The 170,878-nt window shown below is 71.3% G+C and carries 148 protein-coding genes and 1 pseudogene (1 of these 149 only partly in view); 108 read left to right on the forward strand and 41 right to left on the reverse strand.

The genetic code is table 11. The features are described from left to right. From AACH11_RS01860 to thiD, 3 genes are all read right to left on the reverse strand, one after another. Positions 1 to 487: the 5' portion of a D-hexose-6-phosphate mutarotase gene (locus AACH11_RS01860; protein ID WP_341372487.1), read on the reverse strand. 368 nt of this gene lie to the left of the window's left edge; 487 of the gene's 855 nt are visible here — the first part of the coding sequence; it begins with the start codon at positions 485 to 487; its stop codon lies off the left edge, out of view. Positions 488 to 569: 82 nt separating this feature from the next. After that, a complete protein-coding gene (gene hemL, locus AACH11_RS01865; RefSeq protein ID WP_341372488.1) occupies positions 570 to 1,877 on the reverse strand; it encodes a glutamate-1-semialdehyde 2,1-aminomutase in 1,308 nt (435 codons plus the stop codon). Positions 1,878 to 1,950: 73 nt separating this feature from the next. Further along, positions 1,951 to 2,976: a bifunctional hydroxymethylpyrimidine kinase/phosphomethylpyrimidine kinase gene (thiD, locus tag AACH11_RS01870; protein ID WP_341372489.1), complete on the reverse strand. Its 1,026-nt coding sequence runs from the start codon at positions 2,974 to 2,976 to the stop codon at positions 1,951 to 1,953. Positions 2,977 to 3,152: 176 nt separating this feature from the next. On the opposite strand from thiD, the gene AACH11_RS01875 reads away from it, so the two are divergent. The 7 genes from AACH11_RS01875 (at position 3,153) to AACH11_RS01905 (ending at position 16,528) form a co-directional block, all read left to right on the forward strand. Then, positions 3,153 to 3,305, forward strand: a complete 153-nt coding sequence (locus AACH11_RS01875; RefSeq protein ID WP_341372490.1) for a rubredoxin — start codon at positions 3,153 to 3,155, stop codon at positions 3,303 to 3,305. A gap of 69 nt (positions 3,306 to 3,374) precedes the next feature. Further along, a complete protein-coding gene (locus tag AACH11_RS01880) occupies positions 3,375 to 3,818 on the forward strand; it encodes a response regulator (protein ID WP_341372491.1) in 444 nt (147 codons plus the stop codon). A gap of 101 nt (positions 3,819 to 3,919) precedes the next feature. Next, positions 3,920 to 4,285 (forward strand): response regulator, encoded by a 366-nt coding sequence (locus tag AACH11_RS01885; RefSeq protein ID WP_341372492.1) that lies wholly within the window; start codon positions 3,920 to 3,922, stop codon positions 4,283 to 4,285. A gap of 34 nt (positions 4,286 to 4,319) precedes the next feature. Beyond that, positions 4,320 to 4,856 (forward strand): chemotaxis protein CheW, encoded by a 537-nt coding sequence (locus AACH11_RS01890; protein ID WP_341372493.1) that lies wholly within the window; start codon positions 4,320 to 4,322, stop codon positions 4,854 to 4,856. A 188-nt stretch (positions 4,857 to 5,044) separates the two neighbouring features. Beyond that, positions 5,045 to 7,408: a methyl-accepting chemotaxis protein gene (locus tag AACH11_RS01895; RefSeq protein ID WP_423228673.1), complete on the forward strand. Its 2,364-nt coding sequence runs from the start codon at positions 5,045 to 5,047 to the stop codon at positions 7,406 to 7,408. A gap of 30 nt (positions 7,409 to 7,438) precedes the next feature. Beyond that, positions 7,439 to 15,391, forward strand: coding sequence for an Hpt domain-containing protein (locus tag AACH11_RS01900; RefSeq protein WP_341372494.1), 7,953 nt, complete (start codon positions 7,439 to 7,441; stop codon positions 15,389 to 15,391). A gap of 69 nt (positions 15,392 to 15,460) precedes the next feature. Further along, positions 15,461 to 16,528, forward strand: a complete 1,068-nt coding sequence (locus AACH11_RS01905; protein WP_341372495.1) for a GGDEF domain-containing protein — start codon at positions 15,461 to 15,463, stop codon at positions 16,526 to 16,528. An 18-nt stretch (positions 16,529 to 16,546) separates the two neighbouring features. On the opposite strand, the gene AACH11_RS01910 is transcribed toward AACH11_RS01905, so the two are convergent. Further along, positions 16,547 to 18,088 (reverse strand): cryptochrome/photolyase family protein, encoded by a 1,542-nt coding sequence (locus AACH11_RS01910; RefSeq protein ID WP_341372496.1) that lies wholly within the window; start codon positions 18,086 to 18,088, stop codon positions 16,547 to 16,549. 152 nt (positions 18,089 to 18,240) lie between these two features. Here AACH11_RS01910 and AACH11_RS01915 point away from each other — a divergent pair, with 152 nt between their 5' ends. From AACH11_RS01915 to AACH11_RS01940, 6 genes are read left to right on the forward strand one after another with little or no spacing between them, the layout of a single operon-like run. After that, positions 18,241 to 18,843 carry a YqgE/AlgH family protein gene (locus tag AACH11_RS01915; protein ID WP_341372497.1) on the forward strand — a complete coding sequence of 201 codons (603 nt, stop codon included), beginning with the start codon at positions 18,241 to 18,243 and terminating at the stop codon, positions 18,841 to 18,843. Further along, on the forward strand, positions 18,836 to 19,279 hold the full coding sequence (ruvX, locus tag AACH11_RS01920; protein ID WP_341372498.1) for a Holliday junction resolvase RuvX: 444 nt from the start codon (positions 18,836 to 18,838) through the stop codon (positions 19,277 to 19,279). Before AACH11_RS01915 ends, ruvX begins: the two co-directional genes overlap by 8 nt. After that, a complete protein-coding gene (gene pyrR, locus AACH11_RS01925) occupies positions 19,276 to 19,797 on the forward strand; it encodes a bifunctional pyr operon transcriptional regulator/uracil phosphoribosyltransferase PyrR (RefSeq protein ID WP_341372499.1) in 522 nt (173 codons plus the stop codon). The genes ruvX and pyrR overlap by 4 nt, the downstream gene beginning before the upstream one ends. After that, positions 19,797 to 20,759, forward strand: coding sequence for an aspartate carbamoyltransferase catalytic subunit (locus tag AACH11_RS01930; RefSeq protein WP_341372500.1), 963 nt, complete (start codon positions 19,797 to 19,799; stop codon positions 20,757 to 20,759). Before pyrR ends, AACH11_RS01930 begins: the two co-directional genes overlap by 1 nt. 6 nt (positions 20,760 to 20,765) lie before the next feature. Next, on the forward strand, positions 20,766 to 22,085 hold the full coding sequence (locus AACH11_RS01935) for a dihydroorotase (protein WP_341372501.1): 1,320 nt from the start codon (positions 20,766 to 20,768) through the stop codon (positions 22,083 to 22,085). Between the two features lie 8 nt (positions 22,086 to 22,093). Then, complete coding sequence (locus AACH11_RS01940; RefSeq protein ID WP_341372502.1) at positions 22,094 to 22,834, forward strand: lysophospholipid acyltransferase family protein; 741 nt, start codon at positions 22,094 to 22,096, stop codon at positions 22,832 to 22,834. Between the two features lie 12 nt (positions 22,835 to 22,846). Here AACH11_RS01940 and gpmA read toward each other — a convergent pair whose 3' ends face one another. Then, the gene (gpmA, locus tag AACH11_RS01945; RefSeq protein WP_341372503.1) at positions 22,847 to 23,590 is read right to left on the reverse strand and encodes a 2,3-diphosphoglycerate-dependent phosphoglycerate mutase; all 744 of its coding nucleotides are present in this window, start codon (positions 23,588 to 23,590) and stop codon (positions 22,847 to 22,849) included. 171 nt (positions 23,591 to 23,761) lie between these two features. Here gpmA and AACH11_RS01950 point away from each other — a divergent pair, with 171 nt between their 5' ends. The 4 genes from AACH11_RS01950 (at position 23,762) to AACH11_RS01965 (ending at position 26,482) form a co-directional block, all read left to right on the forward strand. Next, positions 23,762 to 24,169 carry a rhodanese-like domain-containing protein gene (locus AACH11_RS01950; RefSeq protein WP_341372641.1) on the forward strand — a complete coding sequence of 136 codons (408 nt, stop codon included), beginning with the start codon at positions 23,762 to 23,764 and terminating at the stop codon, positions 24,167 to 24,169. Positions 24,170 to 24,277: 108 nt separating this feature from the next. Beyond that, a complete protein-coding gene (gene grxC, locus AACH11_RS01955; protein WP_341372504.1) occupies positions 24,278 to 24,535 on the forward strand; it encodes a glutaredoxin 3 in 258 nt (85 codons plus the stop codon). 254 nt (positions 24,536 to 24,789) lie between these two features. Next, positions 24,790 to 25,236 (forward strand): protein-export chaperone SecB, encoded by a 447-nt coding sequence (secB, locus tag AACH11_RS01960; RefSeq protein WP_341372505.1) that lies wholly within the window; start codon positions 24,790 to 24,792, stop codon positions 25,234 to 25,236. A gap of 199 nt (positions 25,237 to 25,435) precedes the next feature. Then, positions 25,436 to 26,482 carry an NAD(P)H-dependent glycerol-3-phosphate dehydrogenase gene (locus AACH11_RS01965; RefSeq protein WP_341372506.1) on the forward strand — a complete coding sequence of 349 codons (1,047 nt, stop codon included), beginning with the start codon at positions 25,436 to 25,438 and terminating at the stop codon, positions 26,480 to 26,482. 14 nt (positions 26,483 to 26,496) lie between these two features. Here AACH11_RS01965 and AACH11_RS01970 read toward each other — a convergent pair whose 3' ends face one another. Continuing rightward, complete coding sequence (locus tag AACH11_RS01970) at positions 26,497 to 26,985, reverse strand: tRNA (cytidine(34)-2'-O)-methyltransferase (protein ID WP_341372507.1); 489 nt, start codon at positions 26,983 to 26,985, stop codon at positions 26,497 to 26,499. Between the two features lie 46 nt (positions 26,986 to 27,031). Beyond that, positions 27,032 to 27,814 carry a ComF family protein gene (locus tag AACH11_RS01975; RefSeq protein WP_341372508.1) on the reverse strand — a complete coding sequence of 261 codons (783 nt, stop codon included), beginning with the start codon at positions 27,812 to 27,814 and terminating at the stop codon, positions 27,032 to 27,034. Here AACH11_RS01975 and AACH11_RS01980 point away from each other — a divergent pair. From AACH11_RS01980 to AACH11_RS02015, 8 genes are all read left to right on the forward strand, one after another. Continuing rightward, positions 27,813 to 28,703, forward strand: a complete 891-nt coding sequence (locus AACH11_RS01980) for a methyltransferase domain-containing protein (RefSeq protein WP_341372509.1) — start codon at positions 27,813 to 27,815, stop codon at positions 28,701 to 28,703. The two genes, AACH11_RS01975 and AACH11_RS01980, sit on opposite strands and share 2 nt — an antisense overlap. A gap of 303 nt (positions 28,704 to 29,006) precedes the next feature. Then, positions 29,007 to 29,600: a DUF2244 domain-containing protein gene (locus AACH11_RS01985; RefSeq protein ID WP_341372510.1), complete on the forward strand. Its 594-nt coding sequence runs from the start codon at positions 29,007 to 29,009 to the stop codon at positions 29,598 to 29,600. Positions 29,601 to 29,647: 47 nt separating this feature from the next. Then, complete coding sequence (gene coxB / locus AACH11_RS01990) at positions 29,648 to 30,790, forward strand: cytochrome c oxidase subunit II (protein WP_341372511.1); 1,143 nt, start codon at positions 29,648 to 29,650, stop codon at positions 30,788 to 30,790. A gap of 85 nt (positions 30,791 to 30,875) precedes the next feature. Next, positions 30,876 to 32,495: a cytochrome c oxidase subunit I gene (gene ctaD, locus AACH11_RS01995; RefSeq protein WP_341372512.1), complete on the forward strand. Its 1,620-nt coding sequence runs from the start codon at positions 30,876 to 30,878 to the stop codon at positions 32,493 to 32,495. A 30-nt stretch (positions 32,496 to 32,525) separates the two neighbouring features. Then, entirely contained in the window at positions 32,526 to 32,651 is a 126-nt protein-coding gene (locus AACH11_RS02000; protein ID WP_341372513.1) for a cytochrome oxidase small assembly protein, read from the forward strand. 38 nt (positions 32,652 to 32,689) lie between these two features. After that, on the forward strand, positions 32,690 to 33,283 hold the full coding sequence (locus AACH11_RS02005; RefSeq protein ID WP_341372514.1) for a cytochrome c oxidase assembly protein: 594 nt from the start codon (positions 32,690 to 32,692) through the stop codon (positions 33,281 to 33,283). A gap of 10 nt (positions 33,284 to 33,293) precedes the next feature. Beyond that, on the forward strand, positions 33,294 to 33,575 hold the full coding sequence (locus AACH11_RS02010) for a DUF2970 domain-containing protein (RefSeq protein WP_341372515.1): 282 nt from the start codon (positions 33,294 to 33,296) through the stop codon (positions 33,573 to 33,575). 79 nt (positions 33,576 to 33,654) lie between these two features. Next, positions 33,655 to 34,536, forward strand: coding sequence for a cytochrome c oxidase subunit 3 (locus AACH11_RS02015; RefSeq protein ID WP_341372516.1), 882 nt, complete (start codon positions 33,655 to 33,657; stop codon positions 34,534 to 34,536). 64 nt (positions 34,537 to 34,600) lie between these two features. On the opposite strand, the gene AACH11_RS02020 is transcribed toward AACH11_RS02015, so the two are convergent. Beyond that, a complete protein-coding gene (locus AACH11_RS02020) occupies positions 34,601 to 34,828 on the reverse strand; it encodes a twin transmembrane helix small protein (RefSeq protein ID WP_341372517.1) in 228 nt (75 codons plus the stop codon). A 177-nt stretch (positions 34,829 to 35,005) separates the two neighbouring features. Here AACH11_RS02020 and AACH11_RS02025 point away from each other — a divergent pair, with 177 nt between their 5' ends. From AACH11_RS02025 to AACH11_RS02045, 5 genes are all read left to right on the forward strand, one after another. Further along, entirely contained in the window at positions 35,006 to 35,842 is an 837-nt protein-coding gene (locus AACH11_RS02025; protein WP_341372518.1) for an SURF1 family protein, read from the forward strand. Positions 35,843 to 35,912: 70 nt separating this feature from the next. Further along, positions 35,913 to 36,620: an SCO family protein gene (locus AACH11_RS02030; RefSeq protein ID WP_341372519.1), complete on the forward strand. Its 708-nt coding sequence runs from the start codon at positions 35,913 to 35,915 to the stop codon at positions 36,618 to 36,620. Then, positions 36,607 to 37,887, forward strand: a complete 1,281-nt coding sequence (locus tag AACH11_RS02035; protein ID WP_341372521.1) for a COX15/CtaA family protein — start codon at positions 36,607 to 36,609, stop codon at positions 37,885 to 37,887. Before AACH11_RS02030 ends, AACH11_RS02035 begins: the two co-directional genes overlap by 14 nt. A gap of 11 nt (positions 37,888 to 37,898) precedes the next feature. Next, a complete protein-coding gene (gene cyoE, locus AACH11_RS02040; protein WP_341372522.1) occupies positions 37,899 to 38,816 on the forward strand; it encodes a heme o synthase in 918 nt (305 codons plus the stop codon). A 107-nt stretch (positions 38,817 to 38,923) separates the two neighbouring features. Beyond that, a complete protein-coding gene (locus AACH11_RS02045) occupies positions 38,924 to 39,493 on the forward strand; it encodes an SCO family protein (RefSeq protein WP_341372642.1) in 570 nt (189 codons plus the stop codon). Positions 39,494 to 39,657: 164 nt separating this feature from the next. Here the strand turns inward: AACH11_RS02045 and rpoH are convergent, their stop codons facing one another. Then, on the reverse strand, positions 39,658 to 40,584 hold the full coding sequence (rpoH, locus tag AACH11_RS02050; protein WP_341372523.1) for an RNA polymerase sigma factor RpoH: 927 nt from the start codon (positions 40,582 to 40,584) through the stop codon (positions 39,658 to 39,660). Positions 40,585 to 40,955: 371 nt separating this feature from the next. On the opposite strand from rpoH, the gene AACH11_RS02055 reads away from it, so the two are divergent. The 23 genes from AACH11_RS02055 (at position 40,956) to AACH11_RS02165 (ending at position 70,897) form a co-directional block, all read left to right on the forward strand. Beyond that, complete coding sequence (locus AACH11_RS02055; protein ID WP_341372524.1) at positions 40,956 to 41,918, forward strand: choline ABC transporter substrate-binding protein; 963 nt, start codon at positions 40,956 to 40,958, stop codon at positions 41,916 to 41,918. A gap of 53 nt (positions 41,919 to 41,971) precedes the next feature. Further along, positions 41,972 to 43,423 carry a betaine-aldehyde dehydrogenase gene (betB, locus tag AACH11_RS02060; protein WP_423228679.1) on the forward strand — a complete coding sequence of 484 codons (1,452 nt, stop codon included), beginning with the start codon at positions 41,972 to 41,974 and terminating at the stop codon, positions 43,421 to 43,423. Positions 43,424 to 43,444: 21 nt separating this feature from the next. Further along, positions 43,445 to 45,136, forward strand: coding sequence for a choline dehydrogenase (gene betA, locus AACH11_RS02065; protein WP_341372526.1), 1,692 nt, complete (start codon positions 43,445 to 43,447; stop codon positions 45,134 to 45,136). A 135-nt stretch (positions 45,137 to 45,271) separates the two neighbouring features. Further along, positions 45,272 to 46,153, forward strand: coding sequence for a glycine betaine ABC transporter substrate-binding protein (locus tag AACH11_RS02070; RefSeq protein WP_341372527.1), 882 nt, complete (start codon positions 45,272 to 45,274; stop codon positions 46,151 to 46,153). Between the two features lie 322 nt (positions 46,154 to 46,475). Further along, the gene (locus tag AACH11_RS02075) at positions 46,476 to 47,447 is read left to right on the forward strand and encodes a dipeptidase (RefSeq protein WP_341372528.1); all 972 of its coding nucleotides are present in this window, start codon (positions 46,476 to 46,478) and stop codon (positions 47,445 to 47,447) included. 117 nt (positions 47,448 to 47,564) lie between these two features. Further along, complete coding sequence (locus AACH11_RS02080) at positions 47,565 to 48,119, forward strand: DUF5943 domain-containing protein (protein WP_341372529.1); 555 nt, start codon at positions 47,565 to 47,567, stop codon at positions 48,117 to 48,119. Between the two features lie 48 nt (positions 48,120 to 48,167). Next, positions 48,168 to 50,246, forward strand: a complete 2,079-nt coding sequence (locus AACH11_RS02085; RefSeq protein WP_341372530.1) for an oxidoreductase — start codon at positions 48,168 to 48,170, stop codon at positions 50,244 to 50,246. A 37-nt stretch (positions 50,247 to 50,283) separates the two neighbouring features. Then, complete coding sequence (locus AACH11_RS02090; protein WP_341372531.1) at positions 50,284 to 52,251, forward strand: DUF3483 domain-containing protein; 1,968 nt, start codon at positions 50,284 to 50,286, stop codon at positions 52,249 to 52,251. After that, a complete protein-coding gene (locus AACH11_RS02095; protein WP_341372532.1) occupies positions 52,248 to 53,435 on the forward strand; it encodes an FAD-binding protein in 1,188 nt (395 codons plus the stop codon). The genes AACH11_RS02090 and AACH11_RS02095 overlap by 4 nt, the downstream gene beginning before the upstream one ends. Further along, the gene (locus tag AACH11_RS02100; protein WP_341372533.1) at positions 53,432 to 54,271 is read left to right on the forward strand and encodes a hypothetical protein; all 840 of its coding nucleotides are present in this window, start codon (positions 53,432 to 53,434) and stop codon (positions 54,269 to 54,271) included. Before AACH11_RS02095 ends, AACH11_RS02100 begins: the two co-directional genes overlap by 4 nt. Positions 54,272 to 54,352: 81 nt before the next feature. Further along, positions 54,353 to 55,636: an aromatic ring-hydroxylating oxygenase subunit alpha gene (locus AACH11_RS02105; RefSeq protein WP_341372534.1), complete on the forward strand. Its 1,284-nt coding sequence runs from the start codon at positions 54,353 to 54,355 to the stop codon at positions 55,634 to 55,636. Positions 55,637 to 55,683: 47 nt separating this feature from the next. After that, positions 55,684 to 56,940: an FAD-binding oxidoreductase gene (locus tag AACH11_RS02110; RefSeq protein WP_341372535.1), complete on the forward strand. Its 1,257-nt coding sequence runs from the start codon at positions 55,684 to 55,686 to the stop codon at positions 56,938 to 56,940. Between the two features lie 290 nt (positions 56,941 to 57,230). Then, positions 57,231 to 58,277: a quaternary amine ABC transporter ATP-binding protein gene (locus AACH11_RS02115; RefSeq protein ID WP_341372536.1), complete on the forward strand. Its 1,047-nt coding sequence runs from the start codon at positions 57,231 to 57,233 to the stop codon at positions 58,275 to 58,277. Positions 58,278 to 58,311: 34 nt separating this feature from the next. Further along, positions 58,312 to 59,136 (forward strand): ABC transporter permease, encoded by an 825-nt coding sequence (locus AACH11_RS02120; protein ID WP_341372643.1) that lies wholly within the window; start codon positions 58,312 to 58,314, stop codon positions 59,134 to 59,136. Positions 59,137 to 59,295: 159 nt separating this feature from the next. Beyond that, positions 59,296 to 60,591, forward strand: coding sequence for a GlxA family transcriptional regulator (locus tag AACH11_RS02125; RefSeq protein WP_341372537.1), 1,296 nt, complete (start codon positions 59,296 to 59,298; stop codon positions 60,589 to 60,591). A 138-nt stretch (positions 60,592 to 60,729) separates the two neighbouring features. Then, positions 60,730 to 61,659: an EamA family transporter gene (locus tag AACH11_RS02130; protein WP_341372538.1), complete on the forward strand. Its 930-nt coding sequence runs from the start codon at positions 60,730 to 60,732 to the stop codon at positions 61,657 to 61,659. A gap of 270 nt (positions 61,660 to 61,929) precedes the next feature. Further along, complete coding sequence (gene glyA / locus AACH11_RS02135; protein ID WP_341372539.1) at positions 61,930 to 63,189, forward strand: serine hydroxymethyltransferase; 1,260 nt, start codon at positions 61,930 to 61,932, stop codon at positions 63,187 to 63,189. A 53-nt stretch (positions 63,190 to 63,242) separates the two neighbouring features. Further along, on the forward strand, positions 63,243 to 64,634 hold the full coding sequence (locus AACH11_RS02140) for an L-serine ammonia-lyase (RefSeq protein ID WP_341372540.1): 1,392 nt from the start codon (positions 63,243 to 63,245) through the stop codon (positions 64,632 to 64,634). 33 nt (positions 64,635 to 64,667) lie between these two features. Next, on the forward strand, positions 64,668 to 65,912 hold the full coding sequence (locus AACH11_RS02145) for a sarcosine oxidase subunit beta family protein (protein WP_341372541.1): 1,245 nt from the start codon (positions 64,668 to 64,670) through the stop codon (positions 65,910 to 65,912). Positions 65,913 to 66,029: 117 nt separating this feature from the next. Further along, positions 66,030 to 66,383, forward strand: a complete 354-nt coding sequence (locus AACH11_RS02150; RefSeq protein WP_341372542.1) for a sarcosine oxidase subunit delta — start codon at positions 66,030 to 66,032, stop codon at positions 66,381 to 66,383. Next, entirely contained in the window at positions 66,380 to 69,388 is a 3,009-nt protein-coding gene (locus tag AACH11_RS02155) for a sarcosine oxidase subunit alpha family protein (RefSeq protein ID WP_341372543.1), read from the forward strand. Before AACH11_RS02150 ends, AACH11_RS02155 begins: the two co-directional genes overlap by 4 nt. Further along, entirely contained in the window at positions 69,378 to 70,034 is a 657-nt protein-coding gene (locus AACH11_RS02160; protein ID WP_341372544.1) for a sarcosine oxidase subunit gamma, read from the forward strand. Before AACH11_RS02155 ends, AACH11_RS02160 begins: the two co-directional genes overlap by 11 nt. Continuing rightward, the gene (locus AACH11_RS02165; protein ID WP_341372545.1) at positions 70,031 to 70,897 is read left to right on the forward strand and encodes a formyltetrahydrofolate deformylase; all 867 of its coding nucleotides are present in this window, start codon (positions 70,031 to 70,033) and stop codon (positions 70,895 to 70,897) included. The genes AACH11_RS02160 and AACH11_RS02165 overlap by 4 nt, the downstream gene beginning before the upstream one ends. A 149-nt stretch (positions 70,898 to 71,046) precedes the next feature. Here the strand turns inward: AACH11_RS02165 and AACH11_RS02170 are convergent, their stop codons facing one another. From AACH11_RS02170 to ychF, 3 genes are all read right to left on the reverse strand, one after another. Further along, on the reverse strand, positions 71,047 to 72,741 hold the full coding sequence (locus AACH11_RS02170; protein WP_341372546.1) for a tetratricopeptide repeat protein: 1,695 nt from the start codon (positions 72,739 to 72,741) through the stop codon (positions 71,047 to 71,049). Positions 72,742 to 72,760: 19 nt separating this feature from the next. Further along, the gene (locus AACH11_RS02175) at positions 72,761 to 74,170 is read right to left on the reverse strand and encodes an ATP-binding protein (RefSeq protein WP_341372547.1); all 1,410 of its coding nucleotides are present in this window, start codon (positions 74,168 to 74,170) and stop codon (positions 72,761 to 72,763) included. 102 nt (positions 74,171 to 74,272) lie between these two features. Continuing rightward, positions 74,273 to 75,367 carry a redox-regulated ATPase YchF gene (gene ychF, locus AACH11_RS02180; RefSeq protein WP_341372548.1) on the reverse strand — a complete coding sequence of 365 codons (1,095 nt, stop codon included), beginning with the start codon at positions 75,365 to 75,367 and terminating at the stop codon, positions 74,273 to 74,275. Positions 75,368 to 75,506: 139 nt separating this feature from the next. On the opposite strand from ychF, the gene AACH11_RS02185 reads away from it, so the two are divergent. From AACH11_RS02185 to AACH11_RS02220, 8 genes are all read left to right on the forward strand, one after another. Further along, positions 75,507 to 76,739 carry an FAD-dependent monooxygenase gene (locus AACH11_RS02185; protein WP_341372549.1) on the forward strand — a complete coding sequence of 411 codons (1,233 nt, stop codon included), beginning with the start codon at positions 75,507 to 75,509 and terminating at the stop codon, positions 76,737 to 76,739. Between the two features lie 56 nt (positions 76,740 to 76,795). After that, positions 76,796 to 77,581 (forward strand): DsbC family protein, encoded by a 786-nt coding sequence (locus AACH11_RS02190; protein ID WP_341372550.1) that lies wholly within the window; start codon positions 76,796 to 76,798, stop codon positions 77,579 to 77,581. A gap of 102 nt (positions 77,582 to 77,683) precedes the next feature. After that, complete coding sequence (locus tag AACH11_RS02195; RefSeq protein WP_341372551.1) at positions 77,684 to 78,133, forward strand: DUF3429 domain-containing protein; 450 nt, start codon at positions 77,684 to 77,686, stop codon at positions 78,131 to 78,133. 88 nt (positions 78,134 to 78,221) lie between these two features. After that, positions 78,222 to 80,033 carry a M61 family metallopeptidase gene (locus AACH11_RS02200; protein ID WP_341372552.1) on the forward strand — a complete coding sequence of 604 codons (1,812 nt, stop codon included), beginning with the start codon at positions 78,222 to 78,224 and terminating at the stop codon, positions 80,031 to 80,033. 156 nt (positions 80,034 to 80,189) lie between these two features. Then, positions 80,190 to 81,533, forward strand: a complete 1,344-nt coding sequence (locus AACH11_RS02205; protein WP_341372553.1) for a DUF3108 domain-containing protein — start codon at positions 80,190 to 80,192, stop codon at positions 81,531 to 81,533. A gap of 196 nt (positions 81,534 to 81,729) precedes the next feature. Continuing rightward, positions 81,730 to 82,050 carry a DUF485 domain-containing protein gene (locus tag AACH11_RS02210; protein WP_341372554.1) on the forward strand — a complete coding sequence of 107 codons (321 nt, stop codon included), beginning with the start codon at positions 81,730 to 81,732 and terminating at the stop codon, positions 82,048 to 82,050. Positions 82,051 to 82,052: 2 nt separating this feature from the next. Continuing rightward, positions 82,053 to 83,732 carry a cation acetate symporter gene (locus AACH11_RS02215; protein WP_341372555.1) on the forward strand — a complete coding sequence of 560 codons (1,680 nt, stop codon included), beginning with the start codon at positions 82,053 to 82,055 and terminating at the stop codon, positions 83,730 to 83,732. Between the two features lie 157 nt (positions 83,733 to 83,889). Next, positions 83,890 to 84,678 carry an enoyl-CoA hydratase gene (locus AACH11_RS02220; protein WP_341372556.1) on the forward strand — a complete coding sequence of 263 codons (789 nt, stop codon included), beginning with the start codon at positions 83,890 to 83,892 and terminating at the stop codon, positions 84,676 to 84,678. Positions 84,679 to 84,925: 247 nt separating this feature from the next. Here the strand turns inward: AACH11_RS02220 and AACH11_RS02225 are convergent, their stop codons facing one another. Both AACH11_RS02225 and lysS read right to left on the reverse strand, forming a co-directional pair. Further along, positions 84,926 to 85,561 carry a pyridoxamine 5'-phosphate oxidase family protein gene (locus AACH11_RS02225; RefSeq protein WP_341372557.1) on the reverse strand — a complete coding sequence of 212 codons (636 nt, stop codon included), beginning with the start codon at positions 85,559 to 85,561 and terminating at the stop codon, positions 84,926 to 84,928. 220 nt (positions 85,562 to 85,781) lie between these two features. Next, positions 85,782 to 87,338 carry a lysine--tRNA ligase gene (gene lysS, locus AACH11_RS02230; protein ID WP_341372558.1) on the reverse strand — a complete coding sequence of 519 codons (1,557 nt, stop codon included), beginning with the start codon at positions 87,336 to 87,338 and terminating at the stop codon, positions 85,782 to 85,784. Between the two features lie 205 nt (positions 87,339 to 87,543). Between lysS and AACH11_RS02235 the strand changes: the two genes are divergently transcribed. The 11 genes from AACH11_RS02235 (at position 87,544) to AACH11_RS02285 (ending at position 100,060) form a co-directional block, all read left to right on the forward strand. Then, a complete protein-coding gene (locus AACH11_RS02235; RefSeq protein ID WP_341372559.1) occupies positions 87,544 to 88,605 on the forward strand; it encodes a Gfo/Idh/MocA family protein in 1,062 nt (353 codons plus the stop codon). Next, on the forward strand, positions 88,605 to 89,207 hold the full coding sequence (locus tag AACH11_RS02240) for an acyltransferase (protein WP_341372560.1): 603 nt from the start codon (positions 88,605 to 88,607) through the stop codon (positions 89,205 to 89,207). Before AACH11_RS02235 ends, AACH11_RS02240 begins: the two co-directional genes overlap by 1 nt. Before the next feature lie 52 nt (positions 89,208 to 89,259). After that, entirely contained in the window at positions 89,260 to 90,381 is a 1,122-nt protein-coding gene (locus AACH11_RS02245; protein ID WP_341372561.1) for a DegT/DnrJ/EryC1/StrS family aminotransferase, read from the forward strand. A gap of 92 nt (positions 90,382 to 90,473) precedes the next feature. Beyond that, positions 90,474 to 92,138: an oligosaccharide flippase family protein gene (locus AACH11_RS02250; protein ID WP_341372562.1), complete on the forward strand. Its 1,665-nt coding sequence runs from the start codon at positions 90,474 to 90,476 to the stop codon at positions 92,136 to 92,138. Further along, positions 92,135 to 92,800: an acyltransferase gene (locus AACH11_RS02255; protein ID WP_341372563.1), complete on the forward strand. Its 666-nt coding sequence runs from the start codon at positions 92,135 to 92,137 to the stop codon at positions 92,798 to 92,800. The genes AACH11_RS02250 and AACH11_RS02255 overlap by 4 nt, the downstream gene beginning before the upstream one ends. Further along, on the forward strand, positions 92,797 to 93,909 hold the full coding sequence (locus tag AACH11_RS02260; protein WP_341372564.1) for a glycosyltransferase: 1,113 nt from the start codon (positions 92,797 to 92,799) through the stop codon (positions 93,907 to 93,909). Before AACH11_RS02255 ends, AACH11_RS02260 begins: the two co-directional genes overlap by 4 nt. 98 nt (positions 93,910 to 94,007) lie before the next feature. Then, on the forward strand, positions 94,008 to 95,270 hold the full coding sequence (locus AACH11_RS02265) for a glycosyltransferase family 4 protein (RefSeq protein ID WP_341372565.1): 1,263 nt from the start codon (positions 94,008 to 94,010) through the stop codon (positions 95,268 to 95,270). After that, on the forward strand, positions 95,267 to 95,983 hold the full coding sequence (locus AACH11_RS02270) for a class I SAM-dependent methyltransferase (RefSeq protein ID WP_341372566.1): 717 nt from the start codon (positions 95,267 to 95,269) through the stop codon (positions 95,981 to 95,983). The genes AACH11_RS02265 and AACH11_RS02270 overlap by 4 nt, the downstream gene beginning before the upstream one ends. A 145-nt stretch (positions 95,984 to 96,128) precedes the next feature. Further along, complete coding sequence (locus tag AACH11_RS02275) at positions 96,129 to 97,325, forward strand: DegT/DnrJ/EryC1/StrS family aminotransferase (RefSeq protein ID WP_341372567.1); 1,197 nt, start codon at positions 96,129 to 96,131, stop codon at positions 97,323 to 97,325. 49 nt (positions 97,326 to 97,374) lie between these two features. Continuing rightward, positions 97,375 to 98,037, forward strand: a complete 663-nt coding sequence (locus AACH11_RS02280; protein ID WP_341372644.1) for a sugar transferase — start codon at positions 97,375 to 97,377, stop codon at positions 98,035 to 98,037. A gap of 124 nt (positions 98,038 to 98,161) precedes the next feature. Further along, positions 98,162 to 100,060: a polysaccharide biosynthesis protein gene (locus AACH11_RS02285; protein WP_341372568.1), complete on the forward strand. Its 1,899-nt coding sequence runs from the start codon at positions 98,162 to 98,164 to the stop codon at positions 100,058 to 100,060. A gap of 157 nt (positions 100,061 to 100,217) precedes the next feature. Here AACH11_RS02285 and AACH11_RS02290 read toward each other — a convergent pair whose 3' ends face one another. The 14 genes from AACH11_RS02290 to AACH11_RS02355 all read right to left on the reverse strand — a co-directional run bounded on the left by AACH11_RS02290 (position 100,218) and on the right by AACH11_RS02355 (position 115,526). Beyond that, positions 100,218 to 100,790, reverse strand: a complete 573-nt coding sequence (locus tag AACH11_RS02290; protein ID WP_341372569.1) for a D-sedoheptulose-7-phosphate isomerase — start codon at positions 100,788 to 100,790, stop codon at positions 100,218 to 100,220. Positions 100,791 to 100,798: 8 nt separating this feature from the next. Then, positions 100,799 to 101,785: a GHMP family kinase ATP-binding protein gene (locus AACH11_RS02295; protein ID WP_341372570.1), complete on the reverse strand. Its 987-nt coding sequence runs from the start codon at positions 101,783 to 101,785 to the stop codon at positions 100,799 to 100,801. Further along, positions 101,782 to 103,704 carry an HAD-IIIA family hydrolase gene (locus AACH11_RS02300; protein ID WP_341372571.1) on the reverse strand — a complete coding sequence of 641 codons (1,923 nt, stop codon included), beginning with the start codon at positions 103,702 to 103,704 and terminating at the stop codon, positions 101,782 to 101,784. The genes AACH11_RS02295 and AACH11_RS02300 overlap by 4 nt, the downstream gene beginning before the upstream one ends. A gap of 11 nt (positions 103,705 to 103,715) precedes the next feature. Then, complete coding sequence (locus tag AACH11_RS02305) at positions 103,716 to 104,540, reverse strand: glycosyltransferase (protein ID WP_341372572.1); 825 nt, start codon at positions 104,538 to 104,540, stop codon at positions 103,716 to 103,718. A gap of 8 nt (positions 104,541 to 104,548) precedes the next feature. Continuing rightward, the gene (locus tag AACH11_RS02310) at positions 104,549 to 105,541 is read right to left on the reverse strand and encodes an SDR family NAD(P)-dependent oxidoreductase (RefSeq protein ID WP_341372573.1); all 993 of its coding nucleotides are present in this window, start codon (positions 105,539 to 105,541) and stop codon (positions 104,549 to 104,551) included. Between the two features lie 19 nt (positions 105,542 to 105,560). Further along, positions 105,561 to 106,619, reverse strand: a complete 1,059-nt coding sequence (locus AACH11_RS02315) for a hypothetical protein (protein ID WP_341372574.1) — start codon at positions 106,617 to 106,619, stop codon at positions 105,561 to 105,563. Between the two features lie 9 nt (positions 106,620 to 106,628). Beyond that, positions 106,629 to 107,471, reverse strand: a complete 843-nt coding sequence (locus tag AACH11_RS02320) for an alpha-1,2-fucosyltransferase (protein WP_341372575.1) — start codon at positions 107,469 to 107,471, stop codon at positions 106,629 to 106,631. 26 nt (positions 107,472 to 107,497) lie between these two features. Continuing rightward, positions 107,498 to 108,469, reverse strand: coding sequence for a hypothetical protein (locus AACH11_RS02325; RefSeq protein WP_341372576.1), 972 nt, complete (start codon positions 108,467 to 108,469; stop codon positions 107,498 to 107,500). A gap of 18 nt (positions 108,470 to 108,487) precedes the next feature. Continuing rightward, positions 108,488 to 109,054 (reverse strand): acyltransferase, encoded by a 567-nt coding sequence (locus tag AACH11_RS02330; protein WP_341372577.1) that lies wholly within the window; start codon positions 109,052 to 109,054, stop codon positions 108,488 to 108,490. Then, positions 109,051 to 110,346, reverse strand: coding sequence for a hypothetical protein (locus AACH11_RS02335; RefSeq protein WP_341372578.1), 1,296 nt, complete (start codon positions 110,344 to 110,346; stop codon positions 109,051 to 109,053). Before AACH11_RS02335 ends, AACH11_RS02330 begins: the two co-directional genes overlap by 4 nt. 65 nt (positions 110,347 to 110,411) lie before the next feature. Continuing rightward, positions 110,412 to 111,698: a class I SAM-dependent methyltransferase gene (locus AACH11_RS02340; protein WP_341372579.1), complete on the reverse strand. Its 1,287-nt coding sequence runs from the start codon at positions 111,696 to 111,698 to the stop codon at positions 110,412 to 110,414. A 23-nt stretch (positions 111,699 to 111,721) separates the two neighbouring features. Then, positions 111,722 to 111,913 (reverse strand): hypothetical protein, encoded by a 192-nt coding sequence (locus tag AACH11_RS02345; RefSeq protein WP_341372580.1) that lies wholly within the window; start codon positions 111,911 to 111,913, stop codon positions 111,722 to 111,724. A gap of 383 nt (positions 111,914 to 112,296) precedes the next feature. Then, a complete protein-coding gene (locus tag AACH11_RS02350; protein WP_341372581.1) occupies positions 112,297 to 113,439 on the reverse strand; it encodes a Wzz/FepE/Etk N-terminal domain-containing protein in 1,143 nt (380 codons plus the stop codon). Positions 113,440 to 113,444: 5 nt separating this feature from the next. After that, entirely contained in the window at positions 113,445 to 115,526 is a 2,082-nt protein-coding gene (locus tag AACH11_RS02355) for an SLBB domain-containing protein (RefSeq protein WP_341372582.1), read from the reverse strand. 57 nt (positions 115,527 to 115,583) lie between these two features. Between AACH11_RS02355 and AACH11_RS02360 the strand changes: the two genes are divergently transcribed. Continuing rightward, complete coding sequence (locus tag AACH11_RS02360; RefSeq protein WP_341372583.1) at positions 115,584 to 116,744, forward strand: MraY family glycosyltransferase; 1,161 nt, start codon at positions 115,584 to 115,586, stop codon at positions 116,742 to 116,744. A gap of 61 nt (positions 116,745 to 116,805) precedes the next feature. After that, on the forward strand, positions 116,806 to 118,428 hold the full coding sequence (locus AACH11_RS02365) for a DEAD/DEAH box helicase (protein WP_341372584.1): 1,623 nt from the start codon (positions 116,806 to 116,808) through the stop codon (positions 118,426 to 118,428). Positions 118,429 to 118,533: 105 nt separating this feature from the next. Here AACH11_RS02365 and AACH11_RS02370 read toward each other — a convergent pair whose 3' ends face one another. Then, on the reverse strand, positions 118,534 to 119,424 hold the full coding sequence (locus AACH11_RS02370) for an SAM-dependent methyltransferase (RefSeq protein ID WP_341372585.1): 891 nt from the start codon (positions 119,422 to 119,424) through the stop codon (positions 118,534 to 118,536). A gap of 67 nt (positions 119,425 to 119,491) precedes the next feature. After that, on the reverse strand, positions 119,492 to 120,094 hold the full coding sequence (locus AACH11_RS02375) for a Maf family nucleotide pyrophosphatase (protein ID WP_341372586.1): 603 nt from the start codon (positions 120,092 to 120,094) through the stop codon (positions 119,492 to 119,494). A gap of 110 nt (positions 120,095 to 120,204) precedes the next feature. Here AACH11_RS02375 and AACH11_RS02380 point away from each other — a divergent pair, with 110 nt between their 5' ends. From AACH11_RS02380 to nagZ, 22 genes and pseudogenes are all read left to right on the forward strand, one after another. Next, positions 120,205 to 120,822 carry a YceD family protein gene (locus AACH11_RS02380; protein ID WP_341372587.1) on the forward strand — a complete coding sequence of 206 codons (618 nt, stop codon included), beginning with the start codon at positions 120,205 to 120,207 and terminating at the stop codon, positions 120,820 to 120,822. Positions 120,823 to 121,066: 244 nt separating this feature from the next. Continuing rightward, complete coding sequence (rpmF, locus tag AACH11_RS02385; protein ID WP_341372588.1) at positions 121,067 to 121,249, forward strand: 50S ribosomal protein L32; 183 nt, start codon at positions 121,067 to 121,069, stop codon at positions 121,247 to 121,249. Between the two features lie 137 nt (positions 121,250 to 121,386). Further along, positions 121,387 to 122,484: a phosphate acyltransferase PlsX gene (gene plsX / locus AACH11_RS02390; RefSeq protein WP_341372589.1), complete on the forward strand. Its 1,098-nt coding sequence runs from the start codon at positions 121,387 to 121,389 to the stop codon at positions 122,482 to 122,484. Beyond that, complete coding sequence (locus AACH11_RS02395; protein WP_341372590.1) at positions 122,481 to 123,470, forward strand: beta-ketoacyl-ACP synthase III; 990 nt, start codon at positions 122,481 to 122,483, stop codon at positions 123,468 to 123,470. Before plsX ends, AACH11_RS02395 begins: the two co-directional genes overlap by 4 nt. A gap of 169 nt (positions 123,471 to 123,639) precedes the next feature. Continuing rightward, positions 123,640 to 124,578 carry an ACP S-malonyltransferase gene (fabD, locus tag AACH11_RS02400; protein ID WP_341372591.1) on the forward strand — a complete coding sequence of 313 codons (939 nt, stop codon included), beginning with the start codon at positions 123,640 to 123,642 and terminating at the stop codon, positions 124,576 to 124,578. Between the two features lie 33 nt (positions 124,579 to 124,611). After that, a complete protein-coding gene (gene fabG / locus AACH11_RS02405) occupies positions 124,612 to 125,355 on the forward strand; it encodes a 3-oxoacyl-ACP reductase FabG (protein WP_341372592.1) in 744 nt (247 codons plus the stop codon). A gap of 172 nt (positions 125,356 to 125,527) precedes the next feature. After that, positions 125,528 to 125,767, forward strand: coding sequence for an acyl carrier protein (acpP, locus tag AACH11_RS02410; RefSeq protein WP_341372593.1), 240 nt, complete (start codon positions 125,528 to 125,530; stop codon positions 125,765 to 125,767). Positions 125,768 to 125,808: 41 nt separating this feature from the next. Continuing rightward, positions 125,809 to 127,053 (forward strand): beta-ketoacyl-ACP synthase II, encoded by a 1,245-nt coding sequence (fabF, locus tag AACH11_RS02415; RefSeq protein WP_341372594.1) that lies wholly within the window; start codon positions 125,809 to 125,811, stop codon positions 127,051 to 127,053. A 53-nt stretch (positions 127,054 to 127,106) separates the two neighbouring features. Further along, positions 127,107 to 127,646: a hypothetical protein gene (locus AACH11_RS02420; RefSeq protein ID WP_341372595.1), complete on the forward strand. Its 540-nt coding sequence runs from the start codon at positions 127,107 to 127,109 to the stop codon at positions 127,644 to 127,646. Next, positions 127,643 to 128,260 carry an RNA polymerase sigma factor RpoE gene (gene rpoE / locus AACH11_RS02425; protein ID WP_341372596.1) on the forward strand — a complete coding sequence of 206 codons (618 nt, stop codon included), beginning with the start codon at positions 127,643 to 127,645 and terminating at the stop codon, positions 128,258 to 128,260. The genes AACH11_RS02420 and rpoE overlap by 4 nt, the downstream gene beginning before the upstream one ends. A gap of 99 nt (positions 128,261 to 128,359) precedes the next feature. After that, entirely contained in the window at positions 128,360 to 129,109 is a 750-nt protein-coding gene (locus AACH11_RS02430; RefSeq protein ID WP_341372597.1) for an RseA family anti-sigma factor, read from the forward strand. A 62-nt stretch (positions 129,110 to 129,171) separates the two neighbouring features. Then, positions 129,172 to 130,239, forward strand: a complete 1,068-nt coding sequence (locus AACH11_RS02435) for a MucB/RseB C-terminal domain-containing protein (protein ID WP_341372598.1) — start codon at positions 129,172 to 129,174, stop codon at positions 130,237 to 130,239. A gap of 150 nt (positions 130,240 to 130,389) precedes the next feature. Next, the gene (locus tag AACH11_RS02440; RefSeq protein WP_341372599.1) at positions 130,390 to 131,886 is read left to right on the forward strand and encodes a DegQ family serine endoprotease; all 1,497 of its coding nucleotides are present in this window, start codon (positions 130,390 to 130,392) and stop codon (positions 131,884 to 131,886) included. 192 nt (positions 131,887 to 132,078) lie between these two features. Then, positions 132,079 to 133,887: a translation elongation factor 4 gene (lepA, locus tag AACH11_RS02445; RefSeq protein WP_341372600.1), complete on the forward strand. Its 1,809-nt coding sequence runs from the start codon at positions 132,079 to 132,081 to the stop codon at positions 133,885 to 133,887. 34 nt (positions 133,888 to 133,921) lie between these two features. Continuing rightward, positions 133,922 to 134,893, forward strand: coding sequence for a signal peptidase I (gene lepB / locus AACH11_RS02450; RefSeq protein WP_341372601.1), 972 nt, complete (start codon positions 133,922 to 133,924; stop codon positions 134,891 to 134,893). 37 nt (positions 134,894 to 134,930) lie between these two features. Continuing rightward, complete coding sequence (locus tag AACH11_RS02455; RefSeq protein ID WP_341372602.1) at positions 134,931 to 135,314, forward strand: DUF4845 domain-containing protein; 384 nt, start codon at positions 134,931 to 134,933, stop codon at positions 135,312 to 135,314. Positions 135,315 to 135,388: 74 nt separating this feature from the next. Further along, the gene (gene rnc, locus AACH11_RS02460; RefSeq protein ID WP_341372603.1) at positions 135,389 to 136,093 is read left to right on the forward strand and encodes a ribonuclease III; all 705 of its coding nucleotides are present in this window, start codon (positions 135,389 to 135,391) and stop codon (positions 136,091 to 136,093) included. A gap of 197 nt (positions 136,094 to 136,290) precedes the next feature. Then, on the forward strand, positions 136,291 to 137,328 hold the full coding sequence (gene era, locus AACH11_RS02465; RefSeq protein ID WP_341372604.1) for a GTPase Era: 1,038 nt from the start codon (positions 136,291 to 136,293) through the stop codon (positions 137,326 to 137,328). Positions 137,329 to 137,365: 37 nt separating this feature from the next. Continuing rightward, a complete protein-coding gene (gene recO, locus AACH11_RS02470) occupies positions 137,366 to 138,217 on the forward strand; it encodes a DNA repair protein RecO (RefSeq protein WP_341372605.1) in 852 nt (283 codons plus the stop codon). Between the two features lie 12 nt (positions 138,218 to 138,229). Continuing rightward, the gene (locus tag AACH11_RS02475; protein ID WP_341372606.1) at positions 138,230 to 139,039 is read left to right on the forward strand and encodes a pyridoxine 5'-phosphate synthase; all 810 of its coding nucleotides are present in this window, start codon (positions 138,230 to 138,232) and stop codon (positions 139,037 to 139,039) included. Between the two features lie 95 nt (positions 139,040 to 139,134). Beyond that, positions 139,135 to 139,518 (forward strand): annotated as a pseudogene (gene acpS, locus AACH11_RS02480) (holo-ACP synthase); the annotation flags it as partial. Between the two features lie 155 nt (positions 139,519 to 139,673). After that, positions 139,674 to 140,735 carry a beta-N-acetylhexosaminidase gene (gene nagZ, locus AACH11_RS02485; protein ID WP_423228674.1) on the forward strand — a complete coding sequence of 354 codons (1,062 nt, stop codon included), beginning with the start codon at positions 139,674 to 139,676 and terminating at the stop codon, positions 140,733 to 140,735. A gap of 39 nt (positions 140,736 to 140,774) precedes the next feature. Here nagZ and AACH11_RS02490 read toward each other — a convergent pair whose 3' ends face one another. After that, the gene (locus AACH11_RS02490; RefSeq protein ID WP_341372646.1) at positions 140,775 to 141,296 is read right to left on the reverse strand and encodes an Lrp/AsnC family transcriptional regulator; all 522 of its coding nucleotides are present in this window, start codon (positions 141,294 to 141,296) and stop codon (positions 140,775 to 140,777) included. Between the two features lie 149 nt (positions 141,297 to 141,445). On the opposite strand from AACH11_RS02490, the gene AACH11_RS02495 reads away from it, so the two are divergent. Beyond that, positions 141,446 to 142,462, forward strand: coding sequence for a 1-aminocyclopropane-1-carboxylate deaminase (locus AACH11_RS02495; RefSeq protein ID WP_341372607.1), 1,017 nt, complete (start codon positions 141,446 to 141,448; stop codon positions 142,460 to 142,462). A gap of 134 nt (positions 142,463 to 142,596) precedes the next feature. On the opposite strand, the gene AACH11_RS02500 is transcribed toward AACH11_RS02495, so the two are convergent. After that, entirely contained in the window at positions 142,597 to 145,581 is a 2,985-nt protein-coding gene (locus AACH11_RS02500; protein WP_341372608.1) for an Rne/Rng family ribonuclease, read from the reverse strand. A gap of 882 nt (positions 145,582 to 146,463) precedes the next feature. Between AACH11_RS02500 and AACH11_RS02505 the strand changes: the two genes are divergently transcribed. Genes AACH11_RS02505 through AACH11_RS02520 form a run of 4 tightly spaced genes read left to right on the forward strand, consistent with a single transcriptional unit; the run spans position 146,464 to position 149,692 of the window. Next, positions 146,464 to 147,477 (forward strand): RluA family pseudouridine synthase, encoded by a 1,014-nt coding sequence (locus tag AACH11_RS02505; RefSeq protein WP_341372609.1) that lies wholly within the window; start codon positions 146,464 to 146,466, stop codon positions 147,475 to 147,477. Continuing rightward, complete coding sequence (locus AACH11_RS02510; RefSeq protein ID WP_341372610.1) at positions 147,474 to 148,142, forward strand: HAD-IA family hydrolase; 669 nt, start codon at positions 147,474 to 147,476, stop codon at positions 148,140 to 148,142. Before AACH11_RS02505 ends, AACH11_RS02510 begins: the two co-directional genes overlap by 4 nt. Positions 148,143 to 148,154: 12 nt before the next feature. Continuing rightward, on the forward strand, positions 148,155 to 148,640 hold the full coding sequence (locus AACH11_RS02515) for a Rieske (2Fe-2S) protein (protein ID WP_341372611.1): 486 nt from the start codon (positions 148,155 to 148,157) through the stop codon (positions 148,638 to 148,640). Beyond that, positions 148,640 to 149,692: a S49 family peptidase gene (locus AACH11_RS02520; protein ID WP_341372612.1), complete on the forward strand. Its 1,053-nt coding sequence runs from the start codon at positions 148,640 to 148,642 to the stop codon at positions 149,690 to 149,692. The genes AACH11_RS02515 and AACH11_RS02520 overlap by 1 nt, the downstream gene beginning before the upstream one ends. A gap of 11 nt (positions 149,693 to 149,703) precedes the next feature. On the opposite strand, the gene AACH11_RS02525 is transcribed toward AACH11_RS02520, so the two are convergent. Beyond that, the gene (locus AACH11_RS02525; protein WP_341372613.1) at positions 149,704 to 150,807 is read right to left on the reverse strand and encodes an ABC transporter ATP-binding protein; all 1,104 of its coding nucleotides are present in this window, start codon (positions 150,805 to 150,807) and stop codon (positions 149,704 to 149,706) included. 215 nt (positions 150,808 to 151,022) lie between these two features. Here AACH11_RS02525 and AACH11_RS02530 point away from each other — a divergent pair, with 215 nt between their 5' ends. Then, positions 151,023 to 152,720 (forward strand): ABC transporter permease, encoded by a 1,698-nt coding sequence (locus AACH11_RS02530; RefSeq protein WP_341372614.1) that lies wholly within the window; start codon positions 151,023 to 151,025, stop codon positions 152,718 to 152,720. A gap of 113 nt (positions 152,721 to 152,833) precedes the next feature. Here the strand turns inward: AACH11_RS02530 and AACH11_RS02535 are convergent, their stop codons facing one another. The 7 genes from AACH11_RS02535 to AACH11_RS02565 all read right to left on the reverse strand — a co-directional run bounded on the left by AACH11_RS02535 (position 152,834) and on the right by AACH11_RS02565 (position 159,081). After that, positions 152,834 to 153,874, reverse strand: a complete 1,041-nt coding sequence (locus AACH11_RS02535) for an extracellular solute-binding protein (RefSeq protein ID WP_423228675.1) — start codon at positions 153,872 to 153,874, stop codon at positions 152,834 to 152,836. Positions 153,875 to 153,981: 107 nt separating this feature from the next. Beyond that, on the reverse strand, positions 153,982 to 154,641 hold the full coding sequence (ureG, locus tag AACH11_RS02540) for an urease accessory protein UreG (protein WP_341372615.1): 660 nt from the start codon (positions 154,639 to 154,641) through the stop codon (positions 153,982 to 153,984). A gap of 356 nt (positions 154,642 to 154,997) precedes the next feature. After that, complete coding sequence (locus AACH11_RS02545; protein ID WP_341372616.1) at positions 154,998 to 155,717, reverse strand: urease accessory protein UreF; 720 nt, start codon at positions 155,715 to 155,717, stop codon at positions 154,998 to 155,000. 18 nt (positions 155,718 to 155,735) lie between these two features. After that, positions 155,736 to 156,617 carry an urease accessory protein UreE gene (gene ureE, locus AACH11_RS02550; protein WP_341372617.1) on the reverse strand — a complete coding sequence of 294 codons (882 nt, stop codon included), beginning with the start codon at positions 156,615 to 156,617 and terminating at the stop codon, positions 155,736 to 155,738. Between the two features lie 29 nt (positions 156,618 to 156,646). Then, complete coding sequence (gene ureC, locus AACH11_RS02555) at positions 156,647 to 158,386, reverse strand: urease subunit alpha (protein WP_341372618.1); 1,740 nt, start codon at positions 158,384 to 158,386, stop codon at positions 156,647 to 156,649. Positions 158,387 to 158,449: 63 nt separating this feature from the next. After that, positions 158,450 to 158,755, reverse strand: a complete 306-nt coding sequence (locus AACH11_RS02560; protein ID WP_341372619.1) for an urease subunit beta — start codon at positions 158,753 to 158,755, stop codon at positions 158,450 to 158,452. A gap of 23 nt (positions 158,756 to 158,778) precedes the next feature. After that, entirely contained in the window at positions 158,779 to 159,081 is a 303-nt protein-coding gene (locus AACH11_RS02565) for an urease subunit gamma (RefSeq protein ID WP_341372620.1), read from the reverse strand. 354 nt (positions 159,082 to 159,435) lie between these two features. Between AACH11_RS02565 and AACH11_RS02570 the strand changes: the two genes are divergently transcribed. Next, positions 159,436 to 163,260, forward strand: a complete 3,825-nt coding sequence (locus AACH11_RS02570; protein WP_341372621.1) for an ATP-binding protein — start codon at positions 159,436 to 159,438, stop codon at positions 163,258 to 163,260. Then, entirely contained in the window at positions 163,257 to 164,273 is a 1,017-nt protein-coding gene (locus AACH11_RS02575; RefSeq protein WP_423228676.1) for a response regulator, read from the forward strand. Before AACH11_RS02570 ends, AACH11_RS02575 begins: the two co-directional genes overlap by 4 nt. A 31-nt stretch (positions 164,274 to 164,304) precedes the next feature. Here AACH11_RS02575 and AACH11_RS02580 read toward each other — a convergent pair whose 3' ends face one another. Beyond that, positions 164,305 to 165,198, reverse strand: coding sequence for a hypothetical protein (locus tag AACH11_RS02580; RefSeq protein WP_341372622.1), 894 nt, complete (start codon positions 165,196 to 165,198; stop codon positions 164,305 to 164,307). Positions 165,199 to 165,466: 268 nt separating this feature from the next. Between AACH11_RS02580 and urtA the strand changes: the two genes are divergently transcribed. The 4 genes from urtA (at position 165,467) to urtD (ending at position 170,511) form a co-directional block, all read left to right on the forward strand. Further along, positions 165,467 to 166,741: an urea ABC transporter substrate-binding protein gene (gene urtA, locus AACH11_RS02585; protein ID WP_341372623.1), complete on the forward strand. Its 1,275-nt coding sequence runs from the start codon at positions 165,467 to 165,469 to the stop codon at positions 166,739 to 166,741. Between the two features lie 146 nt (positions 166,742 to 166,887). Next, positions 166,888 to 168,468 carry an urea ABC transporter permease subunit UrtB gene (urtB, locus tag AACH11_RS02590; protein ID WP_341372624.1) on the forward strand — a complete coding sequence of 527 codons (1,581 nt, stop codon included), beginning with the start codon at positions 166,888 to 166,890 and terminating at the stop codon, positions 168,466 to 168,468. Positions 168,469 to 168,487: 19 nt separating this feature from the next. Next, positions 168,488 to 169,624 (forward strand): urea ABC transporter permease subunit UrtC, encoded by a 1,137-nt coding sequence (urtC, locus tag AACH11_RS02595; RefSeq protein WP_341372625.1) that lies wholly within the window; start codon positions 168,488 to 168,490, stop codon positions 169,622 to 169,624. Continuing rightward, a complete protein-coding gene (gene urtD / locus AACH11_RS02600; RefSeq protein WP_341372626.1) occupies positions 169,621 to 170,511 on the forward strand; it encodes an urea ABC transporter ATP-binding protein UrtD in 891 nt (296 codons plus the stop codon). Before urtC ends, urtD begins: the two co-directional genes overlap by 4 nt. Positions 170,512 to 170,878 lie beyond the last annotated feature (367 nt).

The raw sequence follows: 170,878 nt of genomic DNA on the forward strand, positions 1-170,878 counted from the left end.
CGTCGTCGACCTTGAAGTAGCTGTGCAGCGCGCCGGTGAAGGTCATCGGCGTGTCGCCGCTGTTGGTGATGGCCAGCTCGATGTCGAGCTCCAGGCCGCTCAGGACCAGCGTCAGCTCGGCCTCGAAGCCCTGCGGCCAGATGGCCCGGGTGGCCGCGTCGTCGCGCAGCGTCAGCACGCCGATGGCGGCACCGGCGCGCACCGCCGACTGCTGCGCATCCCACTGCCAGGCGCGGTCGCGCACCAGGCCATGCTTGCAGGGCAGGGGGCCACGCATGTTGAACTGTGGCCAGCACACCGGCACACCGCCGCGCACCGCGGTGCCGGGGCCGAAGCCGGTGGTCGGCGAGACGTAGAAGCGCTCCTGGTCGCCGGCCGGAATCCAGCTGACGATGTGGGCGCCGTGCAGCAGCACGGTGGCTTCGGCCCCGTCCGGGGCGACCAGCCGCATGGCGGGCTGGCCCATGAACTCGACGGCTTCGATCACGGGTGGAGGATCCTTGTTCTGACGGTCAGGTGGAGCGGCTGCGCGATCCGTCCGTGCACAGGGGCGGCGGACGGCGGCCGACTCACAGGGTGCGCATCACCTCGCGCGCGGCCTCGATGGTCGCGGCGATGTCGGCGTCGGTGTGGGCGGCGCTGACGAAGCCGGCCTCGTAGAGCGCCGGGGCCAGGTAGACGCCGCGGTCCAGCAGGCCGTGGAAGAAGCGGTTGAAGCGTGCGTTGTCGCTCGTCATCACCGCCTGGTAGTGCTGCGGCAGCTCCGGCAGGAAGAAGAAGCCGAACATGCCGCCCTGGCTGTCGGTGACGAAGGGCACGCCGGCCGCCCGTGCGGCCTCGGCCAGGCCGTCGACCAGCGTGCGCGTCTTGGCGCCCAGCGCCTCGAAGAAGCCGGGCTGGCGGATCAGGCGCAGCGTGGCCAGACCGCAGGCGGTGGCCACCGGATTGCCCGACAGCGTGCCGGCCTGGTAGACGCCGCCCAGCGGCGCCAGGTGCTTCATGACCTCGCGCGTGGTGCCGAAGGCCGCCAGCGGCATGCCGCCGCCGATCACCTTGCCGAACACGCTGATGTCCGGGCGGAAGCCGGGAATCGCCTGCGCGTACAGCGACTGCGCGCTGCCGAGGGCGACGCGGAAGCCGGTCATCACCTCGTCGAAGACGAACAGCGCGCCGTGCCGGTCGCACAGCTCGCGGATGCGGGCGACGAAGGGCACCTGCGCGCGCACGAAGTTCATGTTGCCGGCGATCGGCTCGATCATCACGCAGGCGATGCGGTCGCCGTGCTGCGCGAAGGCGGCCTCGATCTGCTCGACGTTGTTGTATTCGAGCACCAGCGTGTGCTGTGCGACCTCGGGCGGCACGCCGGCGCTGGTCGGGTGGCCGAAGGTGGCCAGACCCGAGCCGGCCTTGACCAGCAGCGCATCGGCATGGCCGTGGTAGCAGCCCTCGAACTTGATGATCATCGAGCGGCCGGTGGCGCCGCGCGCCAGGCGGATGGCGCTCATGCCGGCCTCGGTGCCCGAGCTGACCAGGCGCACCTGCTCAATCGACGGCACCTCGGCCACGATGGCCTCGGCCAGCTCGATCTCGCGCTCGGTCGGCGCGCCGAAGCTGAAGCCCTCGACGGCGGCGCGCTGCACCGCCTCCAGCACCTCGGGATGGCCGTGGCCGAGGATCATCGGGCCCCAGGAGCCGATGTAGTCGATGTAGCGCTGGCCGGCCGCGTCCCACATGTACGGGCCCTGGGCGCGGTCGATGAAGCGCGGCGTGCCGCCGACGGCGCGGAAGGCGCGCACCGGCGAGTTGACGCCGCCGGGAATCACGCGCTGGGCGCGTTCGAACAGGACCTGGTTGCGGTCGGGGACGGAGCTGGACATCGGGCGGGTGACGGCTGCGGGGTGGCGGGGCGGCCGCGGCGGGGCGCGGCCTGCGGCGGCGGTGGCCGGCCGCTCAGTGCATGCGGCGCGGGCTGGGCTTGGCCTTGGCGGCCGGGGCGTCCTCGGTGGCCTGCGCCTCGGCTTGCGCGCGGGCGGCTTCCTCGGCGGCCAGGGCCTCCTCGTCCTCGGGCGGCAGGGCCCAGAAGAACCGGTCGGGGATCACGGCGCCCATGCCGGGGCGGAAACCGGCATCCAGCGTCTGGTCCATGAAGGCCAGGGCCTCGCTGACCGCGGCCTGCAGCTCGGTGCCGGCGGCCAGCAGCGCGGCCAGCGCGGCGCTCAGCGTGTCACCGGCGCCGACGAAGCCGGTGTCGAACATCTCGAACTTCTCGCCGGCCAGCGCGCCCTGGGCCGAGGCCAGCACGTTGTCGATGAACTGCTCGGGCGGCGCACCGGTGCGCGAGGCCTTGGCCGGCAGCATGATGCCGGTCACCAGCACGTAGCGCGTGCCGTGCTCGGCCGCGGCCACGGCCAGCTCGCGGGCCGACGGCGGACGCTCGCTGTCCCACTCGGGCAGCAGGAAATCGGTCAGCGTCTTGTGGTTGCCCACCAGCAGCTCGGTGGCCGGCAGGATCAGTTCGCGGAAGGCGTCCAGATAGGGCTGGGCCTCGTCGTCGTCGAGCCAGCTCAGGTTGGGCAGATGGCTGACCAGCGGCAGATCGGGGTAGTCCGACAGGATCTCGGCCACCGCGCTGACGCCGTCGGCGCTGCCGAGGAAGCCGACCTTCCAGGCCGAGACGGTGATGTCCTCCAGCACGGAGCGGGCCTGCTCGACGATCACGTCGGCGTCGATCGCGTGCTGGTCGAAGATCTCGGCCGAGTCGCGCACCATCACGCTGGTGGTCACCGGCAGGGCGTGCGCGCCCATGGCCGCCAGCGTGGCGACGTCACCGGCCAGGCCGCCGGCGCCGCTCGGGTCGGTCGCGTTGAAGCTCATCACGCAGGCCGGGGCCGCCGCCTCGGTCTGGCCCTCTTCCGGGGACCCGGGCAGGGCATCGGCCGGGGTCTCGGCGGGGGCACGGGGGGACTTGGGGTTCATGGCGGATCGGGGGGCAGGCTGCCGCGCGGGCCGGTGGAGGGCAGGACGCCAGGGCCGCGGCGTCGATCCCCCAGAACGCCGGTGCCGCGCAGGGCAGCCACGCAGCTACGCTTGGCTACAATGACTTTTCCATTGTAGTGACCTCCCTCGATACCGTGACTGAACCGTGCACCTGGATGTGCCTCATCTGTGGCTGGATCTATGACGAGGCCGCCGGCGACCCCGAACACGGCATCGCCCCGGGTACGGCCTGGGCCGATGTGCCGATGAACTGGACCTGCCCCGAGTGCGGCGCCCGCAAGGAAGACTTCGAGATGGTGCCGGTCTGACGGCCGTCGCCTGAACGCCCGAACCGTCCGTCCGGCCCCGAGGTCGCCTGTCCCGTCGTGGAGTACCCCATGGAGTCCCTGAGCCTGTCCGATGACGGCGGTCGCCGTGTCGCGGCCTTCAAGGTGCTGGTCATCGATGACAGCAGCACGATCCGGCGCAGCGCCGAGATCTTCCTCAAGCAGGGCGGGCACCAGGTCGTTCTGGCCGAGGACGGTTTCGACGCGCTGGCCAAGGTCAACGACCATGCGCCGGACCTGATCTTCTGCGACATCATCATGCCGCGCCTGGACGGCTACCAGACCTGCGCGATCATCAAGCGCAATCCGCGCTTCGCCCATGTGCCGGTGATCATGCTGTCGTCCAAGGACGGCCTGTTCGACAAGGCCCGCGGCCGCATGGTCGGCTCCGAGGAGTACCTGACCAAGCCCTTCACCAAGGAGCAGTTGCTGCGCGTGGTGCAGGACTTCGGTCCGGCGGAGGCCGCGCTCGGCCTCGACGGTGCGGCCTCCTGAGGCCCGCAACCCCATGAGCAGTGCCTCGACCGGACGTGCGGCGCGTCCGCCGGGGCTGACAATCCGGCTGCACACAGCAGACAGACAACGAGGGAAGCCGCATGCCCGTCCACAAGATCCTGGTCGTCGACGACTCCAAGACCGAGCTGCACCATCTGTCGGAGCTGCTCGGCCGGCACGGCTATGCGGTGCGCACGGCCGAGTCCGGGGACGAGGCGTTGCGCAGCCTGGCGGCCGAGCGGCCTGACCTGGTGCTGATGGACGTGGTGATGCCCGGCCAGAACGGCTTCCAGCTGACGCGCCAGATCACCCGCGATCCGCGCTGGATCGACCTGCCGGTGATCATCTGTACCAGCAAGAATCAGGAGACCGACCGGGTCTGGGGTCTGCGCCAGGGGGCGCGCGATTACGTCGTCAAGCCGGTCCAGGCCGACGACCTGATCGCCAAGATCAGGCAACTGGGCTGAGCCCGGCTGCAGGCAGCGGGCAGCAGGCGGCGGGATGGCGAACAAGCAAGCGTTGAGGGAACTGCAGAGCCGGCTGGCCGAGCGCATGCAGCAGGTGCGCGACGAGCCGCGCGGCCTGTCGTGGCTGGCGCTCGACAGCGCCGGTCTCGGCCTGCTGGTGCCGCTGCAGCAGGCCGGCGAGATCTTCGAGCTCGGCGCCTTGCTGCCGGTGCCGCACACGCGGCCCTGGATGGCCGGCGTGGTCAACCTGCGCGGCAGCGTGCACACGGTGGTCGATCTGGCGCAGTTTCTCGGTTTGCGCGAGGCGGCCGCGGCGCCGCCGCGCGAGCGCGGGGCCCAGCTGGTGGCCTTCAATGCCGCGCTCGGCGTCAATGTCGCGCTGCTGATCGACCGGCTGCTCGGGCTGCGCCATGCGGCCGACATGGCGCCGGTCGACGAGGCGGGCGCAGAGGCTTCCGGGCGTCCGGCCTTCGCCAGCTGGCGGTGGCGCGATGCCGCCGGCCGCCAGTGGCAGGAGCTGAATCTGGCCGAGCTGGCGCGTTCGCCGGCGTTCCTCGGCATCGCGGCCTGACCATGGCGCCACGGTTCCGGGTCGCCCCACACGACCGCCCCTGGCGGGGGTGGGTCCGTATGCTCGGCTATCACGACAGATGGGTGGCGCACCGGCCTGGTGGCTCCGTGGTCCTGACCGACGGCCCCGCGGCCGCCGATCGGCCCCGGGGCTGCGGTCGCCACCGCGGATGAGATCAAGGGGAAGAAATGGGTTTCCTGGACAAGCTCAAGACCAAGGGTCCGCAGGACACGGTCAGTGAGGATTCGCGGGTGCCGGCCAACTTCGACGAGTTCCAGGCGGCCGTCGATGCCGGACACATCGCCGAGGCGCCGGCCGACATGGACAGCCGCATGGCCGAGCCGGCGGCGTCTCCGCCCTCCGAGGCCTCGACGCTGGTCGATCCGGACTCGGTGCTGTCGGCCGATGCCGCGGCCCAGGCCGGCCCGACCGAGTTCGTCGATTCACGCCAGATGCTGCCGATCGAGCCGGCGACGCTGGACGTGCCGCCGCCCGGCAAGCCGCTGCCGCTGATCGGGCACCGTCCGCTGCAGCAGCAGCAGCGTCTGCTCGGCGGCCTGCTGGTCGGTGGTCTGGTGCTGCTGGCCGGCAGCACGGTGCTGGGTCTGGCCGCGGCCAACCGGCAGTCGGGCCAGATCGCCGCCGTCGGTGCGGCACAGATGCAGGCCCAGCGCCTGGCCAAGTCGATGACCCAGGCCGTGCTCGGCCATGCGCCGGCCTTCGGCGAGGTGCGCGAGTCCTCGGCGGTGCTGGTGGCCCATGTGCGGGCCCTGCGCGATGGCTCCGACACCGTCGCGTCCGTCGGCGGTGCGGCCGCGGCGCCGCTGCCCGAGCTCGGCCCGCTGGTCGACAACGCCGAGAAGGCGGCCAATGCCGTGTTGAGCCAGGAGCGCACGCTGACCCAGGTCGGCCAGGCGCTGCGCAGCATCAGCCGCTCGTCCGGCGAGCTGCTGGAGAGCACCGAGCAGCTGGCGCAGCAGAAGCTGGCCCAGGGCGCCGGCCCGGTCGAGGCCGCGGCCGTCAGCCAGCTGGTCATGCTGACCCAGCGCATCGGCAAGAGCGCCAGCGAGTTCCTGACCATCGAGGGCGTCAGCCCCGAGGCGGTGTTCCTGCTCGGCAAGGACCTGAACACCTTCAACGACGTCGCCCACGGCCTGCTCGAAGGCAATGCCGATCTGCGTCTGCCGGGCACCACCGATGCCGCGTTGCGTGAGCGGCTGCAGGGCCTGATCAAGCAGTTCGATGGCGCGCGGCAGCAGGCCGCACCGCTGCTGGGCAACATGCAGGCGCTGGTGCGGGCCCGCGAGGCCCAGATCGGCGTGCTGCGCGACAGCGAGCCGCTGCGCCGCAAGCTCGAGACGATGCAGCTGGCGCTCGCCGGCTCCGGCGGGATGAGCCCGCTGCACCTGGCCGGTCTCGGCGTCTCGGCGCTGCTGATCGTGCTGGCCGGCTGGGGGCTGCTGCAGCTCTACGTGTCCGACCAGGCCTGGCGCGCCCAGCTCGCCGAGCAGCAGCGCCAGGAGGCCGAGCGCCTGGAGCAGGAGGCCAAGCGCGTCAACGACGCCAACCAGGCCGCCATTCTTCGCCTGATGAACGAGCTGCAGGCCGTCTCCGAGGGCGACCTGACCCAGCAGGCCACCGTGACCGAGGACATCACCGGCGCCATCGCCGACTCGGTGAACTACACGGTCGAGGAGCTGCGCAGCCTGGTCTCCCAGGTGCAGGGCACGGCCGAGCGGGTGACGGTGACCACCCAGCTGGTCGAGGACACCTCGACCGAGCTGCTGGCCGCCTCCGGCGAGCAGCTGCGCGAGATCCGCGAGACCGGCGACTCGGTGGTCAAGATGGCCCAGCGCATCAACGAGGTGTCCGGTCAGGCCCAGCGCTCGGCCGAGGTCGCACGCAACTCGCTGAAGGCGGCCGAATCCGGCCAGCGGGCGGTGCAGAACTCGATCGACGGCATGAACGCGATCCGCGACCAGATCCAGGAGACCTCCAAGCGCATCAAGCGCCTGGGCGAGTCGTCCCAGGAGATCGGCGAGATCACCGAGCTGATCTCGGACATCACCGAGCAGACCAACGTGCTGGCGCTCAATGCCGCCATCCAGGCCGCCTCGGCCGGTGAGGCCGGCCGCGGCTTCTCGGTCGTGGCCGAGGAAGTGCAGCGGCTGGCCGAGCGCTCGGCCGATGCCACGCGCCAGATCACGGCTCTGGTCAAGACCATCCAGGCCGACACCCAGGACGCGGTCGGCGCCATGGCGCGTTCGACCCAGGGCGTGGTCGATGGCGCGCAACTGTCCGATGCGGCCGGCGCCGAGCTGGCCAACATCGACCGCGTGACCCGCCAGCTGGCCGAGCTGATCGAGGACATCTCGGCCCAGGCCCTGCGCGAGGCGCAGTCGGCCAACGTGGTCGTCGAGAGCATCCACCACATCTCGGCCGTGACCGAACAGACCGCCGAAGGCACCAGCTCCACCGCCCAGATGGTGCGCGAACTCTCGCGCACCGCCGAGGAGCTGAAGCAGTCCGTGGCCCGATTCAAGATCTCCTGATCCCACCCGCGGCCGCAGCGCCGAAACCGCATGGTCTCCACTCCCCAAGGCCCGGCCGACGACCTCAGCACCCTGTCCTGGGTCCAGGAAGAACTGCGGCGATCCCTCGAAGGCGTCAACAAGGCGCTGAAGCGGCATCTGAAGGAGCTCGACGCCGGGGGTGACCTCGATGCCGCGGATCCGGCCGTCCTGCGTCAGGCCCGGCACCTGCTCCACCAGAGCGTCGGTGCGCTGGAGCTGGTCGGTCTGCCCCAGGTCGCGCGCGTGCTGCGGGCGGCCGAGCAGGCGCTGCAGCGCCTGTCGCCGCGGCCGCAGCAGATCACCCCGGCGGTGGCGCAGCAGTTCGAGCAGGCCTGTTTCGGCGTCGTCGATCTGGTCGCGCGGCGGCTGGCCGGCCGTCCGGTCAGCGCGCTGGCCCTGTTCCCGCAGTACCGCGTGCTGCAGGAACTGGCTGGCCAGCCGCGCGTGCATCCGGTCGATCTGTGGGAGCTGCCCTGGTCCTGGCGCCTGGTGCAGCCGCCGGTGCAGGTGGCCGTGCTGGCGCCCGACGAGGCCGTGGTCGCGCGCTTCGAGTCCGACCTGCTGCAGCTGATGCGCTCGGGCTCGCCCGAGGTCGCCGAGCGTCTGTGCGCCTTGTGCGGCGGACTGGCCGGCACGCCGGCGGTGCGCCTGTCGGCGCTGTGGTCGCTGGCCGCGGCCTTCCATGAGTCGATCGGCCGCGGGCTGTTGCAGCTCGACATGCACAGCAAGCGCATCGGCTCGCGTCTGCTGTCGGTGCTGCGCGGCGGCACGGTGGCCGAGCCGCCCGAGCGGCTGGCCCACGAGCTGCTGCTGCAGTGCAGCCGCGCCGACCTGCGCGACCGCCAGGGCCCGGGCCCGTGGCTGCAGACCGTGCGTCAGGTGTGGGCGCTGCCCGAGACCGCCGGCGTCGATCTGGAGCAGGCCCGTCTGGGCCGGGTCGATCCGGCCGTCGTGCAGCAGGCCCGCAAGCGCATCGGTGCGGCCAAGGATGTCTGGCAGGCGGTGGCCGGCGGCCACACCGAGCAGCTGGCCGTGCTCAACGAGCAGTTCGCGCTGATCTGCGAATCGATCCAGCGCCTGTTCCCCGATGGCACGGTGCTCACGCGGGCGCTGCAGGCCACGGCCCAGCAGGTCGTGGCCTCGGGCACGGGGCCGAGCTCCGAACTGGCGATGGAGCTGGCCACCGCGCTGCTCTATGTCGAGGCCGCCGTCGATGACGGCGACTACGGCGACGCCGAGACCGCCACCCGCGTGCAGCGCCTGGCCGACCGGCTGGAGCAGGTGCGGGCCGGCCGCGATCCGGGCGTGCTCGAGCTCTGGATGGAGGAGCTCTACCGCCGCGTCTCCGACCGCCAGACCATGGGCAGCGTCGTGCACGAGCTGCGCGAGACGCTGTCGGAGATCGAGCAGCTGATCGACCAGTACTTCCGGGATCCGGCCCGGCGCGATCTGCTGATCCCGGTGCCGGCCAAGTTGCAGGCGATGCGCGGCGTGTTGTCGGTGCTGGCGCTGGACCAGGCCTCGCACGCCGTCATGCGCATGGCCGAGGACGTCGACGGACTGGCCAGCACCGAGGTCGATCCCCAGCTCGCGATCCGTGCCGGCACCTTCGATCGGCTGGCCGACAACCTCGGCGCGCTGAGCTTCATGATCGACATGGTCGGCTTCCAGCCGCAGATGGCCAAGGCGCTGTTCCGCTTCGATGCCGAGGACGGCGTGCTGCGCGGCACGATGGCGCGTGCCGACCGTCCGACCGGTTTCGACGAGCTGCTCGACAGCGTCATCGTGCCGGCCGAGATCACGCTGCAGCCGCTGGCGTCGTCGGCGTTGCCGCCGGGCGCCCGTGCGGCCGAGGCGATGGCCTCGGTGCGCGCGGCCGACGCCTTCGGCCTGGGCGTAGCGGCGTCGCTGCCCACGCTGACCGCCGAGCTGCACGGCCCGGCCTTCGACGCCGTGGGCTCTGCCGACGCGACCCAGTTGCTGGCGCTGCATCCGCTCGACGGCTTCGCGCCGCCGCTGTCGGCGCCCTCGGGCAGCGCGCCGTTCGACGCGCTGGATCTGCTGGAGACCGCGCCGCTGCCTCCGGACCTGGCCGCCGCTCCCCCGGCGGACCCGGGGTGGACGGGCGACGCCGCGGCGCTGGCCGCCGGGTCCCTGGCGCCGTTCAACGACCCGACGCCCACGCTGACCCTGCCCGGCCTGGCCAGTGCGCTGCAGGCCGCGGCGCCTGCCGGTGTCGATGGCTGGCCGACCTTGCCGGCCGGCGGGCTGCTGCGCCTGGACGAGGTGCCGCCGCTGCAGCTCACGCCACCGCCCGCCACGGCCGCCGAGCCGCTGGACGAGGACGCCGAGATGCGCGAGATCTTCCTCGAGGAAGCGCGCGATGTCGTCCGTCAGGCCCGTGAGTCGCTGGTCCGTCTGGCCGAGCAGGGCGATGACCATGCCGCGCTGACCGCCGTGCGGCGTGCCTTCCACACCCTCAAGGGCAGTTCGCGCATGGTCGGGCTCGAGCGCTTCGGCGCCGCCGCCTGGTCCTGCGAGCAGCTCTACAACGCCCGCCTGGCCGAGCACGGCCCGGCCGATGCCGACCTGCTGGGCTTCACCGACGAGGCGCTGGACCACCTGGCCGCCTGGGTCGAGGATGTCGCCCGTCAGGCCGATGCCGAGCGTCGTCCTGATGCGCTGAGCGCCGCCGCCGACGCGCTGCGGCTCGAAGGCCGGCGTGTGCCGTGGGTGGCCGATGCGCCCGTGCCGGTGGCCGAGACGGTCTCGACCACGCCCGCCGAGCTGGCGCCGGCCTTTGCGCCCGCCGCGCCCGCGGCAGCCGTCGCGGCCGACGACGCCACCGTGGTGCTGGGCGGATCTGCGCTGGCCTGGGTGCTGGCCGATGTCCAGCCGTCCGCCGACGAGCCGGCCGACGCCGACGCCGGCACCGGCGTCGCCACCGTTGACCCCACTGCCGTCCCCGACGACGCGCTGCCGCCGCTGGCGGCCGATACCGCGCTGGCCCCGATCGGCGGCTTCGCGCTGACCTCTCTCTCGGACAGCCGCCTGGGCACCGAGTTCTCGACCGAACTGTCGACCGCCCGCATCGACCTGGCCACCGCGCTGGAGCCCGCCGCCGGCCTGGATCTGCGCTCGGCCGATGCGGGTGTCACCGCGACCGTGACCGCCGATGCCACCGCCGACGCTCACGGCGAGGCTCACGTCGAGGCGCTGGCGTTCCCCCCGGCCGGGCCCGACGATGGGCCCGTGCCGCTGGCCGACGCGCCGACCCTCACGGCCACCCCGGGGGCCGGCAGCGTCTTCGTCGTCGACGGCCTGCCGCCGGCCGACGACGCGGCCTGGCCCGTCGATGCCGATGCGTCGACGCCCCGGCTGCAGACGCCGGTCTCGTTCGCCGATGGGGAGGCGGCCGCCGCGGTCGATGTCGACGTCGATCCCCACGCCGCCACGGCCTGGACCGGTGCCGGCGTCGCCGAGACCGTCGGCTTCGCGCCGACCGGTCTGGATGCGATGACCCCGCTGTCGTGGACCGGCGAGCTGGCCTCGGCCACCGTGGCCGTGCCGCCCGCGCCTGCGCTGGCCTTCGTGCCGGACGGCTCGCTGCCGCTGCCGGCACCGTTGCCGGCCGGTGAGCTGGCCCGGGTGCTCGATACCGAGGCCGTGCCGGCGCCGGGTCTGGACATCCTCGTCGGCAGCCTGACCTCGGCCGACCTTCCCTTGCCCACGCCCGACGTGGCCGAGCTGCCGGCCGGCACCCTGGCCGAGGCCGTGGTCGCCGGCGAGGCCTTGCCGCCGGCACCGGCCGAGGCGCCGGAGGAGATGCGCCAGATCGGCGCCCTGCGCCTGAGCCAGACCCTGTTCAACATCTTCCTGCAGGAGGCGGACGACTGGTCGCGCCGCCTGAGCCAGGAGCTGGCCGACTGGGCGCTGCAGCTGCATCTGCCGCTCGGCGACACCGCGTCCGCGCTCGCGCACTCGCTGGCCGGGGGATCGGCCACCGTCGGCCATCTCGGTCTGTCGCGCCTGGCGCGCGGACTCGAACATGCGCTGGACCGCACCCAGGCACGCGAGTGGTCGGACGAGGCGGAGGCCACGCTCTACCTGCGCAGCGCCGACGAGATCCGCAGCGTCCTGCACCAGTTCGCGGCCGGTTTCCTGCAGGAGCCCGACGAGGAGCTGGTCCGGGCGCTCGACGCGGTCGTCTACCCGCCGGCGACCGATCTGCCGGTCGACGGCAGCGGACATGCGGCCGACGCCGTCGATGCGGCCGGAACGGTCAGCGATGGTGCGTCCGACGCCGACGCCGACGCCGACGCCGACGCCGCGACGGCCTCCGGTGAGCTCGACCCGCCGACCCAGGCGCTCCAGGTCCCCGAGTTGGGAGAGGAGGCCCTCCAGGCGCTCGATCTCGCGTCACGCCCCGACTCCGACACGCTGCCGCAGGCCGCGGATGCCTGGGCGCCGGCGTCCGGCGACACCGCTGCGGCTGCGGCTGCGGCAGCGGCAGCCGCAGCCGCCGTGCCCGCGGCACCGGTCCCGGCGCTGGATCTGCCCTTCGCCTCCGCGATCGACACCGCGGTGGCGGTGGCCGGCGTGCCGATGCCGGTGGCCGAGCCGGTCTTCCCCGCCGGGTCCGCGGTCGCGGACGGTCCGGCCGTCCCGCACGGTGAGGATGGTGAGGATGGCGTGGCCGACGCGGTCCGCCCCGATGGATCGCCCGACGCCGTGGACACCGATGCCCAGGCCGATGCCGATGCCGATGCCGAGGCCGCCGCGGCCTTCGTCGCCGGCTGGCCGGTGGCCGAGGTCCCGGGCGCGGCAGCGCCGACCGATGACGCGGCGCTGGTGCCGGTCACCGGCCACTGGCCGGACGTCGACGAGGCGCCGCTGGATGCGCTCGCGCTCGAGACCTCCCGCTTCGTCGCGCCCGAGGACAGTTCGCCCGACTTCGATGATGACGACGGCGCGGGCGTCAGCGTGCTCGGTGATCTGGACGATGGCCTGACCGAGCAGGACCATGTCGACGAGGAGCTGTTCCCCTTCTTCGCCGAGGAAGGCGCCGACCAGCTGTCCCTGCTCTACAGCGCGGTGCGCGGCTGGGCGCTCAAGCCGGGTGATCCGGCGGCCGCCTCGCCCTGCATGCGCGTGCTGCACACGTTCAAGGGCGGCGCGCGGCTGGCCGGCGCGATGCGCCTGGGCGAGATGGCGCACCGCCTGGAGAGCGCGGTCACCCATCTGGCGACCAAGCCCCATCTGCAGACCTGGCGCATCGAGCAGCTCCAGGGCCAGATCGACGCGCTGCAGACCCATTTCGACCTGCTGCGCCAGCAGGTCGAGGCCCACGGCGCCTCCGGTCTCGCGGCCTCCGCGTTGGCTCCGCTGCCGCTGCCGGCCTGGCCCGCGGCCGACGAGCTCGATCTGACGTCGGGCCTGGTGCCGGCCGTCGCCGGATCGTCCGATCCGCAGGCGCCGGCCGCCGAGGCGGCGGCCGATGCCGATGGCCACACCGCGTCCTTCGATGACGTGGCCCGCCCGCTGGCGGCGCAGGCCGATGCGGACGCCACCACCGGTGCCGTGGGGGCCATGGGTGTCGCCGAGGGAGCCGAGGCAGCCGAGGTGGCCGATGGGGCCGACGAGACCGACAGCGCCGACCCCTGGTCGTCGCTCACGCCGTCGATCGACGCGCTGCAGGCCGATCCCGCACCTGCATCCGATGCGCCCGAGCCTGCCGCCAGCAGCCTCGCGGTCGCCGCGCTGGCTGCGGTGGCCGGTCTGGCGCTGCCCGCGGCCGCCGACCTGGATCTGGCGTCGGCCAAGCTGCCGCTGGACCTCGAACTGCCGACCGTGGTGCCGGATCCGGCCCTGGTCGCGCAGGTGCTCGACGTGGGCCTCCTGGCCGACGCCGCGGAGGGGTCGGCGGACGACCGCGTGCCCGACGCGCCGCGGGCCGTGGCCGATGCGCCACCCGTCGACGACGCCCGGGCCGGGTTCGTGCCGCCGCCGGTGGCCGAGCCGCCCGCCATCGACTGGCAGCGCTTCGCCGGCCAGCCGCCGGCGCCGCAGGTCGAGCCGGATGCCGTCCTGCCCGCGGCCCAGCAACGGCCGTCGGCGGTGGCCACGGTGCGCGTGCGCGCCCAGCTGCTCGACCGCCTGGTCAACCAGGCTGGCGAGGTCTCGATCGCCCGCGCCCGCATCGAGGCCAACGTGCTGGCGCTGAAGTCCGCCTTCGGTGACCTCAGCGACAACCTGGAGCGTCTGCGCAGCCAGCTGCGCGACATCGAGCTGCAGGCCGAGCTGCAGATCAACACCCGCATGGAGGCCGCCCGCAGCGCGCAGGAGCAGTTCGATCCGCTGGAGATGGACCGCTTCACCCGCTTCCAGGAGCTGACGCGGATGATGGCCGAGTCGGTGTCCGACGTGGCCACCGTGCAGCGCGGCCTGACGCGGGCCGTGCAGTCGGCCGAGGATGCGCTGGCGCACCAGAGCCGCATGACGCACGACATGCAGGACGAGCTGCTGCGCACCCGCATGGTCGAGTTCGAGGCCCTGTCCGAGCGCCTGTCGCGCGTCGTGCGCCAGGCCGCGCGCGAGAGCGGGCGCCAGGTGCGGCTGGACATCGTCGGCGGCGCGATCGAAATCGACCGCGGCGTGCTCGACCGCATGACGCCGGCCTTCGAGCACCTGCTGCGCAATGCGGTGGTGCACGGCATCGAGTCGCCCGAGCAGCGCCAGGCCGGCGGCAAGGACGCCACCGGTCTGATCACCCTCGGCGTCAGCCAGCAGGGCAACGAGGTGGTGGTCGAGGTGGCCGATGACGGCGCTGGCCTGAACCTCTCGCGCATCCATGAGCGGGCGCTGGCCCAGGGGCTGGTCAAGCCGGGTGAGCATCCGGCCGAGTCCGAGCTGGCCCAGATGGTGTTCATGCCCGGCTTCACCACCGCCAACGAGGTCACCGACCTCGCCGGCCGTGGGGTCGGCATGGACGTGGTGCGCACCGAGGTCAGCGCCATGGGCGGTCGCATCGAGACCCGCACCCATGCCGGGCAGGGCACCGCCTTCCGCCTCGTGCTGCCGCTGACCACCGCCGTCACCCAGGTGGTGATGATGCGCTGCGGCGAGCGCGCGGTGGCCGTGCCCTCGACGCTGATCGAGACGCTGCGCCGCGTCAGCGCCGACGATCTGGCGAGCGCCTATGCGCAGGGCAGCTTTGTCCACAACGGCGAGGCGCTGCCCTTCCACTGGCTGGACGCGCTCCTCGAAGGCACGGCCTGTGGCCATGCGGCCCAGGGGCACGCGATGCTGGCCGTCATCCGCTCGGCCGCGCAGCGGGTGGTGCTGCATGTCGATGAGGTCACGGGCAACCAGGAAGTGGTGGTCAAGAACCTCGGGCCGCAGCTCTCCCGGCTGCCGGGTCTGGTCGGCATGACCCTGCTGCCCTCCGGTCTGCCGTCGCTGATCTACAACCCGCTGGCGCTGACGACGCTCTACGGCACGGCGGCGCGCGAACGCACCCGCCAGGCCTGGTCGGGCCAGGTGCGGCCCGAGGCGCCGCGCGCCGAACCGGTCGACGGTGCCTTGGCGCCGCTGGTGATGGTGGTCGACGACTCGCTGACGGTGCGCCGTGTCACGCAGCGCCTGCTGGAACGGGAGGGCTACCGCGTGCGACTGGCCAAGGACGGACTCGACGCGCTGGAGCTGCTGGGGGGTGAACTGCCCACGGTGGTGCTGACCGACATCGAGATGCCCCGCATGGACGGCTTCGATCTGGTGCGCAACATGAAGGTCGATGCCCGGCTGGCCACGCTGCCCTTGATCATGATCACCTCGCGGATTGCGCAAAAGCACCGGGATTACGCGGCGGAGCTCGGCGTCGCCCATTACCTCGGCAAGCCCTATGCCGAAGAAGAGCTGCTGGCGCTCGTGTCCCGATACGCCCGTGTCGGCGAGCCGGCCTGAGTCCGGTACGCTGTCTGCCACCCCTTGCCGCCTCCCTCGTCCGCCGTTCGCTGCGCCCCACCACCGTCCATGTCCAAGGTCGTCGATCATCTGGCCGAACTGACCGCGTTCCGCGACCGGGATCAGCAGGATCTGCTGCTGGTCTCGGGTTTGCGCGACGTGCTGCAGACCTCGTCGGTGGCGATCCACCGGGCGGTCGGGGAGGTTCATGATCGCCGCTGGCTGCTGCGTGCCCGTCAGTGCGCGGGCGACCCGGTGCCGGTGTCCGACCCGATCTGGACCGTCTTCGAGTCCCTGCCCACCTGGGACAGCGAGCCCGACCGGGTGCAGGCCCTGTCGGCCAACGGGGCCTTGTGCGTGCCCGGCACACCGGTGCGCACGCTGCTGGCCCTGACGCCGCAGGCCGACGAGCCGGCGGTGCTCGAGTTGCGCACCGACGCGCCGCTGGCGCCGGACGAACTGCGGCTGCTGCAGGGCGTGCTGCGCATCTACCGCAACTTCCAGGCCCTGCTCGACTACAGCGAGCGCGACACGCTGACCGGTCTGCTCAACCGCAAGACCTTCGAGGACAGCTTCTACAAGCTGGCCGCCCAGCGCGCCGAGGCCCAGGCCCGCCAGCTGGCCCAGGCGAACATGCTCGATGCGCTCGATGCGCTCGACGAGCGCCGGCAGGCCGATCGGCGCGGCGACCGCCTGTTCATCGGTGTCTTCGACATCGACCATTTCAAGCAGGTCAACGACCGCCACGGCCACCTGATCGGCGACGAGGTGCTGCTGCTGGTTTCGCGGCTGATGCGGGCGAGCTTCCGCCACCACGACCGGCTCTACCGCTTCGGCGGTGAGGAGTTCGTCGTGCTGTTGAGCTGTCCGGAGGCGGCGGATGCGCTGGCCGCCTTCGAGCGCTTCCGCCGCACGGTCGAGGCCTACGCGTTCCCGCAGGTCGGCACGATCACGCTGTCGGTGGGTTTCTCCACCGTCGTGCCCAAGGACACGCCGGCCAGTGCCTTCGAGCGTGCCGACCAGGCCGTCTACTGGGCCAAGACCCACGGCCGCAACCAGGTGCGTTGCCACGAGGATCTCGTGGCCGACGGCTCGATCGAGGACGCCTCGCGTTCGGGCGACGTCGAGCTGTTCTGAGGGCCCGCGGGGCCGGGCTCAGCGCCCGGTGGCGCGCGACTTCACCACCGCATAGCGCTGCAGCGTGCGCTCCCGTGCCTGGTCGTGCTCGACCACCGGCCGCGGGTAGTCCTGGCCCAGCGTGATGCCGGCGGCCTGCAGCTCCAGCGGCGAGGCCTGCCAGGGCGCGTGGATCAGGCGGTCGTTCAGCGCGGCCAGCTGCGGCAGGTAGCGCCGGATGAAGCGGCCCTGGGCATCGAACTTCAGGCTCTGGCTGACCGGATTGAAGATGCGGAAATAGGGCTGGGCGTCGCAGCCGCTGGACGCGGCCCACTGCCAGCCGCCGTTGTTGGCCGCCAGATCGAAGTCGTTGAGGTGGCGGGCGAACCAGGCCTCGCCGCGGCGCCAGTCGATGCCCAGATCCTTGGTCAGGAAGCTGGCGCTGACCATGCGCAGCCGGTTGTGCATGTAGCCGGTCTGCAGCAGCTGCAGCATCGCGGCATCGACCAGCGGATAGCCGGTGCGGCCCTCGGCCCAGGCCGCGAACAGGCGGTCGGCCGCCGCGCCGTGCTCCCAGGCGATGGTGTCGTACTCGGGCCGGAAGGCGTGGGCGGCCACCCGCGGGTGGTGGTGCAGCACCTGGTGGTAGAAGTCGCGCCAGATCAGCTCCGACAGCCAGACCTCGGCCCCGCGCGAGCCGGCCTGCGCCCGCTGCCAGGCCTCGCGCGCGCAGCGGCGGATGCTCAGCGTGCCGAAGCGCAGGTGGGTGCTCAGATAGCTCGGCCCCTTGATGGCGGGGAAGTCGCGCGCCTCGCCGTAGGCGTCGATGCGGTCGAGGAATTCGTCGAGCAGTTCGTCTGCGCCACGGCTGCCGGTGGGCAGGCGCAGCGTGTGCAGGTTGCTGCGTTCGAAGCCGATGGCCTCCAGCGCGGGCACCGCCTCGGCGCCCGGGGCCAGGCCGGTCAGCGCCTGCGGCAGCGCGGTCGGCCGCGGCGCCAGGGCCGCGGCATGGCGGGCCACCGGCCAGGCGCGCAGGAAGAACGGATCGATCTTGCGCAGCCAGGCGTTCTTGTACGGCGTGAACACGCCGTAGGGCGTGCCGGCGGCCGTCATCACCTCGGCGCGTTCGAAGACCACATGGTCCTTCATCGTGTGCAGCGCGATGCCGGCGTCGGCCAGCGCGCCGCGCACGCGGGCGTCGCGCGCCAGCGCCAGCGGCTCGTCGTCATGGGCGGCATAGACGGCCTGCACGTCGAGCGCGCGCGCCAGGGCCGGGATGCGCTCGACCGGATCGCCGTGCAGCACGGTCAGTCCGCAGCCCTCGACGCCGTGCGACAGGCCGAGCGCGCGCAGCTGGGCATCGAGATCGACCAGGCTGTCGCGGATGAACTCGACCCGCCGGTCGGCCCGGATGCCGGCCGCGCGCAGCGGCTCCAGGAGGGTGCTGTCGAAGACGAAGGCCACGTGCACCCGGCGTGCGGCGCGCAGTGCGTGGTGCAGCGCGGCATGGTCGTCGGCGCGCAGGTCGCGGCGCACCCAGACCAGGGCCTGGTGCAGCGGGGTTCGGGGCGGGGCGGGCATGTTCACGGCGGGAAGTGTCGCCCATTCGTCCGGCGTCAAAGCCGCGTCATGCGTCCGTGTCCGCCACGTCCTCTGCCGGGCGGAGCCGCCGTGCGGCCGGCCGGCCAGGCCCCGGGGCGGTGCGCCCGGCCCGGGTCGTAGAATGCCCGCCCATGGCTGGCGACCGCATCAACCTGACCAACCAGTTCCTGATCGCCATGCCGGGCATGGCCGACGACACCTTTGCCGGCAGCGTCGTCTACCTGTGCGAGCACAACGAGCAGGGCGCGCTGGGGCTGGTCATCAACAAGCCCACCGACATCACGCTCGAGCAGCTGTTCGAGAAGATCGAGGTGCCGCTGGACGTGCCCGCGCTGGCCGTCCAGCCGGTGTTCTTCGGCGGCCCGGTGCAGACCGAACGCGGCTTCGTGCTGCACGAGTCGCTGACCGAGGCCGATGGCGCCTCGCCCCACCCCCACCCCCGCCCCTACAACAGCACGCTGAGCGTGCCCGGGGGCCTCGTGATGACCACCAGCAAGGACGTGCTGGAGGCGCTGGCCCGCGGCGAGGGCCCGGCGCGCGTGCTGGTCACCCTCGGCTACAGCGGCTGGGGTGCCGGACAGCTGGAAGAGGAGATCGGCCGCAACGGCTGGCTGACCGTCGACGCCGCGCCCGAGGTCATCTTCGACACGCCGGTCGACCGCCGCTACGACCGCGCGCTGGGCCTGCTGGGCATCGACCCGCGCATGCTCAGCGCCGAGGCCGGTCATGCCTGAGGCCGGCCGCACACCCACCGCCCCCCGCAGCTTCCTCGCCTTCGACTACGGGCTGAAGCGCACCGGGGTGGCCAGCGGCAACACCGTGCTCGGCGGTGCCTCGCCGGTGACCACGATCGCCGCCGAGGGCGATGCCCGCTTCGCCCGCATCGACAAGCTGATCCAGGAATGGCGGCCCGATGCGCTGGTCGTCGGCGTGCCCTTCCATCCCGACGGCGCCGAGCACGAGAACACCCGTCGCGCGCGCCGCTTCGCCCGCCAGCTGCACGGCCGCTTCCGCCTGCCGGTGCACGAGGTCGACGAGCGCTACAGCACGACCGAGGCCCATGCCCGCGGCGCCGCCGATGTCGATGCCGCCAGCGCGGCCCTGATCCTCGAGCAGTACCTGCGCAGCCTGACCGACGTTTCCGCATTTCCGCAGACCCCCACGACATGAGCACTCTCACCCTCGACGCCGAGGCGCTGTATTCAGCGCTGCGCGACCAGGTCCGCAGCCTGGTCGCCCCCGGTACCGCCCTGCTGGGCGTCTGGTCGGGCGGCGCCTGGCTGGCCGAACGCCTGGCCGCCGACCTGCCCGGCCACTTCGGCGCCCACAAGCCCGGCGTCATCAGCAGCGCGCTGCACCGCGACGATTTCGGCCAGCGCGGCATGGCCGCCACCACCGACGCCACCCGCATCCCCTATGCGGTCGACGGCGCCCACATCCTGCTGCTCGACGACGTGCTCTACACCGGCCGCACCACCCGTGCCGTGATCAACGAGCTGTTCGACTTCGGCCGCCCGGCCAGCGTCACGCTGGCGGTGCTGGTCGACCGCGGCGGCCGCCAGCTGCCGATCGAGCCGGCCTGGGCCGCCGCCCGCATCGCGCTGCCGGCCGGGCAGAGCCTGCAGCTGGCGCGCGCCGATGACGGCCGCTTCACCTTCTCGGTCCGCGAACCGCAGGGAGCCGCCTGATGCTCAGCAAGCGCAATCCGCAGCTCAACAAGAACGGCGAGCTGATCCACCTGCTGTCGATCGAGGGCCTGCCGCGCGCGGTCGTCAGCCACATCCTCGACACCGCCAGCACCTTCCTCTCGGTCAATGACCGCGAGGTCAAGAAGGTGCCGCTGCTGCGCGGCAAGAGCCTGTTCAACCTGTTCTTCGAGAACAGCACCCGCACCCGCACCACCTTCGAGATCGCGGCCAAGCGGCTGAGCGCCGACGTCATCAACCTGGACATCGCCAAGTCCAGCGCGTCCAAGGGCGAGAGCCTGCTCGACACCATCGCCAACCTGTCGGCGATGCAGGCCGACATGTTCGTCGTGCGCCACAGCGAGTCCGGTGCGCCCTACCTGATCGCCCAGCACTGTGCGCCGCACGTGCACGTGGTCAATGCCGGTGACGGCCGCCATGCGCACCCGACGCAGGGCCTGCTGGACATGTACACGATCCGGCACTTCAAGAAGGACTTCACCCAGCTGTCGGTGGCCATCGTCGGCGACATCGTGCACTCGCGCGTGGCCCGCTCCGACATCCATGCGCTGACCACGCTGGGCGTGCCCGACATCCGCGCCGTCGGCCCCAAGACCCTGGTGCCGGGCGATCTGGCGCAGATGGGCGTGCGCGTGTGCCACAACATGGAAGAGGGCATCCGCGGTGCGGACGTCATCATCATGCTGCGCCTGCAGAACGAGCGCATGAGCGGCGGCATGCTGCCGAGCGCGGGCGAGTACTTCAAGAGTTATGGCCTGACGCCGGAGAAGCTGGCCCTGGCCAAGCCGGACTGCATCGTGATGCACCCGGGGCCGATCAACCGCGGCGTCGAGATCGACTCCGCCGTGGCCGATGGCTCGCACAGCGTGATCCTGCCGCAGGTCACCTTCGGCATCGCCGTGCGCATGGCCGTCATGAGCATCATCGCCGGCAACGAGGCCTGAAATCCCATGAAGATCCTGATCCAAGGCGGCCGGGTGGTGGACCCGGCCTCGGGCCGCGACGAGCCCGCCGATGTCGCCATCGCCGGCGGCCGCATCCTGACCATCGCCGCCCCCGGCGGCATCAACCCGGAATTCCAGCCCGACCGCGTGATCGACGCGCGCGGCTGCGTCGTCGCCCCCGGTCTGGTCGATCTGGCCGCGCGCCTGCGCGAGCCTGGCCACGAACATGAGGGCATGCTGGAGAGCGAGCTCAACGCGGCGGCGGCCGGCGGCGTGACCAGCCTGGTCTGCCCGCCCGACACCGATCCGGCGCTCGACGAGCCGGGCCTGGTCGACATGCTGAAGTTCCGCGCCCGCAAGCTCAGCCTGTGCCGGCTGTTCCCGCTGGGCGCGCTGACGCGTGGCCTGGCCGGCGAGGCCTTGACCGAGATGGCCGAGCTGACCGAGTCGGGCTGCGTCGGCTTCAGCCAGGCCGACCAGCCGATCAAGGACACGCTGGTGCTCAACCGCGCGCTGCAGTATGCGGCGACCTACGGCTACACCGTCTGGCTGCGGCCGCAGGATCCGTGGCTGGGCAAGGGCGTGGCCGCCAGCGGTGCCGTGGCCACCCGGCTCGGCCTGTCGGGCGTGCCGGTGGCCGCCGAGACCATCGCGCTGCAGACCATCGTCGCGCTGATGCGCGGCACCGGCGCCCGCGTGCACCTGTGCCGCATCTCGAGCGCGGCCGGCGTCGCCCTGCTGAGGGCGGCCAAGGCCGAGGGCCTGCCCCTGACCGCCGACGTCAGCATCAATTCGCTGCACCTGACCGACGTCGACATCGGCTTCTTCAACCCGGCGATGCGGGTGACGCCGCCGCTGCGCCAGCAGGCCGACCGCGACGCGCTGCGCGCCGCGCTGGCCGACGGCACGATCGACGCGCTGGTCTCCGACCACACGCCGGTCGACGAGGACGCCAAGACGCTGCCCTTCGGCGAGGCCGAGCCGGGCGCGACCGGTCTGGAGCTGCTGCTGAGCCTGGCGCTGAAGTGGGGTGCCGATGCCGGCCTCGGCCTGCCGCAGACGCTGGCCCGCGTGACCAGCCTGCCGGTGCAGGTGCTCGGTGACGCGCTGGGCTCGCTGGCCTCGTCGGCCGGCCGCCTGGTCGAGGGCGGCGTGGCCGACCTGTGCATCTTCGATCCGGCCGCCACCTGGACGGTCGAGCCGGGCGTGCTGCGCAGCCAGGGCAAGCACACGCCCTTCGCCTTCGAGCACACCGGCACCGCGCTGCCGGGCCGGGTGCGCGCCACGCTGGTGGCCGGCACCGTGGCCTGGCAGGCCGGCGCCTGAGCGCGGCGGTGCTGCGCACCGGGCGTGCCGTCTGGCGCCTGACGGCCACCGTCGTGCACGTGCTGCACGGCATGGCGGTGATGGCGCTGCGCTTCCCGTCGCTGGATGCGGCTGGGCGCCAGGCGCGCATCGGCTGGTGGGCGGCCACGCTGCTGCGCCGGCTCGGCCTGCGGCTCGATGCCCAGGGCCTGCCGCACCGCGGCGCGACGCTGCTGGTGGCCAACCACGTCTCCTGGCTGGACATCCTGGCGGTACACGCGGTGATGCCGCAGGCGCGCTTCGTCAGCAAGGCCGATGTGCGGGCCTGGCCGCTGCTGGGCTGGCTGGTGGCCGGGGCCGGCACGCTGTTCATCGAGCGCGAACGCAAGCGCGATGCGCTGCGCGTGGTGCACACGATGGCCGAGGCGCTCGGCCAGGGCCAGACGGTGGCGGTGTTCCCCGAGGGCACGACCGGCGCCGGCACGCCCTTGCTGCCCTTCCACGCCAATCTGCTGCAGGCGGCGGTCGCCACCGACACGCCGATCCAGGCCGTCGGCCTGCGCTATGACGACGTCACGGGCCGCTGCGCGGCCGCGGCCGCCTACATCGGCGACATGACCCTGCTGCAGAGCCTGTGGGCGATCGCCGGCGCGCAGGACCTGACGGTGCGCCTGCGCATCCTGCCGCCCCAGGCCTGCGGCCATGCCGACCGCCGCGCGCTGGCCGAGCAGCTGCGCGGCGCGATCCAGCAGGCGGTCGACGCGGCCTGAGCCGCGTCAGGATCAGGCCTTGCCCTGATTGGCCACCGCGGCGGCGGCCTTGGCGATCGCGTCCGCGTCGCCCAGGTAGTAGCTCTTGATCGGCTTCAGGTCGGCGTCCAGTTCATAGACCAGCGGCACGCCGTTGGGGATGTTGACGCCGACGATGTCCGCGTCACCGATGTTGTCCAGGTACTTGACCAGCGCGCGGATCGAGTTGCCGTGGGCCGCCAGCACGATGCGCTGACCGGACTTGATCGCCGGAGCCAGCACCTCGTTCCAGCAGGGCAGCACGCGGGCGACGGTGTCCTTCAGGCACTCGGTCAGCGGCACGGCGTCGGCCGGCAGCTTCGCGTAGCGCGGGTCCTGGCGCTGGCCGCGCGGGTCGGTGGCCTCGAGGGCGGGCGGCGGCGTGTCGTAGCTGCGGCGCCAGATCAGCACCTGCTCGTCGCCGTACTGCTTGGCCATGTCGGCCTTGTTCAGGCCCTGCAGGCCGCCGTAGTGGCGCTCGTTCAGGCGCCAGTCCTTGACCACCGGCAGCCAGTCGCGGTCCATCGCGTCCAGGCAGTGGTTGAGGGTGTGGACCGCACGCTTGAGTACCGAGGTGTAGGCGACGTCGAACTCGTAGCCGGCGGCCTTCAGCGTCTGGCCGGCCTGGCGGGCCTGGGCCACGCCGGTGGGCGTCAGCTCGACATCGGTCCAGCCGGTGAAGCGGTTCTCGAGGTTCCAGGTGGATTCGCCGTGGCGGATCAGGACGAGCTTGTACATGCGGCGCTGGGCCCGCGCAGGGGCCGGTTGGGGGTCGGACGGAGGTGACGGCAAGGCGTCGGGGAAGCCCCGGATTCTATAATTCGGGCCCTTTTCGCCGGCACCCCAAGCCGCACGTCATGACTGGTGCGTTCCGCCTCACGCGGCCGCCCGAACCCGGAAGACCTCGTGATTCAATTCCTGATCAACAACTGGATGCTGGTGCTGCTGGCGGCGGTCTCGGGCGGCGCGCTGCTGTGGCAGGCGATGCAGCAGGGCGGTGGCGCCGGCGTGCCCACCTCCGAGGCGGTGCGCCTGATGAACCGCGAGAAGGCGGTGCTGATCGACGTGCGCGAGGCCGCCGAGTACGCCGCCGGCCATGCCGTCGGGGCCCGCAGCGTGCCGCTGGCCGGGCTCGACGGTGCGCGCGAGCTGCCGGCGAACAAGGCCCTGCCCGTGCTGGTGATGTGCGCCAGCGGTTCGCGCGCCTCGCGTGCGGCGGCCCAGCTGCGCAAGGCCGGCTACGAGAAGGCCCAGGTCGTGGCCGGCGGCATGAGCGCCTGGCGCGAGGCCGGTCTGCCGGTGAACAAGTCGGCCTGATCCGGCCTGCCCGGCGTGATGCCCCCAGCCGGGCGTGGGTCGAGGGGCTGACCCGACAATGCGCAGCCTCTCCCAACCGAAGTGCGCCTGACCGCGCCAGCTGCCGCCATGAACTCCGTCCGCATGTACACCACCCAGGTCTGCCCGTACTGCGTGCGTGCCAAGGCCTTGCTCAAGCAGCGCGGCGTGGCGGACATCGACGAGGTGCGGGTCGACCTCGACCCGGCCCAGCGCGACCAGATGATGGCGCTGACCGGCCGCCGCACGGTGCCGCAGATCTTCATCGGCCAGACCCATGTCGGCGGCTGCGACGACCTCTACGAGCTCGATCGCCAGGGCGGCCTGCTGCCGCTGCTGCAGGCCTGACATCCGGCGTCCGCGGCGGCCCGTCCGGCCGTGGTCGTGTCGCTGGCAGCTGACGGCCGACACCTCCTGTTGCGGTCATTGACGCCTGCGCACACCGTGCGTCCGGCGACGCACCGGCCCCGTCAATCTGGCACACCCAGCTGCGTGGCGCCGCGGCCTTTCCGTCACGCCCCCTGCGCCATAATCCGGCGCCGCAGCCCGGTCTGCCACGCGAGCAGCCGGGCTTTTTCTTGACCGAAGGATCCCTTTCCGCCATGGCCGAACAAGACAACACGCCCGTCTTCCAGATCCAGCGCATGTATCTGAAGGATCTGTCGCTGGAGCAGCCGAACTCGCCGGCCATCCTGCTGGAACAGCAGCAGCCGCAGGTCGACATCAACCTGGCGATGGCGGCCGCGTCGATCCAGGACGGTGTCTTCGAGGTGACCGTCACCGCCACCGTGACGACCAAGGTCGGCGAACGCACCCTGTTCCTGATCGAGGCCAAGCAGGCCGGCATCTTCGAGATCCGCAACGTGCCGCAGGAGCAGCTGCAGGGCATCCTGTCGATCGTCTGCCCGCAGATGATCTACCCGTACCTGCGCGCCATCGTCTCCGACGTCTGCACCCGCGCCGGCTTCCCGCCGATCCTGCTGACCGAAGTGAACTTCCAGGCCATGTTCGAGGCCCAGCAGGCGCAACAGGCCCAGCAGGCCCAGTGAGCGTCATCCGCTGATCCGGCCGTCCGGCCACCGGCGTCCCTCCGCGGGACGGGCGGTGGCAGTGGCCGCATCACCCGCACGCCCGGTCCGGCCCGGCATCCGTCCAGGATGTCGACGCCGCTGAACCGGGCGTTGTCTTTGGTACCGTCGCGTTCGCGCGACGCCCGTCGTCGTCCCGACCGTCCAACCGTTCCGCCCGATGTCCATCGACACCCCGCACCATCCTGATCCGAACGCCACAGGGGCTGCCGGCGGCCCGCCCGCGCTCGTCGTGCTCGGTGCCGGCGCCTGGGGCACGGCGATGGCGGTGGCCGCCGCGCGGCGCCACCCGGTGCTGCTGTGGGCCCGCGATGCCGGGCAGGCGCAGCAGATGCAGGACGAGCGCCGCAACGCCCGCTACCTGGACGGCGTCCGCCTGCCGGACGCGCTGCGGGTGAGCGCCGACCTGCCGGCCGCGCTGCAGGCCGTGCGCGACGGCGCGCTGGTGCTGGTGGGCACGCCGATGGCCGGCCTGCGACAGACGCTGCAACAGCTGCCGGCCGGTTGCGGTGCCTTGTGGCTGTGCAAGGGCTTCGAGCAGGGCAGCGGCCAGCTGGGCCACGAGATCGCCGCCGCGACCCGGCCCGATCTGTCCAGCGGCGTGCTCAGCGGGCCGAGCTTCGCGCTCGAGGTCGCCCGCGGCCTGCCGACCGCGCTGGTGGCGGCGTCCGGGGACCCGGCGCTGGCCGCGCGGGCCGTCGACCTGTTCCACGGTGAGGCCTTGCGCGTCTACACCTCGGTCGACCCGGTGGGGGTCGAGGTCGGTGGCGCGGTCAAGAACGTGATGGCGATCGCCACCGGCATCGCCGATGGCCTGGGCCTGGGGCTGAACGCGCGCGCCGCGCTGATCACCCGCGGCCTGGCCGAGATGACGCGCCTGGGCCTGGCGCTCGGCGCACGGCCCGACACCTTCATGGGCCTGTCCGGTCTCGGCGATCTGGTGCTGACGGCCACCGGCGACCTGTCGCGCAACCGCAAGGTCGGCCTGCTGCTGGCCGAGGGCCAGGACCTGGCCGGCATCCTGCAGCGCCTGGGCCATGTGGCCGAGGGCGTCTACACCGCGGCCACGCTGCAGGCCCGTGCGCAGGCGGCCGGCGTGCAGATGCCGATCACCGATGCGGTGGTCGAGGTGCTGCAGGGCCGGCTGACACCGGCGCAGGCGCTGCGCCTGCTGATGGGCCGCGAGGCGCGGGCCGAGGGGCTCTGAAGCGCCGCGGCCGCTCAGGCGGCCGGACCGCCGTCGGCTGCGCCGGCGTAGTCCTGCTGTCGCCAGGCGTCGAACACCGCCACCGCCACGGCATTGCTGAGGTTCAGGCTGCGCTGGCCGGCGCGCATCGGCAGGCGGACCCGGTCGGCCTCGGGAATGGTGTCGCGGATGGCCGGTGGCAGGCCGGCCGTCTCCTGGCCGAAGACCAGCCAGTCGTCGGCTTGCCAGCGCACCGTCGGCAGCAGGCGCGAGCCGCGGGTGGTGAACGCGTAGAGCCGGCCACCGGCGGCGGCCTGGGCAGCCCGCAGTGCGTCCCAGTCGGCGTGGTGACGGACCTGGGCCCACTCGTGGTAGTCGAGCCCGGCGCGGCGCAGCAGCTTGTCCTCCATCGAGAAGCCCAGTGGATGGACCAGGTGCAGGGTGCAGCCGGTGTTGGCGGCCAGACGGATCACGTTGCCGGTGTTCGGCGGGATCTCGGGGTGGACGAGCACGATGTGGAACATGGGGCGCGATTGTCGCGGCTGCCGGCCCGGCCGGGTGCGCCGGACCTCAGTCGCCGTGTTCGTCCGGCGCCGGTGTGCGGGCGAGGACCCACAGCTGCACGCTGGCCGCCCCGGCCTGCCGCAGCGTGCGGGCGCAGGCGACGGCCGTCGCGCCGGTGGTGCTGACATCGTCGACCAGCGCCAGGTGTCGGCCGGCCAGCCGCCGGCGTGCGGCCGGCGGCACCCAGAACGCCCCGTCCAGGTTGTGCAGGCGCCGCGCGCGGTCGAGCCCGACCTGGTGCGGCGTGTCGAGCAGACGTTCCAGCAGGTCGGCCCCCGCCGGCCGCTGCAGGCGACGGCCCAGGCGCCGCGCCAGTTCCCAGGCCTGGTTGTAGCCGCGCTCGCGCAGGCGGTCCCGGCTCAGTGGCACCGGCAGCAGCAGGGCGGCCGGCGGGGCGATCGGCGGCCGGTGCAGCAGGGCCGCGGCCATCAGCGGTGCCAGCACGGCGGCGGTCTCGGGTCGGTCGTGGAACTTCAGGCGCTGGATCAGGCGGTCCCAGGGCGGGCGGTAGTCGGCCAGCGCCCACAGCGCGGCCAGGCCCTCGGGCGCGTGCGGGCAGCGCGGGGGCGGATCGGCGGCCGCCCCTGAGGCGGGCCCCCGGCAGTCGGTGCGGCCGCAGCCGGTGCAGCGCGACGGCGGGCGGGCCGGTCCGGCCAGGCAGGCGGCGCACAGCGGCAGCCGGGTCCAGCCGTCGCACAGCAGGCAGCGCCGGGGCAGGCCGGCCGCGCGCAGGGTCGTCCAGGCCCCGTCGTCGGCCGCGGTGGCCGCCTCCCTATACTGCGCGCCCATGGCAGATACCCCCCTGGCCGCGCCCGATCCGGCCGCCGTGCGGCACCAGCGCCGCCGCCTCGCCCGCGGCGAGGGCGCTCCCTGGCTGCACCAGGAGATCGCGCGCCGCATGGCCGAGCGCCTGGTCGTCATCCGCGAGCCCGCCGCCCACTGGCTGGACTGGGGCGGTTTCATCGGTGGCGGCCGTGCGGCGGTGCAGTCGGTCTGGCCGGCGGCCCGTGTCAGCGTGGTCGAGCCCGATGCCGCGCTGCTGGCCCGCAGCCGCGAGCTCGCCCAGGGCCCGTGGTGGCGTGGCCGCAAGCCGCAGTGGCCGGTGCTGGCCGAACAGGAGGTGCCGGCCGCCGGTGCCGGCCTGCTGTGGGCCAACATGCAGCTGCATGCGGCCGAGGACGCCGGTGCGCTGATCACGGCCTGGCGACGTGCGCTTCAGGTGGGCGGTTACCTGATGTTCAGCACCTTCGGCCCCGACACGCTGGCCGAGCTGCGCGAGATCTATGCCGAGGCCGGCTGGCCGGCCCCGCATCCGCCGTATGCCGACATGCATGACATCGGTGATGCGCTGGTGCAGGCCGGCTTCGCTGATCCGGTGATGGATCAGGAAGTGCTGCGTCTGAACTGGTCGGGCCCGGCCCAGCTGGTGGCCGAACTGCGGGGCCTGGGCGGCCATCTGGGCCGTCAACGTCATCCCGGCCTGCGCACCCCGCGCTGGCGGGAGCGGCTGCATGCGGCGCTCGCCCGCCGCGCCGATGCCCAGGGGCGCATCACGATGCGCTTCGAGGTCGTCTACGGCCACGCCTTGCGGGCGGCCGCGCACCGCGAGGATGACGGCAGCACCCGGGTCGCGCTCGACAGCCTGCGTGACGGCCAGGGCCGTCTGCGTCGACGCTGAGCCTGACCGACCGGCCGTCGATGGCCGAGGTGACCCGCACGATGGGCGGCGGCCCGGCAGCGGCTGTGGCGGTGATGGGACAGTCGGTGTCATCGGCGGGATCGGCTGTACCGCCGCGTCACGGCTGGCGCCGCCTTGAGGGTGCCCTTAGCGGGTTTGCTAGCATTCGACCTTGATCTGTCTCAGGTCGGGGATCGGAGTCCGCCCGATTGACGCCGCTGAACGAGACCGTCATTGTTCGGGGTCAGCGTATCGACCCATGCCCCCGTGAGCCGGGGGTCGCAGCCGCCCTCCCTCCCCGACATGGTCATTTCCTGCGCCTCCAGCCCCTGGCCCGCACCTGCGGTGCGGCCGCAAGGCGGGCCATGGCACTTCGCGCAGCGCAGCGGTGAGGCCGCGGCCTGGCACTTCGAGCTGCGGCGCAACGTCAGTCTCACGCCCCGCCAGATGCTGCGCGCCTATGCGCTGTTGTGCGGTGTCGCGCTGGCGGTGGCCGCCGGCTTCTGGTGGCAGGGCGTCGGCCTGGTGCTGCTGTTCACCGGGCTGGAACTGCTGGCGGTCGGCATCGCGCTGCTGCTGGCCGCGCGCCATGCCGGCGATCGCGAGATCATCACCCTCGATCCCTCCCGGCTGCACGTCGAGCAGCGGGTGGGGCCGGGCGTGGAACGCACCGACTTCCGCACCGCCTGGGTGCGGGTCGAGCCGTCCGCCGGGGATGGTTCCCTGGTGGAGCTCTCCGGAGAAGGCCTGCGTGTGCGCATCGGTCGCCATCTGCGACCTGAGCTGCGCGTGACGCTGGCCCACGAACTGCGGCAGGCCCTGCACCAGGTGCGGGGCACGCCACAGCCCATGCAGCCGCCGCCGGCGGCCGACGATCCATCACGACAACGAGGATGACAATGACGCTAGGGCGTGCCGCAAGGCAAGCAGGGGTCGCCGGGGCCATGGCCCTGTCCGCACCGTGGGCGCTGCTGCAGCCGGCCCATGCGGCCGCAGCCGTGCAGGGCCTGCCCGGGGGGCCGGCGGTCAACCAGCTGGACATGCATCCGCCGGTCACCGAGATCGCTCGTCAGGTCCACGGCCTGCACTGGTTCGTGATGATCGTCTGCGTGGTGATCTTCGTCGCCGTCTTCGGCGTGATGTTCTATTCGATCATCAAGCACCGGAAGTCGGTCGGCGCGAAGTCCGCGCACTTCCACGAGAGCGTGGCCGTCGAGATCGCGTGGACGCTGGTGCCCTTCCTGATCGTCGTCGTGATGGGCTTCGCCGCCACCAAGACCGTGGTCGCGATGAAGGACACCAGCAACGCCGATCTCACGATCAAGACCACCGGCTACCAGTGGAAATGGGGCTACGACTACCTGCAGGGTGAAGGGCAGGGCATCTCCTTCCTGTCGACGCTCGACCTGCGCCAGCGCCAGCTGTCGGACGCTGGCACGCCCGAGGGCGACGACTACCTGCTGAAGGTCGACAACCCGCTGGTGGTGCCCGTGGGCAAGAAGGTCCGCATCATCACGACGGCCAACGACGTGATCCACAGCTGGATGGTGCCGGCCTTCGCCGTCAAGCAGGACGCGATCCCCGGCTTCGTGCGCGACACCTGGTTCCGTGCCGACAAGACCGGCGACTTCTACGGCCAGTGCGTCGAGCTCTGCGGCAAGGAACACGCCTACATGCCGATCCACGTCAAGGTGCTGTCCGCCGAGGACTACAGCCAGTGGGTCGACGGCAAGAAGAAGGAGCTGGCGGCCAAGGCCGACGATCCGAAGAAGACGTGGAAGCTCGACGAGCTGGTCGCGCGTGGCGAGAAGGTCTACACCGCGAACTGCGCGGTCTGCCACAAGCCCGACGGCAAGGGTGCCGGCCCGATCAAGGCGCTCGACGGCTCGACCGTGGTGCTCGACGGCGACAAGGGCAAGCAGATCCACGTGCTGCTCAACGGCCAGAACAACGGGGCGATGCCGGCCTGGAAGGCGCTGTCGGACACCGAGATCGCCGCCGTGATCACCTACACCAAGAACCAGTGGTCCAACAAGACCGGCCAGATCGTGCAGCCGGCCGAGATCGTCGCCGCACGCGGCAAGTGAGGGGCCTGCGGCCGGCCCCGTGCCGTGCCGCCCGCCGCCCTCCCGGACCACCGACTTCCCACCGCATTCCGAAAGGCCTCACCCCATGAGTGCTGTCCTCGACCACCACGCCGGTCATGCCCATGACCACGATCACGGCCCGCTCAAGGGCTGGCGCCGCTGGGTCTTCGCGACGAACCACAAGGACATCGGCACGATGTACCTGCTGTTCGCGTTCGCGATGCTGATGATCGGCGGCATCCTGGCGCTGTGCATCCGCGCCGAGCTGTTCAAGCCGGGCCTGCAGTTCTTCAACCCGGAGCTGTTCAACTCGTTCACCACGATGCACGGGCTGATCATGGTGTTCGGCGCGATCATGCCGGCCTTCGTCGGCTTCGCGAACTGGATGCTGCCGCTGCAGATCGGCGCCAGCGACATGGCCTTCGCGCGGATGAACAACTTCAGCTTCTGGCTGATGATCCCCGCGGCGGCGATCCTGGCCGGCTCCTTCTTCATGCCCGGCGGTGCGCCGGCCGCCGGCTGGACGCTCTACGCGCCGCTGACGCTGCAGATGGGCCCGTCGATGGACGCCGCGATCTTCGCGATGCACATCATGGGCGCCAGCTCGATCATGGGCTCGATCAACATCATCGTCACGATCCTGAACATGCGCGCGCCGGGCATGACGCTGATGAAGATGCCGCTGTTCGCCTGGACCTGGCTGATCACCGCCTACCTGCTGATCGCGGTGATGCCGGTGCTGGCCGGTGCCATCACGATGACGCTGACCGACCGCCACTTCGGCACCAGCTTCTTCACCCCGGCCGGCGGTGGCGACCCGATCATGTACCAGCACATCTTCTGGTTCTTCGGGCACCCCGAGGTCTACATCATGATCCTGCCGGCGTTCGGCATCGTCAGCGCCATCGTGCCGGCCTTCGCGCGCAAGCGCCTGTTCGGCTACACCTCGATGGTCTATGCCACGGCCTCGATTGCCATCCTGTCGTTCATCGTGTGGGCCCACCACATGTACGCCACCGGCATGCCGGTGACCGGCCAGCTGTTCTTCATGTACGCGACCATGCTGATCGCGGTGCCCACGGGCGTGAAGATCTTCAACTGGATCGCCACGATGTGGCGCGGCTCGATGACCTTCGAGACGCCGATGCTGTGGTCGGTCGGCTTCATCTTCGTGTTCACGATGGGCGGCTTCACCGGCCTGATCTGCTCGATGGCGCCGGTGGACATCAACATCCAGGACACCTACTACGTGGTGGCCCACTTCCACTACGTGCTGGTCGCCGGCTCGCTGTACGCGCTGTTCGCCGGCGTCTACTACTGGGGTCCGAAGTGGACGGGCGTGATGTATTCGGAGACGCGCGGCAAGATCCACTTCTGGTGGTCGCTGATCGCCTTCAACGTCACCTTCTTCCCGATGCACTTCCTCGGTCTGGCCGGCATGCCGCGCCGCTACGCCGACTACCCGATGCAGTTCGCGGACTTCAACGCGCTGGCCTCGGTCGGGGCCTTCGCCTTCGGTCTGGCCCAGGTCTACTTCTTCGTCTTCGTCGTCGTGCCGATGATGCGCGGCCAGGGCCCGAAGGCTCCGCAGAAGCCCTGGGAGGGCGCCGAGGGCCTGGAGTGGGAGGTGCCGTCGCCGGCGCCGCACCACACCTTCGAGACGCCGCCGCGTCTGGATGCCACCGCCACCAAGGTCGTCGGCTGAACGCCGCGGCCGCCTCAGGAAAGCCCTGCCATGTCCCGTCCTGACGATCCCGCCGCGCTGCGTCGGGCCAATCTGCGGCTGGCGCTGGTCCTGGCCTCGGTCGCGCTGGCGATCGGGCTGGGTTTCATCGCCAAGATCGTGCTGCTCGGGCGCTGAGCCCGGGCGCTGCCGCCGGATCCGACGCCCCGCCGCCGATGCCCGTCCTGTCCTTCTCACTCGGTCGAGACAACCGCCGCCTGCTGGGCAAGCTGGTGGTCATCGTGGTCGCGATGTTCGGCTTCGGCTATGCGCTGGTGCCGATGTACCGCAGCATCTGCGAGGCGCTCGGCATCAACGTGCTCAGCCTCAGCGAGCGGCTGACCGGCGTGCAGTCGGCCGCGCTGCCGCGCGAGCGCAGCACGCAGATCGACTACAGCCGCCGGGTCACGATCGAGTTCGATGCCAACGCGCGCGGCCCCTGGGACTTCAAGCCGGCGCAGGCCACGCTGCAGGTCCATCCGGGCGAGATGGCCACCGTGATGTACACCTTCCGCAACCGGCAGGACCGCACGATGGCGGCGCAGGCGATCCCCAGCTACGCGCCGCGCCAGGCCACCGCCCACTTCAACAAGCTCGAATGCTTCTGCTTCAACGAGTACACGCTGAAGCCGGGTGAGGAGCGGCAGTGGCCGGTGGTCTTCTACGTCGACCCGAAGCTGCCGAAGGACGTGACCACCATCACCCTGTCCTACACCTTCTTCGAGGTGCCCGGCAAGGTGGCGCAGGCGGCCACCGGCGCCGGCATCTAGGGCGCGCACGATGGCCGAACACCTGCCGCCGGATCCGACCCCTGCCGAGCCTCCGGCCCCGTCCACCGACGGCCCGCCGCGTTCGGCCGCCGCCCGCCCGCTGTCCTTCGTGCAGACCATCCAGGCCGTGGCCTGGTCCTTCTTCGGCGTGCGCCGCAAGCGCGACTACGAGCGCGACGTCGCCCGGCTCAATCCCGTCCACCTGATCCTGGCCGGTTTCATCGGTGCGGCGCTGTTCGTCGCCGTGCTGGTGCTGCTGGTGCAGTGGGTCGTCGCCGGCAGCGCAGGCTGAGGCGGCCGCCCACCCGTCCCGTTCTCCGTTCGTCCATCCACAACACCGACACACGCCACCGCGTCGAGGAGACCCGACCATGTCCGCCGCCACGCCCCACGGGGCCACGCCGTACTACTTCGTTCCCGCGCCGTCCAGCCATCCGGCGATGGCCTCGCTCGGCCTGTTCTTCGTCGTGCTCGGCGCCGGGCAGTGGGTCAACGGCCATGGCTGGGGCGCCTGGTCGCTGCTGCTCGGGCTGGCGATCTGGCTGCGCACGCTGTTCGTCTGGTTCCGCGAGGCCATCCACGAGAGCGAGACCGGCCTGTACTCGCCGCGCATCGACGCGTCCTTCCGCTGGAGCATGAGCTGGTTCATCTTCAGCGAGGTGATGTTCTTCGCCGCCTTCTTCGGCGCCTTGTACTGGGCCCGCGTCCACACGCTGCCGATGCTGGGCAACCTCGACCACCAGCTGCTGTGGCCCGATTTCCAGGCCGTCTGGCCGAGCCAGGGCGGCAGCACCGTGTCGCCGGCCGGCACCGTCGAGCCGTTCACGATCATGGGGCCGTGGCCGATCCCGACGATCAACACCGCCATCCTGCTGACCTCGGGCATGACGCTGACGATCGCCCACCACGCGATGGTGGCCGGCGAGCGCGCGAAGACGATCCGCTGGATGTGGGTGACCGTGGCGCTGGGCGTGATCTTCCTCGGCTTCCAGGCCTACGAGTACATCCACGCCTACCGCGACCTGAACCTCAAGCTCAGCTCCGGCATCTACGGCTCGACCTTCTTCATGCTGACCGGCTTCCACGGCTTCCACGTGTTCGTCGGCATGCTGATGCTGCTGGTGATCACGCTGCGGCTGCAGAAGGGCCACTTCACCCCGGAGCGTCACTTCGGCTTCGAAGGCGCCGCCTGGTACTGGCACTTCGTCGACGTGGTCTGGCTCGGCCTGTACTTCCTGGTCTACTGGCTCTGAGCGGTTCGGGGCCCGGCCGGATGCCGGGCCCGCCGTCCTGCCGTCGTGCAGCCTGCCGACGTGCTCAACGGCCGGCCGGCACGCCGCCCGGGCTGATCCAGCCCAGCCACCAACCCAGCAGCACGAACAGGAACAGCGCGATCGACAGCCCGACCCGCAGCGCCAGTGCGCGGGCCATGCGGTCGCGGCGCTCCGCGGGCTGGCCCTCGCCCGGTTTGCGCAGCATGGACAGCCCGGCGCTGGCCAGCGCACCGATGACGACGATCAGGAGCAGGACGATCACGGTCTTCATGCTCGGGCATTATGCGAAGGTCACTCCTGGACGCCGCTCGGTGTCTGTCCCGGTGGCCGTGAGGGTGGGTGGCCGTGTGGCCCGTCCTCGGCGGCTGCCGTACGGTCACGGTCCGGTGGCCGGTGTTCCCTGTCGACCCGCTGTTCTCCGGCCTCCGCCTTCGTCCTTCGCCTGTCCGTGCCCGTCCGTCGTTCCCTCGCCCTGATCACCCTGGCCACGCTCGTCGTCTGCGCCGTGACCGCCCGGCTCGGCTTCTGGCAGCTCGACCGTGCGCGGCAGAAGACCGAGGCGGCCGAACGCCTGGAGCGCCAGGGCCGCCTGCCGCCGCTGGTGGCCGCCAGCCTGCCGCACGACGACGCGGCGCTGGCTGACGCCCTGGCCCGCCGCGTCACGCTGCAGGGGCGCTGGCTGCCGGCCCACACGCGCTGGCTGGACAACCGCCCGCACCAGGGTCAGGCCGGCTTCATCGTCGTCACCCCGCTGGCGCTGGCCGATGGCCGGGTGCTGGCGGTGCAGCGCGGCTGGCTGCCGCGCGATCTCCGTGATCCGAACCGTCTGCCGCCACTGCACACGCCGGACGGCTGGCGTCAGGTCGAGGGCCGGCTGCTGGCTTGGCCGTCGGTGCGGATGGAGCTCGGCACCGCCGCCGAGGCCGCCCCCGGCCCGATCCGCCAGAACCTGACGCCCGATGCGCTGTCCCGCGAGACCGGCCTGCGCCTGCAGGTGCTGACCGTGCAGCAGACGACCGAGGATCCACCCGCCGCGGCGCCGGAGCCCCTGCCCGCGGCGCCGTCACCGCCGGCCGGGGCGGAACCCGCGGCCGCCGTGGCGGCTCCATCGGCTGCCGCCGGCCCCGTGCTGCGCCGTGACTGGCCGCCGCCGGCCGCCGACGTCGGCAAGCACCATGCGTATGCCGCCCAGTGGTTCGCGTTCAGCGCGCTGACCGCCGGGCTCTTCATCTGGTTCCAGCTCCTGCGGCCGCGACGCCCGGCCCCCGACCATGCCCCTGCTTGATGCCCATCCCGCGGATCCGGCGCCGGTCCGCGGCCGTCCTGCCGGCCCTGCGTCCGACACGTCCGCCGCCATGCCGGCCGCCACCGGCCCGGCCGGCGACGAGCCGCTGGGCCTGACCGTCCACGGCCTGCCGCGGCCCGGCGAGGCGCTGGTGCGCCAGCGCCAGTCCGGGCGCTGGAAGATGCTGATGGTGCTCGCCGTCTGCGCCGCGCCGGTGCTGCTGAGCTACTTCATGTACTACGTGGTGCGGCCCGGGGCCAGCACCGCCTACGGCACCTTGATCCAGCCGACGCGGCCGATGCCCGCGCTGCAGGCCCGCACGCTGGACGGCCAGCCACTGGCCCTGCGCGATCTGCGCGGGCAGTGGCTGCTGGTGGTGGTGGCCGGCGGGGCCTGCGGCGCCGACTGCGAGCGCCAGCTCTTCCTGCAGCGCCAGCTGCGCGAGATGACCGGCCGCGAGCGCGAGCGCATCGACAAGCTGTGGCTGATCCCCGACGGCGCCGAGCCCCCGCCCGCATTGCGCGAGGCCCTGGCCGCCACGCCGGCGCTGACCATCGCCCGCGTCGATCCGGCCGCACTCGCCGCCTGGCTGCAGCCGGCCTCCGGCCATGCGCTGGCCGAGCACCTCTACCTGGTCGATCCGATGGGCGACTGGATGATGCGCATGCCGGCCCAGGCCGATCCGGCACGGGTCAAGCGCGATCTGGAGCGCCTGCTGCGGGCCTCGGCCGGCTGGGACCAGCCCGGACGCCAGGAGGTGCGCGATGGCCAGCCCTGAGGCCCTGGCCGACGTGGGCGCCACCGCCACCGCAGCCACCGCCACGGCCGCCAGCCCGGCGCTGCACGGCGCGGCGGCGGCCACCGAGCTGCTGCGCACCCACCCGGCCGCCTGGGCCACTCTGGTGGCCACCACGCTGGTGCTGGCCGCGGTGCCGCTGGCCTGGTGGTGGTGGCGCCAGCGCCGGGCCGACTGGCCGCGCCGCCTGGCCGCCCTGACCACGCTGACGGCGGTGCTGACCTTCGACCTGATCGTCTTCGGCGCCTTCACCCGGCTGACCGACTCCGGCCTCGGCTGCCCGGACTGGCCGGGCTGCTACGGCCATGCCAGCCCGCTGCAGGCCACCGGCCCCATCGCCGCCGCCCAGGCCGCGATGCCCGACGGCCCGGTGACCTGGGCCAAGGCCTGGATCGAGATGATCCACCGCTATCTGGCCATGGTCGTCGGCTGCCTGATCATCACGACGCTGGTGCTGGCCTGGCGCCAGCGCCGCACGCTGTCGATCCCGCTGCACTGGCCGGCGCTGACCCTGGTCTGGGTCTGCGCCCAGGGCGCTTTCGGCGCCTGGACGGTCACGCTCAAGCTCTATCCGGCCATCGTCACCGTGCACCTGCTGGGCGGCATCGGTCTGCTGGCCCTGCTGGTCTGGCAGCGCGGGCTGCAGCAGCCGCAGCCGCTGGCCACCGCCGACGACCCCGGACTGCCGCGGCTGGCCGCCGCTGCGCTCGCGCTCACGCTGCTGCAGATCGCGCTCGGCGGCTGGGTCAGCACCAACTATGCGGTCCTCGCCTGTCAGGGGTTTCCCCAGTGCAGTGGACAATGGTGGCCGGACGGTGACTGGGCGCGCGGCTACACGCTGCTGCGCCCGCTGGGTCAGGACGGGCAGGGCGCCGCGCTGCCGTTCACGGCCCTGGTCGCCATCCACTGGACGCACCGGCTGGCCGTGCTGCCGGTGGTCGCGGTGCTGGGCTGGCTCGGCTGGCGGCTGTGGCGCCGGCCCGATGGCCGCCGACCGGCCCTGGCGCTGGCCGCCCTGGTGGCGGCGCAGGGGCTCAGCGGGCTGTCGAACGTGGTGCTGGGCTGGCCGCTGCTGGCCGCGCTGGCCCACAGTGGCGGCGCGGCGGCGCTGGTGGCGTTGCAGGTGCACCTGCTGGCCCGGCTGCGTGCGGCCCGTGTGCCGCAGGCGCGCCGCTGGTCCGCCTCCGGCCGCCCGTCCGCGTCCGCCTCGCTGTCTTCCCTGGATCTGAACCGCGCGACCCCGCGATGAATGCCCGATCGATGTCGACCGCCGCCCCGGCCCCTTCCGCCGCACCGTCCTTCGGCAGCCGCTGGCGCCAGTACCAGGCGCTGACCAAGCCGCGCGTGGTGCAGCTGATCGTCTTCTGCGCCGCCATCGGCATGCTGCTGGCCGTGCCCGGCCTGCCGGACTGGCGCGTCGTGCTGCCGGCCGTCGTCGGCATCTGGCTGGTGGCCGGTGCGGCCGCCGCCTTCAACTGCCTGGTCGAGCAGGCGATCGACGCCCGCATGGCGCGCACCGCCTGGCGGCCGACGGCCAAGGGCGAGCTCACGCGCACCCAGGCGCTGGTGTTCTCGACCGTGCTGTGCGCGGCCGGCAGCGCGCTGCTGTACTGGTGGGTCAATCCGCTGACGATGTGGCTGACCTTCGCCACCTTCGTCGGCTACGCGGTGGTCTACACCGTCATCCTCAAGCCGCTGACGCCGCAGAACATCGTCATCGGCGGGGCCTCGGGCGCCATGCCGCCGGTGCTGGGCTGGGCGGCCATCCGGGGCGACACCGGTCCCGAGGCCTGGCTGATGTGCCTGATCATCTTCCTGTGGACGCCGCCGCATTTCTGGGCGCTGGCGCTCTACCGGGTCGAGGACTATCGCAAGAGCGGCCTGCCGATGCTGCCGGTCACCCACGGCAGCGACTTCACCCGGCTCAACGTGCTGCTCTACACGCTGGTGCTGTTCGCCGCCACGCTGCTGCCCTTCGTCATCGGCATGAGCGGCTGGCCCTATCTGCTGGCCGCCGTGGTGCTGGGGGGCTGGTTCATCGTCTACGGCTGGCGGCTGTGGCGTGACTACAGCGATGCGCTGGCCCGGGCCACCTTTCGCTTCTCCATCCTGTACCTGTCGCTGCTGTTCGCGGCGCTGCTGCTCGACCACTACCTGACGCCATGGCTGCTGAGCTGAATCCCCCCGCACACGATGCCTCCGGTCCGGCCGTGACCGGCGCCGCGGCACCACACACCCGGCGGCATCTGCTGCAGCGAGCCGCCGCCGCGGCGCTGCTGCCCGGCATGGCCGCCGTCCTGGCGGGTTGCGACCAGAGCGGTGCCGGCAAGCCGGCCTTCAAGGCCGTCGACATCACCGGCGCCGAGTACGCCCGCGAGCTGGCCCTGAGCGACGGTGACGGCCGCCGCCGCAGCCTGGCCGAGTTCAAGGGCAAGGTGGTGGTGGTGTTCTTCGGTTTCACCCAGTGCCCGGATGTCTGTCCGACGACGATGGGCGAGCTGGCCGAGGTCAAGCGGGCGCTGGGCGCCGACGGGGCCAGGGTGCAGGGCATCTTCGTCAGTGTCGACCCGGCGCGCGACACGCCCGAGGTGCTCAAGGCCTATGTCGCCAACTTCGGCCCCGACATGCTGGGCCTGCGCGGCACCCCGGAGGAGACGCTGGCCGCCGCCAGGCACTTCAAGGTCTACTTCAACAAGGTGCCGGGCAAGACCGACACCAGCTACACGGTCGACCACACCGCCGGCAGCTACGTCTTCGACACCCAGGGCAAGGTGCGACTGTTCACCCGTTACGGCAGCGGCGCACAGGCACTGGCCGACGACATCCGGCTGCTGCTGGCTGAAGCCGCCGCCTGAGGCTCGCCGGGCCGGCGTCCCGTCTTCCCGGCGCGCACAGGCCGGCCGTGAGCTGGACGTGCGCCGGGCGGACGGGGCCCGAAACGCGAAGGCCGCCCGAAGGCGGCCTTTTGTCGTGCAGCACGGCGGACAGGCCGCACAGGCCTGCCGTGTGGATCGCGGCCTCAGGCCGCCACCGCCTCCATCGCCTTGCGCATCTTCTTCATCGCGGCGACCTCGATCTGGCGGATGCGCTCGGCGCTGACGCCGTATTCCGCGGCCAGCTCGTGCAGCGTCATGCCACCCGAGGCGTCGTCGTTGACCTTGAGCCAGCGCTCCTCGACGATGCGGCGGCTGCGTGCGTCCAGCACCTCGAGCGCCTGCAGCAGGCCGTCGCCGGCCAGATGGTCGCGGCGGCGCGACTCGATCACGCGGGTGGGCTCGTCACGGTCGTCGGCCAGATAGGCGATCGGGGCGAAGGCCTCCTCGCCGTCGTCGCTGCCCGAGGGTTCGAGCGCGACATCACCGCCGGCCATGCGGGTCTCCATCTCGACGACCTCGGCCGGCTTGACGTTGAGTTCCTCGGCCACGCGCTCGATCTCGGCGGCCGAGAGGCTGGCGCGGTGGCTGTCGGCGGCACTGGCGTCGCCCTTGAAGGCCTGCTTCATCGAGCGCAGGTTGAAGAACAGCTTGCGCTGGGCCTTGGTCGTGGCCAGCTTGACCATGCGCCAGTTCTTCAGGATGTACTCGTGGATCTCGGCCTTGATCCAGTGCATCGCGTAGCTGACCAGGCGCACGCCTTGATCAGGGTCGAAGCGCTTGACCGCCTTCATCAGGCCGACATTGCCTTCCTGGATCAGATCGCCCTGCGGCAGGCCGTAACCCAGGTACTGGCGCGAGATCGACACGACCAGTCGCAGGTGCGACATCACCAGGCGGCCGGCGGCGTCCAGATCGCCGTGCTCGCGCAGGCGGCGGGCGTAGGTGGATTCCTCTTCCGGCGTCAGCATCGGCAGCCGGTTGACGGCGGAGATGTAGGCGTCCAGGTTGCCCAGCGACGGAACCAGGGCCCAGGGGTCGCGCAGGGTCAGTGCGGTGGAGGAGGCGGTCATCGTCATATGCAGGCTCGGAGTGGCAGGAGGCCGCTTCGGTTCCATCGATATTAGCACTCGGTCTGGATGAGTGCTAAGACGCGGCCCACCCCGGATCGACGGAAAAGCACGCCCTGGGGGGTGGTGGGCGGAGGGCGCCCCCGCGGGCCGGCCCACCGGCACGCAGGGCTGGCCGCCGGGGCCCGGAGGGCCGCGTCCGACCCGGCATCGGCCCGTCACGGCCCCGATCGACCGCCGGATGACGTCGTTCCGGTGCGCTCCCGCGTCGCCTGCAGGCAAGTCGGGTGGTGGCGGCGTGGAACAGTGGGTCCATGTCGTCGCCCGTGGTGCGCTGCGGCGGCGCTCCCCATCCTCCTCTTCCGGACCTTGCCATGACCCGATCGTTCCCGATCCGTGCGGCCGCCCTGGCCGTCGCCTGTCTGTCCGTCCTGCCGGCCGCCCGTGCCGCCGAGCCCGCCGCCTGCCAGAAGGTGCGTTTCGCCGACGTCGGCTGGAGCGACATCGCCGCCACCACCGGCCTGGCCTCGGTGGTGCTGAAGGCGCTGGGCTACCAGACGAGCGTGACCGTGGCCTCGGTGCCGATCACCTTCGCCGGCATGAAGAGCAAGCAGCTCGACGTGTTCCTCGGTTACTGGAATCCGAGCATGACGCCGATGATCGAGCCCTTCGTCAAGGCCGGCCAGATCCAGGTGCTGCCGGTGCCCAACCTGACCGGTGCCAAGTACACGCTGGCCGTGCCCGAGGCGCTGTGGCAGGCCGGGCTGAAGGACTTCAAGGACATCGCGCGCTTCCACAAGGAGCTCGGCGGCCGCATCCTGGGCATCGAGCCGGGCAATGACGGCAACGCGCTGATCGCCGACATGATCAAGAAGAACCAGTACGGCCTGAAGGACTTCAAGCTGGTGGAGTCGTCCGAGGCGGGCATGCTGGCCGAGGTCCAGCGCGCGGCGCGGGGCACCCGGCCGGTGGTCTTCCTCGGCTGGGAGCCGCATCCGATGAATGTGCAGGTCAAGATGCGCTACCTGACCGGCGGCGACGACGTCTTCGGCCCCAACTTCGGCGAGGCCAAGGTCTACACGGCCACGGCCACCGGCTATGCCGAGAAGTGCCCGAACGTCGGCACCTTCCTGAAGAACCTGCAGTTCAGCACCACGATGGAGAACGAGGTGATGCTGGGCGTGCTCGACAAGGTCAAGCCCGAGCAGGCGGCGCGCACCTGGCTGCTCAAGCACCCGGAGGCGCTGGAGCCCTGGCTCAAGGGCGTCACCACCGTCAAGGGCGAGCCGGGTCTGCCGGCGGTGCAGGCCGCGCTGAAGCCGGCGGCCAAGCCGTGAGCGGCGCGTTGAACGGGGTGGCGGTGGGCGGTGTGGCGAGCGGGGACGACGGTCTGCCCTGGATCGACAGCCACATCGGCGGCCAGCGCGTGCGCGGTGGCGGCGCGGTCTGGGTCAAGCAGGACCCGGCGCGCGGCACGCCGATCGGCCGCGTGGCCGCGGCGGATGCGGCCGACATCGGGACCGCGATCGCGGCCGCCCGCGACGGCCAGGCCCGCTGGGCCGCGCTGTCGGGCGCCGAGCGCGGCCGCGTGCTGCAGCGGGCCGCGGCCCTGCTGCGCGCGCGCAACGACGCACTGGCCGCGCTGGAAGTGGCCGACACCGGCAAGCCGATCCAGGAGGCGGCCGTGGTCGATGTGGCCAGCGGCGCCGACTGCATCGAGTACTACGCCGGCCTGGCCGCCCAGCTCAACGGCCAGCAGCTGCCGCATCCGAACGCGCTGATCTACACCCGGCGCGAGCCGCTGGGCCTGTGCGTGGGCATCGGCGCCTGGAACTACCCGCTGCAGATCGCCTGCTGGAAGTCGGCCCCGGCGCTGGCCGCCGGCAACGCGATGCTGTTCAAGCCCAGCGAGCTGACGCCGTCGACGGCCGTCGAGCTGGCCGAGGTCTATCTGGAGGCCGGCCTGCCGCCGGGCGTCTTCCAGGTGCTGCAGGGCCAGGGGCCGACCGGCGAGGCGCTGGCCCTGCACCCCGAGGTGGCCAAGGTCTCGCTGACCGGCTCGGTGCCCACCGGCAAGAAGGTGATGGCCGCGGCCGCCGGCACGCTCAAGCGGGTGACGATGGAGCTGGGCGGCAAGTCGGCCTTGATCGTCTGCGAGGACGCCGAGCTGGAGGAGGCCGTCTCGGCCGCCATGCTGGCCAACTTCTACACCCAGGGCGAGATCTGCACCAACGGCACGCGCGTGTTCGTGCAGCGCGCGCTGCTGCCGCGCTTCCTGGCCCGGCTGGCCGAGCGCACCGCGCTGCTGCGCGTCGGCGATCCGGCCGATCCGGCGACCGAGGTCGGCGCGATGATCTCGGCCGCGCACGGCGAGAAGGTGCTGGGCCTGATCCGCCGCGGCGTGGAGGAGGGCGCCACGCTGCTGTGCGGCGGCGGCCGCGTCGACGTGCCCGGTCTGGCCGGCTGCTTCGTCGCGCCGACCGTCTTCACCGACTGCCGCGACGAGATGACCCTCGTGCGCGAGGAGATCTTCGGCCCGGTGATGAGCGTGCTGGCCTTCGACGACGAGGCCGAGGTGATCCGGCGCGCCAACGCCACGCGCTTCGGCCTGGCCGCTGGCGTGTTCACCCGCGACATCGCGCGCGGCCACCGCATGGCCGCCGCACTCGCTGCCGGTGTGTGCTGGATCAACAACTACAACATCACGCCGGTGGAGATGCCCTTCGGCGGCGCGCGCGAGTCGGGCATCGGCCACGAGAACGGCCAGGTCGCGCTCGACCACTACACGCAGCTGAAGTCCGTCTACCTGGAGCTGGGGCGCGTGGCCTGCAGCTACCGCTGAAACCGAGGATACCCTTGCCCCATGGCTGCCGCTGCAGACGTCTTCGACTACATCATCGTCGGTGCCGGTTCGGCCGGCTCGGTGCTGGCCCACCGGCTGACCGAGGACCCTGATGTGCGCGTGCTGGTGCTCGAGGCCGGCCCCGGTGACCGCGGGCCGATGAGCGTCATCCTGCACATGCCCTCGGCCTTCGCCTACCCGCTGGCCAGCGACCGCTACAACTGGTACTACCACAGCGAGCCTGACCCTCACATGGACGGGCGGGCGATGTACTGCCCGCGCGGCCGCGTGCTGGGGGGCTCCTCGTCGATCAACGGCATGGTCTACATCCGCGGCCATGCGCTCGACTACGAGGGCTGGTCCCGCTACAAGGGGCTGGCCGACTGGTCGTATGCCGATTGCCTGCCCTATTTCCGCAAGGCCGAGACGCGCGAGCAGGGCGGCGACGACTACCGTGGTGACCGCGGACCGCTGAAGGTCGCCACCGGCCGCTGCGACAACCCGTTGTACGAGGCCTTCATCGAGGCCGGTCAGCAGGCCGGTTATGCCCGTACCGAGGACATGAACGGCTTCCGCCAGGAAGGCCTGGGGCCGATGGACATGACGGTGCACCAGGGCCGGCGCTGCAGCACCGCGGTGGCCTATCTGCGCCCGGCCATGGCGCGGCCCAACCTGCAGGTGCGCACGCGGGCGCTGGTCACGCGCGTGCTGTTCGAGCCGGGCAGTGATCCGGCGCGCGCCATCGGCGTCGAGGTGGCCAACGGCGCCCACCTCGACCGCATCCGTGCCACGCGCGAGGTCATCCTGTGCGGCGGCGCGATCAACTCGCCGCAGATCCTGCAGCTGTCGGGCGTCGGCGATCCGGACGCGCTGCGCGGCCACGGCATCACGCCGGTGGTGCCGCTGCGCGGCGTCGGCGAGAACCTGCAGGACCATCTGGAGACCTATGTGCAGGTGGCCTGCACGCAGCCGATCACGCTGTACTCGGCGATGAGCCTGCCGGCCAAGGCGAAGATCGGCGCGCAGTGGCTGTTGACGGGCACCGGGCTCGGCGCCACCAACCACTTCGAGGCCGGCGGCTTCATCCGCAGCGCGGCCGGCGTCGAGCAGCCGGACCTGCAGTACCACTTCCTGCCGATGGCCATCAGTTATGACGGCAGCTCACCGGCCAGCTTCCACGGCTACCAGGCCCACGTCGGGCCGATGCGCTCGACCAGCCGCGGCTTCGTGCGCCTGCGCAACGCCGATCCCAAGGTGCCGCCGCGCATCCTGTTCAACTACATGAGCACCGAGCAGGACCGCATCGAGATGCGCGCGGCCATCCGCCTGACGCGCGAGATCTTCGGCCAGAAGGCCTTCGATCCCTTCCGCGGCGCGTCCGTCTCGCCGACCGACGAAGTGCGCACCGATGCCCAGATCGACGCCCACATTCGCCAGCATGCCGAGAGCGCGCTGCACCCCTCGTGCACCTGCCGCATGGGCGCCGACGACGACGCGGCCGCGGTGACCGACGGCCAGGGCCGCGTGCACGGCACGCGCGGCCTGCGGGTGGTCGATGCGTCGATCATGCCCGACGTGGTCAGCGGCAACCTGAACGCGCCGACCATCATGATGGCCGAGAAGATCGCCGACGCGATCCGCGGCCGCACGCCGCTGCCGCGCTCGACCGCGCCGTGGTTCACCCATCCGCACTGGCGCACGCGGCAGCGTTGAGGCCGGCCGCGATGTCGGCTGTGGGCCGGTCGATGTCGCCTGCGTGACATCGACCGGGCCCCGCGCCACCAAGATCAGGCCCGCGATTTCCACCGCTTCACACGCTGTTCACCACACCCATCCGGAGTGCGCACCATGAACCGTCCCCTGTCCCGCCGCCAGTTCGTCGCCGGCACCACCACCACGCTGGCGCTCGCCGGCACGCCGCTGTCGGTGCTGGCCCAGGCCAAGCCGATCCGCATCGGCTGGACCGCCTGGTCCGATGCCGAGGCGATCACCAACATCGCCAAGCTGATCCTGGAGCAGCGCCTGGCGCAGAAGGTCGAGCTGGTGATGACCGACGTGGCCCTGCAGTACGCGGGCCTGGAACGCGGCCAGATCGACCTGATGCTGATGGCCTGGCTGCCCGGCACCCACAAGAGCTACTACGAGAAGGTCAAGGGTTTGGTCGAGGACCTGGGCGCGCTCTACACCGACGCCAAGCTGGGCTGGGCCGTGCCGGCCGACATCCCGGTGGGCACCCTCAGGACGCTGGAGGACCTGAAGAAGCCCGAGGTCAGCGAGAAGCTGGGCGGCAAGATCCAGGGCATCGATGCGGGTGCCGGCCTGATGAAGCTGTCCGAGGCGGCGATCAAGAGCTACGGCCTGGACTACAAGCTGATCACCGCGTCCGACGCGGCCATGGTCTCGTCGCTGGACCGCGCGATCGCGCGCAAGCAGTGGATCGTCGTCACCACCTGGAGCCCGCACTGGATGTTCTCGCAGTACAAGCTGCGTTATCTGGAGGATCCCAAGGGCGCGCTCGGCGGCGCCGAGGAGATCCACGCGCTGGCGCGCAAGGGTTTCTCGGCCGACTTCCCCAAGGCCGCGGCCTTCATCCGCAACCTCAAGATCTCGCTGGCCGACCTGGAGGGCGTGATGCTCAAGGCCAAGGAGTCGACCCCGGCCAAGGAGGCCGCCGCCTACATCGCGGCCAACGGCGCGACGGTCGACAAGTGGGTGGCCGCGGCCCGCTGAGGCCGTCCGCCAGCCGCCCCGACCGGGGATGAGACGGGGCCGTGGGCAACCACGGCCCCGTTGTCATTCGGGGTGCCGCACCGGAGGGATCAGGGTCTGTCCGGATGGTCGGCGACCCGGGCGTGCGGGCGATGCCGGCACCCGCGCGCATGTCGTTTCCAGGCCAGTCGGCCATGTCGTTTGCGGACAAATCGAGGTCCGCCACGCGCAAGGCGCGCACGGGGTGCAGCCGAACAATCAGCGTCATCGGAGCGTCACGACGACGTTCCCCGGCCCCGGTCCGGACCGCCTTTCCGGCCGCCAGCAGCCCCTTCCCGACGCCATGAACCCCTTGCACGCCGAGTCCGTCGTCATCGATGGTCTGATCATCTCGAAGTGGGACCGCCCGGTCTTCGAGGACATGCGCCGCGGTGGCCTGACCGCCGCCAACTGCACCGTCTCCGTCTGGGAGGACTTCAAGGGCACGGTGCACAACATCGCCGCGATGAAGGCGCACATCCGCGCCAACGCCGACCTGCTGAGCCTGGTGCGCACGACGGACGACATCCGCCGCGCCAAGGCCGAAGGCAAGACCGGCATCATCCTGGGCTTCCAGAACGCCCACGCCTTCGAGGACCACCTGGGCCACATCGAGGCCTTCGCCGACATGGGCGTGCGCGTGGTCCAGCTCTGCTACAACACGCAGAACCTGATCGGCACCGGCTGCTACGAGCGCGACGGCGGCCTCTCGGGCTACGGCCACGAGGTCATCGCCGAGATGAACCGGGTCGGCATCATGGTCGACCTCTCGCACGTCGGCGCCAGGACCAGCGAGGAGGCCATCCTGGCCTCGAAGAAGCCGGTCACCTACAGCCACTGCCTGCCGGCCGGTCTGAAGGAGCATCCGCGCAACAAGAGCGACGAGCAGCTGAAGTTCATCGCCGACCGCGGCGGCTTCATCGGCGTGACCATGTTCCCGCCCTTCCTCAAGCGCGGCACCGAATCGACCGTCGACGACTACGTCGAGGCGCTGGACTACGTGATCAACCTCGTCGGCGAGGACTGCGTGGGCGTGGGCACCGACCACACCCAGGGTTATGGCCAGGACTTCTTCGAGCACATCACCCACGACAAGGGCCGTGGCCGCCGGCTGACGAACTTCGGCACCGTGCTGAACCCGCAGGGCATCCGCACCATCGGCGAGATGCCCAACCTGACCGACGCGATGGCGCGTGCCGGCTGGAAGCCCGAGCGCATCGTCAAGGTGATCGGCGGCAACTGGCTGCGGGTCTTCGGCGACGTCTGGGCTGACTGACCCACCCCCGAAGCGGCCAAGGCCGCTCCCCCTCCAGGGGGCGCCGCCAGCGGCCCGGCGAAGCCGGTTCCGCGGCGGCTGCTGGCCCGAACCCTCCACCTTCCATCGAGTGCCCTCATGGCTTCACCCCAACTGCCCATCGACGTCGCCGAGGACACCGGCATCTGGACCACCGACGGTCTGCCGATGATCTACGTGCCGCGGCACTTCTTCGTCAACAACCACGTGGAGGCCGAGGCGGCCATCGGCCGCGAGGTCTATGCCGCCAGCCTCTACAAGGCCGGCCACCGCTCGGCCTACTTCTGGTGCGAGCAGGAGAGCCGGACCCACGGCCTGCAGGGCCTGGCCGTCTACGAGCACTACCTGCAGCGCCTGTCGCAGCGTGGCTGGGGCCAGTTCGCCTTCCGCGAGGTCGACGCGGCCACCGGCCATGCCCAGATCACGCTCAAGCACTCGGTGTTCGTGCTGGCCCAGGGCATCGCCGGCGTGCCGGTGACGCAGGACAAGGTCTGCTACCTGTTCGCCGGCTGGTTCTCCGGCGCGATGGACTGGGTCGGCCAGGCCACCGGCCGGACCTGGAAGACCACCAGCACCGAGACGCAGTGCGCCGCCGAGCAGGCCATCCACGGCCATGACCACTGCGTGTTCACCGTGACCCCGATCGCCGGCTGACCGCGCCGCCGCCGCCACGCCTTTCGCCGCCCCGGACATCCGCACGCCATGCGTTATCCCCATCTGTTCGAGCCGATCACGCTCAACCGGCTGACGATCCGCAACCGCATCGTCAGCACCGCCCATGCCGAGGTCTATGCCGATGACGGCATGCCCGGCGAGCGCTACATCCGCTACTACGAGGAAAAGGCCAAGGGCGGCGTCGGACTGGCCATCTGCGGCGGCTCCAGCCCGGTGGCCAAGGACAGCCCCAGCAGCTGGTGGAGCAGCGTCAACCTGTCGCGCGACCAGACGATGGAAGGCCTGTCCCGGCTGGCCGAGGCCATGCACAGGCATGGCGCCAAGATCATGATCCAGGCCACGCACATGGGGCGGCGCAACGCCTGGCACGGCTTCGACTGGCCGCACCTGGTCAGCCCGTCCGGCGTGCGCGAGCCGGTGCACCGCGGCAATGCCAAGACCATCGAGATCGAGGAGATCCGTCGCATCATCGGCGACTACGCGGCCGCCGCGCGCCGGGTCAAGGCCTCGGGCCTGGACGGCATCGAGATCTCGGCCGCTCACCAGCACCTGATCGACCAGTTCTGGAGCCCGCGCAGCAACTTCCGCACCGATGAATGGGGCGGCAGCCTGGCCAACCGCCTGCGCTTCGGCATCGAGGTGCTCAAGGCGGTGCGTGCCGAGGTCGGCGCCGACTTCGTCGTCGGCCTGCGCATGTGTGGCGACGAGTTCCACGAGGACGGCCTGAGCCACGAGATGCTCAAGGAGATCGCCCAGGCGATGTCCGAGACCGGCCTGATCGACTACCTGAGCGTCATCGGCTCGGGCGCCGACACCCACAACACGCTGGCCAACTGCATGCCGCCGATGGCGCTGCCGCCCGAGCCCTTCGTGCATCTGGCCGGTGGCATCAAGAGCGTGGTGAAGATCCCGGTGATGCACGCGCAGAGCATCCGCGATCCGCAGCAGGCCGAGCGCCTGCTGGCCGCGGGCCTGGTCGACATGGTCGGCATGACGCGCGCGCAGATCGCCGACCCGCACATGGTGATCAAGATCCGCGACGGCCGCGAGGACCAGATCAAGCAGTGCGTCGGCGCCAACTACTGCATCGACCGCCAGTACAACGGCCTGGACGTGCTGTGCGTGCAGAACGCCGCCACCAGCCGCGAGCGCACGATGCCCCACCTCATCGCCCAGACCACCGGGCCGAAGCGCAAGGTGGTGGTGGTGGGCGCCGGCCCGGCCGGGCTGGAGGCCGCCCGCGTGGCGCGTGAGCGCGGCCATGAGGTGGTGCTGTTCGAGAAGGCACCGCAGGTCGGCGGTCAGGTCAACCTGGCGGCCAAGGCGCCGCAGCGCGAGCAGATGGCCGGCATCATCCGCTGGTTCGATCTGGAGATCCGCCGCCTGGGCGTCGACCTGAGGCTCAACACCGAGGCCGACGTGTCGGTCATCCTCGACGAGCGGCCCGACATCGTCGTGCTGGCCACCGGCGGCCTGCCGCACACGGCCCAGGTGCCGGCCTGGGGCGTGGCCGAAGGCCTGGCCGTCAGCGGCTGGGACATCCTGTCGGGCCGCGTGGCGCTGCAGGGCCACGTGCTGGTCTACGACGGCATCAGCGGCCATGCGGGCACCGGCGTGGCCGACTTCATCGCCAGCCGCGGCCATCTGGTCGAGATGGTGACGCCGGACGTGAAGATCGCCGACGACACCGGCGGCACCACCTTCCCGATCTTCTACCGCCGGTTGTACGCGCACGGCGTGGTGATGACGCCGAACTTCTGGCTGGAGCGGGTCTACCGCGAGACCACGCCGGAAGGCGACAAGCTGATCGCCGTGCTGAAGAACGAGTACACCGACCAGCTGGAGGAGCGGGCGGTGGACCAGGTGGTGATCGAGAACGGCATCACGCCGAACGAATCGCTGTACTGGTCGCTGAAGGACCGCTCGCTGAACAAGGGCCAGACCGACATCGACACGCTCTACGACGCGCGTCCGCAGCCGGTGCTGGCCGATCCGGAGCTGGGGCAGGGCGGTGCGTTCGCGCTGTTCCGCATCGGTGACGGCGTGAGCATGCACAACATCCACGGCGCGATCTACGACGCGCTGCGGCTGGCCAAAGACTTTTGATGAGCCGGCCCGGAGCCTGACTGAGATGGACACCCCGATGTCTGGATTCGTGTGGCGGGACCTGGTGACCGCCGTGTTCTGGCTGGCGCTGCTGGCGCTGGCCGTCGGCACCGCGCGGCGCGCGGCGCTGTGGCGCCAGGGCGCGGCCGCCCGCGTGGCCTGGTCGGGCCTGCTGGCCATCCCCAAGCGCTACTTCGTCGATCTGCATGCGGTGGTGGTGCGCGAGCCGCTGGTGGCCCGGGCCCACGTGCTGGTGGCCGGCGGCGCCATCGCCAGCCTGGCGCTGGTGGCGCTCAACGACGGCCTGCGCCTGCGCTGGGCGCTGCTGGACGCGCTGCTGGTGCTGTCGGCCGCGGCCATGGTCGGCGGCGCGCTGATGATGCGCCGCCGCCGGGCGCAGCCCGAGGTGGCGCGCCGCGTCTCGCACGGCCCCTGGGACCGGCTGCCGGCCACGCTGGCCGTCGGTGCCGCCGGTGCGCTGGCGCTGGCCGCCAGCGCGCTGTGGTCGCCGCTGCTGGCGCCCTGGTGGGCGGCGGCCTGCGCGCTGGCCCTGGCCATCGGCGCGGCCGAGCTGGCGCTGGGCATCGGCCTGGCCGGGCCGATGAAGCATGCGGTGGCCGGCCTGCTGCATCTGGGCCTGCATCCGCGGCCCGAGCGCTTCGCGCCGCAGCCGGTCGGCCCGGCCGCCCAGCGCCGCGCGGTGGCGCTGCAGCCGGTGGTCCTCGGCCGTGACAAGCCGGGCGCCGGCCAGCCGGCCGATCTGCCCTGGAACCGTCTGCTGTCCTTCGATGCCTGCGTGCAGTGCGGCAAGTGCGAGGCCGCCTGCCCGGCCTATGCCGCCGGCCAGCCGCTGAACCCGAAGAAGCTGGTGCAGGATCTGGTCACCGGCATGGCCGGTGGCAGCGATGCGGCCTATGCCGGCAACCCCTATCCGGGGCAGACCGTCGGCCAGCACCAGGGCCGCGCCGACGCCCCCGTGGTGCCCGGCCTGATCCCGGCCGAGACGCTGTGGAGCTGCACCACCTGCCGCGCCTGCGTCCAGGCCTGCCCGATGCTGATCGAGCACGTGGACCTGGTGGTCAGCCTGAGGCGCAACCTGACGCTCGTCGGCGGCAGCCAGCCCAACAAGGCACCCGAGGTGCTGGCCGCGCTGCGCGAGACCGACACCCAGAGCCGCCAGCCGCTGGCCGCCCGCTTCCACTGGGCGACCGACTTCGAGCTGCCGGTGGCGCGGCCGGGCCAGCGCGTCGACTGGCTGCTGCTGGCCGGCGAGGCCGGCTTCGATCTGCGCGGCCAGCGCACGCTGCGCGCGCTGGTGCCGGTGCTCAAGGCTGGCGGCATCACGCCGGCGGTGCTGGGCGCGGCCGAGACCGACTGCGGCGACGTCGCCCGCCGCCTGGGCGACGAGGACGGCTGGCAGCGCCTGGCGCGGCAGCTGATCGCCACGCTGTGCGAGCGGCCGGCGGCCAACCTGGTCACCGCCGATCCGCATCTGCTGCAGGCGCTGCGCAACGAGTACCCGGCCTTCGATGCCGAATGGGCGGCGGTGCTGGCCGGCGGTGTCAAGGTCTGGCACCACACCGAGGTGCTGGACGATCTGCTGCAACGCGGCCGTCTGCGCCGCAAGGCCGACGCGGTCGAGGCCGCACCGGTGACCCTGCATGATCCCTGTTACCTCGGGCGCTACAACGGCCAGTTCGAGGCCCCGCGCCGCGCGCTGAAGGCCGTCGGCATCCCGATCGTCGAGATGGCGATGCACGGCCCGGCCGCCCGCTGCTGCGGCGGTGGCGGCGGTGCGCCGACCACCGACATCCCCGGCCGCCAGCGCATCCCCGACATCCGCATCGCCGATGCGCGGGCCACCGGCGCCGGCGTGGTCGCTGTCGCCTGCCCGCAGTGCACGGCCATGCTCGAAGGCGTGGTCGGCCCGCGGCCCGAGGTGCTGGACGTGGCCGAGCTGGTCGCCCGCGCCGTCGATCTGCAGCCCACCGGAGCCGCCCGATGAACACCGCCATCGCACACGGCGCGCGGGTGCGCCGCATCGACCCGCGCCGCCCCGTCGTCATCACGCCGCAGGGCCTGCGCCGCATCGTGCTGGGCAGCAGCGTCGGCGAGCGCCTGGGCGCCCAGGCCCGTTCCGGCGAGACCGTCAAGCCGCTGCGCCTGCAGGGCGAGCCGCGGGGCTGCCTGCTGGTGGTGGCCCACAGCGAGCGCGGCGCGCTCGACGACGCCGCCCGCGAGGTGGTGGCCGCCGCCGCGCTGCTGGCCGCCCCGCACGAGGCGGTGGTGCTGATCGCGCCGTGCACCGTCGAGGGCGTGGACGCGCCCCCGCCGCTGGCCGATGCGGCCGCGCTCGGCATCGACCGGGTCGAGCAGCTGCCCGTGCCGCCGGGCGCCGATGCCGCCGCGCTGGTGGTGGCCGTGGCCGCACGCTGGCGGGCGCTGAGCCCGCGCCACACGCTGTTGCCCGACCAGGGCGCCGATGCCGATCTGGGCCGACGCCTGGCCGCCCGCCTGGGTCTGGCCGCGGCCTGCGGCGTGCGCGAGATCGCACCGGCGGCCGAGGGCCGGCCGGCCCTGGCCCGCGTGGCCTGGGCCGGGACGGCCGAGGGCCCCGGCGCTGGCGAGGCCGGAAAGGCCGGCGAGGCCGCCACCGCACTGCCGGCGCTGGCCCTGCTGCAGCGCCAGGTCGCCCGCACCGAGCTGCCCTTCGTCGGCCGTGGCGAGCAGGCCTTGCTGCAGGCGCCGTCCCGCCAGCCCGCCGCCGGTCTGTCCGACCTCGGCCGCGAGGCCGGCCGCGCTGCCGAGGTGGCGCTGGAGGAGGCCGAGTTCATCCTGGCCGCCGGCAACGGCATCACCGACGTCGCCTTGTTCCAGGAGCTGGCCCAGGCGCTCGGCGCGGCGGTGGGCGCCTCGCGCGTGGCCGTCGACGATGGCCGCTTCACCCGCGCCCAGCAGGTCGGGGCCACCGGCAAGACCGTCCAGGCCCGCGGTTATCTGGCGCTCGGCATCTCGGGCGCCGTGCAGCATCTGCAGGGCATCCAGGCGGTGCGCCATGTCATCGCCGTCAACACCGATGCCGCCGCGCCGATGATGGCGCGCGCCGAGCTCGGCATCGTCGCCGACGCCCAGCCGCTGATGCGCGCGCTGCTGGCGCTGGTGCGCAGCCCGCAGGAGTCCCGCGCATGAACGCCCCGCGTCCTTCCTCCGCCCCGGCCGTGCTGGTCAGCCTGCGCATCGACCCGGTCAGCGGCCGCGCCACGCGCAGCGCCGGTGATGCGGCTGCGGCGGCCCTGGCCCTGCAGGCCGCTGCCGGCGTCGCCGTGCCGCGTCTGGTGCACGCCGGCCGCCTGCCCGAGCGCGTGGCCCGCGACTACCTGGCCCTCGGCCTGCCGCTGCTGCAGCAGTGGGTGGCGCCGGTCGGTGCCGCCGGTGCGGCCGCCGATGCGCTGACGCTGCTGCGGCAGGCCTGTGCCGACAGCCCGCTGGTGCTGACCGGTGCGCGCGCCGAGTCGGGTCTGGGCAGCGGCCTGCTGCCCTATGCGCTGGCCGAGGTACTGCAACGGCCGCTGCTGGCCGACGTGATCGATCTGCAGCGCGAGCCCGACGGCCACTGGCGCGTGACCCAGGCCCTGCCGCGCGGTGCCCGCCACCACTGGCGCCTGGCGCCCGGCGCCGGCGCGGTGCTGGTGACCAGCGCCCGCCTGGCCCAGCGCGCCGGGCTGGATCTGCGCCATGCCTGGGCCAGCGCCCAGCAGGGCCGCATCGAGACGGTGACGGCGGCCCGCACGGCCACCACCGGGCACGCGCCGGCCATGCCGGACTGGACGACCGGCCCCGCCCGCCGCCAGCGGGTCGCGCTGGCCGCCGCCAGCCGCGCCAGCGGCGCCGAGCGCATGGCCCGTGCCACCGGCAGCGGGGCGCCCAAGTCGGGCGGCGCGCTGCTGCGCGAGGGCAGCGTCGAGGACAAGGCCCGCGCCTTGCTGCAGCGCCTCCAGGCGCTGGCGCTGGTGTCCTCACGCTGAACGTCAGGCCCCGCCGCCCGCATCCACCGGATCTTCCTTCCATCCCGTCCACCGCATCGATCGCCGCCAGGGAGCCGCCTCATGCCCACCGCCCAACCGATCCGTTTCCAGCCTGCCACCTCCACCGCGCTGCTGCGCCAGCTGCTCGAACAGCGCACCCCCGGCCACAGCCTGGAGGCGCCGTTCTACCTGGATCCGTCGGTCTTCCAGGCCGACATGGCGCTGATCTTCGAGCGCCACTGGATCTTCGTCGCCGTGGCGCCGCAGGTGGCCGAGCCGGGCGACTACATCACCGTCGACGTCGGCCACAACTCGATCCTGATCGTGCGCGACGACGACATGGGCATCCAGGCCTTCCACAACGTCTGCCGTCACCGCGGCTCCAAGCTGTGCGAGGCGCATCAGGGCTCGCTCGGCAACATCGTCTGCCCCTACCACCAGTGGACCTATGACCTGGAAGGCCGGCTGATCCATGCCGACCACATGGGCGAGACCTTCCTGAAGGAGCAGCACCAGCTGCGCCGCGTCCATCTGCGCAACGTCGAGGGCCTGCTGTTCATCTGCCTGGCCGACGAGCCGCCGGCCGACTTCGACGAGGTGGCCGCCCGCATGAAGCCCTATCTGGCGCCGCACCGCCTGAACGAGGCCAAGGTCGCCGCCCAGGTCGACATCATCGAGCGCGGCAACTGGAAGCTGACGATGGAGAACAACCGCGAGTGCTACCACTGCGTGGGCAACCATCCGGAGCTGACCATCTCGCTGTACGAGCACGGCTTCGGCTACCAGCCTGGCCCGCAGAATGAGGAGGGCCTGGCCCGCTTCGAGCAGATCGTCGAGGACAGCCACGCCAAGTGGGAGGCCATGGGCCTGCCCAGCGCCCGTCTGGAGGAGCTGGACAGCCGGGTCAGCGGCTTCCGCACCCAGCGCCTGCCGCTGGACCGCGCCGGCCAGTCGCAGACCATGGACACGCAGGTCGCCTGCACGAAGCTGCTGGCCGACTTCGGTGATGCCGCGCTCGGCGGCCTGTCGTTCTGGACCCAGCCCAACAGCTGGCACCACTTCATGAGCGACCACGTGGTCAGCTTCTCGGTCATCCCCATCAGCGCCGAGCGCACGCTGGTGCGCACCACCTGGTGCGTGCACAAGGACGCGGTCGAGGGCGTGGACTACACGGTCGAGAACCTGACCAAGGTGTGGAACGCCACCAATGACCAGGACCGCCGCCTGGTCGAGCTGACCCAGGCCGGCGTGGCCAGCCCGGCCTACCGGCCGGGCCCGTACTCGCCGTTCACCGAAGGCCTGGTCGAGGCCTTCTGCGTCTGGTACGTCGACCGCCTGCGCGCCGGCGTGGCGTCGCTGGGCTGAGGCCCGCAGCCGCCGTCCGCCGGCCCGACCGACCGCCAGGAGTCCCGATGTCGTCCCCGTCCCTTCCGACCGCCGAGGCCGTGCCGGCCCCGGATCCCGCCGTCGCCCTGCCGCCACCCTGGGGCGGTGATGATGAATGGCTGCAGTGCGTGGCCGTGGTGCAGGAAACGCACGACGTGCGCAGCTTCGTGCTGCGTCCGGTCGAGGCGCGCAGCTGGCGCTACCGGCCCGGCCAGTTCATCACCCTGGCCCTCGACATCGACGGCCAGCGCATCTGGCGCAGCTACACGCTGAGCTCCAGCCCGACGCGGCCCGACAGCGTGGCCATCACCGTCAAGCGGGTGCCGGGCGGCCCGGTCTCCAACTGGCTGCATGAGCGGCTGAAGCCGGGCATGCGGCTGTCGGTCAGCGGCCCGGCCGGGGAGTTCTGCCCGCCGGCCGGCCCGCTGCAGGCGCCGGCCCGCGGCCAGCTCTACCTGTCGGCCGGCAGCGGCATCACGCCGCTGATGTCGATGGCGCGCAGCTGGGCCGACCTGGGCACCGACGTCGATCTGCACTTCCTGCACGCGGCGCGCACGCCGGCCGACCGCATCTTCGGCGCCGAGCTGGACTGGCTGGCGACACGGCTGCCGCGCTGGCGCTCGACGCTGCTGTGCGAGCAGGCCACGCCCGGCTGGCACGGCCCGGTCGGCCGCATCGATCTGGCCCTGCTGCGCCGCCAGGTGCCGGACCTGCTCGACCGCGAGGTCTGGTGCTGCGGCCCGGCGCCGTTCATGGCTGCCGTGCGCGCGCTGCTGGCCGAGGCCGGCTTCGATCCGTCGCGCTACCACGAGGAGAGCTTCAGCTTCGGTGCCGCGGCGCAGCCGGTGGTGGCCACGCCGGCACCGGCTCCCGCACCGCTGCCGGCCGCCGCCACCCAGCCGCCGGGCACCGCGACCGAGGCCGTGGTCCCCGCCACCTCGCCGGCCGCCGCGCCCGCACCGCAGGCCGCACCCGCTGCCGCGGCGCCGGCCGCCGCCGTCTCCTCATCGCCTGACACTGCGCGTTACACCGTCACGCTGAGCAAGCGCGGCGAGCGCTTCGACTGCGGTGCCGACGAGACGGTGCTGCAGGCCGCCCAGCGGGCCGGCGTGCGCTGGCCCTTCGCCTGCGCCAATGGCGTCTGCGGCACCTGCCGCACGCAGCGCAGCGCCGGCGAGGTGCAGATGAGCCAGAACGGCGGCCTGCGCCCGCGCGAGGTGGCCCAGGGCTGGTTCCTGCCCTGCTGCAGCCGCCCGCTCGGCGACCTCACGCTGGAGCGCTGAGCGATGGCCCCGACGCACGACGGACAGCACCGGCGGGCGTCGGGAACGGCGGTGCGCTCCGGCGCGCCACCCCCGCGCGCCACGCCCCCGCCCGCCATGCACGGCACCGGTGCATGGCGTGCACCGCGACGAACGACACGCACCGCCCCCCGGGCCGTGGCGCCGCCGCATGTCCGCACTCCCCCCAGAACCCCCGCCACCCCCCCGGGGAAGCCAGATTCCGTGATGGCACGTGCTTTGCGAAGATGGCTTCCGCGTTCCGATACCCCGCAAGCCCCCAGGAGGCGCTGATGTCCGACCCCAAGATACGGGTACGCAATCTCACCAAGATCTTCGGTGCCCGCCCCGAACAGGCGCTGACCCTGCTGCAGCAGGGCCTGAGCAAGGACGAGATCGTCCAGCGCACCGGCCAGGTCGTCGGTGTCAACAAGGTCAGCTTCGATGTCCACGCCGGTGACATCCATGTGCTCATGGGCCTGTCGGGCTCGGGCAAGTCCACGCTGATCCGTCTGATCAACCGCCTGGTCGAGCCTTCGGCCGGCAGCATCACCATCGATGGCGAGGACATCACCCGCCTGCCGCAGTCCGAGCTGGTGCGCTGGCGCCGCAAGCGCGTGGCGATGGTGTTCCAGAGCTTCGCGCTGATGCCGCACCGCACGGTGTTCGACAACGTGGCCTTCGGTCTGGAGATCGCCGGCGGCTCGCGCCGCCAGTACCAGGACAAGGTGATGGGCGCGCTGGAGCAGGTCGGCCTCAAGACCTACGCCGGCAAGCTGCCGCGCCAGCTCTCGGGCGGCATGCAGCAGCGCGTGGGCCTGGCCCGGGCGCTGGCGGTCGATCCCGACATCCTGCTGATGGACGAGGCCTTCTCGGCGCTCGATCCGCTCAAGCGCACCGAGATGCAGGACCTGATGCTGCAGCTGCAGCGCGAACAGAGCCGCACGATCTTCTTCGTCTCGCATGATCTGGAGGAGGCCCTGAAGATCGGTACGCGCATCGCCATCATGGAAGGCGGCAACCTGGTGCAGGAAGGCAGCCCGCACGAGATCGTCACCCGGCCGGCCAACGACTATGTGCGGCGCTTCTTCAAGGGCGTCGACACCTCGCGTTATCTGACCGCCGCCGATCTGGTCGATCCGACGATGCCGAGTGCCCAGATCATCGCGCTCGACAGCGCTGCACGCCTGCGCAGCACCACCACTTTGCCGGACACGCTGCGCACCGTCCTTGGCATGGATCAACCGGTGAACGTGTTCGACGAGGCCGAGCACCTGCTCGGCTGCATCACCCCCAAGAGCCTCCTGGTCAAGATCGCGAGTACCCGTCATGTCGGCTGATTGGCTCCAACAACTGCTGGGCGACACCAAGGGGATGTTGCCGCTGGGCGACCTGGTCAACCAGGGCGTGCGTCTGCTGCTGGAGCACGGGGGCACCGTCTTCGATGCCATCGGCGGTCTGGTCGAGCACTTCGCCGGCCAGATCGAGGCGCTGTTCCTGGCCGTGCCCTCGTGGCTGGTCATCATCGGCGTGGTCGCGCTCGGGGTCTGGCGCCTGCACTGGCGCTTCGGCCTGTTCGTCTTCGTCAGCCTGATGGTCATCCGCATCACCGGCTTCTGGGACCAGACCATGGTCACGCTGGCCCTGGTGTTCTCGGCCACCTTCATCAGCCTGATCGTCGGCGTGCCGCTGGGCATCGTCTGCGCCCGCAGCGAGCGCATCAACGCGCTGATCCGCCCGGTGCTGGACTTCATGCAGACGATGCCCGCCTTCGTCTACCTGATCCCGGCGGCGATGCTGTTCGGCCTCGGCCGCGTGCCCGGCATCCTGGCCACGGTGGTGTTCGCGATGCCGCCGGTGGTGCGCCTGACGGCGCTCGGCATCCGGCAGGTCAACGCCGAGCAGGTCGAGGCCGGCCAGGCCTTCGGCTGCACCTCGTTCCAGCTGTTGTGGAAGGTGCAGCTGCCGATCGCGATGCCCACGCTGATGGCCGGTGTCAACCAGACCATCATGATGGCGCTGTCGATGGTGATCATCGCCTCGATGGTCGGCGCCGGTGGTCTGGGCAACGACGTGCTGGCCAGCATCCAGCGCCTGGACATCGGACTCGGCTTCGAGAGCGGGCTGGCGGTGGTGCTGCTGGCCATCATCCTCGACCGCCTGACCGAGAGTTTCGGCGCCGTGCGGCGCGAGAGCTGAGCTCCGGCGCCCGCACCCGCACGGCCTCACGGTGGTGCGGATGCGGCGCCGATGCGGCGGGGCATGGATCCTGCTGTTCCTCCTGCACCGGGCCCTGCGCGGTGCCCGTCACGGCCGCTGCGGCGGCCGCTCCTGTCCACCCGTCGCCGTCGCCACGCCATGCCCCCTCGTCCTGAAGCTCCGCCCCGGCACATCGGCTTCCTGCTGCTGCACAACTACTCGATGATCGCGTTCGCCAACGCGCTCGAGGTGCTGCGCATGGCCAACTACCTGAGCCGCCGCACGCTCTACCGCTGGACGGTGGCCGCCGCCCCGGCCGGCGAGGCCGAGGCGCAGGGCGGCGACTGGCCGGGCCTGCCGGTGGCCGCGGGCGTGAGCACCGTCGACGCCAGCAACGGCCTGCAACTGGTGCAGGACGGCGCCTCGCTGGCGGCGCTGGCCCACTGCGAGGTGGTCTTCGTCTGCGGCGGTGTCGGCGTGCAGCAGGCCACCACCGAGCCGGTGCGCGCGCTGCTGCGCCGCCTGGCCGCACGCGGCGTGGCCCTCGGCGCGCTGTGCACCGGCACCCATGCGCTGGCCGCGGCCGGCGTGCTCGACGGCTACCGCTGCGCGGTGCACTGGGAGAACCTGGCCGCGCTGCGCGAGGCCCATCCCAAGGTGCAGTTCGCGCAGGAGGTCTTCCTGATCGACCGTGACCGCCTGACCGCCTCCGGCGGCACCGCGCCGCTGCACCTGATGCTGCACCTGGTGCGCGGCCACCACGGCCAGAAGCTGGCGGTCGACATCTCCGAGCAGTTCATCGTCGACCGCATGCGGGCGCCGACCGACCAGCAGCGCCTGCCACAGCCCGAATGCATCGGCCCCGGCTACGAGCACCTGACCGAGGCGGCCGAGCTGATGGCCGCCAACATCGAGGAGCCGCTGCCGCTGTCGGAGATCGCCGCGGCCACCGGGGTCTCGCTGCGCCAGCTCGAACGGCTGTTCCACCGCTACTACAGCCTGAGCCCGGCCCAGCACTACATGAACCTGCGGCTGCGCCGCGCGCGCGAGCTGCTGATGCACACCGCGCAGCCCATCATGCAGATCACCGTGGCCTGCGGCTTCCAGTCCTCGTCGCACTTCTGCAAGGCCTACCGCGCGCTGTTCGGCCATGCGCCGAGCGAGGACCGCCGGCGTGACCGCCAGATGCCCGCCGCCGAGGCGACGACGGCGGTGCGGCGCGCGCCGCGCCGGCCGCCGGTCGTGCTGTCGCATGCGCCGGCGCCGTCGCCGCTGCCCGACATGCTGGGCCGCGGCCCGGTGCCGGACGTGCCGCCGGTGGTCGCGCCGCCGGGCGTCGACCGTGCCGCGCCGCTGCGCGCCGAGCCCGAGCGCCGGCCGCTGCGCCGTGCGCCGGCACCGCTGGCCGCGGCACTGCCGCTCGCGGCCGGCAAGGTGCTGCGCGCCAGCGCCTGAGTCCGTCCGTCAGGCCGCGGGGCGGGCCGGCGCCGTCCGCCGCGTGCGGGCGGCCCGCCGCCCGTCGCCGGTCGTCCCCCGGGGCGCCGGCCGTGCCCGGCGTCCCGTCCCCGTTCCGGCTTCCGCCCGTTCGACACCGTGCCTGTCCCGTCCGCTCCGGCGGCCCCGTCGTCCGCCGAGCGCGGGCGGGTCTGGGCCTCGCTCTTCGTCGTCTGGGTGCTGTGGTCGACCAGCTATCTGGCGCTCGGCCATCTGGTCACACTGCTGCCGCCGCTGCTGGCCGTCGCCTTGCGCAATGCGCTGGCGGCCGTGGCGCTGATCGGCGTGGCCGTGCTCTGCCGCCAGCCGGCGCCGGGGCGGCGTCAGCTGCTGCGGCCGGCGCTCGTCGGCCTGCTGCTGGTCGGGCTCGGTGAATCCCTGCTGAGCCTCGGTCTGCAGACGGCCAGCCCCGGCCGCTCGGCCGTGCTCTACGCGGCCGTGCCCATCCTCACCAGCGTGCTGCTGGCCTGCAGCGGGCAGCGGCTCAACCGTGGCCAGACGGCCGGTGCGGTGCTCGGCGTCTGCGGCGTCGCGCTGCTCAACCTCGATCTGCTGCGCCCGGGCCAGGCCGGCGGCCCGCGCGGTGAAGGGCTGGTGCTGGCCAGCGCGGTGTGCGCGGCGCTGGCGGCCGTGCTGGCCACGCGGGCCGGCCGCAGCCCGCACCGCATGCCCGAGTCCGCGCTGTGGGCGGCCGGCGTGCAGCTGCTGGTGGGGGCCTCGGTCGCGGGCCTCGGCGGCCTGGTGCGGGGCGAGGTCTGGCCCGGCTGGCCGCCGCTGCAGGCCTGGGCCGCCCTGGCCTGGCTCAGCCTCGTGCTGTCGGCCGGCGGCTATGCGGCCTACAACCACCTGCAGCGCGTCAGCGGGCCGCTGGTGGCGGCCAGCTATGCCTACGTCAATCCGCCGGTGGCCCTGGCCCTGGCCTGGCTGCTGACCGGCGAGGCGCTCGACGCGCGCGAACTCGCCGCCGTCGCCATCGTGCTGGCCGGGGTGCTCACCACGGTGCTGGCCGGGCGCGTCAACCGGCCCTGACGAGCGGGCGGGCCGGGGCGGCGGGCTGAGCGGTCGGCCGGTGCGGCCGGACCGGGTGTGCGGACGGTTCCGCGGCCGCGGCGTGCGGCCGATCCGGGACCTCCGCTGCCTCCGGATTGACCCGGAGTGCTGACGCATATCAGCAAGGCGGTGTCGTAAACAGCAAGGCGTGGCCGGATGGCGGCGGCGACGATGCAGCCCATGCCGTCGGGTGTACGCCACGCTTCGACGGACCGCCGCACCGGCCCCCTTCCGACGCCTCCGCCCGCCATGTTCAGCCACACCGATCACGCCCTGTCCGCCATCGACCCCGAGATCTGGGAGGTCGTCCGCCAGGAAAACCGCCGCCAGGAAGCCCACATCGAGCTGATCGCCAGCGAGAACTACACCTCGCCGGCCGTCATGACCGCCCAGGGCAGCCAGCTGACCAACAAGTACGCCGAAGGCTATCCGGGCCGCCGCTACTACGGCGGTTGCGAGCACGTCGACCGCGCCGAGCAGCTGGCCATCGACCGCGTCAAGCGCCTGTTCGGTGCCGACGTCCACGGCTGGGCCGCCAACGTGCAGCCGCACTCCGGCGCCCAGGCCAACGAGGCCGTGTTCATGGCGCTGATGCAGCCGGGCGACACCTTCATGGGCCTGAGCCTGGCCGAAGGCGGTCACCTGTCGCACGGCATGGCCCTCAACATGAGCGGCAAGTGGTTCAAGCCGGTGGCCTACGGCCTGAACGCCGACGAGGCCATCGACTACGACGCGATGGAGCGTCTGGCCCGCGAGCACCGCCCCAAGATCATCATCGCCGGTGCCTCGGCCTACGCGCTGCGCATCGACTTCGAGCGCTGCGCCCGCATCGCCCACGACGTCGGCGCGCTGCTGATGGTCGACATGGCCCACTACGCGGGCCTGATCGCCGCCGGCCTGTATCCGAACCCGATCCCGCACGCCGACATCGTCACCAGCACCACGCACAAGAGCCTGCGCGGCCCGCGCGGCGGCATCATCCTGTGCCGTCCGGAGCACGAGAAGGCGATCAACAGCGCCGTCTTCCCCGGCCTGCAGGGCGGCCCGCTGATGCACGTGATCGCCGCCAAGGCGGTGGCCTTCCACGAGGCGCTGCAGCCGGAGTTCAAGGTCTATGCGCAGAACGTGCTGGACAACGCCCAGGCGATGGCCGGCGCGCTGGTCGAGCGCGGCCTGCGCATCGTCAGCGGCCGCACCGAGAGCCACCTGATGCTGGTCGACCTGCGCGCCTCCGGCCTGACCGGCAAGGAAGCCGAGGCCCTGCTGGGCGCGGCCCACATCACGGTCAACAAGAACGCGATCCCCAACGACCCGCAGAAGCCGATGATCACCAGCGGCGTGCGTCTGGGCAGCTGCGCGATGACCACGCGCGGCTTCGGTGTCGCGCAGTCGCGTCAGGTCGCGAACCTGATCGCCGACCTGCTGGCCGCGCCGCAGGACAACGGCGTGCTGGGCGCCGTCTGCGACCAGGTCGCGCAGCTGTCCCGCGATTTCCCGGTCTACCGCTGATCCGTCCACGCAGGCACGCTCCGCCCAGTCCCCCCACGCGAACGGAACGCCCCATGGCCGTCAGCACCTTCGACCTGTTCAAGATCGGCATCGGGCCGAGCAGCTCGCACACCGTGGGGCCGATGCGCGCCGCCCGGATGTTCACCCACCGCCTGCAGCGCGACGAGCTGCTGGCCCGCACCAGCCGTGTGCGCTGCGAGCTGTTCGGCTCGCTGGGCGCCACCGGCAAGGGCCACGGCAGCGACAAGGCCGTGCTGCTGGGCCTGCTCGGCCACGAGCCCGACACGGTCGACGTGGACGCCGTGCCGGCGCTGCTGGCCGGCGTGCGCGAGTCGCGCCAGCTGGCGCTCGGCGGCCAGCAGACGCTGGCCTTCGACGAGGCACAGGACCTCATCTTCAACCGCCGCGACAGCCTGCCGCTGCATGCCAACGGCATGGTGCTGCAGGCCTTCGACGCCGACGGCGTGCTGCTGACCGAGCGCACCTACTACTCGGTGGGCGGCGGCTTCGTCGTCGATGCCCAGGTGGCCGAGGACGGCAGCGTCACGCAGCGCATCGCACCCGACACCACGGTGCTGCCGCACCCCTTCCACAGCGCCGACGAGCTGCTGGCGCGCACCCGCGAGCTGCGCTGCTCGATCGCCGAGCTGATGCGCCGCAACGAGCGCCACTGGCGCAGCGACGCCGAGATCGATGCCGGCCTGCACCGCATCTGGCGCGTCATGCAGGACTGCGTCTCGCGCGGCTGCCGCACCGAAGGCATCCTGCCCGGCGGCTTCAAGGTCAAGCGCCGCGCCGCCGAATGGCACCGTGCGCTGTGCGCCCACCCCGAGGCCGCGCTGCGCGATCCGCTGCAGGTGATGGACTGGGTCAACCTCTACGCGCTGGCGGTCAACGAGGAGAACGCGGCCGGTGGCCGTGTCGTCACCGCGCCGACCAACGGGGCGGCCGGCATCGTGCCGGCGGTGCTGCACTACTACGCCCGCTTCATCCCCGGCGCCAACGACGCCGGCATCGTCGACTTCCTGCTGACGGCCGGCGCGATCGGCATCCTCTACAAGGAGAACGCCAGCATCTCCGGCGCCGAGGTCGGCTGCCAGGGCGAGGTCGGCGTGGCCTGCAGCATGGCCGCCGGTGCGCTGGCCGGGGCCATGGGCGGCACGCCCGAGCAGGTCGAGAACGCGGCCGAGATCGCGATGGAGCACCACCTGGGGCTGACCTGCGATCCGGTCGGCGGCCTGGTGCAGATCCCCTGCATCGAGCGCAACGCCATCGCCTCGGTCAAGGCCATCAACGCCGCCCGCATGGCGCTGCGCGGCGACGGCAGCCACCACGTCAGCCTGGACAAGGTGATCAAGACCATGCGCGAGACCGGTGCCGACATGCAGACCAAGTACAAGGAAACCGCCCGTGGCGGCCTGGCCGTCAACATCGTCGAATGTTGAGCAGCTAACGCACAAGCACAGGACACAAGAGCCATGCAGAAGTTCTCGATCTGGTCGTTGCTGCGCAACGCGATGAGCTACCACGAGGGCTGGGAGCGCCAGTGGCGCTCGCCCGAGCCCAAGAAGCAGTACGACGTCGTCATCATCGGCGCCGGTGGCCACGGTCTGGCCACCGCCTACTACCTGGCCAAGGAGCACGGCATCCGCAACGTCGCGGTCGTCGAGCGCGGCTGGCTGGGCGGCGGCAACACCGCGCGCAACACCACGATCGTGCGCTCGAACTACCTGTGGGACGAGTCCACCGCGCTCTACGAGAAGGGCATGAAGCTGTGGGAGGGCCTGTCGCAGGACCTCAACTACAACGTCATGTTCAGCCAGCGCGGCGTGCTCAACCTGGCCCACACGCTGCAGGAGATGCGCGACACCGAGCGCCGCGTCACCGCCAACCGTCTCAACGGCGTGGATGCGGAGATGCTGAGCCCGGCGCAGATCCAGGAGATCGTGCCCTTCATCAACCTGAACACCCGCTACCCGGTGCTGGGCGCCTCGATCCAGCGCCGTGCCGGCGTGGCCCGCCACGACGCGGTGGCCTGGGGCTTCGCCCGCGCCGCCGACGCGCTCGGCGTGGACATCCTGCAGAACTGCGAGGTCACCGGCATCCGCCGTGACGGCGGCGCGGTCACCGGCGTGGACACGGCCAAGGGCTTCATCTCGGCCAAGAAGGTGGCCATCGTCGCCGCCGGCCACACCAGCGTGGTCGCCGGCATGGCCGGCATCCGCCTGCCGCTGGAGAGCCATCCGCTGCAGGCGCTGGTCTCCGAGCCGCTCAAGCCGATCTTCCCGACGGTGGTGATGAGCAACGCCATCCACGCCTACATCAGCCAGTCCGACAAGGGCGATCTGGTGATCGGCGCCGGCATCGACCAGTACAGCGGCTACGGCCAGCGCGGCAGCTTCCACACCATCGAGCACACGCTGCAGGCCATCGTCGAGATGTTCCCGATCTTCTCGCGCGTGCGGATGAACCGGCAGTGGGGCGGCATCGTCGATGTCTCGCCGGACGCCTGCCCGATCATCGGCCTGACGCCGGTCAAGGGCCTCTACATCAACTGCGGCTGGGGCACCGGCGGCTTCAAGGCCACGCCGGGTTCGGGTTGGGTGCTGGCCCACACCATCGCGCAGGACCGGCCGCACGCGCTCAACGCCGCCCTCGGCCTGGACCGCTTCTACAGCGGCCACCTCATCGACGAGCACGGCGCTGCGGCTGTCGCGCACTGAGGTCCCCCCCGAAGCGGCCAAGGCCGCTCCCCCCAGGGGGCGCCGCCAGCGGCCCGGCCGAGCCGGTTCCGCGGCGGCCGCTGGGTGAAGAAGAACATCTTTCCGGACTGACATTCCATGTTGCAGATCAAGTGTCCTTTTTGCGGCGTGCGAGCCGAGGCCGAGTTCAACTGCGGCGGTGAAGGCGGCATCACCCGCCCGCTGCAGACCGAGGGGCTGAGCGACGCGCAGTGGGGCGATTACGTCTTCATGCGCCACAACCCCAAGGGCGTGCACCACGAGCAGTGGCGCCATGCCAGCGGCTGCGGCCGCTGGTTCAACGCGCTGCGCGACACCATCAACTACCGCATCGTCGCCACCTGGCGGTGCGATGAGCCGGCGCCGGCCGAGGCCGCCGAGGCCATCGCCCATGCCGCGGCCGTGCGTCCGGACATGACCCCTTCCAAGACCCCGCAAGGAGCCCAGGCATGAGCGCCCGCCTGTCCCAGGGCGGCCGCATCGACCGCCGCCAGCCGCTGCGCTTCACCTTCAACGGCCGCGCCTACCAGGGCTTCCAGGGCGACACGCTCGCCTCGGCCCTGCTGGCCAATGGTGTCAGCATGATCGCCCGCAGCTGGAAGTACCACCGTCCGCGCGGCCTGCTGGCCGCCGGCGTGGAGGAGCCCAACGGCCTGGTCCAGCTGTTCGATGGCGACCGCACCGTGCCCAATGCCCGCATGACCGAGGTCATGCTGGTCGACGGCCTGACGGCGAAGTCGATCCATGCCAGCCCCAGCATCGAGTTCGACCTGCGCGCGGCCAACAACTGGTTCTCGCGCCTGCTGCCGGCCGGCTTCTACTACAAGACCTTCATGGCCTCGCTGGCGGCGTGGCACTACTTCGAGAAGCACATCCGCGCCGCCAGCGGCCTGGGTGAGTCGCCGACGCAGGATGATCCGGCGCTCTACGACAAGCAGTTCGTGCATGCCGAGCTGCTGGTCGTCGGGGGTGGCGCCGCCGGCCTGGCCGCCGCGCTGGCCGCCGCCCGCAGCGGCGCCCGCGTCATCGTCTGCGACGAGCAGGACGAGTTCGGCGGCTGGCTGCTGAGCGCCGGCGCCGACGACACCGTCGACGGCCGCGCACCGCTGGCCTGGCGCGACGCTGCGCTGGCCGAGCTGGCCGCCTGCCCCGAGGTCAAGCTGCTGCCGCGCACCACCGCCTTCGGCTACCAGGACCACAACCTGGTCACGCTGGTGGAAAAGCGCGCCGACCACCTCGCCCCCGGCCGTCAGCCGGTGATCCGCGAGCGCCTGTGGCGCGTGCGCGCTGGCCAGGTGGTGCTGGCCACCGGCGCCCATGAGCGCCCGCTGGTGTTCGCCCGCAACGACCTGCCCGGCATCATGCTGGCCGGCGCGGTGACCACCTATGTGCGCCGTTACGCGGTGCTGCCGGGCCGCAAGGCCGTGGTCTTCACCAACCACGACGGCGGCTACGAGGCGGCGCTGGCGCTGTCGGCCGCCGGGGCGGCGGTGCAGGTGGTCGATGCCCGACCGCAGCCCGAGGGTCCGCTGACCGTGCGGGCGCGGGCCAGCGGCATCGCCATCCACGCCGGCCAGGTCGTGGTCGAGGCCGTCGGTGGCAAGCGCATCAGCGGCGTCAAGGTGCAGGCGCTCGACGCGCAGGACCGCCTGGGCGGCGCATCGCGCAGCCTGTCGTGCGACCTGCTGGCCGTCTCCGGCGGCTTCAGCCCGGTCATCCACCTGCACAGCCAGAGCGGCAGCAAGGCGCGCTGGGACGAGGCGCTGGCCGCCTTCCTGCCCGGCACGCCGGTGCAGGCCGAGCGCTCGGCCGGCGCCTGCCGCGCGCTGCAGGGCCTGCAGGCCGCCGCCGATGACGGCCGCAGCGCCGCCGCGGCCGCGCTGCAGGCCGCCGGCATCGCGCTGCCGGCCGGCGTGAAGGCTGCCGGCCCGGCCCCGGCCAAGGCCGTCGGCGGCATCCGCGCGCTGTGGCTGGTGCCGCATCCGGCCGGCACCGCCCGTGCGCCCAAGCAGTTCGTCGATCTGCAGAACGACGTCGCCGCCTCCGACATCGAGCTGGCCGTGCGCGAGGGCTTCGAGTCCATCGAGCACGTCAAGCGCTACACGGCGATGGGCTTCGGCACCGACCAGGGCAAGACCGGCAACATCAACGGCATGGGCATCGCCGCCCGGGCGCTGGGCAAGGCCATCCCGCAGGTCGGCACCACCACCTTCCGGCCGAACTACACGCCGGTGACCTTCGGCCTGCTGGCCGGCATGGAACTGGGTGACGGCTTCGACCCGGTGCGGGTGACGCCGATGCACCCCTGGCACGTGCGCCACGGCGCCACGTTCGAGGACGTCGGCCAGTGGAAGCGCGCCTGGTACTTCCCGAAGCCGGGCGAGGACCTGCACGCCGCCGTGGCGCGCGAGGTCAAGGCCGTGCGCGAGCGCGTGGGCACGCTGGACGCGTCCACGCTGGGCAAGATCGACATCCAGGGCCCGGACGCGGCGACCTTCCTCAACTGGGTCTACTGCAACGCCTGGACCAAGCTCGAACCGGGCAAGTGCCGCTACGGCCTGATGCTCGACGAGAACGGCATGGTCTTCGACGACGGCGTCACCGTGCGCCTGTCCGAGAACCACTTCATGATGCACACCACCACCGGGGGCGCCGCCCGCGTGATGGCCTGGCTGGAGCGCTGGCTGCAGACCGAGTGGCCGCATCTGAAGGTCTACCTGACCTCGGTGACCGACCACTGGAGCACCACCGCCCTGGTCGGCCCCAAGAGCCGGGCCGTGCTGCAGGCGCTGTGCAAGGACGTCGACTTCGACGACCAGGCCTTCCCCTTCATGTCCTGGCGCGAGGGCACGGTGGCCGGCGTCAAGGCCCGCATCATGCGCATCAGCTTCTCGGGCGAGCGCAGCTACGAGGTCAACGTGCCGGCCGGTGACGGCCTGGCCGTCTGGGAGGCGATCCACGCCGCCGGCGCGCCCTACGGCATCACGCCCTACGGCACCGAGACCATGCACGTGCTGCGCGCCGAGAAGGGCTTCATCATCGTCGGCCAGGACACCGACGGCTCGATCACGCCGCACGACCTCGGCATGGGCGCCATGGTCACCAAGACCAAGGACTGCCTGGGCAAGCGCTCGCTGTCGCGCAGCGACACGGTGCGCGCCGACCGCAAGCAGCTGGTCGGCCTGCTGGCCGACGACCCGCAGTGCGTGCTGCGCGAAGGCGCGCAGATCCTGCTCGACGAGATGAAGAGCGTGCCGGCCAAGATGTCCGGCCACGTGACCTCCAGCTACATGAGCCCCACGCTGGGCCGCAGCATCGCGCTGGCCGTGGTGCGCGGCGGCCTGCAACGCATGGGTCAGCGCGTGCACGTGGCCACCCACGACGGCCGCACGATGACCGCCACCATCGCCTCCCCGGTGTTCTACGACCCGAAGAACGAGCGCCAGCATGCCGACTGACATCCTTGCCCGACCGGACGCCCGGTCTGCCCGTACCACCCGTGCCGCCCACACCACCGCCGCCCAGGCGCTGCACCGTCACTGGCTGCAGGACCTGGCCGTGCTGAACCTGCGCGGCGATCCGGCCGACGCCGGCTTCACCGGCGCGGTGGCCGCCACCCTCGGTGTGGCGCTGCCGCTGCAGGCCTGCACCACCACCGCCGGCACCGGCCCCTTCGGCGCGCTGCGCCTGGTGTGGGCCGGCCCGGACGACTGGTTCGTGCTGGCCGAGCCCGGCCGCGCGCCGGCCCTCGAAGCCGCGTTGCGCGCCGCGCTCGCCGGCCGCCACACCGCGGTGACCGATGTGTCCGGCGGTTATCACGTGCTGCAGCTGGCCGGTGCGCCGGTGCGCGAGGTGCTGGCCCAGGGCTGTCCGCTGGACCTGCATCCACGCGCCTTCCACCCCGGCCAGAGCGCCGGCACCATCTGGTTCAAGGCCTCGGTCTGGCTGTGGCGTCCGGTCGACGGCGACGCCGCACCGCTGCGCGGCCCGCAGGCCCCGGTGTTCGAACTGCTGGTGCGCCGCAGCTTCGCGCCCTACGTCGACCTGCTGCTGCAGCGCACGACGCTGGAGTGCGGGCTGGCCGGCGAAGGACCGCGTCCGTGAGCCGGCGCGCGATCCTGACGCTGGACGCGCCGAGCGCGCGCGGCCAGGTCGCCGCCGTGGCCACGCTGCTGGAGCGCCACGGCGCCTACATCGAGGCCTTCAACGTCTTCGACGACACGCTCAGCCAGCGCTTCTACCTGCGGGCGGTCTGCCGCCTGCCGGTGCCGGCGGTCGACGGCCCCGGCCTGGCCCCGCTGCGCGAGGAGCACGCCCGCCTGTGCGCCGACATGCGCGGCGCGGCCGGCGCGCTGCACGACATGGCGCAGCGCCCGCGCGTGCTGCTGATGGTCTCGCGCACCGACCACTGCCTGCGCGAGCTGATCGCCCAGTGGCGGCACGGTGATCTGGCGATGGACATCGCCGGCGTGGTCTCCAACCATGCCGACCTGGCCCCGCTGGTCGCCGCCGAGGGCCTGCCGTACCACCACATCCCGGTGACGGTCGACACCAAGCCGCAGGCCGAGGCCGCACTCGAGCGGCTGATCGCCGACGAGCAGGTCGAGTTCGTCGTCCTCGCCCGCTACATGCAGGTGCTGTCGGAGGACTTCTGCACCCGCCATGCCGGCCGGGTGATCAACATCCACCACAGCTTCCTGCCGGGCTTCAAGGGCGCGCGGCCCTACGCCCAGGCCCATGCCCGCGGCGTCAAGCTGATCGGCGCCACCGCCCACTTCGCCACCGCCGATCTGGACGAGGGGCCGATCATCGAGCAGGAGCTCGAACGGGTGGACCACGGCCACAGCCCCGAGGCCCTGCAGTCCACCGGCCGCCACATCGAGAGCCTGGTGCTGTGCCGGGCACTGCGCGCGCTGATCGAGCGCCGCGTGTTCGTCAACGGCTTGCGGACGGTGGTGCTGGCCTGAGCGGCCGCGAGGCTCTCCACACTCGACGCCAGTCACTGGCCGTTGGTGCTGGTTCCCGGTCAAGGCGGTGCGGCCGGACCTCGCGCACTCTCCGCTGATCGTCGACTGTCGGCCGCCGCTCAGGCCGCGGATGCGACGGTTGTGCTCACTCAGGTCGTGCCATCGGTTGGTAGCTCGTCGGTGATCGGTCGACCGAATGCCGACGCGTAGAGCCTCTCGATCAGGAGGGCTTCCGGCAGGCGCAGGCGCTGTGCCTCGGCGTCGGCTGAGCGCAGCAGTCGGGCGGCTTCAGCGTGGTCAGGCCCGGACGCACGCAGCAGCAGGGTCAAGGCCAGCTTGGCGCTGCCGACCAGCAGCTCGCGCCGGTCGCCCAGCTTCTCGTAGACCGGCAGCTCGTCCTCGCGCCGGATGCGCAGCGCCTCATCGAGCTCGCCGCGGTCGTGCAGCACGTCGGCGATCTTGCCCATCGTCACCGCCCGCTCGCGCTGGTCGCCCAGCTTCTCGAAAGCCGGCAGCACATCCTCGCGCTGGATGCGCAGCGCCTCATCGAGCTCGCCGCGGTCCTGCAGCACGTCGGCGATCTTGCCCATCGTCACCGCCCGCTCGCGCTGGTCGCCCAGCTTCTCGAAAGCCGGCAGCACATCCTCGCGCTGGATGCGCAGCGCCTCATCGAGCTCGCCGCGGTCCTGCAGCACGTCGGCGATCCTGCTCATCGTCACCGCCCGCTCGCGCGGGTCGCCCAGCTTCTCGTAGACCGGAAGCTGAACCTCGCGCCGGATGCGCAGCGCCTCATCGAGCTCGCCGCGGTCCTGCAGCACGTTGGCGATCTTGCCCATCGTCACTGCCCGCGAGCGCTGGTCGCCCAGCTTTTCGAAAGCCGGCATTACATCCTCGCGCAGGATGCGCAGCGCCTCATCGAGCTCACTTCGATCCCGTAGCACGTCGGCGATCTTGCCCAGATTGATGGCCTGCTCGCGCGGGTCGTCCAGTGCCTTCAGCAGGTCCGCCTGCGCGCCACGGCGCCACTGCAGCGCAGCGTCCCACTCTCCGATCGACGCGTACAGGTCGGCCAGCTCGTCGATCAGTGCGACCCGCGGGGCCGAGGCCGGCTGCAGCTCGGTGGCGGTCAGGTGCCGGGTCAGCTCCGCGATGCGGGCGCGTCGTTGCTCGGCGCTGCGGTTGTCACCGGCCCGTCTGGCGTTGAAGGGCATGGGCGTGATCGCGAGCGCCGGCTCGGCCGGAGCGGCCAGGTCAGCGAAGCGGTGCACCCCGCTGCGCCAGGACCACAGGTCCGGCGCCAGTGCCACCCAATCGCGCAGTTGGGCGTTGCGCAGCCACACCACCACGGGCACCGGCACCGTCTGGGCAAAGGCATCCCGCCGCAGGTTGGCGGCGTGCAGGCGGGCTTCGGTGGGGGCGCGTTCCAGTGGATCCAGCCAGGTCTCCAGGCCCGTCAGTTGCAGCAGCGGGGCCTGGTGGGCGGCCTCGGCCAGGTCGTGTTCCAGCGCTAGCCAGTCGACCTGCCCAGGCCCGGCCGACAGCTGCAGCGCAGCGGGCCAGACCTGCTGCAGGGCGCCGGCCAGTTGCGCGCGGTGGCGCAGGTCGTCCACCACGGCGATTTCCAGGCGCCAGCGGCCTCGGCCGACGGCGGCCATCAGATCGCGGCCCAGGCGGCGGAACGGGGCTTGCCAGACGACGGGCAGCGCCGCGGTGGCGCGCTGCAGACGGCCGTCGGCTTCCGTTTCCAATTCGGCCTCGGCCTGGACGCTATCCGGGCGTTCGGCGAGGCCGGCGCCCTCGGTGGTCAGCGCTGGCGCCTGTGCTGGCCCGTTCAGTGGGTCCACCGGCCGTTCCCGTGTGCGTTCAGGCCTTGGCGGCCGCGGCAGGAGAACCGTCCGCCGTGCTCGCCGCGGCCGCGGCCCGCTGATAGCCCTGCAGCAGCGTGATCACCGGATGGGGCAGGCGCCAGCTGCCGGTGTTGTATTCCAGCAGGGCGCTGCGTTCCACCAGCATGGTGATGGTGTCGCTGGTGCCGGTGTTGTCGGGGTCGCGCATGGCGGCGGCCAGCACCGGGTAGTGGTCGGCGTGCAGCCAGTCGCGGTAGTCGTAGGCCAGCTCCTGGGCGGCGGCGTCCACATCGGCGCGTCGCAGCGTCGGCGTCTCCGCGCTGGCACACGCGTAGTTCAGCAGGCGCAGCGCATCGCGCAGGTGGCCGCCGGACCAGGTGATCAGCGCATCCAGCGCCGCCAGGTCCTCGAACAGGCTGTGGTGGCAGCGCTTGAGCACGATGGCGCGCAGCGTGCGGTAGGCCGCCTCCCGGCGGCTGCGTCCGGCCGAGAACTCGTGCAGCTTGATCATCGGCAGCACGATGGTCTCGAACAGGTCCAACCGCGCGCCGCAGGATTTCAGGGCCATGGGCACGGTGTAGACCGCGATGGCGTTGACCATGACCAGCTGGTTGGCATCCTCGACGAACAGCCGGCGCCAGTCGTCGCCCTTGAAGCGGTCCGTGCCGTCGATGGCGAACAGCACCCGCTGGCCCCTGCCCAGTGCCTGCAGCTGCTCGGTGACCTCGGCCACCAGCAGGTTCATGGCGCCGACGAACTCGGCATACGTGTTCTGCACCACCGTGCGCAGCGTGTCGCGGTGGGTGCTGCCGAACCGGATCGTGGACGTGAACTTGGCGAGCAGCTTGCCCACGAACGGAATGCCGCCGCCGACCTCGGCTTCGCTCTGGACACTGGCGTTGAGGTCCTGCAGGGACTCGCTGACCAGCACCCGCTCGCTGAACCAGTTGCGCAACCGGTTCAGCACCACGTCGCTGACCGGGATCTGCTCGGCCTGCAGCTGTGCCACCAGGCGCTCGGCCACCGCCAGCCAGACGTCGCTGTAGCGGGCGTCGCTGGGGTCGATCATGTTCAGCAGGTCCACCCGCACCACCCAGTAGCGGTCGGGGTGGTGCAGCTGGTGGCACAACTGGGTCAGTTCGGTGCTCTTGCCGCAGCCCACATGGCCGAAGAACAGCACATGCTTGCCCTGCTGCGGCGGGGCGAATTCGCCGGTGGCCCGGTTGTAGTTGAAGCGGCTGTGGAAGCGGTGCTCGAACTGCTCGGCGCGCGCCTGCGTCGTGGACTCGTAGCGCGGATCGTCCAGCGCCAGGGATTGCTGGTAGTTGATGGCGGCGTTGACGGCCATCAGTGACCGGGGCGCTGCCTCCAGGGCCGCGCGCATCGCATCGGAGGGCGCTGGAAACAGGGTCTCGATGGTCAGCATGTCAGGCGGGGCGGCGGTCGGAAGTCGGCGTCGGCATGACGTCCGGCGGCCCAGTCTATGCCGCCGGAGCGGGGAAGGCCGCGGACGCGGCCCCCACCATCGTCAGACGTTGAACAGGAAGTTCATCACGTCGCCATCCTTGACGACGTAGTCCTTGCCTTCGGCGCGCATCTTGCCCGCGTCCTTGGCGCCCGCCTCGCCCTTGCAGGCGATGAAGTCCTCGAAGGCGATGGTCTGGGCGCGGATGAAGCCGCGTTCGAAGTCGCCGTGGATCACGCCGGCGGCCTGCGGGGCGGTGTCGCCGATGCGGATGGTCCAGGCGCGCACTTCCTTCACGCCGGCGGTGAAGTAGGTCTGCAGGCCCAGCAGCTTGAAGCCGGCGCGGATCAGGCGGTTCAGGCCCGGCTCGTCCTGGCCCATCTCGGCCAGGAACATCGCGCGGTCCTCGTCCTCCATCTCGGAGAGCTCGGACTCGGTCTTGGCGCAGATGGCGACGACCTCGCCCTTCTGGGCCGCCGCGTACGCGCGCAGGCGGTCGAGGAAGGGGTTGTTCTCGAAGCCGGTCTCCGACACGTTGCCGACGAACATCGCCGGCTTGGCGGTGATCAGGCACAGCGGCTTGAGGATGACCAGCTCTTCCTTGCTGAAGTCGATCGAGCGCACCGGCTGGGCCTGGTCGAGCGCGGCCTGGCACTTCTCCAGCACCTTGACCAGGGCGGCGGCTTCCTTGTCGTTGCCCGAGCGCGCGGCCTTGGTGTAGCGGTGCAGGCTCTTCTCGACCGTGCCCAGATCGGCCAGGCAGAGCTCGGTCTGGATCACCTCGATGTCGGCGATCGGGTCGACCTTGCCGGAGACGTGGATGACGTTGTCGTCCTCGAAGCAGCGCACCACGTTGACGATGGCGTCGGTCTCGCGGATGTGGCTGAGGAACTGGTTGCCCAGGCCTTCGCCCTTGGAGGCGCCCGCCACCAGGCCGGCGATGTCGACGAACTCGACGATGGCCGGCACCACGCGCTCGGGCTTGACCACCTCGGACAGCGCCGTCAGGCGGGGATCGGGCACCTCGACCACGCCGACGTTGGGCTCGATCGTGCAGAAGGGGTAGTTCTCGGCCGCGATGCCGGCCTTGGTCAGCGCGTTGAAGAGGGTGGACTTGCCGACGTTGGGCAGGCCCACGATGCCGCATTTGAGGCTCATGGCAGGCTTTCGGGCGTGTTCGGGACATCCTGCGTGGCGTGCGCGGCCCGAGCCGGGCGCAGCGAGGGCAGGATCTGGACGGAAAACCCGGGATTCTAGGCGCCGTCGCCGGGTCATCCGGGCTTTCTACAATGGCCCGATGACGTCCTGTGATGTGTGCATCCGTGGGGCCGGCGCCGTCGGCCTGGCGCTGGCGCTGGCGCTCTCGCGCCAGGGGCTGCGTGTGGGTCTGGTGCCGGCGGCTTCCGCTGCGGGCAGCGGTGGCGGGGGGGGCGCGGGCCTGGCCGAGCCGACCGCCCCCGATCTGCGCACCTGGGCGCTGAACCGCCAGGCGCGTGCGCTGCTGCAGCAGCTCAAGGTCTGGGACGCGCTGCCGGCCGACGCGGTGACCGCGGTCGAGGACATGGCCGTGGCCGGCGATGCCGAGGGCGCGCGCATCGGCTTCTCGGCCTGGCAGCAGGGCGTGGACGCGCTGGCCTGGATCGTCGATGCCGGCGAGCTGGAGCGCGCGCTGCGCGCGGCCGTGCGCTTCGCCCCCCATGTGGCCGTGCTGCCGGCCGATGCCCGGGTGCGGGTGCCGGGGCTGGCGCGGCCGGTCGGGCCGGCGGGTGAAGGTGAGGGCGGCGCCACGGCGGCGGCCGGTCCGCGGGTCGAGGCCGCTCTGCTGGTGCTGGCCGAGGGCAAGGATTCGGCCGGTCGGGCGGCGCTCGGTGTCGGCTTCGAGCGCCACGGCTATGGCCAGAGCGCGCTGGCGGCCCGTCTGCAGGCCGAGCGGCCGCACGGTGGCCTGGCCCGTCAGTGGTTCCAGTCGCCCGACGTGCTGGCGCTGCTGCCCTTCGACCGGCCGCAGCCGGGCCAGGGCTACGGCCTGGTCTGGTCGCTGCCGCCCGAGCGGGCGGCGGAGCTGGCCGCGGCCGATCCGGCCGCCTTCGAGGCCGCGTTGATGGAGGCCACCGGCGGTGCGGCCGGCCCGCTGCGCCTGGTCGGCGAGCGTGCGGTCTGGCCGCTGGCCATCGGCCATGCCCGCCCGGTCTGCGGCGCGGGCTGGGTGCTGGTCGGCGATGCCGCGCACCAGGTCCATCCGCTGGCCGGCCAGGGCCTGAACCTGGGGCTGGCCGACGTCAGCGCGCTGGCGGCCGTGCTGGCCGCGCGCGAGCCGTGGCGCGCGCTGGGCGATGAACGCCTGTTGCGCCGCCATGAGCGCGCGCGTGCCTGGCCGGTGACGGCCATGGCCGGCCTGACCGACGGCCTGCAGCGCCTGTTCGCCCTGCCGGGCGCCGCGCCGAAGGAACTCCGCAACCGCGGCCTGACTCTGCTGGACCGTCTGGCGCCGCTCAAGCGCGTGCTGGCCGGCCAGGCCTTCGGCGACTGAACCCGGCGCCCGTCGCCGACCTCCGATCCCCCACCGCGGCTCCGCCGCCTCCACCGATGCGCACCTCGTCTGTCCCCCGCCCGGCCTGTCACGGCCCGGTTTCCCGTGCGCGGCGCGCGCTGTCGGCGACCGGCCTGCTGGCGGCCGCCGTGCTGGCGCTCGGCGCCGCACCGGCGCATGCCGACGAGGCCGCCATCCGCAAGGCGCTGGCCGAGCGCCTGCCCAACCTGCCCAGGATCGACGAGGTCAGCAAGACGCCGATCCCCGGCCTCTACGAGGTGCGCATCGGCACCGAGCTGGTCTACGCCGACGAGAACGGCAACCACATCCTGCAGGGCAACCTGATCGACACCCGCACCCGCGCCGATCTGACCCAGGCCCGCGTCGACAAGCTGACGGCCATCGACTTCGACCGCCTGCCGCTGAAGGACGCCTTCGTCATCCGCCAGGGCAGCGGCGCGCGCAAGCTGGTGGTGTTCTCGGACCCCAACTGCGGCTACTGCAAGCGGCTGGAGAAGGACCTGCTGGCGCTGAAGGACGTCACGATCTACACCTTCCTCTACCCGATCCTGGGCGCCGACAGCACGGCCAAGTCGCGCGACATCTGGTGCGCCAAGGATCCGGGCAAGACCTGGCGTGGGTGGATGATCGACGGCGAGACGCCGACCAAGGCCATGGGCAACTGCGATGTCGCCGCTGTCCAGCGCAATGTCGAGCTGGGCCGCAAGTACCGTGTGCAGGGCACGCCGGCGGTGGTCTTCGAGGACGGCAGCCGCGCGCCCGGCGCGATTCCGGCCGCGCAGATCGAGAGCCGCCTGGCGGCCGCGGCCAAGAAGAGCTGAGGCCGCGGCACGGCGGTCGCGCTGCGGTGACAATCGCGCGGTCCCGTGACGTCCGGCCCCGTGCCGTGGCGCCGCGCCCCTGAAGTCCGTCCGCCCGCGTCCATGTCCTCGTCCGTCGCCGAGTTCCATCCCCCGTTGACCGACACCGCCCGCCAGCTCGGCCTGGCCGGTCTGGTGCCCTTCGTGATCGGCGCGCTGCTGATCTGGGTCGTCGACGAGCGGGCCCATCCCTACGCCACCCATCTGCTGTCGGCCTACGGCGGGGTCATCGTGTCCTTCCTCGGCGGCATCTACTGGGGGCTGGGCCTGCGCATGCAGGCGCCGCCGGCCTTCGTCTTCGTCTGGGGCGTCGTGCCCTCGCTGGTGGCCTGGGTCGGCGTGATGATGCCGCCCAGCGCCGGCCTGGCGCTGCTGGGCTTCATGCTGGTGATCTGCTATCTGGTCGACCGCCGCCACTATCCGGTGCTGGGCATCGGCCACTGGCTGACGCTGCGCTTCCGCCTGACGGCGGTGGCGGCCTTCAGCTGCTTCCTCGGCGCGGCCGGGACCTGAGCCCGCCGCCGGAGCCGACCTCGCGCCCACCGTCCGCCGTGGCCGCCGGTCGCGGCCGGATCCCCGTCCCCGCCGCCCAGGAGCCCTGATGCCCGCCGTGCGCCACCACGTCGAGATCGACGATCTGCACACCCACCACTGGCGCGTCACGCTGACGCTGGAGGCGCCGGCGGCCGAGCAGGAGGTCAGCTTTCCGGTCTGGATTCCCGGCAGCTACCTGGTGCGCGAGTTCGGCCGCCACCTGAGCGACCTGACGGCCAGCCAGGGCGGCCAGCCGCGCGCCGTCGAGCAGCTCGACAAGGCGCGCTGGCGCGTGCGCTGCCGCGGCCGTGGCGCGCTGGTGCTGCGCTACCGCGTCTATGCCTACGACAACTCGGTGCGGGCCAGCTGGCTCGACGCCTGGCGCGGCTTCTTCAACCCGACCAGCCTGCTGCTGCTGGCCGAGGGCCGGCGCGACGAGCCCCAGGCGCTGACGCTGGGCCGCCTGCCCGCCGGCTGGGAGGTGGCCACCGCGATGCCGCCGGCCCCGGCTGAATCCGCCGCCACCGCCCGCAGCGCGCCGGCCCGCGGCCGCCGGGCGGCGGCTGTCCAGGTCGGCGACCTGCCGCCCCAGGGCTGGCTGTGCGCCGACTACGACGAGCTGGCCGACCACCCGGTCGAGCTCGGCAGCTTCTGGCGCGGCCGCTTCACCGCGGGCGGCGTGCCGCACGAGTTCGTCGTCGCCGGTGCGAAGCCGCGCTTCGACGGCGAGCGCCTGCTGCGCGACGTGCAGAAGATCTGCGAGGCCCAGATCCGTTTCTGGCACGGCGACGAGGCCCCGCCGTTCGAGCGTTACGTGTTCCTGCTCAACGCGGTCGAGGACGGCTACGGCGGGCTGGAGCACCGCGCCAGCACCGCACTGATCTGCAACCGCCGCGACCTGCCCGTGGCCGAGACCGATGCCGCGGCCGAAGGCTACGTGACGCTGCTGGGCCTGATCAGCCACGAGTACTTCCACACCTGGAACGTCAAGCGGCTGAAGCCGGCCGAGTTCGCCCGTTATGACTACGGCGCCGAGAACTACACCGAGCTGCTGTGGTTCTTCGAGGGCTTCACCTCCTACTACGACGACCTGTTCCTGCGCCGCTGCGGGCTGATCGACGCACCGCACTACCTGAAGCTGATCGCGCGCACCGTCAATGCGGTGGCCGCCGTGCCGGGCCGCCGCGTACAGAGCGTGGCCCAGGCCAGTTTCGACGCCTGGACCAAGTACTACCGCCAGGACGAGAACACCCTCAACGCGACCGTCAGCTACTACCAGAAGGGCGCGCTGGTGGCGCTGGCCTTCGACCTGCTGCTGCGCCGCCACGGCGGCACGCTCGACGACGCGATGCGTGCGCTGTGGGCGTCCAGCCAGGGCGGCCCGGTCACCGAGGCCGACATCGTCGCCGCCTTCGAGGCCCAGGCCGGCCGGCCGCTGGCCGACGAGGTGGCGGCCTGGGTGCACGGCACGGCCGAGCTGCCGCTGGCCGAGCTGCTGGCCGAGCAGGGCGTGGACCTCGGCCATGAGCGCCGGCCCTGGACGGCCGCGCTCGGCCTGAAGCTGGCCGAAGGCCCCTTGTCGGGCGTGCAGGTCAAGCAGGTGGCCGCCGGCAGCGCGGCCGCGCGGGCCGGTCTGGCCGTCGGCGACGAGCTGCTGGCGGTCGACGGCTGGCGCGTGCGCCGCTTCGAGGACAGCCTGGCCTGGACCGGCCGCGATCAGCCGGTGCGCCTGCTGCTGGCGCGCGACCAGCGCATCCACGAATGCCGGCTGCAGCCGCCGGCCGCGGACGACGCGGCCCGCCGGCAGGCGACGCTGAAGCTGGCCGACAAGCCGGGCCGGGCGCTGGCGCGGCGTCGCCGTGACTGGATCGACGCCTGAATCGGCGCCGGACGCCGGGTCGGCCGCTGAAGCGGGATGGCCGTGCCGGATCCGGTGAGCCCGGCCGGTGCCGCTGATGGGCCCGTGCGCGTGGCATCCGGCGGCGCTGTGCCTGTGCCTGTGCCGCGGCGGCGCGGCTGGCCGCTGCCGCTCGCCTTGACGCTGCTGGTGGCCGGGCTGCACGGCCTGCTGCTGGCCGGCGCCTGGAACGGCGGGCCCGACGCGGGCGGCCTGCCGCCGGCCATGGACCTGCGCTACAGCGTCGCGCTGCGGCCCGTCGACGCCGCGACCCCGGTGGCCGAGGACGTGCCGGCCGCAGCACCCGTGCCGGTCGCGGTGGCCGCCGTCGTCGCGCGACCGGCCTCGGCGCCGGCGTCCGCACCGGCGCCGGAGCGCGAGGTGGCCAGCGCGCCGCAGGCGGCCAGCGACGTCGCCCAGGCCGCCAGCCAGGCCGCGGTGGACCTCGCGGTGGCAGCGTCCGCATCCCCCGTGGCAGCGGAGGCGTCCGTCGAGGCCGGGCCGATCCATCCGACCGTGACCGTGACCGTGACCGCGGCCCAGGGCGCCGCGGTGCCGGCCTCCGCCACGGCCGTCGCACCGGTCGCCGCGGCGACCCGCGCCAGTGCCAGTGCCAGTGCCAGTGCCAGTGCCAGTGCCGCGGCCTCCGCCTCCGCCTCCGTCACCCTGGCCGCGGCCCTGCCGCCAACGGTCGAGCGCGGTCCGGCGCGCAGCGCCGCCGATCCGCTGGCGCCGGCCGCCTCTGCCTCTGCCTCTGCCTCGGCCTCTGCCACGGCCTCTGCCACGGCCACGGCCACGGCCACGGCCACGGCCGCCCCGGTCGGCCTCTGGCCGCCGTCGACCCGCCTGCAGTTCGACCTCGAAGGCTGGTACCGCGGCGAGCTGACCGGCAGCGCCCAGGTCGACTGGCAGCGCGAGGGCGGCCGCTACCAGGTGCGCATGCGCACGGCGATCGGCCCGGTGCTCTCGCGCGAGATCGTCAGCGAGGGCGAGCTGACGGCCGAGGGCCTGCGGCCGCGCCACTTCAGCGGCCAGCAGAAGGTGATGTTCCGCTCGCCGCGGCGCTGGGAGATCGCCTTCGAGGCCGACGGCGTGCGCACCGTCGACGGCCGCCATCACCCGGCGCCGCCCGGTCTGCAGGACGAGGCCAGCCAGTTCGTGCAGTTGACCTGGCTGCTGCGCCGCCATCCGCAGTGGTTGCAGCCGGGGCGCCAGATCCACCTGCCGCTGGTGATCAGCCGCCGCGTCGAGCCCTGGACCTACGAGGTGCAGCCACCGCAGACGCTGCAACTGCCCTTCGGCCCGGTCGAGGCCTGGCTGCTGAAGCCACGGCGCGAGGCCGGCGGCGGCGACATGACGGCCCAGGTCTGGATCGCCCCGGCTCTGCAGCACCTGCCGGTGCGCATCCGCATCCACCACGGCAGCGAGTCCTGGGCCGATCTGACGCTCTCCCGGCTGCCGGAGCAGGCGCTCGGGCGTTGAGCCCGGCCTGCGGGCGGCGTGTCGTGGGCCTGCGCGGCGCGCCCAGGCCCGGCCCCGGCCCCGCGCGCACATCGCCGCCGCCCCTGACGTCAGTCTGACGCGGCAGGCCATGTCCTGCCGGCGCGCTGCCGCGTTCAGTTTCGTGCCATCGCGCTGCGGATCATGGCGGGCATTCCATCCGCACAGGAGACATGGCATGTCCGCCGACACCACGCGCCGCATCCAGGCGCATCCACTGTTCGCGACCCTGGTCGCGCAACGCCGCCGCTGGTCCGTCGTGCTGACGCTCAGTGTGATGGGCCTGTTCTACGGCCTGGTGCTGCTGGTGGCCTTCGAGCCGTCGGTGATGGCGGTGCGGCTCGGCGAGGGCTCGATGCTGACGCTGGGCGTGGCGCTGATCTTCAGCCTGTTCGCGCTGTTCTGGCTGCTGACCGCGCTCTACGTGCGTCAGGCCAACACCCGCTTCGACGCGCTCAACCGCGCGCTGCTCGACGCCGCCCGCGACGGGGGCCGCTGATCATGGACGTCCGCACCGTCTTTCCGCGGGCCATCGGCCTGGCGACCGCCGCCGTGGCCGCTGCCCCGGCCTGGGCCGGCCCGGCCGTCGAGGCCGGCGCCAAGCAGCCCCTCAATCTGCACGCCATCGCGATGTTCTGCGCCTTCGTCGCGCTGACGATGGGCATCACCGCCTGGGCCTCGGGCCGCACCCGCTCGGCGGCCGATTTCTACACCGCCGGCGGCGGCATCACCGGCTTCCAGAACGGCCTGGCGATCGCCGGCGACTACATGTCGGCGGCCACGCTGCTGGGCCTGACGGCGCTGGTCTACGGCTCGGGCCTGGACGGCTACATCTACGCCTTCTGCTTCTTCGCCGGCTGGCCGATCATCCTGTTCATGATGGCCGAGCGCCTGCGCAACCTGGGCCGTTTCACCTTCGCCGACATCACCGCCTACCGGCTCGACCAGGGCCGCGTGCGCACGATGGCCTCGATCGGCTCGTTGACGGTGGTGTGCTTCTACCTGATTGCGCAGATGGTCGGTGCCGGCCAGCTGATCCGGCTGCTGTTCGGCCTCGACTACGCGGTGGCGGTGGTGGCCGTCGGCGCGCTGATGATGGTCTACGTGATCAAGGGCGGCATGCTGGCCACGACCTGGGTGCAGATCATCAAGGCCTGCATGCTGATGGCCGGCGGCACGCTGGTGGCGGTGCTGGCGATGAGCCGCTTCGGCTTCAGCTACACCGAGCTGGTCGAGCGCGCGGTGGCCGCCCACAAGGACGGCTGGAAGATCCTGAGCCCGGGCAAGCTGATCAGCGACCCGGTCACCGCCGTCTCGCTGGCGCTGGGCCTGATGTTCGGCACCGCCGGCCTGCCGCACATCCTGATGCGCTTCTTCACCGTCACCGACGCGAAGGAAGCGCGCAAGTCGGTGCTCTACGCGTCGGGCTTCATCGCCTACTTCTTCAACGTCATCTTCCTGATGGGCCTGTGCGCGATCCTGATCGTCGGCCAGGACGGCGCCTTCTTCGAGGGTGGCCAGGCCGGTGGCAAGCTGCTGGGCGGCGGCAACATGGTGGCCATGCACCTGGCCAAGGCGGTGGGGGGTGATCTGCTGCTGGGCTTCCTGGCGGCGGTGGCCTTCGCCACCATCCTGGCGGTGGTGGCCGGTCTGGCGCTGGCCGGTGCCTCGGCCATCTCGCACGATCTGTATGCCCGCGTGATCAAGAAGGGCCAGGCCGACGAGGCGGCCGAGATGCGCGTCTCGCGCTGGGCCACGCTGGCGCTCGGCGTGGTGGCGGTGACGCTCGGCATCCTGTTCGAGAAGCAGAACGTGGCCTTCATGGTCGGTCTGGCCTTCGGCATCGCGGCCTCCAGCAACTTCCCGGTGCTGATCCTGTCGATGTACTGGCCGGGGCTGACCACGCGGGGCGCATTGGCTGGCGGTTATGTCGGTCTGTTCACGGCGGTGGCGCTGGTGGTGGCGAGCAAGTCGGTGTGGGTCAACGTGCTGGGCCATGCGGCGCCGGTGTTCCCGTACGAGCAGCCGGCGCTGTTCTCGATGCCGCTGGCTTTCGTCGTCTGCTGGCTGGTGTCGGTGAGCGACCGCAGCCTGTCGGCGCGGGCCGAGCGCGCGGCCTTCGGTGAGCAGTTCGTGCGGGCGCAGACCGGGCTGGGTGCGGCCGCCGCCTCGTCGCACTGAGTGGTCGCATCGAGCGAGACCCGGGCCGGGCGCGCGCCCGGCCTGGGTTAGATTGCGGATCGTCAGGCCCGGACCGGCCCCTGCAGGGGATCGTTCCGGGCCGCTTCATCCGCCCTGCCGGTCGACGAGGCCGGCGTCGACATTCCTGGAGCCCGCGATGACCTACGAGACCCTGATCGTCACCACCGAAGGTGAGGGCAGCCGCCGCACCGGCCTGATCCGCCTGAATCGCCCGAAGGCGCTGAACGCGCTCAACGACACGCTGATGGACGAGCTGGGCACGGCGCTCAAGGCCTTCGATGCCGACGCGGGCATCGGCGCGATCGTGATCACCGGCAGCGAGAAGGCGTTCGCGGCCGGGGCCGACATCGGCGTGCTGGCGCAGCACGATTTCGTCAAGGCCTACACGCGCGATCTGGTGACGCGCAACTGGGAGACGATCCGTTCGATCCGCAAGCCGGTGATCGCGGCGGTGGCCGGTTTCGCGCTCGGCGGGGGCTGTGAGCTGGCGATGATGTGCGACATGGTGATCGCGGCGGACACGGCGAAGTTCGGTCAGCCGGAGATCAAGCTGGGCATCATTCCGGGGGCCGGTGGCACGCAGCGTCTGCCGCGCGCGGTGGGCAAGGCCAAGGCGATGGATCTGGTGCTGACGGGCCGCATGATGGGTGCCGAGGAGGCCGAGCGTGCGGGTCTGGTCAGCCGGGTGGTGGCGGCCGACCAGCTGCTGGCGGAGGCGCTGGAGGCGGCCACGATCATCTGCAACCTGGGTACGGCCAGTGTGCTGGCGGCCAAGGAATGCGTGAACCGGGCCTATGAGGGTGGCTTGTCGGACGGCGTGATGTTCGAGCGCCGGATGTTCCAGGCGCTGTTCGGCACGCCCGACCAGGTCGAGGGCATGGACGCGTTCCTGAACAAGCGGCCGGCGGTGTTTCCGCGGGGGTGATCGGTGTGCCCGCCGGCCGGTCGTGGTTGGGGTTCCTGGTGACCGGGGGCGCTGACGACGTGGGCTGAGGCTCGGTGGCTGGCTGGTGGGGCTGTGGGGCTGTCGGACTGGCGGCGGTCTGTGCGTGCGACACCCGACGGCTGGCCGTCCGCCTCCGTGTCCCGTGCCGCGCTCGGTCAACATCATCCCCATCGAAGCCGGGCCGCCGGTTGCACCGCTGCCGTGGCTCGCCGGTCCGTCGAAGAGGTCACGGCGTCAGCCACACCCCGTCGCCCGCGGCGTCGAAGCAGGCCCGGCGGTGGCCGGCGGCGTGCAGCTCCAGCCAGTCGATGGACTGCACCAGGCCCTGCAGCACGGCGAAGTGGTGGCGCTGGGCGCCGGCGGGTGAGGGCGGGGCGCCGCCGACCGGCGCGCCGGGGGGCAGCGGCGACAGGTAGTCGCGCGCGGCGGGGCTGGCGCGCAGCCGGACCCAGCGCGAGGTGACGGCCAGGCCGTCGTCCTGCACCTGCATGGCCAGGCGGATGCGCAGCTGCCAGCCGAGCGCCGGTGACCAGCACACCAGCCGGCCCTGCGGCCGGGCCTGCAGCTGCAGCACCTTGGCCGAGCGGGCGTCGGTGTAGAGGGTCAGCTGGCGGGCGGCGGGCTGCACCTCGCGCAGCACGAGGGTGCGGGCGTCGGGCAGGCCGTCGGCGTCGGCGGTGGCCAGCACCGGGGTGCGCCAGACGTGGCTGCGGTCCTGCGCGGCCAGCGCCAGCTGCTGCCAGATCGCGGTGTGGATCTCGGCCAGTGTGCGCAGGCGGGCGTCGGGGGCTGGCGCTGCGGGGGCATCGTCCGGCGCGTCAGGCGCGGACGGATCGATCGAACGGGAGGTCGGTTCGGTCACGGAAACGGGGCAGTGCCGCGGCGTGTCGCCGCGTCGCCGGGCCGGTGCTGCGCGCATGGCCGGCATGGTGAGCGTCCTGCGCCCGGGGGTCTACTGCCAATGACCCGCGGGCGCGGCTTGAGCGGGCTCAAGCCCGGGCGGCGGCGGTGCGCCGCGCGGCCCGGGTCAGAGCCCGCAGGTCCGGTCACGAGAGGTCATGACCGGGCCGGGGACGGGACCTTCAGCCCTCGCGGCGCAGGGCCGGGAACAGCAGCACGTCGCGGATGGCCGGGCTGTCGGTGATCAGCATCATCAGGCGGTCGATGCCGATGCCGCAGCCGCCGGCCGGCGGCATGCCGTATTCCAGCGCGCGGATGAAGTCGGCGTCGTAGTACATGGCCTCGTCGTCACCGGCGTCCTTGTTGGCCACCTGGGCCTGGAAGCGGGCGGCCTGGTCCTCGGCGTCGTTCAGCTCGGAGAAGCCGTTGCCGAACTCGCGGCCGGTGATGAAGAGCTCGAAGCGCTCGGTGATCGCCGGGTTGGTGTCGGACGCGCGGGCCAGCGGCGAGACCTCGACCGGATAGTCGATGATGAAGGTCGGCTGCCAGAGCTTTTCCTCGACCATCGCCTCGAACAGGCCGAACTGCAGTGCGCTGAGGCCCCAGTGCCTGGGCGGCTCCTCGCCGTGTTCCTTCAGCTTGGCGTGCAGGGCCTCGGCGCTGTCGGCCTCGGCCTCGCTCAGGCCGGCGATCTTCACCAGCGAGTCGCGCACGCTCAGGCGGGCGAAGGGTTCGTCCAGATGCACCTCCTTGCCGGCGTAGGTGACGCGGGCCGAGCCGGTGGCCGCGCGCGCGGCATGGCGCAGCAGGGCCTCGACGAAGTCCATCAGGTCGTGGTGGTTCCAGTAGGCCGCGTAGAACTCCATCATCGTGAACTCCGGGTTGTGCCGGACGCTCACGCCTTCATTGCGGAAGTTGCGGTTGATCTCGAAGACGCGCTCGAAGCCGCCCACCAGCAGGCGCTTCAGGTAGAGCTCGGGCGCGATGCGCAGGAACATCTCCTGATCCAGCGCGTTGTGGTGGGTGACGAAGGGCTTGGCGTTCGCGCCGCCCGGGATCGGATGCAGCATCGGCGTCTCGACCTCCAGGAACTCGTGCTCGACCATGAAGTTGCGGATCGAGGCCACGGCCTTGCTGCGCGCGACGAAGCGGGTGCGGGCCTGCTCGTCGGTGATCAGGTCGACGTAGCGCTGGCGGTACTTCTGCTCCTGGTCGGTCATGCCGTGGAACTTGTCCGGCAGCGGGCGCAGGCTCTTGGTCAGCAGGCGCAGCGACGTGACCTTGACCGACAGCTCGCCGGTGCGGGTCTTGAACAGCGTGCCCTCGGCGCCGAGGATGTCGCCCAGGTCCAGGTGCTTGAAGGCGGCATAGGCCTCCTCGCCGAGCGCGTCCTTGCTGACGAACAGCTGGATGCGGCCGTGGCCGGCGCTGTCCTGGGCGCCGAAGCTGCCGTCCTGCAGCGTGGCGAAGCTGGCCTTGCCCATGATGCGCTTGAGCATCATGCGGCCGGCCAGCGTGACGGTGACGGCCTGCGGCTCCAGCTCCTCGTTGGCGAGCGGGCCGTAGCGGGTCTGCAGCGCGCTGGCGTGGTGGGTCGGCTTGAAGTCGTTCGGGAAGGCGACGCCCTGCGCGCGGATCGCGGCCAGTTTCTCGCGGCGCTCGGCGATCAGCTTGTTCTCGTCCGCGGTGATCGGTGCGGCAGCGGATTCGGGCGTGGGGGCGTTCTGGGACTGGCTCATGATGGGCGGGGGTTGCGCTCGCGCGGCCGGCGGCCGTCCCCGGGCCGGGGGCGTCGCGCGCGCGAAACCGCAAATTGTAGGCAGGGCCGCCGCCGCCGGGCCTGACGCGTCCGGCCCCACGGTCGACGGCGGGCCCTCGGCGATAATCGCCGGCTGGCCCGGGAGGCCGGCTCCAGGTGCCGGTGCGGGGCCCTCATCGCCTGCCATGCACCACGCCCACACCGCCATCACCGACCGTCGGCTGCGCTTCGCGCTGGCCGGTTGCGGCCGCATCGCCCAGAACCACATCGAGGCCCTGGCCCGCCACGCCGACCGCGCCGAGCTGGTCGCCGTCTGCGATCCGGACCCGGCCGCGCGCGAGGCCGCCGTCGCGCGCACCGGCGCCCGCGGCTTCGCCAGCTACGACGCGATGCTGGCCGAGGCCGCCGCCGACTGCGTGGTGCTGGCCACCCCCAGCGGCCTGCACCCGCAGCAGGCGATGGCCGCCGCGCGCGCCGGTGTCCACGTGATGACCGAGAAGCCGATGGCCACCCGCTGGGCCGACGGCCTGGCCATGGTGCGCGCCTGCGACGAGGCCGGCGTGCGCCTGTTCGTGGTCAAGCAGAACCGCCGCAACCGCACGCTGCAGCTGCTGCGCGAGGCGCTCAAGGCCGGGCGCTTCGGCCGCCTGTACATGGTCACCGTCAACGTGTTCTGGAGCCGTCCGCAGGCCTACTACGACTCGGCCGAATGGCGCGGCACCTGGGAGTTCGACGGCGGCGCGTTCATGAACCAGGCCAGCCACTACATCGACCTGCTGGACTGGCTGATCGGCCCGGTCGAGAGCGTGATGGCCTACACCGGCACGCTGGCCCGCCACATCGAGGTCGAGGACACCGGCGTGGCCGCGCTGAAGTGGCGCAACGGCGCGATGGGCTCGGTCAACGTCACCATGCTGACGCACCCGAAGAACTACGAGGGCTCGATCACCATCCTGGGCGAGCACGGCACCGTGCGCGTGGGCGGCGTGGCCGTCAACGAGATCCAGCACTGGCAGTTCGCGCAGCCGCACGAGATGGACGCGCAGATCGCCTCGGCCAGCTACGAGACCACCAGCGTCTACGGCTTCGGCCATCCGCTGTACTACGACAACGTGATCCGCGCCCTGCGCGGCGAATGCGAGCCCGAGACCGACGGCCGCGAGGGCCTGAAGAGCCTGGAGCTGCTGATCGCGATGTACCGCAGCGCACGCGACGGCCAGCGCATCAACCTGCCCCTCGAATACTGATGAGCGGCCCCACGATCCATCCCTCGGCCATCGTCGATGCCGGCGCGCAGCTGGGCGAGGGCTGCCGCGTCTGGCACTGGGTGCACATCAGCGGCGGCGCGCGCATCGGCGCGGGCTGCTCCTTCGGCCAGAACGTGTTCGTCGGCAACGACGTGGTGATCGGCGACAACGTCAAGATCCAGAACAACGTCAGCGTCTACGACGCGGTGACGCTGGAGGACGACGTGTTCTGCGGCCCGTCGATGGTCTTCACCAACGTCTACAACCCGCGCAGCGCGGTCGCGCGCAAGGCCGAGTACCGGCGCACGCACGTGAAGCGCGGGGCCACGCTGGGCGCCAACTGCACCATCGTCTGCGGCGTGACCATCGGCGAGCAGGCCTTCATCGGCGCCGGCGCCGTGGTGCAGAAGGACGTGCCGGCCCATGCGCTGATGGTCGGCGTGCCGGCCCGGCGCATCGGCTGGATGAGCCGCCACGGCGAGAAGCTGGCGCTGCCGGCTCGCCTGCCGGCCGGCGAGGTGCGCGAGGCGGCCTGCCCGGCCACCGGCGAGCGCTACCGGCTCGATGGCGAGCTGCTGAGCCGGCTGGACGCCGTCGCCTGATCCGCCCTGGATGCCCTGGCCGCCCTGACATCGCCCTGATCGCCGAGACCCCATGCACTTCACCGACCTCAAGAGCCAGTACACCGCGCTGAAGTCCGACATCGACGCGGCCATCCAGCGCGTGCTCGACCACGGCCAGTACATCATGGGCCCGGAGGTGGCGCAGCTGGAGGCGGCGCTGGCCGCGCGCACCGGCGTCGCCCATTGCGTGACGGTCTCCAGTGGCACCGAGGCGCTGCTGATCGCGCTGATGGCGCTCGGCATCGGCCCGGGCGACGAGGTCATCACCTCGCCCTTCACCTTCGTCGCCACCGGCGAGGTGATCGCGCTGCTGGGCGCGGTGCCGGTCTACGTCGACATCGAGCCCGACACCTGCAACCTCGACGCGCGCCTGCTGGAGGCCGCGATCACGCCGCGCACCCGGGCCATCCTGCCGGTCAGCCTGTACGGCCAGGTGGCCGACATGGACGCGATCAACGCGGTGGCCGCGCGCCATGGCCTGCCGGTGGTCGAGGACGCGGCGCAGAGCTACGGCGCGCGCTACGGCAGCCGCCAGAGCTGCGGCGTGTCGACGATCGGCTGCACCAGCTTTTTCCCGAGCAAGCCGCTGGGCTGCTATGGCGACGGTGGCGCGCTGTTCACCGACGACGCAGGCCTGGCCCAGGCCGCGCGCGAGATCCGCGTGCACGGCCAGAGCGCGCGCTACCACCACACCCGCGTCGGCGTCGGCGGCCGCATGGACACGCTGCAGTGCGCGGTCGTGCTGGCCAAGCTGCCGCGCTTCGACTGGGAGCTGGCGCGCCGCCAGGCGCTGGGCGTGCGCTATGCGGCGCTGATCCAGGCGCAGCTGATCGACGCCGGCCTGCCGCTGGCGCTGCCGGTGGTGCGGGCCGACCGCGACTGCGTCTGGGCCCAGTACACGGTCAAGCTGCCGAACCGCGAGGCGGTGCAGGCGGCGCTGAAGGCGCGCGGCATCCCGACCGCCGTGCATTACCCGAAGCCGCTGCACCTGCAGCCGGCCTATGCCGCCGGCCATGATCCGGCCGCCCATCCGCACAGCCTGGCCGCCGCCGCGACGGTGATGAGCCTGCCGATGAGCGCCGACCTCAGCGAGGCCGACCAGGACCGCGTGGTGGCGGCGCTGGGCGAGGCGCTGCGCGAGACCGCGGCCTGACGGATGCGCAGGCCGGCGGTGGGGGCGCGGTCATCGACCGCGGTGGCCGGGCCGGGCCGGGCCGCGGGCCGGCCACGCGCCGGCACCGCCGCATGAGCCTGCGCCGCGCGGTGCTGACGCTGCTGGCCGGCGGCGCGCTGGCCCAGGCGCTGCCGCTGCTGCTCGGCCCCTGGCTGACGCGGCTGTACACGCCGGCGCAGTGGGGCCAGTACCAGCTGTTCGCCACCGTGGCGGCCAACCTCGGCGTGGTGGCCTGCGCGCGCTACGAGTTCGCGCTGCCGATGGCACGCGACGAGGCCGAGGCCGCGGCGCTGGTCGCGCTGTGCCGGCGCGTGCTGGCCGCCGTCACCGGGCTGGCCGCGCTGGGGGCGCTGGGCTGGGTCTGGGGGATCGGCGTGGGCGAGCTCGGCGGGCCGTTCGGATCGGCCGGGCAGGGCGGGGCGGGCGGGCCCGGTGATCGGCCGGGCGAGGCCGCTGTGTCGTGGCGGGCCGTGGCGGACGATGCGTCGCTCACCCTCGCTGACGATCGGCTGTGGCCGCTGTGGCTGCCGCTGGCCGTGGGTCTCGCGGGCGCGGTCTCGCTGGCCACGCTGCGTGCGACGCGGGCCCAGCGCTTCCGGCCGCTGGCCATCGCCCGCGTGCTGCAGTACGGCGGGGCCGCGGTGGCGCAGGTCGCCGCCGGGCTGCTGCAGGCCGGCGTGCACGGGCTGATCGCCGGGCCGCTGCTGGCGGCGACGGCGGCCTGGGCAGCGCTGCGGGCGGGGGGCGCCGACAGGTCCGGCGCCGCGCGCCGGGACGCGGCGTCGGCCGCCACGGCCATCGCCGCGCCGACGGTGGCCCCGGGTCCGCGCGCGGACACCGGCACCGTTGCCCGGGCGGAAGCCCGGGCAGACACCCAGGCCGACACCCAGGCCGACATCCGGGCGCACACCCCACCCGACTGGCGCGCCGCCGCCCGTCGCTTCCGCGACTACCCGCTGCTGAACACGCCGCATGCCTTCCTCGGCGCGCTGCAGGACACGCTGGCCGTGGCGCTGATCGCCGCCCAGCTGGGGCCGGCCGCGGCCGGGGCCTGGGGCCTGGCGCTGCGCTATCTGAAGGCGCCGGCCACGCTGGTCGGCGGCGCGGTGTCGCAGGCCCTGCATCCGCGCCTGGCGGAGGCTGGCCGCACGCCGCAGGGCCGCGCGCTGGTGCGCCGGGCCATCGGCCTGCTGGCGCTGGTGGCCGTGCCGCTGGTCGTGCTGCTGTGGGCGCTGGCGCCGCCGCTGTTCGTCGCCGTCTTCGGCGAGCCCTGGCGCGAGGCCGGCGGCCTGGCCCGTGCGCTGTCGCTCTACATCGGCCTGCACTTCATCGCCTCGCCGCTGGGCGTGGTCACGCTGGCCTGGGAGGCCCAGGCCTGGGCGCTGAAGCTCGCGCTGGTCGGCCAGCTGCTGTTCGTCGGCGCGCTGGCCGCCGGGCTGGCCCTCGGCGGGCTGGCCGGCGCGGGCTGGGCGGTGTCGGCGTCGATGACCGCCTATTTCGGCTATTACTTCCTGCGCCTGGCGACCTGGCCGGTGGCGGGCGAGGGCAAGGGCGAGGTGGCTGGTGAGCGGTCGGGCGCACCGGCGCGTGCCGCGGCGGCGCAGGCCGAGGCAAGGTCAGCCGCTCCGCGGACCGGACGCTCGATCGCGGCGACCGACGCCGACCCAGGCCATCGCGCCGGTCCACCCGACGCGGCCGATCCGCCCTCTTCCCTGGACCGGGAGCCCCGCCGATGAGTCCCCCGTCGCTGTCGCTGCGCCTGCGGGCCTGGCTCAACCGCCGCCGGCGCGCGCTGGTGCAGGCGCTGCTGCACCGCATCGTCTTCGGCGAGGCCTCGGGCGGGCGCTGGCTGGCCTCGACCCGCATCGCACCGTCGACCTGCATCGTCGGCGAGGATGCGCTGCGCCTGGCCGACCAGGTCTACGTCGGCCCCTTCTGCTTCCTGGAGGCCTCGGGCGGCATCACGCTGGGCGAGGGCGTGCAGCTGACCAGCCACGTCTGCATCGTCACCCACGCCTCGCACCGCAGCCAGCGCCTGCTGGGCGCGGCCTACGGGCAGTGGCCGGCCGGCCGGCCGCGGCCGGGCTGGATCGCCGGTGCGGTCGAGATCGGCCCCTATGCCTTCATCGGCCCGCACACCGTGATCGAGGCCGGCAGCCGGCTGGGCCGCGGCTGCATCGTGCGCGCCGGCAGCGTGGTGCGCGGCGTGTTTCCCGACCATGCGGTGATCGCCGGCAACCCGGCGGTGGTGGTCGGCGATGCACGCGACGGCGATGCCAAGGGGCTGGCGGCGCATCCGGAGCTGCGGGAAGGCTACGCGGCCTGGGCGGGCGAGCGGCCTGCCGCGCAGGTCGTCGCACCGGATGACGCCCTCCCTTCGACCGGCGGGCCCCGATGAGCCGTTCCGTCTCGACCGACCGTCCGCTGCGCCTGGTGCTGATCGGCGACGGCGAGAGCCCGCACCTGCTGAAGTGGGCGCGTGCGCTGGCGCCGCGGCTGGCGCTGTGGGCGGTGTCCTCGCGCGGCTTCCTGCCGGGCTTCGACGGCCTGCTGCCGCCCGACCGCCGGCTGGCGCTGGGCACGCGGCCCGATGCGGCCGGCGGCAACATCGGCCTGCTGCGCCAGCTGCCGGCGCTGCGGCGCTGGCTGCTCACGGTGCAGGCCGACTGGCTGCACGCGCACTACCTGAGCTCGCACGGCACGCTGGCCTGGCTGGCGCGGCGCGCCGGCGCGCCGGGGCGGCTGGTCGGCTCGGCCTGGGGGTCGGACATCCTGGTCACGCCGCGCCACAGCCGGCTGATGCGCGCCGTCACCCGCCGCGTGCTGCGCGACTGCACGCTGGCCACCAGCGATTCGCAGGTGATGACGCACGAGATGCACGCGCTGGGCGCGGGCGAGGTGATGACCTTTCCCTTCGGCCTGGAGGCCCTGCCCGAGCCGGTGCCGGCCGCCGACAAGCAGCCCTGGCGCGTGTTCGCCAACCGCGGGCTGGAGCCGATCTACGCGCCCGAGCGGGTGCTGGCGCAGTTCGCCGCGCTGGCCGCGGTGCGGCCCGAGGCCGAGCTGGTGATCGCCAACGACGGCTCGCTGCGCGGTGCGCTGGAGGCCGCCGCCGCCGCGCTGCCGCCGGCCATCGCCGCGCGCATCCGCTTCGTCGGCCGGCTCGATGCGGCGACCCAGGCGCAGCACTACCGCGCCGCGCGCTGGTACGTCAGCCTGCCGACCAGCGATTCGGTCGCCGTCTCGGTGCTGGAGGCGATGGCCCACGGCTGCATCCCGCTGCTGTCGGACCTGCCGGCCAACCGCGAGCTGGTGCGCGACGGCGACAACGGCGCCCTCGTGCCCTCGGGTGCGACGCTGGCGCCCGCCGCCTTCGACGCGCTGGCCGCCCGGGCCGCGGCCATCGCCGCCGCCAACCACGACTGGGTCGCGCGCGAGGCGCTGTTCGGCCCCTGCGTCGACCGCTTCCTCGACCGCCTGCGCGCGCTGACGCCGCCGCGGCGCTGAGCGCACGGCATCCGCTCCGCGCCCGTCCGTCGCACCCACGCCGCTCCTACGCTGCGCCCACGCCGCCCGCTCGCCCCACGCCGGCCGCCCGCCCGTCCATGAACATCCTCTACCTGAACCACTACGCCGGCAGCCCCGCGCTCGGCATGGAGTACCGGCCCTACTACCTGGCGCGCGAGTGGGTGCGCGCCGGCCACGCGGTGCGCATGGTGGCCGCCACCTACAGCCATGTGCGGACCCGGCAGCCCGAGGCCGGCGAGCAGACCCTCGACGGCATCGACTACCTGTGGCTGCCGACGCCGCCCTATCAGGGCAACGGTGCGGGCCGGGTGTGGAACATCGCCCGCTTCCTCGGCCAGGTCTGGTCGCGCACCGACGCGCTGATCGCCCGCGCCCGGCCCGACGTGGTGATCGCCAGCAGCACCTATCCGATGGACGTCTGGGTGGCGCGCCGCATCGCGCGCAAGGCCGGCGCGGTGCTGGTCTTCGAGGTGCACGACCTGTGGCCGTTGAGCCCGATCGAGCTCTCCGGCATGTCGCCCCGGCACCCCTTCATCCGCCTGGTGCAGAAGGCCGAGGACGATGCCTACCGCGACGCCGACGCGGTCATCAGCATGCTGCCCAAGGTGCACGACTACATGGCCAGCCGCGGCCTGGACCTGCGCAAGCTCGCCATCGTGCCCAACGGCATCACGCTGGACGAGTGGCAGGGCACGCCGCCGCCGCTGCGCGCCGACGTGGCGCAGGCCATCGCCGGGCAGCGCGCGGCCGGCCGCACCGTGGTCGGCTACGCCGGCTCGATGGGCCGGCCCAACGCGCTGGACACGCTGCTGGAGGCCTTCGGCGCGCTGCGCGGCGAGCCGATCGGCCTGGTGATGGTCGGCGACGGCCACGAGCGCTCGCGCCTGGTCCAGCGCATCGCCGACGAGGGCCTGGACGTGCAGGTGCGGTGGCTGCCGCCGATTCCCAAGGCCCAGGTGCCGTCGATGCTGGCGGCCATCGACATCGCCTACATCGGCTGGCAGCGGGTGCCGATCTACCGCTTCGGCATCGCGCCGAACAAGCTGATGGACTACCTGATGGCCGGCTGCGTGGTGCTGCACAGCGTGGAGGCCGGCAACGACCCGGTGGCCGAGGCCGGCTGCGGCCTGACCGTGGCGCCGCAGGACGCGGCCGCCGTCGCCGACGGCCTGCGCCGCCTGGCCGCCGTGCCGGCCGCCGAGCGCCGCGCGATGGGCGAGCGCGGCCGCGCGTTCGTGCGGGCGAACCACACCTACCCGGTGCTGGCGCAGCGCTTTCTCGACGCGGTGGCGGCGGCGCGCGCGGCCGGGCGTGTCGGCGCCGGCAGGGGCATCCGGTGAGCCGGCCAGGGCCGGGCGGCGAGCCGCAGGCCGTCGTCGACCGCTACGCCCGCCGCGCCGACGGCGACCGCTACAGCTTCTTCCGCCCCGAGGTGCTGCGCGGCGTGCAGGAGCGCCAGCGCGTGATGCTGGCCCTGCTGCAGGCCCATGGCCACACCGATCTGCCGGCGCTGCGCGTGCTGGAGGTCGGTTGCGGTGCCGGCGGCAACCTGCTGGAGCTGCTGCGCCTGGGCTGCGATCCGGCGCGGCTGGCCGGGGTCGAGCTGCTGCCCGAGCGCCATGCGCGCGCCCGCGCCGTGCTGCCCGCCGCGCTGCCGCTGTGGTGCGGTGACGCGCTGGCGCTCGACATCGCCGACGGCAGCCGCGACATCGTGCTGCAGAGCACCGTCTTCTCCTCGCTGCTGGACGACGCCTTCCAGCAGCGCCTGGCCGATGCGATGTGGCGCTGGGTGGCGCCCGGCGGCGGCGTGCTCTGGTACGACTTCACCGTCGACAACCCGCGCAACCGCGACGTGCGCGGCGTGCCGCTGCGCCGGCTGCGCCAGCTGTTCCCGCAGGCGCGCATCGACGCCCGCCGGGTGACGCTGGCGCCGCCGCTGGCGCGCGCGCTGTGCCGGCTGCATCCCGCCCTCTACGGTCTGGCCAATGCGCTGCCGCCGCTGCGCACCCACGTGCTGGCCTGGGTGGGCAAGCCTCCTAGAATCCCGGGTTGACCCGCAGCGGGCGCGGGCGGCGCACACGGCCGTCCGACCGCCCGTGTGCGCCGCCTTCGTCCGCTCCGACGCCCGCGCCCGGTGGCCCCGCCGCCGACGCCCCTGTCCGCGCCGCGGCCCGTCCGCCGCCGATCCACCGTCCGCCATGGCCGCCTCCACCCCCACCGATCTGCCCTTCCTGCCGTTCGCCCTGCCCGAGATCGGCGAGGCCGAGATCGCCGAGGTGGTCGACACCCTGCGCAGCGGCTGGGTCACCACCGGCCCCAAGGCGCGCCGCTTCGAGGCCGACTTCGCCGCCTTCCTGGCCGCCTCCACCGGCGAGGACCCGGCCGGCCTGCACTGCATCGCCGTCAACTCGGCCACCGCCGGCCTGCACCTGGCGCTGGAGGCGCTCGGCATCGGCCCCGGTGACGAGGTCATCACCACCACCCACACCTTCACCGCCACCGCCGAGGTGGTGCGCTATCTGGGCGCCGACGTGCGCTTGGTCGACTGCGACCCGGTCACGCTCAACATCGACCCCGCCCTGATCGAGGCCGCGATCACGCCGAAGACCAAGGCCATCCTGCCGGTGCACTACGCCGGCCTGGCCGCCGACATGCCGGCCATCCACGCGATCGCCGCGCGCCACGGCCTGCAGGTGGTCGAGGATGCCGCGCACGCGCTGCCGACCACCTGCGGCGGCCGCCTGGTCGGCACGCTCGACAGCGCGGCCACCGTCTTCAGCTTCTACGCCAACAAGACGATGACGACGGGCGAGGGCGGCATGCTGGTCACGCGCGACGCGGACGTGGCCGCGCGGGCCAAGGTCATGCGCCTGCACGGCATCAGCCGCGACGCCTTCGACCGCTTCACCGCCAAGGTGCCGAGCTGGTACTACGAGATCGTCGCGCCGGGCTTCAAGTACAACCTGACCGACATCGCGGCGGCGCTCGGCATCCACCAGCTGCCGCGGGCCCACGGCTTCCAGCAGCGGCGCGCCGAGATCGCCGCCGCCTTCCACGCCGGCCTGGCCGATCTGCCGCTGATCCTGCCGGCCGACGCCCCGGCCGGCGAGCGCCACGCCTGGCATCTGTACCCGGTGCGCGTGCGGCCCGAGGCGGGCCTGGGCCGCGACACGCTGATCGAGCGGCTGTTCGCGGCCGGCATCGGCTGCAGCGTCCACTACATCCCGCTGCACCGCCAGCCCTACTGGCGCGAGCGCTATGCGCTGACGCCCGGGCAGTTCCCGCACAGCGAGGCCGCCTACCAGGCAATGCTGAGCCTGCCGATCTACACCCGCATGACCGACGCCGACGTGCAGCGCGTGCTGGACGCGCTGCGCGCGGCCCTGCGGGCCTGAGGCAGGACGCCCGGACGTGACGGGCCACGACGGCGACCGGCCGGTCCCGCTGGCGCCCCGCCCACCGGCGGCCGCGTCGCGCCCCGCTGCGGCCGGCCGGGCGGCCAGGCGCCTGTTCGATGTCTGCGGCGCGCTGCTGGCCCTGCTGGCGCTGGGCCCGCTGCTGCTGCTGATCGCCCTCGTCGTGCGGCTGGATGCGCCGGGCCCGGTGTTCTTCCGCCAGGAGCGGGTCGGACGCCATGGCGTGCCCTTCCGCATCCACAAGTTCCGCACCATGCGGGTGGACGCGCCGGCCCTCGGCCCGGCGGTCACCGTCGGCCGCGACCCGCGCATCACCCGCAGCGGCCACTGGCTGCGCCACTGGCGGCTCGACGAGCTGGCCCAGTTCATCGACGTGCTGCAGGGCACGATGAGCCTGGTCGGCCCGCGGCCCGAGGTGCCGCGCTACGTCGCCCACTACCCGGCCGCGCTGAAGGACGTGGTGCTGTCGGTGCGCCCCGGCATCACCGATCCGGCCTCGCTGGCCGGCCTGGATGAATCCGCCGAGCTGGCCGCCGCCGCCGATCCCGAGGCGCACTACATCCGCGTCATCCTGCCGCGCAAGCTCGCGCTGCAGGCCGACTACGCCCGCCAGGCCACCCTGGCCAGCGACCTGAGGATGCTGGCCCGCACGCTGCGCGTGCTGGCCGGTCGGCGCGGAGACCGGCCGTGAGCGCGGCCGTCCTGCCGGTCATGGCGTCGGCCATGACGTCCACCATGCCGTCGGCCAGGGCCCGTGCCCCGTGGCCGGCGCCCCTTCGTCCCACGACTGTCCTGCGTTCTTGCCGCCACCCGCGATGATCACCTTCTGGCACCGACTGGACCGCTTCCTGGCGCGGCTGCGACCGCGCCGCGAGCCGCTGTCGCTGCTGATCGACAGCGCCATCGTGGCCGTGGCCTGGAACGTCACCTACCTGTTCCGGCTCGGCTTCGAGCGCTGGGTCAGCGCCCGCCCCGACTACGACGGCTGGGTGCTGGCGCTGATCGTGGCCCTGTACGCGCTGGCCTTCGCCGGGCTGCGCGTGCCGCAGGCGATGTGGCGCTTCACCGGCTTCGGCGACATCCAGCGCATCGCCGCGGCCTGCGGCCTGGCCGGCCTGCTCAGCGCGGTGATCGTGCTGATGGCCCAGCTCAGCGCCGTGCCGCGCGCGGTGCTGGCGCTGCACCCGCTGGTGGTGCTCGGCGGCCTGGCCCTGGTGCGCCTGGGCTACCGCGCGCTGTACGAGCACGGCCGCGCCCGCATCACCGGCGGCAGCGACGAGATCCGCCGCGCCATCGTGATGGGCGCCGGCCAGGCCGCGCGCCGCCTGCTGGCCGGCATCCACCAGCAGGGCTGGATCGTGCTGGGCCTGCTCGACGACGATCCGGCCAAGCAGGGCGCACGCATCGCCGGCCTGCCGGTGCTGGGCCCGCTGGCCGCCATCGGCGACAAGGCCGTGCGCGGCGCCGCCACCCACGTCATCGTCGCCCTGCCGGCCGCCACCCCGGCCCAGCGCCGCCGCGCGCTGGAGCTGGCCGCACCCACCGGCCTGCCGGTGCTGACCGTGCCCACCGCCGCCGAACTGCGCGACGGCGCCGACGACGGCCGCCGCGCGATCGACCGCGTGCGCGACATCGAGCCCGAGGATCTGCTGGGGCGCGCGCCGGTGCAGCTCGACGAGGCCGGCATCGGCGAGGTGCTGCGCGGCCGCACCGTGCTCATCACCGGCGCCGGCGGCTCCATCGGCAGCGAGCTGTGCCGCCAGGTCGCCCGTTATGCGCCCGCCCGCATCGTGCTCTACGAGCTCAGCGAGTTCAACCTCTACACCATCGAGCAGGAACTGACCGAGGCCTTCCCCGCCATCGCGCTGACCCGCCTGATCGGCGACGTCAAGGACCTGGAGCACCTGCGCGCCACCTTCGCCCGGTGGCGCCCCGCCGTCGCCTTCCACGCCGCCGCCTTCAAGCACGTGCCGCTGATGGAAGAGGACGACAACGCCCTGGCCGCGCTGCGCAACAACACCCTCGGCACCTACCACGCGGCGCTGGCTGCCGCCGAGGCCGGCACCGAGCGCTTCGTGCTGATCAGCACCGACAAGGCCGTCAACCCGACCAACGTGATGGGCGCCACCAAGCGCGCCGCCGAAATGGTCATCAGCGCGATGGCGGCCGAGCATCCCGGCACCCGCTTCATGGCCGTGCGCTTCGGCAACGTGCTGGGATCGAGCGGCAGCGTGATCCCCAAGTTCAAGGAACAGATCGCCAAGGGCGGCCCCGTCACCGTCACGCACCCTGACATCATCCGTTACTTCATGACCATCCCCGAGGCCGCCCGGCTGGTGCTGCAGGCCGCCGCCATCGGCGAATCCGGCCAGGTGCTGGTGCTGGACATGGGCGAGCCGGTGAAGATCGTCGATCTGGCCCGGGACCTGATCCGGCTGGCAGGCCACACGCTGGAGGAGATCCCGATCGTCTTCAGCGGGTTGAGGCCGGGGGAGAAGTTGTATGAGGAACTGCTGGCGGATGCGGATGACACGGTGCCGACCGGCGTCGCAAGGCTGCGGATCGCCCGGCTGAGTGGTCAGGCGGCACAGGCCCGGATGTTGGGCTCGTTGCTGGATTGGACGTCAGGGCCGGAGGCATGGGCGCAACCGCAGGCGTCACGGGTGCGGCAACGGCTTGAGTCGTTGGTGCCCGAGTACACATCACGGCCTTAGGGCGTCGCATCGGTCCTTTTCAACCGGCACACGTGTTGGCCCGGGTCATCGGGATGACCCGGCCTTCAGCCGTTCAGCCGGCAGCATTCCAGCACGTCCGCTCAGTCCGTCGTCGCACCTGCCCCAGCCCGTCAGGGGCATCAGCCAAGGGGACTGATCACTGCTTGATCGGCGTGCGGCAAAGCGTCTTCATGACCATATGACCGAACATCAGATGGACGTCCTCGCACAACTGCATGTCGAACGAGTTCACCCAGACGCTGTGGTCGCACATGGGCTTCATCTTGCCGCCGTCGTAGCCGACGATGCCCAGCACCTTGCCCCCGGCGCGGTGCGCGGCCTCGATGGCCTTGAGCACGTTGGGCGAGTTGCCACTGCCGCTGACCGCGATCAGCAGATCACCCTCGTCCATCAGCGCATCGACCTGGCCGGCGAAGACGTCGGCGTATGACAGGTCGTTGCCATAGGCTGTGATCAGGCCCATGTTGTCGCACAGGCAGACACCGCGGAACTTCTTGCCGGTGGCCAGATTGACCATCTTGTTCCAGTCGGTGATGTAGTGCGACGCGGTCGAGGCGCTGCCGCCGTTGCCGCAGGTCAGGATTTTCTTGCCGCTTTCAAAGGCGGCCCTGACCAGGTCGATGCCTTGCTGGAAGGCATCGGTGTCCAGTTGCTCAGCCAGCCGGGCATGTGCGGCCAAATAATTGGAAACGGTGAAGTTCGTGGACATGGGAAACGTCATTCGGTGGGTTGATAGAACACGACCTGGGCGCCGGTGCGATCGAAGCGGAACTTCACCGGTTGGAGATCGGAGAGCGCTGCGGTGATGGCCGCGTGCCGTGCGGGCGGCGCATAGAACATCATGAAGCCGCCATTGCCCGCGCCGAGCAACTTGCCACCCAGAGCGCCGTTGGACATGCCGGCCGCATACCAGGCGTCGATCTGCGGATCGGAGATGCCTGCCGTCAACTGGGCCTTCAGGCGCCAGTTCTCGTCCAGCAGATTGCCCAGGTGGTCAAGCGTGCCAGATTCCAGCTGCTCCTTCATCTCGAAGGCCAGCTCGACCATGCGGCGCATGAGCGCGCGGCGGTCGGTGGTCTTCATCGCGGCGGACTGGCTGGCCAGCACGGCTGACGCGCTGCGTGTGCGGCCGGTGAAGAACACCAGGGTCGAGTCCTCCATTTCCTGCAGCAACGAGGGCTTGCAGATCACGGGGTCAACCGACACCGAATCGTCCGGATGGAACCGGATCAGATTCAGCCCGCCGTAGGCGGCCGCGTATTGGTCCTGCTTGCCGATCGGCTCGCCGCAGCGGTCGATCTCGATCTCGCAGGCTTGACGGGCCAGTTTTTCCTTCGAGGCGAACTGATTGCGGTAGGCGTACAGCGCGTTGAGCAGACCGACGGTGTAGGTGCTGGACGAGCCGAGCCCCGAGCCCTTGGACGGGATGTCGGCCATCGAGGCGATCTCGATGCCGCCGTCGATGCCGACGAGATCGAGCGCCTCGCGCACCAGCGGGTGCTCGACCTGCTGACGCTGCTCGACATCTTCCGTGCGCGTGTAGCTGATGCGGATGCGGCCGTCGAACTTCTTGTTGACGCAGATGTACATGTACTTGTCGATCGATGTCGACAGTACTGCGCCGACCTCTTCGCGATAGAACGCGGGCAGGTCGCTTCCGCCTCCCACGAAGCTCATGCGCAGCGGGGTCTTGCTGACGATCATTCTTCTCCCTCCACTTCTCGCTCGACTACAAAGTCCGAAAACACCCGCGATGGCTCGACAACCGGGGTTTCATCGAATTCCCGCGCAGCCTGCGTGGCGGCCTGCTCCGAAGAGGGGGTCCCACGCCACGCATAGTCCTTGTCCAGGCGAGCCTGGCGCGTTGTCGGGGCCACGTCGACATAGACCCTCAGGACGGTCGGCAGGTCGCGCAGTGTGTCTATCAGCAGCGCCGGAACGCCTTCCACGATGATCACGTCGTCAGGACCGATGGAGTGCTCGATGTGCAGGGGCCCCGCGGTGCGGGCCAATCGGTCGTAGAGCGGTTCGGACAGCACGGTGCGCGAGCCGGATGCCGCTGCCGCGGCGATGGCGGACGATGCGGCCACCAGATCGAAGCGGTCCCGCACACCCGTGCCTTCGGTGCGCTCGGTCGCGGGCTTGAGCCATCCGTCCAGGGAGATCGTGTGGGCCTGGCGGCCGAGCGCATGCAGCAGTTCCTTGAGCACCTGGGCGGCGTAGCTCTTGCCGGCGCGGGCCAGACCGCCGATGAGCACCAGACGCCGGCCGCGGCTGGCCTCGACGGCAATCGGAGCCATCCGCCGCGAGAGCCGGGCATGGCCGTCCAGGATCCATTCGACCGCGTCGGCGAGATCGGGCGCGATGTAATCGGGCCGTACCGCGTGCTTGGCATCGCCGCCTGCGTGACCCGTGCGCAGGAGCACGGTGCGCACGCCGGCGCGCCGGCCGGCCTCGACGTCGGAGGTGGTGTCGCCCACCATCCACGAGTCCTGGCGGCCGATGCTCAGATCGCGGCAGGCCTGGTCGATCAGACCGGGCTCGGGCTTGCGGCAGGAGCAGGGGCCCTTGAGCTCGGCGACCTCGCCCGGGAAACCCTTGTCGGGATGGTGCGGGCAGAGGTAGAGGCCGTCGATGAAGGCGCCGCCGGTGCCGAGCTGTGATTCCAGTCGGGCGTGGATGCGGTCCAGTCCCGCGAAGCTCACGTCGCCACGGGCGACCACCGGCTGGTTGGTCACGACGACCGCGAGCTTGCCGCTGCGGTTGAGGCGTCGGATCGCGGTGGCGGCGCCCGGCAGCAGCTCGAGCTGGTCGGGCGAGCTGAGGTGGGTGACTTCACGGTTGATGGTGCCGTCTCGATCGAGGAAGACGGCGCTGCGCAGATGACGGCCGGAGAGCCGCTCGGGAAGACCGGCGATGAAATCACGCTCGACCTTGTCCAGGCGTTCCGGCGTGCCCATGTCCTTGATGTACTCGGGCGTGACGTAGCCATGCAGGCGGCGTCCGAGCTCCAGCATCCGCGGGAACATGTGCTTGGCGATGTCGGCCTTGCCTTCCGCGGGCGTGACGTCCTCAAGACCCGCACGGTCGAGCACGTACAGCGCCGCGTTCACGAGGTTGCGGACCTCACGTCCATCCGGGTGGGGATAGGGCAGGATGGCACGGACGGTGCCGTCCGCGTCGATGTCGACGAGGTCGGAATCCTGAGGATGGTCGTTGGGATGCAAGAACAGCGTGCCAGCGGCGCCGGCGGCCGCATGCGCGTTCCAGAGCTTGCGCAGGTCGACGTCCATGAAGGTGTCGCCGTAGAGCAGCAGGAAGCGGTCGGCGAGCAGCGGTAGTGCATCTCGCAGGGCGCCGGACGTGCCGCGGGGCTCGTCTTCGATCGCGTAACTGATCCTGACGCCGAAGGCCGAGCCGTCGCCGAAGTACTCGGAGATTCTCTCGTGGCGATGCTGGACCAGCAGAGCGATGTGGGTGAAGCCGTGCTTGCGGCAGAGCTCGATCTGATGATGCAGGACGGGCTTGCCGAGCACCGGCACCATCGGCTTGGGCAGATCGCCGCTGCGCTCCCGCAGACGGGTACCCATGCCGCCTGCGAGGATGGCGATCTGGTTTTTCATGGGAGGCGTGCTCATTGAATGGCTTCTTGGCTGCGGCGTCGCAGCACCAGTGCCTTGAAAATCTGTTCCTGGGCTTTCTCTGGCATGACCACCCACGTGGCGATGCATGCAATGCCGATCACCCGCCTGAGCCAGTGTTGAGCAGTGAAGTTGGATGTTCGGGCGCGGAGGTTGAAGCGCCAATGACGGGAATCACGGCGCGTGTTGTCTTGTCGGTACTGGACCAGTACTTGCGGCAAGTTGGCGAAGCAAAGACCCGCGTTCAGCCAGCGTAGCCAAAGGTCCAAGTCTTCGGAGAATCGGTAGTCGGCGTTATAGCCGCCGTGCTGTTCAATCGCCTTCTTCCGGTACATGACCGTCGGATGCGCGATGGTGGTGGTCAGCTGCATGCCTTTGGCGATGGCAGCCGATGTCTGCGGATAGCGGCGGTGGGCGAGAAACTTGCCCTCGTCGCTGATGATATCGAGTGCGCCGCCGACAACCGAGATCTCAGGATGCGCTTGCAGGTAAGCCACTTGAAGCGCCAAGCGCTCGGGCATGCAGACGTCGTCCGAATCAAAGCGCGCGATCAGTTGGCCACGCGCCTTGCTGATCGCCAGGTTCAGGCTTTTGGGCAGGCCCAGGCGCGTTGTGGGGTGGACGTAAATGAAGCGGGGATCCTCGGCGCAGACGGCGCGGCATGCTTGCGCAAGTTCGGGCCGTGTGCTCTCGTCGATGACGATGCACTCGAAATCGCTGAAGGTCTGCGCGCGGATGCTTTCAAGGCTGGCGCGGACGATGTGGGGATCCTCATTGAACGAGGGCACCACCACGGACACGAGAGGGGACGCGCTCATGCTCAACCTCAGAAGCCTTCTTGACGAGCGATCTCGTCAATGGCGCGCAGGACCGCCGCCTCGGACCCGAGTGCAGGCTTCCAGCCCAGGGCTTGGATCTTGGCCGTCGAATAATGGAACTTGGGCACGTCACCCACCCAGCCGCGATTGCCGGTACCGAACTGGATGTTGGCCGCCGGGGCGACGCGGGCGACGACTTGCTCGGCAATCCAGCGCACGTAGACGCCTTCGTCGACGGGGCCGACGTTGATGGGCAGGGTCTTGGGAATGTCGGTACGCGAGCGCACGAGCAGCATCGCGGCGATCAGGTCGCTGACGTGCAGATAGGCCTTGCGCTGGGTGCCGTTGCCCAGGACCTCGAGGCTGTTGCCGGTGTTCTTGAGCTTGCGGACGAAGTCCAGGATCACCCCGTGGGTCGCAGGCACGCCGACGACGTTGGGAAAGCGGAAGAGACAGGCGCGCTCAAGGTGGCTCTCGGCGGCTGCGCTGATGAGGGCCTCGGACGCGAGTTTCATGGCGCCATAGTTGGAGATCGGGAGCAGCGGCCCGATGTCCTCGTGGAGCGGCTGGTCGCCGAGGTCGCCGTAGATGGCGGAACTCGAAGCGAAGTAGAGCTTGCCGATCTTGTTCGCCTTCATGCAACGCAGGATCTCCGCGGTGGTCAGGAAGGTGTCCTTCAGGTCGACGTCGGCATCGGCCACGCCGGCCGGGATGTCGGAGTTGGCGGCCAGATGCCAGACCTCGTCGATGGCGCCAAAGGTGGCGGCTTGGGCGAACGCGGCTTGCGCAGGCGCGCGCTGAGCCAGGTCGGCTTCGATGAAATGCAGGCGGGACGTGGCGGCACCGGCGCTCAAGTGATCACGGCTACCGCGCAGCAGGTTGTCGATCACGACGACCGTGCGGCCTTCCTCGAGAAGACGCGCGCAGAGATTGGCGCCGATGAAGCCGGCGCCGCCGGCGACGATGGAGGCCGGGTTGCCTTGAGTCGAATGATTTTCCATGGTCTTCTCTTCTGGATATTCATGCCCCTGCAATCGCAGGTGCGCCGTTGGATTCGCTGGATGTGTGAGATCGCTTGTGATGGCGATGTTCTCTTTTTCTGGACGCTCTCTGTCTTGAGAGGATGGAAATCGAGAAAATCACTGGATACAAGATGGCCATGTATCTGAAGTGGTAGAAGGGCGATGCCGCGGCTACAACGATGATGAAAGGAATCGAGTTGACGACAAACGTCGAAAGGATTCGATGGTGTATCAGGGCGAAAAGAAACAAGAGTTGACACGCGCCTTCAAAGAGAACAAATGGATCCGCGCCGCTGAGAAACTTCAGAACGGAACCCAGCGGCTGAATGAAGGGGGAAACGAGAAGGAGGATCGAACGGCCTGCGACGGGAATCGGAGAATAGCCAAGAGTCAGTTCGCGTCCCAACTGAGCCAACGCGCCCGAACCCTCGTCCGAAACGATTTTTTCCAGCATGGACAACGATTCTTCGCCAGTCCCCGTGGACAGGAAAACAGCGGATAACATGACTGCAAATGTAGTTGCCTTGCCGATCCCGTAGCGGATGGAAACGAAGGTCAGTGGCAGGAATAGAACAAGCGCCGGGCGCACAACCAGGGCGATCGAGATCACGATCGCCAGCACGGCATGCCATATTGAAATCCGCCGGGTCGCGATGATGGCCACGCTTGCGAGCGCCAAGATTGCGAGCCCGTCCTTCCCCGTTTGAGCAATGTAGAAGAATGCGAGTGGGGAAAGTGTTGCGTGGCGAATTTCCTTTCGACCGTCCCCGTTGAGCACTGCAAACAGGCAAAGACCAATGAATGCAACGAAACCAGTGTAGAAGGGGAGGTACTGATAGATGAACTTCAGCAGCAAGACGATGGTGTAGGAGGACGAGTCTGCCAAATATTCCGGCAAATCCGAGCGAGCAAAGTACTCGTATCGAAGGGGATCAAATCCTTCTTCACGGGCGACTTCGAAGCCGTTCACGACAAACCATATGGTCGCGGAAAGCCCCACGAACAGCACCGCAGCGATCAGATTGCCGAGAGTGGAGGGACGGACCGATTTGCGCATTTGGAGGGGCTATTCGGAAGCGCAAGCGATTTGCCGCTCGTTCGGAAGGAAGAAGTCGCGGGGAGTGTCGGTCGTGAACATGGGGGGCGACCAAGTCGGAGCGGTAGGCCTTCCGAAGGCCGTCGCCCACCACGCGAAGGTGCTGTTGCCCATGATGCGTCCCGGCGCACTGCGCAGCGTATCAAAGTCCTCCAGAGCATTCGCCCCGCGCTCCAGCATTCTGAAGGTAGCGTCAGGGCAATGGCCCTTGATGGCATTGCACACCTTGGCCGCGTAGGTCGGGTCATCGGTGATCACGGCGAAGCGTGTGAAGCCCTGTGCCAGTGATTGCCTCACGGCGTCAATGTAGAAGGGCGCATGCACCACCTGGAAGCGAGGGAGTTTCAGGAAGTCGCCGCCTCGGATGTGAACGGCTATCTCATCCATCATCAGGCGCTCGGCGGCTCGGGCAGCGATCGGACGAACGTGCATCGCGCTGATCGCTCTTGCGAACGTATCCTGCGTCCAGCCGTGTTGGAAGTAGCCGTCGGCGAATAAGGGCCACTGCGAACCGGCCGCCTTGCTGCGCTGCCAGAACGTCTTGTCGTTCACGCCCAGACCCGGCAACAACCGGCCCGCGCGCGCGGAGACCGATAGCCAGCGATGGATGCGCATTTCCGCTGTCGATGCGACGTGAAGCCATTGCTGGTCCATCAACAGCTGGATCGAGTCCGGGTCTCGTGGCGAGTTGTACCTCTGAAGAGCGTCGGTGAACACGGTGACGGGCGTCTGTCTGCATTGCGAGAGCAGAGCTGCCGCAGCAAGCTGATACAGCTGATTTCCAAGGCCACCGGACAGGCGCAGATAGATCATGGGAAGTAGAAGAGGCCGTTGTGCCGTCAAGGACGAATGGCAAGTGAGACAGGCATGCGCCTGGCCGCCTCGATGACCCACGCGACCGCCAACTGCGTGGCGATCAGCGCGATCAGCGGTGTGGCCTCCCAGCCGGCCGTGGCTGCGGTTGCTCCGGCAATCGCCATCGTCATTGCCGCGGCGCCGAGTGGACGTTGCTGACCGCTTCCAGCGCGATTGATGAACGCTGCACGCGTCAACGTGTTGATCAGGCTGAGCATCGAGTTGAGCGCCACCAGCAACAGCGCGACATGGTTGGCGCTCAAGTGGGCAACCATCTCGCGCAGGCGTGTGGACCCTGCGGCGAGTGCCGCCAGCGCCAGGGCGGAGGCCAGTAGCCAGCCGGCGGCCAGCCTGGGGCGCGAGGCCGTGGAAACGGACGCGGCTTGATCGACGCCGTCCGGGAATGTCTGCAAGTATCGCCACTGGACCAGCGACGGCAGCACCGTGCCGGCCACGATGAAACCGGCAGCCGTCTGCGGCACGCGGTGGGTGGTGAGCGCGTACAGCAAGTACAGCAGCAGGCTGGTGATGCCGGGGATGATCCCGATCACGCCAGCGGCACGCATCGATACGACGGCTTGCGTCACCAGCCTGTAATACCGCAGCGACACCCGATAAGACAGCCAGGTGTTGATCGCAAGCAGCATGACCACGACGGCGATGAGGGGCGCCGGGAACCGTTGCACCGACAAGCCGTAGATCGTCGCTGCGCAGGCCACGGCCTGGACGGACAGCAGCAGTCCGATCTGGAATCGTCCCGCATGTGCCTGTCCGCGTGACTCGGTCGCGGCAATGCATTCGTTCATCAGCAACTGGAACGGCACACAAGCACCGGTGGCGAGCAGCACGAGGATCACGACCGACGCATTCGCCACCCCGAACCATTGCGCGACGAGGATCCCCAGCGGATTGACGATCCACGAAGACAGCAGCGTGAGCAGAAAACGCCTGAGCATGGTCGAGCCGGCCTTCGTTCAGCGCATTGGCTCGAAAACCAGGGTGGAGGTGCCGCGGCGCACCAGAGTCTCCGGCGGGACGTCGCAGTCCACCGTCACACCGGCCGCGACCACCGTGCCGCGTCCGATCGTGACCTGCCCGACGATCGTCACGCCGGAGCCGATCCACACGTCGTCCTCAATGACGATGCGCTTCTCTCCGCCGCCGCCCGAGAAGCGCGGTTGCACGCCTTTTCCGAAACGGTGTCCACCGGCCACGATGGAGCAGCCCGGTGCGATCAGCACGCGGTCGCCGATCCGCACGTGGCCGACGATCGCGGTCAGCGCATTGATCTGCGAATAGCTCCCGATCTCCACGCCGTCCGGTCCCGCATTGATGTAGGCGTGGGCGCCGATCTCGGCGAATCGACCGATCCGGGTTGCACCGGAGATCGTCGCGAGCGGATGCCGGAAGTAGAGGGCGCGCTTGCCCTTGATCAGGGCCCGGAGCGGGATCAGCACCGCCGCCGGCCACAGGCGTGCCAGCGTCTTGAAGGCGTTGGCGGGCCGCGGCTTTGCCGCGTCCGACGCAGAGGCTGCGCTCATGGAGAGGTCCGCGATGAAGGGTTGAAGATGTGCGCGTTGTCGACGGGGGCTGTGTCGCTTCCCGCATCGCCGCCCACGGCGATGAAAGGTACGTGCCCTTCGAAGGCGGTGGGAGCGATCTCGCATCCCGTCTCGCGATACTTCGAGTGCCGGCACCACAGTGCCGGCCGCAGGGGGTGATCCGACGTCACGATCAGCTGGAACTTCTCGCCGAAGCGATCCCGGCCCTGCCGCCAGATCTGCGCGGCAATCTGTCCCGCCAGGTCCAGGTTCGCCACGTAGTCGGCCTGCAGCCCGGCCTCCGGCAAATGGCCCGGAGGATGAGGGAAGGGCAGGTGGGCATAGAGCGTGCCGCCGCTTGTCCAGAACGGCGAGCCCAGCGCGGCGTCCCGCACCCGAAGGCGGAAGGCTTGCCAATCATCCGGCGCGAACCAGTCGCAATCGCTGGCGTGCCGACCCGGAATGAGTCGGCCGAAGCTGCACAGCAGACTGCTCACCGGCGGGCGACTTGGCGGCGCGAAGCGCTCACAGGACATCAGGCCGTTCGCCGCGCAGTACGGATGATGGAAGCCGACGATGTGGACTCGATCTGCCGGATCGAATCGCAGCCTCGCGAAGTCGAACATGCCCGAGCGATCGCACACCGCTGTCGGCGTGCACACCCGCGCCTGCGGCACATGAGGGGCGCCGAACATCTCGGGGATGACGGTGATCGTGGAGTCGCCGACCGACTTGATCCGATGCGTTCGAGGCTGCCCCCCGGCCTGCGCGATCGCCGTCGCGATCTGCTCGCCGGCTTCGGCGTTCAGTTCGTCCAGCAGCAGCACCACGGTCGCCCCTTGTGCCGGATGGCCCGCGGGCATGCGCACCTGGATCGGTTCGAGCGCACGCACGGCCAGCATCGGGAAGCTCACGAAGAGCAGGCCGCCGACGAGCAGCGCCTTCTGCATACGCCGCCATTGGCTCGGCGACAGCTTGGCCGCGGCCAGCCATGCCAGCACCAAGGTGGTCACCGCGAGACCGATCTTGTGGATCGAGGTCAGCTCCGGCGGAAAGATCGGCAGCGCGCGGATCGCGGGCTGAAAGACATAGACCGCGGCTGCCACGGTGAGCACGCGCAGCGCCGCTTCGGACAGTCGTGACGGCACGAGCAGCGCGGCAGGCACCAGCACCAGAAGCGCGACGGCGAACAGGGCCGCGACGGCCAGGCCGATGCCGGCCACCGACTGGTCGCCGTGATACAGACTGCTCAGGATCCAGTCCGCGCGCGACAGCAGCATCAGCGCAGCCACGACGGCGGCATGTGCAAGCCAATGGCTGAGGCGGCGAGAGCCTGCCGAGACCGGGGTCGTCGGACTCACAGCTTCTCCAGCAACGCCAGACGTCGCGGCGATCCTTCGAGTGCCACTTCCTCGATGGTGCGGAAGCGCGTCTCGAAGGCCCGGCGCTGCGCCGCCAGCGTGAAGCCCGCGCCGTCGGCACGGTCACGACTGACCAGCAGCTCCTGGACCATCGGGTCTTGCGGTTCGACGTACTCGACGATCAGGTGACGGCGGGTCGCCGCCGCCATCAGCTCGGCGACCTCGGGCAGCGGGATGCTGCGGCCGATCGCCAGGTGGTGGATGAGCGCCAGCGCCATCGTGACGTCCGCCTGGGTACCCAGACGCTGCGGCAGACCGCGGTACTCGCGACCCATCCATCCCCGGCCGGCAGGCAGGTCGTCCAGGCCGGCACAGACGGTGTAGATCGGTGTGTCCGCCGTCAGTCGCGTGCGCAGATGCTCGATCGCCGGCATGTCCGCGTCGACGGCGATCACGCCGGCGCGCGCGATGCCCGCCGCGATCAGCGAGAACTCGCCCTGGTTGCAACCGAGGTCGGCCACCCAGGTCGGCGCCGCGCCCGACAGCCAGCGGGCGACGATCTCGCGCTTGCGCTCGAGACCCGTGGCCTGATAGTGACTGCGGGTCGTTTCGTATGAAGCCCACATGGACGCACGCGGCGCGCGACGCAAGCCTGCCAGTTGCCAGCGCAGAAAATCGATCAGCCCCTTGTGGAGCGACTTCGCCGGCCCGGTGGCGAGCACAGGGGAGGCAGAGCCGTTGCTGCTGCCGCCAGAAGACTGCAAGAGCGCGATGCCGATCCGCGAACTCCAACGTTTGGCGCCGAGCAGCTTTCGCACCGATTCGGGCGCGAGGCCGTCCAGGCTGGCCTTGAACACGTCTGCCGGCTCCATGTCGCGGTGACGCGAAGCCGCCAGCGGAAACAAGAAGTGGCGCAGGAACTGACCGTAGGCCCACCACTCACGGCGCCGGATCGGCTGTACCGAAAAATGATCACAGAACTCTGGTTGATCTCTTTCGAACAGGATGTTGAAAGCAGAGGCATCTTTCAGCTCCTGATTTTCGGACAATGCGGCTTCAGCGATATCCAGTGTCAGGTTCGCTGCTTGAAGAAACTGCGCATGTGTCCATTCCCATGGGAAGGTCGCGAATCCAACCTTTCGGGCTCGGATCACGCTACGCCCTTCCAACTCGAAGGGTGTCAGCAGGCCGCGCTCGACCAGTTTGGCCGCCGCCGGTGAGTCGAGAAAGTGCGGGAAGGGGAGTGGCGCGTAGGCTGTACGGATGACACCGTCAGCTGTCACGTCGACTCTTCCAATCGGATCTCTCATTTCTTGCGAAGACGGGATATCAGGCGCTTGATCGCTTCGATCGGATTCTTGATAAATACAACGAACGCGCCTATTGCCGCAATGATTCCTTGTATCAGAAGCATGCCGGAGCCCGGATCTACGTAGGCGTGAGACGGCGTGTGAAATACGGCGATCGCTACAGTGAAGAGAATGGCTGCTGGCTTCATGGTGCAAATAAAGAAAATTCTTCAGGACTGACGCTGAAGCCCTTGTCGTCTCCCGGAAATTCCGGGGGCAAACAATCGACCATTCGATGGCTCGAATCAGGGGGTGTGTGCAGAGAGGTCACCGCCTCCACGGACTCTTCCGGTGCGCTGCGGGCGCATTCGTGCATCCACTGCCGCTCCGTCTTGAGCAACGCTCATCCGATGTCGCCCGATCCGGTTGGCCTCACTGATGCACGGAGCGGTTGCGCAGCATGGCCCCCCGGCAGGTGAAGACGACCGGTTGTGCTTGCCTTCAAAACCGTGCTGCTTCATTGGGGGTGATCGCCTCCGCCAAGGGTGCAAGGGCTCCGAGCGCATCGGTTGCGCGCTTCTGCCGACAGGCCTCAGGCACGGGCTCGTGCAACAGAGGCCTTGTAAGCGAATCGCACGATGGCCCACGCTGCCGTCAGCATGAAAGCGAGTGCTGCTGAACCCAAGGCAATGGTGGCGCGCTTGGGCTTGCTTTTCAATTCCGGCACCTGTGCGGCATCGATCACCTGGATCAGCGCACCTTCCCGACTTTCATCCACCTTGGCCATTTCGTACTGGCGTGCAAACAGCTCGAACAGCGATTCCTGGTACTTGAAGTCTCGGTACTTGCCGATGTAGTCCGCATTGCCGCTGCTCAGATCCCGCGTGGGAACCTCGGCGCGGGCCAGTTGGCCCTTGAGTGCGCCGATGATCGCTTGCTGCTGCTGGATTTCCGGCGACGAATCAGCCAAGGATCGCCTCAGGGTCTGCAGCTTGATCTCCGCACTTGTGGCCTCGGCCTGCAGGCGGGCGTAGGCATCTGCGGCCAGTTTGGGTTCTGTCTTCAGTACACCTGAGTTGAAACCGCTCTGCTGCAGGGCCTGTTGCGAGTGCGCCAGTTGGTCTCGTGTTTTCTTGAGGTGGTCTTCGAAGAAGGCTCGGCGTTGCTGTGCCTCGCTCAGCGCCAGGGTATTCGTCAGTAGCCGTAGCTCTTGAACATACTGATTGGCCATGGCGGCCGCCCGCTTGGGGTCGGTGTCGTCGACGCTGACCGTGATCAGTCCATCCTTCTTGCCGGCGGAGATCGCCACTTTCCCGGCCAGTACATTGCGTGCCTCAATGCGGAACTTGGCTTCGTAGACGTTGATCAGGTCGAATTTTTCGAGCATGCGGTCCGATACCGTCACGCTCTGCATGAGGGCGATGTACTGGTCCGCCGTGCTTTTCACGCCGCTGCCACCGCCTCCGCCTGTCAGAGCGCCGAGTGCGCTCAGCTGGCTCAAGGCGGCCGCTGTGGCACTCTGCTGCTGCTGCGGTGGCAGGAAGGTCGTCGTGGCCGTGAAAGTCGGCGTGATCAGGTACGAGCCGCCGAAGGCAATGCCCCCGAGCAGTATGGGCGCGGCTACCAGCCACCGAGCCTGCAGCCGCAGTGCATTGACGATGTCGAGCAGGCCGAGGCCTTCATCGTCGTCGTGTTCGATGGGGTGCGAGGGGGGAGTGTTCTGGTTGCTGCTCATGTTTTTCAACGAGTCACCGCCACGATCCCGGCAATACCCAGACCGAACTGATACAGGATCTGCGTCCAGTCCTTGGCCTTCTGCACGAAGGTGGTCTTGTCCATCTCCTCGGGCACGAACACCGTGTCACCGGGCTCGACGCCGGTCTTGAGGATCGGCTCTTCCGACGAGAACCACGACGACGGCTTCTGCTGCGCGCTGATCACGCTGCCATTGGCGCGCACCACGAACAGGCTGGTGCGGTCCGCGCCTCGCGTCGGTCCGCCGGCCTGCTGCAGGTAGGACTCCAGCGTCCGGCTCTCGCCGTAGAGGAAGCTGCCGGCATTGAACACGCTGCCGAAGACGCCGACCGATGTCGGCCGGGACGGCACCTGCAGCCGGTCTCCGTCCTCGAGCGCGAGTTCCGGCAGCGCCTGCGTCCGGGGCTCCAGTTGCAGCACGACACGGCCCGTCGGCTTGAGCTTGCGCAACTGCTCGATGAAGCGGCTCGTGGCCTGGGTGCTGGCCTCCGCCGCGGCGGCTTCCTCGGCCGATGCCGTGCGCCGGGTGGCGTTGTACGTGGTCAGCTGTGTCTCCATGTCCCGCAGGGCGCGATCGAAGTTCTCCTGCTGTGTCTTGCGCACGCTCTCCCGGGCGAATGTCGTGCCGTAGACGTAGGCCTGGCCAGTCAGGCCGCCTGCGGCGGCCAGCGCATCGGCCAGCGTGCTGTTGGGCGGAAGGACATAGTCGCCAGGGCGAGCGACCTCGCCCTCGATGCGCACGCGCTTGTTCTGGCGTTCTGACGGCAGGGTCAGATCGGCCACGTTCAGCGCGCCGAGTACATCGCCGTTGATCGGCGTCTGGTCCAGCGCCGACGGCAGCGGCAGCTCGGCAATGCGTCCCTGGTTGCGGTCGCCGAAGCGGATCAGGCTGAGCCGGCTGGTGTCCGACACCGGGCTGAAACCGCCTGCCATGCGCAGCACGTCCGCGACACGTTCGCCGGCCTTGAGCTCGAAGATGGCTGCCCGGTTGACGCTGCCGATCAGCGCCACCTGGGTACCGACCGGTCCGACGTGGATCACGTCCTCGGCCTGCAGGAAGCGGTCGCCGATCCGGTTGCCGTTGACCAGCAGGTCATAGAGGTCGTACTGGCCGATCAGCGCGCCACCGCGGCGCAACTGGATCTGGCGGAAGCTGCCCGCCGCCGAAGGCCCTCCGGCCTGCATCAACGCCTGCATCAGCGTCGAGACCGCCCCGACCGACAGGGTGCCGGGCTGCTCGACGAAGCCGGTCACGTAGACGCGGATGGCCTTGAGCTGGCCCAGCGTGACGCTGACATTGAAATTGCGGAACACCTGCGCGACCCGGCGCGAGATCACCTCGGCGGCATCGGCCTGACGCACGCCGGCCAGCATCACCGGACCGACCCGCGGGATCTGCACCTGGCCGTTGCGGTCGAGCTGCAGACGCAGATCCGCATCGATCGATCCCCACAGACTGACGATGATCTCGTCACCGGGGCGCAGCGTGTAGTCCGGCAGCACCGGAGTTGCCGCTCGCGCGGTGTCGGCCGCATCGTGAAGGCGGTGCAGCAGCTCGCTGCCGAAGCGGCGCACCGGTTGGTCCTGGTTCAGGCGGCGGACGTAGACCTCGAAGTCGCTCGGTGCGACAGGTGGCGCTCCCATTGCAAGGCGCTGGCCGCTGATGTCCCGGTCGGACATCATCTGACCATCCGCCTTCCTGGTCGTACCCTCTTCGCCAACGGTCTGGCCCTGAGGCTGACGCAGCCGGATGGGGCCGCTGCCGGCCGCTGAAGTCTCCTGCGTCTGCGTCTGCGCTGTCGCAAGGACAGGCATCAGCAGCGCCAGCAGCAAGCCACGCAAGGTCGCGGACCGGGCCGCGCGGTGCGTCCACGGTCGGGCAAGGCAGAGGGTCATCTCGAGTGGGTCGGTGGGCGGGCGTCCTGCGGACGTCGCCTCGGGTGAACGGGGTGCCACGACGTCAAGCCGTGCGGGCGCATCGATGGCGTCGAGCATTCTAGAGACAGGATGTGGCGGCGCCTTGTCGTCGCACCGCAACGCGGGCGGCCTCTCCTCCGGTGTGTGCACGTGGCGCCGGAGCGGGTCACGAAGCCCGCGTGCCGGTCGCCATAGAATCCGGGCGATATGCTGATCGCATCCTTCGTCGCTCTTGTCGTGGCATGGCTTGTCGCCCGATTCGTGGTCCGCCGTGCCCGTGGGGGGGCGCTGCGGATGAACGATTTCGACCTGTCAGGCCCCCAGAAATTCCACTCGGTACCGGTGCCGCGCATCGGTGGCGTTGCGCTGGTGTCGGGAGTTCTTGTCGGTGTCGCGCTGGCTTGCTGGATGATCCAGCCCGTCGCGTGGCCTGCCGCCTTGTTGCTGGCCTGCGCAGTGCCCGCCTTCGCCTCAGGTCTGACGGAAGACTTCACCAAGACGCAGAGCCCGCGCCGTCGGCTGTTCTTCACCGCCGTGTCCGCCGCGCTGGCCTGTTGGGTGCTCGACGCGCGCATCACGCACAGCGATCTGCCGGTGCTGGACAGCCTGCTGGCCTGGACCGCGGGTTCCGTCGTGGTCACCCTGTTCGTCGTCGCCGGCGTGGCCAATTCGATGAACATCATCGACGGCTTCAATGGCCTCGCCTCGATGTGCGGCATGCTGATCCTGGCGGCCGTGGGCATCGTCGCGGCCCAGGTCGGCGATCGCACGGTGATGCTGGTGGCCTTGCTGGGCATCGCCGGTGCGGCCGGTTTCTTCTTCTGGAACTACCCGAAGGGTCGGATCTTCCTGGGTGATGGTGGCGCTTACTTCCTGGGTTTCTGGGTCGCGGAGTCCGCGATCCTGCTGCTGTGCCGCAACCCGCAGGTCTCGCCACTGTTCGCGTTGACGGTCTGCCTCTATCCGGTCTTCGAGACGGTGTTCTCGATGTACCGGCGCAAGCTGCGCGGTCTGCCCGTGGGCGCTCCGGACGGCATCCACCTGCATTCGCTGATCTACCGACGGCTGACCCGCTGGGCCGTCGGCCGTCGCAGCGCCTACTCGCAGGCGCGGCGCAATGCGATGACCTCGCCCTACCTGTGGCTGATGTGCGCGCTGGCGACCTTGCCGGCCGCGGTGTTCTGGGACAGCACACCGGCCTTGCTGGGCTGCATCGTCGCCTACGGTTTTGTCTATGCCGGCCTGTATTGGCGCATCGTGCGCTTCCGCGCACCGCGTTGGATGCGGCCGCGACGGGCGACGCCGCCGGTGTTCCAGGCTGAAACGGCGCCGATCGAATCGGGCTCCTTCGCCCGTCGCAGGGGTTGATCCGTCGCGGCGGTCCATCGCACGGCGCGCAGGGATGGCCGACGCGCGATAATCCGCGGTGATGACCGACCCCGCCACCTCCGCCGCGCCCGCGCCGGCCCCCGCCGCCGACGCGCCGCCCCAGCGCTTCGACACCCTCCCGCTCGACCCCAAGCTGCTGCGGGCCGTGGCCGATTCCGGCTACACGTCGATGACGCCGATCCAGGCCAAGGCCATTCCGGTGGTGCTGGCGGGCCATGACGTGATGGGCGCCGCCCAGACCGGCACCGGCAAGACCGCCGCGTTCTCGATCCCGCTGCTGCAGCGGATGATGAAGCACGAGAACGTCAGCATGAGCCCGGCGCGCCACCCGGTGCGTGCGCTGGTGCTGGCGCCCACGCGCGAACTGGCCGACCAGGTCGCCAACAACGTCAAGGCCTATGCCAAGCACACCGGGCTGCGCGCGGCCGTGGTGTTCGGTGGCGTCGACATGAAGCCGCAGACGGCCGAGCTGAAGAAGGGCGTCGAGATCCTGATCGCCACGCCGGGTCGTCTGCTCGATCACATCGAGGCCAAGAACTGCGTGCTCAACCAGGTCGAGTACGTGGTGCTCGACGAGGCCGACCGCATGCTGGACATCGGCTTCCTGCCCGATCTGCAGCGCATCCTCAGCTATCTGCCCAAGGGCCGGCCGGCCGGCCCGCGCCAGACGCTGCTGTTCTCGGCCACCTTCAGCCCCGAGATCAAGAAGCTGGCCTCCAGCTACCTGAACGAGCCGGTGCTGGTCGAGGTCGCGCGGCCGAACGCCACCGCCTCCACCGTCGAGCAGCGCTTCTTCCGCGTCGGCGAGGACGACAAGCGTCGCGTCGTGCGCCAGATCCTGCGCGAGCGGTCGATCTCCCAGGCCATCGTCTTCGTCAACAGCAAGCTCGGTTGCGCCCGGCTGGCGCGCAGCTTCGAGCGCGACGGCCTGCGCACCCAGGCCCTGCACGGTGACAAGAGCCAGGACGAGCGTCTGAAGGCCCTGGCCGCCTTCAAGGCCGGCGAGGTCGATCTGCTGGTGGCCACCGACGTGGCCGCGCGCGGTCTGGACATCGCCGATCTGCCGGCGGTCTTCAACTTCGACGTGCCGTTCAATGCCGAGGACTACGTGCACCGCATCGGCCGTACCGGTCGCGCGGGTGCTTCAGGCCTGGCGGTGACGCTGGTCGATGGCGATGACGCGCGTGATGCGCGTCTGGTCGCCGAGATCGAGAAGCTGATCAAGAAGACGATCGAGCCCGAGGCCTATGCGCTGGAGGACAGCCGTCCGCGCCGTGGCAGCTGGCGTGATGGCGAGCGCACCGAGCGCGCGGACCGCCCGGACGACCGCCCGCCCGTGGCGACCCCGCGGCCGGAGGGTGTCGCGGCGGAGGTCTCCGACGACGAGCGTCCGATGCGCCGTGAGGAGCGGGCCCGCTGGCGGGGGGATGACGAGGACCGTCGTCCGCGCCGGGCTGCGGTCGACGAGGGGCCGCGCCGTGCGCCCGCCGTCTCCAGCGATCCGTTCTTCAGCCAGCCCTACGAGCCTGTGGCCTCTCCGGATGCCCGGGCGGCCTGGGAGCAGAAGATGCCGGCCGCACCGGTGCCGCGTCCGGGCGCATCGCCCAACATCCGCAGCAAGCGCAAGGTGGCTTCGCTGTTGGGGGGCGGCCCCAAGGGCTGAGTGCCGGCGCCGCCAGCGGCGGCCAGGGCCGTCCGTGGGGCTGCGGCGGCGGGCGTCCGCGCTCCCAGGCGCGTGCCCGTCGAGGTGCTGGGCGCCTGCCGGATCTCAGTCCGCCAGCCAGCAGTACACCGTGGGCAGTCGGTTGGTCGGCAGGCCGCCCGGCAGCCGCCGCCAGTGGCCGACGCTGAGCGTGCGCACCTGCTGCTGGGTCAGCGTCAGGCCGCTGGCCACCGACAGCCGGGTCGTGGCTTGCATCTGCTGCACCAGGGCGCCGAGCAGCGCGTCGTTGCGGTAGGGCGTCTCGATCGCGATCTGGGTCTGTCGCTGCTGGCGCGACAGGGTCTCCAGTGCGCGGATGCGTGCGGCGCGCTCGGTCGCATCCTGCGGCAGGTAGCCGACGAAGGCGAAGCTCTGGCCGTTCAGGCCGCTGGCGGCCAGGGCCAGCAGCAGGCTGGTCGGCCCCGTGAACGGTACGACCTCGATGCCCGCTTCGTGTGCGGCCTGCACCAGGGCGGCACCGGGGTCGGCCACGGCCGGCAGGCCCGCTTCGGACAGCAGACCGATGTCGTGTCCGGCCCATGCCGGGGCCAGCAGGCCGTGCAATGGGTGCGCGGCCGGGGCGGCTCCGGGCGCCGTCGACCGGTCGGCCCCGCCTTGTCGGCCGGCGGGCATGCGGGGCGCGTTCTTGTCCTGGGTCGCGCGCGGTGCACGCGGCTCGGCCGCGCCGCCCTTGGCCGGGCGTGGCAGCTCGGTGATCGCGATCTGCTGCAGCGGGCGGGCCAGCGGCGTCAGCGCGTCGACCCGCTTGAGCAGGGCGCGCGCCGTCTTGGCGTTCTCCACCACCCAGTGGCCGAGGCCGGCCGCCGTGTCGATCACCTGTCGCGGCAGCACGTCGGTCAGCGGAGGCAGCGGCTCGCAGCCCAGGTCCAGCGTGTTCGGGATCAGCAGCAGGCGGCCACGGCGGCCGGCAGTCGCGGCGCCGTCGGCCGCGGACACGGTCGAGGTCGGGTCTGGGGGGAGGGTGGTCGGATCCGGTGGGGTCATCGGGCGGGTCTCCGGCGCTTCAGCGGGCGTGCTGCAGCACGTCCAGGCCCGCTGCGCGCAGCATCGCCGTCGTGCGGATCAGCGGCAGGCCGATCAACGCCGTCGGATCATCCGAGTCGATCGCCTCCAGCAGCGCGATGCCCAGCGTCTCGCACTTGGCGCTGCCGGCGCAGTCGTAGGGCTGTTCCAGGCGCAGGTAATGGTCGATCGACGCGTCGTCGAGTGCGCGGAACCGCACCCGCACCGGGGCCAGTGCGACCTCGGCATGGCCGGTGTCGGCGCGCACGACCGCCAGCGCGGTCTGGAACACCACGGTGCGCCCGCGCATCGCCTGCAGCTGGGTGATGGCGCGCTCGTGGGTGCCTGGCTTGCCGATGGGCTGGCCGTCGAGATCGGCCACCTGATCGGAGCCGATGACGATGGCCTGCGGGTGCAGCGCAGCCACGGCCCGCGCCTTGGCCAGGGCCAGGCGGCAGGCGAGGTCGGCCGGGGCCTCGCCCGGTTGCGGGGTCTCGTCGACCTCCGGGGAGACGGTGTCGAAGGGCACGCGCAGGCGGGCCAGCAGCTCGCGCCGGTAGCGTGAGGTCGAGCCCAGGATCAGGCGGGGCGGGGTCGCGGTCATGGCGGGATTGTCCCATCGGCGCGGTGTGCGTCCGGCAGGATGATCCGCGGGCCGCCGCGGCTGCCGGGCCGTGGTGGTGGCCCGTCCCCGCCCGTACACTCGCGCCCGAGATGAAACCGCGTCAACACGATCCCCTGCGCCTGGACATGGCGGCCCTGGCTGCTGATGGTGCCCACCTGGAGGGCGTCTGGCCGGGCGCCGAATTGAGTCGCCTGTCCGATTCCCAGACCTGTCCGGAGGATGGTGCGCTGGCCGCCGTGGCCTGGTCCGCGGCCGGCGAGCGGATGGCCGTGACGGGCGGTGATGCCGAGATCTGGCTGGATCTGCGGGCCTCGACCACCGCCTGGCTGCCCTGTCAGCGCTGCCTGCAGCCGATGGCTTGGCCGCTGCACGTCGATCGGCGTCTGCGCTTCGTGCGCACCGAGGCCGAGGCCGAGGCGCTGGACGCGGAGATCGAGGACGACGTGCTGTCGCTGGCCCGGGCGCTCGACCTGCGCGAGTTGGTCGAGGACGAGCTGTTGCTGGACCTGCCCCTGGTGCCGCGTCACGAGGGGGTCTGTCCGCGGCCATTGCCCGTGAATGACACGCTGGCCCTGCCTGAGGGCCTGGATGCCGAATCCGCCCTGGAGGCCGCCAACGACGCGGTCGCCGAGAAGCCGAATCCGTTCGCCGTGCTGGCACAGCTGCGCGTGCGCAAGGACGGCGATCCGGACGACGGCGTGTCCTGACGTGTCGTGGCGCCCCGGCGCCAGTCGTTCGAGCGGACATCTGTGTGCTCGGATCTGGTCGGCGCGCCCGCGGCCTGCTATACTGGCAGGCTTACCTTTTGCGCCCGGGCTGAGCTTTTTGCGGGGTCTCGCGTGGCGCGAAGCACCGTTGCAGCACGGTGGGCGTTGTTTCCGGGCTTTCCTGTCCCGGGCCTCGTCCGATCCGCGCCTCATCAGCTCATTCGGACCCTTACGGAGATCCATCATGGCCGTTCAGCAGAACAAGAAGTCGCCGTCCAAGCGCGGCATGCACCGCTCGCACAACGCTCTGGTCACCCCGGGCACCGCCGTCGAGCCGACCACCGGTGAAGTGCATCTGCGTCACCACATCAGCCCGACCGGCTTCTACCGCGGCCGCAAGGTCCTGAAGAGCAAGGCCGAGGCCTGATCTTCCGGAACGGGTCGGCGCCCTGCCGGCCCGCTGGCGCCGCCAGCGGCGTCCGTCGATCGGCGGACGATGGCGGATCGGGTCTGCGTGCATCTGGTTCCGGATGATCCGCGCAGGCCGTCTGACGCCCTGACTTGATGCAATCGTCCTCTACGCTGCAGCCGCTGACGCGCGTGCGTCTGTCAGTCGACTGCATGGGGGGTGACCACGGTCCGTCGGTCACGCTGCCGGCCTGTCGGCAGTTCCTCGACACCCATCCGCAGGCCGAGTTGCGCCTGGTCGGTCTGCCCGCGGCGCTCGCGCCGGCGGCGCAGTGGCCACGTTGCACGCTGGTCGAGGCCAGCGAGGTCGTCGCGATGGACGACCCGGTCGAGGTCGCGCTTCGCCGCAAGCGCGATTCGTCGATGCGGGTGGCCATCAGCCAGCTCAAGGCTGCAGCCGATGGTCACATCGCTGCGGATGCCTGCGTGTCCGCCGGCAACACCGGCGCGCTGATGGCGGTTTCCCGCTACGTGCTCAAGACCTTCGACGGCATCGATCGCCCGGCGATCGCCGCCTTGCTGCCCAATGCGCGCGGTGGCTTCACCAAGGTGCTCGATCTCGGCGCCAACGTCGATTGCACGGCCGAACACCTGCTGCAGTTCGCGGTCCTGGGCAGCGCCCTGGTCAGCGCGCTCGACGGGGTCGAGGAGCCGGCCGTCGGTCTGCTCAACATCGGCGAGGAGCAGATCAAGGGCAATGAGGTGATCAAGCGCGCGGGCGAGCTGCTGCGCGCCGCCCATGCCGCCGGCCGCCTCAACTTCCATGGCAACGTGGAAGGCAACGACATCTTCAAGGGCACGACCGAGCTCGTCGTCTGCGACGGCTTCGTCGGCAACGTGCTGCTCAAGACCAGCGAGGGTCTGGCCAGCATGATGGGCCAGTTCATCCGCCAGGAGTTCGAGCGCAACGCGCTGACGCGGTTGGCTGCGCTGGTCGCGCTGCCGGTTCTGCGCCAGTTCAAGTCGCGCGTCGATCACCGCCGCTACAGTGGCGGCGCGCTGCTGGGCCTGCGCGGACTGGTGTTCAAGGCCCACGGCGCGTCCGATGCCTACGCCTTCGAGCGTGCGATGGCGCGGGCGTATGATGCCGCGCGCAATCGGCTGCTGGACCGCGTGCACGATCGCGTCCGCGATACCCTGGCCGCCGCGCCGGCGACCTCCGCGGCCGTCGACGCGCCGCCCCAAGCTGCATGACCACCTCCGCCCCCCGTCACACCCGCATCGCCGGCACCGGCAGCCTGCTGCCCTCGCGCCGGCTGAGCAATGCCGATCTGGCCGCGCAGCTCGCCGAGCGCGGCATCGAGACCTCCGACGAGTGGATCGTCGAGCGCACCGGCATCCGGGCCCGCCATTTCGTCGATGACGGCGTCTTCGCCAGCGATCTGGCCGTCGGCGCCGCCCGCCACGCGATCGAGGCCGCCGGCTGCGCACCGTCGGACATCGACCTGATCATCTGCGCCACGTCCACGCCGGACATGGTGTTCCCGTCGACCGCCTGCATCGTCCAGCACAAGCTGGGCATCGCCGGCTGTCCGGCCTTCGACGTGCAGGCCGTGTGCTCGGGCTTCGTCTACGCGCTGACGGTGGCCGACGCGATGATCAAGGCCGGCACCGCGCGCCGTGCGCTGGTCATCGGTGCCGAGGTCTTCTCGCGGCTGCTGGATTTCAACGACCGCACCACCTGCGTGCTGTTCGGTGACGGCGCCGGCGCCGTGGTGCTGGAGGCCAGCGACACGCCCGGCATCCTGGCCACCGATCTGCATGCCGACGGTCGCCACGTGCCGATCCTGTGCGTGCCGGGCCATGTGAAGAATGGCCAGATCCTCGGCGATCCGCTGCTGAAGATGGATGGTCAGGCCGTGTTCAAGCTCGCCGTCGGCGTGCTGGAGCAGGCCGCCCGCGCGGTGCTGGAGAAGGCCGGCCGTACCGAGGCCGACATCGACTGGCTGATCCCGCACCAGGCCAACATCCGCATCATGCAGGGCACGGCCCGCAAGCTGAAGTTGCCGGCCGACAAGGTGGTCGTCACCGTGCACGAGCACGGCAACACCTCCGCCGCCTCGATCCCGCTGGCGCTGGACCACGCGGTGCGTGCCGGCCAGGTCCGGCGCGGCGACACGCTGATGCTCGAAGGCGTCGGTGGTGGCTTCACCTGGGGCGCCGTGCTGCTCGACTACTGATGCCGTGAGGCTGTGCCCGACAGCGCACCCGGTGGCTGTCCGTCGCGCTGCCGCGGGTCGCGTCCAGTCCGTGTCGCTGACCTGCACGGCACGCGGCCATCGGCACCTGAGGTGCGATCGTCCACGGCCGCATGACCCGAACGTTTTTGCAGATCCTGAGGATACCGAGATGACTTCCTTCGCCTTCGTCTTCCCTGGCCAGGGCTCGCAGGCCGTCGGCATGCTGGATGCCTGGGGCGATCACCCGGCCGTGCGTGCGACGCTCGACGAGGCGTCGCAGGCGCTGGGCGAGGACATCGGCGCGCTGATCGCCGCCGGTCCCAAGGACCAGCTCGACCTGACCACCAACACCCAGCCCGTGATGCTGACCGCCGGCATCGCCTGCTGGCGCGCCTGGCTGGCCGAGGGGGGTGCGCAGCCGGTGGCCGTCGCCGGCCATTCGCTGGGGGAGTACACCGCGCTGGTGGCCGCCGGCGCGCTGAGCCTGGCCGACGCGCTGCCGCTGGTGCGCCTGCGCGCCCAGGCCATGCAGCAGGCCGTGCCGGTGGGCGTCGGCGCGATGGCCGCCATCCTGGGCCTGGATGCCGAGGCCGTGCGCGCCGGCTGTGCCGAAGCCGCCGCCGCCAGCGGCGAGGTGGTCGAGGCCGTCAACTTCAACGACCCGAAGCAGATCGTGATCGCCGGCAGCAAGGCCGGGGTCGAGAAGGGCTGCGAGGTGCTCAAGGCCAAGGGTGCCAAGCGCGCGCTGTCGCTGCCGGTGTCGGCGCCGTTCCACTCCAGCCTGATGAAGCCGGCGGCCGACGTGCTGCGCGAGCGCCTGGCCACCGTGGCCATCGCCGCGCCGGCCATCGCCGTGGTCAACAACATCGATGTCGCGGTGCAGACCGAGGCCGATGCCATCCGTGACGCTCTCTACCGCCAGGCCTACGGTCCGGTGCGCTGGGTCGAGGTGGTGCAGGCCCTGCGCGCGCGCGGCGTCAGCCACATCATCGAATGCGGCCCGGGCAAGGTGCTGGCCGGCATGGTCAAGCGCATCGACGGCGAGGCCGTCAGCGCGACGCTGGCCGATCCCGCTTCCCTGGCCGAGATCAAGGCCCTGCTGGCCTGAATCGCGCAAGCTGCGCACCCTCACGGATCGAACATGAGCGAGAACATCCCGCAACAGGTCGCCCTGGTCACCGGCGCGACGCGCGGCATCGGCAAGGCGATCGCCGCCGCGCTGGCCGATGCCGGCTTCAAGGTCATCGGTACCGCCACCTCCGAGTCCGGCGCCGCCACCATCAGCGAGGCGCTGGCGGCCCGGGGCGGTCGCGGCATCGTGCTGAACGTCACCGACGGCGCGGCGCTCGATGCGGCGGTCGATGCCATCGTCAAGGCCGAGGGGGGTCTGCACGTGCTGGTCAACAACGCCGGCATCACGCGCGACGGCCTGTCGATGCGCATGAAGGATGACGACTGGGATGCGGTGCAGGACACCAACCTGAAGTCGGTCTTCCGTGCCTGCCGCGCGGTGATGCGGCCGATGATGAAGCAGCGCCACGGCCGCATCATCAACATCACCTCGGTGGTCGGGGCCTCGGGCAATGCCGGTCAGGCCAACTACGCGGCCGCCAAGGCCGGTGTGGCCGGCATGACCCGCGCGCTGGCGCGCGAGCTCGGTGGTCGCAACATCACCGTCAACTGCATCGCCCCGGGCTTCATCGCCACCGACATGACCGAGGTCCTGCCCGAGGCGCAGAAGCAGGCGCTGCTGGGCCAGATCCCGCTGGGCCGCCTGGGCACGCCGCAGGAGATCGCGCACGCGGTCGCCTTCCTGGCCAGCCCGCTGGCCGGCTATGTCACCGGTGCCGAGCTGCACGTCAACGGCGGCATGTACATGAGCTGAAACACCGTCCGCGCCGGCTGCAGCGGCAGGCCCCGAGCGGGCCGCCGACGGTCGCGCGACGCGCCGGTCCCACATGCCCGACCGGTCTGACGGACGGGGGGTGTCCAGAACGCCCTCCGGCCGCCGGTAGAATCCTGGGCTGGTTTGAGCATTTTTCACTCCCGGAGGAGTCATGAGCGATATCGAAGCACGCGTCAAGAAGATCATTGCCGAGCAACTTGGCGTGCCTGAGGCCGACGTCACCAACGAGAAGGCCTTCGTGGCCGACCTGGGCGCCGACTCGCTGGACACCGTCGAGCTGGTGATGGCCCTGGAAGACGAGTTCGGCATCGAGATCCCGGACGAAGAAGCCGAGAAGATCACCACCGTGCAGCTGGCGATCGACTACGCCGTCAAGAACTCGAAGGCCTGACCCCCAGGGTCCGGGTTCTTCCGCAAACCGTTCATCGACACATGTCTCGTCGTCGCGTCGTCATCACCGGCCTGGGGCTGGTCAGTCCCGTGGGCAACACGGTGGCCGAAGGCTGGGCCAATCTGCTGGCCGGCAAGTCGGGCATCGCCGCGGTCACCCGCTTCGATGCCTCGGGCCTGTCCGTGCGTTTCGCCGGTGAGGTCAAGGGCTTCAACATCGAGGACTACATCCCCGGCAAGGAAGCCCGCCACATGGACGCCTTCATCCATTACGGGATGGCGGCGGCGATCCAGGCGGTCCAGGACTCGGGTATCCCGACGAATGGCGCGCTGACCGAAGAGACGGCCGAGCGCATCGGCTGCCTGATCGGTTCGGGCATCGGCGGTCTGCCGATGATCGAGGGTACGCAGATCGAGTACGCCGCCCGTGGTGCGCGGCGCATCTCGCCGTTCTTCGTGCCGGCCTCGATCATCAACATGATCTCCGGCCATGTGTCGATCAAGTTCGGTTTCACCGGACCCAATCTGGCGGTGGTCACCGCCTGCACGACCGGCCTGCACGCCATCGGCCAGGCCGGTCGCCTGATCGAGTACGGCGATGCGGACGTGATGGTCTGCGGTGGCGCCGAGGGCACCGTCTCTCCGCTGGGCATGGGGGGCTTCGCGGCCGCCCGTGCACTGTCCACCCGCAATGACGATCCGGCCACCGCCTCGCGTCCCTGGGACAAGGACCGTGACGGCTTCGTGCTGGGCGAGGGCGCCGGCTGTGTCGTGCTCGAGGAATACGAGCACGCCAAGCGCCGGGGCGCGAAGATCTATGCCGAGCTCGCGGGCTTCGGCATGGGCGCGGACGCCTATCACATGACCGCGCCGAACGTCGACGGCCCGAAGCGCTCGATGTCCAATGCGCTGCGCAATGCCGGCATCAACGCCGACCAGGTCGACTACCTGAACGCGCACGGCACGTCGACGCCACTGGGTGACGTCAACGAGACCAACGCGATCAAGAAGGCCTTCGGCGACCATGCCAGGCGCCTGGTGGTCAACAGCACGAAGTCGATGACCGGCCACCTGCTGGGCGGCGCCGGCGGCATCGAGACGGTGTTCAGCGCGCTGGCCGTGCACCATCAGATCTCGCCGCCGACCATCAACATCTTCAACCAGGATCCCGAGTGCGACCTGGACTACTGCGCGAACACCGCGCGGGAGATGAAGATCGATGTCGCGGTGAAGAACAACTTCGGCTTCGGCGGCACCAACGGCACGCTCGTGCTGCGCCGCGTCTGAACGTCGGCGTGTCCCTTGCGGTCACCGCGGCCACCGTTCCCTTCGCACCTGCCGTGAGCCGCCCGCCGGCTCTGACGACGGTGCGGTTGCGGCTGCCGGTGGCCCGCGCCGAGCGGGCCGTGCTGGCTCTGGTCCACGCGGTGCTCGGCGCGGCTCTCGGGCGCTGGCTGGCCGATGCGCTGCGCCATGGTCCGTTCGACTGGTCCGCACCGGTGGTCCAGGGGCTGGAGACGGCCTGGCCCCTGCTGCCGGCCCTGGCCACGGTGGCCGGTCTCTGGATCGGCCTGCGCCAGAGCCGCGTGCTGCTGCCGCCGGCTGACGATGGCGCCTGGCTGATGCGCGACGCCGATGGCCAGTGGTCACTCGTGCCGGAGGCGGCCGTCGGATCCTGCACGGCATCGCCTCTGGTCGGCCTGCGGCCGGCCTGGGATCTGGGCGCGGCACTTCTGCTGCAGACCGCCGATCCGCGGCGCTGGCTGTGGTTGCGCCGTGGCGCGGCGGGCGAGGGGCCCTGGCATGCGCTGCGTCTGGCGCTGCGCGAGCCGGTGCCGGCCGCGGCGGCATCCATGGCGCCCGGCGGGGAGCAGCGATGACCGCCGTCGGCGAGGATGTCGACCGCGCCCTGGTCGAGCGCGCCCGGACCGGTGACCAGCGGGCTTTCGAGGCCCTGGTCGTCAAGTACCAGCGCCGCATCGAGCGGCTGATCGCGCGCATGGTGCGCGACGTCGATCTGGTGCAGGACATCGCCCAGGAATCCTTCATCCGGGCCTACCGCGCGCTGCCGCAGTTCCGCGGTGACAGCGCGTTCTACACCTGGCTCTACCGCATCGCGGTCAACACGGCCAAGAAGGCGCTGCTCGATCTCAAGCGCGATCCGATCGTGACCGAGTCCACCCTGGTCGGGGCATCGGACGACGACGATGAAACTTCGCGCCATGAACGTGACCTAACGGACGGCGAGACCCCCGAGGCGGTGTTGGCCAGCAAGGAGATCGCGCGCACCGTCAATGCCGCGATCGAGGCGCTGTCCGAGGACCTGCGGCAGGCGATCACGCTGCGCGAGATCGAGGGGTTGAGCTACGAGGAGATCGCGACGCTGATGAACTGTCCGATCGGCACCGTGCGTTCGCGGATCTTCCGCGCCCGCGAGTCGATCGCCCAGCGTCTGCGGCCCTTGCTCGACACCCGGGAGGGTGAGCGCTGGTAGCGCCGGGCGGACGTCGCACGGTGTCGGCGCGGGATGGATTCCGGAGGGTGTCGGCCGCAGGGCCGGACCCGCAGTTGCACGAGAGTTTCAAGGCAGATCATGGACCAGAGTCAGGATCGTTCGGATGAGGGCAGGGCGCGCGAGCGCCTGTCGGCCCTGCTGGATGGCGACAGCGCCGCGCTGGTCGCTCTGGGGCGTGCGCCACGCACGGCCGGTGTCGCGCCCACGGTGTTCGACGATGTCGTCGACAGCCGTGGTCTGGACGCCGACTGGCATCTCTATCACCTGATCGGTGACGTGATGCGTTCGGACGATCTGGCCAGCACGGCGGATCACGATCGGGCCTTTCTCCAGGGCTTCCGTCAGCGGATGGCGGCCGAGCCGGTCGTGCTGGCGCCGCTGGCCGCGGGCACGCTGGCCGATGCTGTCGGGTCGGCGCAGGTCGCTGATCTGCCGGTGGTCGCGCCGGTCGCCGCACACCAGGCCCGGGCGGCCGTCGCGCGCCGGCGGCGCTCCTGGCTGGTCGCGCCGGCAGCGGCGGCGGCCGGCTTCGTCGCCGTGGCCGGCATGGTGGTGATGCTGCGCGGCCAGGGCGCCGACGAGGCTCCGGCGTCGGCAGCGACGCTCGCGTCCGCCAGCCCGGCCTTGTCGTCGGCGGTCGTGCCTGCCTCGGTGGTCGTCGCGGCGGTGCCGGGTGCCAGCGGCGTGGTCACCGGGGCGATGCTGCGCGACAGCCGCATCGACCGCTACCTGTCGGCCCATCGCAAGGTTTCCAGTGGGGCCGCCGTCGCCTTGCCCGGCTCGACGCTGCGTCAGGTCGACGTCGTCGTCCAGGGTCAGCAGCCGTGAGGTTCGTCGAGGTGGTGCGCAGGCACGCCCCGGTGCGCGGTGTCGGTGCGGATGTCGCCGCCATGATGGCCGGTCTGTGGTGTCGTGCGGGGCGGCAGGGTGTGGCCCTGCTGCTGGCCTGTGCGGCGGGTCAGGTCGCCGCGGCCAGTGCCAGTCAACCGGCGGCGAGCGAGGCCGGGCGGCCGCAACAGGCCCGGGTGGCCGATGCCCTGGAGGCCGGCCAGTGGCTGCAGCGCATCCAGTCGGCCGCGGCCAGCCGCAGCTACCGCGGCACCCGCGTCGTCAGCAACGCGGCGGGTGGCGTGTCCAGCAGCCGTGTCACCCACCTGAGCGACGGTCACCAGCGTTACGAGCGGGTCGAGGGTCTGGACGGCAAGGCCCAGGTCCAGCTGCGGCTCAACGACCAGCTGATGTTCCTCAGTCCGGCCACCAAGGTCGTCGTGACGGAGCAGCGCGAGGCCGTGGCCAGTTTTCCCCGTCTGCCCGCCGCTGCCGGCCAGCGGGCGCTCGAGCACTACGAGCTGCGCAGCCTGGGCACCGACCGCATTGCCGGTCTGGAGGCCGATGTCCTGCTGCTCAAGCCGCGCGATGGCCTGCGGTTCGCCCAGCGCTGGTGGGCCGAGCGTGACAGCGGCCTGCTGCTGCGCATGGATCTGCTGGGGCCGCGCGGTGACGTGCTCGAAAGCTCCGCCTTCTCCGAGCTGACGCTGTTGCCACGGCCCAAGCCCGAGAGCGTGGGCAAGGCGCTGCGCGAGATCGAGGGCTGGCGTGTCGTGCGTCCGCCGCTGCAGCGTGTGCAGCTCGACGCGGAGGGCTGGCATCAGGTGCGTCCGGTGCGCGGGTTCCAGCTGATCGGTGCCTACCGCGGCGTGCTCGATCCGGAGTCGCCGCAGGCCGCGCAGATCCCGGTGCTGCAGGCGGTCTACAGCGACGGCCTGACGCATGTGTCGGTCTTCATCGAGGCCGCGGCCGCCACGCCGACCAAGGTCGTGCGCCAGCCGATGCGCACCATGCTGGGGGCCACGGCCACGGTGATGGTGCCGCACGGCGAGCACTGGATCACCGTCATCGGTGATGTGCCGCTCGAGACGGCGCTGCAGTTCGACGCCGGGCTCGAGCGCCGCCCCTGACTTCCCCGGCAGGCCGCACCCGCGGTGCACGGCCGCCTTCTCTCCGTTCCGCAGCCGACCGAGGTCCTTCCGATGCAGCGAGATCTGCCGACGTCCGTGCGCCCGGCGCGCGCTCCGCACCACCCCGCCCGGGCCTCCGCTCGCCCGGGAATGTCGTCCGCCTGGGCCGCCCTCCGGGGCGCCCGTCCCGTCCTGCTGGCCACGGCGCTCGGTGCGGCCCTGTCGTGCGGCGGCGCGGCCCTGCTGATGCTGCCGGCGCCGGTGCAGGCCGCATCGACCGCCGCCCGTGTCGAGCTGCCGGACTTCACCGAGCTGGTCGAGCGGGTCGGGCCGTCGGTGGTCAACATCCGCACCCTCGAGCGCGCAGCGTCGGGGGGCCGGGCCGGGCAGGCCGATCCGGGCATGGAGGAGTTCCTGCGCCGCTTCGGCATTCCCTTGCCGAACCCCAACGGCCGCGGCCAGAGCCCGCGCAATGGCGGCAGCGCCGAGGAGTCCGAGCCGCAGCAGCGGGGCGTCGGCTCCGGCTTCATCCTGAGCGCCGACGGCTACGTGATGACCAATGCCCACGTGGTCGACGGTGCCGACGAGTTGATCGTCACGCTGACCGACAAGCGCGAGTTCAAGGCCCGGGTGATCGGCGCCGACAAGCGCACCGACGTCGCGGTGGTCAAGATCGACGCCACCGGCCTGCCGACGGTGCGCATCGGCGACGTCGGCCGGCTCAAGGTCGGCGAATGGGTGATGGCCATCGGCTCGCCCTTCGGCCTCGACAACTCGGTGACCGCCGGCATCGTCAGTGCCAAGGCGCGCGACACCGGCGACTTCGTGCCCTTCATCCAGACCGACGTCGCGATCAATCCCGGCAACTCCGGCGGGCCGCTGATCAATCTGCGTGGCGAGGTCGTCGGCATCAACAGCCAGATCTACAGCCGCTCGGGCGGCTTCATGGGCATCTCCTTCGCGATCCCGATCGACGAGGCGGCCCGCGTGGCCGACCAGCTGCGCGCCAACGGCCGCGTGATCCGCGGCCGCATCGGCGTGGGCATCGCGCCGGTGACCAAGGACGTGGCCGAGTCCATCGGCCTGGGCAAGCCGGTGGGCGCGCTGGTCAACTCGGTGGAGGCGGGCGGACCGGCCGACAAGGCCGGGCTGGAGGCGGGCGACATCATCACCCGTGTCGATGGCCGCGCGGTCGAGCGCCACGGCGAGCTGCCGCGCCTGATCGGTGCACTCAAGCCCGGCATCCGCACGACATTGCAGGTCTTCCGCCGCGGCGGTTACCGCGACCTGACGGTGCAGGTGGCCGAGCTCGAACCCGAGTCGGGCCGCCGCGCCAGTGCCGCCGAATCCGCGCCGTCGGCGCCGGTGCGCGGCGCGCTCGGCCTGACCGTGACCGAGCTGCCCGAGCGTGAGCGCCGCGAACTCAAGATCAAGGGTGGCGTGCGCGTGGAGGCCGTCGACGGTGCGGCCGCCCGTGCCGGCCTGCGCGAGGGCGACATCCTGCTGGCGCTGGACAACGCGGAGATCAGCGATGTCCGCCAGTTCCAGCAGCTCGCGGCCAAGGCCGACAAGCAGCGCGCGGTCAGCGTGCTGGTGCGCCGCGGTGACTGGGTGAACTACCTCGTGATCCGCCCCCAGGGCCGTTGAGGCCGTCCCCCCGCGGCCCGACCCTGAAGGGCTTGGGGGGCTTGCCGGATGGCGCTTTTCGCTACAATGGGGGCCCAACAAGCAGTTGCCATCAGTTTTGTTGGAAGGCGCGTCTCCTCCTTGGACGTGCCTTTTTTTTGTGCTGCAGGCCCGGCAGCCGGCGCCGCCATCCGCGCCACGTCTGAACGATCCATGGACCACATCCGCAATTTTTCCATCATCGCCCACATCGACCACGGCAAGAGCACGTTGGCCGACCGACTGATCCAGCGTTGCGGGGGCCTGAGCGATCGCGAGATGGAGGCCCAGGTGCTTGACTCGATGGACATCGAGCGCGAGCGCGGCATCACCATCAAGGCCCAGACCGCCGCCCTGCAGTACAAGGCCAAGGACGGCAAGGTCTACAACCTGAACCTGATCGACACCCCCGGGCACGTCGACTTCAGCTACGAGGTCAGCCGCTCGCTGTCCGCCTGCGAGGGCGCGCTGCTGGTGGTCGATGCCTCGCAGGGCGTCGAGGCGCAGACGGTGGCCAACTGCTACACCGCGCTCGACCTCGGCGTCGAGGTGGTGCCGGTGCTCAACAAGATGGATCTGCCCTCGGCCGATCCGGACAATGCCAAGGCCGAGATCGAGGACGTGATCGGCATCGACGCGGCCGACGGCATCCCGTGCTCGGCCAAGACCGGCATGGGCATCGACGAGATCCTGGAAGCCGTCATCACCCGCATGCCGCCGCCCAAGGGCAATGCGGACGGCCCGCCGCGCGCGATGATCATCGACGCCTGGTTCGACAACTACGTCGGCGTCGTGATGCTGGTGCGCGTGGTCGATGGCCAGCTGCACAAGGGTGAGCGCATCCGCATGATGGCCACCAACGCCGTCTACGGCATCGAGCACCTGGGCGTGTTCACGCCCAAGAGCGAGAACCGCGACGGGCTCAAGGCCGGCGAGGTGGGCTTCATCATCTGCGGCATCAAGGAGCTGGCCGCGGCCAAGGTCGGCGACACCGTCACCGTCGAGAAGAAGACCCCGAACAACGCCGGCCCGGCCACCCAGGCGCTGCCCGGCTTCAAGGAGATCCAGCCGCAGGTCTTCGCCGGTCTCTATCCGACCGAGGCGTCCGAATACGACCAGTTGCGCGACGCGCTGGAAAAGCTCAGCCTCAACGACAGCTCGCTGCGCTTCGAGCCCGAGGTGTCGCAGGCGCTGGGCTTCGGCTTCCGCTGCGGCTTCCTCGGTCTGCTGCACATGGAGATCGTGCAGGAGCGCCTGGAGCGCGAGTTCGACCAGGATCTGGTCACCACCGCGCCCAGCGTCATCTACGAGGTGGAGCTCAACGACGGCACGGTGCTGCAGGTCGAGAACCCGTCGAAGATGCCGGACCCGGGCCGCATCCGCGAGATCCGCGAGCCCATCGTCACCGTGCACCTGTACATGCCGCAGGACTACGTCGGCGTCGTCATGACGCTGGCCAACCAGAAGCGCGGCGTGCAGCTGAACATGGCCTACCACGGCAAGCAGGTCATGCTGACCTACGAGATCCCGCTGGCCGAGATCGTGCTGGACTTCTTCGACAAGCTGAAGTCGGCCTCGCGCGGCTACGCGTCGATGGACTACGAGTTCAAGGAGTACCGCGCGGCCGACGTGGTCAAGGTCGACATCCTGATCAACGGCGAGAAGGTCGATCCGCTGGCCATGATCGTGCACCGCTCGCAGAGCCAGTACCGCGGCCGCGCGGTGGCCGCCAAGATGCGCGAACAGATCCCGCGCCAGATGTACGACGTGGCCATCCAGGCGGCCATCGGCGCCAACATCATCGCCCGGGAGAACATCAAGGCGCTGCGCAAGAACGTGCTGGCGAAGTGCTATGGTGGCGACATCACCCGCAAGCGCAAGCTGCTGGAAAAGCAGAAGGCCGGCAAGAAGCGCATGAAGCAGATCGGCTCCGTCGAGGTGCCGCAGGAAGCCTTCCTCGCGATCCTGCAGGTCGACGATTGATCCCCCGCGAGACGAAGACGTCGTGATCCCGATGATGAGTGGTTTGACCGCGCTGCTGTATGCCGCGCTCGCCGTCTATGGCGTGGGTTGGTGGCTCGGTCTGTGGATCGGCAACTTCTCGCTGCTGCTGTTCCTGTTGACGCTCGTCACCGCGCTGTTCTGGTTCGCCGAGCGCTGGCGCTTCGCGCCCGCCCGTCAGGCCGCAGCCGACCGTTTCGAGACCGAACAGGCCCAGCGCCGCACCGAGCTCCAGCGCCAGGGCATCGCCCAGGTCGATGGTCCGGATCTGGTCGCCACGCGTGAACGTCTGCTGGCCCAGCCCTGGTGGCTGGACTGGACGGCCGGGCTGTTCCCGGTGATCCTCGTCGTCTTCGTGCTGCGCTCGTTCCTGTTCGAGCCGTTCAAGATTCCGTCGGGTTCGATGATCCCGACGCTGCAGGTCGGCGACCTGATCCTCGTCAGCAAGTTCCACTACGGCGTGCGCCTGCCGGTGATCAACACCAAGATCATCGACAACCACGCGCCGGTGCGCGGCGACGTGATCGTCTTCCGCTACCCGCTGGACACCCGCATCGACTACATCAAGCGCATCGTCGGCCTGCCCGGCGACCAGGTCGAGTACCGTGGCCAGCGCCTGTTCCTCAATGGCCGCGAGGTGCCGGTGAAGTCGCTGGGCGACTACTACGACGAGGACAGCATGCGCATGGCGCCGCGCTACACCGAGCAGCTGACCGAGCGTGGCCACGACATCCTCGTCGAGCCGCAGCGGCCGTCGTTCTTCCGTCCGCTGGAGGGATTCGACCGCTTCCGTGACAACTGCCGCTACTCGGCCGAGGGGGTCGCGTGCACGGTGCCCGCCGGGCATTACTTCGTGATGGGCGACAACCGCGACAATTCCCAGGATTCCCGCTACTGGGGCTTCGTGCCGGAGAACAACATCGTCGGCCGGGCCTTCTTCGTGTGGATGAACTTCAGCAACCTCAAGCGGATCGGAGCGTTCCACTGAGGACGCCCGCACCGCGAGTCCGTCACCCCTCGTCACCGTGTCCGCCCCCACGTCCGTCCGTCGTTTTCCGCCGCGTCGCGGCCTCACGCTGATCGGCCTGCTCGGCTGGATGGTGGTCATCGGTTTCGCCGGCCTGATGGTGCTGCGGGTGGTGCCCTCGGTGCTGGAGTTCTACGCGATCCAGCACGTCGTCGACCGCATGGCCGCCGGCGAGATGGGCCGTACGGTTGCCGAGATGCGCGCCGGCTTCGACCGCCACCGCGACACCGACGTCACCATCACGACCTTGCGTGGCTCGGACCTGGACATCACCAAGGAAGACAACCAGGTGGTGGTCCGCTTCGCCTACGACAGCGAGATCGAGCTGGTCAAGCCGGTCTACCTGATGATCAAGTACGAGGGCCGCTCGAAGCCACGCTGACCGGTTCCGGTCCCGCTTCCTGCCGTCTTCACCCGCCATTCCCAACGGACACACCGCAACCGGACCGATCGACGATGGACGCCCGCCTCGAGGCCCTGCAGGCCCGTATCGGACACCGCTTCCGTGACGAGCGGATGCTCTCCCGTGCCCTGACCCACCGGTCCTGGGGCGCGGAGCACAACGAGCGACTGGAGTTTCTCGGTGACGCGGTGCTCGCGCTGGCCGTCTCGACCCTGCTCTACGAGCGCTTCCACGGTTCGGACGAGGGCGATCTGACCCGCGTGCGCGCCCACCTGGTGCGCGAGGACAGCCTGCACAAGGCCGCGCTGGTGCTGGGCCTGCCCGACACGCTGCGCCTGTCCGAGGGCGAGGCCCGTGGCGGCGGCGCGCAGCGGCCGTCGATCCTGGCGGATGCGGTCGAGGCCGTGATCGGCGCGATCTACCTCGATGGCGGGCTGGAGCCGGCGATGGCCCTGGTGCGTCGCCTGTTCGGCGAACTGATCACCAGCACCGACGCCGAAAGCTGGAGCAAGGACGCCAAGACCGAGCTCCAGGAGTGGCTGCAGGCGCGCCGTCTGCCGGTGCCCGCCTACCGCATCGTCGCCACCCGCGGCCAGGCCCACGCGCAGACCTTCGAGGTCGAATGCGCGGTCGCCACGCTGGGCATGGCCGAGGGCGGCGAGGGCCGCTCCCGCCGCACCGCCGAGCAGGAGGCCGCACGCCGCCTGCTGCAGAAGCTCAAGGCCAGCGATCGGCCGGGTGGCCCGCTGCGGGCCTGAGCGGCCGTTCGCCCCGCCGCCCGCGATCCGTCGCCGTTTTCTTTCGTCCTCGGTCACCGCCGGTCCTGCCGTGCGGGCCGACATGGCGGTCATCGCCTGATGGCGATCGGCCGCCGTCGGCGTTTCCGTTCTTCCGTCCATCCCGGGGCGTGCCGCGACCCGCGCGCCGCCGCCCCCGCAACGTTCCGTACCCGGCCATGAGCGACATCCACGACATTCCGCCGATTCCTCCCGTGCCCGAGGGCGCGCTCGGTGCAGCCGACGGCGACTGGGACGGGGAGACGCCCCAGCGCTGCGGCCTGGTGGCCATCGTCGGCCGCCCCAACGTCGGCAAGAGCACGCTGATGAACGCGCTGGTCGGCCAGAAGATCAGCATCACCTCGCGCAAGGCGCAGACCACGCGCCACCGCATCACCGGCGTGCGCACGCTGGATGCCAACCAGTTCGTCTTCGTCGACACGCCGGGCTTCCAGACGCGCGAGATCCGCGGCCGCGGTGCGCTCAACCGCAACCTCAACCGCACGGTGCAGTCGACGCTGGGCGACGTGGACCTGGTGCTGTTCCTGGTCGAGGCCGGCCGCTTCAGCCGTGAGGACGAACAGGTGATGCAGCTGCTGCATCCGGACACGCCGGCCATCCTGGTGGCCAACAAGCTCGATGCCGTGCAGCGCCGCACCGACATCCTGCCCTGGCTGCAGCAGATGCAGCAGCGCTTCCCCTTCGCCGAGTTCGTCCCCATGTCGGCGACCAAGGACAAGGAGGTCGAGCGCCTGTTCAACATCGTCGCGCCCTATCTGCCCGAGCAGCCGTGGATGTACGAGCCCGACGCGCTGACCGACCGCAGCGACCGTTTCCTGGCCGCCGAGCTGATCCGCGAGAAGCTGTTCCGTCTGACCGGTGACGAGCTGCCCTACAGCTCGACGGTGGTGATCGACAAGTTCGAGGAAGAGGGCGGGGCCGACGCGACCGCCGACGCCGCCGACGCCGCGGCCGCTCCGGCGGCGGCGCCGCGCCGACCGCTCTACCGCGTGGCCGCGACCATCATCGTCGAGCGCGATGCCCACAAGGGCATGGTCATCGGCGACGGCGGCGAGCGCCTCAAGCGCATCGGCAGCGAGGCGCGCCAGGAGCTGGAGCGCCTGACCGGTGCCAAGGTCTTCCTCGAACTGTGGGTCAAGGTGCGTTCGGGCTGGGCCGACAGCGAGGAGCATCTGCGCTCCTACGGCTACGAATGAGCGGGCGCGCGGCCGCTGGCCGGCGGTGCCGCCGCCCATGAGCCGCGGCCTGGGCGAGCCGGCCTTCGTCCTGCACCAGTGGGACTGGAGCGAGACCAGCCTGGTGCTGGACCTCTGGACCCGTGGCCAGGGCCGTCTGGCCGTGGTCGCCAAGGGGGCCAAGCGGCCGTATTCGCAGCTGCGGCCGGTGCTGCTGCCGTTCCAGCCGCTGTCGGTGCAGCTGACGCGGCCCAAGCGCGATGACACCGCCGGCGACATCCAGACCCTGCGCCAGGCCGAGTACGCCGGCGGCTGTCCGGTGCTGCCCACCCCCCGGCTGATGGCCGGCTTCTACGTCAACGAGCTGCTGATCAAGCTGTTGCCGCGCGGCGAGGCCCAGCCGGGGCTGTTCGACGCCTATGCCGCCACGCTGCAGGCGCTGGCCACCGAGGACGACGAGCAGGCGGCCCTGCGCGCCTTCGAACTGCTGCTGCTGCGCACCGTGGGCCTGCTGCCCGAGCTCGACCGTGACGGCGTGACGCTGCAGCGTCTGGCGCCCGAGGCCGCCGTGCTGCTGCGGGCCGACAGCGGGGCGCTGGCGCTCGACCTGCGCGGTCGGCCGGACGCCGCCGCCGGCAGCCAGGTGCTGTCCGGGGTGCTGTGTCAGGCGCTCGAAGGGGCGCTGGCCATGCGCGTGGCGGCGGATGCCGTGGTCGCCCTGCGCCTGCTGTGCGCGACGGCGCTGCCGGCGCTGCGCACGCAGCTGCGCCCCTTGCTTGACTATCATCTGGGCGCCCCGGGCCTGCGCACGCGCGAATTGCTGCGCGCGCTGCACCGGCTGCAGGCCACGGCGGTGGCGCGTGGGCCGATGTCGCAGACGCCCTCCGCCAGCGCCCCGCTTCCTCCTTGAACTGACCGACCGATGAACCCGCTCGTCGCCCCTGAAGCCACCGCCCACGGCCATCCGCTGCACACCGCGCTGTCGGTCAACGTCAACAAGATCGCGCTGCTGCGCAACACCCGCCACCTGGGCATTCCGGACGTGGTGCGGCTGTCGCGCCTGGCGCTGGAGGCCGGCGCCCAGGGCATCACCGTCCATCCGCGGCCCGACGAGCGCCACATCCGTGCCCACGACGTGCACGATCTGGCCGAGCTGATGGCGCAGTGGCCGCAGGCCGAGTTCAACATCGAGGGCAACCCCTTCCACAACCTGATGGACTTCGCCCGCGCGCTGGCCGCCCGGGGCCTGCCGCACCAGCTGACCTTCGTGCCCGACAGCGTCGAGCAGTTCACCAGCGACCACGGCTGGCGTTTCCCGCAGGACGCCGAGCGCCTGCGGCCGGTGATCGACGAGGCGCGGGCGCTCGGCATCCGCGTCAGCCTGTTCATGGATCCGGCGCCGGAGATGATGGCCGCCGCACGCGCCATCGGTGCCGACCGCGTCGAGCTCTACACCGAGGGCTATGCGAGCGCCCACGGCACACCGCGTCAGGCCGAGGTGCTGGCGCGCTACACCGCGGCCGCGCAGGCGGCGCTGGCCGCCGGCCTGGGCCTGAACGCCGGCCATGACCTGAACCGCGACAACCTGACCGACTTCCTGCGCGGCGTGCCCGGCGTGCAGGAGGTGTCGATCGGCCATGCGCTGGTGGCCGATGCGCTGGAGCTGGGCCTGGGCGAGACGGTGCGCGACTACCTGCGCTGCATCCGCCGCGCCTACGCGGCCGCGGCCTGACCGGACGGACCGGACGTGTGCCCTGAACCTGTGGCGGTCGGCCCGGCCCTGGATCCTGCCGCCCGCCCCGCCGGGCCAACCTGCCTGAGCGCCCCGTGATCCACGGCATCGGCACCGACATCCTGGAGCTGCGCCGCCTGCGCGAGACGCTGGCGCGCCGCGGCGAGCGCTTCGCCGAAAAGGTGCTGGGCGACGAGGAGCTGGCCGTCTGGCGCGCCCGCGGCGCCCGCTCCGAGGTGCGCGGCCTGGCCTTCCTGGCCACGCGCTTCTGCGCCAAGGAGGCCTTCTCCAAGGCCATCGGCCTGGGCATCCGGCAGCCGATGAGCTGGCGCGCCTGCCAGACGCTGAACCTGGCCAGTGGCCAGCCGGTGATCCGCCTGTCGGGCGTGCTGGCCGAGTGGTTCGCCGCACGCGGGCTCAGCGCCCACGTCACCGTCACCGACGAGGTCGAGTACGCGGCGGCCTTCGTCGTCGTCGAGTGCCGGTCGACGGGTGCGGATCTGCCGGCGGGTGCGTTGGCCGGTGTGCTCGCCGGTGCGCCGTCCACGTTGGCCGCACCGTCGCCGGGCCGCACGGCCGACCCGATCGCCTTCCCGCCGGCGCTGCCGGCCTCCTTCGACCCGTCCTCCGTCCGATGAGCGCAGACCTGCTTCCGATCAGCCCCGTCGTCCTCGACATCGCCGGCACCACGCTGGAGGCCGCCGATCGCCGTCGCCTGGCCCATCCGCTGGTCGGCGGGCTGATCCTGTTCGGCCGCAACTGGGAGAGCCGCGCGCAGCTGACCGCGCTGACGGCCGAGGCCAAGGCGATCCGGCCCGATCTGCTGGTGTGCGTCGACCACGAGGGCGGCCGCGTGCAGCGCTTCCGCCGCGATGGCTTCACCCACCTCAGCCCGATGCGGGCGCTGGGCGAGCGTTGGATGGACGACGCGCTGGCCGCCACCGACGCGGCCACCGCCACCGGCTACGTGCTGGCGTCCGAACTGCGGGCCTGCGGCGTGGACCTGAGCTTCACGCCGGTGCTCGATCTCGACCACGGCCCCAGCACCGTGATCGGCGACCGCGCCTTCCACCGCGATCCGCGCGTGGTCACGATGCTGGCCAAGAGCCTGATGCACGGCCTGCTGCAGGCCGGCATGGCCCATTGCGGCAAGCACTTCCCCGGTCATGGCTTCATCGCCGCCGACAGCCATGTGGCGATGCCGGTGGACCGCCGCGGCCTCAAGGCCATCCTGGGTGACGACGCGCAGCCCTATGCCTGGCTGTCGAGCACGCTCAGCGCGGTGATGCCGGCCCATGTCGTGTATCCCAAGGTCGACCGTCAGCCGGCCGGCTTCTCGGCCAAGTGGCTGCAGGACATCCTGCGTCGCCGGTTGGGCTTCCACGGCGCCATCGTCAGCGACGACCTGAGCATGCAGGGCGCACGCGCGGCCGGCGGCCTGGGCGCGGCGGCGCTGGCCGCGCTGACGGCCGGCTGCGACCTGATCCTGGCCTGCAACCAGAGCCCGATCGACGGCGGCGCGCCGCTCGACGCGCTGCTGCAGGAGCTGGAGGCCGCCCAGCGCGACGGCCGCTGGCAGCCGCATCCCGACAGCGCGGCGCGGCGCATCGATCTGCTGCCCAGCAGCCCGCCGCTGACCTGGGACGAGCTGATGCACCAGCCGGCCTACCAGCATGCGCTGGGCCGGCTGATCTGAGCCGAGCCGAGGTCGCGGCGGCCGGCCTCGGGGCCGGGCCTAGACCGGAAACTGCGTGGTCGAGAAGACCTCCTTCAGCGCGATGAAGCTGCGGATCTGCCGTACCCCGGGCAGTTGCAGCAGCTGCTCCGCGTGCAGGCGGTTGAAGCTGTCGTTGTCGCGCGTGCGCAGCAGCATGAAGTAGTCGAACTCGCCGCTGACGACGTGGCACTCCATGCAGCCGGTCACGCGCTGCGCCGCCTGCTCGAAGGCGGCGAAGGAGTCCGGCGTCGAGCGGTCGAGCACCACGCCGATCAGCACCAGCAGCCCGGCCTCCAGCGTGCGCGGGTTCAGCAGCGCGACGATGTCGCGGATGTGGCCCTGCGCCTTCAGCCGCTCGACCCGCCGCAGACAGGCCGGCGGGCTCAGGTGGACCTGCGCGGCCAGCGCCACGTTCGAGACCGAGGCATCGCGCTGCAGCGCCCGCAGGATGGCGCGGTCGGTGCGGTCCAGGGTGCCGGGCGCGGCCTCGGCCTCGGCCTCACGCGCCTTCGAGGGTGAACGAACTCTTGTTGCGCACATCAGCTTTTTCAAGCAATGGATCGCCGATGGATCGGATTTGGCTGGCGATCGGTGTCGTGGATGGGGCTGACTTTGCAACCCTGTGTCGTGACCTTGTTTCTAGCATGACAGGCACCGTTTCCACCCTCGACTGCCCTGCAGCACCCGCCATGAATCTCGCCAAGTTCCCCCGCCATCCGCTGACCTTCGGCCCGTCGCCGGTGCAGCCGCTCAAGCGCCTGTCCGCCCATCTGGGCGGCAAGGTCGAGCTCTGGGCCAAGCGCGAGGACTGCAACAGCGGTCTGGCCTTCGGCGGCAACAAGACCCGCAAGCTCGAATACCTGATCCCCGAGGCGATCGCCGAGGGCTGCGACACCCTGGTGTCGATCGGTGGCATCCAGAGCAACCAGACGCGCCAGGTCGCGGCCGTGGCCGCCCATCTGGGCATGAAGTGCGTGCTGGTGCAGGAGAACTGGGTCAACTACAGCGACGCCGTCTACGACCGCGTCGGCAACATCCAGCTCTCGCGCATCATGGGCGCCGACGTGCGCCTGGACGCGGCCGGCTTCGACATCGGCATCCGCCCGAGCTGGGAGAAGGCGATGGCCGAGGTCCGCGAGGCCGGCGGCAAGCCCTTCCCGATCCCGGCCGGCTGCTCCGAGCACCGCCTGGGCGGCCTGGGCTTCGTCGGCTTCGCCGAGGAGGTGCGGGCGCAGGAGGCCGAGCTGGGCTTCCAGTTCGACTACATCGTCGTCTGCTCGGTCACCGGCAGCACCCAGGCCGGCATGGTGGTGGGCTTCGCCGCCGACGGCCGTGCCGACCGCGTGATCGGCATCGACGCCTCGGCCACGCCGGAGAAGACCCATGCGCAGATCCTGCGCATCGCGCAGAACACCGCGCGTCTGGTCGACCTGGGCCGCGAGATCACTGCCGCCGACGTGGTGCTGGACACCCGCTACGGCGGCCCCGAGTACGGCCTGCCCAGCGAGGACACGCTGGAGGCGATCCGCCTGTGCGCGCAGCAGGAAGGCATGCTCACCGACCCGGTCTACGAGGGCAAGTCCATGCAGGGCATGATCGACAAGGTGCGCCGCGGCGAATTCCCCGAGGGCTCGCGCGTGCTGTACGCCCACCTGGGCGGCGTGCCGGCGCTCAATGCCTACAGCTTCCTGTTCCGCAACGGCTGAGACCGCGGCGCGACACGGCGCGGCCCGTCACGGCCGTGCCGGAAATGAGGACGGGGCCCCGCGGGGCCCCGTCTTGCGTCCGGCGTCTGCCGGAGCGCTGCAGCCGGGCCCGTGCGGACCCGGCGTGTCGGCCGTCAGGCCGTCGGTGCGTCGGCGGTCGCTGCGCGGTCGAACGGCAGTTGCACGGCCGACAGGTCCTTGCGGGTCTCGACCAGCACCAGCGGGCCTTCGTCGACGACGACCGCGGGCTTGCGCTCGCGCGGCACATGGACCGGCTTGGGCTCGGCCGCGATCGCGGCCTGGACGGCCTGGATCCGCTCGGCGTCGGAGTTGACCCAGTTCAGACCGGCGGCGCGGGCCAGTTCGGCCAGCTCGTCCAGCGGCAGCGCGTAGGCGGTGACCGCCGGCAGGGCCGGAGCGGCGGCCTCGGCGGCCGGCGGCACGGCGCGGATGGCGGTCGTGGCTGCCGCGGGTGCAGCGACGGCTTCGACCTCGGCTTCGCGCGTCGGCTCGGCCGTGCCGGTCGGCGCGGCGTCGGTCGCGATGGCGGTGTCGCTCACGGCGTCGGCCGTGGCCGGCACGGTGCCGTCGACGGCGGCGGTGGCCGCCTCGTCGGCACGGGCCTCGCCGGTCTCGCCGTCACGGCGCTCGCCACGGCGCGGCCGCTGGCGGTCACGGCGGCGGCGGCCACCGTCACGGCCTTCGCCGGTCTCACCGGCATCGGCGCCTTCGGCCGCGTCTGCCCGGTCCGCACGGTCGGCGCGTTCGGCCACTGCTTCGGCGGCGCCCGGTGCGGCGTCCACGGTGCCGTCGACCAGGCCGTCGGCGTTCGCGCCGGCCTCGACGCTGCCGTCCTCACGGCGACCGCGGCCGCCACGGCGGCGGCGGCGGCGGGCGTCCTCGCCCTGGCCGTCGGCGGACAGCTCACCCGCCGGGGCCGCGGCCAGGCCCAGGGCCTCGGCCGGCAGCTCCTGCGACTGCGACTGCAGCTGCACCTCGTCCTGGCGGCGCTCGCCACGCGGACCCCGGCGCTGGCCGTCGGCCTCGCCGTCACGGCGCGGACGGTCCTGACGCTCCGGGCGGCCGGCGTCGCGGCTGCCTTCGGCGCGCGGCGGACGGTCACCGCGTTCGGCGCGCTCACCCCGGTCGGCGCGGTCGCCACGGCGCGGACGGTCACCGCGCTCGCCGCGATCGCCACGCCGCTCGTTGCGGCGGCCGTCGCGGGCCGGGCGCTCACCGGTGGCCGCGCCGGCCTCGGCGGACGGCGCCTCGCCCGGGGCGGACACGGCGGCCGGTGCCGCCGTCGGCTCCGCCACCGGAGCGCCACCGAACAGCTTGCGGATCCAGCCGAAGAAGCCCTTGCCCGCGGGCGCGGCCGGCTGCGGCCAGGCGGCCGGTGCCGGGGTCTGCGTGCGCACCGGCTCGGCGGCCGGCGGCTCGATGGCCAGCGGCTGGGCCGCTGCCGCCGGACCCTGGGCCGGCGCGGTGGCGGCCGCACGCGGCGGCGTCACCGGGGCCGGCTGATCGGGCAGCACGCCCTTGATCATCGGCTCCTGCTTGGGCTTGGCCTTCTCGCGACGCGTGATGCCGACCTCGTCCTCCGGCTCCTCGATCATCGTGTAGCTGGCCTGCAGGCTCTCCAGACGCGGATCGTCGTGGCGCAGTCGCTCCAGCTTGTAGTTCGGCGTCTCGATGTGCTTGTTGGGCACCAGCAGCACGGTGCAACGCTGCTTGAGCTCGATCTTGGTGATCTCGGCCCGCTTCTCGTTGAGCAGGAAGGACGTCACCTCGACCGGCACCTGCACGTGCACGGCGGCCGTGTTGTCCTTCATCGACTCCTCCTGGATGATCCGCAGGATTTGGAGGGCCGAGGACTCGGTGTCACGGATGTGGCCGGTGCCGTTGCAGCGCGGGCAGGTGATGTGGCTGCCTTCGGTCAGCGCCGGGCGCAGGCGCTGGCGCGAGAGCTCCAGCAGACCGAACTTGCTGATCGGCGCGAACTGCACGCGGGCGCGGTCCTGGCGCATCGCGTCGCGCAGGCGCTGCTCGACCTCGCGGCGGTTCTTCGACTCCTCCATGTCGATGAAGTCGATGACGATCAGGCCGCCCAGGTCGCGCAGACGCATCTGGCGCGCGATCTCGTCGGCGGCTTCGAGGTTGGTGCGGGTCGCGGTCTCCTCGATGTCGCCGCCACGGGTGGCGCGCGCCGAGTTGACGTCGATCGACACCAGCGCTTCGGTGTGGTCGATCACGATCGCGCCGCCCGAGGGCAGGTTGACGGTGCGGCTGTGCGCCGTCTCGATCTGGTGCTCGATCTGGAAGCGGCTGAACAGCGCCGCGTCGTCGCGGTAGCGCTTCACACGCGAGGCCGTGTCCGGCATCACGTGGTTCATGAACTGGTGGGCCTGCTCGAAGATGTCGTCGGTGTCGATCAGGATCTCGCCGATGTCCGCGCTGAAGTAGTCGCGGATCGCGCGGATGACCAGGCTCGATTCCTGATAGATCAGGAAGGCACCCTTGCCCGACTTGCTGGCGCCGTCGATCGCGTCCCAGAGCTTGAGCAGGTAGTTCAGGTCCCACTGCAGCTCGGGCGCCGAGCGACCGATGCCCGCGGTGCGGGCGATCAGGCTCATGCCCTTCGGATACTCGAGCTGGTCGAGGTTCTCCTTGAGCTCCTCGCGCTGCTCGCCCTCGATGCGGCGGCTGACGCCACCGCCACGCGGGTTGTTGGGCATCAGCACCAGGTAGCGCCCGGCCAGGCTGATGAAGGTGGTCAGCGCCGCGCCCTTGTTGCCGCGCTCTTCCTTCTCGACCTGGACCAGCAGCTCCTGGCCTTCCTTGATCGCTTCCTTGATGGTGGCGTTCTTGAGCTCGACGCCGTCACGGAAGTACTGGCGCGAGATCTCCTTGAACGGCAGGAAGCCGTGGCGGTCCTCGCCGTAATCGACGAAGCAGGCTTCCAGCGAGGGCTCGACGCGGGTGACGACGGCCTTGTAGATGTTGCCCTTGCGCTGTTCGCGCCCTTCGATCTCGGTCTCGAAGTCGAGCAGCTTCTGGCCGTCGACGATCGCCAGCCGCCGCTCTTCAGGCTGCGTGGCGTTGATCAGCATCCGTTTCATGTGCACTCCAGCAAGGCCCGCCACGAGATGCGCGCGGCGGGCGCTCAGGCGATCACCGGTCCTGGCCGCGGGCGGTCAGGGCAGGCGATCCATGCGATGCACGAGCAACGTGTCGTCTGGCCGGAGAAGGAATCGCCCTGGACTGCGGAGAGATCGAACGGCGCGCTCAGGCGGAGCCGTGTCGGGGTGCAGCGGGGCAGCGTGCATGCAGGTCCGGTGGGCAGGCGGTGCCGTGGCGCGGTCCTCCGATGGCCGATGGTGCGGCGCCCCGGGGGCGGCACGGCGGCTCGATGTCCGGACGCAGCACGGCGGCGCAGAGCGCGGCCGGCTGCGTACAGCGGACGGAACGGGGAGGACGGGACGACATGCGAACCCTGGACTTGCATGCGGACGACAGACCGCGGGCGATCTGCCGTCCATGACCTTTTTCGGATTCCCGCAATCGGGAAGGCTGAGACGGTACGTCGGCTCTTCCGTCCACGCCGCCCGGCCGCCGGTCCACCTGTGGGTGCCGGCCTGCCGCGCAGGGCGTGGGCGTCGCATCAACGCTTGTAGACACGCCAACTTCGGCGTGCCACCACCATAGTTCCGCGAGTGCTCGGGGTAAACTCTGAAAAATCAAGCACTTACGGCCCAATCGTGGCGAGCCGCATTATAAGCGTCAAAGCACCCCCCTCCGGCCGGTCATCGCGCCGTCATGGCAGCCCGGCCAGCGGCGCACCGGCAGGCCCGGCCGCACGGGCTCCCGCGCGGCCGCCGGGCCGTCCCCAACGCCCGGATTCGACGGCTGCGCGGCCGCTGGACGTGGCCGCCCGGAAGCTGGGTCAGCCGCCGGGGCCGAGGCCCGGTCAGCCACCGGCCCCGGCGCCCGCGGCCCCGGCCGTGCAGCTGCTGGTCGTCGATGAGGCCGGCGAAGGCCAGCGCCTGGACAACTTCCTGCTGCGCGTGCTCAAGGGCGTGCCCAAGACGCACGTCTACCGCGTGATCCGCTCGGGCGAGGTGCGTGTCAACAAGGGCCGGGCCCAGGCCGACACCCGGCTGGCCATCGGCGACGTGGTGCGCGTGCCGCCGGTGCGCGTGGCCAGCCGCGCGGCCGGTGAGGGCGATGGCGGTGCGGCCGACCCGGCCGTGGCCACGCCGCCGCGCGAGTTCCCGGTGCTGTTCGAGGACGAGCATCTGCTGGCCATCGACAAGCCCTCGGGCACCGCGGTGCACGGCGGCTCGGGCGTGGCCTTCGGCGTCATCGAGCAGCTGCGGCGCGCGCGGCCGCAGGCGAAGTTCCTGGAGCTGGTGCACCGCATCGACCGCGAGACCTCGGGCATCCTGCTGCTGGCCAAGAAGCGCAGTGCGCTGACGGCGCTGCAGGAGCAGTTCCGCGCCCGCGACACGGGCAAGACCTATGCTGCGCTGGTGGCGGGCCATTGGCCGGACAAGCTCAAGGTGATCGACGTCGCGCTCAAGCGCACGCTGGACGCCCGCGGCGAGCGCCACGTGGTGCCGGTGGCCGCCGATGATCCGGATGGCCAGCGCGCGATCAGCCTGGTGCGCGTGGCGCAGCGTTTCGACGGTTGGACGCTGCTGGACGTGACGATCAAGACCGGCCGCACGCACCAGATCCGCGTCCATCTGTCGCAGGCCGGTCATCCGATCGTCGGCGATCCGAAGTACGGTGACTTCGCCCGCAACAAGGCGCTGGCCCGCGGCGAGACGCTGGCCGGCCACCGCTTCGAGCGCATGTTCCTGCACGCCCGCCGCCTGGCCTTCGACCATCCGGCCAGCGGCGCGCGGGTGGAACTTGTCGGCCCGCTGCCGGACGAATGCACTGCGCTGCTGCAGCGGCTGCCGGCGCCGGCCGATCCGGCCGCGCCATCGACTGCCAGGACTCCGGACCGATGAACCACCCGCGCCCCCGCCGCTACGACCTGATCGCCTTCGACTGGGACGGCACGCTGTTCGATTCCACCGCGCTGATCGTGCGCGCGATCCGTGCGGCCTTCGCCGATGTCGGCGCGCCGGTGCCCGAGCCCGCGGTCGCCGCCGAGGTCATCGGCCTGTCGCTGCCGGTGGCGCTGGCGCGGGCGATGCCGGGCCTGGAGCCGGCGCTCTACGAGCGCGTGGCCCAGCGCTACCGCCACCACTGGTTCGCCAGCCAGCACGAGGTGGTGCTGTTCGACGGCGTGGCCGAGCTGCTGCAGGCGCTCAAGGCGCGCAACTTCTGGCTGGCCGTGGCCACCGGCAAGAGCCGCCGCGGGCTGGACGAGGCGCTGCACAGCGTCGGCCTGACCCCGGTCTTCGACGCCACCCGTACCGCCGACGAGACCGCCAGCAAGCCCCATCCGCGGATGCTGCAGGAGCTGATGCGCGAGTTCGGCACCGAGCCGGAGCGCACGCTGATGATCGGCGATACCACCCACGACCTGCAGCTGGCGGCCAATGCCGGTTGCGACGCGCTGGCCGTCAGTTACGGCGCACACGAGGTCGCGTCCTTCGAGGGTCATGCACCACGGGCCGTGCTGCACAGCGTGGCCGAGCTGTCCGACTGGCTGGCCGCGCACGCCTGAGCCGGCCCGCTGATGAGCACGCCGCCGATGGGGCCCACCTCGCCGCCACCCCGTCCTTCGTTGCCCGCGGATGGTCAGGGTCCGTCGCCATCACCGCAGCCGGTGCGCCTGTGCGACAGCCCGGCGCTGGAGGAGCGCGGTCTGGCCCACGGCTTCGACCTGCTGCTGTGGGGCCAGCCGGCGCGTGCCTTCGTGCTGCGCTTCGATGGCCGCGTGGTCGGCTACGTCAACCGCTGCGCCCATGTGCCGGTCGAGATGGACTGGCAGCCCGGCCGATTCCTCGATCTGGAGCGGCGCTGGATCATCTGCTCGATCCATGGCGCGGCCTATGAGCCGGCCGACGGGCTGTGCGTCGGGGGGCCTTGTCGTGGCCGACGTCTCATCGCCCTGCAGCTCGACGAGCGCGAGGGCGGGGTGTATTGGTATCCTTCGCGCGACCTGCGTCCGGCGGGGCCGCCGCCTTCCGCCGCGGTCGCCGGCACGTCCGAGAAGCCGTGATGAACCCGAACGACGATCCGTCCGCACCTGCCTCCGATGATGCGGGTACGCCCGCACCCGGCCCGGCGCCCACGCCGCGTGCCGCCCCGGCCGTGGCGTCTGCCGCTGCCGTCCCCACCACCGAGCGGGCCAGCCTGGAGCGCACGCTCGAGCAGGTCGCCCAGCAGCTGCTGCGCGAGCGCCGTGCCGACCGCCGCTGGCGGATGGTCTTCCGGCTCGGGTGGCTGGTCGTCGCCGGCGTGCTCGTCTGGGGTGCGGCCAGCGCGCCGCAGCTGCACAAGAGCGCGCCCACCACGCCGCACACCGCGCTGGTCGAGCTGCGCGGCGAGATCGCCCTCGACACCGAGGCCAGCGCCGAGCAGATGCTGTCGGGTCTGCGCAGTGCCTTCGAGGATGCCGGGGCCCAGGCCGTCGTGCTGCGCATCAACAGCCCCGGTGGCAGCCCGGTGCAGTCCGGCATCGTCCATGACGAGATCCTGCGCCTGAAGGCCCTGCACAAGAAGAAGGTCTATGCGGTGGTCGAGGAGGTCTGTGCCTCGGGCGCCTACTACATCGCGGTGGCGGCCGACGAGATCTTCGTCGACAAGGCCAGCATCGTCGGCTCGATCGGCGTGCTGATGGACGGCTTCGGTTTCACCGACGTGATGAAGAAGGTCGGCGTCGAGCGCCGGCTGCTGACCGCCGGCCGCAACAAGGGCATGCTCGATCCGTTCTCGCCCGAGAAGCCGGAGCAGGTCGCCCATGCCCAGGCCATGCTCGACCAGATCCACCAGCAGTTCATCACCGTGGTGCGTGAAGGCCGCGGCCAGCGGCTGAAGGAAGACGAGGACACCTTCTCCGGCCTGTTCTGGAACGGCGAGGAGGCGGTCAAGCGGGGCCTGGCCGACCGCTACGGCACGCTCGACATGGTCGCGCGCGACGTGGTCAAGGCCGAGGAGATCATCGACTACACGCCGACCGAGAACGTCGCCGAGCGGCTGGCCAAGCGCTTCGGTGCGGCCATCGGCGAGGGCGCGGTGCGCGCGATGGGCGGCAGCCTGCGGCTGCACTGAGCCCGGTCGCCTCAGCCGCAGTTCAGCGGCGGCGCGCCCGGCCGCTTGTAGGCGACCACGTGGTCCGGCTCCAGCCGGATGCCGATGCGTTCGCCGATCGCGTGGTCATGGTGCGAGGGCACCAGCGACAGCAGCTGCTGGCCGCTGGGCAGCTTCAGCGTGTAGAGGAACTCCGCGCCGCGGAAGGCCTTGGCCAGCACCTCGGCGGTGTGGGCGCTGGCGTCGTCGTGCACCACGTCATCGGGGCGCAGCAGCAGATCGACCTCGCAGCCGGCGTCGCACAGGTCGCCGTGCTCGGTGCAGCGGATCGGCTCCGGCGCGTGGAAGCTGCCGATCTCGGTGACGATCTCCTGGCCCAGGCGCACGGTGCCCGGCACGAAGGCCCCCTCACCGACGAAATCGGCGACGAAGCGGTTGGCCGGCTGGTGGTAGAGCTGCCAGGCGCGGTCCCACTGCTGGATGTGCCCGCCGCTCATGATGCCGATCTCGTCGGCGATGGCGAAGGCCTCGTGCTGGTCGTGCGTGACCAGCAGCGCGGTGGTGCCGGCGGCCTTCAGCAGGGCCCTCAGTTCGCCGCCCAGGCGTTCGCGCAGCTCGACATCGAGGTTGGAGAAGGGCTCGTCGAGCAGCAGCAGGCGCGGCGAGGGAGCCAGCGCGCGCGCCAGGGCCACGCGCTGCTGCTGGCCGCCCGACAGCTGGTGCGGATAGCGCGTGGCGGCATGACCCAGGCCGACCGTCTCCAGCATGCGCAGCGCGGTCTCGCGCGCCTCGGCTCGGCCGCGCAGGCCGAAGGCCACGTTGTCGATCACGCTCAGGTGCGGGAACAGCGCATGGTCCTGGAACACCATGCCGATCTGGCGGCGCTCCGGCGGCACCGAGCGGCCGGGGGCGGCCACCGTCTGCCCGTCGAGCCGCACCGCACCGGCGCTGACCGGCTCGAAGCCGGCGATCGCGCGCAGCACCGTCGTCTTGCCGCAGCCCGAGGGGCCGAGCAGGCAGCCGATGCGCCCGCGCGGCAGCTGCAGCGAGAACTGCTCGACCACCGGCTTGCCGCCGTAGGCGACGGCGATGCGGTCGAGTTCAAGCCAGGCGCGGGAGGGGTCCTTGTCGGTCATGGTGGGGGGCATGCTAATCGGGGCGGCGGCGGTCGCGTGGCCGCCGACGGCGGGCGGCACAGTGCCGCACAAGGCCTTGGCCCGTGCGGCTGCGGGGGCCGCTAGACTTCCGGACGGCGTTACAGACGCAATCCATTCTCACTCACAACGCGGATCGCGTCCGTGGCCGCCAGCGGCCGCCAGAGCCGTTCCCCTTCGCCACCGGGCTTCCTGCCGTGACCGTCAGCCTCACCGTCCCCACGCCTTCCGTCGACACCGGGGCCGTGCGCCGCTGGCCGCGTCCGGCCGGCTTGCCCTTGTTGGCCGGCCTGACCGCACTGGCGGTGCTGGCGCCGATCCTGGCGGTGGCGATGTCGCTGTTCGGTGGGGCGCAGGCCGGGACCTGGGCCCATCTGGCCTCGACCGTGCTGCCCGACTACATCGTCACCACGCTGTGGCTGTGCCTGGGCGTGGGGCTCGGCGTGTCGGCGCTGGGTGTCGGTTCGGCCTGGCTGGTCACGCGCCACGCCTTTCCCGGCCGCGCGACGCTGGAATGGGCGCTGGTGCTGCCGCTGGCCATGCCGGCCTACGTGATGGCCTACACCTACACCGATCTGCTGCAGTTCGTCGGCCCGGTGCAGACGGCGCTGCGCGAGACCTTCGGCTGGACGCGGGCCGACTACTGGTTCCCCGACGTGCGTTCGACCGGTGGCGCGGTGGCGATGTTCAGCCTCGTGCTCTACCCCTATGTCTACCTGCTGGCGCGCACCGCCTTCCTGGAGCGGGCCGGCGGCATGATCGAGGTCGCCCGCTCGCTGGGCCTGACGCCGTGGCAGGGCTTCCTGCGCGTCAGCCTGCCGCTGGCGCGGCCGGCCATCGTCGGCGGCGTCGCGCTGGCGCTGATGGAGACGCTGGCCGACTTCGGCACCGTCAGCTACTTCGGCGTGCAGACCTTCACCACCGGCATCTACCGTGCCTGGTTCTCGCTGGGCGACCGCCATGCGGCCGCGCAGCTGGCCATGGCGCTGCTGGGCTTCGTCATGCTGCTGCTGCTGCTGGAGCGCCTGAGCCGCGGCGGCCGCCGCTTCCACGAGACCACGCTGCGGCGCAGCGGCGCGGCCCGTGTGCCCTTGCACGGCGCGACGGCACTGTTGGCCACGCTGGCCTGCCTGCTGCCGCTGGCCGGCGGCTTCCTGCTGCCCGGCGGCGTGTTGATGCACATGGCCCTGAGCGAGGGCGACACGCAGTTCGGCCTGCGCTTCCTGACGCTGGCCCAGCACAGCGTGACGCTGGCGCTGGCCGCCGCCGTGGTGGCGGTGGCGCTGGCGCTGCTGATCGGCTATGCCGCGCGGCTGCACCGCGGCCGGCTGATGGCGCTGGCCCATCGCGGTGCCGGCCTGGGCTACGCGGTGCCCGGCTCGGTGATCGCCGTCGGCATCCTGATCCCGGTGACGCAGCTGGATCACCTGCTGGGCGATCTGGTCGAGCGCTGGTCCGGTGCCCATCCGGGCCTGCTGCTGACCGGTGGTGTCGGTGCGCTGGTGTATGCCTACGTGGTGCGTTACCTGACGGCCGCGATGCAGGCGGTCGACGATGGCCTGGGCCGCATCACGCCCAACATGGACGCGGCCGCCCGCAGCCTCGGCCACAGCCCGGCGCAGACGCTGTGGCGGGTGCACCTGCCGCTGCTGCGCGGCAGCGCGCTGACGGCCGGCCTGCTGGTCTTCATCGACGTGATGAAGGAGCTGCCCGCCACGCTGGTGATGCGTCCGTTCAACTTCGACACCCTGGCCACGCAGACCTACACGCTGGCCTCGGATGAGCGCCTGACCGAGGCCTCGACCGCGGCGTTGGCCATCGTCGTCGTCGGTCTGCTGCCGCTGGTGCTGATCTGCCGTCAGGTTGCCAGCGGACGTGGGGCCGCGGGCCACTGAGGTCCGGCAGACCGGCAGCCCGGCCGGGCCAGGAACGACGACGGGCCCCGCAGGGCCCGTCGCATCCTCACTTCAGCGGTCCGGAGCCGGCCCGCGGACCGGCTCCGCCGGCATCACTTCCAGCCTGCGCGGTCGAACACCTTCTGTGCCTGGACCGTGGTCTTGGCCAGGTTCTCCACCGGCAGCGCATCGGGCTTGAACTCGCCCATGGCCTTGAGGGCCGGGTTCTCGACCGCGGCGCTCTTGACCACCGGCCACTCGTTGTTGCCGTCGGCGAAGTAGCGCTGGGCCTCGTCGCTGGCCAGGTACTCCATGAACTTCAGCGCGGCGGCCTTGTTCGGCGCGTGCTTGAGCACGCCGGCGCCCGAGACGTTGATGTGCGTGCCCCAGCTGGCCTGGTTCGGCCAGACGATGGCCACGCGGCTCATCGCCTGCTGGTCCTCGCTCTTGGTGCTGCGCAGCATGCGGGCCAGGTAGTAGCTGTTGGAGATCGCCACGCCGCACTCGCCGGCGGCCACGGCCTTGATCTGGTCGGTGTCGCCGCCCTTGGGGGCGCGGGCGAAGTTGGCCACCAGGCCCTTGGCCCAGGCCTCGGTCCTGGCCTCACCCTCGTGGGCGATCATCGCCGCGCCCAGCGAGATGTTGTAGGGGTGGCTGCCCGAGCGCACGCAGACCATGCCCTTCATCGCCGGTGCGGCCAGATCCAGGTAGTTCTGCACCTGCTCCTTCTTGACCAGCGCCTTGTTGTAGACGATGACCCGGGCGCGGGTGGAGAAGGCGATCCAGGTCGGCGTGCGCAGCTGGTCCGGCACGCGCGCCTCCAGCACCTTGCTGGTGATCGGCGCGAACAGGCCGAGACCGTCGGCGAACTCCAGGCGCGCGGCGTCGACCGTGATCAGGATGTCGGCCGGGCTGGACTTGCCCTCGTTGCGGATGCGCTCGACCAGTTCCTCTTCCTTGCCGTCCAGCCGGTTGATCTTGATGCCGGTGGTCTTGGTGAAGTTGCCGTACAGCGCCTCGTCGGTCTGGTAGTGCCGTGCCGAGTAGATGTTCAGCACCGGCTCCTGGGCCTGGGCGCTCGGTGCACCCATCAGCGAGGCGGACAGCAGGGCCGCGGACAGCAGCGTGCGACGGGGCAGGACAGCGTGGGACATGATGGCGAAACGGTTCCGGTTCGACTGGGGGAATCCAGTATAACGAGAACGATTCGCATCAATGGCCGGGCCGACAGAGCTCGACCCGGCCGTGGGCCGATGCCCCGTCAGGCCGGCTGCAGCAGCCCGCGCGTCTCGATGAAGCGCACCACCTGGTCCAGGCCCTGCTTCGTGCGCAGATTGCTCATCACGTAGGGCCGGCGGCCGGCGTGGTCCGGGCGCATGCGCCGGGTGTCGGCTTCCATGACCGCCAGATCGGCGCCCACATGCGGCGCCAGGTCGGTCTTGTTGATCACGAACAGGTCGCTCTTGGTGATGCCGGGGCCGCCCTTGCGCGGGATCTTCTCGCCGGCGGCCACGTCGATGACGTAGATCGTCAGGTCCGACAGCTCGGGGCTGAAGGTGGCGGCCAGGTTGTCGCCGCCGCTCTCGATGAAGACGATGTCGGCCTCCGGGAACTTGGCCAGCATGCGGTCGACGGCTTCGAGGTTGATCGAGGCGTCCTCGCGGATGGCGGTGTGCGGGCAGCCGCCGGTCTCCACGCCCATGATGCGCTCGGGGTCGAGCGCGCCGGCCACCGTCAGCAGGCGCTGGTCTTCCTTGGTGTAGATGTCGTTGGTGACGACGACCAGGTCCCACTTGTCGCGCATCGTCTTGCACAGCATCTCGACCAGCGTGGTCTTGCCGGAGCCCACCGGCCCGCCGACACCGACGCGCAGCGGGGGGAGTTTCTTGGTTCGACCGGGAATGGCGTGCAGGGCGGACATGCGGGCAGGGCGGCCGGGCGGCCGCGGGGTGGATCAGGGTGCGTCCAGCGTAGCAGGGCGCGTGCCTGGCCTGCCGATGCCGATGTCCGTGCCGGAAAGGACGACGGCCGACGCCGGAGGGTTCCGGGGTCGGCCGTCAGGGATGGGGGTGCGCGTCGTGGACGGTAGGCGGGGCCACCAGGAGGGAGGGAGGAGCAGCCGCCGCCGTTTCGAAGCGGGGGGAGACCGGGCCTCGACGCGCGATACGGATGTTGCGCGGCCGACGTTGCGCCGATGTTGCCCGTGGGTATCGCTGCGTGTGACAGCGCCGGGCAGCGGGCGGCGGGTGGTAGGCCGGGGCCCCGCGCCCGCGGTCTTCAGCTGCGGAACAGCCGCGAGTACTGCGCCTCGTGGCGGGCCGACAGCACGGCCAGCATTGGCGAGAAGTTGATGCGCTGGGCCTCGCCGTGGCGGGCGCGGTCCAGCGCCTCGTCGACGGCGGCCGGCAGCGCGTCGACCAGCGCGTCGAGCAGGCGCTGGCCACCGGCCTGGCCCAGCGGCACGGCCTTGACCGCGGCCTGCACCATGTTCTCGGCCCAGCCGAAGCCCACCGCCATCAGCGCCTCGCGCAGCGGTGCGCCGCTGAGGGCCAGCGCCAGGCCGAGCGACGTGCCCCAGGCCGGCGCCGGACCGAGCGCGGCCAGCCGGGCCGGCCGTGGGTCGTCGGGCCAGCGCTGGCGCAGCCAGTCGGCCAGCGAGCGGCCCATCTGCTCGGCCTGCTGGCGCAGCTCGGCGGTCTCGCGGGTGCTGAGCACCCAGCGGTTGGCCTCGGCCACCGCCGTCAGGTCGCCGCGTGCCCAGGCCCGGGCCGCGCTGGCCACCAGCGGCCATTCGCCGCGCGCCTGCTGCAGACGCATCTGGTCGAGCAGCCATTGGCGGGCGGCGGCCTCGCCGTCGACACGGCCGTGCTCGACCGCGGCCTCCAGGCCCTCGGAATAGCTGAAGCCGCCCACCGGCAGGGCCGGCGAGGCCAGCCAGATCAGGCGCAGCAGGGCCGACGGCGGCAGCGCGGGCCGCGGATCACGCACGCGGGGCATGGGCGGGGTGACCGGCGCTCAGTGCTCGTGGCCGCAGCCGGGACCGTGCACGTGGCCCTGGGCATGGCCCTGCGCCGGCTGGCCCGCGTCGCCGGCAGCCGGCGTGGCGGCCGGGGCATGGGCGTGACCGTGACCGTGATCGTGGCCATGGTCATGCCCGTGGTTGCAGCCGGGGCCGTGCACGTGGGGCGTGGCGGCAGCCACCGGCACGCTGGCGCGGCCACCGCGCTGGATGCGGCTGATCGGCACCGCGACCGGTGCCGGGGCGTGGTCGTGACCATGGTCGCAGTCCGGGCCGTGCACATGGCCCTGGCCATGATCGTGGTGCGCATGGCCATCGTGTGCAGGGTCATGCGCTGGGTCATGCGCGTGGAAGCCGTGGCCAGGGGCATGCCCGTGGTCGTGGTCGTGGTCGCCCGCGTGCGGGTGTGCGTGCCCGTGCCCGCCCTGACCATAGGCCCCGCCCTCGGGGTCGAAGCCGTCCTGCGCCTCGGTCACGATCAGGTGGTTCTGGCGCAGCATGTCGGCCAGCACATGGTCGGGTTCGAGCTTCAGGTGGTCCGGCGCCAGTTGCAGCGGCACATGGCGGTTGCCCAGGTGGTAGGCAGCGCGCAGCAGGTCGAACGGCGTGCCGTGTGCGGTGCAGTGGCGCACCACCAGCACCGCCTGCGGCGCGGCGATCACGCGCACCAGCGAGCCGTCCTCGGCCACCAGCACGTCACCGCCGCGCACGGCGGTGCCGCGCGGCAGGAACACGGCCAGCGTGCGGCCGGCGCTGTCGGTGGCATCGAAGCGGCTCTTCTGGCGCACGTCCCAGTCCAGTTCGACGGACGGCGCGCGCTTGAGCAGCACCTGGGCCAGGCCACGGCCCTGCGGGATCAGCTTGTTGACGGTCAGCATGGGGCGATTGTGGCGCGCCGGCGTCCGCCTCAGAACAGGAAGTAGCGCTGGGCCATCGGCAGCTCGACCGCCGGCTCGCAGGTCAGCAGGCGGCCGTCGGCGCGCACCTGGTAGGTCTGGGCGTCGATCTCCATCACCGGTGCATAGCCGTTGTGGACCATGTCGGCCTTGCGCACCGTGCGGCAGCCGCGCACGGCCGACAGGGTCTTCGACAGGCCCAGGCGCTCGGCATGGCCGAGGGCCATCGACGGCCGGCTGACGAAGGTCAGCGAGCCCGCGCCGACCGCCCGGCCGTGGGCACCGAACATCGGCCGGAAGTGCACCGGCTGCGGCGTCGGGATGCTGGCGTTGGGATCCCCCATCGCGGCCGAGGCGATGAAGCCGCCCTTGACGATCACGCTGGGCTTGACGCCGAAGAAGGCCGGACGCCACAGCACCAGGTCGGCCCACTTGCCGGCACGGATCGAGCCGACCTCGTGCGCGATGCCGTGGGCGAGTGCCGGGTTGATCGTGTACTTGGCCACATAACGCTTGATCCGTGCGTTGTCGTGGCGCAGGCCGTCGACCAGGCCGGGCTCGTCGAGCGCACCGCGCTGCAGCTTCATCTTGTGCGCGGTCTGCCAGGTGCGGATGATCACCTCGCCCACCCGGCCCATGGCCTGGCTGTCCGAGCTGAACATGCTGATCGCGCCCAGGTCATGCAGGATGTCCTCGGCGGCGATGGTCTCGCGGCGGATGCGGCTCTCGGCGAAGGCCAGGTCCTCGGCGATGCCGGCGTCCAGGTGGTGGCACACCATCAGCATGTCCAGATGCTCGTCGATGGTGTTGACGGTGTAGGGCCGCGTCGGGTTGGTGGACGACGGCAGCACGTTGGCCTCGCCGACCACCCTCATGATGTCGGGCGCATGGCCGCCGCCGGCGCCTTCGGTGTGGAAGCTGTGGATCGTGCGGCCCTTGAAGGCCTCGATCGTGTCCTCGACGAAGCCGCTCTCGTTGAGCGTGTCGGTGTGGATCGCGACCTGGGTGTCGGTGTCCTCGGCCACCGACAGGCAGCAGTCGATGGCCGCCGGCGTCGTGCCCCAGTCCTCGTGCAGCTTCAGGCCGATGGCGCCGGCCTCGATCTGCTGCTTGAGCGCGGCCGGACGGCTGGCGTTGCCCTTGCCCAGGAAGCCCAGGTTCATCGGGAAGGCGTCGGCCGCCAGCAGCATGCGGCGCAGGTTCTCCGGCCCCGGCGTGCAGGTGGTGGCGAAGGTGCCGGTGGCCGGCCCGGTGCCGCCGCCGATCATCGTCGTGATGCCCGAATTGAGGGCCTCGTCGATCTGCTGCGGGCAGATGAAGTGGATGTGGGTGTCGATGCCGCCGGGCGTGACGATCAGGCCCTCGGCCGACAGGATCTCGGTGCCCGGGCCGATGACCAGGTCGACGCCGGGCTGGGTGTCGGGGTTGCCGGCCTTGCCGATGCCCACGATGCGCGAGCCCTTGATGCCGATGTCGGCCTTGACGATGCCCCAGTGGTCGACGATGACGGCGTTGGTGACGACCAGGTCACAGGCCTCGCGCGTGCCGGGGCCGTTGGGCACCTGGCTCTGGCCCATGCCGTCGCGGATGGTCTTGCCGCCGCCGAACTTCACTTCCTCGCCGTAGCCGCCGGCGCGCAGCGTCAGGTCGTCCTCGACCTCGAGGATCAGCGCGGTGTCGGCCAGGCGCAGGCGGTCGCCCACGGTGGGTCCGTACATCTCGGCATAGGCGCGCTTGCCCAGGGTGGCCATCTCGGTTCCTGTCGTCGTCGTGTGGGGGGAGCGGAAAAGGTGGGCGCCGGCGGGCGCCCCGGCTCACAGCGGGCCCTGGACCTGGCCGCGGAAGCCGTAGATCACGCGGTTGCCGCCGATGGGCACCAGCTCGACCGTGCGCTGCTGGCCCGGCTCGAAGCGCACGGCGGTGCCGCTGGCGATGTTCAGCCGCTGGCCGCGGGCGATGTCGCGGTCGAAGGCCAGCGCGGCATTGGTCTCGGCGAAGTGGTAGTGCGAGCCGACCTGGATCGGCCGCTCGCCGGTGTTGTGCACCACCAGCGCGGTCACCGGGCGGCCGGGGTTGAGCTCGATCTCGCCGTCGTCGGTCAGCAGTTCGCCTGGGATCATGGGGAGGCTCCTCGGGTTCGCGGTCAGGCGATCGGCTGGTGGACGGTGACCAGCTTGGTGCCGTCCGGGAAGGTGGCCTCGACCTGGATCTCGGGGATCATCTCGGCCACGCCGTCCATCACGTCGGCGCGGGCCAGCACGGTCTTGCCCTCGCTCATCAGCTGGGCGACGGTCTTGCCGTCGCGTGCGCCTTCCAGGATCGCCGCGGTGATCAGGGCCACCGACTCGGGATGGTTGAGCTTCAGGCCGCGGGCCTTGCGGCGCTCGGCCAGCAGCGCGGCGGTGAAGATCAGCAGCTTGTCTTTCTCGCGCGGGGTCAGGTCCATGGTGGCGGGCTCGGGGTTCGGGGCCGTGGTGCGGCCGGCGCGCCGGCCGGTCCGCCCCGGGCGGTCTGCGCAGGATAGCGCGCAAGAGGTGTGCCATCGCCCCGCAAACCTGCGTATGGCGCGACGTCGGCGGCGGCGTCCGTGTCCGGCCCGGCGCGGCGGCGGCCCTGGCGGGCGGACGGACCGTGTGGGCCGGGCGAGGGTCCTGATCGGGTGCGTGATGCACCTTGTCGGGGCTGTCTGGCGCCGTCATGGTGCGTGATGAGGATCGCGCCAAACGGAATGGCCGGTCCGTTGCCCGATGCTGGTGCGCGTGTGGCGGGGGCGCTGGTGCGGATCTTGTACATCCGGTGCATGTCCACGTCCTTGCCGCGCAGCGCCGCGCCGTCCGCCGACGCGACGGCGGCCACCGAGCCGCCGCAGCAGGTCATCGCCTTCCGCCGCGACTACAACAGCTGGGTCGCCCGCGAGTCGATGGAGGACTACGCGCTGCGCTTCACGCCGCGGGGCTTCCGCCGCTGGAGTTCCTGGCGCGTGGCCAACACCGCCTTCGGCGCGGCCAGCTTCCTGATCCTGGAGGCGGTGGGGGCGACGCTGCTGGTCGAGCACGGCTTCTTCAATGCCGTGGCCGCCATCCTGGCCACCGGCCTGATCATCCTGCTGGCCGGCTGGCCGATCAGCGTCTATGCCGCGCGCCACGGCGTGGACATGGACCTGCTGACGCGCGGCGCGGGCTTCGGCTACCTCGGCTCGACCATCACCTCGCTGATCTACGCCAGCTTCACCTTCATCTTCTTCGCGCTCGAGGCCGCGGTGATGGCCTACGCGCTGGAGCTGGCCTTCGACATCCCGCCATCCTGGGGCTACGGCATCTGCGCGCTGGTGGTGATCCCGCTGGTCACCCACGGCGTGACGGCGATCAGCCGGCTGCAGGTCTGGACCCAGCCGCTGTGGCTGGCGCTGCTGGTGATGCCGCTGGCCTGGCTGCTGTGGCTCGGGCCGCCGGAGCTCGCCGGCATCGCCGCGCGGGCCGGCACGCAGTCGGGCACGGCCGGCTTCAGCGCGGTGGGCTTCGGTGCCGCGCTGACGGTGGGCATGGCGCTGATCACGCAGATGGGCGAGCAGGCCGACTACCTGCGCTTCATGCCCGAGCAGCCGCCGCCCGCGCCGGCGGCGGCCGGGCCGCGCTGGGCCTTCTGGCGCCGGCCGCAGCGCGCGCGCCTGGCCTGGTGGGGCGCGGTGCTGATGGGCGGCCCCGGCTGGGTGCTGCCGGGCGTGGCGAAGATGCTGGCCGGCGTGCTGCTGGCCGGTCTGGCGCTGGCCCACAGCCTGCCGGCCGAGCGCGCGGTCGATCCCAACCAGATGTACCTGGCGGCCTGGGAATACGTGTTCCCGCACTACGGTTGGGCGGTGGCGGCCACGGCGCTGTTCGTCGTCGTCTCGCAGCTCAAGATCAACGTTACCAACGCCTATGCCGGCTCGCTGGCCTGGAGCAACTTCTTCTCGCGCATCACCCACAGCCATCCGGGGCGCGTGGTCTGGGTCGTGTTCAACACGCTGATCGCGCTGGTGCTGATGGAGATGGACGTGTTTCAGGCGCTGGGCCATGTGCTCGGCCTCTACAGCAACATCGCGATCGCCTGGATCATGGCCGTGGTGGCCGATCTGGTGATCAGCAAGCCGCTGGGCCTGAGCCCGCCGGGCATCGAGTTCCGGCGCGCGCATCTGGTCGACATCAACCCGGTGGGCGTGGGTGCGATGGGCGTGGCCTCGGTGCTGTCGGTGGCGGCGCACCTGGGCGCCTTCGGGCCGCTGGCCCAGGCGTGGTCGGCCATGATCGCCGCCGGGGTGGCGATGCTGGTCGCGCCGCTGCTGGCCTGGGCCACCGGCGGGCGCTTCTATCTGGCGCCGCGCACGCGGGCGGCGCGCGAGCTGCAGCTGCGCCTGCTGGGCACGCCGCAGGGGCGGCCAGCCTCGGCCGTCACGCTGGCGGCCGCCGATGCGCACGACGGCGCACCGCTGGCCGGCCGGCTGCTGCGCCGCTGCGCGGTCTGCGAGGGCGAGTTCGAGCCCGAGGACATGGCCGCCTGTCCGGCCTACGGCGGCCTGATCTGCAGCCTGTGCTGCACGCTGGACGCCCGCTGCGGCGATCTGTGCAAGCCGCAGGCGCGGCTGTCGGCCCAGTGGCAGCGGCTGCTGCAGCGCCTGCTGCCGCCGTCGATGGCGCAGCAGCTCGACAGCGGCCTGGCCCACTACCTGATGCTGCTGGCGCTGGTGGTGCCGGCGCTGGCCGGCCTGTTCTGGGCGCTCTATGCGCTGGCCTTGCGCAGCCTGCGCGCGGGGGCGGCGGCCGATGTGGCCGTGGTTGCACCGCTGCTGCGCAACGGCCTGCTGCAGGCCTTCTTCGTGCTGCTGCTGGCCGCCGGCATGCTGCTGTGGTGGCTGGTGCTGGCCCAGCGCAGCCGCGAGCTGGCCCAGGCCGAGACCCGGCGCCAGACCCAGGCCCTGCACGCGCAGACGCTGCGCCTGAACCGCCAGACCGAGGAGCTGCGCCACGAGATCGCCTCCCACCAGCGCACCGACGCCGCGCTGCAGCAGGCCAAGGCCCAGGCCGACGCGGCCAACCAGGCCAAGAGCCGCTACATCACCACCATCAGCCACGAGCTGCGCACGCCGCTCAACAGCATCCTCGGCTATGCCCAGCTGCTGGAGGACGATCCCGCCATCCCGCCCCACCGGCGCGAGGCCATCCACGTCATCCGTCGCGGCGGTGACCACCTGCTGAGCCTGATCGAGGGCACGCTGGACATCGCCCGCATCGAGAGCGGCCGTCTCGCGCTGGAGAGCGCGCCGCTGGATCTGCCGGCCATCGTCGACGAGCTGGCCCACATGTTCAGCCCGCAGGCGGCCGCCCGCGGCCTGGGCTTCGAGCACCGGGTGATCGGCACGCTGCCGGCGCGGGTGCGGGCCGACGAGAAGCGGCTGCGCCAGATCCTGATCAACCTGCTGGGCAACGCGGTGAAGTTCACCCGCGCCGGCCAGGTGCGCTTCCGCGTCGAGCATGCGCGCGAGATGGCCCGCTTCGAGATCGAGGACAGCGGCCCCGGCATGGGCGCCGACGAGCTGCAGCGCGTCTTCGAGCCCTTCGAGCGCGGCCGCTCGGCCGGCGGCAACGCCACCACCGGCACCGGCCTGGGCCTGACCATCGCCCGCATGCTGACCGAGCTGATGGGCGGCGAGCTGACGGTGCGCTCGACGCCCGGCGTGGGCAGCTGCTTCACCGTGCGGCTGTACCTGCCGGCGCTGACGGCCCGGGCACGTCCGCGCGCCGCGGCGGGCCTGGCGCGCATCACCGGCCATGCCGGCCCGGCCCGCCGCCTGCTGGTGGTCGACAACGAGGAGGCCGACCGCCGGCTGCTGGCCGACCGTCTGGCCCCGCTGGGCTTCGTCATCGAGCAGGCCGGATCCGGCGAGGCCGCGCTGGCGCGCCTGGCCGACACCGCCCGGCCGCCGTTCGACGCCGTCTTCCTCGATCTGGCGATGCCGGGCATCGACGGCTGGACCACGCTGCGCCAGCTGCGTGCGCGGCACCTGACCGACGCGCCGGTGGCCATCGTCTCGGCCAACGCCTTCGACAAGGGGCTGGACAACGACCTGGGCATCAGCCCGGCCGACTTCCTCGTCAAGCCGGTGCGCATGGACGAGCTGCTGGGCTGGCTGCAGCGGCGGCTGGCGGTCGACTGGCGGCGCGAGGCGCCGGCGGCCGTGCCGGCCGCCGCCGTGGCGTCGCCCGCGGGGCCTACCGACGGGTCGCCTGACGGGCCACCTGACGGCCATCCCGAGGTGCGTTCCGCCGCCCTGGACGCCGCTGCCCTGCTGACGCTGGACGAGCCGGTGCGGCTGGGTTATCTGCGCGGCATCCTGCGCCAGCTCGACGCGCTGGAGGCGGCCCATCCGGCCGAGGCCGCGCTGCTGCAGCGCTGGCGCGCGCTGGCCCGCGGCTTCCAGCTCGACACGCTGGCCGAGCAGATCGCGCGTGAAGGCGAGGCCCGGGCGGCCGCACCCACCCCGCCGGCCGGGCCTGCGCCGGCCGACGGCCCGGCCGAAGATGCGGCCGAGGGTCCGGCCCAGCCTGCACAATCGGCCGCCCCCACGGCCCACCGTCCGTCCGCCCCGTGAACCCTCCTGAGGATCCGTCCGCGCTCCCGCCCCCGCGCCCGGCCACGCTCGCCGCGGTCGAGGCCAAGGTCGTGCTCATCGTCGATGACGTGCCCGACAACCTGAGCCTGCTGCACGACGCGCTCGATGACGCCGGCCATGCGGTGCTGGTGGCCACCGACGGCCCCGGCGCGCTGGCCCGCGCCCGCCAGGCCCAGCCCGACATCGTGCTGCTGGACGCGATGATGCCGGGCATGGACGGCTTCGAGGTGGCGCGCCGGCTCAAGGCCGATCCGGCCACGGCCGCGATCCCGATCGTCTTCATGACGGCCTACACCGAGACCGACCGCGTGGTCCAGGCCTATGCGGCCGGCGGCGTCGACTACGTGACCAAGCCGATCCAGCCGCGCGAGGTGCTGGCCCGCATCGCCGCCCATGCCCGCCATGCACGGGCCCAGGCCCAGGCCCATCTGGCGCTCGACGCCTTCGGCCATGCGACGGCGGTGCTGCGCCCGCGCGACGGCCGGCTGGTCTGGCAGACCGCGCTGGCGCGCGAGCTGCTGGCCGAGTTCCTGGGGCCGCATGGCGACCATGCGCCCGCTGAGCTCTGTGACTGGGCGCGGCGCGAGACCGCCCACGGCCAGCCGGGTCAGTCGCTGGTGCTGCAGCGCGGCCCGCGCCGCCTGACGCTGCAACTGCACGCCCTGCCCGACGCTGCGGTGGGTGAGCCGGCCGCCGCCGGTGGCGCCACGCCGACCGGCGAGTGGCTGGTGGTGGCCACCGCCACCGACGACGCGGCCCAGCTGGAGGCGCTGGCCCAGGCCTGGCGGCTGACCGCGCGCGAGGCCGAGGTGCTGCTGTGGGTGGCGCGCGGCAAGACCAACCGCGACATCGCCGACATCCTGGGCATGTCGCCGCGCACCGTCACCAAGCACATGGAGCACATCTTCGAGAAGCTCGGCGTCGAGACGCGCACCGCGGCGGCCGGCATGGCGCTGGGCATCGGCGCGCGGGCGGCCGCCCGGCCGCGCTGAGGCGCGGGGGCCGGGCCGCGGGTGCCGCGGCTCAGCGGGGGGGCTGGCGGCGCTGCGTGGCGCCGGCCCTGCGCAGCGGCAGCGTCTGCGGGCCCGCGTCGCTGCGCGCCGGGCCTTCGTCCCAGCGGGGCTCCAGCGTGGGCTGCACGCCCTGGCCGGCCGCCGCCAGGCTCCAGGCGCCGGGCTGGCGCCGGTGGAAGGGCAGCACCGGTGCGGCGGGCCGGCGGCGGTCGTGCGGCGTCGCGTCGCTCGCCCGTACCGACAGGTTGAGCCAGCGGCTGTCGAGCAGGCTGCTGTTCCAGCGGCTGTCGAAGCGGCTGTCGTTGGCCCGCGGTGGCGGCCGCCAGTGCGGTGGCGGCGTGGGCGTGGCACCGCCGCGGGCCGTGGCCACGGATGCCGTCGCGGCCTGACGCCCGATCTCAGGGCCCGGCGCGGCGGCGGTGGTCGGCGGCACGGCGGGGCCTTCGGCCCGTGCACGGACGGGCCGGTCGGCGCGGCCGGGCGGTGTGGCCGCGGCCGGCGGCATGACCGGCAGATCGAGGGGCAGATCGACGGTCTCCAGCGGGCGCCGGGCTGTCCGCGCTGCGGCGGCCGCCCTGGGGTCGTCCGGCCGCGCACTGGCGGCGCCCCCGCGGGGGCCCGCCAGCGCCCCGGGCGAGGGCGTGGCCGTGGGAGGGCACGGCGGGGCGGCCAGCGTGCGGCGGTGCTGGCCCGTGGCCGAGGGGCCGCTCGCCGGCCGCCGGCTGCCACCGGCCTCGCCCTGGCGTGCCGGGCGCGTGCCGCGCGCCGCGCCCGGTGGGCGGCGCAGGCCCTCGGCCCGCGGCTTGCGGCCGTTGCCCAGCCGGCGCAGCAGGTCGAAGCCCAGCGCGCTGATCAACAGCAGCGCCAGGGCCAGGGGCAGCAGGGCGGTCACGGGGAGGGTCATCGCGTACGGCTTGATCGGATGGGCCGCACCCGTGCGCGACCGTCTGCGGATCATTCTGGCAGTCGGGACCACGGCCGCCCACCCGCCGTTCACCGCTTGTGACGCCGTCGCATGTTTGTCACCAGCCGGGCGTGACGGCCGGCATACGCAGCCTGTCGTATGGCTGCCGCAGGAGCGCGCGCCCAGACTCCGTCACGTCGCCAACACATCCATCCCCGCGGTGCCGGCCCCGGCCCCGCGGACACCGGACCCACAGGAGCCTCTCGACATGCACGCTTCCCGCCGCAGCTTCACCGCCGCCCTCAGCGCCGTCGCCCTCGGCGCCAGCCTGAGCCTCGCCCCGGCCCATGCCGCTGATGACACGATCAAGGTCGGTGTCCTGCACTCGCTGTCGGGCACGATGGCGATCTCCGAGACGGTGCTCAAGGACGTGGCCCTGATGGCCATCGACGAGATCAACGCCAAGGGCGGCGTGCTGGGCAAGAAGCTGGAGCCGGTGGTCGTCGATCCGGCGTCGAACTGGCCGCTGTTCGCCGAGAAGGCGCGCCAGCTGATCAGCAAGGACAAGGTGGCCGTGACCTTCGGCTGCTGGACCTCGGTCAGCCGCAAGTCGGTGCTGCCGGTCTACGAGGAGCTCAACAGCCTGCTGTTCTACCCCGTGCAGTACGAGGGCGAGGAGCTGAGCAAGAACGTGTTCTACACCGGCGCGGCGCCCAACCAGCAGGCCATTCCCGCCGTCGAATACCTGATGAGCAAGGACGGCGGCAGCGCCAAGCGCTTCGTGCTGCTGGGCACCGACTACGTCTACCCGCGCACCACCAACAAGATCCTGCGCGCCTTCCTGCATGCCAAGGGCATCAAGGACGAGGACATCCTGGAGGAGTACACCCCGTTCGGCCACTCCGACTACCAGTCCATCATCGCCAAGATCAAGAAGTTCGCCTCCGAGGGCAAGAAGACCGCCGTGGTCTCGACCATCAACGGCGACTCCAACGTGCCCTTCTACAAGGAACTCGGCAACCAGGGCCTGAAGGCCAAGGACGTGCCGGTGGTGGCCTTCTCGGTCGGTGAGGAGGAACTGCGCGGCGTCGACACCAAGCCGCTGGTCGGCCACCTGGCGGCCTGGAACTACTTCCAGAGCATCAAGAGCCCGGCCAACACCGAGTTCGTGAAGAAGTGGAGCGCCTATGCCAAGGCCAGGAACATCGCCGGCCACAAGGACAAGCCGCTGACCAACGACCCGATGGAGGCCACCTACATCGGCATCCACATGTGGGCCCAGGCCGCGGCCAAGGCCAAGTCCGTCGACACCGACAAGGTGATCGCGGCGATGGCCGGCCAGACCTTCCAGGCCCCGGGCGGCTTCATGTCGACGATGGACAAGGAGAACCACCACCTGTGGAAGCCGGTGTTCATCGGCGAGATCAAGGCCGACGGCCAGTTCAACGTGGTGTGGAAGACCAAGGGCCCGGTGCAGGCCGACCCGTGGAGCGACTACATCGCCGAGAACAAGGGCAAGAAGAACGTTCCGGCCACCAAGTGAGTGGCTGACCGGCGCCCCTCGCCGGTCCCCGCATCAGGCCGGACCGGCTCGCCCGGCGCCGGCCTGATGCCGTTCGATTTCCAACCGCCTGCTGTCCGCTCCGGCGCGCCACGCGCTGGCCGGACGGTGGGCCCACGCCCGACTCCATGCGCCTGACCCGACTGTTGTGTGCCGCGCTGCTGGCGCTTCCGGCACTGCTGGGCCTGCCGGCCCATGCCCTGACGCCCGAGCAGGCCGGCGCCATCGCCGCCGGCGACAGCGATGAACGCGTGCAGGCGCTGGCCGAGCGCGTGCAGGCCGGCGACGCGGCCCTGGTGCCCTTCGTGCAGGCCCTGCTCGACGACGCGGTCAGGACCGCCGGCGGCAAGGCCTACATCGTGCGCGACGACAAGGTCGTCGAGGCCGCCAGCGGCGCGCTGTCCACGCTGCCGGCCGATGCCGAGGACGTGGTCAACAACAACCGCATGCGCGGCGAGCTGGAGGCCGCGGTGGCCGCGCTGGCGCTGAAGTCGGCCGATGTCGCCGTGCGCCGCCAGGCCGTCGACACGCTCAAGGACAGCGCCGACGAGTCGAAGCTGGCGCTGATCGACCAGGCGCTGGCCGCCGAGACCGATGCCGGCCTGAAGGCCGAGCTGGCGCTGCTGCGCGCCAAGGTGCTGATCACGGCCGAGGATCCGGCCAAGCGCATCGCCGCCGCGCAGGCGCTGGCGGCCGCGCCCGATCCGTCGACCCGCTCGCTGCTGCTGGAGCAGCTCAACGCCGAAAGTGATGCGCAGGTCAAGGCCGCGCTGCAGGGCGCGCTCGACCGCGTGCAGGCCACGCTGGCCTGGGGCGAGCGTGCCGGCGTGCTGTTCACCGGCATCAGCCTGGGCTCGATCCTGCTGCTGGCCGCGCTCGGTCTGGCCATCACCTATGGCCTGATGGGCGTGATCAACATGGCCCACGGCGAGCTGATCATGATCGGCGCCTACGCCACCTACGTGGTGCAGAACCTGTTCCGCGAACACCTGCCGGGCGCCTTCGACTGGTACATCGTGGCCGCCATTCCGGTGGCCTTCCTCAGCAGCGCGCTGGTCGGCGCCATCCTGGAGCGCAGCGTGATCCGCTGGCTCTACGGCCGGCCGCTGGAGACGCTGCTGGCCACCTGGGGCATCAGCCTGATGCTGATGCAGGCGGTGCGTTCGGTCTTCGGCGCGCAGAACGTCGGCGTCGAGAACCCGTCCTGGCTGTCGGGTGGCATCCAGGCCCTGCCCAATCTGGTACTGCCCTACAACCGGCTGGCCATCCTGGTCTTCGCCGGCCTGGTGCTGGCCGGCATGGCGCTGCTGATCGGCCGCACGCGGCTGGGCCTGTTCGTGCGCGGCGTGACGCAGAACCGCCGCATGGCCGCCTGCGTGGGCGTCAACACCGCCCGCGTCGACATGATCGCCTTCGCCCTCGGCGCGGGCATCGCCGGGCTGGCCGGCTGTGCGCTCAGCCAGGTCGGCAACGTCGGCCCGGACCTGGGCCAGGGCTACATCGTCGACAGCTTCATGGTGGTGGTGCTGGGCGGCGTCGGCCAGCTGGCGGGCACGGTGGTGGCGGGCCTGGGCCTGGGCGTGCTCAACAAGCTGCTCGAGGGGCTGGCCGGCGCGGTGCTGGCCAAGATCATGGTGCTGGTGTTCATCGTGGTGTTCATCCAGAAGCGGCCGCAGGGCCTGTTCGCGGTCAAGGGCCGCGAGCACTGAGCGCAAGGGAGATCCACCGATGACGACGACGAGCCTGAATTCCGCCGGCACGCTGCTGCCGCCGCTGACGCCGCGCCGCGGCCTGCTGCTGGGACCGGCCGGCTGGAGCGCGGTGCTGGCCGCGCTGCTGGTGGTGGCCGTGCTGGTGCCGCTGGCCAACCTGGCGCTGCCCGAGGGCCACGTGCTGCATGTCAGCGACTACACGGTCAGCCTGGCCGGCAAGATCCTCTGTTATGCGATCTGCGCGCTGGCGATGGACCTGATCTGGGGCTACACCGGCATCCTGAGCCTGGGCCACGGCCTGTTCTTCGCCCTCGGCGGCTACGCGATGGGCATGTACCTGATGCGCCAGATCGGCACCGACGGCCAGTACAAGAGCGAGCTGCCCGACTTCATGGTGTTCCTGAACTGGAAGGAACTGCCCTGGCACTGGAGCTGGAGCGACAGCTTCATCGGCCAGATGGCGCTGGTGGTGCTGGTGCCGGGCGTGCTGGCCTTCGTCTTCGGCTGGTTCGCCTTCCGCTCGCGCATCAAGGGCGTGTACTTCTCGATCATCACCCAGGCGATGACCTACGCGGCCATGCTGCTGTTCTTCCGCAACGAGACGGGCTTCGGCGGCAACAACGGCTTCACCGACTTCAAGCGCATCCTGGACGTGCCGATCGCCACGCCGCAGATGCGGGTGCTGCTGTTCGCGCTGACGGGCTGCACGCTGATCGGCTTCTACCTGCTGGGGCGCTGGATCGTGCACAGCAAGTTCGGCCGCGTGCTGCAGGCCATCCGCGATGCCGAGACGCGGGTGATGTTCACCGGCTACAACCCGCTGGCCTACAAGCTGGGCATCTGGTGCCTGAGCGCGGTGATGTGCGCGGTGGCCGGCGCGCTGTACGTGCCACAGGTCGGCATCATCAACCCCAGCGAGATGAGCGCGGCCGCCTCGATCGAGATCGCGATCTGGACCGCGGTCGGCGGCCGGGCCAGCCTGATCGGGCCGATTATCGGCGCGGTCTTCGTCAACGGTGCCAAGAGCTGGTTCACCGTGGCCTTCCCGGAGTTCTGGCTGTACTTCCTGGGCGCGCTGTTCATCGCGGTGACGCTGTTCCTGCCGCAGGGCATCATCGGCCTGCTGCGCAAGGCCACGGAGAAGCAGGCATGACGCCGGATCTGATGGAGCAGGGCGCGCAGCGGCGCGCCGCCTACGAGGCGCGTCAGGCGGACGCGGCCAAACGCACCGAGAGCGGTGACCGCAGCGCGTCCTGGGGCCGCGTGGCGCGGCTCGGCGAGCCGGACTTCGCGCACGGCATCGCGCTGTACCTGGACGACATCACCGTCACCTTCGACGGCTTCCGTGCGCTGAACAAGCTGTCGCTGCAGGTGGGCGTGGGCGAGCTGCGCTGCATCATCGGCCCCAACGGCGCGGGCAAGACGACGATGATGGACTGCATCACCGGCAAGACCCGGCCCGACAGCGGCACGGCGTCCTTCGGCTCGACGATCGACCTGCTGCGCCTGTCCGAGCCGCAGATCGCGCAGGTGGGCATCGGCCGCAAGTTCCAGAAGCCGACGGTCTACGAGGAACTGAGCGTGTTCGAGAACCTGGAGCTGGCGCTGGCCGGTGACCGCCGGGTGCAGGCCGCCTTGTTCCACCGTCTGTCGGGCGCGCAGCTCGACCGCATCGGTGAGGTGCTGCTGACGATCCATCTGAGGGACCAGGCCCAGCGCCAGGCCGGTCTGCTGAGCCACGGCCAGAAGCAGTGGCTGGAGATCGGCATGCTGCTGATGCAGGACCCGAAGCTGCTGCTGCTCGACGAGCCGGTGGCCGGCATGACCGACGAGGAGACCGAGCGCACGGCCGAGCTCTTCCTGTCGCTCGAAGGCAAGCATTCGCTGGTGGTGGTCGAGCACGACATGAAGTTCGTCGACCAGCTGACCGAGGGGCGCAAGAAGGTGACGGTGCTGCACGAGGGCTCGGTGCTGGCCGAGGGGCTGCTGTCCGAGGTGCAGGCCAACGAGAAGGTGGTCGAGGTCTACCTCGGCCGGTGAGGGTGCTTGTGCGTTCGGGGCGAGGACGTGTGGCGGTCGGTGCCCGGGCGCGGGCGGCCGGAACCCGGATGCCTCCGTGTCCCCCGGCTTCAGTCCACTGGACTGAAGCCTCCTCCTTGACCTGCGGCATTCGGGTTCCGACCACCCGCGCCCCCGTGACCTGCTTGCGCATGCGTGCATTTCGTCCTGCGCAGGGCGCCGGTGGTGGTGGGGGCGGGAGCTTTCCCGGTCGCTTGACGCAGGTCAAGGAGGAGACCTCCGTCCGGTGGACGGAGGTCGGGGGACACGGAGTCAAGCGACCGGGAAAGCTCCCGCCCCAGCGCGCGAACCGCCCCCCCCCCCACCCCCCCCCACCACCCCCGCCGCC

It is taken from the genome of Pseudaquabacterium rugosum (assembly GCF_038066575.1).
In the GTDB taxonomy this organism is placed as follows: domain Bacteria; phylum Pseudomonadota; class Gammaproteobacteria; order Burkholderiales; family Burkholderiaceae_C; genus Pseudaquabacterium; species Pseudaquabacterium rugosum.

Excerpts from the sequence above, each read along its gene's own strand:
- AACH11_RS02515 (WP_341372611.1), top strand. The coding sequence starts at position 148,155 with ATGAGCACGCCGCCGATGGGGCCCACCTCGCCGCCACCCCGTCCTTCG.
- fabF (WP_341372594.1), top strand. The coding sequence starts at position 125,809 with ATGTCTCGTCGTCGCGTCGTCATCACCGGCCTGGGGCTGGTCAGTCCC.
- lepA (WP_341372600.1), top strand. The coding sequence starts at position 132,079 with ATGGACCACATCCGCAATTTTTCCATCATCGCCCACATCGACCACGGC.
- AACH11_RS01880 (WP_341372491.1), top strand. The coding sequence starts at position 3,375 with ATGGAGTCCCTGAGCCTGTCCGATGACGGCGGTCGCCGTGTCGCGGCC.
- AACH11_RS02300 (WP_341372571.1), bottom strand. The coding sequence starts at position 103,704 with ATGAAAAACCAGATCGCCATCCTCGCAGGCGGCATGGGTACCCGTCTG.
- AACH11_RS02440 (WP_341372599.1), top strand. The coding sequence starts at position 130,390 with ATGTCGTCCGCCTGGGCCGCCCTCCGGGGCGCCCGTCCCGTCCTGCTG.
- AACH11_RS02345 (WP_341372580.1), bottom strand. The coding sequence starts at position 111,913 with ATGAAGCCAGCAGCCATTCTCTTCACTGTAGCGATCGCCGTATTTCAC.
- AACH11_RS02090 (WP_341372531.1), top strand. The coding sequence starts at position 50,284 with ATGTCTGGATTCGTGTGGCGGGACCTGGTGACCGCCGTGTTCTGGCTG.
- AACH11_RS02285 (WP_341372568.1), top strand. The coding sequence starts at position 98,162 with ATGATCACCTTCTGGCACCGACTGGACCGCTTCCTGGCGCGGCTGCGA.
- recO (WP_341372605.1), top strand. The coding sequence starts at position 137,366 with ATGAGCCGCGGCCTGGGCGAGCCGGCCTTCGTCCTGCACCAGTGGGAC.
- AACH11_RS01890 (WP_341372493.1), top strand. The coding sequence starts at position 4,320 with ATGGCGAACAAGCAAGCGTTGAGGGAACTGCAGAGCCGGCTGGCCGAG.
- AACH11_RS02015 (WP_341372516.1), top strand. The coding sequence starts at position 33,655 with ATGTCCGCCGCCACGCCCCACGGGGCCACGCCGTACTACTTCGTTCCC.
- lepB (WP_341372601.1), top strand. The coding sequence starts at position 133,922 with ATGAGTGGTTTGACCGCGCTGCTGTATGCCGCGCTCGCCGTCTATGGC.
- AACH11_RS02080 (WP_341372529.1), top strand. The coding sequence starts at position 47,565 with ATGGCTTCACCCCAACTGCCCATCGACGTCGCCGAGGACACCGGCATC.
- AACH11_RS01910 (WP_341372496.1), bottom strand. The coding sequence starts at position 18,088 with ATGCCCGCCCCGCCCCGAACCCCGCTGCACCAGGCCCTGGTCTGGGTG.
- fabD (WP_341372591.1), top strand. The coding sequence starts at position 123,640 with ATGACTTCCTTCGCCTTCGTCTTCCCTGGCCAGGGCTCGCAGGCCGTC.
- AACH11_RS02325 (WP_341372576.1), bottom strand. The coding sequence starts at position 108,469 with ATGCTCAGGCGTTTTCTGCTCACGCTGCTGTCTTCGTGGATCGTCAAT.
- AACH11_RS01930 (WP_341372500.1), top strand. The coding sequence starts at position 19,797 with ATGCTCAGCAAGCGCAATCCGCAGCTCAACAAGAACGGCGAGCTGATC.
- ctaD (WP_341372512.1), top strand. The coding sequence starts at position 30,876 with ATGAGTGCTGTCCTCGACCACCACGCCGGTCATGCCCATGACCACGAT.
- AACH11_RS02545 (WP_341372616.1), bottom strand. The coding sequence starts at position 155,717 with ATGCCCCGCGTGCGTGATCCGCGGCCCGCGCTGCCGCCGTCGGCCCTG.
- AACH11_RS02020 (WP_341372517.1), bottom strand. The coding sequence starts at position 34,828 with ATGAAGACCGTGATCGTCCTGCTCCTGATCGTCGTCATCGGTGCGCTG.
- AACH11_RS02100 (WP_341372533.1), top strand. The coding sequence starts at position 53,432 with ATGAACGCCCCGCGTCCTTCCTCCGCCCCGGCCGTGCTGGTCAGCCTG.
- rnc (WP_341372603.1), top strand. The coding sequence starts at position 135,389 with ATGGACGCCCGCCTCGAGGCCCTGCAGGCCCGTATCGGACACCGCTTC.
- AACH11_RS02125 (WP_341372537.1), top strand. The coding sequence starts at position 59,296 with ATGCCCCCTCGTCCTGAAGCTCCGCCCCGGCACATCGGCTTCCTGCTG.
- AACH11_RS02005 (WP_341372514.1), top strand. The coding sequence starts at position 32,690 with ATGCCCGTCCTGTCCTTCTCACTCGGTCGAGACAACCGCCGCCTGCTG.
- AACH11_RS02220 (WP_341372556.1), top strand. The coding sequence starts at position 83,890 with ATGACCTACGAGACCCTGATCGTCACCACCGAAGGTGAGGGCAGCCGC.
- AACH11_RS02260 (WP_341372564.1), top strand. The coding sequence starts at position 92,797 with ATGAGCCGTTCCGTCTCGACCGACCGTCCGCTGCGCCTGGTGCTGATC.
- AACH11_RS02295 (WP_341372570.1), bottom strand. The coding sequence starts at position 101,785 with ATGATCGTCAGCAAGACCCCGCTGCGCATGAGCTTCGTGGGAGGCGGA.
- AACH11_RS02250 (WP_341372562.1), top strand. The coding sequence starts at position 90,474 with ATGAGCCTGCGCCGCGCGGTGCTGACGCTGCTGGCCGGCGGCGCGCTG.
- urtD (WP_341372626.1), top strand. The coding sequence starts at position 169,621 with ATGACGCCGGATCTGATGGAGCAGGGCGCGCAGCGGCGCGCCGCCTAC.
- betA (WP_341372526.1), top strand. The coding sequence starts at position 43,445 with ATGGCTGCCGCTGCAGACGTCTTCGACTACATCATCGTCGGTGCCGGT.
- AACH11_RS02235 (WP_341372559.1), top strand. The coding sequence starts at position 87,544 with ATGCACCACGCCCACACCGCCATCACCGACCGTCGGCTGCGCTTCGCG.
- AACH11_RS02500 (WP_341372608.1), bottom strand. The coding sequence starts at position 145,581 with ATGAAACGGATGCTGATCAACGCCACGCAGCCTGAAGAGCGGCGGCTG.
- thiD (WP_341372489.1), bottom strand. The coding sequence starts at position 2,976 with ATGAACCCCAAGTCCCCCCGTGCCCCCGCCGAGACCCCGGCCGATGCC.
- AACH11_RS02000 (WP_341372513.1), top strand. The coding sequence starts at position 32,526 with ATGTCCCGTCCTGACGATCCCGCCGCGCTGCGTCGGGCCAATCTGCGG.
- AACH11_RS02360 (WP_341372583.1), top strand. The coding sequence starts at position 115,584 with ATGCTGATCGCATCCTTCGTCGCTCTTGTCGTGGCATGGCTTGTCGCC.
- AACH11_RS02365 (WP_341372584.1), top strand. The coding sequence starts at position 116,806 with ATGACCGACCCCGCCACCTCCGCCGCGCCCGCGCCGGCCCCCGCCGCC.
- AACH11_RS02155 (WP_341372543.1), top strand. The coding sequence starts at position 66,380 with ATGAGCGCCCGCCTGTCCCAGGGCGGCCGCATCGACCGCCGCCAGCCG.
- gpmA (WP_341372503.1), bottom strand. The coding sequence starts at position 23,590 with ATGTACAAGCTCGTCCTGATCCGCCACGGCGAATCCACCTGGAACCTC.
- secB (WP_341372505.1), top strand. The coding sequence starts at position 24,790 with ATGGCCGAACAAGACAACACGCCCGTCTTCCAGATCCAGCGCATGTAT.
- AACH11_RS02150 (WP_341372542.1), top strand. The coding sequence starts at position 66,030 with ATGTTGCAGATCAAGTGTCCTTTTTGCGGCGTGCGAGCCGAGGCCGAG.
- ureE (WP_341372617.1), bottom strand. The coding sequence starts at position 156,617 with ATGCTGACCGTCAACAAGCTGATCCCGCAGGGCCGTGGCCTGGCCCAG.
- AACH11_RS01970 (WP_341372507.1), bottom strand. The coding sequence starts at position 26,985 with ATGTTCCACATCGTGCTCGTCCACCCCGAGATCCCGCCGAACACCGGC.
- AACH11_RS02275 (WP_341372567.1), top strand. The coding sequence starts at position 96,129 with ATGGCCGCCTCCACCCCCACCGATCTGCCCTTCCTGCCGTTCGCCCTG.
- AACH11_RS02145 (WP_341372541.1), top strand. The coding sequence starts at position 64,668 with ATGCAGAAGTTCTCGATCTGGTCGTTGCTGCGCAACGCGATGAGCTAC.
- AACH11_RS02210 (WP_341372554.1), top strand. The coding sequence starts at position 81,730 with ATGTCCGCCGACACCACGCGCCGCATCCAGGCGCATCCACTGTTCGCG.
- nagZ (WP_423228674.1), top strand. The coding sequence starts at position 139,674 with ATGAGCGCAGACCTGCTTCCGATCAGCCCCGTCGTCCTCGACATCGCC.
- AACH11_RS02495 (WP_341372607.1), top strand. The coding sequence starts at position 141,446 with ATGAATCTCGCCAAGTTCCCCCGCCATCCGCTGACCTTCGGCCCGTCG.
- AACH11_RS02520 (WP_341372612.1), top strand. The coding sequence starts at position 148,640 with ATGAACCCGAACGACGATCCGTCCGCACCTGCCTCCGATGATGCGGGT.
- rpoH (WP_341372523.1), bottom strand. The coding sequence starts at position 40,584 with ATGACCGCCTCCTCCACCGCACTGACCCTGCGCGACCCCTGGGCCCTG.
- AACH11_RS02070 (WP_341372527.1), top strand. The coding sequence starts at position 45,272 with ATGAACCGTCCCCTGTCCCGCCGCCAGTTCGTCGCCGGCACCACCACC.
- AACH11_RS02305 (WP_341372572.1), bottom strand. The coding sequence starts at position 104,540 with ATGAGCGCGTCCCCTCTCGTGTCCGTGGTGGTGCCCTCGTTCAATGAG.
- AACH11_RS02315 (WP_341372574.1), bottom strand. The coding sequence starts at position 106,619 with ATGCGCAAATCGGTCCGTCCCTCCACTCTCGGCAATCTGATCGCTGCG.
- AACH11_RS02265 (WP_341372565.1), top strand. The coding sequence starts at position 94,008 with ATGAACATCCTCTACCTGAACCACTACGCCGGCAGCCCCGCGCTCGGC.
- lysS (WP_341372558.1), bottom strand. The coding sequence starts at position 87,338 with ATGAGCCAGTCCCAGAACGCCCCCACGCCCGAATCCGCTGCCGCACCG.
- AACH11_RS01965 (WP_341372506.1), top strand. The coding sequence starts at position 25,436 with ATGTCCATCGACACCCCGCACCATCCTGATCCGAACGCCACAGGGGCT.
- coxB (WP_341372511.1), top strand. The coding sequence starts at position 29,648 with ATGGCCCTGTCCGCACCGTGGGCGCTGCTGCAGCCGGCCCATGCGGCC.
- AACH11_RS01900 (WP_341372494.1), top strand. The coding sequence starts at position 7,439 with ATGGTCTCCACTCCCCAAGGCCCGGCCGACGACCTCAGCACCCTGTCC.
- ureG (WP_341372615.1), bottom strand. The coding sequence starts at position 154,641 with ATGTCCGCCCTGCACGCCATTCCCGGTCGAACCAAGAAACTCCCCCCG.
- era (WP_341372604.1), top strand. The coding sequence starts at position 136,291 with ATGAGCGACATCCACGACATTCCGCCGATTCCTCCCGTGCCCGAGGGC.
- ureC (WP_341372618.1), bottom strand. The coding sequence starts at position 158,386 with ATGGCCACCCTGGGCAAGCGCGCCTATGCCGAGATGTACGGACCCACC.
- AACH11_RS01915 (WP_341372497.1), top strand. The coding sequence starts at position 18,241 with ATGGCTGGCGACCGCATCAACCTGACCAACCAGTTCCTGATCGCCATG.
- AACH11_RS02030 (WP_341372519.1), top strand. The coding sequence starts at position 35,913 with ATGCCGGCCGCCACCGGCCCGGCCGGCGACGAGCCGCTGGGCCTGACC.
- AACH11_RS02140 (WP_341372540.1), top strand. The coding sequence starts at position 63,243 with ATGGCCGTCAGCACCTTCGACCTGTTCAAGATCGGCATCGGGCCGAGC.
- ychF (WP_341372548.1), bottom strand. The coding sequence starts at position 75,367 with ATGAGCCTCAAATGCGGCATCGTGGGCCTGCCCAACGTCGGCAAGTCC.
- AACH11_RS02510 (WP_341372610.1), top strand. The coding sequence starts at position 147,474 with ATGAACCACCCGCGCCCCCGCCGCTACGACCTGATCGCCTTCGACTGG.
- AACH11_RS02380 (WP_341372587.1), top strand. The coding sequence starts at position 120,205 with ATGAAACCGCGTCAACACGATCCCCTGCGCCTGGACATGGCGGCCCTG.
- AACH11_RS02430 (WP_341372597.1), top strand. The coding sequence starts at position 128,360 with ATGGACCAGAGTCAGGATCGTTCGGATGAGGGCAGGGCGCGCGAGCGC.
- acpP (WP_341372593.1), top strand. The coding sequence starts at position 125,528 with ATGAGCGATATCGAAGCACGCGTCAAGAAGATCATTGCCGAGCAACTT.
- AACH11_RS01895 (WP_423228673.1), top strand. The coding sequence starts at position 5,045 with ATGGGTTTCCTGGACAAGCTCAAGACCAAGGGTCCGCAGGACACGGTC.
- AACH11_RS02310 (WP_341372573.1), bottom strand. The coding sequence starts at position 105,541 with ATGGAAAATCATTCGACTCAAGGCAACCCGGCCTCCATCGTCGCCGGC.
- AACH11_RS02120 (WP_341372643.1), top strand. The coding sequence starts at position 58,312 with ATGTTGCCGCTGGGCGACCTGGTCAACCAGGGCGTGCGTCTGCTGCTG.
- AACH11_RS01905 (WP_341372495.1), top strand. The coding sequence starts at position 15,461 with ATGTCCAAGGTCGTCGATCATCTGGCCGAACTGACCGCGTTCCGCGAC.
- AACH11_RS01980 (WP_341372509.1), top strand. The coding sequence starts at position 27,813 with ATGGCAGATACCCCCCTGGCCGCGCCCGATCCGGCCGCCGTGCGGCAC.
- AACH11_RS02185 (WP_341372549.1), top strand. The coding sequence starts at position 75,507 with ATGACGTCCTGTGATGTGTGCATCCGTGGGGCCGGCGCCGTCGGCCTG.
- grxC (WP_341372504.1), top strand. The coding sequence starts at position 24,278 with ATGAACTCCGTCCGCATGTACACCACCCAGGTCTGCCCGTACTGCGTG.
- AACH11_RS02160 (WP_341372544.1), top strand. The coding sequence starts at position 69,378 with ATGCCGACTGACATCCTTGCCCGACCGGACGCCCGGTCTGCCCGTACC.
- AACH11_RS02475 (WP_341372606.1), top strand. The coding sequence starts at position 138,230 with ATGAACCCGCTCGTCGCCCCTGAAGCCACCGCCCACGGCCATCCGCTG.
- urtB (WP_341372624.1), top strand. The coding sequence starts at position 166,888 with ATGCGCCTGACCCGACTGTTGTGTGCCGCGCTGCTGGCGCTTCCGGCA.
- AACH11_RS02195 (WP_341372551.1), top strand. The coding sequence starts at position 77,684 with ATGTCCTCGTCCGTCGCCGAGTTCCATCCCCCGTTGACCGACACCGCC.
- urtA (WP_341372623.1), top strand. The coding sequence starts at position 165,467 with ATGCACGCTTCCCGCCGCAGCTTCACCGCCGCCCTCAGCGCCGTCGCC.
- AACH11_RS02105 (WP_341372534.1), top strand. The coding sequence starts at position 54,353 with ATGCCCACCGCCCAACCGATCCGTTTCCAGCCTGCCACCTCCACCGCG.
- AACH11_RS02490 (WP_341372646.1), bottom strand. The coding sequence starts at position 141,296 with ATGTGCGCAACAAGAGTTCGTTCACCCTCGAAGGCGCGTGAGGCCGAG.
- AACH11_RS02010 (WP_341372515.1), top strand. The coding sequence starts at position 33,294 with ATGGCCGAACACCTGCCGCCGGATCCGACCCCTGCCGAGCCTCCGGCC.
- AACH11_RS02535 (WP_423228675.1), bottom strand. The coding sequence starts at position 153,874 with ATGTCCCACGCTGTCCTGCCCCGTCGCACGCTGCTGTCCGCGGCCCTG.
- AACH11_RS02215 (WP_341372555.1), top strand. The coding sequence starts at position 82,053 with ATGGACGTCCGCACCGTCTTTCCGCGGGCCATCGGCCTGGCGACCGCC.
- AACH11_RS02110 (WP_341372535.1), top strand. The coding sequence starts at position 55,684 with ATGTCGTCCCCGTCCCTTCCGACCGCCGAGGCCGTGCCGGCCCCGGAT.
- cyoE (WP_341372522.1), top strand. The coding sequence starts at position 37,899 with ATGTCGACCGCCGCCCCGGCCCCTTCCGCCGCACCGTCCTTCGGCAGC.
- AACH11_RS02035 (WP_341372521.1), top strand. The coding sequence starts at position 36,607 with ATGGCCAGCCCTGAGGCCCTGGCCGACGTGGGCGCCACCGCCACCGCA.
- AACH11_RS02200 (WP_341372552.1), top strand. The coding sequence starts at position 78,222 with ATGCCCGCCGTGCGCCACCACGTCGAGATCGACGATCTGCACACCCAC.
- AACH11_RS01885 (WP_341372492.1), top strand. The coding sequence starts at position 3,920 with ATGCCCGTCCACAAGATCCTGGTCGTCGACGACTCCAAGACCGAGCTG.
- AACH11_RS02240 (WP_341372560.1), top strand. The coding sequence starts at position 88,605 with ATGAGCGGCCCCACGATCCATCCCTCGGCCATCGTCGATGCCGGCGCG.
- fabG (WP_341372592.1), top strand. The coding sequence starts at position 124,612 with ATGAGCGAGAACATCCCGCAACAGGTCGCCCTGGTCACCGGCGCGACG.
- AACH11_RS02395 (WP_341372590.1), top strand. The coding sequence starts at position 122,481 with ATGACCACCTCCGCCCCCCGTCACACCCGCATCGCCGGCACCGGCAGC.
- AACH11_RS02055 (WP_341372524.1), top strand. The coding sequence starts at position 40,956 with ATGACCCGATCGTTCCCGATCCGTGCGGCCGCCCTGGCCGTCGCCTGT.
- AACH11_RS02570 (WP_341372621.1), top strand. The coding sequence starts at position 159,436 with ATGTCCACGTCCTTGCCGCGCAGCGCCGCGCCGTCCGCCGACGCGACG.
- AACH11_RS01935 (WP_341372501.1), top strand. The coding sequence starts at position 20,766 with ATGAAGATCCTGATCCAAGGCGGCCGGGTGGTGGACCCGGCCTCGGGC.
- AACH11_RS02245 (WP_341372561.1), top strand. The coding sequence starts at position 89,260 with ATGCACTTCACCGACCTCAAGAGCCAGTACACCGCGCTGAAGTCCGAC.
- AACH11_RS02255 (WP_341372563.1), top strand. The coding sequence starts at position 92,135 with ATGAGTCCCCCGTCGCTGTCGCTGCGCCTGCGGGCCTGGCTCAACCGC.
- rpmF (WP_341372588.1), top strand. The coding sequence starts at position 121,067 with ATGGCCGTTCAGCAGAACAAGAAGTCGCCGTCCAAGCGCGGCATGCAC.
- AACH11_RS02330 (WP_341372577.1), bottom strand. The coding sequence starts at position 109,054 with ATGAGCGCAGCCTCTGCGTCGGACGCGGCAAAGCCGCGGCCCGCCAAC.
- AACH11_RS02320 (WP_341372575.1), bottom strand. The coding sequence starts at position 107,471 with ATGATCTATCTGCGCCTGTCCGGTGGCCTTGGAAATCAGCTGTATCAG.
- AACH11_RS02525 (WP_341372613.1), bottom strand. The coding sequence starts at position 150,807 with ATGACCGACAAGGACCCCTCCCGCGCCTGGCTTGAACTCGACCGCATC.
- AACH11_RS02435 (WP_341372598.1), top strand. The coding sequence starts at position 129,172 with ATGATGGCCGGTCTGTGGTGTCGTGCGGGGCGGCAGGGTGTGGCCCTG.
- AACH11_RS02075 (WP_341372528.1), top strand. The coding sequence starts at position 46,476 with ATGAACCCCTTGCACGCCGAGTCCGTCGTCATCGATGGTCTGATCATC.
- AACH11_RS02095 (WP_341372532.1), top strand. The coding sequence starts at position 52,248 with ATGAACACCGCCATCGCACACGGCGCGCGGGTGCGCCGCATCGACCCG.
- urtC (WP_341372625.1), top strand. The coding sequence starts at position 168,488 with ATGACGACGACGAGCCTGAATTCCGCCGGCACGCTGCTGCCGCCGCTG.
- AACH11_RS02190 (WP_341372550.1), top strand. The coding sequence starts at position 76,796 with ATGCGCACCTCGTCTGTCCCCCGCCCGGCCTGTCACGGCCCGGTTTCC.
- AACH11_RS02560 (WP_341372619.1), bottom strand. The coding sequence starts at position 158,755 with ATGATCCCAGGCGAACTGCTGACCGACGACGGCGAGATCGAGCTCAAC.
- AACH11_RS01875 (WP_341372490.1), top strand. The coding sequence starts at position 3,153 with ATGTGCCTCATCTGTGGCTGGATCTATGACGAGGCCGCCGGCGACCCC.
- ruvX (WP_341372498.1), top strand. The coding sequence starts at position 18,836 with ATGCCTGAGGCCGGCCGCACACCCACCGCCCCCCGCAGCTTCCTCGCC.
- pyrR (WP_341372499.1), top strand. The coding sequence starts at position 19,276 with ATGAGCACTCTCACCCTCGACGCCGAGGCGCTGTATTCAGCGCTGCGC.
- AACH11_RS02290 (WP_341372569.1), bottom strand. The coding sequence starts at position 100,790 with ATGTCCACGAACTTCACCGTTTCCAATTATTTGGCCGCACATGCCCGG.
- rpoE (WP_341372596.1), top strand. The coding sequence starts at position 127,643 with ATGACCGCCGTCGGCGAGGATGTCGACCGCGCCCTGGTCGAGCGCGCC.
- AACH11_RS02115 (WP_341372536.1), top strand. The coding sequence starts at position 57,231 with ATGTCCGACCCCAAGATACGGGTACGCAATCTCACCAAGATCTTCGGT.
- AACH11_RS02045 (WP_341372642.1), top strand. The coding sequence starts at position 38,924 with ATGGCCGCCGTCCTGGCGGGTTGCGACCAGAGCGGTGCCGGCAAGCCG.
- AACH11_RS01975 (WP_341372508.1), bottom strand. The coding sequence starts at position 27,814 with ATGGGCGCGCAGTATAGGGAGGCGGCCACCGCGGCCGACGACGGGGCC.
- AACH11_RS02350 (WP_341372581.1), bottom strand. The coding sequence starts at position 113,439 with ATGAGCAGCAACCAGAACACTCCCCCCTCGCACCCCATCGAACACGAC.
- AACH11_RS01985 (WP_341372510.1), top strand. The coding sequence starts at position 29,007 with ATGGTCATTTCCTGCGCCTCCAGCCCCTGGCCCGCACCTGCGGTGCGG.
- hemL (WP_341372488.1), bottom strand. The coding sequence starts at position 1,877 with ATGTCCAGCTCCGTCCCCGACCGCAACCAGGTCCTGTTCGAACGCGCC.
- glyA (WP_341372539.1), top strand. The coding sequence starts at position 61,930 with ATGTTCAGCCACACCGATCACGCCCTGTCCGCCATCGACCCCGAGATC.
- AACH11_RS02375 (WP_341372586.1), bottom strand. The coding sequence starts at position 120,094 with ATGACCGCGACCCCGCCCCGCCTGATCCTGGGCTCGACCTCACGCTAC.
- AACH11_RS02175 (WP_341372547.1), bottom strand. The coding sequence starts at position 74,170 with ATGCTGACCATCGAGACCCTGTTTCCAGCGCCCTCCGATGCGATGCGC.
- AACH11_RS02580 (WP_341372622.1), bottom strand. The coding sequence starts at position 165,198 with ATGACCCTCCCCGTGACCGCCCTGCTGCCCCTGGCCCTGGCGCTGCTG.
- plsX (WP_341372589.1), top strand. The coding sequence starts at position 121,387 with ATGCAATCGTCCTCTACGCTGCAGCCGCTGACGCGCGTGCGTCTGTCA.
- AACH11_RS02565 (WP_341372620.1), bottom strand. The coding sequence starts at position 159,081 with ATGGACCTGACCCCGCGCGAGAAAGACAAGCTGCTGATCTTCACCGCC.
- AACH11_RS02085 (WP_341372530.1), top strand. The coding sequence starts at position 48,168 with ATGCGTTATCCCCATCTGTTCGAGCCGATCACGCTCAACCGGCTGACG.